At 58.9% G+C, this 230,686-nt stretch carries 199 protein-coding genes, 4 tRNA genes and 3 pseudogenes (1 of these 206 cut by a window edge); 105 read left to right on the top strand and 101 right to left on the bottom strand.

What is annotated here, in order from left to right; genetic code table 11:
- Positions 1–935: the start of a transcription-repair coupling factor gene (mfd, locus tag U6037_RS19690; RefSeq protein ID WP_322844235.1), read on the bottom strand. 2,515 nt of this gene lie to the left of the window's left edge; the window shows 935 of its 3,450 coding nt (coding positions 1–935); its start codon is at positions 933–935; the stop codon falls past the left edge of the window.
- A 354-nt stretch (positions 936–1,289) separates the two neighbouring features.
- Between mfd and U6037_RS19685 the strand changes: the two genes are divergently transcribed.
- Entirely contained in the window at positions 1,290–2,753 is a 1,464-nt protein-coding gene (locus U6037_RS19685; protein WP_016986741.1) for a glyceraldehyde-3-phosphate dehydrogenase, read from the top strand.
- A 170-nt stretch (positions 2,754–2,923) separates the two neighbouring features.
- Here the strand turns inward: U6037_RS19685 and U6037_RS19680 are convergent, their stop codons facing one another.
- The gene (locus U6037_RS19680) at positions 2,924–4,225 is read right to left on the bottom strand and encodes an MFS transporter (RefSeq protein ID WP_016986740.1); all 1,302 of its coding nucleotides are present in this window, start codon (positions 4,223–4,225) and stop codon (positions 2,924–2,926) included.
- A 162-nt stretch (positions 4,226–4,387) separates the two neighbouring features.
- Between U6037_RS19680 and U6037_RS19675 the strand changes: the two genes are divergently transcribed.
- The gene (locus tag U6037_RS19675) at positions 4,388–5,395 is read left to right on the top strand and encodes an FAD:protein FMN transferase (RefSeq protein WP_416221686.1); all 1,008 of its coding nucleotides are present in this window, start codon (positions 4,388–4,390) and stop codon (positions 5,393–5,395) included.
- A gap of 133 nt (positions 5,396–5,528) precedes the next feature.
- Positions 5,529–6,923: a Si-specific NAD(P)(+) transhydrogenase gene (sthA, locus tag U6037_RS19670; RefSeq protein WP_007984277.1), complete on the top strand. Its 1,395-nt coding sequence runs from the start codon at positions 5,529–5,531 to the stop codon at positions 6,921–6,923.
- A gap of 42 nt (positions 6,924–6,965) precedes the next feature.
- Here the strand turns inward: sthA and U6037_RS19665 are convergent, their stop codons facing one another.
- Both U6037_RS19665 and U6037_RS19660 read right to left on the bottom strand, forming a co-directional pair.
- Positions 6,966–7,688 carry a glycerophosphodiester phosphodiesterase gene (locus tag U6037_RS19665; protein ID WP_007910500.1) on the bottom strand — a complete coding sequence of 241 codons (723 nt, stop codon included), beginning with the start codon at positions 7,686–7,688 and terminating at the stop codon, positions 6,966–6,968.
- A gap of 14 nt (positions 7,689–7,702) precedes the next feature.
- Positions 7,703–8,284: a PilZ domain-containing protein gene (locus U6037_RS19660; RefSeq protein WP_016986736.1), complete on the bottom strand. Its 582-nt coding sequence runs from the start codon at positions 8,282–8,284 to the stop codon at positions 7,703–7,705.
- A gap of 94 nt (positions 8,285–8,378) precedes the next feature.
- Here U6037_RS19660 and U6037_RS19655 point away from each other — a divergent pair, with 94 nt between their 5' ends.
- The 3 genes from U6037_RS19655 (at position 8,379) to U6037_RS19645 (ending at position 11,628) form a co-directional block, all read left to right on the top strand.
- Positions 8,379–9,629, top strand: a complete 1,251-nt coding sequence (locus tag U6037_RS19655) for a lipoprotein-releasing ABC transporter permease subunit (RefSeq protein WP_034156426.1) — start codon at positions 8,379–8,381, stop codon at positions 9,627–9,629.
- A complete protein-coding gene (lolD, locus tag U6037_RS19650) occupies positions 9,622–10,320 on the top strand; it encodes a lipoprotein-releasing ABC transporter ATP-binding protein LolD (protein WP_123451267.1) in 699 nt (232 codons plus the stop codon). The genes U6037_RS19655 and lolD overlap by 8 nt, the downstream gene beginning before the upstream one ends.
- A gap of 63 nt (positions 10,321–10,383) precedes the next feature.
- Positions 10,384–11,628 carry a lipoprotein-releasing ABC transporter permease subunit gene (locus U6037_RS19645; protein ID WP_322844233.1) on the top strand — a complete coding sequence of 415 codons (1,245 nt, stop codon included), beginning with the start codon at positions 10,384–10,386 and terminating at the stop codon, positions 11,626–11,628.
- Positions 11,629–11,736: 108 nt separating this feature from the next.
- Here U6037_RS19645 and U6037_RS19640 read toward each other — a convergent pair whose 3' ends face one another.
- Positions 11,737–13,086, bottom strand: coding sequence for a heavy metal sensor histidine kinase (locus U6037_RS19640; protein WP_322844232.1), 1,350 nt, complete (start codon positions 13,084–13,086; stop codon positions 11,737–11,739).
- Positions 13,086–13,766, bottom strand: coding sequence for a heavy metal response regulator transcription factor (locus U6037_RS19635; RefSeq protein ID WP_322844231.1), 681 nt, complete (start codon positions 13,764–13,766; stop codon positions 13,086–13,088). The genes U6037_RS19640 and U6037_RS19635 overlap by 1 nt, the downstream gene beginning before the upstream one ends.
- Before the next feature lie 168 nt (positions 13,767–13,934).
- On the opposite strand from U6037_RS19635, the gene U6037_RS19630 reads away from it, so the two are divergent.
- Both U6037_RS19630 and queF read left to right on the top strand, forming a co-directional pair.
- Positions 13,935–14,468, top strand: coding sequence for a cupredoxin domain-containing protein (locus U6037_RS19630; RefSeq protein WP_150751282.1), 534 nt, complete (start codon positions 13,935–13,937; stop codon positions 14,466–14,468).
- Positions 14,469–14,529: 61 nt separating this feature from the next.
- Positions 14,530–15,360 (top strand): NADPH-dependent 7-cyano-7-deazaguanine reductase QueF, encoded by an 831-nt coding sequence (gene queF / locus U6037_RS19625; RefSeq protein WP_322844230.1) that lies wholly within the window; start codon positions 14,530–14,532, stop codon positions 15,358–15,360.
- A 171-nt stretch (positions 15,361–15,531) separates the two neighbouring features.
- On the opposite strand, the gene U6037_RS19620 is transcribed toward queF, so the two are convergent.
- Entirely contained in the window at positions 15,532–15,795 is a 264-nt protein-coding gene (locus U6037_RS19620; protein ID WP_095121064.1) for a DUF4404 family protein, read from the bottom strand.
- 108 nt (positions 15,796–15,903) lie between these two features.
- The gene (locus tag U6037_RS19615; RefSeq protein ID WP_322844229.1) at positions 15,904–16,524 is read right to left on the bottom strand and encodes an HAD family phosphatase; all 621 of its coding nucleotides are present in this window, start codon (positions 16,522–16,524) and stop codon (positions 15,904–15,906) included.
- A gap of 198 nt (positions 16,525–16,722) precedes the next feature.
- Here U6037_RS19615 and U6037_RS19610 point away from each other — a divergent pair, with 198 nt between their 5' ends.
- Positions 16,723–17,412, top strand: coding sequence for a VacJ family lipoprotein (locus tag U6037_RS19610; RefSeq protein WP_322844228.1), 690 nt, complete (start codon positions 16,723–16,725; stop codon positions 17,410–17,412).
- Between the two features lie 52 nt (positions 17,413–17,464).
- On the opposite strand, the gene U6037_RS19605 is transcribed toward U6037_RS19610, so the two are convergent.
- Positions 17,465–17,764 (bottom strand): PilZ domain-containing protein, encoded by a 300-nt coding sequence (locus tag U6037_RS19605; RefSeq protein ID WP_322844227.1) that lies wholly within the window; start codon positions 17,762–17,764, stop codon positions 17,465–17,467.
- Positions 17,765–18,039: 275 nt separating this feature from the next.
- Between U6037_RS19605 and rssB the strand changes: the two genes are divergently transcribed.
- Positions 18,040–19,221, top strand: coding sequence for a two-component system response regulator RssB (gene rssB, locus U6037_RS19600; RefSeq protein ID WP_016986724.1), 1,182 nt, complete (start codon positions 18,040–18,042; stop codon positions 19,219–19,221).
- Positions 19,221–19,703: an anti-sigma factor antagonist RssC gene (rssC, locus tag U6037_RS19595; RefSeq protein WP_003226553.1), complete on the top strand. Its 483-nt coding sequence runs from the start codon at positions 19,221–19,223 to the stop codon at positions 19,701–19,703. The genes rssB and rssC overlap by 1 nt, the downstream gene beginning before the upstream one ends.
- 216 nt (positions 19,704–19,919) lie before the next feature.
- Here rssC and tal read toward each other — a convergent pair whose 3' ends face one another.
- Positions 19,920–20,846, bottom strand: a complete 927-nt coding sequence (gene tal, locus U6037_RS19590; protein WP_016986723.1) for a transaldolase — start codon at positions 20,844–20,846, stop codon at positions 19,920–19,922.
- A 202-nt stretch (positions 20,847–21,048) separates the two neighbouring features.
- The gene (locus U6037_RS19585; protein ID WP_322844226.1) at positions 21,049–22,002 is read right to left on the bottom strand and encodes a cellulase family glycosylhydrolase; all 954 of its coding nucleotides are present in this window, start codon (positions 22,000–22,002) and stop codon (positions 21,049–21,051) included.
- A gap of 293 nt (positions 22,003–22,295) precedes the next feature.
- Between U6037_RS19585 and U6037_RS19580 the strand changes: the two genes are divergently transcribed.
- The 8 genes from U6037_RS19580 to U6037_RS19545 all read left to right on the top strand — a co-directional run bounded on the left by U6037_RS19580 (position 22,296) and on the right by U6037_RS19545 (position 31,954).
- Positions 22,296–22,736 carry a low molecular weight protein-tyrosine-phosphatase gene (locus U6037_RS19580; protein ID WP_242208602.1) on the top strand — a complete coding sequence of 147 codons (441 nt, stop codon included), beginning with the start codon at positions 22,296–22,298 and terminating at the stop codon, positions 22,734–22,736.
- A gap of 39 nt (positions 22,737–22,775) precedes the next feature.
- On the top strand, positions 22,776–25,004 hold the full coding sequence (locus tag U6037_RS19575) for a polysaccharide biosynthesis tyrosine autokinase (RefSeq protein WP_322844225.1): 2,229 nt from the start codon (positions 22,776–22,778) through the stop codon (positions 25,002–25,004).
- Between the two features lie 40 nt (positions 25,005–25,044).
- Positions 25,045–26,127, top strand: coding sequence for a glycosyltransferase family 4 protein (locus tag U6037_RS19570; RefSeq protein WP_322844224.1), 1,083 nt, complete (start codon positions 25,045–25,047; stop codon positions 26,125–26,127).
- Positions 26,128–26,142: 15 nt separating this feature from the next.
- On the top strand, positions 26,143–27,255 hold the full coding sequence (locus U6037_RS19565; RefSeq protein ID WP_108225791.1) for a polysaccharide pyruvyl transferase family protein: 1,113 nt from the start codon (positions 26,143–26,145) through the stop codon (positions 27,253–27,255).
- Entirely contained in the window at positions 27,252–28,484 is a 1,233-nt protein-coding gene (locus U6037_RS19560) for a polysaccharide biosynthesis C-terminal domain-containing protein (RefSeq protein WP_322844223.1), read from the top strand. Before U6037_RS19565 ends, U6037_RS19560 begins: the two co-directional genes overlap by 4 nt.
- Positions 28,475–29,578, top strand: coding sequence for a hypothetical protein (locus tag U6037_RS19555; RefSeq protein ID WP_064117878.1), 1,104 nt, complete (start codon positions 28,475–28,477; stop codon positions 29,576–29,578). Before U6037_RS19560 ends, U6037_RS19555 begins: the two co-directional genes overlap by 10 nt.
- A gap of 12 nt (positions 29,579–29,590) precedes the next feature.
- On the top strand, positions 29,591–30,637 hold the full coding sequence (locus U6037_RS19550; protein ID WP_322844222.1) for an acyltransferase: 1,047 nt from the start codon (positions 29,591–29,593) through the stop codon (positions 30,635–30,637).
- A 186-nt stretch (positions 30,638–30,823) separates the two neighbouring features.
- Positions 30,824–31,954: an SGNH/GDSL hydrolase family protein gene (locus U6037_RS19545; RefSeq protein ID WP_322844221.1), complete on the top strand. Its 1,131-nt coding sequence runs from the start codon at positions 30,824–30,826 to the stop codon at positions 31,952–31,954.
- Positions 31,955–32,062: 108 nt separating this feature from the next.
- Here the strand turns inward: U6037_RS19545 and U6037_RS19540 are convergent, their stop codons facing one another.
- Both U6037_RS19540 and galU read right to left on the bottom strand, forming a co-directional pair.
- Complete coding sequence (locus tag U6037_RS19540; protein WP_322844220.1) at positions 32,063–32,467, bottom strand: mannose-1-phosphate guanylyltransferase; 405 nt, start codon at positions 32,465–32,467, stop codon at positions 32,063–32,065.
- Between the two features lie 29 nt (positions 32,468–32,496).
- Positions 32,497–33,330, bottom strand: coding sequence for a UTP--glucose-1-phosphate uridylyltransferase GalU (gene galU, locus U6037_RS19535; RefSeq protein WP_322844219.1), 834 nt, complete (start codon positions 33,328–33,330; stop codon positions 32,497–32,499).
- A gap of 390 nt (positions 33,331–33,720) precedes the next feature.
- Here galU and galE point away from each other — a divergent pair, with 390 nt between their 5' ends.
- From galE to U6037_RS19505, 6 genes are all read left to right on the top strand, one after another.
- On the top strand, positions 33,721–34,737 hold the full coding sequence (gene galE, locus U6037_RS19530) for a UDP-glucose 4-epimerase GalE (protein ID WP_322844218.1): 1,017 nt from the start codon (positions 33,721–33,723) through the stop codon (positions 34,735–34,737).
- Between the two features lie 230 nt (positions 34,738–34,967).
- A complete protein-coding gene (locus U6037_RS19525; protein WP_007910552.1) occupies positions 34,968–35,204 on the top strand; it encodes a hypothetical protein in 237 nt (78 codons plus the stop codon).
- Positions 35,205–35,348: 144 nt separating this feature from the next.
- A complete protein-coding gene (locus U6037_RS19520; protein WP_322844217.1) occupies positions 35,349–36,410 on the top strand; it encodes a polysaccharide biosynthesis/export family protein in 1,062 nt (353 codons plus the stop codon).
- An 11-nt stretch (positions 36,411–36,421) separates the two neighbouring features.
- Positions 36,422–37,087: a YjbF family lipoprotein gene (locus tag U6037_RS19515; RefSeq protein ID WP_322844216.1), complete on the top strand. Its 666-nt coding sequence runs from the start codon at positions 36,422–36,424 to the stop codon at positions 37,085–37,087.
- Complete coding sequence (locus U6037_RS19510; protein ID WP_322844215.1) at positions 37,087–37,845, top strand: capsule biosynthesis GfcC family protein; 759 nt, start codon at positions 37,087–37,089, stop codon at positions 37,843–37,845. The genes U6037_RS19515 and U6037_RS19510 overlap by 1 nt, the downstream gene beginning before the upstream one ends.
- Positions 37,842–39,920 carry a YjbH domain-containing protein gene (locus tag U6037_RS19505; protein WP_322844214.1) on the top strand — a complete coding sequence of 693 codons (2,079 nt, stop codon included), beginning with the start codon at positions 37,842–37,844 and terminating at the stop codon, positions 39,918–39,920. Before U6037_RS19510 ends, U6037_RS19505 begins: the two co-directional genes overlap by 4 nt.
- Before the next feature lie 481 nt (positions 39,921–40,401).
- Here the strand turns inward: U6037_RS19505 and U6037_RS19500 are convergent, their stop codons facing one another.
- The 3 genes from U6037_RS19500 to U6037_RS19490 all read right to left on the bottom strand — a co-directional run bounded on the left by U6037_RS19500 (position 40,402) and on the right by U6037_RS19490 (position 43,841).
- The gene (locus U6037_RS19500; RefSeq protein WP_322844213.1) at positions 40,402–41,796 is read right to left on the bottom strand and encodes an undecaprenyl-phosphate glucose phosphotransferase; all 1,395 of its coding nucleotides are present in this window, start codon (positions 41,794–41,796) and stop codon (positions 40,402–40,404) included.
- A 392-nt stretch (positions 41,797–42,188) separates the two neighbouring features.
- A complete protein-coding gene (locus U6037_RS19495) occupies positions 42,189–42,821 on the bottom strand; it encodes a helix-turn-helix domain-containing protein (RefSeq protein ID WP_322844212.1) in 633 nt (210 codons plus the stop codon).
- Positions 42,822–43,100: 279 nt separating this feature from the next.
- Positions 43,101–43,841, bottom strand: coding sequence for a winged helix-turn-helix domain-containing protein (locus U6037_RS19490; RefSeq protein WP_322844211.1), 741 nt, complete (start codon positions 43,839–43,841; stop codon positions 43,101–43,103).
- 505 nt (positions 43,842–44,346) lie between these two features.
- Here U6037_RS19490 and U6037_RS19485 point away from each other — a divergent pair.
- Complete coding sequence (locus tag U6037_RS19485) at positions 44,347–45,180, top strand: undecaprenyl-diphosphate phosphatase (protein WP_095114324.1); 834 nt, start codon at positions 44,347–44,349, stop codon at positions 45,178–45,180.
- On the opposite strand, the gene U6037_RS19480 is transcribed toward U6037_RS19485, so the two are convergent.
- Both U6037_RS19480 and dusA read right to left on the bottom strand, forming a co-directional pair.
- Positions 45,181–45,552, bottom strand: coding sequence for a DUF2388 domain-containing protein (locus U6037_RS19480; protein WP_322847343.1), 372 nt, complete (start codon positions 45,550–45,552; stop codon positions 45,181–45,183).
- A gap of 75 nt (positions 45,553–45,627) precedes the next feature.
- Complete coding sequence (gene dusA, locus U6037_RS19475) at positions 45,628–46,614, bottom strand: tRNA dihydrouridine(20/20a) synthase DusA (RefSeq protein ID WP_095121085.1); 987 nt, start codon at positions 46,612–46,614, stop codon at positions 45,628–45,630.
- Positions 46,615–46,966: 352 nt separating this feature from the next.
- Between dusA and U6037_RS19470 the strand changes: the two genes are divergently transcribed.
- Positions 46,967–47,236 (top strand): hypothetical protein, encoded by a 270-nt coding sequence (locus U6037_RS19470; RefSeq protein WP_322844210.1) that lies wholly within the window; start codon positions 46,967–46,969, stop codon positions 47,234–47,236.
- On the opposite strand, the pseudogene U6037_RS29505 reads toward U6037_RS19470, so the two are convergent.
- The 4 genes and pseudogenes from U6037_RS29505 to U6037_RS19455 all read right to left on the bottom strand — a co-directional run.
- Positions 47,223–47,401, bottom strand: a pseudogene (locus U6037_RS29505) (phage virion morphogenesis protein); the annotation flags it as partial. The gene U6037_RS19470 and the pseudogene U6037_RS29505 overlap by 14 nt on opposite strands.
- A gap of 124 nt (positions 47,402–47,525) precedes the next feature.
- Entirely contained in the window at positions 47,526–49,271 is a 1,746-nt protein-coding gene (locus tag U6037_RS19465; protein WP_322844209.1) for an ATP-binding protein, read from the bottom strand.
- Positions 49,272–49,294: 23 nt separating this feature from the next.
- Entirely contained in the window at positions 49,295–50,449 is a 1,155-nt protein-coding gene (locus U6037_RS19460; RefSeq protein WP_322844208.1) for a DNA cytosine methyltransferase, read from the bottom strand.
- A 123-nt stretch (positions 50,450–50,572) separates the two neighbouring features.
- Positions 50,573–50,791 carry a pyocin activator PrtN family protein gene (locus tag U6037_RS19455; protein ID WP_322844207.1) on the bottom strand — a complete coding sequence of 73 codons (219 nt, stop codon included), beginning with the start codon at positions 50,789–50,791 and terminating at the stop codon, positions 50,573–50,575.
- Positions 50,792–51,174: 383 nt separating this feature from the next.
- Here U6037_RS19455 and U6037_RS19450 point away from each other — a divergent pair, with 383 nt between their 5' ends.
- Positions 51,175–51,537, top strand: a complete 363-nt coding sequence (locus tag U6037_RS19450) for a DUF6124 family protein (protein ID WP_322844206.1) — start codon at positions 51,175–51,177, stop codon at positions 51,535–51,537.
- 86 nt (positions 51,538–51,623) lie between these two features.
- Here the strand turns inward: U6037_RS19450 and U6037_RS19445 are convergent, their stop codons facing one another.
- From U6037_RS19445 to U6037_RS19435, 3 genes are all read right to left on the bottom strand, one after another.
- Positions 51,624–53,039 (bottom strand): amino acid permease, encoded by a 1,416-nt coding sequence (locus U6037_RS19445; RefSeq protein WP_322844205.1) that lies wholly within the window; start codon positions 53,037–53,039, stop codon positions 51,624–51,626.
- A 127-nt stretch (positions 53,040–53,166) separates the two neighbouring features.
- On the bottom strand, positions 53,167–54,219 hold the full coding sequence (locus U6037_RS19440; RefSeq protein ID WP_322844204.1) for an ornithine cyclodeaminase: 1,053 nt from the start codon (positions 54,217–54,219) through the stop codon (positions 53,167–53,169).
- Between the two features lie 50 nt (positions 54,220–54,269).
- On the bottom strand, positions 54,270–55,304 hold the full coding sequence (locus U6037_RS19435; RefSeq protein WP_322844203.1) for a histone deacetylase family protein: 1,035 nt from the start codon (positions 55,302–55,304) through the stop codon (positions 54,270–54,272).
- A 119-nt stretch (positions 55,305–55,423) separates the two neighbouring features.
- Between U6037_RS19435 and U6037_RS19430 the strand changes: the two genes are divergently transcribed.
- Positions 55,424–55,924, top strand: coding sequence for an Lrp/AsnC family transcriptional regulator (locus tag U6037_RS19430; RefSeq protein ID WP_322844202.1), 501 nt, complete (start codon positions 55,424–55,426; stop codon positions 55,922–55,924).
- 77 nt (positions 55,925–56,001) lie between these two features.
- Here the strand turns inward: U6037_RS19430 and U6037_RS19425 are convergent, their stop codons facing one another.
- Positions 56,002–56,370 carry a hypothetical protein gene (locus U6037_RS19425; protein ID WP_322844201.1) on the bottom strand — a complete coding sequence of 123 codons (369 nt, stop codon included), beginning with the start codon at positions 56,368–56,370 and terminating at the stop codon, positions 56,002–56,004.
- A 178-nt stretch (positions 56,371–56,548) separates the two neighbouring features.
- Between U6037_RS19425 and U6037_RS19420 the strand changes: the two genes are divergently transcribed.
- A complete protein-coding gene (locus U6037_RS19420) occupies positions 56,549–56,761 on the top strand; it encodes a hypothetical protein (protein WP_322844200.1) in 213 nt (70 codons plus the stop codon).
- Between the two features lie 3 nt (positions 56,762–56,764).
- On the opposite strand, the gene U6037_RS19415 is transcribed toward U6037_RS19420, so the two are convergent.
- The 6 genes from U6037_RS19415 to U6037_RS19390 are packed head-to-tail and all read right to left on the bottom strand — an operon-like array spanning position 56,765 to position 62,207.
- On the bottom strand, positions 56,765–57,556 hold the full coding sequence (locus U6037_RS19415; protein ID WP_322844199.1) for a transporter substrate-binding domain-containing protein: 792 nt from the start codon (positions 57,554–57,556) through the stop codon (positions 56,765–56,767).
- Between the two features lie 59 nt (positions 57,557–57,615).
- The gene (gene copD, locus U6037_RS19410; RefSeq protein ID WP_322844198.1) at positions 57,616–58,485 is read right to left on the bottom strand and encodes a copper homeostasis membrane protein CopD; all 870 of its coding nucleotides are present in this window, start codon (positions 58,483–58,485) and stop codon (positions 57,616–57,618) included.
- A gap of 3 nt (positions 58,486–58,488) precedes the next feature.
- Positions 58,489–58,863, bottom strand: a complete 375-nt coding sequence (copC, locus tag U6037_RS19405) for a copper homeostasis periplasmic binding protein CopC (RefSeq protein WP_322844197.1) — start codon at positions 58,861–58,863, stop codon at positions 58,489–58,491.
- A gap of 31 nt (positions 58,864–58,894) precedes the next feature.
- On the bottom strand, positions 58,895–59,764 hold the full coding sequence (locus tag U6037_RS19400) for a copper resistance protein B (RefSeq protein WP_322844196.1): 870 nt from the start codon (positions 59,762–59,764) through the stop codon (positions 58,895–58,897).
- Positions 59,765–59,775: 11 nt separating this feature from the next.
- Positions 59,776–61,473: a copper resistance system multicopper oxidase gene (locus tag U6037_RS19395; protein ID WP_322844195.1), complete on the bottom strand. Its 1,698-nt coding sequence runs from the start codon at positions 61,471–61,473 to the stop codon at positions 59,776–59,778.
- Positions 61,474–61,526: 53 nt separating this feature from the next.
- Complete coding sequence (locus tag U6037_RS19390) at positions 61,527–62,207, bottom strand: NAD(P)H-dependent oxidoreductase (RefSeq protein WP_322844194.1); 681 nt, start codon at positions 62,205–62,207, stop codon at positions 61,527–61,529.
- A gap of 101 nt (positions 62,208–62,308) precedes the next feature.
- Here U6037_RS19390 and U6037_RS19385 point away from each other — a divergent pair, with 101 nt between their 5' ends.
- The gene (locus tag U6037_RS19385; RefSeq protein WP_322844193.1) at positions 62,309–63,163 is read left to right on the top strand and encodes a LysR substrate-binding domain-containing protein; all 855 of its coding nucleotides are present in this window, start codon (positions 62,309–62,311) and stop codon (positions 63,161–63,163) included.
- A gap of 6 nt (positions 63,164–63,169) precedes the next feature.
- Here the strand turns inward: U6037_RS19385 and U6037_RS19380 are convergent, their stop codons facing one another.
- A complete protein-coding gene (locus U6037_RS19380) occupies positions 63,170–63,640 on the bottom strand; it encodes a hypothetical protein (protein ID WP_322844192.1) in 471 nt (156 codons plus the stop codon).
- 164 nt (positions 63,641–63,804) lie between these two features.
- Between U6037_RS19380 and U6037_RS19375 the strand changes: the two genes are divergently transcribed.
- Entirely contained in the window at positions 63,805–64,470 is a 666-nt protein-coding gene (locus tag U6037_RS19375; protein WP_322844191.1) for a ribonuclease T2, read from the top strand.
- Positions 64,471–64,751: 281 nt separating this feature from the next.
- Here the strand turns inward: U6037_RS19375 and U6037_RS19370 are convergent, their stop codons facing one another.
- Together U6037_RS19370 and U6037_RS19365 are read right to left on the bottom strand one after the other, a co-directional pair.
- Positions 64,752–65,672, bottom strand: coding sequence for a hypothetical protein (locus U6037_RS19370; RefSeq protein ID WP_322844190.1), 921 nt, complete (start codon positions 65,670–65,672; stop codon positions 64,752–64,754).
- Entirely contained in the window at positions 65,665–66,498 is an 834-nt protein-coding gene (locus U6037_RS19365) for a phosphodiester glycosidase family protein (protein ID WP_322847342.1), read from the bottom strand. Before U6037_RS19365 ends, U6037_RS19370 begins: the two co-directional genes overlap by 8 nt.
- A 468-nt stretch (positions 66,499–66,966) precedes the next feature.
- On the opposite strand from U6037_RS19365, the gene U6037_RS19360 reads away from it, so the two are divergent.
- The gene (locus U6037_RS19360; RefSeq protein ID WP_322844189.1) at positions 66,967–67,173 is read left to right on the top strand and encodes a hypothetical protein; all 207 of its coding nucleotides are present in this window, start codon (positions 66,967–66,969) and stop codon (positions 67,171–67,173) included.
- Positions 67,174–67,618: 445 nt separating this feature from the next.
- The gene (locus U6037_RS19355; protein WP_322844188.1) at positions 67,619–69,190 is read left to right on the top strand and encodes a diguanylate cyclase; all 1,572 of its coding nucleotides are present in this window, start codon (positions 67,619–67,621) and stop codon (positions 69,188–69,190) included.
- A gap of 191 nt (positions 69,191–69,381) precedes the next feature.
- On the opposite strand, the gene U6037_RS19350 is transcribed toward U6037_RS19355, so the two are convergent.
- Positions 69,382–69,705, bottom strand: a complete 324-nt coding sequence (locus U6037_RS19350) for a hypothetical protein (RefSeq protein ID WP_242208561.1) — start codon at positions 69,703–69,705, stop codon at positions 69,382–69,384.
- A gap of 186 nt (positions 69,706–69,891) precedes the next feature.
- On the opposite strand from U6037_RS19350, the gene U6037_RS19345 reads away from it, so the two are divergent.
- Positions 69,892–70,332 carry a carboxymuconolactone decarboxylase family protein gene (locus tag U6037_RS19345; protein WP_242208560.1) on the top strand — a complete coding sequence of 147 codons (441 nt, stop codon included), beginning with the start codon at positions 69,892–69,894 and terminating at the stop codon, positions 70,330–70,332.
- A 138-nt stretch (positions 70,333–70,470) separates the two neighbouring features.
- Here U6037_RS19345 and U6037_RS19340 read toward each other — a convergent pair whose 3' ends face one another.
- The 3 genes from U6037_RS19340 to U6037_RS19330 form a co-directional block, all read right to left on the bottom strand.
- Positions 70,471–72,063, bottom strand: a complete 1,593-nt coding sequence (locus U6037_RS19340; RefSeq protein ID WP_322844187.1) for a DHA2 family efflux MFS transporter permease subunit — start codon at positions 72,061–72,063, stop codon at positions 70,471–70,473.
- Positions 72,060–73,169 carry an HlyD family secretion protein gene (locus U6037_RS19335; RefSeq protein WP_322844186.1) on the bottom strand — a complete coding sequence of 370 codons (1,110 nt, stop codon included), beginning with the start codon at positions 73,167–73,169 and terminating at the stop codon, positions 72,060–72,062. Before U6037_RS19335 ends, U6037_RS19340 begins: the two co-directional genes overlap by 4 nt.
- Before the next feature lie 96 nt (positions 73,170–73,265).
- A complete protein-coding gene (locus tag U6037_RS19330) occupies positions 73,266–74,030 on the bottom strand; it encodes a helix-turn-helix transcriptional regulator (protein WP_322844185.1) in 765 nt (254 codons plus the stop codon).
- A gap of 98 nt (positions 74,031–74,128) precedes the next feature.
- Here U6037_RS19330 and U6037_RS19325 point away from each other — a divergent pair, with 98 nt between their 5' ends.
- The 4 genes from U6037_RS19325 to U6037_RS19310 all read left to right on the top strand — a co-directional run bounded on the left by U6037_RS19325 (position 74,129) and on the right by U6037_RS19310 (position 83,037).
- On the top strand, positions 74,129–75,262 hold the full coding sequence (locus tag U6037_RS19325; RefSeq protein WP_322844184.1) for an MFS transporter: 1,134 nt from the start codon (positions 74,129–74,131) through the stop codon (positions 75,260–75,262).
- Positions 75,263–75,370: 108 nt separating this feature from the next.
- Positions 75,371–77,098, top strand: coding sequence for a ShlB/FhaC/HecB family hemolysin secretion/activation protein (locus U6037_RS19320; protein WP_322844183.1), 1,728 nt, complete (start codon positions 75,371–75,373; stop codon positions 77,096–77,098).
- A gap of 97 nt (positions 77,099–77,195) precedes the next feature.
- The gene (locus U6037_RS19315; protein ID WP_322844182.1) at positions 77,196–81,665 is read left to right on the top strand and encodes a hemagglutinin repeat-containing protein; all 4,470 of its coding nucleotides are present in this window, start codon (positions 77,196–77,198) and stop codon (positions 81,663–81,665) included.
- Between the two features lie 196 nt (positions 81,666–81,861).
- Complete coding sequence (locus U6037_RS19310) at positions 81,862–83,037, top strand: M20 aminoacylase family protein (RefSeq protein ID WP_127929097.1); 1,176 nt, start codon at positions 81,862–81,864, stop codon at positions 83,035–83,037.
- Here U6037_RS19310 and U6037_RS19305 read toward each other — a convergent pair.
- Genes U6037_RS19305 through U6037_RS19285 form a run of 5 tightly spaced genes read right to left on the bottom strand, consistent with a single transcriptional unit; the run spans position 83,034 to position 88,442 of the window.
- The gene (locus U6037_RS19305) at positions 83,034–84,215 is read right to left on the bottom strand and encodes an aminotransferase class I/II-fold pyridoxal phosphate-dependent enzyme (RefSeq protein ID WP_322844181.1); all 1,182 of its coding nucleotides are present in this window, start codon (positions 84,213–84,215) and stop codon (positions 83,034–83,036) included. The genes U6037_RS19310 and U6037_RS19305 overlap by 4 nt on opposite strands.
- Complete coding sequence (locus U6037_RS19300; RefSeq protein WP_322844180.1) at positions 84,212–85,042, bottom strand: 2,3,4,5-tetrahydropyridine-2,6-dicarboxylate N-succinyltransferase; 831 nt, start codon at positions 85,040–85,042, stop codon at positions 84,212–84,214. The genes U6037_RS19305 and U6037_RS19300 overlap by 4 nt, the downstream gene beginning before the upstream one ends.
- Positions 85,043–86,302, bottom strand: coding sequence for a diaminopimelate decarboxylase (locus U6037_RS19295; protein WP_322844179.1), 1,260 nt, complete (start codon positions 86,300–86,302; stop codon positions 85,043–85,045).
- Positions 86,303–86,338: 36 nt separating this feature from the next.
- Positions 86,339–87,034, bottom strand: a complete 696-nt coding sequence (locus tag U6037_RS19290; RefSeq protein ID WP_322844178.1) for an oxin biosynthesis protein — start codon at positions 87,032–87,034, stop codon at positions 86,339–86,341.
- A gap of 16 nt (positions 87,035–87,050) precedes the next feature.
- Positions 87,051–88,442 carry a hypothetical protein gene (locus U6037_RS19285; RefSeq protein ID WP_322844177.1) on the bottom strand — a complete coding sequence of 464 codons (1,392 nt, stop codon included), beginning with the start codon at positions 88,440–88,442 and terminating at the stop codon, positions 87,051–87,053.
- 863 nt (positions 88,443–89,305) lie between these two features.
- Between U6037_RS19285 and asnB the strand changes: the two genes are divergently transcribed.
- From asnB to U6037_RS19240, 9 genes are all read left to right on the top strand, one after another.
- Entirely contained in the window at positions 89,306–91,171 is a 1,866-nt protein-coding gene (asnB, locus tag U6037_RS19280; RefSeq protein ID WP_322844176.1) for an asparagine synthase (glutamine-hydrolyzing), read from the top strand.
- Between the two features lie 48 nt (positions 91,172–91,219).
- Positions 91,220–92,083, top strand: a complete 864-nt coding sequence (locus U6037_RS19275; protein ID WP_322844175.1) for a TauD/TfdA family dioxygenase — start codon at positions 91,220–91,222, stop codon at positions 92,081–92,083.
- Entirely contained in the window at positions 92,080–94,164 is a 2,085-nt protein-coding gene (locus tag U6037_RS19270) for a GNAT family N-acetyltransferase (protein WP_322844174.1), read from the top strand. Before U6037_RS19275 ends, U6037_RS19270 begins: the two co-directional genes overlap by 4 nt.
- Positions 94,151–95,113 (top strand): DMT family transporter, encoded by a 963-nt coding sequence (locus tag U6037_RS19265; RefSeq protein WP_322844173.1) that lies wholly within the window; start codon positions 94,151–94,153, stop codon positions 95,111–95,113. The genes U6037_RS19270 and U6037_RS19265 overlap by 14 nt, the downstream gene beginning before the upstream one ends.
- Positions 95,110–96,369, top strand: a complete 1,260-nt coding sequence (locus U6037_RS19260) for an ATP-grasp domain-containing protein (RefSeq protein ID WP_127929087.1) — start codon at positions 95,110–95,112, stop codon at positions 96,367–96,369. Before U6037_RS19265 ends, U6037_RS19260 begins: the two co-directional genes overlap by 4 nt.
- A 107-nt stretch (positions 96,370–96,476) precedes the next feature.
- A complete protein-coding gene (locus U6037_RS19255) occupies positions 96,477–97,769 on the top strand; it encodes an MFS transporter (RefSeq protein ID WP_322844172.1) in 1,293 nt (430 codons plus the stop codon).
- A 164-nt stretch (positions 97,770–97,933) separates the two neighbouring features.
- The gene (locus U6037_RS19250) at positions 97,934–98,425 is read left to right on the top strand and encodes a sigma-70 family RNA polymerase sigma factor (RefSeq protein ID WP_127929085.1); all 492 of its coding nucleotides are present in this window, start codon (positions 97,934–97,936) and stop codon (positions 98,423–98,425) included.
- Between the two features lie 40 nt (positions 98,426–98,465).
- Positions 98,466–99,449 (top strand): FecR family protein, encoded by a 984-nt coding sequence (locus U6037_RS19245; RefSeq protein WP_322844171.1) that lies wholly within the window; start codon positions 98,466–98,468, stop codon positions 99,447–99,449.
- 98 nt (positions 99,450–99,547) lie between these two features.
- On the top strand, positions 99,548–101,974 hold the full coding sequence (locus U6037_RS19240; RefSeq protein WP_322844170.1) for a TonB-dependent siderophore receptor: 2,427 nt from the start codon (positions 99,548–99,550) through the stop codon (positions 101,972–101,974).
- 55 nt (positions 101,975–102,029) lie between these two features.
- Here U6037_RS19240 and U6037_RS19235 read toward each other — a convergent pair whose 3' ends face one another.
- Entirely contained in the window at positions 102,030–103,538 is a 1,509-nt protein-coding gene (locus tag U6037_RS19235; RefSeq protein WP_322844169.1) for a trypsin-like serine peptidase, read from the bottom strand.
- A gap of 93 nt (positions 103,539–103,631) precedes the next feature.
- On the bottom strand, positions 103,632–104,783 hold the full coding sequence (locus tag U6037_RS19230) for an MFS transporter (RefSeq protein WP_322844168.1): 1,152 nt from the start codon (positions 104,781–104,783) through the stop codon (positions 103,632–103,634).
- Between the two features lie 372 nt (positions 104,784–105,155).
- Between U6037_RS19230 and U6037_RS19225 the strand changes: the two genes are divergently transcribed.
- Positions 105,156–106,139, top strand: coding sequence for a diaminopimelate epimerase (locus tag U6037_RS19225; RefSeq protein WP_322844167.1), 984 nt, complete (start codon positions 105,156–105,158; stop codon positions 106,137–106,139).
- 81 nt (positions 106,140–106,220) lie between these two features.
- On the opposite strand, the gene U6037_RS19220 is transcribed toward U6037_RS19225, so the two are convergent.
- The 9 genes from U6037_RS19220 to U6037_RS19180 form a co-directional block, all read right to left on the bottom strand.
- The gene (locus U6037_RS19220; protein ID WP_322844166.1) at positions 106,221–107,327 is read right to left on the bottom strand and encodes a hypothetical protein; all 1,107 of its coding nucleotides are present in this window, start codon (positions 107,325–107,327) and stop codon (positions 106,221–106,223) included.
- A 45-nt stretch (positions 107,328–107,372) separates the two neighbouring features.
- Positions 107,373–108,482 carry a hypothetical protein gene (locus U6037_RS19215; protein WP_322844165.1) on the bottom strand — a complete coding sequence of 370 codons (1,110 nt, stop codon included), beginning with the start codon at positions 108,480–108,482 and terminating at the stop codon, positions 107,373–107,375.
- Positions 108,479–111,673 carry a phospholipase D-like domain-containing protein gene (locus U6037_RS19210; RefSeq protein ID WP_322844164.1) on the bottom strand — a complete coding sequence of 1,065 codons (3,195 nt, stop codon included), beginning with the start codon at positions 111,671–111,673 and terminating at the stop codon, positions 108,479–108,481. The genes U6037_RS19215 and U6037_RS19210 overlap by 4 nt, the downstream gene beginning before the upstream one ends.
- Positions 111,674–111,675: 2 nt before the next feature.
- Positions 111,676–114,093, bottom strand: a complete 2,418-nt coding sequence (gene tssI / locus U6037_RS19205) for a type VI secretion system tip protein TssI/VgrG (RefSeq protein ID WP_322844163.1) — start codon at positions 114,091–114,093, stop codon at positions 111,676–111,678.
- 230 nt (positions 114,094–114,323) lie between these two features.
- The gene (codA, locus tag U6037_RS19200; RefSeq protein ID WP_322844162.1) at positions 114,324–115,571 is read right to left on the bottom strand and encodes a cytosine deaminase; all 1,248 of its coding nucleotides are present in this window, start codon (positions 115,569–115,571) and stop codon (positions 114,324–114,326) included.
- Between the two features lie 15 nt (positions 115,572–115,586).
- Positions 115,587–116,858, bottom strand: a complete 1,272-nt coding sequence (codB, locus tag U6037_RS19195; protein ID WP_322844161.1) for a cytosine permease — start codon at positions 116,856–116,858, stop codon at positions 115,587–115,589.
- 240 nt (positions 116,859–117,098) lie between these two features.
- On the bottom strand, positions 117,099–117,911 hold the full coding sequence (locus U6037_RS19190; protein ID WP_322844160.1) for an alpha/beta hydrolase: 813 nt from the start codon (positions 117,909–117,911) through the stop codon (positions 117,099–117,101).
- 186 nt (positions 117,912–118,097) lie between these two features.
- Complete coding sequence (gene queD / locus U6037_RS19185) at positions 118,098–118,454, bottom strand: 6-carboxytetrahydropterin synthase QueD (protein WP_007915588.1); 357 nt, start codon at positions 118,452–118,454, stop codon at positions 118,098–118,100.
- Positions 118,455–118,539: 85 nt separating this feature from the next.
- Entirely contained in the window at positions 118,540–119,619 is a 1,080-nt protein-coding gene (locus tag U6037_RS19180; protein ID WP_322844159.1) for a patatin-like phospholipase family protein, read from the bottom strand.
- Positions 119,620–119,862: 243 nt separating this feature from the next.
- Between U6037_RS19180 and U6037_RS19175 the strand changes: the two genes are divergently transcribed.
- From U6037_RS19175 to U6037_RS19160, 4 genes are read left to right on the top strand one after another with little or no spacing between them, the layout of a single operon-like run.
- Positions 119,863–120,171: a PepSY domain-containing protein gene (locus U6037_RS19175; protein WP_122608638.1), complete on the top strand. Its 309-nt coding sequence runs from the start codon at positions 119,863–119,865 to the stop codon at positions 120,169–120,171.
- Complete coding sequence (locus U6037_RS19170; RefSeq protein WP_064118601.1) at positions 120,171–120,482, top strand: PepSY domain-containing protein; 312 nt, start codon at positions 120,171–120,173, stop codon at positions 120,480–120,482. The genes U6037_RS19175 and U6037_RS19170 overlap by 1 nt, the downstream gene beginning before the upstream one ends.
- A 3-nt stretch (positions 120,483–120,485) precedes the next feature.
- The gene (locus tag U6037_RS19165; protein ID WP_322844158.1) at positions 120,486–121,154 is read left to right on the top strand and encodes a response regulator transcription factor; all 669 of its coding nucleotides are present in this window, start codon (positions 120,486–120,488) and stop codon (positions 121,152–121,154) included.
- Positions 121,151–122,464 (top strand): sensor histidine kinase, encoded by a 1,314-nt coding sequence (locus U6037_RS19160; RefSeq protein WP_322844157.1) that lies wholly within the window; start codon positions 121,151–121,153, stop codon positions 122,462–122,464. Before U6037_RS19165 ends, U6037_RS19160 begins: the two co-directional genes overlap by 4 nt.
- A gap of 251 nt (positions 122,465–122,715) precedes the next feature.
- Here the strand turns inward: U6037_RS19160 and U6037_RS29500 are convergent, their stop codons facing one another.
- Positions 122,716–123,420 (bottom strand): methyl-accepting chemotaxis protein, encoded by a 705-nt coding sequence (locus U6037_RS29500; protein WP_416221726.1) that lies wholly within the window; start codon positions 123,418–123,420, stop codon positions 122,716–122,718.
- Between the two features lie 201 nt (positions 123,421–123,621).
- A pseudogene (locus U6037_RS29495) lies at positions 123,622–123,678 on the bottom strand (hypothetical protein); the annotation flags it as partial.
- Between the two features lie 1,442 nt (positions 123,679–125,120).
- Here U6037_RS29495 and U6037_RS19150 point away from each other — a divergent pair.
- The 3 genes and pseudogenes from U6037_RS19150 (at position 125,121) to U6037_RS29485 (ending at position 128,317) form a co-directional block, all read left to right on the top strand.
- Positions 125,121–126,437, top strand: a complete 1,317-nt coding sequence (locus U6037_RS19150; RefSeq protein WP_322844155.1) for a Na+/H+ antiporter family protein — start codon at positions 125,121–125,123, stop codon at positions 126,435–126,437.
- Between the two features lie 197 nt (positions 126,438–126,634).
- Positions 126,635–127,411 (top strand): annotated as a pseudogene (locus tag U6037_RS29490) (cache domain-containing protein); the annotation flags it as partial.
- Between the two features lie 84 nt (positions 127,412–127,495).
- Positions 127,496–128,317 carry a methyl-accepting chemotaxis protein gene (locus U6037_RS29485; RefSeq protein WP_371924620.1) on the top strand — a complete coding sequence of 274 codons (822 nt, stop codon included), beginning with the start codon at positions 127,496–127,498 and terminating at the stop codon, positions 128,315–128,317.
- 208 nt (positions 128,318–128,525) lie between these two features.
- On the opposite strand, the gene U6037_RS19140 is transcribed toward U6037_RS29485, so the two are convergent.
- Positions 128,526–129,461 (bottom strand): LysR family transcriptional regulator, encoded by a 936-nt coding sequence (locus tag U6037_RS19140; protein WP_322844153.1) that lies wholly within the window; start codon positions 129,459–129,461, stop codon positions 128,526–128,528.
- Between the two features lie 113 nt (positions 129,462–129,574).
- Here U6037_RS19140 and U6037_RS19135 point away from each other — a divergent pair, with 113 nt between their 5' ends.
- The 3 genes from U6037_RS19135 to U6037_RS19125 all read left to right on the top strand — a co-directional run bounded on the left by U6037_RS19135 (position 129,575) and on the right by U6037_RS19125 (position 131,659).
- Complete coding sequence (locus tag U6037_RS19135; RefSeq protein WP_416221685.1) at positions 129,575–130,060, top strand: DMT family transporter; 486 nt, start codon at positions 129,575–129,577, stop codon at positions 130,058–130,060.
- Positions 130,061–130,063: 3 nt separating this feature from the next.
- Positions 130,064–130,516: a DMT family transporter gene (locus tag U6037_RS19130; protein WP_322844152.1), complete on the top strand. Its 453-nt coding sequence runs from the start codon at positions 130,064–130,066 to the stop codon at positions 130,514–130,516.
- A 978-nt stretch (positions 130,517–131,494) separates the two neighbouring features.
- Entirely contained in the window at positions 131,495–131,659 is a 165-nt protein-coding gene (locus U6037_RS19125) for a metallothionein (RefSeq protein ID WP_322844151.1), read from the top strand.
- A 25-nt stretch (positions 131,660–131,684) separates the two neighbouring features.
- On the opposite strand, the gene U6037_RS19120 is transcribed toward U6037_RS19125, so the two are convergent.
- Both U6037_RS19120 and U6037_RS19115 read right to left on the bottom strand, forming a co-directional pair.
- Positions 131,685–131,957: a hypothetical protein gene (locus U6037_RS19120; protein WP_064117652.1), complete on the bottom strand. Its 273-nt coding sequence runs from the start codon at positions 131,955–131,957 to the stop codon at positions 131,685–131,687.
- A 39-nt stretch (positions 131,958–131,996) separates the two neighbouring features.
- Positions 131,997–132,224 carry a DUF6555 family protein gene (locus U6037_RS19115; RefSeq protein WP_007919026.1) on the bottom strand — a complete coding sequence of 76 codons (228 nt, stop codon included), beginning with the start codon at positions 132,222–132,224 and terminating at the stop codon, positions 131,997–131,999.
- A gap of 136 nt (positions 132,225–132,360) precedes the next feature.
- Here U6037_RS19115 and U6037_RS19110 point away from each other — a divergent pair, with 136 nt between their 5' ends.
- The 3 genes from U6037_RS19110 to U6037_RS19100 all read left to right on the top strand — a co-directional run bounded on the left by U6037_RS19110 (position 132,361) and on the right by U6037_RS19100 (position 134,524).
- Positions 132,361–133,143, top strand: coding sequence for a helix-turn-helix transcriptional regulator (locus tag U6037_RS19110; protein ID WP_322844150.1), 783 nt, complete (start codon positions 132,361–132,363; stop codon positions 133,141–133,143).
- Positions 133,144–133,364: 221 nt separating this feature from the next.
- Complete coding sequence (locus U6037_RS19105) at positions 133,365–133,538, top strand: DUF1427 family protein (protein WP_090284580.1); 174 nt, start codon at positions 133,365–133,367, stop codon at positions 133,536–133,538.
- 29 nt (positions 133,539–133,567) lie between these two features.
- The gene (locus tag U6037_RS19100) at positions 133,568–134,524 is read left to right on the top strand and encodes a zinc-binding alcohol dehydrogenase family protein (RefSeq protein WP_322844149.1); all 957 of its coding nucleotides are present in this window, start codon (positions 133,568–133,570) and stop codon (positions 134,522–134,524) included.
- 122 nt (positions 134,525–134,646) lie between these two features.
- Here the strand turns inward: U6037_RS19100 and U6037_RS19095 are convergent, their stop codons facing one another.
- Together U6037_RS19095 and U6037_RS19090 are read right to left on the bottom strand one after the other, a co-directional pair.
- Positions 134,647–135,669 carry a purine nucleoside permease gene (locus U6037_RS19095; RefSeq protein WP_322844148.1) on the bottom strand — a complete coding sequence of 341 codons (1,023 nt, stop codon included), beginning with the start codon at positions 135,667–135,669 and terminating at the stop codon, positions 134,647–134,649.
- A gap of 15 nt (positions 135,670–135,684) precedes the next feature.
- Positions 135,685–136,644: a nucleoside-specific channel-forming protein Tsx gene (locus U6037_RS19090; protein ID WP_322844147.1), complete on the bottom strand. Its 960-nt coding sequence runs from the start codon at positions 136,642–136,644 to the stop codon at positions 135,685–135,687.
- 513 nt (positions 136,645–137,157) lie between these two features.
- On the opposite strand from U6037_RS19090, the gene U6037_RS19085 reads away from it, so the two are divergent.
- The 3 genes from U6037_RS19085 to mnmH all read left to right on the top strand — a co-directional run bounded on the left by U6037_RS19085 (position 137,158) and on the right by mnmH (position 150,012).
- Positions 137,158–147,681 carry an autotransporter-associated beta strand repeat-containing protein gene (locus tag U6037_RS19085; RefSeq protein ID WP_322844146.1) on the top strand — a complete coding sequence of 3,508 codons (10,524 nt, stop codon included), beginning with the start codon at positions 137,158–137,160 and terminating at the stop codon, positions 147,679–147,681.
- Positions 147,682–147,874: 193 nt separating this feature from the next.
- Complete coding sequence (gene selD, locus U6037_RS19080) at positions 147,875–148,909, top strand: selenide, water dikinase SelD (RefSeq protein WP_322844145.1); 1,035 nt, start codon at positions 147,875–147,877, stop codon at positions 148,907–148,909.
- The gene (gene mnmH / locus U6037_RS19075; protein ID WP_322844144.1) at positions 148,909–150,012 is read left to right on the top strand and encodes a tRNA 2-selenouridine(34) synthase MnmH; all 1,104 of its coding nucleotides are present in this window, start codon (positions 148,909–148,911) and stop codon (positions 150,010–150,012) included. Before selD ends, mnmH begins: the two co-directional genes overlap by 1 nt.
- Positions 150,013–150,131: 119 nt before the next feature.
- Here the strand turns inward: mnmH and U6037_RS19070 are convergent, their stop codons facing one another.
- The gene (locus U6037_RS19070) at positions 150,132–150,806 is read right to left on the bottom strand and encodes a histidine phosphatase family protein (protein ID WP_322844143.1); all 675 of its coding nucleotides are present in this window, start codon (positions 150,804–150,806) and stop codon (positions 150,132–150,134) included.
- Positions 150,807–151,212: 406 nt separating this feature from the next.
- Here U6037_RS19070 and U6037_RS19065 point away from each other — a divergent pair, with 406 nt between their 5' ends.
- The 3 genes from U6037_RS19065 (at position 151,213) to hemB (ending at position 154,622) form a co-directional block, all read left to right on the top strand.
- Positions 151,213–152,622, top strand: a complete 1,410-nt coding sequence (locus U6037_RS19065) for a hypothetical protein (protein ID WP_322844142.1) — start codon at positions 151,213–151,215, stop codon at positions 152,620–152,622.
- Between the two features lie 85 nt (positions 152,623–152,707).
- On the top strand, positions 152,708–153,406 hold the full coding sequence (locus U6037_RS19060; RefSeq protein WP_322844141.1) for a glutathione binding-like protein: 699 nt from the start codon (positions 152,708–152,710) through the stop codon (positions 153,404–153,406).
- 241 nt (positions 153,407–153,647) lie between these two features.
- Entirely contained in the window at positions 153,648–154,622 is a 975-nt protein-coding gene (gene hemB, locus U6037_RS19055) for a porphobilinogen synthase (protein WP_016985320.1), read from the top strand.
- 124 nt (positions 154,623–154,746) lie between these two features.
- On the opposite strand, the gene U6037_RS19050 is transcribed toward hemB, so the two are convergent.
- Positions 154,747–156,282 (bottom strand): FAD-dependent oxidoreductase, encoded by a 1,536-nt coding sequence (locus tag U6037_RS19050; protein ID WP_322844140.1) that lies wholly within the window; start codon positions 156,280–156,282, stop codon positions 154,747–154,749.
- 412 nt (positions 156,283–156,694) lie between these two features.
- Positions 156,695–158,899, bottom strand: coding sequence for a TonB-dependent siderophore receptor (locus U6037_RS19045; protein ID WP_322844139.1), 2,205 nt, complete (start codon positions 158,897–158,899; stop codon positions 156,695–156,697).
- A 273-nt stretch (positions 158,900–159,172) separates the two neighbouring features.
- Between U6037_RS19045 and U6037_RS19040 the strand changes: the two genes are divergently transcribed.
- The gene (locus U6037_RS19040; protein WP_099756727.1) at positions 159,173–160,264 is read left to right on the top strand and encodes a DUF1615 domain-containing protein; all 1,092 of its coding nucleotides are present in this window, start codon (positions 159,173–159,175) and stop codon (positions 160,262–160,264) included.
- A 70-nt stretch (positions 160,265–160,334) separates the two neighbouring features.
- On the opposite strand, the gene U6037_RS19035 is transcribed toward U6037_RS19040, so the two are convergent.
- The 12 genes from U6037_RS19035 to U6037_RS18980 form a co-directional block, all read right to left on the bottom strand.
- Complete coding sequence (locus tag U6037_RS19035) at positions 160,335–160,736, bottom strand: hypothetical protein (protein ID WP_322844138.1); 402 nt, start codon at positions 160,734–160,736, stop codon at positions 160,335–160,337.
- A gap of 132 nt (positions 160,737–160,868) precedes the next feature.
- Positions 160,869–161,561 carry an anti-sigma factor domain-containing protein gene (locus U6037_RS19030; protein ID WP_322844137.1) on the bottom strand — a complete coding sequence of 231 codons (693 nt, stop codon included), beginning with the start codon at positions 161,559–161,561 and terminating at the stop codon, positions 160,869–160,871.
- The gene (locus U6037_RS19025) at positions 161,558–162,091 is read right to left on the bottom strand and encodes a sigma-70 family RNA polymerase sigma factor (protein ID WP_322844136.1); all 534 of its coding nucleotides are present in this window, start codon (positions 162,089–162,091) and stop codon (positions 161,558–161,560) included. The genes U6037_RS19030 and U6037_RS19025 overlap by 4 nt, the downstream gene beginning before the upstream one ends.
- Before the next feature lie 164 nt (positions 162,092–162,255).
- Positions 162,256–162,777 (bottom strand): DUF3455 domain-containing protein, encoded by a 522-nt coding sequence (locus U6037_RS19020; RefSeq protein ID WP_322844135.1) that lies wholly within the window; start codon positions 162,775–162,777, stop codon positions 162,256–162,258.
- Between the two features lie 167 nt (positions 162,778–162,944).
- Positions 162,945–164,579: an ABC transporter ATP-binding protein gene (locus U6037_RS19015; RefSeq protein ID WP_322844134.1), complete on the bottom strand. Its 1,635-nt coding sequence runs from the start codon at positions 164,577–164,579 to the stop codon at positions 162,945–162,947.
- Position 164,580: 1 nt separating this feature from the next.
- Positions 164,581–165,603: an ABC transporter permease gene (locus U6037_RS19010; RefSeq protein WP_322844133.1), complete on the bottom strand. Its 1,023-nt coding sequence runs from the start codon at positions 165,601–165,603 to the stop codon at positions 164,581–164,583.
- A complete protein-coding gene (locus U6037_RS19005; protein WP_322844132.1) occupies positions 165,603–166,667 on the bottom strand; it encodes a microcin C ABC transporter permease YejB in 1,065 nt (354 codons plus the stop codon). Before U6037_RS19005 ends, U6037_RS19010 begins: the two co-directional genes overlap by 1 nt.
- A 1-nt stretch (position 166,668) precedes the next feature.
- The gene (locus tag U6037_RS19000; RefSeq protein ID WP_322844131.1) at positions 166,669–168,534 is read right to left on the bottom strand and encodes an extracellular solute-binding protein; all 1,866 of its coding nucleotides are present in this window, start codon (positions 168,532–168,534) and stop codon (positions 166,669–166,671) included.
- Between the two features lie 163 nt (positions 168,535–168,697).
- Positions 168,698–171,409, bottom strand: coding sequence for a TonB-dependent receptor (locus U6037_RS18995; protein ID WP_191625216.1), 2,712 nt, complete (start codon positions 171,407–171,409; stop codon positions 168,698–168,700).
- 207 nt (positions 171,410–171,616) lie between these two features.
- Positions 171,617–172,018, bottom strand: coding sequence for an ExbD/TolR family protein (locus U6037_RS18990; RefSeq protein WP_007918272.1), 402 nt, complete (start codon positions 172,016–172,018; stop codon positions 171,617–171,619).
- Positions 172,018–172,704, bottom strand: coding sequence for a MotA/TolQ/ExbB proton channel family protein (locus tag U6037_RS18985; protein ID WP_371857975.1), 687 nt, complete (start codon positions 172,702–172,704; stop codon positions 172,018–172,020). The genes U6037_RS18990 and U6037_RS18985 overlap by 1 nt, the downstream gene beginning before the upstream one ends.
- Before the next feature lie 67 nt (positions 172,705–172,771).
- Entirely contained in the window at positions 172,772–173,590 is an 819-nt protein-coding gene (locus tag U6037_RS18980) for an energy transducer TonB (protein WP_322844130.1), read from the bottom strand.
- Positions 173,591–174,702: 1,112 nt separating this feature from the next.
- Here U6037_RS18980 and U6037_RS18975 point away from each other — a divergent pair.
- Complete coding sequence (locus U6037_RS18975; protein ID WP_322844129.1) at positions 174,703–175,326, top strand: glutathione S-transferase; 624 nt, start codon at positions 174,703–174,705, stop codon at positions 175,324–175,326.
- Between the two features lie 115 nt (positions 175,327–175,441).
- On the opposite strand, the gene U6037_RS18970 is transcribed toward U6037_RS18975, so the two are convergent.
- Complete coding sequence (locus U6037_RS18970) at positions 175,442–175,882, bottom strand: CBS domain-containing protein (protein WP_008084932.1); 441 nt, start codon at positions 175,880–175,882, stop codon at positions 175,442–175,444.
- A 198-nt stretch (positions 175,883–176,080) separates the two neighbouring features.
- On the opposite strand from U6037_RS18970, the gene U6037_RS18965 reads away from it, so the two are divergent.
- Positions 176,081–178,441 (top strand): DNA polymerase II, encoded by a 2,361-nt coding sequence (locus tag U6037_RS18965; protein ID WP_322844128.1) that lies wholly within the window; start codon positions 176,081–176,083, stop codon positions 178,439–178,441.
- Here the strand turns inward: U6037_RS18965 and U6037_RS18960 are convergent.
- The 3 genes from U6037_RS18960 to U6037_RS18950 form a co-directional block, all read right to left on the bottom strand.
- Positions 178,406–178,876, bottom strand: coding sequence for a DUF1810 domain-containing protein (locus U6037_RS18960; RefSeq protein ID WP_322844127.1), 471 nt, complete (start codon positions 178,874–178,876; stop codon positions 178,406–178,408). The two genes, U6037_RS18965 and U6037_RS18960, sit on opposite strands and share 36 nt — an antisense overlap.
- Positions 178,877–178,901: 25 nt before the next feature.
- Positions 178,902–179,723 (bottom strand): aldo/keto reductase, encoded by an 822-nt coding sequence (locus U6037_RS18955; protein WP_322844126.1) that lies wholly within the window; start codon positions 179,721–179,723, stop codon positions 178,902–178,904.
- Between the two features lie 155 nt (positions 179,724–179,878).
- Positions 179,879–181,027 carry an aldose epimerase family protein gene (locus tag U6037_RS18950; protein ID WP_322844125.1) on the bottom strand — a complete coding sequence of 383 codons (1,149 nt, stop codon included), beginning with the start codon at positions 181,025–181,027 and terminating at the stop codon, positions 179,879–179,881.
- A gap of 344 nt (positions 181,028–181,371) precedes the next feature.
- Here U6037_RS18950 and U6037_RS18945 point away from each other — a divergent pair, with 344 nt between their 5' ends.
- The 4 genes from U6037_RS18945 (at position 181,372) to U6037_RS18930 (ending at position 184,917) form a co-directional block, all read left to right on the top strand.
- Positions 181,372–182,121, top strand: a complete 750-nt coding sequence (locus tag U6037_RS18945) for a hypothetical protein (RefSeq protein WP_322844124.1) — start codon at positions 181,372–181,374, stop codon at positions 182,119–182,121.
- A gap of 317 nt (positions 182,122–182,438) precedes the next feature.
- A complete protein-coding gene (locus U6037_RS18940) occupies positions 182,439–183,653 on the top strand; it encodes an MFS transporter (protein ID WP_322844123.1) in 1,215 nt (404 codons plus the stop codon).
- Between the two features lie 144 nt (positions 183,654–183,797).
- Positions 183,798–184,583 (top strand): sulfite exporter TauE/SafE family protein, encoded by a 786-nt coding sequence (locus U6037_RS18935; protein WP_322844122.1) that lies wholly within the window; start codon positions 183,798–183,800, stop codon positions 184,581–184,583.
- Between the two features lie 7 nt (positions 184,584–184,590).
- The gene (locus U6037_RS18930; RefSeq protein ID WP_322844121.1) at positions 184,591–184,917 is read left to right on the top strand and encodes a hypothetical protein; all 327 of its coding nucleotides are present in this window, start codon (positions 184,591–184,593) and stop codon (positions 184,915–184,917) included.
- Positions 184,918–184,953: 36 nt separating this feature from the next.
- Here the strand turns inward: U6037_RS18930 and U6037_RS18925 are convergent, their stop codons facing one another.
- Positions 184,954–185,418 (bottom strand): GNAT family N-acetyltransferase, encoded by a 465-nt coding sequence (locus U6037_RS18925; protein ID WP_322844120.1) that lies wholly within the window; start codon positions 185,416–185,418, stop codon positions 184,954–184,956.
- Between the two features lie 208 nt (positions 185,419–185,626).
- On the opposite strand from U6037_RS18925, the gene U6037_RS18920 reads away from it, so the two are divergent.
- Positions 185,627–186,190, top strand: a complete 564-nt coding sequence (locus tag U6037_RS18920) for a DUF4174 domain-containing protein (protein WP_322844119.1) — start codon at positions 185,627–185,629, stop codon at positions 186,188–186,190.
- A 64-nt stretch (positions 186,191–186,254) separates the two neighbouring features.
- On the opposite strand, the gene U6037_RS18915 is transcribed toward U6037_RS18920, so the two are convergent.
- Both U6037_RS18915 and U6037_RS18910 read right to left on the bottom strand, forming a co-directional pair.
- A complete protein-coding gene (locus U6037_RS18915; protein WP_322844118.1) occupies positions 186,255–186,884 on the bottom strand; it encodes a retron system putative HNH endonuclease in 630 nt (209 codons plus the stop codon).
- The gene (locus U6037_RS18910; protein WP_322844117.1) at positions 186,877–188,244 is read right to left on the bottom strand and encodes an AAA family ATPase; all 1,368 of its coding nucleotides are present in this window, start codon (positions 188,242–188,244) and stop codon (positions 186,877–186,879) included. The genes U6037_RS18915 and U6037_RS18910 overlap by 8 nt, the downstream gene beginning before the upstream one ends.
- A gap of 528 nt (positions 188,245–188,772) precedes the next feature.
- Between U6037_RS18910 and U6037_RS18905 the strand changes: the two genes are divergently transcribed.
- Both U6037_RS18905 and U6037_RS18900 read left to right on the top strand, forming a co-directional pair.
- A complete protein-coding gene (locus U6037_RS18905) occupies positions 188,773–189,063 on the top strand; it encodes a DUF6124 family protein (RefSeq protein ID WP_416221684.1) in 291 nt (96 codons plus the stop codon).
- A gap of 16 nt (positions 189,064–189,079) precedes the next feature.
- Entirely contained in the window at positions 189,080–189,346 is a 267-nt protein-coding gene (locus U6037_RS18900; RefSeq protein WP_322844115.1) for a hypothetical protein, read from the top strand.
- Between the two features lie 98 nt (positions 189,347–189,444).
- Here U6037_RS18900 and ampC read toward each other — a convergent pair whose 3' ends face one another.
- Complete coding sequence (gene ampC / locus U6037_RS18895) at positions 189,445–190,611, bottom strand: class C beta-lactamase (RefSeq protein WP_322844114.1); 1,167 nt, start codon at positions 190,609–190,611, stop codon at positions 189,445–189,447.
- 160 nt (positions 190,612–190,771) lie between these two features.
- On the opposite strand from ampC, the gene U6037_RS18890 reads away from it, so the two are divergent.
- Positions 190,772–191,644 carry a LysR family transcriptional regulator gene (locus tag U6037_RS18890; RefSeq protein ID WP_322844113.1) on the top strand — a complete coding sequence of 291 codons (873 nt, stop codon included), beginning with the start codon at positions 190,772–190,774 and terminating at the stop codon, positions 191,642–191,644.
- Between the two features lie 128 nt (positions 191,645–191,772).
- On the opposite strand, the gene gudD is transcribed toward U6037_RS18890, so the two are convergent.
- Together gudD and U6037_RS18880 are read right to left on the bottom strand one after the other, a co-directional pair.
- Positions 191,773–193,116, bottom strand: coding sequence for a glucarate dehydratase (gene gudD / locus U6037_RS18885; protein WP_322844112.1), 1,344 nt, complete (start codon positions 193,114–193,116; stop codon positions 191,773–191,775).
- A 24-nt stretch (positions 193,117–193,140) separates the two neighbouring features.
- Positions 193,141–194,487 (bottom strand): MFS transporter, encoded by a 1,347-nt coding sequence (locus tag U6037_RS18880; protein WP_322844111.1) that lies wholly within the window; start codon positions 194,485–194,487, stop codon positions 193,141–193,143.
- Between the two features lie 344 nt (positions 194,488–194,831).
- On the opposite strand from U6037_RS18880, the gene U6037_RS18875 reads away from it, so the two are divergent.
- The gene (locus tag U6037_RS18875) at positions 194,832–195,545 is read left to right on the top strand and encodes a FadR/GntR family transcriptional regulator (protein ID WP_016984647.1); all 714 of its coding nucleotides are present in this window, start codon (positions 194,832–194,834) and stop codon (positions 195,543–195,545) included.
- Positions 195,546–195,637: 92 nt separating this feature from the next.
- On the top strand, positions 195,638–195,871 hold the full coding sequence (locus U6037_RS18870) for a hypothetical protein (RefSeq protein ID WP_322844110.1): 234 nt from the start codon (positions 195,638–195,640) through the stop codon (positions 195,869–195,871).
- 153 nt (positions 195,872–196,024) lie between these two features.
- Here U6037_RS18870 and U6037_RS18865 read toward each other — a convergent pair whose 3' ends face one another.
- A complete protein-coding gene (locus tag U6037_RS18865) occupies positions 196,025–196,921 on the bottom strand; it encodes a DMT family transporter (protein WP_322844109.1) in 897 nt (298 codons plus the stop codon).
- A 101-nt stretch (positions 196,922–197,022) separates the two neighbouring features.
- Here U6037_RS18865 and U6037_RS18860 point away from each other — a divergent pair, with 101 nt between their 5' ends.
- Positions 197,023–197,889, top strand: coding sequence for a LysR family transcriptional regulator (locus U6037_RS18860; protein ID WP_322844108.1), 867 nt, complete (start codon positions 197,023–197,025; stop codon positions 197,887–197,889).
- 269 nt (positions 197,890–198,158) lie between these two features.
- Here U6037_RS18860 and yegQ read toward each other — a convergent pair whose 3' ends face one another.
- Complete coding sequence (gene yegQ, locus U6037_RS18855; protein ID WP_322844107.1) at positions 198,159–199,490, bottom strand: tRNA 5-hydroxyuridine modification protein YegQ; 1,332 nt, start codon at positions 199,488–199,490, stop codon at positions 198,159–198,161.
- Positions 199,491–199,681: 191 nt separating this feature from the next.
- Between yegQ and U6037_RS18850 the strand changes: the two genes are divergently transcribed.
- Together U6037_RS18850 and U6037_RS18845 are read left to right on the top strand one after the other, a co-directional pair.
- On the top strand, positions 199,682–200,368 hold the full coding sequence (locus U6037_RS18850; protein WP_322844106.1) for a cysteine hydrolase family protein: 687 nt from the start codon (positions 199,682–199,684) through the stop codon (positions 200,366–200,368).
- Positions 200,369–200,479: 111 nt separating this feature from the next.
- A complete protein-coding gene (locus U6037_RS18845; RefSeq protein ID WP_322844105.1) occupies positions 200,480–201,541 on the top strand; it encodes an AI-2E family transporter in 1,062 nt (353 codons plus the stop codon).
- Here the strand turns inward: U6037_RS18845 and U6037_RS18840 are convergent.
- From U6037_RS18840 to U6037_RS18830, 3 genes are all read right to left on the bottom strand, one after another.
- Positions 201,538–201,720 (bottom strand): hypothetical protein, encoded by a 183-nt coding sequence (locus tag U6037_RS18840; protein WP_322844104.1) that lies wholly within the window; start codon positions 201,718–201,720, stop codon positions 201,538–201,540. The two genes, U6037_RS18845 and U6037_RS18840, sit on opposite strands and share 4 nt — an antisense overlap.
- Positions 201,721–201,822: 102 nt before the next feature.
- On the bottom strand, positions 201,823–202,017 hold the full coding sequence (locus U6037_RS18835) for a hypothetical protein (protein WP_016984641.1): 195 nt from the start codon (positions 202,015–202,017) through the stop codon (positions 201,823–201,825).
- Positions 202,018–202,247: 230 nt separating this feature from the next.
- Entirely contained in the window at positions 202,248–202,607 is a 360-nt protein-coding gene (locus U6037_RS18830) for a hypothetical protein (RefSeq protein ID WP_007917357.1), read from the bottom strand.
- A gap of 256 nt (positions 202,608–202,863) precedes the next feature.
- Here U6037_RS18830 and U6037_RS18825 point away from each other — a divergent pair, with 256 nt between their 5' ends.
- Both U6037_RS18825 and U6037_RS18820 read left to right on the top strand, forming a co-directional pair.
- Positions 202,864–203,682 carry a shikimate 5-dehydrogenase gene (locus tag U6037_RS18825; RefSeq protein ID WP_322844103.1) on the top strand — a complete coding sequence of 273 codons (819 nt, stop codon included), beginning with the start codon at positions 202,864–202,866 and terminating at the stop codon, positions 203,680–203,682.
- A gap of 212 nt (positions 203,683–203,894) precedes the next feature.
- Positions 203,895–204,413, top strand: a complete 519-nt coding sequence (locus U6037_RS18820; RefSeq protein WP_322844102.1) for a cupin domain-containing protein — start codon at positions 203,895–203,897, stop codon at positions 204,411–204,413.
- A gap of 116 nt (positions 204,414–204,529) precedes the next feature.
- On the opposite strand, the gene U6037_RS18815 is transcribed toward U6037_RS18820, so the two are convergent.
- Positions 204,530–205,177 (bottom strand): YceH family protein, encoded by a 648-nt coding sequence (locus U6037_RS18815; protein WP_110719311.1) that lies wholly within the window; start codon positions 205,175–205,177, stop codon positions 204,530–204,532.
- A 125-nt stretch (positions 205,178–205,302) separates the two neighbouring features.
- Between U6037_RS18815 and U6037_RS18810 the strand changes: the two genes are divergently transcribed.
- A complete protein-coding gene (locus U6037_RS18810) occupies positions 205,303–205,812 on the top strand; it encodes a DUF1993 domain-containing protein (RefSeq protein WP_194935590.1) in 510 nt (169 codons plus the stop codon).
- Positions 205,813–206,065: 253 nt separating this feature from the next.
- Here the strand turns inward: U6037_RS18810 and sstT are convergent, their stop codons facing one another.
- Entirely contained in the window at positions 206,066–207,298 is a 1,233-nt protein-coding gene (gene sstT, locus U6037_RS18805; RefSeq protein ID WP_322844101.1) for a serine/threonine transporter SstT, read from the bottom strand.
- 337 nt (positions 207,299–207,635) lie between these two features.
- On the opposite strand from sstT, the gene U6037_RS18800 reads away from it, so the two are divergent.
- Entirely contained in the window at positions 207,636–208,799 is a 1,164-nt protein-coding gene (locus U6037_RS18800; RefSeq protein ID WP_322844100.1) for an MFS transporter, read from the top strand.
- On the opposite strand, the gene nhaR is transcribed toward U6037_RS18800, so the two are convergent.
- Positions 208,794–209,693: a transcriptional activator NhaR gene (gene nhaR, locus U6037_RS18795; protein WP_322844099.1), complete on the bottom strand. Its 900-nt coding sequence runs from the start codon at positions 209,691–209,693 to the stop codon at positions 208,794–208,796. The two genes, U6037_RS18800 and nhaR, sit on opposite strands and share 6 nt — an antisense overlap.
- A 133-nt stretch (positions 209,694–209,826) precedes the next feature.
- Here nhaR and U6037_RS18790 point away from each other — a divergent pair, with 133 nt between their 5' ends.
- Together U6037_RS18790 and U6037_RS18785 are read left to right on the top strand one after the other, a co-directional pair.
- The gene (locus U6037_RS18790) at positions 209,827–210,069 is read left to right on the top strand and encodes a hypothetical protein (RefSeq protein WP_322844098.1); all 243 of its coding nucleotides are present in this window, start codon (positions 209,827–209,829) and stop codon (positions 210,067–210,069) included.
- Positions 210,070–210,098: 29 nt separating this feature from the next.
- Positions 210,099–210,848, top strand: coding sequence for a TerC family protein (locus U6037_RS18785; protein WP_034154674.1), 750 nt, complete (start codon positions 210,099–210,101; stop codon positions 210,846–210,848).
- Between the two features lie 256 nt (positions 210,849–211,104).
- Here U6037_RS18785 and U6037_RS18780 read toward each other — a convergent pair whose 3' ends face one another.
- Complete coding sequence (locus tag U6037_RS18780; protein ID WP_322844097.1) at positions 211,105–211,275, bottom strand: hypothetical protein; 171 nt, start codon at positions 211,273–211,275, stop codon at positions 211,105–211,107.
- A 234-nt stretch (positions 211,276–211,509) separates the two neighbouring features.
- Here U6037_RS18780 and U6037_RS18775 point away from each other — a divergent pair, with 234 nt between their 5' ends.
- The 3 genes from U6037_RS18775 to U6037_RS18765 all read left to right on the top strand — a co-directional run bounded on the left by U6037_RS18775 (position 211,510) and on the right by U6037_RS18765 (position 212,696).
- A complete protein-coding gene (locus U6037_RS18775) occupies positions 211,510–212,181 on the top strand; it encodes a peptidase C39 family protein (protein WP_322844096.1) in 672 nt (223 codons plus the stop codon).
- Positions 212,182–212,270: 89 nt separating this feature from the next.
- Positions 212,271–212,477, top strand: coding sequence for a DUF6021 family protein (locus U6037_RS18770; RefSeq protein WP_322844095.1), 207 nt, complete (start codon positions 212,271–212,273; stop codon positions 212,475–212,477).
- 12 nt (positions 212,478–212,489) lie between these two features.
- Positions 212,490–212,696, top strand: coding sequence for a hypothetical protein (locus tag U6037_RS18765; RefSeq protein WP_322844094.1), 207 nt, complete (start codon positions 212,490–212,492; stop codon positions 212,694–212,696).
- A 53-nt stretch (positions 212,697–212,749) separates the two neighbouring features.
- On the opposite strand, the gene pbpG is transcribed toward U6037_RS18765, so the two are convergent.
- Complete coding sequence (gene pbpG / locus U6037_RS18760; protein WP_322844093.1) at positions 212,750–213,688, bottom strand: D-alanyl-D-alanine endopeptidase; 939 nt, start codon at positions 213,686–213,688, stop codon at positions 212,750–212,752.
- 230 nt (positions 213,689–213,918) lie between these two features.
- Positions 213,919–214,773 (bottom strand): bifunctional methylenetetrahydrofolate dehydrogenase/methenyltetrahydrofolate cyclohydrolase FolD, encoded by an 855-nt coding sequence (gene folD, locus U6037_RS18755; RefSeq protein WP_007917331.1) that lies wholly within the window; start codon positions 214,771–214,773, stop codon positions 213,919–213,921.
- 275 nt (positions 214,774–215,048) lie between these two features.
- Between folD and U6037_RS18750 the strand changes: the two genes are divergently transcribed.
- The 10 genes from U6037_RS18750 (at position 215,049) to U6037_RS18705 (ending at position 224,445) form a co-directional block, all read left to right on the top strand.
- Positions 215,049–215,125 (top strand) — tRNA-Arg (locus tag U6037_RS18750).
- Between the two features lie 32 nt (positions 215,126–215,157).
- Positions 215,158–215,233, top strand: a tRNA-His gene (locus tag U6037_RS18745).
- 56 nt (positions 215,234–215,289) lie between these two features.
- Positions 215,290–215,374 (top strand) — tRNA-Leu (locus U6037_RS18740).
- 77 nt (positions 215,375–215,451) lie between these two features.
- Positions 215,452–215,527: transfer RNA gene (locus U6037_RS18735), tRNA-His, on the top strand.
- A gap of 401 nt (positions 215,528–215,928) precedes the next feature.
- The gene (gene tig, locus U6037_RS18730; RefSeq protein WP_242207556.1) at positions 215,929–217,239 is read left to right on the top strand and encodes a trigger factor; all 1,311 of its coding nucleotides are present in this window, start codon (positions 215,929–215,931) and stop codon (positions 217,237–217,239) included.
- A 93-nt stretch (positions 217,240–217,332) separates the two neighbouring features.
- Entirely contained in the window at positions 217,333–217,968 is a 636-nt protein-coding gene (gene clpP / locus U6037_RS18725; RefSeq protein WP_007951559.1) for an ATP-dependent Clp endopeptidase proteolytic subunit ClpP, read from the top strand.
- A 112-nt stretch (positions 217,969–218,080) separates the two neighbouring features.
- On the top strand, positions 218,081–219,364 hold the full coding sequence (gene clpX / locus U6037_RS18720) for an ATP-dependent Clp protease ATP-binding subunit ClpX (RefSeq protein ID WP_003223632.1): 1,284 nt from the start codon (positions 218,081–218,083) through the stop codon (positions 219,362–219,364).
- Between the two features lie 163 nt (positions 219,365–219,527).
- The gene (gene lon, locus U6037_RS18715; protein WP_016986884.1) at positions 219,528–221,924 is read left to right on the top strand and encodes an endopeptidase La; all 2,397 of its coding nucleotides are present in this window, start codon (positions 219,528–219,530) and stop codon (positions 221,922–221,924) included.
- 148 nt (positions 221,925–222,072) lie between these two features.
- Positions 222,073–222,345 carry an HU family DNA-binding protein gene (locus U6037_RS18710; protein WP_003183171.1) on the top strand — a complete coding sequence of 91 codons (273 nt, stop codon included), beginning with the start codon at positions 222,073–222,075 and terminating at the stop codon, positions 222,343–222,345.
- Between the two features lie 228 nt (positions 222,346–222,573).
- A complete protein-coding gene (locus tag U6037_RS18705) occupies positions 222,574–224,445 on the top strand; it encodes a SurA N-terminal domain-containing protein (RefSeq protein WP_322844092.1) in 1,872 nt (623 codons plus the stop codon).
- A gap of 535 nt (positions 224,446–224,980) precedes the next feature.
- Here U6037_RS18705 and U6037_RS18700 read toward each other — a convergent pair.
- The gene (locus U6037_RS18700) at positions 224,981–226,186 is read right to left on the bottom strand and encodes an MFS transporter (RefSeq protein ID WP_322844091.1); all 1,206 of its coding nucleotides are present in this window, start codon (positions 226,184–226,186) and stop codon (positions 224,981–224,983) included.
- A gap of 118 nt (positions 226,187–226,304) precedes the next feature.
- Between U6037_RS18700 and U6037_RS18695 the strand changes: the two genes are divergently transcribed.
- Together U6037_RS18695 and U6037_RS18690 are read left to right on the top strand one after the other, a co-directional pair.
- A complete protein-coding gene (locus U6037_RS18695) occupies positions 226,305–227,204 on the top strand; it encodes a LysR family transcriptional regulator (RefSeq protein WP_322844090.1) in 900 nt (299 codons plus the stop codon).
- Between the two features lie 92 nt (positions 227,205–227,296).
- A complete protein-coding gene (locus U6037_RS18690) occupies positions 227,297–228,109 on the top strand; it encodes a DUF2242 domain-containing protein (RefSeq protein ID WP_322844089.1) in 813 nt (270 codons plus the stop codon).
- Positions 228,110–228,411: 302 nt separating this feature from the next.
- Here U6037_RS18690 and U6037_RS18685 read toward each other — a convergent pair whose 3' ends face one another.
- Both U6037_RS18685 and U6037_RS18680 read right to left on the bottom strand, forming a co-directional pair.
- Positions 228,412–229,452, bottom strand: a complete 1,041-nt coding sequence (locus U6037_RS18685; RefSeq protein WP_322844088.1) for an AraC family transcriptional regulator — start codon at positions 229,450–229,452, stop codon at positions 228,412–228,414.
- A gap of 3 nt (positions 229,453–229,455) precedes the next feature.
- Positions 229,456–230,586, bottom strand: a complete 1,131-nt coding sequence (locus U6037_RS18680) for a carbon-nitrogen hydrolase family protein (protein ID WP_322844087.1) — start codon at positions 230,584–230,586, stop codon at positions 229,456–229,458.
- Between the last annotated feature and the right edge of the window lie 100 nt (positions 230,587–230,686).

Below are 230,686 nucleotides of genomic sequence, written 5' to 3'. Positions count from 1 at the left end.
GGACGCGATGGGTCGACGCGACGTTCTTCGTAACGATTGCGCACGTCGTTCCAGAAATTCTCCGCCGCTTGCTCGATGCCCGGCAGCGAGAACACTTGCGTGTCTTGCGGCAGGTAATCGAACAGCGTCGAGGTTTCGTCGAAGAACAACGGCAGGTAGTACTCGATACCGGCCGGCGTGATGCCGCTGCTCAGATCCTGAAAGATCGGGCAGCGCCGGAAGTCGACATCGAAACGCTCGCGGAAGCGCGCCTTGAAACGGGTGACCGCGTCTTTTTGCAGCGGGAACTCGCGGGCCGGCAGCAGCTTGACCGAATCGACCTTGTCGATGGAACGCTGGTTTTCCGGATCGAAAGTGCGCAGGGTTTCGATTTCGTCGTCGAACAGGTCGATCCGATAGGGCAGTTTGCTGCCCATCGGGAACAAGTCGATCAGTGCGCCACGGACGGTGAACTCGCCGTGCTCATACACCGTGTCGACGTAGCGATAGCCACTGGCTTCGAGCCGCGAACGCATCTGCTCAACGTCGAGCTTCTGCCCTACATCCAGCACCAGGCTGCTGCCGAGCAGGAACTTGGTCGGCGCCAGGCGGTGCAACGCTGTGGTAATCGGCACCACCAGCACACCATGCGCCAACTCCGGCAGCCTGTATAAGCTGGCAATACGCTGGGAAATGATGTCCTGGTGCGGCGAGAACAGGTCGTACGGCAGGGTTTCCCAGTCGGGGAAATGCAGAACGGGCAAATCCGGGGCGAAGAAACTCAGCTCCTGTTCCAGTCGTTCAGCGCTTTGGCTGTCGGCGGTCAGTAGCAGGGTGAAGCGCTTGGCAGCGCTGGCAGCCTCGGCAATCGCCAGGCTGAGGGCAGCACCGGGCAAATTGCCCCAATGCTGTTTACCTGCCTCGGCAGGGAGTAGCGGTAGACGCAGAACGGGCACGGAAGGTTGAGCTCCAGGCTTTGCGACAAAGTCGGTAATTGTAGCGGCGTCCGGTGCCGCCTGTCAGTTGCAGACTACGTCTATCTTCGCAGTTTCGGCGAAATGTAGTGGTAACCATAAAAACGAGCTGTTTTTTTGCAGTTATGTAGTGCCGAAACCGGGTGGTGTTACGGAGGGTTACAGACATCGTCTAACAGTCGACGAATAATTGACAGCGCTGGAGGCCGCGTATTTACTGGGCTGGCGCGAGGCGTGATTTTTTTGAAAGGGATTTTGTTACCGATTTCGCGACAAGCGCGCATTGCTGAATGAGGTTGTCGGCGGCATAATGTAGCCCCTTTTTTCTGCCCCTACATGTGGAAGGTTACCGTGACTCAGAAGCCCGACCAGTGTCTTGGTGAATGGATCGACCGTGAAGCACTCGCAGAAGCGATGATTCCGCTTATCGGTCAGCTCTACCGCAATAACAACGTGGTGAGCTCGATCTATGGCCGCAGCCTGATCAACCAGTCTGTCATCGCGATTCTCAAAGCTCACCGCTTTGCGCGCCACCGTTCTTCCGACGACAGCGAACTCTCCGTCCACGAAACATTCCCACTGCTCAAAGCCATGAGCGAGCTCAAGCTCGGCGCGGCTTCGGTAGATCTGGGCAAGTTGGCGTTCAAATTCCGCAACGAAGGCAATGGCCGCAGCGCCGAGCAGTTCGTTCGTGAAGAAATGGCTGACGTGGTTGGCCAGCAAAACGCTTCCGCACGTAAAGGCACTGACGTTGTGCTGTACGGCTTCGGTCGTATCGGTCGTCTGCTGGCGCGCATCCTGATTGAAAAAACCGGTGGTGGCGACGGCTTGCGTCTGCGTGCCATCGTCGTGCGCAAAGGCGCCGAAAACGACCTGACCAAACGCGCCAGCCTGCTGCGTCGCGATTCGGTACACGGTTCGTTCAACGGCACCATTACCATCGACGAAGAAAACAACACCATCACCGCCAACGGTAACCTGATCCAGGTGATCTACGCGAAGAACCCGACCGAAGTGGATTACACCCAGTACGGCATCAAAGACGCGCTGCTGGTGGACAACACCGGTGTATGGCGTGACGCCGATGGCCTGGGTCAGCACTTGCAGTGCCCGGGTATCGACCGCGTTGTTCTGACCGCGCCTGGCAAAGGCAAGCTGAAGAACATCGTTCACGGCATCAACCACGGTGAAATCACCGCTGATGACAAGATCGTCTCCGCCGCTTCCTGCACCACCAACGCCATCGTGCCGGTGCTGAAAGCTGTGAATGACAAGTTCGGCATCATCAACGGTCACGTCGAAACCGTTCACTCGTACACCAACGACCAGAACCTGATCGACAACTTCCACAAAGGCGATCGCCGTGGTCGTAGCGCCGCGCTGAACATGGTAATCACCGAGACCGGTGCTGCCACCGCTGCTGCCAAGGCCCTGCCTGAGCTGGCCGGCAAGCTGACCGGTAACGCGATCCGTGTGCCGACGCCAAACGTGTCGATGGCCATTCTCAACCTCAACCTTGAGAAAGCCGCCACCCGTGAAGAGATGAACGAGTACCTGCGCTACATGGCGCTGCACTCCGATCTGCACAAGCAAATCGACTTCGTCAATTCGCAGGAAGTGGTTTCGACTGACTTCGTTGGTTCGCGCCACGCCGGTGTGGTCGATGCCGAAGCGACCATCGTTCAGGACAACCGCGTTGTTCTGTACGTCTGGTACGACAACGAGTTCGGTTACAGCTGCCAGGTTATCCGCGTGATGGAAGACATGGCTGATGTGAATCCGCCAGCGTTCCCGCGCTAAGCGATAGCTGCACATGAAAACGCCCCGGCTTTGGTCGGGGCGTTTTTGTTTGTGTGTCAGTTGGATCTGTGATGCCAGTCTAGGCCTCATCGCGAGCAGGCTCACTCCTACATGGGGATTTGTGAACGACGCAGATCCAATGTAGGAGTGAGCCTGCTCGCGATAGCTATTTAACGAGCGCCGCCGGGTATGGCTGCTTGCGCAGTACGTAACTCGTGCTTATTGCCCCGGAACAGCACCAGCGTCGCAATCAACCCCAACACCGCTGCACCACTGAGCCAGATTCCCGGTGCCGCCTTGTTATCCAGCACATGAATCAAATACGTACACGCCGCCGGGGTAAACCCGCCGAAGGTTGCCGTCGCCAAGCTATAGGCCAGCGAGAAGCCGGTCGTACGCACCTCCACCGGCATGATCTCGGTCAGCGCCACCACCATCGCGCCGTTGTACGAGCCGTACAGGAACGACAACCACAACTCGACGATCAGCAAATGGCTGAAGCTTGGGTTCGCCACCAGCCACGACAGCGCCGGATAGGCTGTAAGAATCGCCAGAATCGTCGCCGCCAGCAGTAGGGGTTTACGTCCGATCTTGTCAGACACCGAACCCATCACCGGCAACCAGAAGAAGTTCGACAGACCGATACATACCGTCACCAGTAACGCGTCGAAGTCCGACAGGTGCAGCTCAGCCTTGCCGAACGTCGGGGTGTAGGCGGTGATCAGGTAGAAAGACACCGTGGTCATCACCACCAGCGCCATGCCAGCGATGACGATGCCAAAGTTCTGACCGATCGAGCGGACAATTTCCCGCAGGGTAGGGCGATGTTTCCGCGCCTGGAATTCCGGGGTTTCCTCAAGCGAGCGGCGAATGACGAAGATCACTGGCACAATCATGCAGCCGATCAGGAACGGCACGCGCCAGCCCCAGTCACCCATTTGTTCCGGGCTCAGCCAATGGTTGAGACCCACACCGAGCAATCCGGCGAAGACCACCGCTGCTTGCTGGCTCGCAGACTGCCAACTGACGAAGAAGCCCTTGCGGCCCGGTGTGGCGATTTCTGCCAGATAGACAGAGACACCGCCCAGCTCCACGCCAGCCGAAAAGCCTTGCAGCAAGCGACCGAACAGTACGATCAGCGGCGCGGCGACACCAAGGGTGGCATAGCCCGGTACGCAGGCAATCAGCACCGTACCGGCAGCCATCAGCGCCAATGTGATGATCAGGCCCTGACGACGGCCATGACGGTCGATGTAGGCGCCGAGGAAGATTGCCCCGAGCGGTCGCATCAGGAAGCCGGCACCAAAGGTCGCCAGCGACAACATCAACGACGCGAAAGCGCTGTCGGTGGGGAAGAAGGTCTTGGCGATGGCTGTGGCGTAGAAGCCATAGACCATAAAGTCGAACATTTCGAGAAAGTTGCCGCTGACAACGCGAAAGATCGCTTTGCCTTTGCCCGTGGTGGAGGACATGTTCAGGTACTCACTATTGGATTTTGTATAAAGATGTTGCAGATCCTTTAATTCATAATGGCCGCCGCGGTTTTACGGAGAGATGAATAATTGTTCATTGGACGGTTGCTTGGGCTTGTGATTCTGGCTGGCCTATTGGCTGGCTGCGGTAGTGGCGACTCCATGGAAGGCTTCGGTGGGCCGACCATGGGCAGCACGTATTCGATCAAGTACGTGCGCCACGCCGGCATGCCTGAATCAGCGCAGGTTCGCAGTGAAGTGGAGGGTATCCTCGGCGAAGTCGATCGGCAGTTATCCACCTATCGCAATGACTCGGACATCGAGCGCTTCAACGCTTTGCCCGCGAATAGCTGTCAGAAAATGCCTGCATCGGTTCTTGAATTGGTCCGCGTTGGCGAACAGCTGTCAGTGCAAAGCGAAGGCTCCTACGACCTCACTGTCGAGCCGCTGATGAATCTCTGGGGATTCGGCCCGCAGGGACGCGAAGAGAAAGTCCCTGGCGCCGCCGCACTCGCCGAGGTGATGTCGCGCGTCGGTCATCAGCACTTGCGCATCAATGGCGATCAGTTGTGCAAGGACGCCGCCGTCGAAGTCGACTTCAACAGCATCGCCGCCGGTTATGCCGTCGACACTATCGCGGCGAGGCTCGACGCCATGGGCATTCAAGACTACTTGGCCGAAGTCACAGGTGAATTAAAGGCCAAAGGCAGAAAACTCGACGGCTCGCCCTGGCGCATTGCTTTGGAAGAACCTCGTGATGATCAACAGGTCGCCGAGCGCATCATCAATGTCGACGGCTACGGCGTTTCCACCTCCGGCGACTACCGCAACTATTTCCTGCAGGACGGTCGGCGCTATTCCCACACCTTTGATGCCCGCACGGGGGCACCGGTCCTACACAGCCTGGCGTCAGTCACGGTGATTCATCCTTCAGCGCTGATGGCCGATGGACTATCGACGCTGTTGCTGATTCTTGGCCCGGAAAGGGCGTGGGACTATGCCGAAAAACATGAGATTGGTGCATTCTTCGTGATTCGTGCCGATACAGGTTTTGTCATCCGCACCAGTCACGCTTTCGAGCAACTCAGCGGCAAAAAACTGACTGAGAACAATACGAAAGCTGGCGTTGTAGTGCAGGCAAAAGTAGCCTACGACGCGACCAAGGGTTAATGTGCGCGGCGTTGACGCTTCTATAGACTGTGTCCGGGTTCTTGATTGACCCCCAATTGTTCCTTCGCGCCGCCGTTCGGCGTGATTTAGCCGCCGGTGCTGCTGGCACCGCGGCCTGTTCTGAGGAGTACGCATGGCTGTCTACAACTACGACGTGGTGGTACTGGGTTCCGGCCCGGCGGGAGAAGGCGCGGCAATGAACGCCGCCAAAGCAGGGCGCAAGGTCGCGATGGTCGACAGCCGTCGCCAGGTCGGCGGCAACTGCACCCACCTCGGCACCATCCCGTCCAAGGCACTGCGTCATTCGGTGCGGCAGATCATGCAGTTCAACACCAATCCTATGTTCCGGGCGATCGGTGAGCCACGCTGGTTCTCCTTCCCGGACGTGTTGAAAAGCGCCGAGAAAGTCATTTCCAAACAAGTCGCCTCGCGCACCGGCTACTACGCCCGTAACCGCGTCGACGTGTTCTTCGGCACCGGCAGCTTCGCCGACGAACAAACCATCGAAGTGGTCTGCGCCAACGGTGTGGTCGAAAAACTGGTCGCCAAGCACATCATCATCGCCACCGGCTCGCGCCCGTATCGCCCGGCGGACATCGATTTTCATCACCCGCGTATCTACGATAGCGACACCATCCTCAGCCTCGGCCACACCCCGCGTAAACTCATCGTTTACGGCGCCGGCGTGATCGGCTGCGAATACGCCTCGATCTTCAGCGGTCTGGGTGTACTGGTTGAACTGGTCGATAACCGTGGTCAGTTGCTGAGCTTCCTCGACTCGGAAATCTCCCAGGCGTTGAGCTACCACTTCAGCAACAACAACATCACCGTGCGCCACAATGAAGATTACGATCGCGTTGAAGGCGTCGACAACGGCGTGATCCTGCACCTCAAGTCCGGCAAGAAGATCAAGGCCGACGCCTTGCTCTGGTGCAACGGCCGTACCGGTAACACCGACCAGCTCGGTCTGGAAAACATCGGCGTCAAGGTCAACAGCCGTGGCCAGATCGAAGTCGACGAGGCTTACCGCACCTGCGTACCGAACATCTACGGTGCCGGTGACGTGATCGGCTGGCCGAGCCTGGCGAGTGCCGCCCACGACCAGGGTCGTTCGGCCGCTGGCAGCATCGTTGATAACGGTAGCTGGCGTTTCGTCAATGACGTGCCGACCGGCATCTACACCATTCCGGAGATCAGCTCGATCGGCAAGAACGAGCAGGAGCTGACCCAGGCCAAAGTGCCGTATGAAGTCGGCAAGGCGTTCTTCAAAAGCATGGCGCGTGCGCAGATCGCCGGCGAGCCGCAAGGCATGCTGAAGATCCTGTTCCACCGTGAAACCCTGGAAGTGCTGGGCGTGCACTGCTTCGGTTATCAGGCGTCGGAGATCGTCCACATCGGTCAGGCGATCATGAACCAGCCGGGCGAACTGAACACCCTGAAGTACTTCGTCAACACCACGTTCAACTACCCGACCATGGCTGAAGCCTATCGGGTAGCGGCGTACGACGGCCTCAACCGGCTTTTTTGACGGGCTCCGGCCGGTGGCCTGAGCCGGCCGGGGAGACCGATTTCAGCAATTCTCGAGGGTGGCAGTGGCCAAACCGGGAAAGTCTGTAATCAGGCTGTCAACGCCGAAGTCGGCGAGCCTGCGCATCAGCGCAGGTTCGTTGACGGTCCACACCGACACATGCAGTCCCTGACGCTGCGCCTTCTGCAGGCGTTCCGGCGTACACAGCGTCCAGTTCAGCGCAAGAATCTCACAGCCATAACTGGCCGCGACCTTCAACGGGTCGAGCCAGGCGTATTCGGCGACCAGTCCGCGCGACACATCCGGCACCAGATCCAGCGCAGCTTTCAACACTTCCCGCGAACTCGAGGTGATCGTCACCTTGTCGAGCAGGCCATGCCGTTGGGCCATTTCACGAATCGCCAGCACCGTGGTTGCGGCGCGCGTACGTGAAGCGCTTTTGACCTCCAGTTGCCAGTGCTCGAAATCACACTTCTCGAACAACTCTTCCAGCGTCGGAATCGGGCACGGCTTGATCCAGCCCGGGCCGCCCTTGCGCGCGTCGTAGGTCACCAATTCGGCGGCGGTGTGCTCAACGACTTTGCCGCGGCGTTCCGTGGTGCGTTTGAGGGTCGGGTCGTGGATGACCATCAACTCGCCGTCCTTGGACAGGTGCAGATCCAGTTCGCAGCGGCGCACGCCGTGCTTGAGACATTCCTGAAAACTGCTCAGGGTGTTTTCCGGTGCTTCGCCCTTGGCGCCGCGGTGGCCGTAGATGAGGGTCACGGTTCTTCCTTAAATTAAATGCCTGATTCGTTCTGTTCGCGGGCCAGACGTCGTTCCTGAGCCTGCTTCTGCAAGATATAGCGGGCGAGCAACTGGCGCTGGGCATCGGTCAAGTGTTCGAACTCGGTGCCGACGTCATAACCTTCGCCCTTGCGGTCGCAATGGGTGACGCGTGCGCGCAGCAGCAGGCCCAGCGCTTGCGGCATCAGCACCAGTTTCACCGACAGGTGTGCGCCGGTGGCAATCGGCGTCGGGTACTGAAAGTCGATCCCGCCTTCGGAGATGATCACCGGTTGCGGCTCGCCGATATGGCCGAGCACGGTCAGGGCGACCACCTGGCTGAGCAGGTCGATGCGCTTGTTCTGCGATTTCAGAAACGCGGCGATGGCCCGGTCGCGCTCGCTGATCTGGCGCAACAGGTGCTGCGACTCGAATTCGCTCAGGTGCAGTTCGCTGAGCAGGTTGAAGAGTGGGGAAGCATCCTGCAACACTTCCTGGCCTGCGGCTTCGGGAGCGGACAGGGGCCGAATTTCCAGTGCGATCGTGTCCTCGATACGGTAGTATTCGCGGCGATCTTCTTCATCTAATGTCGACATGGCGAACCCATGGTAGCGGCGGTGGTCTGAGTGTAAAGCTGGTTATCGACCCCCGCCACAAGGACGTTCCTTTTCCCTCCGAACAAGCCCCGACATGTTCAGACCTCTCTTCGTATTTATCGGCACGCGTTATACCCGTGCAAAGCGTCGCAATCATTTTGTGTCATTCATTTCCCTGACTTCGATGATCGGGCTCGCCCTTGGCGTGGTCGTGATGATCGTCGTGCTATCGGTGATGAATGGTTTCGATCATGAGATGCGCACCCGCGTGCTGGGCATGGTGCCCCACGCGACCATCGAATCCACTGAGCCGATTAACGATTGGCAAAGCCTGGCCACCCAGGTCAAGCAGAACCCGCAGGTGACGGCGGTTGCGCCGTTCACCCAGATGCAGGGCCTGCTGACCAATAACGGTCAGGTGTCCAAGGTGTTGCTCAATGCCATCGACCCTGCGCTTGAGCGCAACGTGTCGATCATCGACAACTTCATGAAACAGGGCAAACTCGACGATTTGACGCCGGGCAGCTTCGGCATCGTCATCGGCGACAAGGCTGCGACCAAGCTGGGCGTGGGCATCGGTGACAAAGTCACCTTTGTTGCGCCGGAGGTCAGCGTGACCCCGGCCGGGATGTTCCCGCGCATGAAGCGCTTCACTGTTGTGGGCATTTTCCATGTCGGCGCCGGTGAGCTCGACGGCTATCTGGGCGTCACCAACCTGCAGGATCTGGCGAAGATGCACCGCTGGAAGCCTGATCAGGTGCAGGGCATTCGCCTGAAGTTCGACGACCTGTTCCAGGCGCCGCGCGTGGCATGGAACATCGCCCAGCAGCTTGGCGAAGACCATTACTACGCCCGCGACTGGACGCGCACCCACGGCAATCTGTATCAGGCGATCCGCATGGAAAAAGCCATGATCGGCCTGCTGTTGCTGCTGATCGTCGCCGTTGCCGCGTTCAACATCATTTCCACGCTGGTGATGGTGGTGAATGACAAGAAGGGCGACATCGCCATTCTGCGCACATTGGGCGCGACGCCGGGCACGATCATGCGCACGTTCATGGTGCAAGGCACGGTGATCGGCGTGGTCGGTACGGCGATTGGCGCGGTGGTGGGTATTTTCGCCGCGCTTAATGTCAGCGCCGCGATCTCGGCACTGGAAGGCCTGATCGGCCACAAATTCCTTAATGCTGACGTGTATTTCATTGATTATCTTCCGTCGCAGGTGCAGAGCCAGGACGTGGTCATGGTCTGTGCGGCGGCGTTGGTCCTGAGTTTTCTCGCCACCCTGTATCCCGCCTGGCGTGCCGCGCGCACCCAGCCGGCGGAGGCGCTACGTTATGAGTGAGTCGGGCATGAGTGAACAAGCAATCTTGAGCTGCCGCAACCTGGGCAAATCCTACGAGGAAGGTCCGGAGTCGGTAGAAGTACTGGCCGGACTGCAACTGGAGTTGCACCCGGGCGAGCGTGTAGCGATCGTCGGCACTTCGGGTTCGGGCAAAAGTACCTTGCTCAACCTGTTGGGCGGTCTCGATACGCCAACCAAAGGCAGCGTCTGGCTCGACGGTGAAGAACTGTCGGCACTGAGCGAGAAGAAGCGTGGCCTGCTGCGTAACCGTGCGCTCGGTTTCGTTTACCAGTTCCACCACTTGCTGCCGGAATTCACCGCGCTGGAAAACGTCTGCATGCCGCTGCTGATCGGCAAGACGCCGATTCCGGAAGCCCGTCAGCGCGCCACGGCATTGCTGGAGCGCGTCGGCCTCGGCCATCGTCTGGAGCACAAACCGGCCGAACTGTCCGGTGGTGAGCGTCAACGTGTCGCCATCGCCCGTGCACTGGTGAACAAACCAGGCCTGGTGATGCTCGACGAGCCGACCGGCAACCTCGACTCGCACACCGCGCAGGGCATTCAGGATTTGATGCTGGAACTCAGCACCTCGATGCGCACCGCGTTCCTGGTGGTGACTCACGACATGAACCTGGCCCGCCAGATGGATCGCGTATTGCACCTGCAAGAAGGTCGCCTCACGCCCATCTGATTGGCTGAAACCTGACGCTTGCAAAGGCGTTGGGTCTTTTATTTTTATACGGTGCCCCAGCGAATGTTCAGACCGTTATCGATCTTTATCGGCACGCGCTATACCCGCGCCAAGCGCCGCAATCGCTTTGTTTCGTTCATTTCGATGACCTCGATGATCGGCCTCGCCCTCGGCGTGCTGGCGATGATTGTGGTGTTGTCGGTAATGAACGGCTTCCAGCGCGAAATGAGCTCGCGCATCCTCGGCATGGTGCCGCACGCGACCATCATTGGCGTGAAGCCGATTGATGACTGGCAGCCGGTTGCCGCCGCCGCGATGAAAAATCCTGAAGTGACTGCCGCCGTGCCGTTCACTGAGATGGAAGGCATGCTCTCCTATAAGGGGCTGATGCAGCCGATCCAGATCAGCGGCGTTGACCCGGCGCAGGAAGGCAAGGTGTCGATCGTTGCCCAGCACATCGTGCAGGGCCGTCTCGATGCCTTGAAACCGGGCGAGTTCGGCGTGGTAATCGGTGAAATCACCGCACGGCGTTTCCGTCTCAATGTCGGCGACAAGATCACCTTGATCGTCCCGGAAGTCAGCACTGCGCCGGGTGGCATCACGCCGCGCATGCAGCGTCTGAACGTGGTCGGTGTGTTCAAGGTCGGTGCTGAACTGGACGGCTCGATGGGTCTGATCCATGTGGCCGATGCCGCGACCATGCAGCACTGGGAGCCGAATCAGGTACAGAGCGTGCGTCTGGCGGTCAAAGACCTGTACGCCGCACCGAAAGTCTCCTCGGACATCGCCGCCGGTTTGGGCTCCGATTTCAAGGCTGACGACTGGACCCACACCCAGGGCAGCCTGTTCAGCGCAATGAAAATGGAAAAAACCATGATCGGCCTGCTGTTGTTGATGATCGTCGCGGTGGCGGCGTTCAATATCATCGCAACGCTGATCATGGTGGTGAACGACAAGGGCGCGGACATCGCGATTTTGCGTACCATCGGCGCCACGCCACGGCAGATCATGGCGATCTTCATGGTGCAGGGCACGGTGATCGGCATTGTCGGTACGATCATTGGCGGCGTGTTGGGCGTGATTGCGGCGTTGAATGTCAGTCAGATCGTGGGCTGGATCGAGCGAGTCAGTGGGCAGCATATCTTCAGTTCTGACGTGTACTTCGTCAGCAATCTGCCGTCGGAATTGCAGGGTGGGGATGTGCTGTTGATCTGCTCGGCGGGCTTTATTCTGAGCTTCCTGGCGACGGTATATCCGGCCTGGCGGGCGGCGAAGATCGAACCGGCTCACGCCCTGAGATATTCATAAACCTTTAGACCGCTTTCGCGAGCAGGCTCGGTCCCACAGGGGATTTGTGAACGACGCAGATCCAATGTGGGAGCGAGCCTGCTCGCGAAGGGGCCGGAACTGCTGGCCTCAATCTCCCTTGGGTAGCTCAATCACAAACCGCGTCCATCCTTCTTCAGATTCGCAATGAATCTGCCCACCATGGGCACGGACGATGGATTGAGTAATCGCCAACCCCAACCCTGCATGCTCACTGCTGCCTTCCTGCCGCGCCGGATCGGCCCGATAAAATCGATCAAACAGGCGTGGCAACAACTCCGCAGAAATCCCTTCACCACTGTTCTCGACTGAAATGCGTACCGCGTTCGGTTGATCAACGATCCGCAAGCTCACGTAGCCCTCAACCGGGGTAAACCGCAGCGCGTTATCGAGCAAGTTCGATAAGGCCCGGCGCAACATGCTGCGATCACCCTCGATTCGCCCATGGCCCTCACGACTCAGCCTGACCCCAGCGTCCTCCGCCAGCGGCGCAAAAAACTCCAGCAACACATCGGTCTCATCCGCCAGTTCCAGCGGCTCACGCTTAGGCATCAGCAGACCGTGATCAGCCTTGGCCAGGTACAACATGTCGTTGACCAGTTGCGCCATCCATTGCAGTTCTTCGAGATTGCTGTGCAGCGCTTCGCGGTAATCTTCGATCGGCCGTGGGCGGGTGAGGGTCACCTGAGTGTGGGTCAGCAGGTTCGACAGCGGTGTGCGTAGTTCATGGGCGATGTCGGCGGAAAACGCCGAGAGCCGCTGAAACGAGTCGTCTAGGCGTGCGAGCATGGCGTTGAAGCTGTGGGCCATTTCCGCAAGTTCTGGCGGCATTTGTTCTTCTGGGAGTCGGGCATTCAGCGATTGTGCGGAAATCCCACGAGCGACTGCACTCATGCGTCGCAATGGCCGTAAGCCGCTGCGTGCTGCCCAGGCACCGAGCAAAGCGGTGGCCAGTGCCGAGAGACCGACAGTCAGCCAGATCAGATGCTGCATGCGTTGCAGGAAGTGCTGGTGATGGGTGATGTCCAGCAGCATTGTCAGTTGCGGGGAATCGGCTTTTTCCGGGTAGAGCGGGGCGTTGAGCACGCGGTAATCGGTGCCGTCATGGCTTATGGTCGACAGGCCGGATTGTTGCGGCAAATCCTTGGGGATTTGCGTCGAACTGTCATACCAGCGCTGGCCGTCACTGCCGGTAATGCGCAACGACAGATCGGCCTGACGGCTCAGCTCATCCGCCAGCCGCGCCTCACGTTGAGCGGGTTGAACATCCTGCAAGGCGCGGCGCAGGCCAATCAGTTTGCCGTCCAATTGCTGTTGATCGAGTTCGATAAAGTGCGCCTCGCTGGCGCGGTCGAACAGCACGCCGGCGAACAGTGAAACCACGGCGGTGCACGCGGCAAACAACAAGGCCAGGCGCGAACTCAGGGACAAACGGCGCATCAGGCGCTGCGCTCTTCGAGCACGTAACCCATGCCGCGCACGGTGTGGATCAGTTTGTCAGGGAACTCATCGTCGATTTTCAGGCGCAATCGGCGGATTGCCACTTCGATGACATTGGTGTCGCTGTCGAAATTCATGTCCCAGACCTGTGAGGCAATCAGCGATTTCGGCAGCACTTCGCCTTGGCGACGCAGAAGCATTTCCAGCAGCGCGAATTCCTTGGCGGTCAGGTCGATGCGCTGGCCGCTGCGCTCCACGCGGCGGCGGATCAGATCCAGGCGTAAGTCAGCTAATTGCAGACTGGTTTCCTGCGGCGTGGCGCTGCCGCGTCGCAATAGACTGCGCACCCGCGCCAGTAACTCGGAGAAGGCGAAGGGTTTGACCAGATAGTCGTCGGCGCCCAGTTCGAGGCCGTGAACCCTGTCCTCCACGGCGTCTTTGGCCGTGAGAAAAAGTACCGGCGTATCCAGCCCGGCGCTGCGCACCGCTTGCAGAATCTGCCAGCCGCTGCGACCCGGCAGCATCACGTCGAGGATCAGCAGCGCGTAATCACCGCTCAGCGCCAGTTGCTGACCGCTGTTGCCGTCGGCCACCAGTTCGGTGTTGAACCCGGCCTCGGTCAGGCCCTGGCGCAGGTATTGGCCGGTTTTCGCTTGGTCTTCGACGATCAACAGTTTCATGGGCGACTCGGGTGGGTTAGGGGGTGTTGTAGTCACGAAAGCTTTATACCGTGAGCGCTGGCGACAAACGCCAACCTGACAAAGTTGTAATCTCCCTGTCAGGTAGATGCCAGCGCAGGCCGGCTAAAGTTTCCCATAAGCTGAATCTTATCTTGTTGGAGAACGACCATGTTTTTACGCCAATCCCTGACGTTGGCTGCCTGTCTGTTGGCGCTGAGTTCACCAGTGTGGGCCGCGCCGGCACACAACTACGACTTCGGCCAGCCAGCGCCTGCCGCCAAAGCCACGCGCAGCATCGAAGTGGTGATGGGTGATATGTCGTTTGATCCGAAAGCCATTCAGATCAAGGCCGGTGAGACCGTTCGTTTTGTGCTGGTGAATAAAGGCCAGTTGTTGCACGAATTCAACCTCGGTGACGCGGCGATGCACGCCAGACACCAGCAGGAAATGTTGCAGATGCAGCAAAGCGGCATGCTTACGCCTACCGGCATGAAGGAAATGTCCCACGACATGGCCGGCATGGATCACGCAGCGATGGGCCATGGCATGAAGCACGACGACCCCAACAGCGTGCTGGTCGAACCGGGCAAGACCGCCGAACTGACCTGGACCTTCAGCAAGGCCACGAGCCTTGAGTTTGCCTGCAATATTCCCGGGCATTATCAGGCGGGCATGGTCGGCAAACTGACTGTCAGTCAGTAAGCACTCAAAGGCGCGGGCAAAGGCTGGTAGAATCCGCTGATTATTCAGTCAGGTTTCCGCCATGCATCCCGCAGCCGAACACTCGCCGCTGGGCAAATCCAGCGAATACATCGCCACCTACACGCCGTCCCTGCTGTTCCCGATTCCGCGCACCGCGAAATGGGCCGAGCTGGGCCTGACCGCCGAAACCCTGCCGTATAAAGGTGTGGATTTCTGGAACTGCTTCGAGCTGTCGTGGCTGCTGCCGTCGGGCAAGCCGGTGGTGGCGATCGGCGAATTCAGCATTCCGGCGGATTCGCCGAATATTATCGAATCGAAGTCGTTCAAGTTGTATTTGAACTCGCTGAACCAGACGGCGTTTGCCGACGTTGCTGCATTGGAAGCGACACTGGTCAAGGACTTGTCTGCGGCCGCTGGAAAACCGGTGGGCGTGCGGGTTCGCAGCCTGAAAGACGTTGAAGCGGAAGGCGTCGTGGCGTTGCCGGGCGTGTGCATCGACGATCTGGATATCAGCGTCAGCAACTATGAGCATCCGCGCCCGGAACTGCTGCGTTGCGATGATTCGCGGATTGTTGAAGAGAGCGTGCACAGCCATCTGCTCAAATCCAATTGTCCGGTGACCAGTCAGCCGGACTGGGGCAGTGTGGTGGTGGAATATCGCGGCTCGGCGCTGGATCATGCGAGTTTGCTGGAATACATCGTCAGCTTCCGTCAGCACTCGGACTTCCATGAACAGTGTGTGGAGCGGATTTTCCTCGATTTGCAGCGCTTGTTGAAACCCGAGAAGCTCACGGTGTTTGCACGTTACGTGCGTCGCGGCGGTCTGGATATCAACCCGTATCGCAGCACCGAAAGCGTACAGCTGCCGAACCATCGATTGGTGCGTCAATAGATACCCAATGTAGGAGTGAGCCTGCTCGCGATAGCGGTGTAGCAGTCGACATCAACGTTGAATGTCAGTCAGCTATCGCGAGCAGGCTCACTCCTACAGGGGAATGCATTGCCAAAGTTGAAATGAAAAAGCCCTGCCAGTGATGGCAGGGCTTTTTTGTGTGGCGTGGAATCAGATCCCCATGCTGCCCAGCGCGTTGACGATATTGCGCAAGGTGCCAGCTATGGTTGGATGGTCAACTTCAAAGCGTTCAACGGCAAGGTTCACGCCGTCGGCAATGTTCGAATCGTTGGTCTTGGTTTCGAGTTCAAGTTCCAGTTCAATCTGCGCCATCAGCGCATGCAAATCCTCACGCTCGGCTTCCGACAGCGGCGGATTCTGCTCCAGCTGCTCGCGCAGGGTATCGAGCTGTTTTTGCAGTTCTTGGGCGGGCATGGTGTTTTCCTTTTATCAGTAGGCACTGGCATTGACCGCAGCCGCGCGCCAAAGGTCTATGGCTGACCTTTAGATTAATCCACTCCCGGCAAACCTGCATGATCCCGGTCAGGGCTTTTCGCCTTTGAGGCGGCGCAGGCTGATATCGGCGAGGCAGGTGTCGAGTTCGCCCAAGTGATCGATGACCGAATGTACGCCGAGGCCGAATAACTGCATCGTCGCCTTGCCACGCAGTTGTTCGCGTTCTTTCTGACTCAGCGCTTGCCATTCGCCCGGCGCCAGGCCGCACAGCGAGCCGCAGGAGGCGAGGCCGATGGTCCATAGCCCGGCATTCAGGCCGGCCTGCAACAGGCGCGGCTCACCGCTGACCAGTACGCAGCCGTCCAGACTGGCAACGTTCAAGTCCATCAAGGCTTGCCAGCAGGCATTCGGCGCAGGCCACGGATTGATTGTTGCCGAATGTTGCGCAGGTTTGATCGACGCCGGCAGTAAGGCTGACAACGATTGGGCGAGGGCAGGCGGCAGTTCATCCAGCCACGCACAGGGAATCTGCTGACGCTGCAAACTGTGCAGACTGTCGAGCGCGCCCGGCGTGGCCTCGGCATATTCGGGCCGGGCGGCGGTATTTGGACGAGCGCGGGCACCGAAATCCACCAGACAGCCGCTGAGTCCAAACAGTACGGCCGTCAGGCTTGGCGCGGCGATGGGCAAGGTTTCGGCGTGTGTCATGGCAGCGTCCCTGAAATAGCGATAAGGCTAGTCATTCCAGGTGACAGTTGCGTGACGGCTATGTGAAGCACGGCGTGGGAGGCGTCCTACAACTTTGCACAATTGGCCGACTGCCCAAACGGGCTTTTGCGCTTATACTAGCGGCCTTAATGCCCGGGCTTCGATGTCCGCGACAGTACCAATCCAAGGAGTTTTTCTATGCGCTGGAGCTATCCGCTCGCTCAGCTTTGTGTATGTGCCGGCCTGTTGCTGGCTCCGTTCGCCACTCAGGCGGCAACGGAAGAAGACCCTTGGGAAAGCGTCAACCGCCCGATTTTCCAGTTCAACGACTTTGTTGACACCTACGCGCTGAAGCCACTGGCGCAGGGTTATGAATTCGTTACTCCGCAGTTTCTGGAAGACGGCATTCACAACATGTTCCGCAACGTCGGTGATGTCACCAACCTTGCCAACAACATCCTGCAAGCCAAACCGGCTGCCGCAGGCGTCGACACTGCACGTTTGATCTTCAACACCACCTTCGGTCTGCTCGGCTTCTTCGACGTCGGCACCAAGATGGGCCTGAACCGCAGCGACGAAGACTTCGGTCAGACCCTCGGTTACTGGGGCGTAGGTAGCGGTCCTTACGTGATGCTGCCGCTGATGGGCCCGAGCACCCTGCGTGACGCGCCTTCCAAGTACGTCGACAGCTACACCGGTATGTACCGCTACATCGATCACGTGCCTACGCGTAACTCGATCTTCGGCCTGAACATCGTCGACACCCGCGCCAGCCTCCTGTCGAGCGAGAAGCTGATCAGCGGCGACAAGTACACCTTCATCCGCAACGCTTACTTGCAGAACCGCGAGTTCAAAGTGAAGGATGGCCAGGTCGAAGACGATTTTTAATCGCGACCGGTAAAAACAAAGGCGACCTCAAGGTCGCCTTTTTTGTGTGTAGCTATTTCATCTTCAGAATGGTCAGACCGAGTTTCTGGCCGCCGTCATCCTGTGCTCGAATCCAGACCACTTCGGTCTCGGCCTCAAGGCCGGTGAGTGCCGCGTGATCGGAGTCGATGCGTACGCTCAAACGGTCGCCGACCGCGAACTGGCGCGGCGCTTCGACCTGCATGCCGCTGCTGGAGAGGTCGATACACACCCCTGAAACCTCATCTCCTTCATGAATCAACACGACATCGGCATCGACCCGCATGCGGATGAAATCGCGCTTTTCGCTGTAGTCCCGACCGGTTTGACTCATGGCTTCGTCCTTCCATTGGGTTACGGTTTGAGCTGTTCTTATAACTCTCGGTGATTTGACAAGTAAAGTCGTCAAGCGACCATCGGCGCATGCTTGAAACGCTCTGCGGATGGGAGTACCGTCTGCGCCTTAGAAGGGCACCTCTGGTGCAACCGCGTTTGCAGACAATGCTCGAAAGCGGTGCAGCAGAGAGGCTAGAAAGCGAATCCAGTAGTCTGCGCAGGGCCAAATGCCTCGCCAACTACGCCAACCTAATTCTGGCGCCGTTTGCCCACATGCCAAAAACCAGTGCCACGCTGCTGATAATCGATGATGACGAAGTAGTGCGCGCGAGCCTCGCGGCCTATTTGGAAGACAGTGGTTTCAGCGTCCTGCAGGCCAGCAACGGCCAACAGGGTCTTCAGGTATTCGAGCAAGACACGCCCGACCTGGTCATCTGCGATCTGCGCATGCCGCAGATGGGCGGTCTCGAACTGATCCGTCAGGTCACCGAGCGGTCACCGCAAACACCGGTGATCGTGGTGTCGGGTGCCGGCGTCATGAACGATGCGGTCGAAGCCCTGCGTCTGGGCGCGGCGGATTACCTGATAAAGCCTCTCGAAGATCTGGCTGTGCTCGAGCACTCTGTGCGCCGGGCCCTGGATCGTGCGCGCCTGCTGCTGGAAAACCAGCGCTACCGCGAGAAGCTGGAAAAGGCCAACCGCGAGCTCGAGGCCAGCCTGAACCTGCTCCAGGAAGACCAGAACGCCGGTCGCCAGGTACAGATGAACATGCTGCCGGAAAGCCCGTGGAGCATCGACGAGTTCAAGTTCGCCCACCAGATCATCCCGTCGCTGTATCTGTCGGGTGATTTTGTCGACTATTTCCGTGTCGACGAGCGTCGGGTCGCGTTTTACCTGGCGGATGTCTCCGGTCATGGCGCCTCTTCAGCCTTCGTCACCGTGCTGCTGAAGTTCATGACCACGCGCTTGCTGTTCGAATCCAAGCGCAACGGCACATTGCCGGAATTCAAGCCTTCGGAAGTCCTTGGTCATATCAACCGGGGGCTGATCAGTTGTAAGCTGGGTAAACACGTCACAATGGTCGGTGGAGTCATCGACGAGGAGACCGGTTTGTTGACCTATAGCATCGGCGGCCATCTGCCGTTGCCTGTGTTGTACACGCCTGACAGTGTTCGTTATCTCGAAGGGCGTGGTCTGCCGGTGGGTCTCTTCAATGAGGCCACCTACGAAGATCACGTGCTTGAGCTGCCGCCGACGTTCAGCCTGACGCTGATGTCGGATGGCATTCTGGATCTTTTGCCAGAACCTACGCTCAAAGAAAAAGAAGCCGCTTTGCCTCAACGGGTGAAGTCGGCGGGCGGCAGCCTGGATGGTCTGCGGCAAGTGTTTGGATTGGCCACGCTAGGGGAGATGCCGGATGATATCGCCCTGTTGGTGTTGAGCAGGAATCTTTAATGAGTACCGGTAGAATCCAGTTCGCCGAGCAGGACGGCACCTTTGTCCTGAAGTTCGTCGGTGAAGTTCGCCTGACCCTGTGTTCGGCGTTGGATGCGACTATTGAGAAAATCTTCACCGCGCTGAATTTCAACGCGATCGTGATCGATTTGACCGAAACCCGCAGCATCGACAGCACGACGTTGGGCCTGTTGGCCAAACTGTCGATCCTGTCGCGGCAGAAGGTCGGCCTGCTGCCGACCGTCGTCACCACCCACGAAGACATCACCCGTCTGCTGCAATCGATGGGGTTCGAGCAGGTGTTCAACATCGTCAACCATCCCGTGCCATGCCCGGAATGCCTTGACGACCTGCCGGATCAGGACCAGTCGGAAGAAGTTGTGCGGATCAAGGTGCTTGAAGCGCACAAGATCCTCATGGGCCTGAACGATTCCAATCGTGAAGCGTTCCATGACCTGGTGAATGCCCTCGAAAGACACTGAGGGCCTGAAATGTGGGTAGAGCCTGCTGGCCCTATCGCGAGCAGGCTCACTCCTACAGGGTTCTTCATTCGACACACAATCGCGATCAGACCACAGATCCCTTGTAGGAGTGAGCCTGCTCGCGATAGCTCTCGCAAGAACACTGGAATTATCCAGCACCCACAAAAAAGGGCGAACCCTCACAGGTTCGCCCTTTTTGCATCTCGCTAACTCAAATCACAGCTTGGCCTGCAACAGCGCCTCAAGCTTTTCCTGGTCGCGAGCAAACTGACGGATGCCCTCAGCCAGTTTCTCGGTGGCCATGGCGTCTTCGTTGGACAACCAGCGGAATTGCGCTTCGTTGAGGCTCAGACGGGCTTCACCGGCGTTGCCCGGGGCGAGTTTGCGCTCCAGCTTGCCGGTGTCGGCGGCCAGTTTGTCGATCAGGTCCGGGCTGATGGTCAGGCGGTCGCAGCCGGCCAGTTGCTCGATCTGGTTGAGGTTGCGGAAGCTCGCGCCCATGACCACGGTCTTGTAGTCATTGGCCTTGTAGTAGTTGTAGATGCGGGTGACCGACTGCACGCCCGGATCATCGGCACCGGTGTAGTCGTTGCCGTTGGCTTTCTTGTACCAGTCGTAGATACGGCCCACGAACGGCGAAATCAGGAACACGCCAGCGTCGGCGCAAGCGGCCGCCTGAGCAAAGGAAAACAGCAGGGTCAGGTTGGTCTGGATACCTTCCTTCTCCAGCACTTCGGCGGCGCGGATGCCTTCCCAGGTCGAGGCGATCTTGATCAGTACACGATCACGGCCAATGCCGGCCTTGTCGTACAGCTCGATCAGGCGATGCGCGCGTTTCAGCACAGCATCCTTGTCGAACGACAAGCGCGCATCCACTTCAGTGGAAATACGGCCCGGGATCACTTTGAGAATTTCCTGACCGACTGCGACGCCAAAGCGGTCGCTGGCCAGGCCGACATCGCCCTTGCAGTCGCTGACGCAGGCGTTAAGCAGCTCGGCGTAGGCCGGAATGGCCGCCGCTTTGAGCAGCAGGGAAGGGTTGGTGGTGGCGTCGACCGGTTTGACTCGGGCGATCGCTTCGAAGTCGCCGGTATCAGCAACAACGGTGGTGAATTGTTTGAGTTGTTCCAGCTTGGAAGTCATGGGCGTGCTCTATCCTATGGGTCTGATGACATTACCCGAGCGCTGACGGTCACTCAAGGGCGTGTACGTGTATCGATGGCCCCTGCGGCAACAACCTGAAAACGATTGTTTGAAAGGTGGGGCGGGCTATCGATGGATACGATGCCAAAACAGCCAACAGGTTCAAAGCAACCGACCTGTGAACAGGCCGGTTGTATATTTGCTACTGGGCGTTCAACAGGGCTTCGACCGACAGGCGCGCCGGTTTTGGTTGCCCGTCGGACGTCAGCAGGCCGAAGTTCTTCTCGCGTTCATTGCTGCCCGTATCGCTGTTCTTCCATTCGTAGATGGAGGTCAGCGGGATGTTGAGTTTTTTAACATCGCCGATAAACGCGTTGATCTTGCTCGCCTGTCCTTCGGCACCGCCGTTGGACGCGAGCGCCGAGATGCCCCATTCACTGATGACGCCCGGCAGATGGAAGTTCTGCTGAATAAATGCCTGCGCATTGCTGATCTGCGCGGCCGTCATGCCATACGGGTGATAGGACACCGCGCTCAAGCATTTCGGGTATTCGCTGACAATGCGGTTCAGCGCCACCGTGGAAGCCGAGCCCGCGCTGGGTGGCCGGGCGAAACCGTAGCCGACCACTGGTGTCGATGGCGGCTGTCCTTGCAGTGTCTTGCACACCGCGCTCATGAACGGCACAAACGTGCTGTCGAACTTGCCCGTTGGCCAATAGGTTTCCAGATCCGGTTCATTCCATAGCTCGATCGCGACCAGTTGCGAGCCGTACGACTGTTCCAGCCCGGTCACGGCTTTGGCGAAGCCTTCACCGGCGCTGGCGAGTTCGGCGTTTGAGGTGGCGGGCAACGCTTTGATGGCGCGGACCGTCAGCAGAACCTCCAGCCCCGCAGACTTGGCCGCTGCAAAAGCATCGCTGACTTGCTGCTGATAAGCCTTGGCAGTCAGGCTTTCGCTCCACACGCCGAAGCGTACAAAACCGAAGCCTGCCGATTTGATCTGCGTGGCGTCGGCAGTGGTGAAATTCTGGATCTTCACCTGAATGCCGATGTTCTTGGCCGGAAGGTTAGGGAACAGTTCGCTGCCTTGAACCTGCGTTGCAGCCAGTGTCATCAGCGCCAGTGCGCCGAGTCGTTTGAGATGTGCTGATTTCATGTCTGCTCTCCCGAAGAGAAGTGACAACTACGAATATTGATCTCGTTACTCGGTTTTCGATCGAGATGGTGGCACTTAGTGCACGAATGTTATTTTTTGTCGGAAATCAAACAGCCGAAAATCACAGTTATTTTTAGTCCGCTAATTGTGGTTGGGGGACTTTTAGACGCTGTGGTACTTAATGCTCCAGTACTAACAGGGCGAATCTATTTCTGAGTGCAGGAAGATCTTGAGGGTTCATTCAATTGCTCTCGGGATGTTGGCCGTTTGACATTACACAGGAAAGTAAAACCTTGTTCAGAAAGATCCTTGTTGTTTGCGTTGGCAATATATGCCGAAGTCCGACGGCAGAACTGTTATTGCGCAATGCGCTGGGCTCATCGGCGATCACCGTGGCGTCCGCAGGCCTTGCTGCACGGGTCGGCGAGGGTGTCGAAGCTTCGGCCCGGCAGGTCCTTGAGGATCACGGGCACAGCGCCGCAACGTTCCAGGCACGGCAACTCACGGCCGACATCGTGAATGAATCGGATTTGATTCTGGTGATGGAAAAACAGCATGTAAATCAAGTGCTGAAAATCGCCTCTCACGCCAGAGGCAAAGTATTTCTGCTCGGCAAGTGGCAGAGCGAGCGCGAAATACAAGATCCGTATCGTCAAGGCAAGGCCGCTTTTATTCATGCCCATGCATTGATTGAAGATGCTGTCAGCTCATGGGCGCAACGCCTCGCGCGTTGATGAATATTCTTCAGATCAATGAATGGTAAGAACAGACTTATGCAGTTACCGTCCGTCATCGGCACCCGCGACAATGATCAAGACAGTATTGATCTTCTCGGCATATTCGGCAGTTTGATCGACCAGAAATGGTTGATCGGCGCGCTCACCGGCGCCTTCATGGTTACCGGTGTGGCCTACGCAGTGTTGGCCACGCCCGTGTACCTGGCGAATGCGCTGGTGCAGGTCGAACCGAAAAAGAACGACATGCTCGGGTTCTCCGACCTCAACAGCATGCTCGGTGGGCAATCGCCGTCGGTGACCGAAATCGGCATCATCAAATCCCGCGCGGTAATCGGCAAAACCGTCGACGACCTGCGCCTGGACATCGATGTCACCCCCAACACCTTCCCGATGATTGGCGGCTTTCTCGCCCGGCGTTATCGCGGCGAGACCGAGACCAGCGTCGCCGCGCCGCGTTTCGGCCTGAACAGTTACGCCTGGGGCGGTGAGCGCCTGGAGTTTGCCCGGCTCAATCTGCCGAAAGAACTGCTGGGCAAGAAGCTCACCCTGATCGCCGGTGAACAGAAGCATTTCCAGTTGCTCGATGACAACGACAACCTGCTGGTAGAAGGCATCGCCGGCGAAACCTTCGCGCAGGACGGCGTAGAAGGGCAGATCACACAGTTGCAGGCAAACCCCGGCACCCGTTTCGAAGTGGTGCGCAACCCGCGAATCGTGACCATTCAGGGCTATCAGGACGCACTGGATATCTCCGAGCAGGGCAAGGAATCGGGGATTATCAAACTGGCGCTGGCCAGCAGCGACGCCGCTGAAGCGGTGAAGATTCTCAACAAGATCGCCGCGCTGTACGTCGATCAGAACGTGCGCCGCACCTCGGCGGAAGCGGCGCAGAGCCTGGCCTTCCTGCAGAGTCAGTTGCCGCAGGTCAAACGTGATCTGGCCAAGGCCAGCGATGCGTTGAACGCCTACCAGACTCACGGCAAGACCGTGAACATCTCGCTGGAAACCCAATCGGTATTGGGTCAGTCGGTGGCCCTGGAAACGCGCATTTCCGAGCTGAAAATGCAGCAAGCGGAAATGGACCGAAAGTTCACTAAACAGCACCCGGCCTATCGCGCGTTGATGAGCCAGATCGGCGAACTGACCCAGCAACAGAAGTCGCTGGAAGGCAAGGTTGGCGATCTGCCCGCCACGCAACAAGAGCTGCTCAACCTGACCCGCGATGTCGAAGTCGCTTCGCAGATCTACACGCAGTTGCTGAACAAATCCCAGGAGCTGGACATTGTCCGCGCCGGTGCGGTGGGTAACGTGCGTCTGGTCGATGCGGCGGATGTCGACCTGACCAGTCCGGTCAAGCCGAAGAAAGCCCTGATTGTGCTGATCGCCACATTCCTCGGTGCCTTCGTCGGTGTGGCGCTGGTGCTGTTGCGCAAATCCCTGAGCCGTGGTCTGGAAGGCCCGGAAGCCATCGAGCAACTCGGCTTGCCGGTGTACGCGTCGATTCCGTACAGCGCCTTGCAGGAGGAAGAAGACGGCAAGAAAGGTCGCGCCCGCGACGGCGTCGACAAACCGGCGTACCTGTTGGCGCTGCGTAACCCGACGGATCTGTCGATCGAATCGATCCGCAGCCTGCGCACCTGCCTGCACTTCGCCGGCCTCGATTCGACCAACAACCGCATCATGATTTCCGGGCCGAGCCCGCAGGTCGGCAAGACTTTTGTTTCGTCCAACCTCGCGGCGGTCATGGCCCTCAGCGGCCAGCGCGTGGTGTTGATCGATGCCGACATGCGCAAAGGTCATCTGCACAAAACCCTCAACACGCCGATCACCAACGGTCTGTCCGACCTGCTGGTCAAGCGTTGCAGCATCGATCAGGCGATCAACAAAGTCGAAATCGATAACCTGCACTTCATCAGCCGTGGCCAGGTGCCGCCGAATCCTTCCGAGCTGTTGATGCACGCCAACTTCCGCGACTTGCTCGCCGAACTGAGCGAGCGCTACGACCTGGTGATCATCGATACGCCGCCGCTGCTGGCGGTGACTGATGCGGCGATTGTCGGTCGTGAAGCGGGGATCAGCCTGATCGTTACGCGCTTCGGGGTGAACCCGGCCAAAGAGATCGAACTGACCATTCGCCGCTTCGCGCAGAACGGTATCGAGTTGAAAGGCGCGGTGTTCAACGGCGTCGAGAAGCGTGCCGCCAGCTACTACGGCAACGGCGGCTACGGCTATTACAACTACGAATACGCGTCCGACAAATCCTGACTGTCAGCGACTGTTTTTTCCTCTTTGAAGTGGGTGATTTGTGAAGAAAATACTGCACGTGGCAGAGACGATCAAAGGTGGCGTCGCGACGGTGATCCGGACGATTTCGGCTTCGCCAGAAGGTGATGCGGCGAACTACGAGCTGGTGTATCTGGTCCCGGAGGATCAGGCCAAAGAGTTGCACGGCATCGGCGCGCAGCAGATTCGCACCTTTCCCCGCAGCGGGCGCAATGTGCCGTCGTTGCTGCGTTTCGCCTGGCGCCTGACTCAGGTCATGCTCAAGGAAAAACCCGACGTGGTGCATTTGCACAGCACTTTTTCCGGGGTGATCGGCCGTTGCGTGTGTGTGCTGCTGCGACCGTGGCGCAAGCCGAAAATCGTCTACTGCCCGCACGCCTTTTCGTTCCTGATGGAAAGCTCGCCGACCAAGCAGAAAGTCTATGCGTGGATCGAGCGAGTCCTGCAGAAAGTCACCGACGTGATCATTTGCGTCAGCCAGTACGAACTCGATAAAGCCGCGCGTTTCGGCATCGAGCGCAAGCGCATGAAGCTGATTTACAACGGCATTCACCGCAAGGATGACGCGCCGAAAGCGGCGAGTCCCGAGCCGATTCATCTGCTCTTTGTCGGTCGGCTCGATTATCAGAAAGGCTTCGACGTGCTGCTCAAGGCCTTCGCCAACGTGCAGCGCAAAGACTTGAAACTGACCGTGGTCGGCAGCGCGGTGAACGAGGACTCGGTGGAGTGCCCACCGATGGACGCCGTGGAATATTTGCCATGGGTCACACCGAGCGAGGTACAGGCGCTGTACCAGAAAGCCGATGCGTTGATTGTGCCGAGTCGCTGGGAAGGTTTCGCCATGGTGCCGCTGGAAGGCATGGCCATGGGTTTGCCGGTGATCGCCAGCAATTGCACCTCGCTGCCAGAACTGGTCACCAATGAAGTCTCCGGTTATGTCTTCCCCTCCGGCGATCACCAGGCGCTGGCCGATGTGCTGACGATCATCCAGAAGCCGCGCCTGCTCGACCTCGGCAACGAAGGTCGGAGCATCGTCCGCGAGCGTTTCAGCGCCGCGTTGATGATTCGCCAGACCTACGACCTGTATCGCGCCCCCACTTTTTAAGTAGAACTCAAGCATATGAACGTAACGATTTTGCATGGCTACAGTGCATCCAACTCCGGTGACGGCCTGCTCGTCGATCTGGCTATTGCGCTGGTGCAGCGCAACTTTGGCGAAGACACGGCGATCAGCGTGGTGGCTTCCGATCCGGACTCTTTCAGCTACTTGCCGCACCCGCGTTTTGACGCGCCGGTGATGGCTGCCAAAGGGCTGGGCCGGGTCAAGCAAGCGGTGTTCCTTAATCAGTCCTACGCCGGCCTGGCGGATCTGTTGAAGAAAACCGATCTGATCGTTGGTGTCGGTGGCGGCTACATGCGCTCGAAAAGTGCCTTCGAACACATCAAGCTGAAACTCGGCCACGCCAAGCAACTGGAAACCGCGATCCTCAGCAAAGTGCCGTCGGTGTACCTGCCGCAAAGCATCGGCCCGTTCCACGGCGAGAGCAGCAAGATCGTCGAGCACTACGCCAGCGCCGACGCGGTGTTCGTCCGCGACAACCGCTCTTCGGCTATTTTCGATGCCTGCGCCAACGTCTACCGCGCGCCGGATCTGGCGGTACAGTCGCTGGCGAGCAAAATCCTCCAGCAAGCGAAATTCACTCGCTGCGCATCGTCGCCGGCCACGGTTTGCGTGGTACTGCGCAAGCCGCCGGAGTGGAGCAAGGAAAAGAAAGTCGCTTATGTGGCCAACCTGAAGTTGCTGCTGCAGCGCCTGAAGAACAAAAGCAAAGTGGTTTGCGCCGTACAGAGCGCCGTGCGTGGTAACGATGACGGTGCGTTCTATCGCGAACTGGGCATCACCGAAGATTTGTTGTCGTTGAAAGCGACGATCGCCAAATATCAGCCGGACCTGGTGATTTCCGTGCGTCTGCACGGCGCTATCGAATCGCTGCTCTCCGGCGTGCCGGCGTACCACATCAGCTACGAGCGCAAAGGCTTCGGCGCCTATCAGGACATGGGCGTCGACGACTGGGTGATCAACGGTGGCGACATCAATGTCGACACGATCATCGACACGGTTTACGCGCCGAATGCGTTGTCGAATTTCGGTAAACGCCTGACCGACACCTGCCGTGAAATCGAAGCAAAAACCGTGGCCATGGACGAGATCATCAAGGGTGTCGTTCGATGATATTTCGGCTACTGCTTCGCGGCGGAGCCTTGGGCGCGAAGTTTTTGCTGGTGTTGGCGATCACCCATTACCTCGGTTATGAGGCGCTGGGTTTTTACGGCGTGGTGGTCGCGGCCTCGTTGATCGCCTCGAAGTTCTACAGCGTCGGTTTCAGTTCCGAGATCAATCGGTTGATCAGCGTGGGCGGCAGTTCGCGCCGCGTGGTCGATAAAGTCCTGCTGCTGTATCTGGCGGTGGGGCTGTTGTTGTCGGTGGTGACGGTGCTGATTTATTCACTGTTCCAGACAGTTGAAGCGACTGCCGCGCTGATTCTATGCGTGACCCTGGTGTTGCTCACCGAACATCTGTCGTTCGAGATCAACTCGTTCGTGTTTTCCGCGCAGAAAGCCACGGCGGGCGCGTTGCTGTTCTTCATCAAGACCGGCCTGTGGGCGCTGCTGGCAGTGGGCGGAATGATGCTCGACTGGGTGTCGGGAATCGCCAGCGTTTTGTGGCTGTGGGTGGCCGCCAACGCGCTGGTGATCATCGCCGGCTACCTGATCGTGGTAAACGTGCACAAGGGCCGTGTCGCCGGAACGTTGGCCACGGGCACCGTGTGGAAAGCCGGGTTGCCGTTTTACCTCGGCACCGGGCTGATCGCGTTGAGTCAGTACGCCGAGCGCTTTCTGATCATCGACCTGGAACCCTACGCCAGCCTCGGTAAATACGTGTACGCGTGGTCGGCGGCGAACACTTTGCAGGCGTTGTCGTACGCGGTGGTGGCGGTGGTCGGGATTCCGGTGCTGGCCAAGCGTTTTCAGGCTGAGCAACAGGCGTTCACAGTCAAGCAACTGTTCATCAACAAGTGGGTGATGCGTTCGCTGCTGGTGTCGGCGGCGGTGGCGGTGGCGATCTATGTGTTTTTCAACGTGGTGCTCGATTACGTCGCCACCAGCGTGCCGCGTCCGGACAATGCGATCCTCGGCGTACTGATTTTCTCCTTCGCCTTGCGCGCGATTGGCGACATCGTCTGGGGTGGTCTGATTGCTTCGAAAAACAGCCGGGTGTCATTGGCCAGCGCTGCCATTTGCTTGTTGGTTTCGGTGCCGGTCAGCTATCTGTTGATCAAGCACTATTCGATCTACGGCGCGGCGTGGGGCAACGTCTTCGCGATCATCGTGCAGCTCGTGGTGATTGCCGTGCTGACTCGCGCAACCGCTGCGAAAAAGGCTGCGTTGTCATGGGCCTGAAACTGCCGTGCATCGAGTTTCGTGGCAAGAGACTCGATTCGTATGTCTCGTTCCTGATCCTTTTCACCGGGCTGTTTCTGTCGGTGGCCATGCCGCTGCTGATTCCGCGTGATCCAGGCCCGGATGCGATGACCTTGTGGTCGTCCTACGCCCGTGCCGACAACTGCAACTTCTGGAACCCGTTCTCGCCGGATCGCTCGTCCTACGAGTGCTCGGCATTCCTGCTGCGGCCCACCGGGATCAACCTGACCAATGCCTGGGCCTACGGCATGTTCTGCAATTTTTTCCTCACGGCGATACCGGTGGTGGTGTTTCGGCGCATGCCGTTGGCGATCTTCGGCACGTTGTGTCTGTGGGGCATTGTTCGTTCGTTCTTTCTGGAAAACCTGACCAAGGAAATCATTGTGTCGGTGGCGGTGTTGAGCATTCTGCTCAGCTCGCTGACGCGTAAATATCGCGGCGGCTTCTTTCTCTCGGCGGTGATTTACGGCGTGCTGATCCGGCCGTACTGGATTCTGTTTTCGCTGTCGTGGGTTGGCGTCTGTGTGATGAAAAAGTACGTGTCGCGTACGACGTTTTTCCTGATGTTGTTCTTGTTCTACCTCGCGGTGGCGATGTCGATTCAGCTCGCTTTGGGCTTTCCGGTGTCATCGATTCGCGCCAGCAACAACGAACTGCGCACGGCGGGCGAGGAGGGCTCCAAATCGTTGATCGTCTCGTGGCTCACGGGCAGCGATTTCGTTTCGCAGGCGCTGGACTCGATGATCATTTTCTTCCGCTTGTCGTTCCCGGTGGAGCTGATTCTGCTGTCCGGGCCGGGGCAGGTGATCTTTGTCGCGTTGATGATCATGACCGCGTTGCTGCTGTTCAAAGTCATCACCTCAACCGATTACAAAGGCGCGCCGATCCAGACCAAACCTAAAGAGCTGATCGCGATTCCGCTGGCGTTTCTGCTGGTGCAGGGTCTGTTCGAGCCGGACTTCGGCTCCTTCGCCCGGCACTTCTCGATGGTGGTGCCGGTGTTGTTTGTCGGTCTGGGCTTGATGCTGCGGGCGAACAAACCGGTGCAGGTTGAATCACGAATTCTGAATTGAGGCAGGTGCTTTATGTCGAGCAAGAAAAAGTCCCTGGAGATTGAAACCCTGCGTGGCCTGGCGTGCCTGTTGCTGGTGCTCTATCACGTCATCGGGCCGTTGGGTGGCGGGTTGAAGATCGATATCGGCTCGCCGTTCCGGGTGATCGCCGACTCGATGGTGTACGTGCGCATGCCGCTGTTCACGTTTATCTCCGGGTACATCTATTCGATCTACAAAATCCGTGGCAATGACTTTTCCGCGTTCTTCAGCGGCAAGGTGCGGCGCTTGATCGTGCCGCTGTTTTGCGTCGGCGTGCCGTTTTCGGTGCTGCAGGCGGTGGGGCCGGGGGTGAACAAGGATGTCGGCGTGATCGACGCGTTGTTGTCGTTCTGGGTGCCGATCAATCACTTCTGGTTCCTGCAGGCGGTGTTCATTATTTTCATGTTCGTCGGGCTGCTGGAGTGGCGCGGGATGCTGCGTTCGGCGACGCGGCTGTATGGGTTGTTCGCGTTTGCCGCGCTGTTGTTTCTGCTGCCGCCGTTCAAGTTCGATGCGTTCGGGATTAACGGCGCGATTTATCTGTTGCCGTTTTTTGTCGCGGGGATGATTGGCCAGGAGAACGTCGACGCATTGAAACAGCGCTTCAAGGTGATCGGGCCGTTGGTGTTTGTGTTGATCTCGCTGACGCTGCTGTACGTGGCGGCGATTGATCGTGAGTTGATTGTTGATCGTCGTAGCTTGATTGGTTTAACCGTGGGTTGCGTGTCGTGCATCGCGTTGTTGTCGAGTGATATGCGGTCGAAGGCGCTGACCTGGCTCGGTGGTTATTCCTATGCGATTTTCCTGTTTCATGTGCTGTTCGCGGCGACGTCGCGGTTTGTGCTGGGTCGGTTGGGGGTGAAGGATGAAAGCCTGCTGGTGCTCGGCGGCTTGAGTTGTGGCTTGCTGGGGCCGGTGGTGTTGTCGATGATTTTCAGCCGGTTCAATTTCACTTCGGTGTTGTTCCTTGGTGAGCGCGCGGCGAAGAAGAAACCATTGGTGCCTGTCACTCCAGTGGTGCAAACCCACAGCAGCTAAGAGCTTCGCGAGCAGCGGATCTTTGTCGAACACAATCCCTGTAGGAGTGAGCCTGCTCGCGATAGCGGTGGGTCAGGTAATGAAATGCTGACTGACAGACCGCTATCGCGAGCAGGCTCACTCCTACAGTTGATCTCTGTACACCCAAGCATCCAGTGGGCCATTCCAGACTGAAGGAAATTTTGCATGTTGGCAGTAGATGACGCGCAACCCGTCGCAGCGTCGGTGGTTCAGGTAGGCGACGCCCGCGAGCGATTCGCACAGTGGCGTGAAGGTAAGGCCGGCAAGGTCTTGTCGGTCTCGGTGATCGGCGACAGCTACAGCGCCGGGCAGGATTTCTACCTGAACAAACTGGTGCAGCGCGTGGCCGGGGAGGTGGGTTTTGCCGGGCCGGGTTACGTCGGTTTCAACCACGGCGCGGCGCTGGGCGGCACGCATTTCAAATACACCCGCAGCAGTGACAAGTACTTCGGCGGCGACTGGAAGGTTTCAGGCCTGGGGCAAGCGAGTCCGGACAGTCGCACGGTGACAGGCCGGCCCGGTGCATGGCTGCAAGTGGATGCGAGTCCGACGCCGCGCATCGATACCGCTGTCACTCAGGCGAAATTGCTTTATCTGGGCAACGGTGAATCCAGCGAGATCCGCTATCGCTGGGCGCCCGGGCAAGACTGGCAACCGTTGAAGCTTGAGGGTTCGGGCGTTCAGGAAGTGCCACTGACAGGCCTCTCGGCAGCGAAAGACTGGTCATTCAAACTGGAAGTGGTGAAGGGCGCGCCGACGTTGTTCGGGCTGTGGATGAGCAACGATCAGAACGGCGTGCGGGTTTCGAAACTGGCGGCATCGGGTGCGGCGTCTGTGGATTTCTATCACAAGGATCCGCAATGGCAGGTGCAGTGGAAAGCCGCTGTGTCGAAGATCCCGGCTGATGTTTACTTGATCATGCTCGGTGGCAATGACCAGGGTTTCGGCGTGAAGCCCGCGCAGTATCTGCAGAACGTTCAGGGGCTGGTGGGCATGCTGCGTGAGATTCAGCCGCAGGCGAGCATCAACCTGATCATGCGTCAGGACACCACGCGCTCCAGTGCGTATCCGATGTCGGCGTACGCGCAGGTGCTTGAACCGTGGGCGCGTGAGCAGCGTCTGGGGTACGCCAATCTTCAGTGTGCGTTTGGTCCCGACGTCAAACGCTACGCGGCGGCGATGATCGGCCCGGACAAGATTCATCCGCTGCCGGCCACGGGGGGGAAGGTGATTGCCGATTACTTTTATGGCTGGATCATGGGCGCCAAGGATCGCTGCGACGCGCTCCCGAAATAACCGCCAGACCCACTGTAGGAGCTGCCGAAGGCTGCGATCTTTTGATGTTGCTGTTAAAAACAAGATCAAAAGATCGCAGCCTTCGGCAGCTCCTACAGGGGAGTGTGTTTATTCGAATTGTTCTATCTGGCCCAGCAGCTCCGAGAGTTTCTGCGGCATCAATCGCGTATCGCACCGTGTCTCGACGTTAATGATGATCGCCGGGTCGTTGCAGCAAATCCGCACGCGAAAACGCCAGTCACCGAAGATCACCTTCAGCCCATCGCTGTCATCCATTTCCAGCGCCTGCTCGCCATACAGCTTTTTCAAATGCGCGAGCAGTGGATAGGGATCACGCAGCGGCCGGCGGATATCACCGGACGCCGGAAACACGCCAATCCGCTCCACCAGCAGAATCGTGCCCAGCCAGGTTTCGTTGGCGCTGGGCAACGGCTGATGGCGGGACAACCAGCTCATCACCCCGAGGTTACCCACCTCGCGTTCAATCTCTACGGAATGTTGTGCAATGTTCATGGTGGCCTCGTTGGGTGAAGGGAGCCGTCTCAGCGGCCTTTGAGGTAAACGTTTTCGTAGCAGAAATTGGTCGCCTGCAAATAGCCCTCGGCGTCACCGCAGTCAAAACGCAGGCCTTTGAATTTGTAGGCCAGCACGCAACCGTTCTGCGCTTGTTTCATCAACGCGTCAGTGATCTGGATCTCGCCACCCTTGCCCGGTTGGGTGTCGGCGATCAGGTCGAAAATATCCGGGGTGAGGATGTAGCGGCCGATGATTGCCAGGTTCGACGGCGCGTCTTGCGGGGCCGGTTTTTCCACCATGTTGTTGACCCGATAGATGCCTTCGGACATCAGTTCGCCGGCGATCACCCCGTACTTGTGGGTCTGGTCGGCCGGGACTTCCTGGATGGCGACGATCGAGCAGCGGAATTTCTTGTACAGCTGGATCATCTGGCTGAGTACGCCATCGCCTTCGAGGTTCAGGCACAGGTCATCGGCCAGCACCACGGCAAACGGTTCGTCGCCGATCAACGGACGACCGCTGAGAATCGCGTGGCCCAGGCCTTTCATTTCCACCTGACGGGTGTAGGAGAAGGTGCAGGTGTCGATCAGCTCGCGGGTGCCGGCGAGGAATTTCTCTTTCTCGGTGCCACGGATCTGGTGTTCGAGTTCGTAGCTGATGTCGAAATGGTCTTCCAGCGCACGCTTGCCACGACCGGTAACGATGGCCATGTGTTGCAGACCGGCGTCCCGCGCTTCTTCAACGGCGTATTCGATCAACGGCTTGTTGACGATCGGCAGCATCTCTTTCGGCATGGCTTTGGTGGCCGGCAAGAAACGCGTGCCGTAGCCGGCAGCAGGGAACAAACATTTACGAATCATAAAAGTATCCTGGACAGTCATGGAACAGTCAGCGGGTGCACTGCACTAATGAAGTGCAAGCAAGTTTCAAACATTATTGAACGACTGCTTTAATACCTGAGTCAGGTTGTTAATGGCAATTGCGGGTGGCGGTAAAGCGCGACAATGTTATGAGATGTCGGTTAGTTGCTTGATAGTTATTTTTAGTCGGTATCTGTTGATAGTGATGAGTGCACAGGGAGTGCTAATAAGTAGCGGGCAATACAGTGTGACCTGCAAAAATATTTATTGCCAGTCATTGAACTAGTTTTGTTTTCGGTTGTTGTCGCCTCATTTGTGTGGATTGTGACACATCTTCAATGAATCAGGCTTGACACGCTACTTGTCACTCATTCAAAGACGGATCGCACTATGAAGATTCTGGTAACGGGTGGTGCCGGCTATATCGGCTCGCATACCACACTTGCATTGCTTGAAGCAGGTTATGAAGTTGTCGTGCTGGATAATCTTTGCAACAGCAGCGAAGCCGCGTTGCACGCCGTTGAAACCATTTGCGGCAAGAGTGCCTGGATGATCCGCGGCGATGTCTGCGACCGGGCACTGCTTGACCGGATTTTTCGCGAGCACAACATCGAAGCGGTGCTGCATTTTGCCGGCCTGAAAGCGGTCGGCGAAAGCGTGCGCAAGCCGCTTGAGTACTACGAGACCAACGTCAGCGGCAGCATCACCCTGTGCCAGGCGATGGCGGCGGCGGGGGTGTTTCGTCTGGTGTTCAGCTCGTCGGCGACAGTGTACGGCGAGCCTGAGCAGATGCCGATCCGCGAGGATTTCCCCACTGGCAATCCGACCAATCCCTACGGCCAGTCCAAGCTGATCGTCGAGAACGTCCTGCGTGACCTCAGCCAGGCCGAGCCGCGCTGGAGCATCGCCCTGCTGCGCTATTTCAACCCGATCGGCGCCCACGCCAGCGGCCACATGGGTGAAGACCCCAATGGCATTCCCAACAATCTGGTGCCTTACATCAGCCAGGTCGCAGTCGGCAGCCTGCAAGAGTTGTCGATCTTCGGCAACGATTACCCGACGGTGGATGGCACCGGCGTGCGCGATTACATCCACGTCGTCGATCTGGCGGACGGACACTTGAAGGCGTTGCAGTCCATCTCCGGGCGTACCGGCATTCACACCTGGAACCTCGGCACGGGTGATGGCTACAGCGTGCTGCAAGTGCTCCAGGCCTTCGAACAGGCCTGCGGGCAAGCGGTGCCGTATCGGATGATGCCGCGCCGCTCCGGGGATATCGCCGAGAGTTGGGCCGACGCCTCCAAGGCTGCAAAAGAGCTGGGCTGGAAAGCCACGCGCAACTTGCAGGACATGGTCACTGATACTTGGCGCTGGCAATCGAATCATCCCAAGGGCTACTTGGAATGATGGCCATTTAACCCAATGTTATTTTCAGTCAGGTTGTTAGATAACGTCGGGAAATTACACTGGCAATGCCTTTTGCAAGTCCGTAGATATAAACCTGCCGTTCGACTTTTATCAGTTGGGTAAGACTGTGAAAGAACAACGGATCTTGTTCGCGCTTTTTGCGGACTTGAACTCACCACCGCTAACTCAGGCCAGTTTTATAACAGGTCGAATGTTAGAAAGGAGTTGATATGAAAAAAGTGATGGCAGTTGCCCTGTTGACGATGTTGAGCAACTGGGCTGCCGCCGCTGAAGCACCGCTGACAGCGGTAACCAATGTAGGTGGCAACGTGGCGGCTTCTCAAGCGCCCGCAGCCAGTACTGCAATGGTTGCCAGTGCTGTAGCGGCGTCTAACAGCGGTGGCAGTGCCAACGGCGGTACCACCGGTACGACGGGTACCACCGGTACAACCGGCACGCATAACTAACAGGAAGTTCTGTTAGTGCAGTACAAGGTCGCCCGACGCAAGTCGGGTGACTTTGTTTTTGGATTCGCCCTTGAATAGCGTAGTGCCATTATGACTCGTAGTGTTTATCTTTTAATGTTGGCAAGTCTCGCTTTGCAAGGTTGCATGTTTTCCCCCGGTCAATACCTCAGCACCAGTGACATCACCCGCCAGGGCGCCAGTGAAAGCAGCCGGGTCGAGCTGATTCCGATCACCCCCAAGCTGATCGCCATGAACCGCTCCACACAAAAGCGTGAGTCGCTGCCGGCGGAACTGCTGGCGACCCCGGCCGAATACCGCATCGGCAACAACGATGTCCTGTACATCACGGTATGGGATCACCCTGAGCTGACGGCCCCGTCCGGCGCGCAACAACAGATCGATGCCAACGGCCGACTGGTGCGCTCCGATGGCACGCTGTATTACCCGTTCATCAAGGAAGTCCAGGCCACCGGCCGGACCATCCAGCAACTGCGCTCGGACATTGAACAACGGCTGTCGGCGTTCATCGCCGAGCCGCAGGTAGATGTCGCGGTGTTGCGTTTCGCCAGCCAGAAAGTCGTGGTCACCGGCGCGGTGGCCAAGGCCGGTCCGCAAGCGATTTCCACCAATCCGCTGAGCGTGGTCGAAGCCCTCGGCTCGGCCGGTATCGATACCAACAACGCTGATTTGTCCGGGCTGCTGCTGACGCGCAAGGGTCGCACTTATCCGCTCAATCTCGACTCGCTCAATCAGCAGGATTCCGAGTTGCAGAACGTCTACCTCAAGGGTGGCGATCAGCTGTATCTGCCGTACAACGACAACAAGCGCATTTACGTGATGGGCGAGGTCAATCAGCCGCGTGCGCTGAGTTTCAAGACTGCGACCATGAACCTCACCGATGTGCTCGGTTCGGTTGGCGGCCTGGCCCAGACCACCTCCAATGGCAACGCGGTGTATGTCATTCGTGGCGTGGAAAACCTCGATGTCGAGCCGGCGAAGATCTACCAGCTCGAAGCCGAGTCGCCGACCGCCATGGCGCTCGCCTCGCACTTCGAAGTGCGCCCGCAGGACGTGGTGTACGTCGGGCCTGCCAACGTGACTCGCTGGAACCGTCTGATCAGCCAGTTGGTGCCGTCGGCATCGATTGTCGGCACTGGCGCTTCCGCTGCGAAGAACTGGAGCGAATACAGTAACAACAGCAAATAAGGCCGCCGACTTTGAACATTTTGAAAGTTGGCCTGTGCCTGATGGCGGCCTCGTTGCTGTGCGGCTGTAACCCGCTGATGAGCGCTTCGTTGAACAACCTCAAAGCCGCGGTGGTCGGCCCCGATGAAGTCGACGTGTCGGCGGCCAAAGTGGCCGTGGTCAATTATCCGCAACTGAAACTGACCACGCCGTCCGGCTCCGGCGTGCTGGCGCTGGTGCGTGAGCGCGAAGACCTGCAGTTTTGGGTCGCTTCCGGCAAACAAGTGCTGCTGCTGCGCAATGGACTCGCCGTGCGCACGATTGGCCTGGGCCTGGAAGGCGATCTCGATGGCACGCGGCTGGCCGATGACTCGCCGTTCAAACAGGGCCTGCATCACGTCGCCGACGGTTTCACCACGCGGCGCTGGATCGACCTCTACAAGGGCCAGGAGGTCGGGGTGATCGTCAACAGCCGCTTCTCCCGCCGCTCGGAACAAACCCTGCAGATTCTCGACAAGGAATACACCGTGCTGCGTGTCGATGAACAGATTGATGCCCCGGCCATCGGCCTGAGCGCGACCAATCGTTACTGGGTCGACCCGCGTGACGGTTTCATCTTGCAGAGCGAGCAGCAACTGACGTCGCAGTTGCGCGTCAAGGTTGTGCAACTGACCCCAGATCGCAGGCACCTGCCGTGATGCGCCTGAAAATGTTGTCGGCGAGTTTGATGCTGGTCGCGAGTGTGAGTCAGGCAGCCGTTACGGTGTCGGGCGATGTCGCCAATCCCGGGCCGATCCCGCTGCCACCCAACGGGCGTTTGCTCGACGTGATCGGCGAAGCCGTGCCGAATGCCGAAGGCTATTGGCTGGCGGGCGGGTTGCTGCGTCAGTCGCTGATTGAGGAGCAGACACGGCTCAAGGTCGGTGTGCTGTTTGATCTGGATGTGCTGCAACGCATGTCGATGCTGTTCGACCTGCCGAGTCGGGCGGCGCTGGCGCAGCGCATTGCCGAAGAAGTGCGGCAGATGCCGGTGACCGGGCGGCAGATTGCCGATCTTGATCCGGTGGCGCTGGAAGTCGGCTTCGCGCGCAACATTCGCCTCGATGACGGCGATCGTCTGATCTACCCGAAACGCGTCGACGAAGTGCAAGTGCTGGGCGCTGTCGCCGAGCCGTGCCACTTGCCGTATCAGCCGTTGCAGGAGGCGCGTGAATACCTGCAAGGCTGTTCGATCCTGAGCGATGCCGAAGCCGATTACCTGTGGCTGATCCAGCCCAACGGCGCTGCGCAACGTGTCGGCATCGCCCACTGGAATCGCGAATCCGGACACTTTCCCGTGGCCGGCAGCAAGATTCTGGTGCCGTTGAAAAATGATGATCTTGATCCGCCTCTTCCTGAACTGAATCAGCAGTTGGCCGAATTCATTGCCACGCAGCTGGCCGAGGTGGTTCGTTGAAGTTACGTTTTGCAGCTGTATTGTTATTGCCCTGCGGTCTGGCCCATGCAGAGCCGCGCATTACCCAGAATGACTTCGGTGGCACCGGTCTGCTGCAGACGCCGACCGCGCGCATGGCCCCGGCCGGCGAGTTGAGCGTCAACGCCAACCGCACCGATCCGTACAGCCGCTACAGCGTGTCGTTGCAGCCGCTGGACTGGCTCGAAGGCTCGTTTCGCTACACCGCGATCACCAATCGGCCGTACGGCTCGGAGGCCCTCAGCGGTAGTCAAAGCTATAAGGATAAGGCGGTCGACGTCAAAGTCCGGCTGTGGCAGGAAAGCCACTGGCTGCCCGACGTGGCGCTGGGCTTCCGAGATATCGGTGGTACCGGTTTGTTCTCCAGTGAATTTTTCGTCGCCAACAAGCGTTACGACAACTTCGATTTCAGCGCCGGGATCGCCTGGGGTTACCTGGGTAATCGCGGCGATATCGACAACCCGTTGGGCTACGTCAGCGATCGCTTCGATACCCGGCCGGCCCTGGAAGGCACCGGTGACGTCAACTCGGGTTCGTACTTTCGTGGCCGGCCGTCGTTCTTCGGTGGCGTGAGCTATCAGACGCCGTGGGATCGCCTCAGCCTGAAACTCGAATTCGAAGGCAACGACTACAAGCACGAGCCGAAGGACAACGAGATCAAACAGGATTCGCCGATCAACCTCGGCGCGGTGTTCAAAGTCACCGATTCGGTCGATGTCAGCGCGGCGTGGGAGCGCGGCAATACGGCGATGTTCGGCGTGACCTTCCACACCAATTTCGTCAGCCGCAAGGCGCCGGCGAAGACTTACGATCCGACCCCGGAACCGCTGCCGGCGAAGATGCCAACCACGGCGATGGAGCAGGTCAACTGGGCCAACGTCTCGCAGCGGTTGCAGCAGAATGCCGGCTACAAGGTCGAGCGCATCACGCAGCGTGATTCCGAACTGATCGTGTATGGCGAGCAGCAGCGTTATTTCCATTCGTCCAAGGCTGTCGGGCGGGCGAGCCGGATTCTCGACAACAGCGTCAACGACGACATCGACTGGTTCACCATGGTCAACAAGCGCTACGACTTGCCGCTGGAAGAAACCAGTGTGCCGCGCCAGACCTTCCGCGAAGTGATCAACAACGAAGAGCCACTTGAATCGCTGCACCGCACCACCGAGATCAACCCGGCGATGCCGCGCAACGAGAAAACCCTCTACACCGAAGCGCCGCAGCATTTCAGCTATGGCGTGGGGCTGGGCTTCAAGCAGAACGTTGGTGGTCCGGACGGCTTGCTCTATCAATTGAGTGCCGATGCCGACGCCGAATACCGCTTCAATCGCAACACTTGGTGGAGCGGTTTGCTCAGTGCCAACCTGGCCAACAACTTCGACAAATTCACCTACGACGCGCCGAGCGGTTTGCCGCGTGTGCGCACGGATTTGCGTCAGTACCTGACCACGTCTAACACGACCATGCCGTTGTTCCAGGTCAGCCATGCCGAGCAACTGGATAAAGACCTGTATGGCATGGTGTATGGCGGTTATCTGGAGTCGATGTTTGCCGGTGTCGGCGGTGAAGTGTTGTTCCGCCCGACCGGTGAGCGCTGGTCGGTGGGCGCGGATATCAACTGGGTGCGGCAGCGTGATTTCGATCAGGGTTTTGCCTTGCGTGATTACTCTGTGGTGACCGGGCATGTCACGGCGTATACCGATTTGCCGTTCGATACATTGGCGGCGGTGAGCGTCGGGCGTTATCTGGCCGGGGACTGGGGCGGTACGCTGGACATCTCGCGGGAGTTTTTCAATGGTGTGCGATTTGGCGCGTGGGCGACGATCACCACGGCGGGCAGTGCCGAGTATGGCGAAGGTAGTTTCGACAAAGGCATCTACCTGTCGATCCCGTTCGACGAAATGATGAGCATGTCGACCATGCGCCGCGCCAACCTGGTCTGGGCCCCACTGACCCGTGACGGTGGTGCGCGACTGAATCGCAGCTACCAACTGCACTCGATGACCGATAGCCGGGAAGGGGACATGTTCTATCGGAATTTCGAGAAGATCACTGAGTAACCGCGGATCTCCCGAACACCCTGGAACCTGTAGGCCTTCGCCTGCTCGGGATAGCGTCCGACCAGTCGACATCACTGTTGCCTGACCCACCGCTTTCGCGAGCAGGCTCGCTCCCACATTAGCTATCTGTCACGCCACAAATCCCGAGCCAACCATAAATCCCTGTGGGAGCGAGCCTGCTCGCGATAGCGTCCGTACAGTCGACATCCCTGTTGCCTGACCCACCGCCATCGCGAGCAGGCTCACTCCTACATTGGATTTTCATCACGCCACAAATCCCGAGCCAACCACAAATCCCCTGTAGGAGTGAGCCTGCTCGCGATAGCGTCCGACCAGTCGACATCCCCGTTGCCTGACCCACCGCTTTCGCGAGCAAGCTCACTCCCACAAGTTCTTTGCATCCCTCCACAACACTCTCGCTCCCAAATCCCACGCACAAAAAAGGGGACTTTCGTCCCCTTGCGGTATGCAGCTTTAAACCTCAGTAAATATCCTTCGACAGCAACGTAAACGGCGTCTTCACCAGGATCTTCAGATCCAGCCACAACGACCAGTTGTTGATGTACTGCAGGTCAATCTCCACACGCTTCTGCATCTTGTCGATGGTGTCTGTCTCACCGCGGCAGCCGCTGATTTGGGCCAGTCCGGTAATCCCCGGTTTAATCCGGTGACGCGCCATGTACGCGAGGATTTTCCCCGAGTAGTAGTTGTTGTGCGCGACGGCGTGCGGGCGAGGGCCGACCAGAGCCATGTGCCCCTGCAGCACGTTGAACAGTTGCGGCAACTCATCCAGCGAAGTGCGGCGGATAAAGCGGCCGACTGCGGTAATGCGCGAGTCATTACGGCTGGCCTGCTTCACGTCACGGTCATCGTGAACACGCATCGAGCGGAACTTCCAGACCTTGATCACCTTGCCGTTCCAGCCATGGCGATCCTGCTTGAAAAACACCGGGCCGGGCGAGTTGATCTTCACCGCCAGCGCGATGATCAGCAGGATCGGACTCAGCGCGATGATCGCCAGAAACGCCACGGTTTTCTCTGCCAGACTCTTGCTCAAAGCAGCGGTAGGGCGGCTGGTCAGCGGGCTCTCGTTCAAGTAGATCGCCGGCAGGCCGTCCACGACCTTCACCGAGTGATTGAGCAGGGTCAGACTGTTCAAGTCCGGCACCCATACCACATCAACGTTTGCCCCTAGCAAGTCACCATAAATCGCTTCGATTTTCGCCGCTTCACACAGCGGCAGGGTGATGTACAAACGACGGATGTCATGGGCTTCGATCAGCTTCAGCAAGTCTTCCTGAGCGCCAACCACACGCGGTGAATCTTTACCCAGCGCAGACACATCCCCATTGCTGACCAAACCTACCAACGGCAGATTTTCCAGTTGGCTGAGCTTCTTCGCCAGACCCAACGCCAGTTCGCCGGTGCCGACGATCAGCGTCTTGTGCTCGCTTTTACGGGACCGTTGGTAGTACTTGGAAAACGCATGCAGCGGAGCGTAAAGAAACGCCTGACCGAGGAAGCCATACACCGCCCAGCTCAGAATCACCTGCCGCGAAAACAGCTCATCGGCCTGGCAGACAAAAGCGATGCACGCCAGCGCCGCCATGGTCATCGACCAACCCATGAACAGTCGACCGAGACCGGTCAGGTAATTGTCACGTTTGCGATACACACCGCTAAACGTATAAGCCGGCACCGACGCCAGTACCGCCAGCGTTGCACACATCCGGTAGTAAAACGCGACCGTCCCGGTGTGCTGCTCGGCGAGTATGAACAACAGCGTAACGACAAAGCCCTGTGCCAGCGCCCATTGGCCCCAAAAGGTCAGTCCCTTGAGGCCTGTGCTTCGATTGATACTTAGAGAAAGATCCATACGGTATCCCCAAAAGACGTCCATTCAGGTTTCAACAGTTGAAAACCGAGTTGTTATGCAGACTTATTGTTGTTGTTCTAACGAGTGTCCTGAGGTAACAACATCGATATGCCGAACTGTCGTCAGTCAATAGACTAAGTTATTGGCTGGAATGGTGTCTGACGAGTTCTAACAAGATGGCACAGTGCCAACTTTTTAATAATTAAATAGAACAGTGTTAGAAAAGGTCGCAGAGGAAGGGGTGAATAAATGATGTTGTATTTGTTACTGTTGGAGGGGTGGAGGCAGGGAGTTTTTAATTCAGGGAGGAAGATGAAGCCAAACAGAGTGCTCTTGTTGTTTTTGTAGTCGCACTTTGGTCTGTTTGTTCTGTTCGTGGATATCGATCGGGGTTACGCGACGACTTCCTGAATCAGGCAATAACCGCGGTTTCTGACGGCACGAAACAGTCGTTCACCCTGACTGGCGCTTTTGAATTTGTCTTGCAAACGACTCAGGCACATTTCCAGGCCGCGATATTGTTCGGGCTCGCGACCGATGCTGAGAATTAGCTCGTCACGACTGACAACACGCTCTTCATGGCTGAGCATTTTCTTGACCAGTGCTGTTTCCAGGCCAGTGAGGCTGATTTCGACACCTTCTTTGACCAATGCACCCTGGTCAGGGTCAAGATGCCAGGTTTCATTGCCAGGCATATCACCTTCAATGGCAGGCGGCATGTTGCGGGTTTCCCCGGTAATGGCCGGGACATTCTGGAAAGGATTGGCCGATTGCGCTGCCCGCCATTCGGACTCGAGCGTGGCCAATATTCGCTGAGTATCGTGCTCAATACTGCGCGCGACATTTTTGCGACTGATGCCTGGATATGTGAACTCCATCACCATTGGAGCGGAAGAGGGTGAATCAACCCCTTCAAACGAATTGAAACGTTCACTGGACAGCATGCTCTCCAGTTCTCGTTGCGACGTTGTACTGTGAGTCACGACAACAAAATATTTCCTTGGGAGGGTTGTACTAGTTTCCATGTCTCTCTCCTAAATACATACCAAAATTGGCTAAAAGAAAAATCGGCAGGCGAGCAATGACTTCCTCGGAAGTAATCGATAGGCAGGGTCTGGGCCCAAGAATGGCCCTCGATAAATTCCACTCGAACTGCTGCTATGTTATGGAGTTTTATTGTTATGGGTCGTGTTGTCGCGCTCATTCAATTGCTTGATTTCAAACAGGCGTGAAGCAGAACGGGAGCTATATGGTTGCATCAGACGATCCTTCGTACGTATGCAAATGGGATGGCTGCCCGAGAGTCAGGCAGTCGATATCAGACCCCGCAGCAGGCGATAGCCATAGCCGCGAATACTCTGAATCGCGTTTGTACCATACATCTCCTTGATTTTTCCACGCAAGCGACTGATTGATTTTTCCAGTGCTCGAGGGTCGTAGAAATTGCTGTTGAGGCCCATGATGCTGGCGATTTCATCATGACTCAGAATGTGATTGCTGGTTTGCGCGAAGGCTTCGAGGATCTTCATTTCGGCAAACGAGATGTCGAGTTTCTTGCTGGCATCCATCAGGCAGATGCGCGTCGGATCAAGCGTCAGGTTGATATCGCGTTGCCATTCTTCACTGTTGAAGAACTCGCCCAGCAACTCGGCGCCATCGTCGGAAAGGGTATTGAGCTTGATACAAACATCCGCGCCAGCGAGGTAATACTTGATCTTGTTGAAGGCGCCGCGACCAGTGATGACCGCACAAATGATCGGCTTCAAGTTGTCGCTGCGCAGGTTCTCGACCAGCGCCAGATTGTCTTCGAGGGCCTGGGGGCTGTCGATCACCAGGAAGATCGCTCGATACGAAGCAGACTGTTCATTCAACTGATATGAACTAGTGTACGCATCGGCTTCGAGCGCCATATCAGTGCGTAAATGCTGGGCGACTAGCGCTTTGAAATGTTCAGCCACGCCACGGGTACGACCCAGAGTAAGAACTCCAGGTTCATCGTTTGTCGGGCGCGGGCTTCTAGTCGCTAAGTTCGCTGAGAGCATCATGCATTGACTCGAATTAAGTGCTGACATCGGGATGTTAAAGCACCGGTTCTCATCTGTGACTGACAATTGGTAACATTTGCGCGGATTTTAGACGTGTCTCGCGAGTTTTCTAACAATAATTAAGCTTTTCAAGCTTTTAGTTGATTTTCTCGGAGGGGTGAACTACTGCTTAGATGGTGGCGATATGCAATGGTGCCACTATTTTGAGGTGAATGCGATAGCTTTGTCTATGTCCAATTGCCACTGTCTGGCCATCTCTGCATAATGTGATATTGATCACACTTTATTGTCCGAGCAACTTTTTTCTGAAAAAAGGCCTAAATATTTTCTGCGTAGTTCGTCGGCCGACGATTACTAACATGGCTTGAGTGTGTCTTTTAATAAGACGTAATCTTTGTGGCTGATGAACTTTTGCATTTATGTATGTCAATGGTCTCACTGCAGATACTCAACCCCTGAGTGTTATTACCCGGTCGCTCGCCAAGAGCGCTCTGACGGAGGATTAATGGATTTCTGGACCCTTTTCCAGGTGTTGATATTAGGTGCGGTAGAAGGCCTGACCGAGTTCTTGCCGATCTCGAGTACCGGCCACCAGATCATCGTAGCCGACTTGCTGGAATTCGGCGGCGAACGCGCCATGGCCTTCAACATCATTATTCAACTGGGTGCCATTCTTGCCGTTGTCTGGGAGTTTCGACCGAAGATCTTCGAAATCGTCAAAGGCCTGCCCACCGAACGTAATGCGCAACGCTTCACCCTCAACTTGCTGATCGCCTTTCTGCCCGCCGTAGTCCTGGGCGTGTTGTTCGCCGATGCGATCCACGAATACCTGTTCAACCCGATCACCGTCGCCGTGGCACTGGTCGTCGGCGGCATCATCATGCTGTGGGCGGAACAGCGCAGCCATGTGATCAGCGTCGAACACGTCGACGACATGCGCTGGTCCCACGCACTGAAAGTCGGATTCGTACAATGCCTGGCGATGATTCCCGGCACCTCACGCTCCGGCTCGACCATCATCGGCGGTCTGCTCTTCGGCTTGTCGCGCAAAGCCGCCACCGAATTCTCGTTCTTCCTCGCCATGCCCACCATGGTCGGCGCCGCCGTCTACTCCGGCTACAAATACCGCGACCTGTTCCAACCCAACGACCTGCCAGTCTTCGCCCTCGGCTTCGTCACCGCATTCATCTTCGCGATGATCGCCGTACGCGGCCTGCTCAAGTTTATTGCCAACCACAGCTACGCCGCGTTCGCCTGGTATCGGATCGCGTTTGGTTTGTTGATTCTGGCGACGTGGCTGTTCGGTTGGGTCAATTGGACCGCCGCAGCGGCAGCCTGATCACTGAGCGCTGATCAACGCCGCAACGGCGAGATCGTTTAACGCCGAATCCGGCGACTCCTGGCGAAAGCGCTGCAAGGCCGACGTGAAATACGCGGCCTGCAGCATGCCGTCGCTGGCCAGATAGAGTCGCGCGTCTTCCTGTTCTTCAGCAGAGTAAACACGCTTGTGACTGTCGGTCGTTTCCTGGCTAGACGAAATAGGCGCGAGGAATAAAGACACCAAGGTGAAGCCGGAAAACTGCGTCACCTCCCACGGCGTATCGGTACGGCCCATGCAAAAGCCATCGCAGTGCGCATAAACGTCGGAAGTGAAGCTGAACAAGGCGAGGAGGGTGAAACGCTTGAAAGCAGAAAAACTAAACGCGGGCATAAACAAAAGACATCCTGTCAGTACAACAAAACACCGAGCAACGCTCATGCGTCGCCCGCACACTCAAGACTTCAATCAACGACCTTCAAGCAACTCAGCCGCCTGATCCAGCAACGCCAGTGGATCCTTGGCCTTGTGAATATCCACCGACAACAACTGACGGAATTTCCGCGCCCCCGGGAACCCCGTGCCCAGGCCCAGCACATGCCGCGTGATGTGATGCATCGCACCACCGGCCAGCAAATGCTCGGCTATATAAGGACGCAGTTGCGCCAACGCCTCAGCCCGACTGATCACCGGCGCCGAACTGCCGAACAACTGCTGATCCACTTCCGCCAGCAAATACGGATTGTGATAAGCCTCACGCCCCAACATCACACCGTCAAACGTCTGCAAATGCTCATGACAAGCCTCCATAGTCTTGATCCCGCCATTCAGCACAATCTCCAACGCCGGAAAATCCGCCTTCAGCTGCGCCGCCACGTCATAGCGCAACGGCGGAATGTCACGATTCTCCTTCGGCGACAACCCCTCCAGAATCGCAATCCGCGCATGCACGGTAAAACTCGTGCACCCGGCATCGCGCACGGTGCCGACGAAATCACACAGCTCCGCGTAACTGTCCCGACCGTTGATGCCGATGCGGTGTTTTACCGTTACTGGAATCGACACCGCGTCTTGCATCGCCTTCACACAATCCGCCACCAGTTGCGGGTGACCCATCAGGCACGCGCCGATCATGTTGTTCTGCACACGATCGCTTGGGCAGCCCACGTTCAGGTTTACCTCGTCGTAGCCGTGCTCCTGGGCCATGCGTGCGCAGGCGGCCAGATCCAACGGAACGCTACCGCCTAGTTGCAAGGCTAGAGGGTGCTCGGCTTCGTTGTGACGGAGGAAGCGCTCGTGATCGCCGTTGAGCAGCGCGCCGGTGGTGACCATTTCGGTGTAGAGCAGAGCGTTCTTCGATAGGAGGCGTAGGAAGAAACGGCAATGGCGGTCAGTCCAATCCATCATTGGGGCGACGGAGAAGCGGCGGGAGAGTGGGGCGGGTTGTAGAGACATTGGGGGAATCTGGATCAGAGGGGTGAAGGTTGGGGAGTTTATCAGGATTAGACAGGACGGAGGCTTACGCGTCTTTACCACGTGCTCTTGCTCGCAGCTGAAGCGAGACAAATCGACTGAATATTGTGGTCTGGCCCCTAATTTTCCCTGCCCCTAATTTCCCCAATTTCCCTAATTTCAGTCATGGGAATTTGTAGCGCGGATCAATACATGGCGCAACTTTGGTTGTTAATAAGATTTTTTTGATGCCGAATAATTATTGTTCACCTGTCAGGTTTGACAGGTGGCAAACTCTATTTTTCATGCGACAGTAAATTTGGTTCGCTGGATAAATTGTCTTGGAGTGAAAATAATGGAATTTAATAAGTTGGATTTACTGTGTCCGCAACACTACGCCTTGATATCAAGAGTTGAGAATTTTGTGCTGCCGAATAATATCCCGATACCATTAGGGCAGCGTGTTCAGGTTGAATATGAGGGGGGGATTTATAAAGGCACTGTGACGGACTATTTTTATACTTCAAGCGGAAGTTACGCAATGGGCGTAAATCTTGAGGTTGACGCGGGGTTAGAGGGTAAGTACTTCCTGGCTCGTAAAAATCCAAAAGTCACATGTTTGTAGGACAAATCTGCATGAGATGGCTGAGCAAGCTGTTTTTGATTAAATCAAGGTCGGCATCTGTAAAGCCCCGCATCTCACGCTGTTCATATCGCACCTCTGGCGCCATGCGTTCCGCGCGGTATTTCAACCGTATTGGTGCACCCGAGCAATCCGTGCGACCTGCCCTGCATAATCGATGCTAATTGTGTTTATATAGAAGAAAGGGCTTGGAAGTAAATAAGTCCGTTCCCTTTTTTCTAAGTTAAATCTAAACAGCTATGAGTCTTCATAGCTGTTTATCAGGGAGGGGCTAGTCCGCGGTAAGTAAATATCGCAATATTGGAAGTACTTCATCTCGCATTTGAAATGCCTCCAGCTTGCTGATTGGCTGAAAGTGACTGTGGACTGCGCTGTTAAGTTTTTCTTTATGCTGTGCGAATTTTTTTAGACTGTGCTTGATGCTTTTACGATTGGCATCATCCCAAACTGTTTCGTTCGCTTCTAAGTAAACAATTATTTCGTCGAGAGTAGGGCTTGCGTTGTTCTCTTCAACTTTACTCAGCGGTGCTCTGTCTGTTTTTTGTCGGTCGGAGTTGCGTTTTTCAATGATGGATTTTTTTAATGGTGTGTACATTTCTTTGCGGATAAGAAACCAGATGGAGCTTACTTCAAACAAGGTTCTCATAAGCAAGAGTGCTGAGTAGCTGGTTCGATTGAGATTTATAATTTTCGCTTCGTGAACCAGTGCGAGATGTTTGTCGTCGCAATATAGCTCATCCATTTCAATTGGTAGCAGTGTCTCAAATGTATTGTGATCTAATTTATGTGTTGGCTGTTTTATTACAGGTTTGGCAACGGGAGATTTTGTAGTCGCCGGATTGCTTGGCGCAGTGGTGGCCGGATTCGGTTTGGCAGGTGTAGGTATAGTAGCGGGCGTTGGGATTGGTGGAAGTTTTCCACGCCCTGCTCTGATTTCCTTCATCTTATCAGAAAAGACTCTCCACTTTTGAGTGAATTTTTTCATTTCCTCAAGTGTGGTTTGATAAGCGGGATTGTTGAGATCCACATCAGTCTTGGTGGTGCTCCAAGGTAGCTTCTCAGGATACTTGCTGTAAAAGTATACATTTCCGACAAATCCATAAAACTGAGTGTGGAACTTGCCGAGCCAACCTGTTTTCCATGTCTGATCCGAAACAATTACCGCTCTATCATTACAAAAAATTGTCCAGCCATACTGCTTAGTCAATTCGCGTGAGTTGTTTTTATCTCCTCCTGTCTCTACGCTGAATTTGTGCTTGATATGTTGGCCGGCTTCAATGTGTACCGATACCTCATCCGAAGGCTTGAAAAATTTTCGGTCGGTATCATAATGGCTGTCAGTACGAATTTTGATTAGTTCGCTTTGTATTTCTACATCGTTAATGCTGATATCGAGACCTTTTTCCAGATATTTCCCGTAACGTCTGCCAATTTCAATTATGAAGTCTGATTCCCAGGCCGCGTCTGAAAACTTACGAGAAGTTTCCCCAGCAATTTTATTTATGGACAGTGTCGTGCCAACCCTTCCTTGGGAGGGGAGACTTGTAGCGGGTAAATCCCATTCCTCGGTCTTTAGATATTCCGAGGTATCTAACGTAAGCGTACAACGTTCCCTTCCAGTGTCTGAGTCAAGATTTATGTCACGGCCCAACTTAAATATTGCTCTGTTGAGTCCTACTCCGAAAACTCCAATACCTGAATCGTGGGTCGAGCGTTGTCCGAACCGAAGCGCCGCAGTGGACAAATCCAATTGAGATATTCCACCGCAGTTATCAGTAATGATGAATTTTTCACCATCGATAGTTAATTTTATTTTGAAGTTTTCGTAGCTCGCAGGAGAAGAGTCGCGTTCAAGTGCAGGGTCAAGTTTATAGAGAGTGTCGCGAGCGGCGTCTATAGAGTTATCTATTAGATCGAAGATGCAGGCTTCAATTGTTATGTCGCGGATTAAACTGTCTACTACGACCTCTTTGCTTGGCCGAGTATCAACTGTGAACTCTTCCCCAATGGCACTCATTGCGTCTGCTCTCCCTTTCTCTCTCAAGCTACTTTGTTCTGGTTGTTTTGTGTCGTGGCGGCCATGATTACGCTCATAATTCCCAGCGAAACTAAGGGGGAAACACTATTTCCGATCATTCGGAAACTGTGCCACTTTGTTGGGTGAAATACGAACCAATCGGGAAATCCCTGAAGTCGAGCTGCCTCCCGTACATTGATCACTCGACCCTCAGACGGGTGCAAGGGTCTGACTGCCTGAAATGACCCTTTATCCGACCCTGTACCAGCGCGAAGTGTTGGACTCAGACCGTCCCAACTTAATTTGTGCGACTTGCTAATAATGTCTGGCTTGCCATTTGGTGTGTTTTTATAGCGTAGTGAAATTTCTTCAGAGTGCTTAGTCTCCGTTAGACCAGAAACGAAGCCATCTTTAAGTTTTTTTACGCTCTCTGGCCATCCAATACCTTTCGGTGGAGCTGTTCTCATTTTTTTTGCGTAAGGCGATAAGTTTTTCTTATCTTGACTTGGATAAGGGGTCCAAGAGTAATCGTTGTAATTTTTTGTGTCTTTAGTTGGAGCGGGCAGGTCGAAAATTGCGTCTTTTACGGTTGTATGTTTTTTTACTTTTTTTGCTAAAAATTGCTCGATCGTCAAGGATAATATTTCTTGAGGATCATACCCAATTACCAATACTCGGTATCGATTTGTTGGGGCGCCGAAGTCTGCAGCGTTAATAACGAAAGGTCCTAGTATTGTGTATAGTTCGGAAATTTGCCCGATGCCATTTGTTAGTGTTTCAATATTTTCTTCGTCTAAGATTCCCTGGACATTTTCCATTACAAAAAACTTCGGGCGAAGCTCTTTAACATGGCGGTAAAAGTGATGAACAAGATCGTTTCTTGGATCATCCTTCTGCCTTTTTCCTATACGGCTGAAACCTTGGCATGGTGGGCCGCCTATAATTCCATGGGGGCGTTTGTTGCCAATTAGAACTTTCCAGTCGTTTAGTTGTATGTCGGCTACGTTGCCTTCTACAACTTTTGTGTCGGGGAAATTCTTTTTGTAGCCTGACTGAAGTGTTGAATCAATATCAATTGCGGCAAGCGTATGAAAGCCCGATAGTTCGGCGCCTAGCGAAAAACCGCCACAACCAGAAAACAGGTCAACAATGCTGGGCGTGTCCGTGAACGTTTCCATTCAAACCTCAAAGTAAAAACTGCGCGTAGCATACCTTCGGATTTTTCTTTTGTCGTCGTCAGGTATGGCTTTGTGCCGCTTTGCCCTTCATGTGGCGCGGCGCTGTCTTCTGTCTCCGAAGCGCTAGGCCGGCGTACGTCCGAGCAGCCTGTTTTGCTCCTGTGTAGCTCTGACGCCTTGCCGATCAATGTAGTCGGCAAGGTCCTGTATTTGCAGACCAAGGGACGCCTTTTGAGTGTCTGCACCTAGTCTCGTTATGGGTATATCTATCTCTCCTTTTAATTGTTTTTGCTTAAATTTTTGGAAAAAAAGGGGCGGATTTATTTCTGGGAAAGGGTTCACTTTTTTCAGTTCACCCGTGCGAGTCCTTTAACAACACTATGCTTGTTTAAAAACACCTAGGTGGCGCCACTAATGGCCTACACGACCTTGCGCCACCCCCTACACCTAAGACAGAATCCGCCGGCTTGTGCGTCTAGCTAGCGGGTTCTATTGTTCCTGGGTCACTGAAAACCAGTGATCGGGTTTGGTAGACCCGCAGCACTGATGCATTGCGTCACCCCATGCAGTCGCATTTTTGCGCCTGGATTATGGTGGCCATGCTCAGGGCTTCTTCGGAAGCGCCGGTTCCAGTGCTCCGGTCTACCAACCTGTGTATGGTCACCACCCTTCGTTTGGTAGCGAGAGTGGATGGCTCCCATTTTGTAAGTGCTGGAGTTCCATTTATGTTCAAAGTAACGCCCAACCCACCAGAAACCGATCCCGCATCCCCCTACGAATCCCTCAACTCCAAAAAACTCCACGAAGCCGCCGAGCGCGCGCTCGATCACTACCTCCTCCCCACCTGCCACATCATGTCCAGCGTCAACGAGCCCGAGCGCATGTACCTCGCCAATCCGAAGTACGACTCGGAATCCCTGCTGGCCAACGCCAGTGAAACGCTGAGTTCCGCTTCGGAAATGCTCAACAACTTCGCCGCAGCACTCGACCCCTCGCACCGCAAAACCGCGCTGGGCATCGCGCAGGTGGTGATGTTGGGGGAGTTGGCGGTGAATCAGGCGTTGGATAACGTTGAGGTGAAGGCATAAAGCCTGTTCCGCCATGGGCGGGTGAAATGCTCGTTCACTGATAACAAAAAGCCGTCACTTCCAAGTGACGGCTTTCGCTTGCACATCTAACCAAACTGACTAGCCGACCCAACCGCAGATTTCGGCTTCCTCAACCGCGTCAACTGATAAGCAATCGCCAACCAAACAAACCACCCTGGCATCACCATCAGCGCAATCCGCGTATCAGGCCGCAACGCCAGCAACCCCAGCACAAACCCCAAAAACGCCAACGAGAACCAAGCCATCGGCACACCGCCGGGCATCTTGTAAGCCGACTTCGCATGCAGATCCGGACGTTTTTTCCGGTAGGCAATGTAAGACGCCAGGATGGTCGACCAGGTGAAGATCACCAGAATCGCCGACACGGTCGAGACGATGGTGAACGCGGTCATGACTTCCGGCACGATGAATAGCACCACCACGCCGACCAGCATCAACAGCGTGGTGAACGCCAGGCTCAGCAGCGGCACGCTGTTGCTCGACAGTCGGCGGAATAGGCCGGGGGCGTTGTCCTGATTCGCCAGCCCGAACAGCATGCGGCTTGATGAGAACACGCCGCTGTTGGCCGATGAGGCCGCCGAGGTCAGGACCACGAAGTTGACGATGCCGGCCGCTGCTGGGAACCCGGCGACGAGGAACAGTTCGACAAAGGGGCTCTTGACCGGGGAGACCTGTTGCCACGAGGTCACGGCAATAATGCAGGTCAGTGCCAACACGTAGAACAGGATGATCCGCAGCGGAATTGAGTTGATCGCTTTGGGCAGGGTTTTCTCCGGCGAGCGGGTTTCGGCGGCGGCGGTGCCGATCAGCTCGGTGCCGGCGAAGGAGAAGATCGCCATTTGAAATCCGGCGAAGAAGCCGAACAAGCCGTTGGGGAATGCCGCTTGTTTGTCCACCAAGTGACTCAGGGACGCGGTGACGCCGCTGGGCGAGACGAACGAGCTGGCGATCAGTACGGTGCTGACGCCGATCAGGGTCACGACGGCAATGATCTTGATGATCGCGAACCAGAATTCCACTTCACCGAACAGCCTGACGGTCAGCACGTTGAGGGCGAACAGGGTCGCCAGCATGCCGACGGCGGGTATCCACGCCGGGACGTCGGGGAACCAGTACTGGAAGAAGCCGCCGACCACGACGGCATCGCCGATCACCGCCACGCTCCAGCTCAGCCAGTACGACCAGCCGAGGAAGAATGCCGCGCGCGGGCCGAGGTAGGCACCGGCGAAGTCGGCGAAGGTTTTGAAGTTGAGGTTGGACAGGAGCATTTCGCCCATGGCGCGCATGACGAAAAACACGAACAGGCCGATGATCATGTAGATGAGGATGATCGACGTCCCGGAGAGGGCGATGATCTTTCCGGAGCCCATGAACAGGCCGGTGCCGATGGCGCCGCCCATGGCCATTAGCTGGATATGACGATTGCTGAGCGTGCGCTGCAGCGCGGGCTGTTCGGGCAGCCCGGAAGGGGTCGATTTCATTGCAAAACCTCTTGATTTTATGTTTTTGAGTTTTGGCAGAAAGTAGGTGTCGAGCGTTCTTGTTAGAGGTGCAGCGGCTAATCACAAGGTGAGTCGCCCCCTGTGGCTTGGGGGCGGCGGTTAGCGATCAACTGACGGTGCGCAGACGCGAGGCTTTGGCCGGTTGCGGATCGAGCAGTTGGAAGAGGTTTTTGATGTTGGCCGGCGTCGGCACCAAGTGGATGCGCTGGCCGATTTGCTGTGCCTGAGCCAGGTCTTTCAGGTAGCGCAGTGAGGAAAAGTCCTCCAGGGCAAAGCCCACCGAATCGAACACCGTCACCTGCGCATCGTTTTCGCGTCCGGCGACTTCACCCTGCACAATCCGGAAAAACTCGATCACCGGGGAATCTGTCTCCAGTTGCTGAATGTCGCCTTCAATACGGGTTTGCGGTTCGAATTCGACGATGACCCGGGCGTTGCGCAGGATGTCGGCGTGCAGTTCGGTTTTACCCGGGCAGTCACCGCCAACCGCGTTGATGTGCATGCCGGGCTCGATCATTTCCGGCGTCAGAATCGTTGCGTAGGTTTTGTCGGCGGTGACTGTGGTGACGATGTCCGCGCCCTTGACCGCGTCCTTAACGGAGTTGGCCAGGATCACTTCAATCCCCGGGAACGCGGCGAGGTTGTGCTTCAACTTGAGTGAAGCGTCTCGATCGATATCGAAGATACGGATTTCACTGATGCCCAACATTTCATGGAAGGCCAGCGCCTGAAATTCACTTTGCGCACCGTTGCCGATCAGGGCCATCGAGGTCGCACCCGGGCGCGCCAGCGATTGCGCGACCAGTGCCGAGGTTGCTGCGGTGCGCACGGCGGTGGTCAAGGTCAGTTCGCTGAGCAGCGTCGGATAGCCACTCTGCACATCCGCCAGCAGACCGAAGGCCATGACCGTGAGCAAGTTCTGCTGGCCGTTGTTCGGGTGGCCGTTGACGTATTTGAATGAGTACTGCTGGCCGTCGTCGGTGGGCATCAACTCGATCACGCCGTCTTCCGAGTGATTGGCCGTGCGCGGTGATTTATCAAACTGCGCCCAGCGTGCGTAGTCCGCTTCGATGTAGCCGGCCATTTCACGGATGGCACGTCGGATGCCGACTTGGGTGAACAGGCGTGCAGCATCATCGACATCAATAAAAAGCGTCATGTTCTTGTTCTCCGATCCAGTCATTGAAAGGTTGTAGAGCGGGGGCCGGCTCAGCTGCGTTTGCTCTCGAAACCGTGCAGCACGTTGACGGCATTGATGCCGATTTCATCGACCATGTAGCCGCCCTCCATGACGAACAGGGTCGGGCAGCCGACACTGGCGATCAGTTCACCGATGCCGATGAAGTCATCACTTTCGAGCAGGAAGTGGCTGATGGGATCGTCCTTGAACGTATCGACACCGAGGGAAATCACCAGCACTTCAGGCGCGAACTGCTGAAGCTTTTTGCAGGCGTGGAGCAGGGCGTTGCGGTAGCTCTCCCAGGTGGTTTTTTTCGGCAGGGGATAGTTGAGGTTGTAACCCTCGCCGACACCCGCGCCGACTTCGTCGCTGTAACCTGAAAAGTACGGATAGGACACCGCCGGCTCACCGTGCAGCGACACGAACAGGACGTCGCTGCGTTGGTAGAAAATGTTCTGCGTGCCGTTGCCGTGGTGGAAGTCGACGTCGAGCACCGCGACGCGTTTGGCGCCTTGGGTGATGGCTTGTTGCGCGGCAATCGCGGCGTTGTTGAGGTAGCAATAACCGCCCATGTATTCGCGCGCGGCGTGATGGCCGGGCGGGCGGCACAGGGCGAAGGCGCTGTCGTGGCCTTCATCGATCAGGGCCAGGCCGGTCAGGGCAATATCGGCGCTGGTTTTCACCGCTTGCCAGGTCGTCGCGGTGATCGGCGAGCCGGCATCCATGGCATAGAAGCCGAGCTTGCCGTCGATGAACGTCGGCACCTCTTCGCCGGCCAGATCGCGCACCGGCCAGACCAGCGGCAAGGCGTCGTGAGTGCGACCGGTGGCGCACCATTCGCCCCAGGCATTTTCCAGAAAACTGACGTAGCGCTCGCTGTGCGCGTTGACGTAGCACGAGCGATCAAACGCGCGCGGTTCGACGATCTGCCCGAGGCCGACCTGTTTGACGCGGTTGTGCACGGTGTCGGCTCGACTCGGTTGCTCGAACGACGGTTTGAGCACGCCGTCTTTCAATTCGGTGCCGTGGTGCAACCGGTGGGAATCACTGAAAACTGTAAACATTCTGCGCATCCGTTATTGTTAGCCAGTGCAAATATTCTGTTCCGGCTGGGCTGCGCTTTCTTTGCTTTGTGTTCGTTATTCAGTCGATTATTCGGGCGTTTTTACTCAGGAATGGCGTCATGCAGAAAAAAATATCCAAACGCATCAGCCTCGACGAGACTGACCTGGCGATTCTCGAGTTGTTGCAGAAAGACGCCAGTATTTCCAACGCTGAACTCAGCGAGCGGCTGTCGCTGAGCCTTACGCCGTGCTGGCGGCGGCGCAAGCGCATGGAGGAGGCGGGGGTCATCAAGGGCTATCAGGCCAACCTTGATCGGCGAATGCTCGGGCTGGATATCATGGCGTTCGTGCACATTCGTTTTTCCACCCACGCCGACCACGCGCCGGACGCCTTCGAGGCGGTGATTGCGCAATTGCCGCAGGTGTTGGCCTGTCACAAGATCACCGGTGATGCCGATTATGTGTTGCAGGTGTTGGCGGAGGATCTTGATAGTTACAGCGACTTCATCGAGCAGGTGCTCAGGCGTCAGGTGGGGATTGCCTCGATTCAGTCCAGCCTGGCGTTGCGCGAGGTCAAGACCGGTAGCCGGATTGCGATTCCTAAATCGGCAAAGGACTGAGCGAGTAGTGGGGCAATCATCTTTTCAGTTTAAACGCGTTGTAGGTTGTTGATGCGCTATTGCCACGCAGGGCTGTATCAACTCCAGCCTTTGCAGTGAGCCGTAATCTCCTCCCACACTTCCCGATAGCTATACCGCAACCGCGCGGTGTGCAGCTTATGCAGTTGCCGCCGAATCCAGCTGTGCTTGTTTGCGAGCAGCATCTGCTCGATTTCCCGATTCAACGAATCAGGTTCGAAACCTGTCCAGACTGGCGGCAGTACGCATTCCAGATTTCCGGCGCAGACGACGGCGACTTCCGAGTACAGAATGTCTTTGATCTGTTCCGGGTCGTAGCCTTCGACTTGCCTGGCGATGTAGGGGTAATCGACGCCGCTGTCGACAAAAATGTCGGAGAGGGCGGATCTGATGTTGTAGAGCTCGGCAGGGCTCAGTTCTCGTCTCAAGCTTGGGTCTCCTGGCGTTAAATGGCGTTGAACCGGTTGCACTGGGCGGTCCTTGGCTGACGGATAGGCGATTCTGAACGCGCGCTGTCGATCAGCAAAGTTTCATCTTGCCGCGTGCTGCGCAGGCCTAGTCTGCTGAGACAAGATCGTCGCTGTTCATCCCGAGGGGAATCGTGCCATGCGCCTGAATGTCGTCAAAGTGCTGTTGATCGCTGCAGCGGTATCGGTGTTGAGTGCCTGTTCGGGCACGGGTGGCTTGACCACGACTAGTTGTTTCTCCAGCGATTGTCAGTCGCCGCAGGGGCGTAACGCCAATACGTTGAAGTTTGGTGGCAACAGTATCGGCAGCAGCCTCAATCAGTACAGCTCCGGCATGCTGCATGACGATTGAGGATTACTGCGCGGCAGGGACGGCAATCCACTCGCTGAGGGTTTGCTGATACTTGCCGGTGACTTTGCTCAAGTGCAGCCACTGATCGACATAAAGTTTCCAGCTGATGTCATCGCGCGGTAGCAAGTAAGCCTTCTCGCCGTACTGCATGTACTGATGGGGATTCACCGCGCACAGGCCCGGTTTGAGTTTCTGCTGATACAGCGCTTCCGAGGCGTCGGTGATCATCACATCGGCCTGGTTGTCGAGCAGTTGCTGGAAGATCGTCACGTTGTCGTGCAGGGCCAGTTGCGCCTTGGGCAGGAAGGCGTGGACGAAGGCTTCATTGGTGCCGCCGGCAGGTTCGACCAGGCGCACGTTGGGCTGGTTGATCTGTTCGACGGTCTGGTACTTGCTGACATCGGCGCAGCGCACCAGCGGAATCTTGCCGTCGGTGTCGAGGGTGTTGCTGAAGTAGGCTTTTTTCTGCCGCTCCAGCGTCACTGAAATACCGCCCATGCCGATGTCGCACTTGCCGGCCTGCATGTCCGGCATCAAGGTTTTCCAGGTGGTTTGCACCCATTGCACTTTGACCCCGAGGCTGTCGGCCAGCGAGCGGGCCATGGCGATGTCGATGCCTTCGAAGTCGCCGTCGGGACGTTTGAAGGTGTAGGGCTTGTAGTCGCCCGTGGTGCAGACGCGCAGTTCGCCTTGTTGCTGGATGCTGTCGAGGTGCGAAGGGGTTTCCTGCGCTTGAACGGCAGTGGCCAATGTGAGCGCGCCGCAGAAGATCATCGTGCTTTTTGGAATTGTCATTGAGATCGCAGTTCCGAGAAGGAAGGGTGACCCAGTGTAGTGAAAGGCTTTCCCGGGTGTCATCCCGCGTCCGGGCTTAACGTGCCGAGCCACGCCACCAGTGCCACGATCAGCAATGCGATTGCCAGTTCAACGACAACGCTGCGTCTTAGCGCATTCGCCGCGACGACATGTTGTCCATCGCGCAATGCCTGCTGCAATGCCGGACCAAGATGAAAGCGATTCAACGCTGCCAACGCCAACATTCCGGCAAACAGTAAAACCTTGATCGTCAGCAGCATCCCGTACGTGCCGAGCAACACTTCATCCAGCCTCGGGCCGACGATGAACAAGTAATTCACCACGCCGGTGATCGACAGCGTCAGCACAATCGCTGCGCCGACCCACTCAAAGCGCCGAACCGCAAACGCCAGCGAACGAATGCGTGCTTGATCAACCAGCCCCCGCGTCATCAGCACCAGCGCCAGCATCGCACCCAGCCACGCACCCGCCGCGAGCAGGTGCAGAATGTCGCTGAGAAAATGCCAGAACCGCAGCGCTCCCTCGTCCATCGCCCCATGCCCGCTCCAGGCCAGAGAGGCGAGCGCAACAGCGCCGGTAATCGACGCAAGCCAAGCCCCCGGCCTGATCAACACCACGATCAGCGCAATCATTCGTACTGCCCACGCCAGCCCGACGTCGGTTTCCAGCAGCATCATTTGCAGGTGTGGCCACAGCGCCGCAAGCGCCGTTTCGCCACTCATGGCGCGGGTCATCAGCACCAGACCAGCCACCGACAGCAGCGCCCCGATCAACGCCATCCCGCGCAACAGCGACCGAAACCGCAGCGTCGAGTCAGCGCCGTAAACCCCAAACAACGCCAGCCCGAACACCAGCAGCAAATCCACATACAACGCAAACCGCAGGAGGATGTTGATCAGTTCGCCCATCGCTTACTTCACTTTGAACGTGACGTTGCCGGTGATCGGGTGCGTGTCCGAGGACACCGCGCGCCATTCGACTTGATAAGTGCCGGCGGGCAATGGAGAGAGCGGGGTAATCAGCATGCTTTTCGGGTCGCTGCCGGCGCTGACTCTGGCTTTCATCGGCATCGGCGAATGGGCCATGCCGGGCATTTCGGTCATGACCAGTTTGGCGCCGGAGAACCGGGTCAGCAGGTTCTCCGAAAAGTGCAGTTCAATCTTGCCGGGCGCCGGGCCATCGGCACCTTCGGCCGGGGTCGACGACAGCAGTTTCGGGTGGGCCTGGGCGAGGCTGCTCAGGAGCAAGCCGCTGGCGAATACAAGGGTGATTTTCAAGCTGCGCATGCAAGAGCTCCGGGTTGTTTTCTAAGGGGGTTCAGAACCACAGCCGCACGCCGAGCACGAGCCGCGCTTCGCTGCGATCCTCGCCTTCTTCGCGGGCGTAATCGGCGCTGTTGCCGTAAGTGCGGTTCCACGTCACGCCGATGTACGGCGCAAATTCGCGGCGGATTTCATAGCGTAAACGCAGGCCGGCTTCGGTATTGGCAAGGCCGGAACCGATGCCTCGCTGCGGATCGTTTTTGCCGTAAATGTTGAGTTCAGCGGTGGGCTGCAAGATCAGGCGATTGGTCAGCAGGATGTCGTAGTCACCCTCGAACCGCAGCGCGCTCTGGCCGCCTTCACCGATAAACGCGGTCGCCTCGGCTTCGAAGTTGTACAGCGCCATGCCCTGCAGGCCGAACGCGGCCCAAGTCTGTGGCGCGCCGGGTTTGAAGTCCTGACGCACGCCGCTGACGACGTCCCACCACGGCGAAATCGCATGGCCCCACAGCGCCTGAATCTCGGCGTCCTCGGTCTTGCCGTTACTGCGTTCGCCTTCGGAACGCAGCCACAGACGATCGATATCGCCACCGATCCAGCCGGACAGATCCCAGGCCAGCGCGCTGCCGTCATCGGCGTCCTGCCATTCGAGTTTGTCGGCGAGAAAGTACGTGTTGATCGCGCTGTCGTGGACTTGATGGCCGCCGGGGCTGGTGAACACAGCGGCGCGGTCGGCGTCGGTCAGCGGCGGGATCGGCGTGCGACTTTCGGTTGGCGCGGCGGGCTGCATCATGCCGTCGTCCATGCTTTGCATTGCCGAATGATCCATGCCGGGCATCTGGCTGTGATCCATGCCCGGCATGGCGCTGGCGGCCATCGCCGAACTGCCGATCAGCAGCAAGGAAAACGCAGTAAGTCGAGTCATCAGCGGCCCCTTCATTCTTCCACCCGCACTTCGCGGAACATGCCCGTTTCCATGTGGTACAGGAGATGGCAGTGATAGGCCCAGCGGCCAAGTGCGTCGGCGGTTACGCGATAACTGCGGCGCGTACCGGGCGGCATGTCGATGGTGTGTTTGCGCACCTGGAAGTCGCCGTTTTCGTCTTCCAGATCGCTCCACATGCCGTGCAGATGAATCGGGTGGGTCATCATCGTGTCGTTGACCAGCACCAGGCGGATGCGCTCGCCGTACTTCAGGCGCAAAGGCTCGGCGTCGGAGAATTTGATGCCGTTGAACGACCAGGCGAATTTTTCCATGTGGCCGGTCAGGTGCAGTTCGATTGTGCGGCTCGGGTCGCGGCCATCCGGGTCTTCGAAGGTGCTGCGCAGGTCGGCGTAGCTCAGCACGCGACGGCCGTTGTTGCGCAGACCGAGGCCGGGGTCGTTGAGTTTTGGTGCGGTGGTCATGGCTTGCATGTCCACCAGTGGATTGTCTTTTTCGCTGGCGGGATGGGCTTGCATCGGGCCCATCGCCGAATGATCCATGGCGCTCATGTCCATCGAACCGTGGTCCATGCCGCCCATGCCCATGTCGTCCATTGTCACCAACGGGCGCGGGTCCAGAATTGGTACGGGCGCAGATAACCCGGCGCGAGTGGCGAGGGTGCCACGGGCAAAACCGGTACGATCCATGGCCTGGGCAAACAGGGTGTACGCTTCGGCGTCCGGCTCGACGATGACGTCGTAAGTCTCGGCCACGGCGATGCGCAGTTCATCGACGCTGACCGGTTTGACGTGCAAGCCATCCGCCGCGACCACGGTCATTTTCAACCCCGGAATGCGCACGTCGAAGTAGGTCATCGCCGAGCCGTTGATCAGACGCAGGCGCAATTTTTCGCCGGGGCGGAACAGACCGGTCCAGTTGTTATCCGGCGCGTGGCCATTCATCAGGAAGGTGTAGGTGGCGCCACTGACGTCGGCAATGTCAGTGGGGTTCATGTTCATTTCTGCCCACATCTTGCGATCGGCAACGGTGGCGCCCCAGCCTTTCTCGCTGACGTCATCGATGAAATCGCCGACGGTGCGTTTGTGGAAGTTGTAGTAGTCGGATTGTTTTTTCAGGGTCTTCATCAGGCTGGCCGGGTCTTCGTCGCTCCAGTCGCTGAGCATCACCACGAACTCGCGGTCGTAGTGGAACGGCTCCGGTTCCTTGGCGTCGATCACCAGCGGGCCGTAGACGCCGGCCTGTTCCTGCAACCCGGAATGGCTGTGATACCAATAGGTGCCGTTCTGCCGCACCTTGAATTGATAGACGTACACGCCACCCGGTTCGATGCCGTGAAAGCTCAGGCCCGGCACGCCGTCCATGTTCGCCGGCAGCAGAATGCCGTGCCAGTGAATCGAGGTGCTGGCGCTGAGTCGGTTGCGCACCCGCAGCGTCACCGTGTCGCCCTCGCGCCAACGCAGCAGCGGGCCGGGCAGGCTGCCGTTGATGGTCATTGCCGTGCGCGGGCGGCCGGTGAAGTTGACCGGGGTTTCGCCGATGAACAGCTCGAAGTCGCTGCCGCTCAGTTCATGCAACTGACCGGACGCGTTCAGCGCCCAGACTGGCGAGCGCCATAGGCCCAGACCACCGAGCAGGCTACCGGCGGCGAGGCCTTTGACGAAGGTACGTCGGGAAGGGTTGGAAGGCATGTGCTGGAAATCCCCGTTTGACTCATGACGGGGAGGCTAACCAGCGCCGGCTTTCAGTTGGCTGAGGCGGGGATTACAGTTTTGTCAGCTTCAGTTGCAGCGAGATGGTCGGCCAGATCCCGCGCCTGTTGTGACGCCGCGAGCCGCGACTGACGATCGACGCCTTCGCCGAGAATGGTCTTCTCGACGCTCAACTCATGCACATCGCTGATGCCGATAAAGTCGAGCCATGCAGCGACGTAGGGTTTCTGAAAGTCGAAGCGTTCGGCGGGCGTGGCCGACTGCGCCGCGAAATCCATCCCGCACGCATAGGCGCCCACGGCGGTTTTGTTTTTCAACAAACCTTGCAGGCCGCGTTCCGGATCGAAGCTGAAGAGGATGTCCTTCTGCGACACCAGGTCGATGAAGTGCTTGAGCTTGTAGGGAATGCTGAAATTCCACAGCGGCACCGACAGCACAATAATATCGGCGCGATGCAGGTACGCGGCGAGGTGCTCGAGTTCATTCCACGCCGATTGCTGGGCGGATGTCAGTGGCGTACCGCTGAGGCCGGCGTACTTGGCATTCATTGCCTCTTCTCCGAACTCCGGCAGCGGCATGCCCCACAGGTCCAGGGTTTCGATGTGGGTCTGCGGCTGATGCTGCAGATAGCGGTCGATGAAGCTGCGCGCCACTTGCAGTGAGGCGGAGCGTTGTTTGCGCGGTGAGCATTCGATGTGCAGAAGGGTGGTCACGTGAAGCCTCGGCAGTCGGGGGAAGAGTGCGAGGCATTGCAACATAGCGTGCTTCAAACTATAAATCGTGAATAAATCGGTCACTGATCACGAATCTAACTATGTTTGACGCCCTGTTGCTCAAGACATTTGTCACCGTTGTCGACGAGGACGGCTTCAGCCGTGCCGCAGAAAAACTGCATCTGACGCAATCGGCGGTCAGTGGGCATCTGCGCCGGCTCGAAGATCAGGTGGGAAAACCGTTGCTCAAGCGCACCACCCGCTCTCAGCAACTCACCGCCGATGGCGAGCGTTTGCTGGCGTATGCGCGAACGATTCTGGCGTTGAACCGCGATGCCTGGGCGCAGCTCACGCGCACGCCGTTTCAGGGGCGGGTGCGAATTGGCGTTTCCGAGGATTTTGTCGAGGCGCGGTTGTTGCGCGTGTTGCAGGATTGCGCGGCGCAGCATCCGGGGATGGAGATCGATGTGCAGGTGAACATTCCCGGGACGTTGCTGGGCCAGATGCAGCAGGGCGACCTGGAGATGGTCATCGGTTCGCTGTGTGAAACCGCTGAGTCGGGGCGTTTACTCTGGCAGGAGCCGCTGGTGTGGGCGTGGGCTGCGCAACCTGTCACGCAATTGCCGACGCCATTGCCGCTGGCGCTGTTTCCCGAACCTTGTCCTTATCGCGAGGCGGCGCTGACGCGATTGGCTCAGGCGGGCATTTCCCAGCGTACGGCGATGCTGTGTTCGAGTACCGCCGGGTTGCGTGCGGCGGCATTGTCCGGATTTGCCGTGGCGCCGATGCCGGCATGTCAGTTGGGGCAGGGGATGGCCGCGCTGGGCGCGGAACAGGGCTTGCCGGACTTACCGGATGCGCAGTTCCGCTTGTTTGTCGCGCCTCACGCTGATCCGCAGATGATCGATGCGGTCTCGCAGGTGATCGTCGAATTTTGCTCGGCGCGGCGGCAATGATGGTCTCTATAGACCGAGGCCTTCCTGCACCGCGAGCAAAAGATTGTTTTCAGTCAGCGCGATGGCATCCAGCTGCTGGCCTGTTTCAATCGACTGCATCCACCAATGGCTTTCACCGTGCTCATCCACGGTACGCAGCAAATAGGTGTCCGTGGCTGACGGGCTGATCTGCACGCGCCCGGCGCCATCCTCGGTAAACCGCGCAATGGGATCAAATGTCAGGCTTTGATGATTGGCCTCGATCACCAGTTGATCAATCGCATAGTCATGCGCTTCACCATCCGGTGAAGTTTCGCAAACATGCGTAGGATTTCGCCGAATCTTCAGTCCTACTTCGGTGACGGGCTGCAACCACGCCTCAATGCGGTGGTACAAGTCGTACACCTGAGCTGGCCAGCAATCGATCTCCAGCGCGGCATCGGCATGGGTGTGCCGGGTTTGCTTGAGTTTGGCGGCGAGTTCGTCTGCTTTACTCATTTCGGATCCCTTGGTTTGGTGTCTGCCTGTTAATCGTAGACCTTACAACGGTGTACGGCTTTGCCTTGCGTCATGCGCTTGCAACACAAGCGTGGCGAAATCAGCGCTGGCCAAGTCGGTCAGGATCGAAAACCATGGACGCAGGCGTCCCAAGGAGTGGGTACATGAAAAAGCTGTTTACAATTTTGGCGGTGATTGCGCTGACGGTCGGTAGCATCGGCCTGAGTTCGGCGCGGCAATCACAGTCGAGCAAGGCCCAGGCGGAATCGGTGGCGGGGGTGTTCGATTACTACCTGCTGGCGTTGTCCTGGTCGCCGACCTTTTGTCTGACCCACAAAGATGACTCGCAGTGCACGGGCAAGGGCTACGGCTTCGTGCTGCACGGGTTGTGGCCGCAATACGCCAAGGGTGGCTGGCCGGAATCCTGCCCACCACTGACCACGCTGAACGCGGCGCAAACCAGCCAGGGTCTGACGCTGTTCCCGACCAAAAAACTGCTCGACCACGAATGGGCCAAGCACGGCACCTGCAGCGGCCTCGGCGCGATGGGCTATCTCGATGAAGCGGACAAAGCCGTGGCGGCGGTGAAAATCCCGGACGAACTGCAACCGTTCAGCAGTTCCTATTACTTCGAAGCCCAGGAAATCGCCGACCTGTTCCGCAAGGCCAACCCGGGGATTCCGGCCGATGGCATCGCGGTCATTTGCAGTGGCCCGGAACTGTCGGAAGTGCGCGTGTGCATGGGCAAGGATTTGCAGTTCGGCGCCTGTGGCAAGGGCGTGAAAACCCAGTGCCGGGCGGGAGATGTTCGCGTGCCGCCGTCGCGCTAAGCTGAGCGGTTTCCACGTATAAAAAGGCGCCCGATCGGGGCGCCTTTTTTGCATTTGCATTTAAACAAGATTGGTCATGCTAGCGCGCAATTGTAATACGACACGGCAGTAAGGAGCATTTCCATGAGCGAAAATCTACCACGTGAGTGACCTATCCCATGCGAAGGGTATATTGCCAAACCTACTTCTGCCTCTGACTAATATGTGAGTTCGACAGTTTGATGGCCGTCGAGCGAGCTGTATGCTGAACTGTTGGTGCAGCTTCCGAGCACTATCTAAAGCTACTCTTGTTTGTCGAACGGTGACGCGGCATAAAAACTTGCGGTCTGTAAGACCTTCCAATGATCATATTTTGTCGGAGATTTGCAATCCACTCCCTCCATACCTACTGTGTCATAGATAATCTTAGCTCTGCGAAGATGGTAGGCACATCCTGTGACTTCAATATAGTCCCCGTTTGCACCTTGGATCTCAAAATAGCCAGCGACGCGTATTGTTTCCGATTTTTCTCGTCCAGGTACGCTAAATTGTACTCGGAATGTTTTGCCATCTTTGAAGCCTGTAATTTCTCCAGCCTGCCACTTGCCACCTGGGATTTCATAGTTGCCATAGATTTTATTGTCCGTGCCCTGACGAAGTGTCATTGTGCCTGTTACTCCGCCGACTACAATATTCCATTTTCCTGAAAGATTAACTCTTCCCGTATCGCTTCTATCGAAGTGAGGATGTATAACTAGCTCTGGTGGTATAATTTCGAGAACAAGTTCATTGGACCTGATTTCAAGGCTGCCTGAAACGTAAGTCGCGCTGATAGTTAAACGGCCGGGCGGCATCCTTATAACCTTTATTTCTGGGACGTCAACGGGAGTTGTCCCGGAGATTGCATCCAGCTTTACACTGATTTTAGGTTTGACGGTAACGTACTCATGATTAACGATCAGGGAAAATACGCCCGGAGCGAGATTCTGGTAGCCGACGGAGTTGACGCGGGCCTCGAGATCTATTTTTTTGTTAATTTCTACTCGAGGATTGCCAGCAGAAATTACTACCTCAGCGTTTTGCAGGTTTAGAGCTGATTTTATCTCGTCGCTAAATGTTGCTCCTACCCAGGCGCAAAAGGCACCGATGCCGCTGAGCAGAAGAAGTATTCCTCCCTTCCATTGTCGAAAATAATTAAAAAATTGTCTGTATGATTTATTCATTTATAAATTGCTGCCCCGTCACAGTATTGAAACGAAGCGCGTTAGGAAAGTATGAAAGTCCTGTGTCTCCAAAGTTGAGGTCTAATTTTGGGATATGTATTTGTGCGCCAGCGCCTCCATCCATTGCGAGTGCTCTCAGTATTTTCAAGTCTCGCTTTTCAGCAATAATTCTATAAATGTAAGAGAATTGAACCTGAGTGGCGGCTTGGCCGAAGTTCTGGAACAGCCCAACAATTAGGATGTCCCCGCCAACCGAAAGCCCTACAGCAACTCGGTTGAATTCTGCGTCACGCAAATTTTTACCTACGTCTACATTTCCATTTTGTATGATTATGGGTTTCGATTGTAAAGCGTACTTCCAACGACCACCTTGATTTTTACTAGTCGCTGGAAAGATACGAAGTGTCCCAGTGCCATTCGACGCAAAAACTCCGCCATGGGACCAAGGCATTAGCGCAACCTTTCTTTCCCCATTAACTCGGGTCAAACCTATTGGCTCTTCTTCTCCCTTAGAGTTGTAGCCGAAAAAACCACCCCCGATTATTGCGACAGTGTCTTTTGTTTCCAGACCTCGGTATGCATCAACGGCTACCCCCTTAGCTCGTAAATCGTGGACCGTCACAACTGCAGACTCAGCCGGAATGTACACCTCGATCAGTTGATACTCGCCAAATCGATGAGTACGAACCTGAGTTCCTTTATCAAGCTCAAACGATTCAGTAGCATGCGGCTTTGAGTATTCTGAAAGTGCAGTTGCCGCCTGAGCAACCTGAGCGATGGGAGAAGAAATCAATACCCAAACACAGAGCCTGGCTTGAAACGACATCCTTTTCAAAAGCGCTTTCCTAGTGACTGATGGTCAAAATGACATCATACCATCATCGGGAAACCCGGTGGCCTATGATCAAGCTTCAATGGAAGACTGCGGAGTCTTGGCACGTTAGTGAGATTTGCGAGCAGACCGAATTGACAGCAGCAGATAAGCCATACACGAGGACCATTCACTCTAAAAGAGCTCTATCAGCCGCCATCGCCTATTCTGGCTAAAAAATGATCATCTCTCGCGAGATGTCAGTGAATACAAATGTACTCACCCGTAGATCGAGGAGACGATCCGCAAATCTTGCCTACTAACTATATCCGTCAAAGGATTTTCCTTTGAACAAGTTCCTCCTTTTTTCACTTTTAGCTATTTGCTCTGGTTGTGCGAAGGACCCCGTGAAGCCTCCGCAAACTTGAGTTTTGAGTCTGTTGAAAGGCAAAAGTCTTTGCTATATATCATCGGGATGTTGATGTGCTGGATCTTTTTGATCGCGATGAACGAGTCGGTATGATTTCAGGCACGCTTCATTGTGCCTTGGCGGATGATCATGATTTTTCCGTGGGCAAAGCCATTCAGTTTTTTGTATTCGGCTTGATAAGGTCGGAAGAAAATGAAGGCAACGAGGCGAAATTCTCCTATCTCACTCGTGCATTCCTAGGTGAAACCTCAAATGACTGAAGTCCAGATCTGTCAGTAATAGAACTGAACCAGCTCCTCTCCAACAAGCAACAAATCCCCTGCAAAGTCGTCGTCACTGCCTACGGCTACAAACCTTACTACTCAAACACAATTAACATTCCCATCGCGGACCTCCTACGTGAAATCAACAAACTGCAGTAACAGATGCGGGGTACTCCGCACCTTTTGACCCACATTATCCGGTGATTCACAGAGTGCGCGGGCACACCTGCACAGTGCGATGCGGCGCCTGGCCCTTCACAACTGACTAACCGTAAAGGAGCAATCGAAAATAAATCGTCGAACAGCGATCATCCAATCTCGTTGCGCGCCGATATAACTGGGCGGGACCGGGGCGTTTGCCCCGTACATCCCGGTGGGCTACGCTCACAAACATAAGGGTTTACCCGCTGGCGCCCTTGCCGTACCTGCCCAGGACTTGCTTTTGCCTATCCCCATTCACGATCCGCATCAGGCCCCCGGAGGCACCCTTAAACGCCTGCCGCTGCGCAAAGCGGCGGTGCTGTTTATCGTTGCGGTGGGGTTGTGCCTGTCCGGTTTGCTGTACCTGCAACTGGAGCAGTCGCGGCGCCAGGATCTGGCGGTGGCGAAAGTGGCGTCGAGCAACTTGACCCGGGCCATGGCGCAGCAGGCAGAGGACACGTTTCTGGCCGCCGATCTGGTGATGACCAGCCTGGTCGACTGGATTCAGGAGGACGGTTACGGCGCCGCGCAGAAACCACGCTTGCAGAGAACCTTTGCCCGTCGGGTGCAGCAACTCGATCAGTTGCACGGCATGTTTCTCTTCGACACGCAGGGTCAGTGGGTGATTACCTCGTTCGCCGATCTGCCCCGTGGCAACGGCGTGGCGGACCGCGAGTACTTCAAATTCCACCAGCAGAACGTCTCGACACTGGCGCATATCGGCCCGGCGATTCGCAGCCGCGAGAACGGTGAGTGGATCATCCCGATTTCCAAGCGCGTCAATGATCACGCCGGCAATTTTCAGGGGGTGTTGCTGGCCGGGATCAAGATGTCGTACTTCGACCGCTTCTTCGAAAGCTTCAGCCTCGATGATAAAGGCATCATGTTTCTCGGGCTGAGCGACGGCACTTTGCTCGCCCGTCGGCCGTTTGATGAAAACCTGATCGGCACTTCGCTGGCGCAAGGGCGGATTTATCGCACGTTGCTGCCCGAGGCCGCTGCCGGCACGGCGATGATCGATTCGGTGGTCGATGGCGTGGTGCGTTTATACGGTTATCGACGCTTGTCGGCATACCCGTTGGTGGTGTCGGCGGCGACCTCGCGCGACACGATTCTCGAGGGTTGGTACGCACGCGCATTCCAGTCGAGTGTGATTGTCGCGCTGGTGATTCTCGGTGTCGGCCTGTTTGGCTGGGTGTTCATTCATCAAGTGCGCGACGGCGAACGCATCGAGAAGAACTTGCGCAAGGCCCAGCGCGCACTGGAGCAGATTGCGACTCACGACAGCCTGACCGGGTTGGCCAATCGCCGCTTGTTTGAACGATCGCTGGAAATCGAATTCGCACGCGGCGCGCGGCAGGTCAGCCCGGTCAGCCTGATCATGCTCGATATCGATTTTTTCAAGCGCTACAACGATGCTTATGGGCATGTGGCGGGAGACCATTGTCTGACTCAGGTCGCTCAGGTGCTGCGGGCGTGCTGTCAGCGCAAGGCTGATCTGGCGGTGCGCTACGGTGGCGAGGAATTTGCGGTGCTGCTGCCGGACACCGATATCAATGGAGCGCTGGCGATCGCCGGGCAGATTCGCCGCAGCGTGATCGATAAACACATCATCCATAGCGGCTCGCCGACCGGCTATCTGACGGTAAGTCTGGGCTGCTATTCGTTTATCCCGAGCGGCAATGACAGTCTGGAAGTGTTTATCCAGCGTGCCGATGCGGCGCTGTATCAGGCGAAAAATGCAGGACGCAATCGTGCGGCGGTGTTGTCGCTGGACAGCGGTCTGGCCGAGTTGATGCGCTCTGACCGTTGATCTGCATACCTACATAAAAACCTGTGGGAGCTGGCTTGCCAGCGATGGCGGTCGGTCAGTCAAGGAAGAGGTCGACTGTGCTGACGCTATCGCTGGCAAGCCAGCTCCCACAGGGAATTTCATTGAGCCAGGATTAGGTGAAGCCCCCTGGAAACCAAGGGTGTGTTTCACCACGGATGGCTCTTGTTCGTTCAGCCGCCAGTGCCACCGCCCGCACCGCCAGTGCCGCCGCCGGCCGATCCGGTGCCTCCACCAGCCCCCGAACCCGAACCGCTGGCACCACCGTTGGTGCCAGTGCCGCTGTCCATGCCAGTGCCGGAGTTGGCACCGGAACCACTGCTGGAGCTACCGCCAGAAGGTGCGCCCGGGGTGTTGTCCGGTGGCATGGTCGAGCTGCTCGGGCCTCCAGATTTGGTGCCAGTGGCGTCAGCGCCGTCGTTGGCGGCGAAGCTGGCGGCCGATGCCGTGGCCAGCAGGCCGGCGAGCAATAACGAGGTGAGTTTGCGCGTGATCATGATCCGTCTCCAGAAAGGGCATGTACCTGATATTGGTCTGACGCGCAGAACCCTTGGTGCCCAGTGGCTGACGAGCGGTCAGCGAGGAAGCCGAGTGGCCTCCTGATCTTCTGGAATATTGGCTATTTGCCGAACCGGGTGCGAGGACTAACGTAGCCACACATTCACTTGCTGCCCGGAGCCACCATGAAACCTCGTACCGATTTCTACACCGCATCCCCAGACGCACTGAAAGCGATGATCGCCCTGGAAACCGCGGTGTCCAAGTTGCCGCTGGAAAAGACCCTGATCGAACTGGTCAAGCTGCGCGCCTCGCAAATCAACGGCTGCGCCTTTTGCATCGACATGCACACCGCCGATGCGATCAAGGGTGGTGAAACCCCGCGTCGCCTGTTCGCCGTCACCGCATGGCGTGAAGCGCCGTTCTTCAGCGACCGCGAACGCGCTGCGCTGCTGTGGACTGAATCGCTGACCCAACTGAGCCTGACCCATGCGCCGGATGAAGATTACGACGTGGTCGCGGCCCAGTTCTCGCCCAAGGAAATGGTCGACCTGACCGTGGCGATCAGCACCATCAACAGCTGGAACCGTCTGGCCGTAGGTTTCCGCAAAACCCCGCAAGCTTAAGCCTCAACGCATTTCCCCTGTGGGAGCGAGCCTGCTCGCGAAAGCGGAGTGTCAGATAACAACCATGGTGACTGACACGACCCCTTCGCGAGCAGGCTCGCTCCCACAAGGGAAATGGGCATTGCCAGAAAATAGTGATCAATGCCCATCCGCACTCGGCGCCGTCGGTGGTTGCACCTTGCGCATCAAGGGCACCATCGCGGTGGCGATGACGAAGCACACGCCGATCATCAGAAAGGTGTCGCCGTAGGTCTGCGTCTGCGCCTCGCGGTAGGTCAGCAACCACAACTGGCGCAAGCTGGCGGTGACCCCGACGTCGCCGCTCTGGCCCAGATTCGCCAGGTTGCCGCCGACCTGCGACAGCCACTGATTCATCGCTTCATTGCTGCTGTTCAGATGCTCCGCCAACCGGGTGAAATGCAGGTTGGTGCGGTCATTGAGAATGGTCGCGCAGGCCGCAATACCAATCGCCCCGCCCAGATTGCGCATCAGGTTGAACAGACCCGAAGCGTGCTTGAGGCGTGCCGGTGCCAACCCACCCAAGGTCAACGTCACCGCTGGCGGCACCGCCAGTTGCTGGGCAATTCCGCGCAACGCTTGCGGCAACATCAATTGCCCCGCGCTCCAGTCGTGAGTGATCGGGCTGAACTCCCACATCGACACCGCGAACAGGCCCAGACCGACCATCATGATCCAGCGCAGATCGACGCGATTGGCGAGAAAGGCATACAGCGGAATCGCCATGATCTGGAACACACCCGTGGAGAAAACCGCCAGACCAATGTCCAGCGCGCTGTAGCCACGTACCCGGCCGAGAAACAGTGGCGTCAGGTAAATCGTCGCGAACAGGCCGATGCCGGTGACGAACGAGAAGAAGCAGCCGAGGGCGAAGTTGCGATCCTTCAAGGCGCGCAGATCGACGATCGGATTGGCCACGTGCAAGGTGCGGCCAATGAAGGCCAATCCGGCGAGGCCGCTGATCCACGCCGTGGTGAGGATGGTTTGGTCGCTGAACCAGTTCCAGCGCGGGCCTTCTTCGAGGGTGTATTCCAGGCAGCCAAGAAACAGCGCGAGAAAGACCATGCTCAGATAGTCCGCGCCCTTGAGCAGCGACAATTCCGGCTGGTCGATCTTCACCAGCATCGGCACTGCCACGGCAACGAAAATCCCCGGCACCAGATTGATGTAGAACAGCCAGTGCCACGAAGAAATGTCGGTAATCCAGCCGCCGATCACCGGCCCCATTGTCGGTGCCAATGACGCGACCGCGCCGATGGTCGCGGCGGCGATCACCCGTTGTTTGCCGGTGAAGAAAAAGAACGCCGTGGTGAACACCAGCGGGATCATCGAACCACCGAGAAAACCTTGCAGCGCCCGAAAGGCAATCATGCTCTGGATGTTCCAGGCCACGCCGCAGAGCAGACTGGCGAGGGTGAAACCGACCGCCGAGGCGCAGAACAGCCAGCGTGTCGAAAACACTCGCGACAGCCAGCCCGACAATGGAATCACGATGATTTCGGCGATCAGGTAACTGGTCTGCACCCACGCGGTTTCGTCGGTGCCGGCGGACAGTCCACCGCCGATATCACGCAGCGACGCCGAGACAATCTGGATATCCAGCAGCGCGATGAACATGCCGATGCACATGGTCGCGAAGGCGAACACCTTGGTCGCGGTCGCCATGTCCGCCGCGTTGAATGGCTGTGCAGGGGCGGCGAGGGCGGTGCTCATGGCGCGACGGCCACAGCGCTGGTTTCAGGTTGCGTGCGGGTGTCGACTTCCGCCGTTACCGACAGACCCGGACGCAAGTGGCCGAGCACGCCGTCCGCCGGGTCGAGGAGGATGCGCACCGGCACACGCTGGACGATTTTGGTGAAGTTACCGGTAGCGTTTTCCGGCGGCAGCACACTGAATTGCGAGCCGGTCGCCGGGGCAAGGCTGTCGAGGCGGCCGTGGAATTCCTGGCCGGAAAGCACGTCGGCACGAATGCTCACGCGTTGGCCGGGTTTCATCCGTGCCAATTGGTCTTCCTTGAAATTGGCATCGACCCACAAGCCGCTCGCCGGCACTACGGACAATTGTTGGGAACCGGCCTGGGCGTAGGCGCCGACCCGCGCGCGGCGGTTGCCGATCACGCCATCCACCGGCGCGCGCAATTCGGTGTAGCCGAGGTTCAACTGCGCCAGATCACGTTCGGCGCGGGCTTGCTGGAGCGCGGCGCGGGCCTGTTGTTTTTGTGTATCGATCACGGCGAGTTGGCGTTGTGCGGCGAGCAGTTCGGCTTGGGCGCGGGCGCTCAAGGCTTGCGCGGTTTTGAAGGTGGCATCGGCGCGTTGCGCACTTTCGACCGACACGGCATTGGTCGTCACCAGGCGTTTGTAGCGCGCGTTGTCATCTCGCGAACGCGCGGTTTCTGCGCCGGCGGCATCGATGCCGGCGCGGGCCTGACCGATCACCGCTTGTTGCAGCTGTTCGGTGGCGTCGAGGTTTGCCAGCAGCGCTTCTTCGGCAGCAACGGCGCCTTCAGCTTTGGCCAGGTTGGCGCGATAGTCGCGGGCGTCGAGGCGGATCAGCACGTCGCCGGCCTTGACGTGCTGGTTGTCGCTGACCAGCACTTCGTCGATGTAACCGGCGACTTTCGGCCCGATCACCGTGACGTCGCCACCGATGTAGGCATCGTCGGTTTCTTCAAGAAATCGCCCGGCGCCCCACCAATGTACGGCGTAGACCCCGGCGAAGATCAGCGCGAGCAATACTGCGCCAGGAAGCAGCAAGCGTTTAAGCAGGGGCGGCTTGGTCTTCACCACAACAGGTTCGAGGGTGGGCATGCTGGTCATGGCGGGTTACCTGCGTAAACGGGTCGTTATTACGGCTGTAATATGACGTAGGTAATATTTAGTCGCAAATGATTTCTGACGCCGATCGTCAGTTGCTCACTTGAGCCAGTGGCCTGGTGTGCGGCCGGTCATGGATTTGAAGAAGGCGATGAAGGCGCTGTCGCTGGCAAAACCCAGTTCAAAGGTGCAATAGCTGATGTTGCGCCCAGTGGCGAGCAATTCCATGGCGCGCATCAGACGCCACTGCTGGCGCCATTGCTGATAACTCATGCCGGTTTCGCGCTGGAAGATCCGCCCGATGGTACGGTTGCTGGCGCCGATCTGCTGTTCCAGCACTTGCAGTTCCGGAGGCAGTTGTTCGGGCGTTTTCAGCAACGACGTCAAACGCTTGTCCCGAGGTAACGGCAACAGCATTGGTTGCTGCGCCGCTTCGGCGATTTCGCTCAGACAAAGGCTAAGCAGGTGGACGAATTTGCCCTGCTGCCAATCGGTGGCGAAATCGGCCCGCGCCATCGGTTCCAGCACCGCACGCAACAACGGGCTGACCTCAATCACGCAGACCTGCTGCGGCAGTTCGGCGCACAGTTCGGCGGTCAGGTAGATCGAACGGTAATCGACACTCTGCTGCATCACCGCTCGATGGCTGATCCCCGGCGGAATCCACGCCGCCCGCGACGGCGGTAGCAGACACAGTTGCTGCGCGAGGGTAATCCGTGTGCAGCCTCGTCGCGTGTACAGCAGCTGCCCGCGTTGATGACGGTGCAGACCGGAGTCGTGATCGCCCAAGGTCGAGGCGATACCAATCACTGGTGCGGGAAAGCGATCAGCGTCAAATGTTGTGTGGGCGTCGAGCCAAGCCATGGGTTGTCCGATTTCAGCGATTAGTTGGCAGGGTTCCGATAATACGTCACTCACCGATTCTTAAACTCCTCGGCGGCTTTTGCGAGGAGTGATGAAGAATGAACCATAGAAATTTCCTGTGGCTGGCGATTGCGTTGCTGATGTTTCCGCAGATCGCGCAAACCCTGTACAGCCCGGCGCTCGGTGATATCGGGCGTGTGTTCAACGTCGGCCCGCAAGCAGCGGTGCAGACGTTATCCGTGTATTTCCTCTCGTTTGCCGTCGGGGTGGTGGTGTGGGGACGCTTGTGTGATCGCATCGGTCGACGCCCGACGATGCTCGCCGGTCTGGCGATCTACGCCGCTGCCACGCTGTTTGGCCTGCGGGTCAGCAGTTTCAACGGCTTGTTACTGGCGCAGATGCTGGCGGCTTTCGGTGCGGCAGTGGGCTCGGTGGTCACGCAGACCGTGTTGCGCGACCGCTTCAAAGGCACAGAACTGGCGCAGGTGTTTTCCCTGGTGGGTATCGCGCTGGCGGCCAGCCCGGCGATCGGCCTGTTCACTGGCGCCAGTCTGGTTCAGGTCTTCGGTTATCGCGGTGTGCTTGCTGCGTTGCTGTTGCTGGCAACGCTGTTATGGCTATGCAGTTGGTACATCCTGGCGGAAACCCGGACAGTGTCAACCGGACATGTCGGTTTGTTTGAAACCTTCGGGCGCATGCTGCGTGACCCGGGAATCTGGCGCTCGGCGCTGTGGATCGCTTCGTTCAATGTGGCGTTGTTCAGTTATTACAGCCTCGCGCCGTTCATATTTCAGCGGCTGGGGGTGGACGCCAGAGTGTTCGGTTACAGCGGCGTGATCCTCGCGTTGGGCTCAGGTTTTGGAGCATGCCTCAACCGGCGTTTATTGACAGCCGGGTTCAAGGCATTGCAGTTGGTTCGGCTTGCGGGTGGCATCGCATTGTTGGGCGGTATGGGCGTGTGGTCGCTGCAAGACAGTGTTGCGTTCGTCCTGCCAATGCTGTTGGTGGTGTTGGCGTTTGGCTTGGCGATCCCCAACGTACTCGGTTCGGCACTGGCCGATTACGCTGATCGGCTGGGCACCGCCGGGGCGTTATTGGGCTTGATGTATTACCTGCTGATTGGTGCAGCCCTGATGCTCGCGGGCTGGTTTCAAGCCCTCGGGGAAACCCTGATAACGTGCAGCGCCGTGGCCTTGCTACTGACAATAAAGCCAGGCAAAGCAATTGTTTAAGAAATGTAAGCGTTGTAGGAAGCGTCTTGCATTTGTGTAGGAGGGCTCCGACTATCACGATCATTGATGACATGGCATTACGCCATTTTATGATCGCAAGGATGTTGCGTGCCGTTTTCGTTTTGCGCTGTTTTTCGTCGTCGTTCCACGCGTTGCCCGCTGTTGTCGGCCTTTGTGTTGAGTGTCTGTGCCTCCTCGATCGAAGCTGCCGAACCTGTCGCGCCGGGCCAGGAAGTGCTGCGCCAGCAGCAACAGCAGCAACGCGATCTGCAACAGTTGCAACTTGAGCAGAGAAAACGGCAACTGCAGCGCGGCGCGTTCGGTCCGGTGCCGGTCACTCCGGCCATTCCGCCAACCGTCACCCCCGATGAACGTTGCTGGCCGTTGAGCGGCACGCGCATTGGCGGCGTCACGCTGATCGACAGCGACAAGCTCAATGCGCGGATCAAACCGCTGCTGGCGCCGTGCATGGGCGTCGGCCAGATCAATCATCTGCTGGCGACCATCACCGCGATCTACGTCGACAAGGGCTACATCGCCAGCCGGCCTTATCTGGTCAGCGCACCGGCAGCGGGGCAGTCGCTGGATATCGGTGTTGACGAAGGCTACATCGAGTCCATTGAACTGGCGGATCAGAGCTTGCCGGTTTCATTGGGCGGTGCTTTTCCGAACATGCTCGGCGAGCCGCTGAACCTGCGCGATCTGGAGCAGGGTCTGGACCAGTTGAATCGCCTGCGCTCGATCGATCTCACCGCCGACATCGCCCCCGGCAGCCAGCCCGGCGCCTCGCGAATCATCCTGCGTTCGCGCACATCGACGCATTCGCGCTGGGCGCTGAATGCGGGGATCGACAACCTCGGCAGCGCTAGCACCGGACGTGATCGCGACACCGTCAGCCTGAGCCTCGACAGCCCGCTGCAACTCAACGACCTGTTGAGCCTCAGCGCCAGCGACACGCTCAATCAGGGCGACCGCTACAGCCGCAACGCCAGCCTGTATTACGCAATCCCCTACGGCTACTGGACCTACAGCGTGTTCGCCAGCCACGCCGAATATCGCGCGCCGTTCAAACTGCCCAGCGTGACCTTTCACAGCACTGGCATCACCGACCAGGTCAGCCTGCGCGCCGACCGCGTGTTGTGGCGCGACCAGAGCCGGCAGCTCAGTGCCAACCTGCAACTGGCGCACAAGGATGTCGACAGCTATCTGCAAGACGTTCGCCTCGGCATTCAGAGCCCGACGCTAACGGTGGCCGAAGCCGGACTCAATCTGTTCTGGCTCGACCGCGCGGTGTGGAACCTCGACGTCAATTACGCCCAGGGCCTGCGGTGGTTTGGTGCCGATGACGATTCACAACAGCAGATCAATAATCTGCCCAAGGCGCAGTTCCGCAAGTACCGCGCCGGCCTTAGCCAATGGCGCAACGGTCAGTTCGGTGCGCAGACCTGGCAGTGGCAGAGCCAGCTCAATGTGCAGTACAGCCCGGACCCGTTGCCGGCGATCGAACAGTTGCTCGGCACCGACGATTCGGCGGTACGCGGCTACCGGGTCAGCAGTGCCTCCGGCGCCAGCGGCGCGATCTGGCGCAACACCTTGCGCCTGCCGCTGCGCAGCGAATGGCCGCTGCTGATCACCCCGCGTGTGGGCCTCGACCATGGCTGGATCAAAGCCGATCACGGCGCGCAGGGCCAACGCCTGAGTGGCGCCAGTGTCGGTGTGAATCTGGGCTGGAAGAACCTGCAAGTGGACGTCGATTACCAACGCGCTCTCAACATCCCGAACGGTCTGCAACATGAGCCGGAAACATGGCTGATGCGAGTCGGCCTGCAAATCTGAACAACGCAGTGAACCAACAGCCGTCGGATCTGAGCGCGTCAGCCACGGCCAAGACTAAACGCGCAACGTGATGCCGTACTCACATGGAGACGTTTTTATGCCAGCACACACTTTTGCATTTCATCTTTCCCCTCGGGGTAAATTGCGCTGGGCGATTGCCAGCCTGTTCTTCGCCGTGCACCTGCCGAGCGCGCTCGCCGGCGGCGTCGTGGTCGCGCCGGGACCCGGCGGCACCGCGCAATTGCAGACCCAGGGCGGTGTGCCCATCGTCAACATCGTCGCGCCCAACGGTTCGGGCCTGTCGCACAACCAGTTCCTCGACTACAACGTCGACCGTCAGGGCCTGGTGCTGAACAACGCCTTGCAGGCCGGCCAATCGCAACTGGCCGGGCAACTGGCAGCCAACCCGCAACTGCAAGGTCAGGCCGCGAGCGTGATCCTCAACGAAGTGATCAGCCGCAATCCGTCGGCCATCAACGGCGCGCAGGAGATCTTCGGCCGGCCTGCCGATTACGTGCTGGCCAACCCTAACGGCATTTCGGTCAATGGCGGCAGTTTCATCAACACGCCGAACGCCAATCTGGTCGTCGGTCGCCCGGAGTTGAATGACGGCAAACTGCAAAGCCTGAACAGCCGCGACGCTAGCGGTCAGTTGCAGATTCACAGCGGTGGCCTGCGTAACGGCGAAGGTTCGATCAACCTGATCGCGCCGCGTATCGACAGTCAGGGCGCGATCACTGCGCGCGATCAGTTGAACCTCACGGTCGGGCGCAATCAGGTCGACTACGCCAGCGGCCAAGTGAACACTGTTGATCCGGCGGGAAACACTGGCGATCAACGCATCGATGCCAGCCTGTTCGGCGCGATGCAGGCCGGACGCATCAACATTGTCAGCACCGCCGAAGGGGCAGGCGTGCGGGTTGGCGCAGTGCAAGTGGCCGGGCGTGACGGCGTGCAGATTCGTTCCGCCGGTGACCTCAGTGTCAGCGGTGAAGCGGTTGCCAACAGCGTCGATGTAACCCGTGCCGGTATCCGCAGCAGCCAGGGCGATGTCGCTTTGCACAGCGGCAAGGATCTGAATCTGGCTGCCACTGACGTTAGCGGTCGCGACGTCACCGTCGACGCGAAACGCAATCTGACCCTGTCCACGGTCGAAAGCCGCAAGCTTCAGGAAAAGCGCGAAAACTGGAACAACAGCACCATCGGCATCACCTGGGAAACCTACGATCGTACCCAGACCGACAGTGAGTCGCGCCAGCACGGCAGCCAGATTATCGCCAGCCGCGACGTCAAGTTGTCGTCCGGCAAAGACACCGAACTGAAAGCCGCCAAAGTCGAAGCAGCGAACCATCTCGACGTGCAAAGCGGCGGCGATATGCGCCTGAGCGCCGCCACTGAAAGCCATACGCAGACTGATCAAGGCAACCACCGCAAGCACCTGTGGAAAGCCGACTGGAACAGCAGCAGCGAAGAGCAGCGCAGCGTCACCAGCCAGTTGAAGGCCGGCAATATCGCCCTGCAAACCGCCGCGTTGTTGCGCGCCGAAGGCGCCGAGCTGAGCAGTGCCGGCGATGTGCAACTGGCCGGCAAACAGGTGGAAATCACCACCGCCACGCACACCAATCGCAGCAGCGACAACCGTTACTCCGGTGACTTGGTTGGCGGTGGTTTCTTCGGCAAGACCGGCGATGCCGACAAGGGCAAGACTCAACATCAGGGCAGCAAGGTCAACGCCAGCGGCAAGTTGATCGTCAAGGCTGACGATGTGCGCATCAGCGGCAGCCAGGTGCGCGGCGGCACCGACGCCAGCGTGATCAGCGATAAAGGTTCGCTGGTCATCGATGGCGTGCAGGACACCTCGCACAGCAACAACCACGACAAGGACAGCAAGTTCTTCGGCATCAGCAAGGACGAGTCGCGGCAGAACAGCCGAGACAGCAACACCGTGCGCAGCGAACTGGTGTCGGACAGCAACCTCAAGCTCAAGAGTGCCAAGGATATTGAAGTAGCCGGTTCGACGGTCAAGGCAGACGGTGCGTTGACCGCCGATGCAGCGGGCGACATCAATGTGCATTCTGCGCAGAACACTCACGACAGCACTGATACCACGCACACCCGTGGCTTCGATGCGTACGCCAAAGAGCAGACGCCGGAGCAGTATCGCGCCGGGATTCACTACCAAGGCAAACAGCAAACCGTCACCAGCAACGATGTCACTCAGCAAGGCTCCAGCCTCAGCGGCGGCAGCGTGCAGGTGAAGGCGGGCGGTGACGTCACGCTCAAAGGCGCAGAGGTGAAGTCCACCGCAGGCGACACCACGTTGAGCGGCCAAAACGTGTCGTTGCTGGCCGAAGCAGACAGCCACAAAACTTCTTCCGATACGTCCAGCACTGGCGGTGGTTTCTACTCCACCGGTGGCCTCGACCGTGCCGGCAGCGGCGTCGATTTCGCCCACAGCACGGCGCAGGATTCGACCAGCAAAACCACCGCACAGACCACGAGTGTGCAGAGCAGCGGCGGCTTGACCATCAATGCCTACAAACTCGCCACTGAAGGTGCGCAACTCAAGGCTGGCAACGGTCTGAATGTCGCCACCAACGAGATCGACAATCGCGCCGCCAGCAACACTGACAGCAGCACACATAACGAGAGCAACTGGTCGGCGGACATCGGCGCCAATGTCGAGTACAAGGACATCGCCCGGCCGATCGCTGGCGCGGTCAAGGACGTGCTCAACGGCAAGGTGCCGGACAAGGACTCGCTGGCCAATCTCGGTCAGCCGAATGTCGGTATCGACGTTGCGGTCGGTCACGGCAGCGCCAGCAAAACCGAGCAAAACAACAATGCTGTGGTCAGCCGTTTTGACGGCGGCAATGTCGATGTGAAAACCACTGGCACGCTGCACGACCAAGGCACGCAATACAACGCCAGCGCCGGCCAAGTGAACATCAGCGCTGAGCAACTGCTTGCCGATGCTGCCAGCAACACACACAGCAGCAGCGCCAACGCGGTGGATGCCAAGGTCGATGTGCGCGTCTACACCAAGACCGGTGAAGACGTGAACGTCGCCGGCAGCGGCGCGGGTGGCAGCAGTGCCTCGAGCAAGGACAACTCCAGCGCCGTGGTCGGCGCTTATGCCGGCAGCCAGGGTGTAAACATCAAGGTCGGCGGCGATGCGCAGTTCGAAGGCAGCCGTTTCGACGGCGGGCAGGGCGCTGTGAGCATCAAGACTGGCGGTGATCTGGCGCTGAATCAGGCCAACGACCACCAGCACAGCAACGACAGCAGCTTGCGCGGCAATGGCTCGTTGACGGTCGGCACCTTGCCGGGCACCGATGGCACCAATGTTGATCTCGGCGCCGGGTTCCAGCTTGATCACACCGGCAAGCACACCACTGACACCCAGGCCCATGTGGCGAGCATCAACGGCAACGGTCCGGTGCAACTCAGCAGCGGCGGCAATCAAGTCCAGCAAGGCAGCAAGATCGACAGCGCTGGCGCCATCGATCTGCACGCCGACGGCAAGCTCGATCTGCAAGCCGCAACCAACACTCACACCGCCACCGGCAGCAATCTCGGCGGTGGCTTGAAGGGCGGCGGCAGTAAAACCAGCAGCGAGAAGAGCCGTGATCAGGGCGGCAATCTGAGTGGCAACTTCAATATCGGTCGGGTCAACGAAGATTCGAAAACCCTCTCCGGTGGCCAACTCAACAGCCAGAACGGCATTGTCATGAGCGGTGATTCGATTCACCTGCAAGGCAGCCAGGTCAGCGCGCCGAACGTCAGCATCGATGCGCAGAAGGGTGGTTATGTGCAGGAGTCGGCGCAGTCCACCGACAATCGCAATAACTGGAATGTCGCGCTGAATGCCGGCGGCAACCTGAGCAGCAAAACCCCGACCGCCGCCGATGAAAAGGCCAGCAGCGACCACGGTTTCAATGCCGGGGCCAAGGTGGGCGTGGATTACTTGCAGGGCAGCACCCAGCAGAACAGTCAGATCAAGGCTGACAGCGTGGTGTTGAACAGCGGTGGTAATGCACAGCTGGCGGGTGCGCGGATCGACGCGAAAACTGTCAGCGGCAAGGTCGCAGGTGATCTGACCGTTGAAAGCCGTCAGGACTCGAGCAACCATGCCAAGGTCGATGTCGATCTGGGTCTGACCGCGAAGAAAAATCCCCCGAGCGACAAGGAAAAAATCGCCGGCATCGACTACAAGCCGACGCTGAACGCGCAGGGTGAGTATGCGCACAAGGACAGCGTTGCGCAGGCGTCCGCGATCAGTGCCAGCCAAGGTGTACACCTCGCGGTTGGCGGTGGCACGCAATTGACTGGCGCGCGGATTTCGGCGACTGAGGGCAAGATTGATCTGGGGGGCTCGAAGGTCGTCAGCACTGACCTGAGCAACCTCGATTACAGTGTGAAGGCCGGGTTGGACCTGCCACAGAAGAAGGAAGAAAACGCACCGAAGGTTTCCCTTGAAAACGGCAACCTGAAGGTCGGCCCCGTCACGCTGAGCGGGCATCTGGACGGCCAGTCACTGCAAGCGGGGATTGACGACAGAGGCTGAACCCGAAGGGTGGTGGTTGCAGGCGAATCGGCATCCACCACCAAACCCTGCAGGAGCGGGTAAGCCCGACGCCCACATAAGCGTGGTGAGCTCACCCTGCGGCAGTGTTCATGACGTGCATCCGTGCCAGTTGCGAAGTTCAATGACACAGAATAGTGTGGCGACTCAGAGCAGCTCCAGGGACAGGAACGTCAGGATGGCATCGGAAACGGATTTCGCACTGCAGGAACAAATGATCGGTTGGCGTCGCTGGCTGCATCAACATCCGGAAGCGGGTTTTGCCGAGCGCAAGACCAGCGCCTTCATCGCAGAAGTATTGCGCAGCTTTGATTTGCAACCGCATATCGGCATCGGCGGTACGGGTGTTGTCGCCACCATCGAAGGCGAGCAACCAGGTATCGAGATAGCACTGCGCGCCGACATGGATGCGCTGCCCATCCAGGAAGAAAACACCTTCGCCCATCGCTCAGTCCACGACGGCTGGATGCATGCCTGTGGCCACGACGGCCATAGCGCCATGCTGTTGGGCGCTGCCAGCCGACTGGCGGCAGATCGCAGTTTCGCCGGCAAGGTTCATCTGGTGTTTCAGCCGGCCGAGGAAATCGGCACGGGTGCGAAGGCGATGATGACGGCGGGCCTGTTCGAGAAATTTCGCGCTGAGTGCGTCTACGGTCTGCACAACTGGCCCGGTCTTGCGACCGGTCGATTCGTGGTTCATCACGGTGCGGCGATGGCGGGGGCGAGGCCGTTCGAAATGGTTGTCAGCGGTTGTGGTTGCCATGCGGCGATGCCTCACCAGGGCGCCGATCCGTTGCTGGCCGCGGCCCATTTGGTGACCGCGTTACAGAGCATCGTCTCGCGCAATATCGACCCTGCCGATGCGCTGGTTCTCAGTGTCACTCAGTTCCACTCCGGCGATACCCATAACATTGTGCCCGACACTGCACGGCTGGGCGGCACCATGCGTTACTTCCGCCCCGAGGCCGGCGAGATCGCATCGCGTCGAATGGCCGAGATGGTCGAGCAGTTGGCCGCCGGGATGGGGGTTCGAGCGTCGCTGAAGTTTTTCGAGTTTGGCTCGCCGCCGCTGATCAACAGTGCCGAGCACGCGGACCATTGCGTGGCTGCCGCCAGTGCTGTGGCGGGCCGCGAAAACGTGGGTACCGGGGTCGCACCGAGCATGACCGGAGAAGACTTCGCCTTCATGCTCGAGCGCAAACCCGGCGCTTACATCTGGATTGGCAATGGCTCTGCTGAAGGCGGCTGCTCGTTGCACAACCCGCGTTATGACTTCAACGACGAGATCATGCCACTGGGCGTTGCCTATTGGGTCGCGCTGGCCCGCCAACGCCTGCAGCCCGTCGAACGTTAACGACCTGCAAGCCCGGCCCTGAGGCGCAGCAGGGCCTGGCGCATGACCGGTTCCTGATGAACCAGTGCAATGCGCACGAACGCTTTGCCGGGGTTGCTGCCCTCGGCGTCTTCATGACACAGGTAGCGACCGGGCATCACGCGCAAACCCTGTTCGCTCCAGAGTCGGCGCGCGATCCCTTCACCATCGCCGACCGCCAGCCACAAGAAAAAACCGGCATCGGCGCGCCGGTAATCGGGCACTGCGGCGAGGTACTCATCGGCCAGGTCCCAATTGCATTGGAGTGCCTGTTGCTGACGCTGCACATGCGTTTCGTCGTGCCAAAGCGCTGCGCTGGCGCTGCACGCCGGCCAGGCCAGCGAGACCCCGCAACTGCGGTTGAAGCCGGCATAAGCGGCGACACTAGACGGATCGCCGGCAATGAAACCACTGCGCAAACCCGGCGCCGCCGAGCGCTTCGACAGACTGTGTAGAACCACGAACGGGCAGGACGCAACCGCATCGGCTTCCACCAGGCTGAGGTAGCCGGGGGGTGGTGAGTGCGGGACGAGATCGGTGTAGCACTCGTCGACCAATAACGTCGCCTGGGCGTGGAAGGCTATGTGGCTGAGGCTGATCAATGTGCTTGCAGGCAGTATGTTGCCAAGCGGATTGCCGGGGTTGCACAGCACCAGCGCCGCGATGCTGTCACCGGCCTGATCCAGTTGGCGGGCGAGGCTGGCCAACAGGTCAGCGTCGTTCACGTCATAAAACAGCGCTTGCGCACCGGCGGCATCGGTGGCGGCGACATAGGTCGGATAAAACGGATTGGGCAGGACCACCACCGGTGCTTTCACGCCACGTGCCCGTGCGCGTGTCACGGCGAGGGCGATGCAAGTCGCGACGGCCTGTTTGGTGCCGGGCGTAGGCTCGATGGCGATACGCTCTTCATCGAGACAGGTGCCAGCGCCGAAGCGACGCCGTAGCCAGCCACTGTAGGCTTCGCGCAATTGGGGAGTGCCGGGCAGAGGCGGGTAGCGCGTCCACTGGTCGAGTTCGCACAGTGGTGCCAGCAATGGCGTCGGGTCGCCAAGCCGGGTTTCGCCCAGGTGCAGGGCGATGACCGGCTGCCCGGTCGCGGGCGGCAGGTCATCCAGCAGGCTTTGCAGTCTGGCGAAGGCATTGCCTGCGGGGGTCATCGGCTGAGCTCTCTGACCAGATCGTTGAGTGAGGTTTTTGATCGAGTGCGCTCATCGACATATTTCACGATCACCGCACAGGCCAGGGATACGCCCGGCAATTTCGGGTCGGCGCGGTTGCCGGCGATCACCACTGCATTGGCCGGGACTTCGCCGAAGCGCACGTCGCCGGTTGCGCGATCGATGATCGGGGTCGAGGCGCCAAGATAGACGCCCATGCCAATCACCGCACCGTTGCGCACGATCACCCCCTCGGCGACCTCGCTGCGGGCACCGATGAACACGTTGTCCTCGATGACCACGGGGTTGTTGCCGATCGGTTCGAGCACGCCGCCCAGACCCACGCCACCGGAGATATGGCAACGTGCGCCGACCTGAGCGCAGGATCCGACGGTCGACCAGGTATCGATCATGGTGCCTTCGCCGACGTAGGCGCCGATGTTGATGAAGCAGGGCATCAGCACCGCACCTGGAGCAATGTATGCGCCCGCCCGGACCACCGCGCCGGGCACTACGCGGATACGTGCATCGCGGAACGCGGCATCATTCCAGTGCTCGAATTTGAGGGGCAGTTTGTCGTAGCTTTTCGGCCGCCATGGAGCGGTTTCGCCCACATGATTTTCGCGGGTGAGGAACGACAGCAGGATGAGTTTCTTGACGAACGTATCGGCGACCCACTGGCCTTCTTCCAGGCGCGCTGCGCGCAGTTCACCGCTTTCCAGTCTGGCGAGGCCGTCTTCGATGACTGGCACCAGCGCCAGCAGCTCGGCAGACGTCAGTTGCGAACGCCGTTCAAAAGCTTCTTCAATCAATTCACGGTTACTCATTTAACGATCCTTGTGAGGGTTGAAGACGTCGACGGGTTGCCATTGAACCGGGCCGGTATGGTCGTCGAAGGTTTCCGCGCGACGGATTTCCACGACATCGCCGTTGTCAGTCAACATCAGTTCTGCCGGGCGCAGCCGGCCGTTGTAGGTAAAACCCATGGCATGGCCGTGGGCGCCCGTGTCATGAATCAGCGCCAGGTCGCCGATGGCCGGCGTCGGCAAAGGGCGATCGATGGCGAACTTGTCGAAGTTTTCGCATAGCGCGCCCACCACATCGAACACGCCTTCGGGGCGTTGCCCGGCGAAAGGTAATGTCAGGTGGTGGTAGGCGCCGTACAGTCCGGGACGCATCAGCGCGGACATCGAGGCGTCGAGACCGACGATTTCCCGGCCTTTGCTGCAGCGGTTGATCACCCGCGACACCAACACCCCATGCGGGCCGGTAATGAAACGGCCCAACTCCATCAGAAGTTTCGGCGTGTTGCGCGGAAAGGCTTGCTTGAGCGCCTGTTTCAGCGCGGCGGCGTAGGCGTCCAGATCCAGTGCCTGGTCATCGGTGCGGTAAGGAATCCCCAGGCCTCCGCCTATATTGATGTACTCGAATTCGATGTCGGCTTCGCGCGCTACACGCGCAGCCACTTCGATGACTTGCACACCGGCCTGCACTGCAGCCTCCAGTGACAGCTCATTGGCGCACATCATGCCGTGGATCCCGAAACGTCGGGCACCCAGGTCGTAGGCCTGGCGATAGCTTTGCACCAGATCGGCATCGGGCACGCCGAATTTCGATTGTTGCGCATTGCCCATCTGTGACGAGCGGGCGATGACCCCATGAGGTGAGACGCGAAACCCTACAATTTCGGGCAAGGTCTTCACTCGGTCGAGCATGCTGCGGTCATCGAAGGTGATCAGGGCTCCGGCGTCCAACGCCATCTGGTACTCGCCGAGCGCCGTATTGTTGGAGGTGAAGACAATGTCGTCGCCCCGCGCACCCAGTCGCTCGGCCAGCATCAGCTCGACCGGCGAGGAGCAATCCAGCCCGCTGCCCTCTTTGAGCAACAGGGCCAGAATCGCCGGAGTGGGCAGCGCCTTGACCGCGAAGTACTGACGAAACGCGCTGTCGGCGAAAGCCTGCGCGACGCGTCGATGAGTCTGGACGATGGCGCGCTCATCGTAGAGATGAAAGGGCGTCGGGTAACGTGTCGTCAACTCATCAAGCAGGGGGAGCAAACGTCGGGCAAAGCTTTCGGATATTGGCACAGCAGGTTTCTCCTCGCGGCGCAGGGGCGGACGGGTTCAGGGCACCAGAGCGACGCACATGGTGCGATTGCGCAGGCCACTGATCGGACGCGTGTAGGGAAAGTAGTACGACTCCTGGATCTCGAAGCCGGCCTCGATCAGCGCATCACGCAGATAGTCCCTGGAAATGAACCAGAAGCCATCGACCTTATCGTGGGCGGCAAACAGCGCCTCGGGATCGCGTGGCGAGTCATTGGAGAACACCAGAACCGTGCCGGAGTCCAGGTTCAGTTCCTTGAGCTTGTCGAAGGTCGGCTTGAGTTCCAGTTCGGGATGGAAGAGGTGGCCCAGCAAGCCATCGGCGTAGACCGACTTGACCCCGGCGAGGGAGCCGGGCTCCAGCGTGAAGAAGTCAACCTTGTGCGCATCGACGCCTTTTTTTCGACTCAGGATCACGGCTTCGTCATTGAAGTCGATGGCTCTGACCTGACGTCTGGCCTCCACCAGATCGCCCTCGACAAATCCGTTGCCGCAGCCAATGGAGAAAATCGTTGCACCTTCCTGGGTGAGCGATTTCAGCTTGAGACCCAGGTGCGAGCGATATTCCGGGCTGTAGGTAGAAGGCGTAATCGAGTCGTTGAAGGCCCCACCCTGTTCCCATATTTCATAGATGGTGGCGTTGCTGTCGCCAAACTTGCGGGAGGTGCCGTAGTAATCTGTCACCTGTTGGAGGTCCTGCATCGGCTTCGTCATCTCTGTCTCTCCTTGTCTAGAGTCGGACTTGCGCGCGAGTTGCGTCGCAGTCCGTGGGTACACGCACAGGCTCTTGCACGTATTCGATGGACTGCGCCGGCGCGTTGGCCAGCGCAGCAACCAGTGCCTGCAACGGCTGGGGCCGAGCGGGTCCGTAGCACTGGTAAAAGGCAGCGGCGGCATCAGGGTCGCCGCCGAGCAGGGCATCCGCCAGCACTCTGGCCAGCGAACGCAAACCGGCCAGCAGGGCGCCGTGATCGACCACCAGTTGTGGATGTTGCGGGTCGTCCTGGCGCAGGGTCAGGGCACCGAGCTGGACGAAGTACGACAGCTGCAGGTACATGCCGTCGCAATCGGGAAAAAGGCCAAGTCCGCGGTTGAGGTAGCGCAGACATTCGCCCAGGTAGTACTCGAGCACCTGCTCGGGCGGAATCTGCAGGGCAGGCGCCCATACCTGGGCAAGAATGAGGATGCCGTAGACATCCGCTGCCACCTCTTGCAGCACCACCGATGCCCAGCGGTCAAGGGTGTTCAACGGGCCGTATTGGGTGGCCGGGCGATGGACGAAATGGCCCAGCTCATGGCTGAGCACGCCCAACGCAGGAATGCGTCGCAGGTGTTCGCCAGTCGGGTCATAGTGTTTGCCGGTTGACAGGAACTGCCGGGCCAGCGGTGCCGCCAAATGCTCGACCATGGCCGCGTGGGTATTGGCGAAGTAGTAGGTTTTCTTGAACGGCGAACGTTTGACGCCTTCATCTTCGGGCAGGAAGTAGGCGACATGCTTGGGGTGCAGATTGCCTTCACCGGCCATGAAAAAAACATCAGTGGCGGCGAAGGCCGGCAACTCCCCCAGGCGCAGGTTGGTGTGCAACTGCTTGAGGTAGGCGGGGATTTGATCCACCAGGCTCATGGCCAGTTCCACGTCCTGTTGTCGCGCCGGATTGCGTCGGCAGCCAAAGGCTGTCGGCAGTCCTCCCGGTTGCTTGCCGTACCAGGTAGCGATCTGCCCGGCGACCAGGGAAACCTCTTCTTGCAGGCCGGCCAGGGTCTTGAGTATCTCGTCGCTGTAGCCGTATTCGATGGCCTTGGCCCTGAGCTGTACAGCTTGGCGATCATGAGCTCGTTCGAGGTCGTTTTCCAGCGCGCGCAGGGCTTGCGCCACGGCGCCGGGGTTGTTGAAACGTGTGCGTTCTGCCACGCCATCGAGCTTGGCACTGCGCCATTGCTCATCGATGGCGGCCTTCAGCGCATCCAGTCGTTCTTGCCAGGCAGCGTCTTGACGAGGGTTCGTCGGCGCAAGATCAAGCAGGGTCAGGTTGTAGTTGCTCGCCGGCGGCCAGAAAGGGCTGCGGTAACCGCGGTAGGAGGTGGCCTTGGCAAGATTGCCTGAATAGTCGAACCGATTCACGCTCATTACTCCCTCTACTTATTGATGTACGGCAGCGCCCACTCAGCCTGCAAACAGGCGCAAGCAAGCACGGACTCATTAACTGGACGATGTTCCGGGCGCGCATGACTAATAGTCGCGGCGCATGTCGGTAACAGCGCGCCAAGTGCGTTGATTAGTTAGGCTTGACCTGGAATGACTGGCTGATCGATAGCCGTGCTGGCACTAACGTCCAGGTGCGATGGCAACTGGACGGCGCAGCAATAAAGACGGGTAGATGACCGGCAGATGAATATCCATATACATTCCTTGAATCACATTCCATGTGAAGGTGTGGCACACAGGGCACCACGCTGCTTGCCGTGGAGCATAACAGCGAATTTTTTTTTACGACAAGTAGGGAAAACTAAAAAAAACTCAAAGATCCGAAAGAACGGCGATGGCGAAACTAAAAACTCTATATATTTTATATAGTTGGTTACTGAATAATATTTTTATTGATTTGTTTTGAGCCCTCGGGACAGGCTGTGTTACGCGCGTCCGGATGATAAGGAGCGAAATAACAGGGGTGCTTAGTTGTGCGCTTTTTTAGTGCGTCGATCTAGGTGGTGTGGCTGTTTTGCGCCGTTCTGGTGCGCCTGCGAGTTACTTTGAGTTTGCGCAAATTACATTAGGTAATAAGCACCTTCAATTAGGTTATTTGTCATTAACAAGGCACTTGTCAGGGATGTATTGCTTGAAGTAGCTTGTGCCCCGGCTGAACAGAGATATTAAAAAACGAAGCATGAAATTGCTTTAGTCAGTCCAGGCGGCACATTGATCTACATGGAACAGGTTTCGCCAATAAAGGCGTTGCCCGTAGGTAATTCGACAAGGAGTGTTATATGAGCGGCATGGCCGGTTGGGTCGACCTGCGTCACGGTGTTGGGCAGCAAGCAAACATTCCTCGTTCGAAGGTCGCCGAAATTGTCTCGGCAATGATCGTTGCGATGTCCGGGCGTGGACCGGACGGGCATGCGGTATGGCTGGGGCCTGAGGTTGCACTGGGACATTGCCGTACAGTCACTTCGCGTTATGACTGGGACGAGCAACCGTGGATTGGCGAGATCCATGGCGCCACCGTGGCTATCATGTACACCGGACAGTTGTACAACGCTGCGCAGTTGCAGCAGCAACTCGCTGACCTGGATCCGGCACCTGATCGCTGGTCCTACGCTGAAATCATTCGCCGTGCCTATGCCCAGTGGGGTGTCGGGTTCGTTGAACGCCTCGAAGGCATGTTTGCCATCGCGATCTGGGACGGCCAGAAGCGCCGATTATTGCTGGCGCGAGACCGCCTCGGCTTGCAACCGCTTTACTACACCCTGCGTGACGGCGGTGTCATTTTTGGCAGCGTACCTACCGCCATCAAAGCCCATCCCCACTTTACCGCCCGGCTGGACACGAGCGCGCTGGCCATCGTGCTTCAGCCGCGCATGGCGTTGCCTGGCGAAACCCCGTTGCAAGGCTTGCGCGAGTTGCCTCCCGCCAGTGTGCTGACCTTTGACGAACGTGGGCATGAATTGCATCGTTACTGGAAACTGGAAAGCGCCGCGCATACCGATGATTTCGAGCAGACCAAGGACCGCGTCCGCGAACTGCTTGAAGGCGTCGTGGCGCGCCAGTACGTGCATGAAGTGCCTTGCGCGGCGATGTTGTCCGGCGGCATCGATTCCACGTCGGTCGCCGCGCTGGTCATGAAGCAACTGGCAAGCCAGGGCGGCGGCGCAGCACTCGATACCTTCTGCCTGAAGTTCGACAGTGACGAGGATGCCTTCACCTCCACCGAACTGCGGCCTGACATCGATGCACCCTTCGCCGCGCTGGCCGCCGAATACATGGGTACCCGTCACACGACACTCAGTGCAACCATGCAGGATCTGCTCGGCGTCATTCCGGCTACGCGCAAGGCCCGCGGCCTGCCTGGCTGGGGGCAGTTCGATGCCTCGATGTACCTGCTGTTCGAACGCATGCGCGGCAATTGCTCCGTGGCGCTGACTGGCGAGGCTGCCGACGAGATCTTCGGCGGCTACCCTTATTATTTCAAACCCGAACTGCTGGCCCGTCCTCAGTTCCCGTGGCTGGGCGATGGCCCGAAGCTGACCCACTATCTGTCGCCGAGCCTGATCAGTGCACAGCGCGTGGCAGAGGACGAACGTGCCCGTTACGACTATTGGCTGAGTCAGGTGCCACGCCTGCCTGGCGAAAGCGGCGACGCGGCGCGCATGCGCGAGGTGCTGTTCCTCGGCATGTCCGGCCCGTTGTCGGTGATCCTGGATCGCAAGGAACGCATGAGCATGTCGCAAGGCCTGGAAGTGCGCGTGCCATTCTGCGATCCGGAACTGATCCAGTACGTATGGAACGTGCCGTGGGAAATGAAATCCCGTGGCGGCGTGAAAGGTTTGCTCAAGGCTGCCATGCACGACATCCTGCCGCCGACTACCTTGAATCGGAAGAAAAGCGCGTACCCGCACATTCAGGACTCTGAATATGACCGGGCACTCATCAGCGAAGCGCGCTGGATCGCGACTGATCCCAAATCGTCGATTGCCTGGATGTTCGACACCCCGCGTCTCAGCGCACTGATCGAGCAGATCGCCGCGAACCAGCTCAATGCTTCGATGCTGCCGGGCGGCGCCAGTCCCGCGCATCTGCTGATCCAGTTGGTGGAGATGAACCGCTGGATCGTCGACAACGATATCGCGGTGTAAGACACGGTCAGCACGGAAGTCTGATCCCATGAAGACCAAGGAGGCAGCATGCTTGAGTTAGTCCCCGTTACTGAGTTTATCGGCACCGAAGTCCGTGGCATCGACGTCAATGCCAGGCTCAGTGACGACACGATCGAAGCGCTTTACAACGCCTGGATCAGCAGCACGATCCTGCTGTTTCGCGGCCAGTCGATGAGTCCCGATCAGCAACTGGCGTTCAGCCGCAATTTTGGTGAGCTGGTCAGCTATACCCGTTCGCAGTTCAGCGAACAGACCCAGCCGGAAATCCTCATCCTGTCGAACATTACCAAGGATGGAAAACTGATCGGCTCGCCGGTCAGCGGTCGGGTCTGGCACACCGATGGCCATTATCTGGACGTGCCGCCAGCCGGATCGATGCTGCATGCGCTGGAAATCCCGCCGGAAGGCGGCGACACGTGGTTCGCCAATATGTTTGCCGCTTATGAAGCGTTGCCGGAAGCGGTCAAGGATCGTATCGAACACCTCAAGGTGATCATCAGCCGGACTCAGTCACGGCCCTACAACTACCCCGACCGGCCTGCGCCATCTCCCCAGGAACTGGCTGAGTGGATCGACGTGCCGCAACCGCTGGTGCGTCGCCATGAAGTCAGTGGGCGCAAGGCGCTGTATGCCGGCGGCAACGTGCCGTGGCGGATCGAAGGTTTGCCGCTGGAGGAAAGTGCGCCACTGGTGACGTTCCTGCAGGAGTTCTCGGTGCAGCCGCGATTCACCTATCGGCATCGCTGGACCCCGGGCGACATCATTCTTTGGGACAACCGCAGCGCCATGCACAAGGCCACGGTGTATGACGACAAATATCGTCGCCTGCTGCATCGCACCACCATCGGTGCGCGCACCGCCGACAATCAGGACAGGAACCGACGGGCATGAGCGAGTATGACTACATCATCGTCGGCGCCGGCGCGGCTGGCTGCGTATTGGCTGCACGCTTGAGTGAGGACCCGGCGACCAAGGTACTGCTGCTGGAGGCGGGGGCCGAACGCCGCAGTCCATTGCTGTCGATCCCCGTCGGTGAAGTGCTGCTGATGGGTAATCCGAAATATGACTGGTGCTTCGAGACCCGCCCGGACCCGACGCTGGGTGGACGCCGTCTGCAGATTCCACGGGGGCGCCTGTTGGGCGGATCGAACCTGATCAACGGGATGATCTTTGTCCGGGGTCAGCGCGAGGATTATGACGAGTGGGCCAGTCAAGGCAACCCGGGCTGGACCTGGGACGAAGTGTTGCCGTACTTCAAACGCCTGGAGTCGAGCGTGGACGTCAGCGGCGAGAGTCGTGGCCAGGACGGGCCGATTCATGTGGCATTGCCACGCGAATATGACGAGTTGTGCGATGCCTTTCTGGCGGCAGCCGGCGAAGCCGGGTATCGACGCAATCGCGACTACAACAGCGGCGATCAGGAGGGCTTTGGCTATTACCAGGTCAACCATGATCAGGGCCGTCGTTCCTCGGCTTATGGCCGCTACCTGTTGCCGGCGCGCAAGCGGGCAAACCTGACAGTGATTACCGAGGCCGCGGTGCAAAAACTGCGTCTGGAAGCCAAGCGCTGTGTGGGTGTGGAGTACCTCAAGGGCACGTTGCAATCGGCCACGGCCCGGCGTGAGGTGATCCTCAGTGCCGGTGTCATTCAGTCGCCTCAGTTGCTCGAGTTGTCCGGCATTGGTGCGCCAGCGGTACTGGAGAAGGCCGGCGTACCGCTGCGACATGCGCTGCCTGGCGTGGGTGAGAACTTCCGCGATCACTTCGCGTCCCGACTGAAGTGGCGCATTCGCCAGAAAATTACCTTTAACGAACGCACCCGTGGTTTCGCGTTGTTCAGGGAAACGCTCAACTACGTCTTTCGCCGTCGCGGCGTACTCAGTTTGCCGATTGCTCTGGGCCATGGCTTCGTCAAATCACGCGAGGAAGAGCCGCGGCCAGACTTGCAGTTTCATTTCGCCCCGGCCAGTTACGGCCCTGGCTCCAGTCGTCGTCTGGACACCTTGCCCGGCATGACCGTGGGCCTGTATCCGTTGCGGCCCGAATCCACCGGCAGTATTCACATTTGCTCCAGTGACCCTGGCGAGGCACCGGTCATCGAGTCGCGCTTCCTTGAACATGAGGATGACCGCCGGCGAATGATTGCGGGCATGCGCATTATCCGTGACATTGCTGCCCAAGCGGCCCTGCAGCCCTACTGTGATCACGAGTTGTCCCCCGGCACCCAGGTCGCCAGCGATGAAGAATTGCTGGCGTATGCCCGTACTCAGGGCGACACCTCTTATCACCCCGTGGGTACCTGCCGCATGGGCAACGATGAGCTGGCCGTGGTTGATCATCGGTTACGCGTGCGCGGTCTCGACGGTTTGCGGGTGATCGACGCGTCGATCATGCCGACGATGGTGTCGGGCAATACCAACGCCGCATCCCTGATGATCGGCGAAAAAGGCGCTGCCATGGTGCTGGAGGATTACGCATCGCCGCCGGCCGCCGGGCAGACTGGCTACAGCATCGACGAGGGTGACCCCGAGGAATTGCAGACCGCCGAGCTGCTTCAACGCTCGGAAGATTACGCGCGTTCCCTGTACCCGGATGAAAGCGTGCACATGCTCGACGTCGCACAGCTCAAGGCTCCGGGGGTGAGCTTCGTGGTCGCCCGCGAGTTGGATAGCGGCGAAGTGCTGGGTTGCGGAGCGGTGGTGGCGATCGGCGAAGGGCAGGCAGAACTCAAGCGCATGTTTGTCGCCGACAATGCCCGTCGACGTGGCGTGGGTGCGCGGTTGCTCAAGCGGCTTGAACAGCTCGCCCATCGCAATGGTGCCCGTACCTTGTTGCTGGAGACCGGGGTCAGCCAGCCGGAGGCTATTTCGCTCTACCGCCGCGCAGGTTTTCGCGATCGCGGCCCGTTCGCTGATTACCGGGAAGACCCGCTGAGTGTATTCATGGAGAAGACCGTCAATGAACAAGCCTGAAGTCAGCCTTACTGGCATGGCTACGCCTGTCAGCCGTGGTGTGGTGCGGGCCGGCATTCTGTATGTGGCGGCCTTTCTGATTCTGGCCAACGCCAACGCGGTGTTCTCGGGCAACCTGCTGCAGCAACTGCATCCGTTCACCTTTCTGTTCTGGAGTTTTGTAATCACCAGCGGCTTCTTTCTGTCGCGGTTATTGCTGAGTTCCGGTACCAAGGGCTTGGCAATCGGTGCCGATGCTGCCGGCCCGCTGACCGTCCTGAACTTCACCAGCGCCCTGAACTGGATCGGCTACTTCTATGCCCTGCGCTACATCGAACCCGCCATCGTCAGCGCCATCATGGGCGGGCTTGGGCCGGTGAGCACGATTCTGCTGGAGCGCATAGTTCGGCGGCGTCAGTTGCCGCTATACACCTACGCGGTCGCGGCGGGCATTCTTTCCGGCACAGCGTTGCTGGCGTGGGCGTCCCTGGTGGGGTTGGCGGGGATTCGCCCGATCAACTTCAGCGACACCGTTATCGGCCTCGCCGCCGCCGCGGCCGGCGGTGCATCCCAAGCGCTGAACACCATCGCGACCAAACAATTGGGCGAGCGCAGCTGGACTGCCACACGGATCATGGCGCATCGGTTCTACTTGCTGATCATCGTCGCGGCGGTGCTTGCCTGGAGCGGTCCCGGCTTCGCGTTTGCCTCAAGTACGCAATTGGGTGGCCTGGCCATTGCGACGCTGCTCGGGGTCATCATTCCGTTGTGGCTGCTGCAGCGCGGCATCCTTCTTTCGGAACCCTTTACCGTGGCGGCGTTGCTGGCGTGGGCGCCGTTGCTCACGTACGTCTTTCAAGTATTTGATGCCCGAATCCAGTGGTCGATGACCTCTGCTTTGGGCTGTTCCGTGATCGCTCTGGTTACGGTGTTTGGCACATGGATGAAATTCAAGGGAGACAGCAAATGACACAAGCCAAGGAAAAAATCCTCGTTGTAGTCGATGGTTATTCATCAGGCTCACAATTGCCGGCGCTGATGGCCGAGTCTGGCTGGAAGTGCATTCACGTGAGCAGTTCACCCAATCCGCCGGAGTACTACCTGCGCACCTACCACAAGGACGAATACATAGCGCACTTCGAGTACCACGGTGATATCCAGCGCCTGGCCGATGAAATCAACGCTTTGCACCCGAGTGCCGTGTTGCCGGGCACCGAGAGCGGGGTGATTGTCGCTGACCTGCTCGCCGCGGCCTTGCAACTGCCGGGCAACGATCCCTCCACCAGCCTGGCGCGTCGCGACAAATACACCATGCACGAGCGCCTCAAGGCCGTTGGCCTGCGCAGCATGGATCACTATCTGGCCCGTGACCGCGATGGGCTGAGTCAGTGGGCCGCCAGTGGCAGCTGGCCGGTGGTCATCAAGCCTCAGGCCAGTGCCGGGACCGACTCGGTGACCTTCTGCGCCGATCAGGGTGAACTCGTCGACAGCTTCGACAAGCTCTTCGGCACCGTCAACCAATTGGGCGAGCGCAATGATGCGGTGCTGGCGCAGCGCTTGCTGGTAGGGCCGGAGTATTTCATCAATGGCGTCAGCGGCCATGGCAAGCATGTGATCACCGAGATCTGGCGCGCCGACAAGCTGCCGGCACCGGACGGTGGCTGGATCTATGACCGTGCCGTGCTGTTCGACCCGACGTCGCCCGAAATGAAGGAGATCGTCGAGTACGTCCACGGCGTACTGAATGCCTTGGGTATCCGCTACGGTGCCAACCACACCGAGTTGATCGTGACCGAGGCAGGCCCGACCTTGATCGAATGTGCCTCGCGTCTGTCGGGGGGGCTCAATCGTCCGGCGGCCAACTACGCGGTCGGCGCCAGTCAGCTGGATCTGGTGGGCAAGCTGGTCAGGGAAGGGGAGTCGGCCATCGACTCCATCGTCGATGCGCAACAGGGTCACCATTACCCGCTGTGGCAGGTGCAATTCATCTCCAGCCAGGAAGGTGTTGTCACTCGCTCCTCCTACGATGAGTTGCTCAAGACCCTCAAGAGCAAAGCCTGGCTGCAGCGTGCGCCAAAAGAAGGGGACGCCGTGGTCAAGACGGTCGACTTGTTCTCCAGCCCCGGTATCGTCTTCATGAGCCATGCCGACAGCAATGTGCTCCATGCTGACTATCAGACCGTACGCGAATGGGAGCGCACTTCGCGCCTGTTCAGCGTCCAGTAAGCCTGCGGGAGTGACCGTGCACCAGGCCTGAACGGGTCTGGTGCTCATCCGCACCCAAGCATTCCGTGCGCGCGGGCCTGCGCGTCTACGTCTGGAAGAGCATCGCCATGAAGCATACGGATTCGCCGCGGCAGCAGCGCAGGATACTGCTGGCTGTAGGAATAGGCACGACCCTGGAATGGTTCGATTTCACCTTGTTCGCGATCTTTTCCCTGCACATCGCCAAGACTTTTTTTCCTGCCCAGGATCAACTGATGTCGCTGCTGGCGACCTTCGTCACCCTGGCGGTGGGTTTTGTGGCGCGACCGCTTGGTGCGTTTCTCATCGGCCGCTACGCCGATCGCCACGGACGCAAGAAAGCGTTGATCCTGACCATGAACATGATGGCTGTCGGCACAGTGCTGATTGCTTTTTGTCCTGGCTACAGCGTGCTGGGCTATGGCGCCACGGTGCTGCTGGTGGCGGCGCGGATTGTTCAAGGGCTGGCGGCGGGTGGCGAAATCGGCAGCGCGCTGGCCTACCTGTGCGAATCGGCACCGGCCGCGCGGCGAGGCTTTTTCACCTCGATCCAGCAGGTGGCACAAGCAGGCTCGTTTTTATTGTGTGGCCTGTTTGCGAGCATCCTGGCGACCGTTTTGACGCCTGAGCAGTTGGGCAGCTGGGGATGGCGAGTGCCGTTTGTCCTGGGGGTGCTGATCTACTTCGTCGGCGTATACGTGCGTCGCACCATTGATGAAAGCAGCGCATTCCAGGCTCACGCCCGGCAGGGGATCGAAGTCCCCGCGAAAGAAATCCTTCAGCATTGGCGCAGCCTTGTGTTGGGCATCGCATTCGTTGCCCTGTGGACGGTGTGCACCCAGCTGATCAACTTTATGCCGGCTTACGCCCAGGCCATGCTCAATCTTGATGCCGGCAAGGCTTATTACGGCATCACCCTGGTCGGTTTCATCACCTTGCTCAGCCCATTGGGCGGCTGGTTGTCGGATCGTTGGGGGCGGTACAACGTCATGTTGCTCGGGGCGCTAGGGGTGTTGTTGCTGGCGTATCCGGCATTCCTGGCGCTCAAGCAGAATCCGCAGGACAGCGGATTGATGCTGTTGCAGGCGGGTCTCGCGATGTTAATGGTGCTGTACGCCGGACCGGCATCGGCGGCATTGGCGGAGTTGTTCCCGGTGGCCGTGCGCTCGACCGGGATCAGCGTGGCCTACGCCAGTTCGGTAGTGCTGTTCGGCAGTTTTACCCCGACGTTGGTGACCTTGCTGTATCGCCACACCGGTGACCCGATGATGGCGGCGTACTACCTGCTGGCGGCGGCACTGGTGAGCTTTGTCGCGTTGATGGTTGCGCGTCAGCGACAGGCAGCAAACACCGCTCGGGATTTCCACGACCAGGCCGCTTGAAATTGACAGATCGTTCAAAGCCTCTTGCTTTTTTGGAAGAGGCTTTTCGGGTTTGGCGATAACGATCGGTCGACTTCGTCGGTACCGCAAGGAATGCATTGCCTCGCCTTAATACGAAGCATTACTATTCACGCCCCTTTCCTCAGCACGCCACCCATACCCCCATGCGTCCCCGCAGACCCGGCTTTTTCGAGCATTACGAAGAGTTGATCGGCACCTGGACTCGTCGCCTGCGCAATCGCGCACAGGCCGAGGATCTGGCGCACGACACCTTTGTGCGGGTGCTTGAGTCCGATTCGGCGGCGGTGCAGCAGCCACGGGCGTATTTGCACCAGACTGCGCGCAATATTGCGGTCGACGGTTATCGGCGTGAGGACCGGCGCGGCGCCATGGAGTCACAGGCCCTTGATCACAGTGAGTCGTCATCCGGCGACCCGGAGCATTACATGCATGCGATCCAGTTGGCTGACTCCATCGAACGGGCGCTCGCCGAGTTGCCGGTCAATTGTCGGAAGATTTTTGTCTGGCAGAAGATCGAAGGCCTGACTCAGGCCGAAATCGCCGAACGCCTGGGACTGTCCAAGAACATGGTCGAAAAGTATATGATCCGCACCCTGCGGCATCTGCGCGATCGCCTCGACGGGTTGCAGTCATGAGCCGCTGCGACATTTCATCCCCAGCCCAACAGGACATTCCATGATGGATACGCGTGATTGCGCGTGCGGGCAAACAACGGTGCGCGATGACGCGGCTCGCTGGTTTGTGCGTTTGCAGGAGCCGGCCATCAGTGCCGACGAGCAGCAGCGCTTTGACGCCTGGCTGAATGAACATTCGCAGCACCGTGACGAATTTCAGTTGCTGCAAGGCTTGTGGTCGGCAGCCGATCTGCTCCCGGCGCCACGCCTCAAAGCCCTTGTTGAAACCCCGCCGAACCGTCGCCATCGCCGTCCGTTGTTGCGTTATGCCGTGGCCGCGAGTGTGCTGGCGGTGGCGCTCGGGCTGGGCTTGTTCAGTGGCTTGAATCATCCGGACGGCTACAGCGCCGAGTACGCCACAGCGTTGGGCGAGCGCAAACATGTGGCGCTGCCGGACGGTTCGGTGATTGATCTGAACAGTCGCAGCCGCTTGCAGGTGCGCTTTGAAAAGGATCGTCGGCTCATCGAGTTGAGCGAAGGCGAGGCGATGTTCAGCGTCGTGCACGATACCTCGCGGCCGTTCGTGGTCAAGGCGGGCAGCGGCAAGGTCACGGTCACCGGCACGCGTTTCGATGTGCGCCGCGACGTCACGCAGACCCGCGTGGCGGTGGAGCAGGGCACGGTGAAAGTGCAGGGCCGTGATGCAGCGGATGATCAGTTCATCAGCCTGACAGCGGGCCTCGGCACTCACGTCGATGCGCAAGGCAAAGTCGCCGCAGCCTATGCGGTCAACCCGGCAGAGCTGACGGCGTGGCGTGGCGGCAAACTGGTGTTCAACAATGCCCGCCTCAGCGAAGTCGCCGCCGAAGTGTCGCGTTATCGTGAGAAGCCGCTGACCGTTGCCAATCCGGCAGTGGCCAGTCTGCGCCTGACCAGCGTGTTCAAATCCGACAACACCGATGCCTTGCTCAAAGCCTTGCCGAGCATCCTGCCGGTGGCCGTTCGCACCCTCGCGGATGGCAGTCAGGAAATAATCGCAAAATAAAATTCAGGTTTTTTTCGAGTTCATCGTCTTCCTGTTCAACTGCAACTGGTTTGCATTAACAGCCGCACACTCTTGCGATCCACAGGACTACGTACGACGTGAAAAACACCCCTGCCAACAACAAGAAATCCCCTTGGCTGCCGCTGGCCCTTGCGCTGGCGGTCAACGCTGCCGTGCCGCTGGCGTTTGCCGGTGAAGCCATTCATATCCGCGCCCAGCCGTTGGGTCAGGCCCTGAGTGAACTGGGCCAGCAAACTTCGCTGCAAGTGTTTTTCAGCCCCGATCTGGTCGCCGGCAAACAAGCCCCGGCGGTCGATGGCGATATCTCCCCGGAGCAGGCCTTGCGCCAATTGCTGCAGGGCAGCGGTCTGGATTATCAGATCAATGAAGGCTCTGTAACGCTGTCGCCGGCCGCGACTTCCGCCGCCAGCAACGGTCCGCTGGAGTTGGGTGTGACCGACATCAAAGTGGTGGGTGACTGGCTCGGCGATGCCAATGCCGCCGTGGTGCAGAATCACCCCGGCGCGCGCACGGTGATCCGCCGCGAAGCGATGGTCGAGCAGGGCGCGATGAACGTCAGTGACGTGCTCAAGCGTGTGCCGGGCGTGCAGGTGCAGGACTCCAACGGCACCGGCGGCAGCGATATTTCCCTCAACGTCGGTGTGCGCGGTCTGACTTCGCGTCTGTCGCCGCGCTCCACCGTGTTGATCGATGGTGTGCCGGCGGCGTTCGCTCCCTATGGCCAGCCGCAACTGTCGATGGCGCCGATCTCCTCGGGCAACCTCGACAGCATTGACGTGGTGCGCGGCGCCGGTTCGGTACGTTATGGGCCGCAGAACGTCGGTGGCGTGATCAACTTCGTCACTCGCGCGATTCCGGAAAAAGCCACCGGTGAAATCGGCACCACGCTTGAAACCACCCAGTACGGTGGCTGGAAACACATCGACACCGCGTTCCTCGGCGGCACTGCCGACAATGGCATGGGCGTGGCGTTGCTGTATTCCGGCGTCAACGGCAACGGCTACCGCGAGCGCAACAACGGCAATGACATCGATGACGTGCTGCTCAAGACTCATTGGGCGCCGACCGATCAGGACGATTTCAGCCTCAACTTGCACTACTACGACGCCACGGCGGACATGCCCGGCGGCCTGACGCAGAAACAATACGATGACAAACCGTACGACTCGGTACGTGATTACGACCAGTTCACCGGTCGGCGCAAAGACGTGTCGTTCAAGTGGATCCGCCAGATCGACGAGCGCACCCAAGCGGAAATCCTCACCTATTACACCGACAGCTTCCGTGGCAGCACCATCGCTGCCCGCGACCAGAAAACCCTCAGTTCATACCCGCGCTCGTATTACACGCTGGGCATCGAACCACGGGTGTCGCGGGTATTCGATGTCGGCCCGACCACACAGGAAGTCAGCGTCGGTTATCGCTACCTGAAAGAGGCAATGCACGAATCGTCGAGCCGAGTGGCGCTGGTCAACAACCAGCCGGTGCTCACGCCGACCTCCGATGGCCATATATTCCAGGACCGCACCGGCGGCACCGAAGCCAATTCGGTGTACATCGACAACAAAATCGACGTCGGCAACTGGACCCTCACCCCCGGCATTCGCTTCGAACACATCAGCACCGACTGGCATGACCGCGCGGTGCTCGACACGGCCGGCAAGCCGGTGCAGGCGAAAAACCGCAGCATCGAGAGCAACGAACCGCTGCCGGCGCTGAGCGTGATGTATCACCTGTCGGACGCGTGGAAACTGTTCGCCAACTACGAAACCTCGTTCGGCAGCCTGCAGTATTTCCAGCTCGGCCAGGGCGGTTCGGGTGATCAGACCGCCAACGGTCTGGAGCCGGAAAAAGCCAAGACCTACGAGATCGGTACGCGCTATAACGATGACGTGTGGGGCGGTGAAGTGACGCTGTTCTACATCGACTTCGACGACGAACTGCAATACATCAGCAACGACGTGGGCTGGACCAACCTCGGCGCGACCAAGCACCAGGGTATCGAAGCCTCGGTGCACTACGACATGGCGGCGCTGGATCCGCGTCTCGATGGCTTGACTGCTAACGCGGGTTTCACTTACACCCGCGCTACTTATGAAGGCGAGATTCCGGGCTTCAAGGGCCGTGATCTGCCGTTCTATTCGCGGCAGGTGGCAACTGTCGGTTTGCGTTACGACATCAACCGCTGGACCTACAACCTCGACGGTTTTGCCCAGTCGAAACAGCGCTCGCCGGGTACCGGTGTGAATGCCGACGGCAGCTTCAACGGCAACTACATCACTGACGGCACCGCAGACGGGCAGTACGGCGACATTCCGGGTTACGTGACCTGGAACGTGCGCGGGGGTTATGACTTCGGGCCGCAGGTGTCGAATTTGAAACTGGGCGCCGGGGTGAAGAACGTCTTCGACAAGCAGTACTTCACCCGTTCCAGCGACAACAACTCGGGGATGTATGTCGGTGCGCCGCGTACGTTCTTTGTGCAGGCCAGCGTCGGTTTCTAAGGCTCAAGCCATTGCTGAACCGGTTTCCTCTGGTTCAGCAATAGACGCTCTCAGGCTATTCAGGCATCAGAAAGTTGATAACGGGTCCGGGATTGCCCGCCAGATCTGCGCCCTTGAGGCAAATGCTCTGCCGGCCATTTGCAAGGGAAACATGGAACACGCCTGTGGAGGGCGATACGCGCTGGAATCCCTGCCCGTCATTGCAGTTGATGCTCCCGGGCTGCCCGGACTTGTATTGAAATTGAAAGGGATCCAGATCCGGTGAGACCGGAAAAACCCTGACATCGTAGTCATCGTCACCCACCCATTCGATTTTATAGGTCGGCGCCAACGGCGCTGGTGCTTCCAGCAACCACCGCCAATAGATGCTGGGGGTTTTTCCATCCGATTGTTTTGGCACGTCCGTCGGCCGCTGTTGGCCAATCAGGCAGAGAAAATATAGCCCCGCACCTTCTTTGAGTTCCTGGCTCAACTGATTCTCGGAACCCGGGCGAGCAGCTTGTACCTGGCTATACCCAGCAAGCGACTGGCATTCGTCCAGCGTGCGCGTATAGCGATAGCGGTAGTAGGGAGCGCTCAATGCGAAGGTTTGCAGCCAATGCCATGGCACGACTTGTCCGTGCTCGTCACGCTCGACTTTGATGTAATCGCTGTTTTGTGATGATGTCGGAAAAGACCATGCCGCTCCCAGCGGGCAGTCACCCGGACGCGGGTCGAAACGCCCCTTGGTGAAGCAGGCACCCAGGCCTTCGGTTGTGGAGGCGTAGTTGGTGTCAGTTCGCTTGTTGACCTGCCCGGCAACGATTTCGCAGGGGGCGCCCTTGTCACATCGATTACGGTCACTTCCGCGCGTGGTAGTGCCCAACACACCCACGACTTCATTGGTATAACGCGCGAGCAATGGTGAGCCGGATAATCCACTGACAACATCGAGGCAACGGTTGCTCGATTGTCCTACCCATCGCCACGGGCCTTCGATGACCGCTGCCGAATGTTCCTGTTTGCATGCCATTCGCTGAATGAAGCCGTTCACGGGCGCGCCGGTGATCAGAATGTTTTCTTCGGGGGGCAAGGGGACATGCGCCAGTTTCAGAGGCTCGATACCGTCGCTGATCAACTGTTCCAGAGGCTGTTCAAGTTCAACGATAGAGATGTCTTGGCCACGCAGCGTGCTCCAGCCAATCCGGCTTACCGCATAAGAGCGACTGTGCGGTTGCGTGTCGAAAAAATAATTGAACGTAACCCGACCCTTTGCAGGCTGATTGACGATGACCTCGTTATTGCCTATCTCCGGATGTGTGCAGTGTCCGGAGGTCAGTACATAAGCCGGATTCGACACAGTACCGGGTTCTCGTGTGTCAATGAGTGTACCGGAGCAGGTCATGCCGCCTTCAACGTCGACACGGCCAATGGCTTGCCAATGCGCATAACGTCCGTTGGCATTGGCCAGCCGCTCAGCGGGAGCAAAGTTGGCTCCGCCTTCGCCCCAGTCGTATCGATTGACGGAGGCGCATCCCTGGAAAAGAGCGATAAGTGCAACAGCCGATCCGATTCGAATGTTCATGACAGATTTCCATTTCCGCAGGGCTGGAAATCACCATGATTCAAAGGGTCAAGGCCTGTCTACTGTCAAACCTGACAGGTGTCGCGCTAATCTTCATACTTTCAATGTCTTACCGCCGATGGCCACCGCGACCAACAGCACCGCCATCAAGCCAAAGGCAAAACTCAAACTGCTGGCATGGGCGACAAAGCCGATCACCGCCGGCCCTGCCAGAATCCCTGCATAACCCAGCGTGGTAATGGCCGGCACCGCGATGCTCTCCGGCATCACCGTCTGCTTGCCCACCGCCGTGTACAGCACCGGCACGATATTCGAGCAGCCAGCGCCGACCAGCGCGTAACCGACCAGCGCCGCTTCCCAGCTCGGCGCGAATGTCGCCAGAAACAAACCGGCCGCTGCCAGCAGACCGCCAAACAGAATGATCCGCGTGGCACCGACAATCCGCACAATCCGGTCACCCATCAAACGCCCGGCCGTCATGGTCAATGCAAACGCCGCATAACCTAACCCTGCATACGCGGTGTCGATCCCGCGTTCCTGTGCCAAAAACACTGCGCTCCAGTCCAGTGCCGCGCCTTCGGTCAGGAACACGATGAAGCACATCCCGCCGATAAACAGCACGATGCCGTGCGGGATGGCGAATGCCGGGCCCGAGCTTTCACTGCCGTAGGGCAACATGTGCGGCACGCATTTGAACAATGCAGCGATCAGCACGACAACCACCACCAGCATGGCGGCCAGTGGCGTCAAACCCAGGCCGAGCAAGGCACTGACACCCGCCGCGCCGACAATCCCGCCGAGACTGAACAGACCATGAAAACCCGACATCATGTTCTTGCCGCTGGCGCGCTCGACAATCACCGCTTGCAGGTTCACCGTCGAATCGACCGTACCGAGGCCGGCGCCGAACATGAACAGCGTAGCGATCAGCGCCGGTATCGACGACACCGTGGCGAGTAACGGCAAGGCCGCGCAGATCAACAAGGTGCCTCCGGTGGCGACGCGCCGGCAGCCGAAACGCGTGGCCAGAATCCCCGCCAGCGGCATCGCCAGAATCGAACCGACGCCGAGGCACAACAGCAACAACCCCAGCGTGCCTTCATCCAGTCCGGCGCGGGCCTTGGCGTACGGCACCAGGGGCGCCCACGCGGCGATGCCGAGCCCGGCGATGAAAAAGGCGATGCGCGTGGACATCTGTTGCAGGCGTCCGGGGACGAAGGTGTCTTGGGGGTTGAGGCTGGTCATATCGATCCTTGGCAAAAAACTTCGCGTCCCCGAAGGACAGTGATACGGCGACGAGGTTCGATCGCCCATCATTCGAGGCAGTACAGCCGACATCCTACCCTGTGGGAGCGAGCCTGCTCGCGAAGGCGGAGTGTCAGCTGAAAAATATATCGAGTGACCCACCGCTTTCGCGAGCAGGCTCGCTCCCACATTGAATGGAGCGGGCTCACTAATCAGCGGTCATGCACCGATCCTGTGGGAGCGAGCTTGCTCGCGAAGGCGGTGTGTCGGATAAAGAAAATATCGGCTGACACACTGCATTCGCGAGCAGGCTCGCTCCCACAAGGGATTGCGATTTACAGTGGCCTTCTTCGGTAACAGGGACAAACACGGATGACGCAGTTTTACGATGCACGGGGCAATATTTACGGGGTGATTGCGCCGCAGGCACTGCGCGACGCGGGCATTGCCTTGCCCGACAGCGCCACCGAATGCGCCTCTTCGCGTGAGTCGTGGAGCGAAGCAGCAATCAAACTCTGCTGCGACTGGCCCGCAGGTCAACGTCCGGTGAACAGCAAAACCCACCGCAGCGATGGCCTGCTGATCGGCCCGTTCCAGGCGTCGCCGCCGTTCGACGTATTGATCGTCAACACCGACGGCACGCTCGCCGAGCGCAGTGGCAATGGCCTGACGATTTTCTCGCAGGCACTGACCGAGCAAGGCTTGATGCCGGAGGAGGGTGCGTTGTTGCGTGTGCATCACGACAAGGGTAACGCCGTGGAAACCTCGGTGAAACCGGCTGCAGTCGAAGGCGTTCAGGGTTTCTGGCTTGACCTGGGGCAACCCGATTTCGGGCCCCGCGCAGTGGCTGCGCAGAACGTGGAAAGCGTCGACTTCAACGGACATGACGTGAGTGAAGTAAAACCACTGGCGACACTCGATCCGGCATGGTCACACAGCCAGTTTGTGCGTATCGGCAATCCGCATTGCGTGACGCTGCTGGATGACAGGGCGGCATTGCCGAGCAATCAACAGATGCGTGAGTCACCGCTGAACGAAGGGTTGACCGAAATCGCCTACGCGATCCCCGCCGGCGCCGGTGATCCATGCCCGGCAGGCGTCAATCTGCAATGGGCGGTGCTGGAATCACCACAGAAAATCCTCGCCCGCGTGTTCGAACGCGGCGAGGGGCCGACGGCGTCTTCCGGCACCAGCGCCAGTGCCGTGGCCTGCGCGGCCTGGCGTGTGGGGTGGGTGGCGGCCGGTGAAGTGCAGGTGGTGATGCCCGGCGGCACGGCGCCGATCCTGCTTGACGCAGAACATGGTCAATTGCGCGGCGTCAGACTGTTTGGCACCGCGCGACGGATGGCGCACTGAAGCACGGAGAACAACTGCCATGCGGTGACTACAGCGGTCCCTGGTGGCGGATCGCTGCAGGCGCGCTGTTTACAGGAAGAACTATTGCGAGCGAATGCTCTGCGTCAGCTGCAGAAACTTGGGAATCACCGCTTCGGGCGCAGGTGTGAAGTCTTTCAGGCCGTCGGTACCTTTCTGGAACGTGAACATCTGCGCCGCGACCAAGGGACCGGCCAGGCCGCCGACATGGGCGATGGCGAACCAGGCACGATCTTGCTCTTTGGATTCAGGTCGCGGGTCCAGGCGCCAGCCTTCGAGGGTGGTCATGCGCTCGCCGATGTAAAACTTCTCCATGATTTTCGACTTCTTCCAGATTTCGGCGTCATAGCCGGGGCGGTAGTCGGTGTCGTAGGTTCCACGGGTCGGTTTGGTCGGATCGTTTTGTGAGGCGTTGATCAGGCTCATGATGACGTTGGGTGTACTGTTAAACCGCAAGCTGTTCTTGACGCTGAAACCGGTTTTGCCATCGTCATGGATAAAGCCGTAAGGCATACAGACGCCGGGGCCTTCGGGCACTTGATAGAGGTCCCGGGCTTCGAAGCGGGCGGCGAGATCCTTGATCCGTTGCGCGGAGTTTTCGGCGGGTTTGTTCATGTTGAAGTAGAACACCCGGTTGTTGCGCCAGAGCAGGAATTCGTAGGGCGTTTCTTTACTGCCCAGGACATGGGCGTCGGGGATGCCTAGATCGTGTTCGTGTTTTTTTGTTTTTTGAATCCGCTCTTCCAGCTGACTGATTCGGTTCACCTGGGTTTTGACGATGTCGTCGGAGTAGTTCATTTCCTTGATAGATGCCAGCAGGTACTCGTTGGTCTTGAGATCGTCCTGCAGCCTTTTTTTATAAAGCTCGGTTTCGTAAACGATGGCGTTGCGTTCTCTGTCAAAGCTCTCCCCTGTCGTAACGTCACTGACTCTGATGGTCATTTCGTCGTAGTCGTAACTGACATAGTCGCCCACTGCATGAACATTTTTAGAAAATACATGACCTCCTGCTCCTTTCATGTTGCTGCGTTCAATCGCAAATGTTGCCCATTCGAATGCTTCTGGGGATTGGAATCTGGTGCGCCCCAGGCATTCATGCAAGACAGGCTCAGCAAAGACTGATTGAACTCCCAGCAGCAGGCTGGCTAAGGTGACGACAATTCGGGTCATGAACTGCGCTCGTTTCGACGGGACTTTTCGTTCACGACCTGACGCTCACTGTTCGCGGATGCTTTGGGTCAACTTCAAAAAACGCGGTATGACCGCTTCGGGCGGCGGCACCAGATCTTTCAGGCCATCGGTGCCTTGCTGAAAGGTGAACATCTGCGCCGCGATCAGCGGGCTGGCCAGACCGCCGACATGGGCGATGGCGAACCAGGCGCGATCCTGCTCCGAGGCTTCCGGGCGCGGGTCCAGACGCCAGCCTTCGAGGGTGGTCATGCGTTCGCCGATGTAAAACTTCTCCATGATTTTCGACTTTTTCCAGCTTTCGGCGTCGTAGCCGGGGCGGTAGTCGGTGTCGTAAGTGCCTGTGGTGGCTTTGGTCGGGTCGCCTTGCGAGGCGTTGATCAGGCTCAAAATCACATTGGGCGTGCTGGTGAAACGCAGGCTGTTTTTCACGCTGAAGCCGGTTTCGCCGTCGTCATGGATAAAGCCGTATGGCAGGCATACGCCCGGACCATTGGGTACCTGATAGAGATCACGAGGTTCGAAATGAGCAATCAGATCCTTGATGGTTTGCGTGCGTGCCTGACCCGGTGTTTTGAAGTTGAAGTAATAGATTCTATTTTTGCGCCATAGAAGAACCTCGGATGGCGCTGCCTGACTGCCTAGGACATGCGAGTCGGCAATGCCAAGGTCATATTCTTTGAGGGCCGTTTCGGCAATGGACTTTTCCTGATCCGTGATTATTTTTTTCTGTCGATCGATGACATCTTGGCTATAGCCCATCGTGCTGATGCTCTGCAGTAGCTTTTTGTTCGTTTCGATTTCCTCCAGTACTTCAGTTTTCGCCACTTCAACCTTGTGAATGATGGCATTACGTTGTGTCTGAAAATCCTCAAGGGTGGTGATGTCACTGACTCTGATCGTCAGTTGGTCATCGTTGTAGCTCAGGTACTCATGCTCGGCGCTGATGTTGGTGCTGAACGTATGCCCGCCACCCTCGCTGATCAAATGCTTGGTGGTGGAGTAAGTTGCCCACTCCATGCTCTCGGGCGTGGCGAATACAGTCCGCCCGAGGCATTCTTTTTTTTCCTCTTCAGCACTGCTGGTTTCACACACACCAACCAGACTGATGATCAAGAGACAGGCATACGCTTTCATGAGTGTTTGATTCCCTCTTGCGATGGCGCGTCGATGCTGGCCAGAGCGCGATCATCATCATTTTTGTCTGGGACGTTGGCGAGAATGGTAATGTTCAAACCTGAGTTGTTGTTTTCATGGAGTGTCCATTTTATCGGTAACTCGGTGATGAAACCCTTGATGCCCACAGGCGGGACATAGGCAGGTTCTTTGGTCCATGTATCACTTTTCCAAAAACCGGTTTCATACGGCATGGGGGCGACTAACTGTCCGCCGAGTCTTGCATTGTCCGGATCTCTGTAGGTCCAGGTAGGCCAGATGGAAGCCGCTTGCTTTCCTGACTTGTTTCGAGGGATGAACCCGAAGGATTGGTTATAGGCCGCCGTGTTCTGTCTGGCTTGCGACTGTATTTCTCTCCAGGTTTTTTCGGCAGCGGGTTGGTCAAGGTATTTAGCCAAATCGCTGGCCGGTTTGACCGAGCCTGTCGTGAGGCCCAGAGCGAAGTGCTTCTTCCACAGATCCCTGCGCAATTTATTGATGCTTTTACCCACCTGATGCGTAGCTTTGCCGTCGAGCATGACCGGGGTCGGCTCGCTATCACGTACGATCACCGCCAGTTCCGAGTCGCGCATACCATAAAGACTGCGATCGTTGATGTTGGCACTGCCTAGAATCGCTACGCGATCGTCTGCAATCAACAATTTGCTGTGAACGTAGATCTGCTCGGTGACCACTCTGCCGCTCTTGAACGTGTGCCAGGTGCGGAGGTTGAGGAGGGTCAGGTATTTTGTCCAGTCTTGTTGGGCATACACCGGTTGTCCGAAAGTGTCTCTGCGTTCGATGATTTTGGCTGCTTCTTCGCGGCTGGCGCCACGATCCATCATCGTTTTCAGTGCCATATGGCGTTGAATGCGCTTGACCAGACTCTGTTCACCGAACACCAGGCTTTGCATAGTCAAGTGAACCTGATGCATCAAGTTGAGCACATTGAGTGCGCCTTCGGGATGTACAGGCAGGATCATGTAAACGTGGAACGGACGGTTTTCGCTGATTGCTCGTCCAATTCGATCAGCCAGTGCTTTGCCAATGCCATTGGTTAATTTCTGTTCCTTGCCAAGTTTGCGGGTGAGCCAGCCTTGGGCGTTGGTTTGCCAGATCTTGAGGAAACCGTCGATAAACTTGCGGGCTTCGGATCCGGGTTGCTGACTGATGGCATCGACTTCTTTCCAGTCAATCAAGGTGAAGTCCTGATCTTTCAATGCTTCTTTTAGTTTGATGCGGGCTACGAAGTTCCGATTCAAGGTGGACGGGTCCCGCAAGCTGGCCATCGGGCCAGACAATGCCTGACCGGCCGGTAGTTCACCTTCATCACCGAAATCGGTTTGGAAAAACTGGTTTTCGATGTAGATGAAGTGCTGCGCACTGGAAATTGTCTGCAACATTGCGCTATGGCAGTTGGCTTGAACACCACCAGCATTGATGCCTGGGGGCAAAGGTAAATTTACTTTGGCTCGGTTGCGACCTTTGGCTTCCTGTGCAGTCATCGTCGCCGAAGCACTGCGCAACACCTGCACACTGACCTTGCCTGTAAGGGCTTGCGGCGGCGTCGGCAGGAAGGCGGGCTGATTGATCCACACCGGTTTGGGCATCGGCAGGTTCAGTTGCAGGCGATTGTTGCTGTCCAGGTGATGGGCCAGGCCGGCCTGCTTGGTCAACGTGTTGAGCCATTCCATCAGCGCCACGACGACATCCGTCTTTTCAAGGCTTTTGATGTCGGCAATATAGGTTTGCTGCCCGTTCCAGCGATCAATGAAATTTCGTGACAAATCATAGACCGATGGGCCTTCGATGCGACTGTGAACGTCCTGCCACGGCATGCGGGGCTGGTCGTCACCCAGACGACTGTAATCTGCAGACGCGAGCGGCTGAGGTGTATGTTTCAGGTACTGATAGGGTTCGGCATGGCTCTCCAATCGGTGCTGAAACAGAACATATAGATGGCCCATAAGCGAGCTTGCGACCTGATTGACGTCGTTTAGCCAACCCATTTTGTCGGCTGGCATGGCGTCGAAGCCCTTGTCGCAGAACATGGCGACCATACGCCCGAGATCGGTTGAACTCATCCAATTGTTGATCAGCTCATAGCTCTTCAGACGCAGGGCAGTTTGCAGGCGGCCTTTGGTATTTTCGACTTGCCCAATCCAAACTTTCATCTGGCTTTGCAGGGGCTCTGCGATTGGCAGTCTTTTCCAGTTGTGTTTGATCAGCGCGCTGATTTGTCGAATGAGTGCATCGCTCAGGTATTTTCTTGCGCCGGCCAGAGGGTCGAAGTTGCCTGCGACAGCTTTGGCAGTGTTAAAGGCCTTTGCTCCTTGCTCGATGATCGGCAATCCGGGGCTGAAAAAAAAATTCTGCAGACGAGTCACGCTATTGATGGCCTCCGCGCGGTTTGCCACAGGAATCTTGAGCGAGCCGACAGAGAGGTCGACAGTGGGCTTGGACAGGTCGAACAGTGTGCCCAACAGCAGGCCGGCTCGACTGACGTGCTTGTTCATGTCCATCCAGCCCAGATGCGGAATCCCCGGGTTGTACGCGTCATTGCCCTTGCGGTCGCTGGCATCCAGGCTGAAGTTGTTGTCGTCGCGACGCCCATACGCCAGGTCGATACCGCCGACATAACCGATCTTGTTGTCGATCACTACGCACTTCTGGTGGTGGGAAAACGTCGAGCCCAAGCCCTTCATGTCGCTTTGCTGGATGGCCGGTGTACAGAAGGCGCGCGGCACCTTCAGCCCGGCGTTGAGCTGGAAAACCGCGAGCATGGTTTCGAAGTCATGGGTGCCGACGCTTGCCGCCGGACTCAGCCATGGCATGACAAACACTTTCAGTGACGAGTGCGCTTTGAGGGCGTTGTACAAGCACTCCCACAAGGTCTGCTTGCCGTCCAGGGTCACGTCATAGTTTACCTGCCAACCGGTAATGAAAATCGAGGTTTCAGCCTTGGCAATTTCCTTGGCTAGATCCTTGTAGTAGTCCTCGCCAGTGGTGAAAAAACGCACCTTGTTGCCACTGCGTTTGGGGGCGAAGGCGGACGTGTCCTGAATGAAAAAGTCTGGCGCATTGACGGCGGGCAGGGCTTTGCCGGCGGCCGTGTTGATCTGGCTGATTTCTTTGTGGCGAATGCCGTTATAAGGCGTTGCGGAGTCCGTCATGCTCATTCGTCCCTGGTTTGCAACTGGCTGTACAGATCGCCGTCGGCGAGCAGATCCTGTTTGCTGCGTTCACTGTTCGCGGTGCTGATCCGGCCTTTTTTGGCGCTGTCGTGGAAGTCGAGGGCGGCGAGGGCAAAGCGTTCCTTGTCGGCATCCGATGGTTCGTCGTGCAGCACCACCGGCACCCGCTGTCCCGGATAACACAGCCACAAGGCTCCCTTGGTCGCATAGGCTTTGGACAATTTCAAGCGCTGCGCATCATCGATATTGACCCGTCCGTCATCGTCAGTCTGACCTTCGAGCAGCGGGGCTTCTTCGCCGTCCTGAACGATAGACCAGGCTGTGTGCGCCAACGGGAAACCTTCGTCACCCGGTACATCGGTCAACTTGATGTCGAAGAAATACTCCTTTGGTTCCGGCGGTGGTTCGAGCACGCCGGGTTGGGCTCTGCCGAGCAGATTGCCGGGCTTGGCTGACGGCGGAGGTACCGGCAGTTTTGGCAGCAGTATCGCAATCCCCGAACCACTTCCCGCCGCACCCCCGGCATTGATTTTCACCACTGGCCCGATCACGGTGATGCCGCCGCCATCGAGTTTGATGAAGCTGCCGCCGGCCTTGATCGTCAGCTCCGTACCGGCCTCAATCACCATTTTATCGCCAGCCCTGAGATGGATTTCCTGGCCAGCGCTGGTCAGTTGGGCGGTGCCGAGTTTGACGTGCTGGTTCTGGCCAACGGTCAGGTGATCGTTGGCTTTGACTTCAATCTTGCGATCGGAAATCGTGGTGCGGTGTTCTTCAGCCTTGAGCTCGGTGTAAGTGTTCTTCACCACCGTGTCGTGACGCTCATTGCCGACCCGAATCTTCTGGTCATGCTCAACGTTTTCATCCCAATCGCGCTGGGCGTGGATGTAGATCTGTTCGGCACCTTTCTTGTCTTCAATGCGCAGTTCGTTGTAACCGCCGCCCCCCGGTGAGCTGAGCGTTTTGAACACGCTGCGGGTTTTGTTCGCCGGCAGGGCATACGGCACCGGGTTTTCCTTGTGATACAGGCAGCCGGTGACGAGGGGTTGGTCGGGGTCGCCTTCGAGGAAGGTGACGAGGACTTCCATGCCGATGCGCGGGATGCTGATGGCGCCGTAGCGGTCGCCGGCCCAGGAGCTGGAGACGCGCAGCCAGCAGCTGGTTTTGTCGTCGGCGAGGCCTTCGCGGTCCCAGTGAAACTGGACTTTGATGCGGCCGTATGGGTCGCAGTGGATTTCTTCGCCTTTGGGGCCGGTGACCATGGCGGTCTGACTGCCGAGGACGCGCGGTTTCGGGTGTTCGAGGGCCGGGCGGTAGAACACGTCCCACGGGGTGGCGAGGAAGGTGTTGCGGTAGCCTTGGTGGAAGTCGTCTTTGTTGTCGGTGGTGTCGCTGGTCACGCCTTCTTCGAGGACTTGCGGCTGCTTGCCTTCGTGGACGATTTCGGTGAGCAGCCACAGGTCGTTCCACTCGCTGCGCGGGTTGTCGGACATGGCCATGAAGTGGCCGCTGACCAGTTTGGTCTGGTCGCCGCGACCTTCGGCCTGGCGGTAGTCGGCGCGGTGGCGCTCTAGGGCGCGCTGGCTGAGGAATCTGCCACGGGCGCGGTCGATGAAACGGCCGGGGTAGTCGTAGTCTTCGAGATCCGGCTCAGTGCTCTCGCCTTCGGGTTTGTAGGCGGCTTCCATTTGCAGACGCGGTTTTTCGAAGTCGTAGTCGCGGCGGGTGGTGCGGCTGGTGCGGGTTTCCAGGCGCAGTTTGAAGCCTTTGATCACCGGTTCTTCGGCGACCATGCCGCTGCCTTGCACGTACGCAGTCGGCTGGCCGAGGTCGGGGAACACGGTCTGGTCGTCGCCGAACACCAGCAGGTGGCCTTTTTCGCTGTGCTGGAAGTGGTAGTGAATGCCTTCCTCTTCGCACAGGCGCTGGACGAAGTGCAGGTCGGTTTCGTCGTATTGCACGCAGTAGTCGCGATCCGGGCACGGCTGGCTGAGCTGAAAGCTGTAGGCGTTGCCCTTGATCCCGTGTTCGTCGAGGATCAGCGCGATGATTTTCGGCGCCGACATCTGTTGGTAGATGCGCTGGTTGGTGCGGTGATGCAGGTATTGCAGTTGCGGCACCATCGACACTTTGTAGCGGGTCAGGCGCTTGCCGGCATCGCCTTGGGCGACGCGGTAGATCTGGCCGTGGATGCCCGAGCCTTGTGGATCGAATGCGAGAAACGCCTGCTTGTGCAGCAGCTGCTCCAGGTCCAGATCAGGGTTTTCGCTGACCAGTTCGAGGTCGAAACGAAACGGCTGGCTGATGCCTTCGGTGCCGGTGAACGACAGCACTTGCAGGTCGCCGACGTAGTCTTCGACCTTGAGGCTGAAGTGGGTTTCGTTAGCGGGGTTGAACATCTCGGGCTCCTTGAGATTTACGCCGGTCATCCACGGGCGTTTTGCATCGGTCTGGAGAACGCAGACAGGAGCTGGATGTTAAAGGGAAAAAGTTGCGCAAAAAGTTGCGCACATGGGAGGAGGTCCCCGGTCTATAAGGGTAAAAAGGAAGTGATTCAGAATGTTTCTTGGCGAAGTGCCATCAGTCAAGCCCGAAAGACGTGGTTTTCGGGCTTGTCTTTTAAGTTCGTTCAAATCAGTTGCGGGGCAAACTCCACCACCGGCATCTGCCGCTTCATCAACACCTTGCCACCGCGAATCGAATACAACGGCAAGCCCTGACTGCGGATCACCTCGTAATCGCTGTCCGCCGACAGAATCAGCAGATTCGCCGGACGCCCCTGTTCCAGACCATAACGCTCGCCCAAGTGCATCGCTTTGGCACTGTTGTCGGTGACCAGATCCAGCGCACTCTGCAGGTTGCGATAACCGAGCATATGGCAGATGTGCAGCCCGGCTTCGAGCACGCGCAGGATGTTACCGTTGCCCAGCGGATACCACGGGTCGACGATGGAATCCTGGCCGAAACACACGTTCATCCCGGCTTCGAGCAGCTCATTCACGCGGGTTACACCCCGGCGTTTGGGGAAGTTGTCGAAGCGTCCTTGCAGGTGGATGCTTTCGGTCGGGCAGGAGACAAAACTGATCCCGGAATGCCCGAGCAAACGGAACAGTTTCGCGCAGTAAGCGTTGTCGTAAGAACCCATCGCCGTGGTGTGGCTGGCGGTGACCAGTGCGCCCATGTCGCGGCTGCGTGCTTCTTCGGCGAGCACTTCGAGGAAGCGTGAATGCGGGTCGTCGGTTTCGTCGCAATGCACATCGACCAGGCAGCCGGTGCGCTCGGCCAGGTCCATCAGGAACTTCACCGAACTGACGCCCTGATCGCGGGTGTACTCGAAATGCGGAATGCCGCCGACCACGTCCGCACCCATGCGGATCGCTTCTTCCATCAGCTCGCGCCCGTTGCGGAACGACTCGATGCCCTCCTGCGGGAACGCGACGATTTGCAGGTCGATCAGGTGACGGCTTTCTTCGCGCACTTCGAGCATGGCTTTGAGCGCGGTGAGTTGCGGGTCGGTGACGTCGACGTGGGTGCGCACGTGCTGGATGCCGTGGGCGGCCAGGGTCTGAATGGTTTTCTTCGCGCGGGTCTTGGTGTCTTCTTCGGTGATGGTGACCTTGCGCTCGCCCCAGCACTCGATGCCTTCGAACAGCGTGCCGCTCATGTTCCAGCGCGGCTCGCCGGCGGTGAGGGTGGCGTCGAGGTGAATGTGTGGTTCGACGAAGGGCGGCACCACCAGATTGCCGCCGGCGTCGAGGTCATCCGGGCCGAGGGTCGGCGCTTCGGTCTGGCGGGCGATGCTGTGGATCAGACCGTCTTCAAGGTGCAATTCGTGCAACCCTTCCTGGTTGCGCAAACGGGCGTTGATGATGTGCATCAGGCGAATCCTTTTTTATAGGTCTTGTAGTGGCGCGGTCGCGCTGCGAGCGCCGAGCACGCCGGTGACGATGACATACGTTAGCGCGGCAGCAGCGATGCCTACCAGCGGCGCGACCCATGGCGAGCTGAAAGCGGCGACCGTGCCGACGGCGTAGGCCCCAAGGCCCGGCCAGTTGAACGCCGGCAACCGTGCGTCGGCCAGGCGCGGATAACGCCCACGCCAACGGAAGAAAAAGTCCGCCATGATCACTCCGCCAATCGGCGGAATCACCGTGCCGAGCAGAATCAGATACGGCACGAGCATGTCGTACATGCCCAGCAGAGCGAGCAAGGTGCCGATCACCGCGCCAGCGAGGGTCACGGTCTTGCGCCGGCCAGTGCGCAGCAGGTTGCACCCGGCGACGGCGAAGTTGTAGATGGTGTTGTCCTGCGTGCTCCAGATGTTCAGCAACAGCATGGCCATCGCGGCCATGGCGAAACCCTGCAAAAGCAGCACTTCAACCACGTCCGGTTGTTGGTAGACGATCGCGCCGTACGCGCCGATCAGCACCATCAGGCCATTGCCGATGAAGAAACCGATCAGGCTGGCCAGCACCGCGACCCGCGCCGAACGTGAAAAACGCGTCCAGTTGGTCGCTTGCGTTGCGCCGCTGACGAAGGTGCCGAACACTAGTGTGATCGCCGTTGACCAGTCCAGCGAACCGCTCGGCACCACACTGAGCAAACCCTCGAAACCACCGACTTTTACCGTCGCCACCCACATCGACAGCATCAGCAGCAACATCATTGCCGGCACGGCGATGTACGACAGAATCTCCAGCCCACGATAACCGACGTACGCCGTGGCGCAGAACATCAGGCCGAACAACACCATCAGGCCGAGTACCGTGCCTTCATCGAGATCGAAGTATTTGCCGATGACTACGGCTGCCGTCGCCGTGCCCCAGGCGTACCAGCCGATCTGGGTGAAGCCGAGGATCAGGTCGCTGAGCTTGCTACCGACTTCGCCGAAGCAGAAACGCCCCATCAGCACCGAGTTAAGACCGCTTTTGAAGGCGATGTAACCCAAACCTGCGGCATACAACCCAAGCAGCAGATTGCCGACGATGATCACCGCCATCATCTCGCCGAAACTGAACGCCACACCGAGCTTGCCGCCGGCAAACATGGTTGCAGTGAAAAACGTGAAGCCCAGTAACACCATCGCCGTCGAGGCGAGGCCTTTACGCGCATGCATCGGGACTTCGCTGAGGGGGTAATCGTTGCCGGGAGCGTTCTGCGTCATGGGGCGGTCCTTGCTGGAAGAGAGGAGACGCGGGGGAGGGTTGCAGTGGTCGTGCCAAGCTACGGCATTGCGCGTAGGTATAGACGAGGCGGTGATATTTGGCGCGAAAACAGTGCACCTGAACGCACCGAAGCCCAATGTAGGAGCTGCCGAAGGCTGCGATCTTTTGATCTTGTTTTTTTAAAGCAAAGTCAAAAGGTCGCAGCCTTCGGCAGCTCCTACAGGTGGATAGGTGTTGGGTCAGAGGAAGCGCAGCAGGGCAGCGACGATGGCTTCGGGGGCGTCTTCCTGGACGAGGTGGCCGGCGTTGGCAATCGGGTGGAATTGTGATCCCGGGATCATTTGATGTAACGCTCGGCCACGTTCGATGGGAATCCACTGATCCTCTTCGCCCCAGAGAATCTGTACCGGACAGCGGATCGTCGGGTACAAACTTTCGGCCTCACGGGTATAGCGCTCGTCCATCTGCGCAATCTGCCGATAGAAAGCCGCTTGCCCCGGATCGCCGAGCCATGGCTGCACGTAGGGCGCCATTTCGTCATCGGCAATATCACGGTGAATCGCCCCGCGAATATAGGTCGGCACGATGGCGCGCTGGATGTAGTCGGGCAGGCCGCTGAAGGCCGCTTCATGCTGACGCACATGCTGCACAAATGGCGAACCCCACGGCGTCAGCGCCACCGGATCGATCAGGGTCAGGCTGCGGTAATCCTTGCCGTTGAGCAGATGTGCGCGCAGCACGGTGGCGCCGCCGAAGTCGTGGCCCACCACGTCCGGGTGTTGCAGATTCCAGTGATCGAGCAGTTGCGCCAACAGTTGGTTTTGCACGCCGAGTGAGACATCCGCGTCGGGTTGCTCGGAGCGTCCGTAGCCGAGCAGGTCGAAGTAATGCACGCGGTGTGTGGCAAAAAAATGCGGCGCAATCCGGTGCCACACGTACGACGAAAACGGCGTGCCATGCACGAACACCAGCGGCGGGCCGTCGCCGTGTATGGCGTAACGCACCTGTCGGCCATTGAAGTCAAAGACCTGATCCAGCAGCCAGTCTGTCATGGGGCTGTCCTCTTGGCGGGTGGGAGCCAAAAAGCATAGGCGTAAAAAAACAGCCGTGAAGGCTGTTCTCTACAACTATCCCCTGTAGGAGCTGCCGAAGGCTGCGATCTTTTGATCTTGAATGTAAATAAACAAGATCAAAAGATCGCAGCCTTCGGCAGCTCCTACACGGGGATTTGTGTTGGGTTATTCGCCGCGATAGATGCAACCGCTGGTGCACGTCTCGTGAATGCGGATCGCGCTCAATTCCGGCAGCAATGGCTTCATTTCATTCCAGATGAATTTGGCCAGCACTTCGCTGGTCGGGTTTTCCAGGCCGGGAATGTCGTTCAGGTAGTTGTGATCGAGACGCTCGTACAACGGCTTGAAGATCGCTTTGATCTCGGAAAAATCACGGATCCAGCCAGTGTGCGGATCGAGGTCGCCGCTGAGGTGAAGCGCCACTTTGAACGAGTGACCGTGCAGACGTCCGCACTTGTGGCCGTCCGGGACGTGCGGCAGGCGGTGGGCGGATTCGAAAGTAAATTCCTTGAAGATTTCCACAGTATTTTCGGCTCTGTTCAGATGGCGTTCGCCGCGGCGATTCGGGCAGGCGGCGAGTTTACCAGCTTGTGTTTGGCCGTGCTGACTAAAGGGTCAGCAAGCGCTCGGCGAGGCGACCATTGGCAGTCAGTTCGAGAAACTCATCACCGAGGCGACGGCTCTCGTCCATCGCCGCGTGCCAGTATTTCTGCCGGCCCGGCGCATCGCCCATGAAGCGTTTGAAGTCATTGCGGTCGGGCAGTTTGCCGTAGGGCAGGCGCGCCAGATATTCCTTGGACGGCGCGAGCAACAGCACGTCCTGCAGGCGCTCCACCGAGGCCTTGCGCCACGGCAGGGTCTTGTCGAACCAGCCGGGAATCACCCGGTCGGTAAAGTGCGGATAGAGCACGATGCCGTCGCCGCTGTAGGGCAGGTCGAGGTGATAGTCGAGCAGACCGCCGTCGCGGAAGGTGCCAGCGCCGGCACCCGGCAGATCGCGCACGCCTTGCATGACCATCGGGATCGAGCCCGAGGCCAGCAGCGCCTGACGTAAGTTACCGGCATTTAGCGCGACGAAGCGCGACGGGAAATCGTTCAGCGCATTCACCGGTGGGGCGAGGCGCGGGTCGTGGATGATCAGCCGTTCGAAGTGCCGTGACAGCCGTGCGCGGCCGCGCAGGTTGTCGGCGATCACCGAGCCCAGTGCCAGACCGAGACGGCCGCGATGGTCATCAGCCAGACGTCCTTGGCTTTTCACCACCATGATGTTCAAGCGGTAATGCGCGTTGTCGAGGATGCTCGCGTCGCGGCCATCGAGCAGGTCGTTGAGCATGCGCTGCGAGCTCTGACTGATCTCGGCCATGGTCACGCCTTTGTTGAAGTGCTGCTCGGCGTACAGATGGCCGAGACGGCGGATGCCTTCGGCGGCGTCCGGCAGACAGGCACTTGCAAACCGCCAGGAACCGACCGAGGCGCCGATCAGCGAGCGTTCGCGCGGTGCGCTCGGTAGCCATTCACCGAACAGCGCCAGGTCCAGCCCCTGAATGCCCAACGCCTTTGGCCCACCGGCGGCGCCGGGCAGGGTGCCGACGTCGGCAGCGTTCAGGCCTTGCGCACGAATCCTCGCCATGGCGCGTGGGCCGGCCTTGAGGGTGAGGGCGGGGAATTTGATGTGGATGGCGGTCATACCGGTCTCGATCGTTAGCAAGCGAACAATTATAAGCACATGTTACAAAATCCTGTAGGAGCTGCCGCAGGCTGCGATCTTTTGATTTTGTTTTTAAAAGACAAGATCAAAAGATCGCAGCCTGCGGCAGCTCCTACACGGGGGCATGTGTTGAGCTGGAGCAATGATGGCAATTCAGTTTCAGTTAAGTTCATCCCGCTAAGGTGCCCACCGTGAAGCAACACATAAAAATACGGAGACACCATGAAAACCCTGACTGCCCTGTCCATTGCCTCGATCATCGGTTTCACTGCCAGCCTCGCCCACGCCCGCGATCTCGGCCCTGACGAAGCCCTGCGTCTGCGTGACGCTGGTACTATCGTCTCCTTCGAGAAGCTCAACGCCACTGCGTTGGCCAAACATCCGGGTTCGACGATCACCGACACCGAGCTGGAAGAGCAGTACGGCAAGTACATCTACCAGATCGAAATGCGTGATCCGCAGGGGCTGGAGTGGGATCTGGAATTAGACGCGGTGACTGGGCAGGTTCTCAAGGATCATCAGGATACGTAATGAAGGTTAATGTTCGCGCCACCCGCCGCACGGCGTTGGCGCTGGTGATGTGTTGCTCGACGGCCATGGCCCGCGACCTCGGTCCGGACGAAGCCCTGAATCTGCGCAAGCAGGGCGTGATCTTGCCGCTGGAGCAAGTGCTGCAGCAGGCGATGGATCGTTATCCCGGCGCAAAGTTGCTGGAAGTCGAGCTGGAAGAAAAACACGACGTCTACATTTATGAAGTCGAGTTGCTCACCGTCGAAGGTGTCGCCCGTGAGTTGCACTTGAAGGCCGATACCGGCGAACTTGTGAAAGACAAGGAAGATTGATCGATGCGTTTGCTATTGGTGGAAGACCACGTACCGCTGGCCGACGAACTGCTCGCCGCCCTGCAACGCCAAGGCTACGCGGTGGATTGGCTGGCGGACGGCCGCGATGCGCTGTATCAGGGCAGCAGCGAGCCCTATGACCTGATCATTCTCGACCTCGGCCTGCCGGGTGTGCCAGGGCTTGAGGTGCTCGCGCAATGGCGTGCTGGCGGCCTGGCGATCCCGGTGCTGATCCTCACGGCGCGCGATTCCTGGGCCGAGCGCATCGAAGGCCTGAAAGCCGGCGCCGATGATTATCTGACCAAACCTTTCCACCCCGAAGAGCTGCAACTGCGCATTCAATCATTGTTGCGGCGTTCCAAAGGCCAGGCCAATCAGCCGACGTTGCAGGCTGCCGGACTGCATCTGGACGAGGGCCGCCAGTGCGTGGTGCGCGACGGTGCCGACATTCAACTGACTGCCGCCGAATTCCGTCTGTTGCGCTATTTCATGCTGCACCCGGAGCAGATCCTTTCCAAAAGCCACCTCGCCGAACACCTCTACGACGGTGAGACCGAGCGCGATTCCAACGTCCTCGAAGTGCATGTCAATCACCTGCGCCGCAAGCTCGGCAAAAGCGTGATCGAAACCCGTCGCGGCCAGGGTTACCTGTTCGGCGGAAAAGCTTCGTGAGGTCGATCCAGCGCCGCTTGAGCCTGGGTTTGATCAGCGTGATGGTGATCGTCGGCGTGGTGCTGGCGCAAACCAGTCTGTGGTTGTTCGAAGTGGGGTTGCAACGCTACCTGGAAGCCGGTCTGCGCAACGACAGCGAAAGTCTGCTGGTGGCCTTGGTGCGCGGCCCGCAAGGCCTGCAACTGGATGAGCGGCATTTGTCGCCGGCCTATCAGCGGCCGTTTTCCGGGCATTATTTCCGTATCGATTTCGCCGACAGCCATTGGCGTTCGCGCTCGTTGTGGGATCAGGACCTGCCGTTGCTCGACCATCCTGGTCTGCACAGCAATCTGCAACTGGGCCCGGACGGTCAGCAATTGCTGGTGCTGCGTTCGGACTATCGACGCCTGGGCCAATCGATTTCGATCAGCGTCGCGCAGGACTACACGCCCGTGCGCGAGAGCTTTCAGCGCATGCGTCAGATCGGCCTGGGCCTCGGTCTGGCGGCGTTGCTTTTGATTTTGTTCTTGCAGCGCTTGACCGTGCGCCGCGCGTTGAAACCGCTGGAAAAGGCCCGCGAGCAGATCGCGCAATTGCAGCAGGGCCAGCGCTCGCAACTCGATGATCAGGTGCCGGTGGAGTTGGAGCCATTGGTGGCACAGATCAACCATTTGCTCGCGCATACCGAGGACAGCCTCAAGCGCTCACGCAATGCCTTGGGCAATCTCGGGCATGCATTGAAAACGCCGTTGGCGGTGTTGTTGAGCCTGGCCTCCAGCGAAAAGCTCGATGCCCATCCCGAGTTGCGCAAGGTCCTCAAGGAACAGCTGGAGCAGGTGCAGCAGCGGCTCAATCGCGAGCTCAATCGGGCACGGTTGTCCGGTGATGCGCTGCCCGGCGCGTTGTTCGATTGTGATGCGGAACTGCCGGGGTTGCTGGCGACGTTGAACATGATTCATGGCGAGCATCTGGCGCTGAGTTATGTCGCGCCGGCAGGGTTGCAACTGCCATGGGATCGGGAGGATTTGCTCGAGCTGCTCGGCAATCTGCTCGACAACGCTTGCAAGTGGGCGGATGCCGAGGTGCGTTTGAGGGTGATCGAACGTACGGATGGCTATGCGCTGAGCGTGGAAGATGACGGCCCGGGGATTCCTGAAGAGCAACGTGCTGAGGTGTTCAGTCGCGGTACGCGGCTGGACGAGCAGACCCACGGGCATGGCTTGGGATTGGGGATTGTGCGCGACATTGTCGACACGTGGGGTGGGTTGCTGGTGTTGGGCGAGAGTGAGTGGGGCGGGTTGAAGGTGGTGATCGAGTTGCCTCGGCGGTGAGTCTTTGAGAAGCCCCTCACCCTAACCCTCTCCCGGAGGGAGAGGGGACTGACCGCGGTGTTTGTTCGAGGTACACCGACCTGAAACATCGAGTCGAGCTCAGGCTTTGAAAGCCTTTCCGTGGCCTGAAATATCGAGCCGAACTCAGCTTTTGAATGGCACGGAGATCGGCTCCCTTTCCCCCTCGCCCCCTTGGGGGAGAGGGCTGGGGTGAGGGGGCATGGATCTACCTGACACCCCCCAATCTCGAATCAAACCCGAAACTGATCCATCAAACTCTGCTGCTGATTCGCCAGGCTATTGAGCGACTGACTCACCCGCGCCGACTCATTCGCCTGTCCGGACAGCGACTCGGTGACATCGCGAATCGTCGCCACGTTTTTGTTGATCTCCTCTGCCACCGCACTCTGCTCCTCAGCGGCGCTGGCAATCTGCAGGTTCATGTCGCTGATCACCGTCACCGCCTCGCCGATCTGGCGCAGCGCGGTCACCGCCTGGCCCACCTGCTCGACACTGCCCTGAGCCTGACGATGGCTGTTGCCCATCGAACCGACCACATCCTGCGTACCGCTCTGCAACTGCTCAATGACCTGACGGGTTTCTTCCACCGACTCCTGTGTGCGGCGGGCGAGGTTGCGCACTTCGTCGGCGACCACAGCAAAACCACGGCCAGCCTCACCGGCACGCGCCGCTTCAATCGCGGCGTTGAGCGCCAGCAGGTTGGTCTGTTCGGCGATGGCGCGGATAGTTTCCAGCACCGCGCCGATTTTCTCGCTGTTGGCGGCCAGACCTTCAACTTGCACCATCGCTGCGCTCATGTCAGCGGCGAGGGTGTCGATGCTCGCGGTGGTGCGGTCGATTACGGTCAGGCCCTGGCGGGTGGCGCGATCAGCATCCTTGGCGGCTTCGGCAGCTTGTGCAGCGCTGCGGGCGACGTCTTGCGCGGTGGCGCTCATTTCGTGGGACGCAGTGGCGACCTGATCGACCTGACGGTATTGCTGTTCCATGCCGGCGCTGGTCTGGGTGGCGATGGCCGAGGACTGGTCGGCAGTGTTGCGCGCATCCTGCACCGAGCGTTTCACCTCGGCGATGATCGGCTGCAACTTATCGAGGAAACGGTTGAACCAACCCGCCAGTTGACCCAGTTCGTCCTTCTTGTCATAGGCCAGACGGCGGGTCAGATCGCCTTCACCGCTGGCGATGTCTTCAAGCATGTGCGCCACACCGAGAATCGGTTTGGTCACGCTGCGCGCCATCAGCCACACCAGCAGCAGGCCGATCAGCGCGGCCAGCACGCCGAGGCTCAGTTCGATCAAGGTGCCTGAGTTGTTGCTCGCGTCCAGTTGTTGCTTGAGCGCTTCGGCGCGGCTGACCAGGACTTTTTCCGGTACGTCGAGCAACACGCCCCACGACGGGCCGCCTGGAATTGGCTGGAACGGCGACAGCACTTTCAACTGGCCGTTGCTGTGCAGGCTGCTGACGCTGGTGCTGGAGGCGAGTTTGCTCAGCAGTTCGGCGCCGCTGGTTTTATCCACCGCATCCAGGCGCTGGCTGAGTTTGCCGGCATCCGGGCTGTAACCGGCGAGCAGGCCGGCGGGGCTGATAATGCTCACGGCGGTCTGGCCGTCATAGAGCTTTTTGCTCGCGCCCTGGCTGATCGCTTGCAGGCTGTTGAGGTTGATGTCGACCGACAGCGAGGCGATGACTTTACCGTTGACCATCAGCGGGAAGACGATGCTGGTCATCAGCACCTTCTGCCCGTCGATCACATAGAAGTACGGTTCGATCACGCACGGTTTGAGCGTGGTGCGCGGGCAGGTGAACCAGGCATTGGCCGCCTGACCGCTAGGGCCGGTGCTGGTGTCGGCCATGTCGCTTTCCGGCAGGGCCATCGAGGTGACTTTGCCCGGGGTCGGTTGCGACCAGTACAGTGCGAAACGGCCCTTGTCGTTGCTGCCGAGTTCAGCCTGACCGGCGAACAGTTCATCCTTACCGTCCAGCGCATTGGCTTCGAACACCAGCGACAGGCCGAGCAGATCCGGATTGGCTTGCAGCGCCGATTTGACCTGACGGGTCATGTCTTCGCGCAGGTCGAAGGCATCAAGGAAACGCTTCTCAGCCTGTTCGCGCAGGAACAACACCTGCCGCGAAAAGCCATGGCCATACTGATAGGCGTCCATGAATTGCTGGCGAATGCCGGCGGCCTGCACTTCACCTTGCGACTCGATGCGCGCCTGCGCCGACTCTGTGAGCATTTCCATGCTCGAAGCTTTCACCAGTTCGGAACTGTGCTCCATGCGATACAGCGAAAGACCCACCAACAGGGTCACGATACCGGCCAGGCACAGGCCGGCGAGCAGGGTGATTTTCCATTGGATGGAAAGTTGTCTGTGCGACATGGAGACGTCCTTATTCGATAAATATCTGAGACTTTGCACTGTAACGGCCCAAGAGCAGCTTTCTTGAGCTTCCAGCCGCAAGCTGCAAGTGAAAAAACGCAAAAGCTTGCGGCTTGTGACTTGCAGCTTGCCGCTGCTTCATTCACAGTGCGCGCCCTTCTAATAAGACCCTCTTTGCAAATCCGCCGGTTAAGCTTTGGCGGACTCATTCTGTCTGGCGGTCGGTTTTCCACCGCAGTGTTTTTCGAGGTAGTGAAATGAATGCAGTCATAGCGGCAGTCGGCGTCATGCTGGTGCTCAGCCTGTCCCGCGTGCACGTGGTGATCGCCTTGATCGTGGGCGCGCTGGTCGGCGGTCTGACCGGAGGTCTGGGCATCGACGCCACGCTCAAGGCGTTCAACAGCGGCCTGGGCGGCGGCGCCACGGTGGCGTTGTCCTACGCGTTGCTCGGCGCTTTCGCCGTGGCGATTGCCAAGTCTGGCCTGGCCCATGCGCTGGCCGACAAGGCTCTGGCCATGGTCGACCGGCAACATGCGACCGGCGGTGGCAGCGTCAAATGGCTGTTGATCGGCCTGTTGTGGGTGGTGGCAATCGCTTCGCAGAACATCCTGCCGATCCACATCGCGTTCATTCCGCTGCTGGTGCCGCCGCTTCTCTATGTACTGACCAAGCTGCAACTCGACCGTCGCTTGATCGCCTGCGTCATGACGTTCGGTCTGATCACGCCGTACATGTTCCTGCCGGTAGGCTTCGGCAACATTTTCCTCAATGAAATTCTGTTGGCCAATGTTGCGCGCAGCGGCGTCGACATCAGTGGTATCAACGTCACCCACGCCATGGGCATTCCGGCGCTGGGTATGGTCTTCGGCCTGGCGATGGCGTTCATCACGTATCGCAAGCGGCGCGTGTACGACCTGGCGAAGATCGAGCAGGTCGAGCAAGTGGCGGTGCAGTACAACCCGCTGAGCCTGATGATTGCCGGTGTGGCGATTGCCGCCGCGTTCATTGTGCAACTGCTGCTGGACTCGATGATTATCGGGGCGCTGGTCGGTTTTCTGATCTTCTCGGTGTCCGGCATTGTGAAATGGCGCGAGACCGATGATCTGTTCACCGAAGGCATGAAGATGATGGCGATGATCGGCTTCATCATGATCGCGGCCTCCGGTTTTGCCGAAGTGATGAAGGCCACCGGCGAAGTGCAGACACTGGTCGAATCGTCAGCGTCGTGGATCAATCACAGCAAGGGTGTCGGCGCGCTGTTGATGTTGCTGGTCGGGTTGCTGGTGACCATGGGTATCGGTTCGTCGTTTTCCACGGTGCCGATTCTGGCGGCGATTTTTGTGCCGCTGTGCGTGCAATTGGGCTTCAGCCCGATCGCGATCGTGTGCATCGTTGGCACCGCCGGCGCGTTGGGCGACGCCGGTTCGCCGGCTTCGGATTCGACCCTCGGGCCGACCTCTGGCCTGAACATCGACGGCCAGCATCACCACATCTGGGACACCGTGGTGCCGACCTTCCTGCACTACAACCTGCCGTTACTGGCGTTCGGCTGGGTGGCCGCGATGGTTCTCTGAATCCCACGTATCCACTGTAGGAGTGAGCCTGCTCGCGATAGCGGTTTATCTGTCAGTACATCTGCCAACTGATACACCGCTATCGCGAGCAGGCTCACTCCTACAGGGGGTGGGGTGACCACGGACTCAACTTTTGCTTGCGCGTGCCGTTAAAGCCTTTAACCACGCCAATAAAATCAAAAGAGTGAGCCCCAAAAATGCGCCTGAGCCTCAAGGCTAAAGTCCTGTCCCTTGCCGTTCTACCGGTGTTGCTCTTTGCGCTGGTCATCAGCCTGACCACGCTGTTCATCCTCCAGGAACAGGCGCACAAAGAGGTCGAACAGACCCGCGAACGCCTGCTCGGCGATGCCAAAGCCACTCTGCAAAGTTACGTCGCCGTGGCCATGACCACGATCAAACCGCTGTACGACGCGGCCGCTCCGGGTGACGTTGATGCGCGGGCGCAGGCGATCAAGTTGCTTTCGGGGATTCGCTACGGCAAGGACGGCTACTTCTTCGGCTACGACTCCGAGACCGTGCGCCTGTTCAAGGCCAACGACCCCGAAGGCGTGGGCAAAAGCTTCAAGGACAACCGTGACCCGAACGGCGTTTACGTCAACCGTGGCCTGGTCAGTGTGGCGAAGGACGGCACGCACTATCTGCAATACAGCTCGCCGCTGCCGGGCAATGCGCAGGTGTTGGTGCCGAAACTCGGTTACACCGAATACCTGGCGAAGTGGGACATGGCAGTCGGCACCTCGGTCAACCTCGACGGCATCGAAGCGCAAGTGGCTCTGGTCGAAGCGCAGGTGCAGGAGCGCATGCAAGGCGTGGTGCTGAGCATCGTTGGTGTGGCAGTAGTGGTGCTGTTGGTGATCGCGGCGGCGGGGATGCTGCTGGCCAATACCATTTTGCGTCCACTGACCCTGATGAAAGCCAACCTCGACGACATCGCGGCGGGTGAGGGCGACCTCACGCGTCGGCTGAACATCACCAGCCAGGATGAACTCGGTGAACTGGCCGGCTCGTTCAACCGCTTCGTCGACAAGATCCATGGCCTGGTGCGGCAGATCACCGAGATGACCACGCAACTTACTGGGCTGGTGACGCAGGTGTCCGATCAGGCCCAGCGTTCGGATCAGGCGATGGAACGTCAGCGTCACGAGACCGATCAGGTCGCCACCGCGATCAACGAGATGTCCGCCGCCGCACAGGAAGTCGCCAAAAGCGCGCAGAACGCCGCCGTCGCCGCCCAGCAGACCGACGAAGAAGGCCAGAGCGCCAAGCGTGTGGTGGCGGGCAGCATCAAGCAGATTCATGCCTTGGTCGATGACATTCGCAGCAGCGGCGTATCGCTCGACAGCCTGCAGCAGGATGTGACGTCGATTGTGGGTGTGCTTGGGGTCATTCGTTCGATCGCCGAACAGACTAACCTGCTGGCGCTGAACGCCGCGATTGAAGCGGCGCGCGCCGGTGAAGCCGGTCGCGGATTTGCCGTGGTGGCGGATGAGGTGCGGGCATTGGCCAGCCGTACGCAGATCAGCACCCAGGAAATTCAGGGCATGATTGACCGCTTGCAGGCGGGCACCCAGCAAGCGGTCGAGGCGATGCGCCGTTCCAGTGAGGCCGGTGACGGCACTTCGCAGCAGGCCAATCAGGCCGGGGCTTCGCTGGATGCGATGGCATCGTTGATTGCGACGATCAACTCGATGAACGCGCAGATTGCCAGCGCGGCGGAGGAGCAGACGGCGGTGGCCGAAGAGATCAACCGCAGCGTGCACCAGATTGCGGTGGCGGTGGATAACGTGGCCGATGAAACGCAGTTGGGGGCGCAGACGTCGCGTAGTCTGGCGGAGCTTGGGCAGCGCCTTGGCAAACTTGTCGGTCAGTTCCGGATCTGACCGCTTGAAAAGCCCCTCACCCTAGCCCTCTCCCAGAGGGAGAGGGGACTGATTGGGGGATGCTGTGGAACTCCGTCGACCTGAAGCAGCTTTACCGAATCCATAATCGACTCAATCTTTCAGGTCGATGGATGACGCAAGACACCTCGGTCAGTTCCCTCTCCCTCCGGGAGAGGGCTAGGGTGAGGGGCTTTTGATCTTCAAAGACTCAAGGTCGATCCCAGTAAGGCACTTCACCAAAGCATTCGATAAAGAAATCAATCACCGTCCGCACCTTCACCGATAACCGCCGGCTCCCCGGCCACAACACCGCAATCTGCTGCGGCTCCAGGCTGTTCGACACCTGATATTCCCTCAACACCGGCACCAGCGTGCCGTCGCGCACCGCTTCACCAATCAGCCACGACGGAAACATCACCAGCCCCAACCCCTGCTCGGCGGCTTGGGTAAGGGTGTCGGCGTGGTTACCAGTGATCGGGCCTTTCACCGAGTACGGCGTCCAGTCCTCGCTCTCGCGGCGGAAAAACCAGCGCTGCAGGCCGGTCGCGCCTTTGTAGGCCAGACACTGATGTTGCGCGAGATCTTCAGGTTTCTGCGGGGAGCCATGACGCTCGAGATAAGCGGGGCTGGCTGCAACCTGAAAGCGATGCGGCGCGAGAATCCGCGCCTGCATGCTCGAATCGTGCAGCGGGCCGATGCGGAACAGCAGGTCGGCACCTTCCTGCAATGGATCGACGTAGTGATCGGTCTGCTGGATATCCAGTTGCAGCTTCGGATAACGCGCACACAACTGGCCCAGCCACGGCGTCAGATGCCGCTGGCCGAACACCACCGGGGCGTTGATCCGCACCAGGCCGGTGGGTTCACTTTGTTGTTCCTGCAACGCCTGTTCGGCTTCTTCCAGTTGCACCAGCACCAGCCGCGCATGGTGACCGAGCATGCGCCCGGCCTCGGTGGGCGTGACGGCACGGGTGTGGCGGTAGAGCAATTGCTGATTCAGCGCCTGTTCCATCAACTGGATCTGCCGGGAAATCGAGGAGGGCGCCACGCCTTCGCGGCGGGCCACTTCAGAGAAGCTGCCGTGATCGAGCACGGCCACAAACAGCCTGAGTGCCTTGAATCCGAGTTCGTTGAGCCCGTGCATGATGTGTCCTGCTGTGCGAATTGCGCAAAAGTGTTGTCCGGATGCTCCCATTTATCGCACAGCTTCGCCAGCCGATAATCCGCGCCATCGTTTACTTGAGTGGAATATTGTTTATGCAGACGTTGGATGAGGTCGCCGTCGCGGCGCCGGTGAAGAAGTCGGGGTTGCGCCTGTTGTTGCTGCCGCTGGTGATTCTGGCGGGTATGGGCTTGTCGGTGGAGGCGGGGTTGCTTGGGCCGTTGGGTGTGCAGGTCGGGCATCTGTGGGCGACTTTGAGCATCTTCGGGGTCGGCTCGGCGATTCTGTTTTTACTTTTGTTGTTTGCCGGGCCACAGAAGGGGCCAGCGCTGACTGATCTGCCGCGCTGGCAGTTGATTGGCGGATTTCTGGGGCCGATGTATGTGGTGGTGTTGACGCTGGCGACGCCGCATATCGGCATCGCCATGACGATGATTGCGATTCTGTCCGGTCAGGTCGGCAAGAGTGTGTTGATTGACCATTTCGGCTGGTTCGGGGCGACGCGCAAGAAGGTCAATGCCGAGCGCTGGCTGGCGTTGGGGTTGATTGTGGTGGCTTTGGTTTTGATTGCGCGGGGGTGAGTGATGAGTCTGATTATTTTGTTGGCGGTGGTGGTGTTGGCCGGTGCGGTGTTGAGTGTGCAGGCGGCGATCAATGGGCGTTTGGGCGAGTCGGTTGGGGTGTTGCGCAGTAGTTTGTTGACGTTTGTCGTGGGTGCTTTGACGACCGGCTTGTTGATTTTGTTTTTTGAGCCGGCGCAGGCGGTGAGTCTTTTGCAGGTGCCGAAGTGGCAGTTGACCGGGGCGCTGTTTGGCGTGGTGTACATGATGGTGATGGTCGGGGCGGTGCCGGTGGTGGGGACGGCTGTGGCGACGGTGGCGGTGATTGTCGGGCAGTTGGGGATGGGGATGTTGATTGATAATTTTGGCTGGTTGGGGAATCCGGCGATTGAGCTTTCTTCGAGTCGGATTTTGGCGATGGTGTGTTTGGGGGTGGCTTTGGTTTTTATGTATAGGAGTTCGCGTCAGGCTGGGTGAGTGAGTACATATCCGTTGCTGCGGTAACGGCTGCTCAGGGTTCCGCCCTTACGGCGGGTCACCTTTTCCAAACGCCGAAAAGGTAACCCAAAAGGCTTGCTCCTGCGTGCGGCCCGCTCGCTGGGGCTCGGGGTTCCTTCGCTCCGGGATTGATCCGGGCGCAGCGCCTACGGTTTGCTTCGCTGCACCTCCTCTCGCTGTGTTTGGCTGCGCCAAACGGTCGCTGCGCTCCCACCCCCGGATCAATCCCGGAACGAAGCCTTCCGACGTCGCCCGTGGATCAAGATCAAGAGCAGGCGAGCTGACACTCGGCCTATTGAGTGGTGAAGAGCACGGCGCGCTTGGCTTTGTTTTTGTGGTGTTCTCGCCCCTCATCGGAACGCCGCCCGCCCAGCCCTCTCCCGAGGGAGAGGGAGCCGATTGGTGGGCTTTTCAACATGTGCGTTCAACTCGGTATTTCACGTCGGCGTACCTTCTCCAAACACCACGGTCAGTCCCCTCTCCCTCCGGGAGAGGGCTAGGGTGAGGGGCTTTTGATCTGGCTTGTGATCTTGATCTGGCTTTGGCTTCGGCTTTTGATCTCAAGCCCCTTCGGCAGGCCGAGCGGAGGTGTTCATCCGGGGGTAGGCGCGCAGCGCCGTGCGGCGTAGCCGCATACATCGAGAGGAGGTGCAGCGAAGCAAACCGTAGGCGATGCCCCCGGATGGACACCGTAGCGAGGGAACACTGATCCTCAGCGAAGTGCCGTACGCTGGGGCAAAGCCTTTTGGGTTACCTTTTCGGCGTTTGGAAAAGGTGACTCGCTGTAAGAGCGAAACCGCCAGCGGCGGCACCCGCAGCAACGGATATGCCCCCAATCCCAATCCCAATCCCAATCCCAAACAAAATCAAAAGATCGCAGCCTGCGGCAGCTCCTACACTGGTTATTAAGGCTTGCCCTTCAAGCCCCAGACAACCACCACCCAAGGAGTCTGCCCCATGCCCGATAGAAAATGCGATTGCCCCGACTGCAAATGCACAATCAAGGAAGGCGATCATGCGTACGCCGTCCACGGCAAGCACTATTGCTGCGAAGCCTGCGCCCACCACCACAAAAGCGGCGAAGAATGTTCAACCAAGGGCTGTAAATGCGCCCACAAATAACGATCGACGCATAAAAAAGTGGAGCCTAATCAGGCTCCACTTCCAGTTTCAGACTCTCATCATCCAGCCGCTCGGCATGCCGCACCGTGCCTTGCAGCCGTCGCCCTTCAACCCGGACCACCACGGTTTTCGCCTGGTCGAGGTCTTCCGGTAGCGGCGCCGGCACTCTCAGGGCAAAGCGAAACGGATCATCCTCGACCGCCTCCAGCCCAACGCGGCAGTCCACGCTTTTGGTGATACGCCCGAACAGCGTATCGAGGCCGTAGTCCAGATGCGCCGGGCTGATGATATTGCTCATGGTGCATTCCCCCGAATGATGCCGATCGCTGGGCAGAGCTTAGCTGGTCGGTCGCCAGACCACATTTTCGACGCCGAATTTTTCCGCCATCGGCTTGCTGGTTTTCTGTACTTTTTCACGGCCAAAGCGCGGGATGCGACCAACGCCGGCGTCGCAGCTCGCCCAGTGCCACGCCTCGGTATTGTCCATCTTGTCCGAGCGGATAATGAACGACTTGGGCGTGCCGTGAAGGGTGTATTCGATGACGTAGAGTTTTGCGTTGTTCATAAAGCCCGTATTCCTCCCTGTGGTAATAGAGGGATCGCGGTGCGCCGGGAAAATTCATTCGGATTGTCCGACGGTATCTATCGTTGGCGACGCTATGACGCACTGGTTACCATGGGATTTCCGTCAACCCCGATGAATGCTCGCCATGGCCCTTGCCGCACCCCCTGATCTGAGTGATACCGATGTGCCTGTGCAACCGTTGGCACGGACCTATCCGCGAGGGTTGTTTATCGAACCGCATGAGCATGTCTGGGGCCAGTTGCTGTATGCGATGAGCGGGGTGATGTGGGTCGAGACACCCCACGAAGCGCTGGTGGTGCCGCCGCAGCGGGCGGTGTGGTTGCCGCCAGGCGTGCCGCACGGGATTCGGGTGGTGTCGGATCTGCAGATGCGCAATATCTACCTGCGCCCGGCATTGGCGGCCACTCTGGATCAGACGGTGCAGGTCATCGAGGTCGGCGGTTTGCTGCGTGAGTTGATCGTCGGGCTGGTGGAGCAGGGCGACAGCGGCAATCCAGAGTATTACGAAGCGCTGGTCGGCTTGGCCTTGCTGGAGCTGAAACGCGCCAGGCGTTCGCAGTTGAAGATCCCGATGCCGGATGACTCCGACCGGCGCTTGATGAATCTGTGTCAGGCAGTGATGGCGGCGCCGTCGCTGGAGATTGCGTTCGAGCAGCATGCGGAAAATGCCGGCGCCAGCGTGCGCACGTTGGCGCGGTTGTTCAAGGACAGCCTCGGCATGGGCTTCGCCGAGTGGCGGCGGCAGGTGCAACTGGCGACGGCGGTGGCGGCGTTGATTCAGGGTGTGGCGGTGAGTGTGATTGCCCGGGAGCTCGGCTATTCGCCCAGCAGTTTCAGCGACATGTTCCGCCGTGAATTGGGCGTGGCGCCCTCACAATTCATGACTCACAGCGGATGATCAGACTGGCCTAAGACCTGTAGGAGTGAGCCTGCTCGCGATAGCGGTGTGTCATTCAACTATGCATCAGCTGACACACCGCTATCGCGAGCAGGCTCACTCCCACAATGGACTGTGTTGGCTCCAAAGGTTTGTCCGAAATTCAGAAGTGCTTGGCCGATACCGTCCCTGCCGATTCCCTAGACTCTGCCCATTCCCTTCAAACGGCGGAGTTCCTCCCCATGAACTACCTGATCTCGCTGGCCATCGGTCTGGGCGTCGGCCTGTTGTACGGCGCGCTGGAGTTTCGCTCTCCGGCGCCACCAGCCATCGCGCTGGTCGGTTTGCTTGGCATGCTGGCCGGTGAGCAGTTGTGGCCGATGGGCCGGCAACTGGTCGCCGGTTGGTTGTCCTGAGTTCCTTTTCTTCTTCGATGGATGTCCCCATGAAAGCACTGCAATTCGATAAAACCGGCGACCTGTCTTCCCTGCGCTACGTCGAGGTGCCGACCCCGGCACCCGGCGCTGACGAAGTGCTGGTGCAGATCAAGGCTGCCGGACTGAACCCCAGCGACGTGAAGAACGTGCTCGGGCGTTTCCCCTACACCACGCTACCGCGAATTCCCGGTCGGGATTTTGCCGGCGTCGTCGTGGAAGGGCCGCAGGCGTTGATCGGTCAGGAAGTCTGGGGCACCGGCCGTGAGCTGGGCTTTTTCGCCGATGGCACCCACGCCGGGTTCGTCAAACTGCCGGCCAATGGCGTGGCGCACAAACCTTCGCACCTGAGTTTCACCCAGGCCGCCAGCCTCGGCGTGCCGTACACCACGGCGTGGGATGCTTTGGAACGCAGCCTTGTAACGGCCGACACGCGTTTGCTGGTGATCGGCGGTGGGGCGGTGGCAACCGCAGCATTGGCCCTGGCGAAAGTGCGTGGCGCGCGGTTGCTGGCAGCCGCGCGACGCCCGGAGCAGGTGGCGGAGCTGCAAGCGCAGGGTTATCAGACGATTCAGCTGGATAAGTCGGAAGACCTCGGCGCGCAGGTCAACGCGGTATATCGCGGCGGCGCCGATGTGATCTTCGACACCACCGGTTTCTGGCTGCCGGCGTCGGTGGCGGCATTGGCCACGTTTGGGCGGATCGCGATCATCGCTGCGCCGGTGGACGGGCATGTGCAACTGCCGGCGCTGGCCTTGTATCGCAAGGGCGGATCGGTGGTCGGGATCAATTCGCTGCTGTATGGCGTTGAAGCTTGCGCGGCGATGCTCGAGCAGTTCGGGCGGTTCTTTGATGAAGGCTCGCTGCCGTTGCCGCAAGGGTTGGTCGAGGCGCCGCTGGCTGATGGCCTGGCGCGCTACGCCGACGTCAATCAAGGCAGTGGCGACAAGGTCATCCTTATCCCCTGACACACCGCAAAACCCTTGTAGGAGTGAGCCTGCTCGCGATAGCGGTGTGTCAGTCACTCATGATTAAACTGACACACCGCTATCGCGAGCAGGCTCACTCCTACAGTAGATCGGTGTCGGGCTCAGGATTGCGGGACGCCTTTTTCCCATGCCGACCAATGCTTGAGGATGTCCTGCACCAGAGGATTACCCGCGCGATAAAGATTCTCCAGCGCTGGCACAAAACCGCCCTGATCAGCGTACTTGAGCAGGTTATCCACTTCACTGCCGCCCGGCTCCGGGCGATCAAAGTCGGACCCGGCACGGACCACGGCCAGGCGTTGTACATCGACCAGACCTTCGCGACTGGCACGCAGCAGCGCCTCATAAGTCGAGTTGTCTTCCTGCTGCGTCGTGCAGTATTCGCCCTTGTTGTCGGTCAGCAGTTTGGTCCAGACCTCGGCCCGTTCGCTCAGGCGCGTGCCGGAAAACCAGGTGTTGCCGGCCAGCGTGTCGCAGCGGGTCACCACCGGTGGTTGATTGGCCGGGGCCGACGGATATTTCAGGCGCCACGCGGCAGATTCCTTGCTCTCGCTCAACTCGACCTTGTGGCTCAGGGCGAAGGCTTTGGCTTGCAACGCCGGGTTGAGTTCGAACACTTCAGTCTTGTAATCCAGCGGTGGTTTTTCGTTCGGCCCCTTGGTGTTGATGCCCAGATAGCCAGTCGGCCAGCTCGATGGCGCATCGCGCGAATCGATCTCCCATTGCGTGCCGAACTCCACCAGATAATGCGCCCACGCGGCGGTGCCGATGGTCCCGTGTTTCGGGCTGATGCCGGCGATGCCAGCGATCAAGAAGTAGCTTTTGCGCAGGTCGAATTTCGGCGACAAGGCCAGCGCCAAAGTCGACGCGGCTGCGTTGGTCTGGCCCATGCCGGTGGTCAACAGGCACACCTGCTGCGCGTTGCAGCGGATGCTCGGATACTCGGCGGACAGGCCCGGCACGCGGATTTCCTGTTTCAACTCCAGGCGGTCGATCCAGTGCTGTGCCTCGGGGGCGAACATGGTGATCAGCATGACTTTCGGCTGGATCGGTGCCTCGGCGGCCCACGCGGTGGAGGAGAGCAGGGCCAAACCGGCCAGGGTCAAACGCATCATTGCTTGCATGGAAAACTCCTTGATTCAGAACTGATAACCGACGCCGGCGTAGTAACCCCAGCCGTTCGAACGCGCGCGGAAATTGCCGTCGCCAAAATTCAGCTCGCTGCCGTCTTCCCAGTTGCCGCCGTTGTGGAAATAACGTCCCACCAACGTGAAGCGCAAATGGGTGAACGAGTAGAGCAGCACGTTGGTCGCCACGGTCGCGTTGGCGGTGCGCGCCGGGTTGTCCTTGTGGATGTCCGAGCCGAAATCGAAGTTGGTGAAGCCGATGTAAGTCAGTGACGCGCCGTTGCTGAATTTGTCGATCGGCACGATGTACTTGAGTTGTGCGCGGTAGCCGTCCCACGAATATTCATTGCTCGCACCGTAGTTTTCCCACTGGTAGCGACCATAGAGGTTGGCCGACAGATTGACCCGCGAGTGCGTATCGATGTCGGTACCGAAACCGCTGTAGAGCGTATTGGCGCGGTTCTCTTTGCGGCTGCCGTGGTCGTAGATCCAGTCGAACGCGACGTACCACTCCTTGAACGGACCGATGGCCAGGCTGCGGCCAGCGAGGTAATCAATGGAGATACGCGGTTCGTGTTCCATGAACACTGGCGAGCCGTGATCCCACACACCTTTGTCGTGGCTGTTGCCGATGTTGAAGATCTTCGGAATGTCGACATAGCCGTACAGTTCGAACGGACCTTTGCGGCCGAAATACTCGTATTCCAGATAGATATCGTCGGCCGGTTGCGGGCCGAAGCTGATGTCCTTGCTGCCAATCAACATCAGGTCCTGGTTGTACCAGTCCGACAGGTATGCGCCTTTTTTTGGCGGGCTGGCTTCGGGGCTGAGGGCTTCGCCCTGGGCGGATTCTTCGGCGGGCGCCGGTTGTGCCAGAGCGCTTTGGCTGAGAAGTCCGGTAACGCCGGTCAGTAGCAAGGAAACAGCAAACGTGCGCGCAAATGGGGCGCGAAAAGGCGAGGCGGCGTGCATTCAAAGTCCTTTTTTGCGGATCGAGGCCCGTGTTCCGTGGGCTTGTACGGTTTTGTTACGAAAACGTTGGTATCGACGTTACGCAAACGTTTGCACAAGGCGTACCAGTTTTCTCAATGCGCTGAAATTTCGAAGGTTTCAGTGCATTTGTTGATAGGGCGGTCAGGTACGGTTTTGCACAGCCGAGGTCCCCCTGTGGGAGCGAGCCTGCTCGCGAAGGCTGAATATCAGAAAAATAGTTCTCAGCTGACCCACCGCATTCGCGAGCAGGCTCGCTCCCACAGGTGTTGTATCGCCCTCAAGACCAGCGCTTGCGGGCTGAAACGCTGATTCCAGACCCCTCTAGTATTAAAGTATTAACACCATTTAATCCGTGCCCCATGGCGGGGCGTCTACTAGCTTTGTCCCCAATCAACGGTTTTGTGATGACCGTCGCAGTCTTGATTCGCGTGTGGAATAAGCACGGCTTTGCACGCTTTCAAGGAAGAAATTGGCCACGACAAGGAGTAGCCCGTGGAAGCAAGGTTTGGTGTCGCCCTCGTTTCGCGTTTTTCCCCACTTTCCCTTGCTGTGCATCTGAGTGTCGCCGGGCTGTTGTTCGGCGGCGTCAGCGCACCGGCGTTGGCCACGTGCTCCACGGCGGGTTCGACAGTGACCTGTACCGGCGTGCCGTCGCTGCCGCTGTTTCTCAACAATTTCAACAGTGCCACCAACGGCCTGACGGTCAACGTCAACAGCGGCGCGCAGATGAACGCGACCCTCGGCGGCCATGTGATGGACCTGACCGGGGTGAACATCTCGCTGAACAACTCCGGCACGATTGATCCGGCGCTGCTTGGCCTGGTCTCGGTGTTGAGCGGCGGTGCATTCATCGGCACCGGCGCAACGAGCACCGTCAGCGTGCTCAACAACGCCAGCGGCATCATCCGTGGTACGGGCATGCTGCTCGGGCTCAACCTGACCAGCATCGACGGCCTGGCGATCGGCGTGAACAACGCGGCGGCCGGCACCACCAGCATCACCAACAACGGCACGATCACCTCGACCGGTTTGTCGGTCGGTGGCATCACCCTCGCCGATACCCCGGTGATCGGCGTCTACGGCGGCTCGCAAGTCAACATGACCAACAGCAGCACCGGTGTGATCAATGGCCGGATCGCGTTCGAAACGTCGGCGGCGGGCAATACCTTCACCAACGCCGGTGCGATTACCGGTGGCGTGTCGATGGGCGCGGCGAGCACCAACACCTTCACGGCAGTGACCGGTTCTTCGGTGCAGGTCGGTGACGGCGTGCAGATCAGTGTCGGCCTTGGGGGGCTGGTCAATATCAACTTGACCTTCGCCCCGACCGGTACAGTGGATGGCGGCGCGGGCGGCACCAACAGCCTGATCCTGCAAAACCCGGTTGGCGTCGGCGGTGGCACTACCGGTGTCGGCACCGCATCGAGCGCGACCTACGTCAATTTCAACAACCTGACCCTCAACAGTGGCACCTGGACTTTGCAGGGGCCACTGGTCAGCGGCGCGACCACGCTCAATGGCGGTGTCGCCCAGTTCAACAACAACGCCACCTTCGGCAGCGGGGTGATCACCTCCAACGGCGGGATTCTGCAGGCCAGCAATGCCGGGTTGAACATCAGCAACCTGATCTCCCTCGGGGCGGGCGGCGTGACGGTGCAAGGCACTAACGCCACGACTCTGAGCGGGGTGATTTCCGGTAGTGGCGGTCTGACCAAAGTCGGTTCCGGGCAACTGAGCCTCAGCGCTGCCAACACTTACCTGGGCAACACCACGCTCAATGGCGGCACGGTGCAGTTGGGCAACAATCAGGCGTTCAGCACCGGCAGCCTCAACGTCACCAGTGCGACAACATTGAGCGCCCCGGGCACGATCAGCCTGGCCAACGCCATCAGCCTCGGCGGCACATTGACCGCCAGCGGCACCGGCGCACTGACCCTCGGTGGCTTGATCAGCGGCAGCAGCGGCTTGACCAAAACCGGCACGGGCAGCCTGACCGTCAGCGGTGCCAACACCGGTTTCACCGGCACCACCACCCTCAGCGCCGGCAGCCTGCTGGTGACCAACAACAACTCGCTGGGCAGCGGCGCACTGAACACCGCCGCCGGCACCAGTCTGGACAGCACGACCAACGTCACCCTCGCCAACAACATCGCGATGACCGGCGCGCTCAACGTGCTCGGCAGCAATGCGCTGAGCCTCGGCGGTGTGTTGTCCGGAACCGGCGGGATCACCAAATCCGGCAGCGCCAGCCTGACCCTGAGCGGCAACAACACCAACAGCGGCAACACGCTGCTCAACGCTGGCAGCCTGTTCGTCGGCAGCAACACCGCGCTGGGGACCGGCGCGCTGAATGCGGCGGCGGGCACCACGCTGGATGCGACCACAGCGGTGACATTGGCGAATGCCGTCGCACTGACGGGAGGCGTGACCATCGGCGGCACGCAAGCATTGGGCTTGAGCGGCATCGTCAGCGGCACTGGCAACCTGATCAAGAACGGCACTGCGAACCTGACGCTCAGCGGCAACAACACGTTCTCCGGTGGCACGGCGCTGAATGCCGGCACGCTGATTGTCGGCTCCAACACGGCGCTGGGGACTGGTGCATTGACCACGGCGGCGGGCACCACACTCGATGCCAGCAGCGCAGTGGCGCTGACCAACGCGATCTCCCTCGGCGGCAACCTCAACGTCGGCGGCAGCGCCAACCTGACCCTCGGCGGCATCGTCAGCGGCAGTGGCGGATTGACCAAAAACGGCGCGGCCAATCTGATTCTCAACGGCGCCAACACCTTTCTCGGTGCCATTGCGCTGAACGCCGGCACCATCACCGCAGGCGCCAACGCGGCGCTCGGCAGCGGCAACATCACCGTTGGCGGCGTGGCCAGCCTCGACAGCAATTCGGCGGTGACCCTCAACAACGCGGTCATTCTCAACAACAGCCTGGGCATTGGCGGCAGCAATGCGCTGACCCTCGGCGGGGTGATCAGCGGCGCCAGCCAACTGGTGAAAAACGGCGCCGCGAATCTGACTCTTAACGGCACCAACACCTACAGCGGCGGCACCACGCTGAATGCCGGCAGCCTGACGGTCGGCAATGGCGCCGCGCTGGGCTCCGGCGCGTTGTCGGTGGAAGGTGCGGGCACGCTCAACAGCAGTACGGCGGTGACGCTGAACAACAATGTGATCCTCAACGCCAACCTCACCGCAGGCGGCGCCAATGCGCTGACCCTTGGCGGTGTGATCAGTGGCAGCAACGGCTTGATCAAGACCGGCGCGTCGAGCCTGACCCTCACCGGCAACAACACCTACATCGGCACCACGGCGCTGAATGCCGGTTCACTGATTGTTGGTTCCAGCACCGCCCTTGGCACCGGCACACTCAACGCCTCGAACGGCACCACCCTCGATGCCAGTACCGCCGCGACGCTGGTCAACAACGTCAACCTCGCCGGCACCCTGACTGTGGGCGGGACCAATGCGCTGACCCTTGGCGGCGTGGTCGCCGGTATCGGTGGGCTGACCAAGAACGGCGCTGCCGACCTGACCCTCAGTGGCGCCAACACGTATTTTGGCAACACCGCGTTGAACACCGGCAAATTGATTGTCGGCAGCAACACCGCGCTGGGTTCCGGTACGTTGAACGCAGCGGCCAATACCACGCTGGACGCCAACACGGCGGTCAGCCTGAACAATGCCGTGGCACTCGCCGGTGCCTTGAATGTCGGCGGCACGGCGAACATGACCCTGACCGGCCTGGTCAGCGGCGCCGGCAGTCTGGTGAAAGACGGCGCGGCCAATCTGATTCTCAACGCCGCCAACAACTACCTCGGTGGCACCACGCTGAACGCCGGTACGCTGACCGTCGGCAACAGTTCGGCGCTGGGTTCCGGGGCATTGACCGTCGCAGGCGCCGCAACGCTGGACAGCAACTCGCCGCTGGTCAGCCTCAACAACGCGGTCGCATTGAACGCCGCGCTGACCGTGGGCGGCACGCAAAATCTGACCCTCGGCGGCGTCACCAGTGGCACCGGCCAACTGATCAAGAACGGCGCGGCCAACCTGACCCTTAACGGCAACAACACCTTCAGCGGCGGCACCACGCTCAATGCCGGTACGCTGACTCTGGGCAATGCCAACGGTTTGGGCAGCGGCGCGTTGATCGTCGGCGGTGCGGCGACACTGGATAACAGTGCATCGTTCGGCATCGGCAACGCGATCACTTTGAACGCCGGGCTGACGGTTGCCGGCAACAACGATTTGAGCTTGAACGGCATCATCGACGGCGCTGGCAGCCTGACCAAAAACGGCCTGTCGGACTTGGCCCTGGCGGGCAACAACACTTTTACCGGCGCACTGAACATCGTCTCGGGCAGCGTCACCACCCTCAACGCAAATGCGTTGGGCAACACCTCCGGGGTCAATATCAGCGCCGGCGCCGGGCTGAATCTGGGCAGCAACGCCAGCCTCGGTGCGCTGACCGGCAGCGGCAGTGTGCAACTGACCGGCAGCAACCTGCTGACCGTCGGCAGCGGCGACGTCACCAGCACCTTCGACGGCGATCTCAGTGGCAGCGGCGGCCTGGTCAAAATCGGCACCGGCACCTTGAGTCTCACCGGGATCAACGGCATCACCGGCAACACCGCGATCGATGGCGGTATTGTGAATCTCAGTGGTTCGCTGGGCAGTGCGCAAGTCAACGTCAATACCGGCGGCACCCTGACCGGTACCGGCTCGGCGCTCGGCGCGGTCAACATCAACAGCGGTGGGCATCTGGCGTTGTCGTCGGGCAACACCTTGTCGGCGAGCGCTCTGACGCTCGGCGCCGGCAGCAACGTTGATGTGGCACTGGGCACACCGTCGACCGCGTCGCTGATGAACGTCGGCGGCAATCTCACCCTCGACGGCAATCTCAACGTCACTGATGCCGGCGGTTTTGGCGTCGGCGTGTATCGCCTGTTCAACTACACCGGCGCCCTGACCAATCTCGGTCTCGACGTCGCCAGCGTGCCGGTCGGTTACGGTCTCGGCGACCTGGTGGTGCAGACCGGCGTGGCCAATCAGATCAACATTCAAGTATCGGCGCCGAACGTCAACATCCGTTACTGGGACGGCAGCCAGACCATCGCCAACGGCGTGGTCGATGGCGGCAGCGGCACGTGGAACGCGGTCGGTACCAACTGGACCGATGCCAATGGTTTGGTCAACCAGCCGTGGGCCGGCGACTTCGCGGTATTCCAAGGCACTGCCGGCACGGTAACGGTGAACGGCACCCAAGCATTTACCGGCATGCAGTTCCTCACCGATGGCTACAACGTCGTCAACGGTGCGGCGGGGCAACTCACGGCGGTCAACGGCACTGGCGGCACCACTGCTTTGCGCGTTGATCCGGGCGTGACGGCGACCATCAATGCGAATATCGATGGCAGCGGCATTCTCAATAAACTCGACGCAGGCACCTTGGTGCTCGGCGGTGCCAACACTTATACCGGCGGCACGCAACTGGACGGCGGCAAGATTATCGTCGGCAGCAATACGGCGCTCGGTACCGGTACGTTGACGGCGAATGCCGGCACGCAACTGGACAGCAACGCGGCGGTGACACTGGCCAACGCGGCGACGCTCAACGGCAACCTCACCGTGGTCGGCAGCAATGCACTGACCCTCAACGGTGTGATTGGCGGCACCGGTGGCCTGATCAAAACCGGCACGGCGAACCTGACCCTCGGCGGCAACAACGCCTTCCTCGGCCCGGTAGCACTGAATGCCGGCGGACTGATTCTGGCGTCGAACTCGGCGCTGGGCTCGGGCACGTTGAACGCGGCGGGCGGCACCACGCTGGATGCGAGCACTGCAGTTTCGGTAAACAACGCGGTCAACCTGGCCGGCAATCTCGGCATCGGCGGTACGGCGGATCTGACCCTGGCCGGCACGGTCAACGGCGCCGGCAGCCTGAGCAAAAACGGCGCAGCCAACCTGACCCTCAGCGGCAATAACAACTTCCTCGGTGGCACCACGCTCAACGCGGGCACGCTGACCGCCGGCAGCAACTCGGCACTGGGTCTGGGTAACCTGACCGTGGCGGGCGCCTCGGCGCTGGACAGCAACAGTGCGCTGAGCCTGGGCAACAACGTGGTGCTCAACGCCAATCTGAGCAACACCGGCAGCAACGACCTGACCCTCGCCGGTGTGGTCAGCGGCGCGGGCGGGTTGATCAAGAACGGCGCGTCGAACCTGACACTTAACGGCATCAATACTTACTCCGGCGGTAGCACATTGAATGCCGGCACGCTGACTCTCGGCAATGGTGCGTCGCTGGGCAGCGGCGCGCTGACCGTGGCCGGTGCTTCCACTCTCGACAATTCCGCGCCTCTGGTGCTGGCCAACAACCTCAACGTCAATGCCAATCTGGCTCTGGCCGGTAACAACAACCTGACCTTTGGCGGTGTGATTGCCGGCGCCGGCACGTTGACCAAGAACGGTCTGTCCGACGTGACCCTGAGCGGCAACAACACCTTCAGCGGCACCTTCGATGTGGCGTCCGGCAGCCTGACCACACTGAGTGGCGCAGCGCTGGGCAACAACGCTACGGTCAATCTCGCGGGTGGCGCGGCGCTTAATCTCGGTGCTTCCGGCAGCCTCGCCAGCCTGACAGGCAGCGGCACGGCGCTGATTGGCACTGGCAATACGCTGAGCCTCGGCGGCAATAATGTCAGCAGCACCTTCGCCGGCATCCTCAGCGGTGACGGCGGTCTGAGCAAACTCGGCAGCGGCACCCTGACCCTCAGCGGCATCAGCGACCTGACTGGCGACACCAACGTCAACGCCGGTACCTTGCAGGTCAACGGCTCAATGGCCAGCGGCAATGTGCTGGTCAACAACGGCGGCACTCTCGGTGGCAGCGGCACCTTGACCGGCGCCGTGACGGTGGCCGATGGCGGTCATCTGGCGGGCGTCACCGGGAGTACGCTGAGCGTGAGTTCGCTGGTGTTCAACGGCAATTCCAACTTCGACGTTGGCCTCGGTACACCGGTGTCCGGTGGCGGCAATGCACTGGTCAGCGTGGGCGGCAACCTGACCCTCGACGGCACCCTCAACGTCAGCGACATCGGTGGTTTTGGCAGCGGCGTCTATCGCCTGATCGACTACACCGGCGGCCTGACCGACAACGGCATGCTCTTCGGCACACTGCCGGGCAGCGTCACCCCGGGCGATCTGCAACTGCAAACCGCACTGGCCAATCAGATCAACCTGCTGGTCACCGCACCGGGCGTCACCGTGCAGTTCTGGGACGGCAATCAACTGGTGGCCAACGGTTCGGTCGAAGGCGGCAGCGGCACCTGGGGCACCGGCACCACCAACTGGACCGACGTCAACGGCACCACCAACCAGGCTTGGACCAACAGCTTCGCGGTGTTCCAGGGCGCGGCCGGCACGGTCACCGTCAATGGCGCACAAACCATCACTGGCATGCAGTTCGTCACCGATGGCTACAGCCTGGTGAATGGCACGGCGGGCTCGCTGAATCTGGTCAACGGTTCGCTGGGCAATGCCACGGTGCGGGTTGACCCGAACGCCACGGCAACCATCGGTGTCGCGCTCAACGGCAGCGGCACGCTGGGCAAATACGACACGGGTACGCTGGTGCTCAACGCGGCCAACGGCTACACCGGCGGTACCGCGCTGAACGGCGGCAAAATCGTGGTCGGCAACAACGCCGCGCTTGGTACGGGTGTGCTGACCGCTGCTGACGGCACGGCGCTGGACAGCAATGCGGCCGTCAGCCTGGGTAACGACGTGGTCGTCAACGGTGGCTTGACCGTTGACGGTTCCAATGCCTTGACCCTCGGCGGCGTGGTCAGCGGTAGCGGCAGCCTGATCAAGGCCGGCGCATCGAGCCTGACCCTTAACGGCAGCAACACCTACAGTGGTGGCACTCAACTCGCCGGTGGCTCGCTGATTCTCGGCAACAACAGTGCACTCAGCGGCGCTGCGCTCAACGTGACCGGCAACGGCACGCTCGACAGCACCTCGGCGCTGCAACTGGCCAACGCCGTCAACCTTGGCGCGCAACTGACCCTCGCCGGCAATCAGAACACCACGCTGATCGGTGCGGTGACCGGCACCGGCAGTCTGCTGAAAAATGGTGCCGGTGATCTCGTCCTCAGTGGTGCCAACACCTACAGCGGCGGCACCACCCTGAACGGCGGCACGACGCGCGGTGATACCAGCAGCCTGCAAGGTGCGATCGTCAACAACGCGACGCTGACCTTCGAACAGAACGCCGACGGCAGCTATACCGGCAACCTCACTGGCACCGGTACGCTGAACAAAACCGGTACGGGTGAATTGCTGCTGACTGGCAACAACAGTTTCACCGGCAACACCTCGGTGCAGGCCGGTAACCTGATCGTCAACGGTGTGCTCAACAGCGCCAACGTCAGCGTCGCCAGCGGCGCAGGCATCGGCGGTGGCGGTCAGCTCGGTGGCGCTGTGCAACTGGCCGACGGTGCGACGCTGGCCGGTGGCGGCACCGCGACGCCGCTGTCGGTCGGCTCGCTGGCACTGTCCTCGGGGACCCATCTGGACTTCAGCCTCGGTTCGGCAACCAGTTCGACCACCGCGGTCAACGTCGCCGGCAACCTGACCCTCGACGGCACGCTGAACATCAGCAATGCCGGCGGTTTCGGGACCGGGGTTTATCAACTGTTCAGCTACGGCGGCAGCCTGACCGACAACGGTCTGGTGTATGGCAGCCTGCCGGTGTCGGCAGCGAATCTGACGCTGCAAACCGCCATCGCCAATCAGATCAATCTGCTGGTGCAAGGCACGCCGGGTGAGGTGCAGTTCTGGAACGGTGGTAAAACCAATCCGGATGGCAGCATTGGTGGTGGTAGCGGTGTGTGGGGGCCAGGCACCAACTGGACTGATCCGAACGGCACTCAGGCACTCGCTTCGAATGGCCAGTTTGCGGTGTTCGGGGGGCAGGGCGGCACGGTCACCGTGCAGGGCAATCAGAACTTCACCGGCCTGCAATTCCTCGCCAATGGCTACAGCCTGACGCCGGGTGCCGGTGGTTCGCTGACGCCGGTCAACGGCGCGGACGGCAGCCTCGCGCCAGTGCGGGTCAATGCCGGCGCGAGTGCGGAAATCTCCGCGCCGCTGGTAGGCACGGGGGGTATCGAGAAGCTTGACTCCGGCACGCTGGTATTGAGCGGCGCCAACACCTACAGCGGTGGCACCACGGTCAGCGGCGGTACGCTGGTCGGTAATACCACCAGCCTGCAGGGCAATATCCTCAACAACGCATCGCTGCTCTTCTTGCAGAACTTCAATGGTCAGTTCAATGGATCGCTGCGCGGACTTGGCGCGATGCTCAAACGCGGTACCGGCACCTTGCTGTTGACCGGTGATAATCCGTTCAGCGGCACGGTCGCGGTCGATCAAGGTGTGTTGCAAGTCGGCAGCCTTGCGGCGCGCGCTTCGTTGGGTGGGCAAGTCACCGTGGCCAACGGTGCCGGTCTGAGCGGCAACGGCAGTGTCGGCTCGGTGGTCAACCATGGCGTTGTCGCCTCGGGCTCCGAAGCGGGCACCCTGAGCGTGGCCGGTAACCTGACCAACGCTAGCGACGGTGTGCTGGCGCTGACGGTCAGTTCGCCAACCGCGACGCCACTGGCAATCGGCGGCACGGCAAATCTGGGCGGCGCCTTGCAAGTGAACTCGCTGGCACCGTTCACCGGCAACACCACGTACTCGCTGATCACCGCGGGCGGTGGGGTGAATGGCACCTTCAGCGCCGCAGACCTGCCGCAATACGCATTCCTCAACACTGCACTGGTATATGACACCAACGCTGTGGACCTGGTGGTCAGTCGCAACGGCAACTCCTTTGCCGATGTCGCCGCCACCGGCAACCAGTTCAGAACCGCCACAGCGCTGTCGAACAACGGCCCGGCCGGTGCGGCGTTGCAGAACGAGATTGTCAACCTCAGTGTCGCCGGCGCGCGTAACGCCTTCGACAGTCTGTCGGGTGAGATCCACGCCAGCACCGCCAGCGCCATCCTCGAGGATTCGCGTTACGTACGTGACGCGGTCAACGACCGCATGCGCCAACCGTCATGCAGCGCGGCGGATGATCCACGCCGTGCCCTGGCGCCAAGTGATAACCAATTGAGCAGCAACGGTTGCCACGGCGAAATGGTCGGCTGGGCGCGGGCACTTGGTGCCTGGGGCGAGTCGGATGGCGACAGCAACGCGGCGAAGCTCGACCGCAACCTCAGCGGCTTCATGCTCGGTACCGACAAGCAACTCGATGACCAGTGGCGCGTGGGCATGGCCGCCGGTTACACCCGCAGCGACCTCGATGCCCATGACCGTCGCTCGGATGCCACCGTCGAAAGCTACCACCTGGCGGCGTACCTCAACTCGCAGTTCGATGCCCTGGCGGTGCGCCTCGGCGCGGCTTACAGCTGGCACGACATCGAGACCAAACGCAACGTCAGCGTCGGCAGCTACAACGACCGCCTGAAGGCCAATTACGATGCGCGCAGCGCCCAGGTGTTCGGTGAAGTCGGTTACACCATTGAAGCCGGCGGCATTGCCCTCGAGCCGTTCGCCGGTCTGGCCTACGTCAACTACGACACTGACAAAGCCAAGGAGAAAGGCGGAGTAGGGCGCCTGGAGGCCGATGCCGATCAGGACATCACCTTCTCGACCCTCGGCGTGCGTGCCGGCAAAGTCATCACCCTGGCCAACGGCGGGCAATTCACCCCACGCGCGGCGATCGGCTGGCGCCATGCCTTCGGTGACACCAAGCCTGACGCTGATCTGACCTTCATCGACGGCGGCGCCTCGTTCAGCACCCAAGGCGTACCGATCGCCAAGGACAGCGCGATTGTTGAAGCGGGTGTCGACTTCCAGATCAGCCCGACCGGCAAACTCGGGGTTGGCTACTCGGGGCAACTGTCGAACGACAGCAACGACCATGCAATGACCATCAGCTTCAGCCTTGGCTTCTGATTTAGGGTCGAAGCACTTTTAGCCGCCCGTAAGGGCGGTTTTTTTAAGATCAAAAGATCGCAGCCTTCGGCAGCTCCTACATTTCGATTTGTGTAGGAGCTGCCGAAGGCTGCGATCTTTTGAACTGTTGGCTTTCGGTCCGGCCGTCCGTGCTCTGCTAGAATCCGCCCCATCAACAGCCTGAGACTCCCCCATGAGCGAGCCGATTCGTCTGACCCAATACAGCCACGGCGCCGGTTGCGGCTGCAAGATTTCCCCGCAGGTGCTGGAAGTGATTCTGGCCGGCAGCGGTGCCCAGAACCTTGATCCGAAACTGTGGGTCGGCAATGCCTCGCGCGATGACGCGGCGGTGTACGAGATCGATGCCGAGCGCGGTGTGGTCTCGACCACCGACTTTTTCATGCCAATCGTCGATGACCCGTTCGACTTCGGCCGCATTGCCGCGACCAACGCGATCAGCGATATCTATGCGATGGGCGGTGATCCGCTGATGGCCATCGCCATTCTCGGCTGGCCGGTCAATGTGCTGGCCCCGGAAGTGGCGCGCGAAGTGATTCGCGGTGGCCGCGCGGTATGCGACGCGGCGGGGATTCCACTGGCCGGCGGGCATTCGATCGATGCACCGGAGCCGATCTTCGGCCTCGCCGTCACCGGCCTGGTGGAAAAGCGCCACATGAAACGTAACGACACCGCGACCGCTGGTTGTCTGCTGTACCTGACCAAACCGCTGGGCATCGGCATCCTCACCACGGCCGAGAAGAAGGGCAAATTGCGCGCCGCCGATGTCGGCGTGGCCCGCGACTGGATGTGCACCCTGAACAAACCCGGCAGCCGCTTCGGCAAACTTGCTGGCGTCACGGCGATGACCGACGTCACCGGTTTCGGTCTGCTCGGGCATTTGGTGGAAATGGCCGATGGCAGCCAACTCACTGCACGCATCGCTTATGAGCGCGTGCCGCGTCTGGACAGCGTCGAGTATTACCTCGATCAGGGATGTGTGCCCGGCGGCACGCTGCGCAATTTCGACAGCTATGCGAGCAAGGTCGGCCGCGTGCAGGAGCTGCACAAACGCGTGCTCTGTGACCCGCAAACCAGCGGTGGCTTGCTGATCGCGGTGACGCCTGAAGGCAACGAAGAATTCCTCGCCGTCGCCGCTGAACTGGGCTTGAATCTGGCGCCAATCGGCGAACTGGTTGAGCGACAGACGAACGCAGTCGAGGTGATTTGATGCTCCGCGACTGCACTGACTACCGTGACATTTTCCTTAACGACCGGCCGCTGATGGATGCCCGCGCGCCGATCGAGTTTCACAAGGGCGCGTTCCCCGGCGTGATCAACCTGCCGCTGATGAACGACGTCGAGCGGCAGAAAATCGGTACCTGCTACAAACAGCACGGTCAGCAAGCTGCCATCGAATTGGGACATGAGTTGGTCTCGGGCACGGTGAAAGCCGAGCGCATCCAGGCCTGGGCCGATTTTGCCCGCGCCCATCCCGACGGTTATCTCTATTGTTTTCGCGGCGGCCTGCGCTCGCAGATCACCCAGCAATGGCTGCGCGACGAGGCCGGTATCGACTATCCACGGGTTGGTGGTGGTTACAAAGCGATGCGCAACTTCCTCATCGACACCCTCGAACAGGCCATTACCCAGTGTGATTTCGTCTTGCTCGGTGGCATGACCGGCACCGGCAAGACCGAAGTGCTGGTGCAATTGCGCAATGGCCTGGACCTGGAAGGGCACGCCAATCATCGCGGCTCAAGTTTCGGCAAACGGGCGACCGGTCAGCCGTCGAACATCGATTTTGAAAACCGCCTGGCCATCGACATTCTCAAGAAGCGCGACGCGGGTATCGCGCAGTTTGTGCTTGAGGACGAGAGCCGGGTGGTGGGCAGTTGCGCCTTGCCGCTACCGCTGTATCAGGGCATGCAGCAGTACCCGATGGTCTGGCTGGAAGACGGTTTTGACGATCGCGTCGAACGAATCCTGCGTGATTACGTGGTGGATCTGTCGGCGGAATTTGTTGCCGTGCACGGTGAGGAAGGCTTCACCTTGTTCTCCGAGCGCCTGCTGGAAAGTCTGAACAACGTGCAAAAGCGGCTGGGTGGCGAACGCCATCGACGGATGCTGCTGTTGATGGAAGATGCGCTGGCGGAGCAGGGGCGCAGCGGCGCGGTGGACTTGCATCGCGGCTGGATCGAAGGGTTGCTGCGTGAGTATTACGACCCGATGTATGTGTTTCAGCGCGAGAAGAAGGGCGGTCGCATCGAGTTTGCCGGGGAGCGTGGGGCGGTGCTTGAGTATCTGCGTGAGCGGGTGAATCAGAAGGTTTGAGGTTGTGGCGGCTGGCCTCTTCGCGAGCAGGCTCGCTCCCACATTGGATCTGCGTGAAATACAAATCCCCTGTGGGAGCGAGCCTGCTCGCGAAAGGGCCGGGCCAGGCCACACAAAACTCAGGTCGGACAGGTGTCCTTGCCGTTATCCAGCCCCTGCTTGTAGCTGTGGCTCTGCAAACTGGCCTTGCCGTTGTGCCAGGTCAGCGTCAGCACGTACAGCGAGTCAAAATCGTTGCCCGCCCAGTCCTCGGTGATGCTCTGTTTCTCGCCGAGCGCTTTGCCCGCCACCTTGTTGATCAGCTCCGGCAGGTAGCCGTGGGACCAGGCGGTGTAGATCGTCGAGTTGTGATACTTGTCTTCCAGCAGCTCGCGGGCCAGATCGCTGGTGTCGTTGGCCGAAAATTCGATGTTCACCGGCAGGCCGAGCTTGATCGCGGCAGGGCTGATGGTCATCAGCGGGCGAATGTAGCTGTAGGAGTTGTCCAGTTCGCCTTCCTCGACATTGCGCGTCGGGTTGGCGGCAAACACGTAATCGGCCTTGCCGAATTTTTCCGGCAGCAGGGTCGACAGGTCGATGGCGCGGTTCAGGCCCTGACAGTTGAGCTGGCCAAGACCGCCCTCGGGTTTCTCTGCGTGGCGCAGGAACACCAAGGTCTGGGTGCCGTCCACCGGTTGCGCGCGGCTCTCGCTGGATTCGAGCGACAGGAACAGCGCACTGACAGCCAGCAGGGAAGGCAGGGCCACATACGCACGATGTTTGAAGCGTTTGGCGAAACGCATAAGGTTCGTCATGAAATAAAAGGTTCTTCAGCAAATTCAGTTAAGGCTGACAAACCTTTACACCGCGGGCTCCCAGCACCGGGTGTTTTCCCTGTCGTGAACAGCTTCCTCTGCGAGAAAGGCATAGCTCAGAGTCCCCTGAGGCCGATTTGGTTCGATCCATGCGAGTGCGCGGCACTTTAGCGGCAAACTTCAACGGCTTGGGCACAGGTTAGCGACAGGATGTTACGGTTCGACGCGGCAGCGAACTTTCGATCTTGATTCCCCCGCAATACATAAAACCTCAACGTATGTGCAATACATATGTACCGCACGCAGCGGATCGCGATCGGTTGCAATGGCGCCTGTGCGATAGACGACCATCGCGACGTTTGCCCGGTTTTTTCGTTGGGCAACTCTCTCAAAAAAAAGGATTTTTATGGGCATTGCGCGCAAACCCGCCAACCACTCATCGTCCGGCTCGGGGCCGACCGTCGCAAACTCAACGGGTAAAAGAGCCAGCGGTGTGCTCGGCGACGACAGCCCGGCGAACAAAAATTTTCGTTTCGGTGACGATCAACTTCAGGAGTCGGCTACCCATCAGCCAGAGACTCCACCCGCCACTGTCAAGGTTTCTCCAATAGCGCCCTCCGAGGCCATGCCTGTTCGTTCAGCTGTCGAATCACTTGAGCACTATCGTCTGAAATCGCCGGCCACTTTGCCGGCGGCCGATGCTCAGGGCCTGAGGCTGATCAAGGGGCGTCAATACGTCGATATTGCTCCCGGCGAAATCGTTCAGGTGCGGCAAAGCGCAACAAGCGAAGAGTATCGAGCAACCCTTGTGTCCGAATTGGTGGCTTCGGGGCCGCCGCTGTACTTCGATGCGCAAAGCAGAATGTGGAAACTTGAAAGGACCCGGTCGGCTGCTGACGAAGGCAATGTCATTGACATCGATATCGATGAACTCATTCGTGATGCAAAAAATGACAGGATCGATAAACAACGAGTCCATGTTGGCAGCGGTGACGCGTTCGAGCTTGGCACAGCCTTCGGCACCACCCTGTTCGCACGTGGTTTGAAGGAGTTCACAGCAGAACAGGCAAAGCTCATTCGCTCGGAACTGCGCCAGGTAGAAGATATTTTTTATGACGCCGGCCAAGCCATAGCGTTGAAACTGCAGAAAACCGATCAGGTTTTCGAAAGCTTCTTCGGCAGCGATCACCGAGCGGTCACCGCGCAATTCGCTGATTCAGTCTCGCGAGGCCTGGGACTCTCCAGGGAGTATCAAGGTGTTTGGGGGGAGACCAAGTTTCTCGGCGTCAATTCCAACGACAATGCTGCAGCGTGGATGTACAAAAGAGATTTTCACGGCCGCCTGTTCCTCAATCGAAAGTTCATGCAGCCCGGGCTTTTGTGTATGTCGCTGGGCCATGAAATGTTGCACACCAACCGAATCGACCGGTTCAAGTCCATAGGACCCAACGCGGGGGATTTTTTCTATGTAAAAAACCATCTGCGCGATTTGCTGCGCTCGGTTTCGACTGACACCTACGAGGTCCCGGAGCGTGTTGTGTCGCAAGTGATCATGCGCGGTGGGTTGACGGTCGAATACATGAAGGCCTTCGGCGACGATCACGATAGCTTCCTGTTCTATATCAGTGATTATCTGGGGCTTGGCGACGATCTGGATCTTCATTCGGCCGTCGAGCTGTTCAATGTCAATCCGCAAATGCGCGCGCAGATGGCGGTGAACAATGCTGACAGTCTTGTTTTTGCTGCGAAAAGCCTGCAGGCGTTACATCGAAGTGCAACAGGGCATGAGCGGCCCGCCATTGCGGGCGATGATTGATGTGAGCTGAGTGCAAGCCGAAAGATCGCAGCCGTCGACCGCTCTACCTTATGATCAGCCTTTAATTTGTGACTGGATGCTTCCCATGACCGATCTGTCCGCGTTCCCGATCACCCAGAAATGGCCGGCGCAGTACCCAGACTGGATTCAGCTCTATTCCTTGCCGACGCCCAACGGCGTCAAAGTCTCGATCATGCTCGAAGAAATCGGCCTGCCGTACGAGCCGCACAAGGTCGCTTTCGATACCCAGGATCAGTTGTCCGCCGAGTTTCTCTCGCTGAACCCGAACAACAAGATCCCGGCGATCCTCGACCCGCACGGCCCCGGCGACCAGCCACTGCCGCTGTTCGAGTCGGGGGCGATCCTGATTTATCTGGCCGACAAAAGCGGCCAGTTGCTGGCCCAGGAAGGCGCGCTGCGCTACGAAACGATTCAGTGGCTGATGTTCCAGATGGGCGGCATCGGCCCGATGTTCGGCCAGCTCGGTTTCTTCAACAAATTCGCCGGCAAGGACTACGAAGACAAGCGTCCGCGTGATCGTTATGTCGACGAAAGCAAACGACTGCTCAAAGTGCTCGATGGCCGGCTTGAGGGGCGTGACTGGATCATGGGCGAGCGCTACACCATTGCCGATATCGCCACGTTTCCATGGGTGCGTAATTTGATCGGCTTTTACGAGGCGGGTGATCTGGTCGGCATTCAGAACTTCCCGAATGTCACCCGCGTGCTTGAGCGTTTTCTCGCGCGCCCAGCGGTCATTCGCGGCCTGACCATTCCCTCCTGACACCACACATCCCCCTGTAGGAGCTGCCGAAGGCTGCGATCTTTTGATGTTGATTTTTAAAAGCAAGATCAAAAGATCGCAGCCTTCGGCAGCTCCTACAGGAGATTTGGGTACTCTCTGGGATTATTACACCCCCGGTAACGCACTCTTGATTGATCCAGGTTTGTACCCCACCCCCCGCAAGGCATAAGCTTCGCCCCCTACGACTTTCGTCTCATCTGCCGTTTTCAGGAAAGGCCCCATGTCCAGTCAGTTCCCCGAAGCACGTCCCCGCCGTCTGCGCCGCAATGCGAGCCTGCGCAGCTTGTTCCAGGAAACCGAGTTCAGTCTGAATGATCTGGTGCTGCCGATTTTCGTCGAAGAAGAAATCGACGACTTCGTGCCGATCAACAGCATGCCCGGGGTGATGCGCATTCCCGAGCGCAAACTGGCCAGCGAAATCGAGCGCTATGCCCGCGCTGGCATCAAGTCGGTAATGACCTTCGGCGTGTCGCATCATCTGGACAGCAACGGCAGCGACACCTGGCGCGAAGAAGGTCTGGTCTCGCGCATGTCGCGCATTGCCAAAGATGCCGTGCCGGAGATGATCGTGATGTCCGACACCTGCTTCTGCGAATACACCGATCACGGCCACTGCGGCGTGATGCACAACCATGAAGTCGACAACGACCAGACCCTGATCAACCTCGGCAAGCAAGCCGTGGCGGCGGCCCGCGCCGGTGCTGATGTGATCGCGCCATCGGCAGCGATGGACGGCCAGGTGCGGGCGATTCGCCAGGCCCTGGATGCGGCCGGATTTACTCAAATTCCGATCATGGCCTATTCGACCAAATTTGCCTCGGCGCTTTACGGCCCGTTCCGCGAAGCCGGCGGCAGCGCGCTGAAGGGCGACCGCAAAAGCTATCAGATGAACCCGATGAACCGCCGCGAAGCCCTGCGCGAATCGCTGCTCGACGAGCAGGAAGGCGCCGATGCGCTGATGGTCAAACCGGCCGGTGCGTACCTCGACATCATCCGCGATATCCGTGAAGCCTCGAACCTGCCGCTGGCGGCGTATCAGGTCAGCGGCGAGTACGCGATGATCAAGTTCGGCGCACAGGCCGGGGCGATCGATGAGGATCGCGTGGTACGTGAAAGCCTGGGTGCGATCAAGCGTGCGGGTGCGGATTTGATCTTCACTTACTTTGCGATGGATTTGGCATTGGCGGGGATCTAAGCAACACCGCAAATCCAAATTGTAGGAGTGAGCCTGCTCGCGATAGCGTCTTGTCAGTCAACATTAATGGCGACTGATACACCGCTATCGCGAGCAGGCTCACTCCTACAGGGATTTTGGTGGGTCAGGGGCAGTTGAAGTAGGTCCGGATGCCGTGATCGCGGAAGTAGCGTTCAATCACCTTCGGATCCGCACTGTTCTCGGCAATCGCCACATACGTATCCGGGCGCAGCAGATAAAAACCGTTACGTCCCAACCCCGCCGTTTCAAACGCGGGACGCCAATCGAACACATGCAACGGTAAATGGTGCTCCTGGCACCAGGCGATCATTTCGTCGCTGGTGTCGCCGTAGGCATGCACCTGCCAGCACGGCTGTCTGAGCGGTTCGTAATTATCTCCCTCACCATCATGCGCCCACGGCAAGCGGTCACCACCGTGCACATGGCCGGCCGCGCCCTGGCTCAGGGGCATGCCGCGATAGTTGAGGGTGACTTGCGACACCGTGCGAAAAAGGAACTCGCGACTGGCCTCGAACGAGGCCATTTTCGGGATCAGAAACGGTGCCACGCGCATGCGCAGCAGATCGGCCATACGCCCTTCGGCGGTGACAAAACTGAAGACTTTGTCGGTGGTCGACACCAGCCGACGGGCGAAGGCAATGCGTTCGGTTTCGTAGCTGTCGAGCAGGTTCGGCTCGGCGCCGCCGCTGAGCACGGCGGCAAGTTTCCATGCCAGATTGATCGCGTCGCCGATGCCGGTGTTCATGCCCTGACCGCCCGCCGGGCTGTGCACATGCGCGGCATCGCCGAGCAGAAACGCGCGGCCACTGCGAAAGTGCTCAGCCACGCGGTGATGCACGCGGTAGGTCGAGAACCAGTGCACGTCTTCAATGTGCACCTTGAGATGGTCGATGGCGCGGCTGCTGACATCGGAAAATTCCAGGGTTTCGGCGCGATCCGCACGTTCATCACGCACGGTGCCGATCAACCGCGCACGGCCTTCGCCGGCCAGTGGGAACACGGCGAGGAAGTCCGCTTCATCCAGATCCAGGTGCAACTCGCCGTTCATCGCCGGGCCGCTGGCCTTGACGTCGGCCACGTAGAAAATCTGCTGATAAGTGCCGCCGGGAAAACCGCTGTCGAGGCTTTTGCGCACCACTGAGCGGGCACCGTCGCAGCCCGCCAGATAACAGGCCTGGCAGATTTCCTGTTCGCCGTCGGGCAGGCGCAAATGCGCGGTGAGGCCGTCGCCGGTTTCTTCGAAGCTTTCCAGCGTGGTGTCGCGTTCGACCGTGACGCCGTAATCTTCGAGCCGCTCGATCAGCAGCCGTTCGTGTTCATCCTGCGGGAAGATTTCGACGAACGCGTAGGGTGTCAGACCTTCGCCGATGCGGTTCAGCGGCAACTGTGCGACCGGTTTACCGTTGACCCAGAAATTCGCCGCCGCTACTCGATGACCGTTGCGTACCACGGTGTCGGCGAGGTCCAGTTGCCGGTACAACTCGAGGGTGCGCGCCTGCACCGCCAGCGCTCGCGAAGTGGTGCCGGGCGCGGAAGTTTTGTCGATGATGCGCACGCGCACGCCGAGTTTGCTCAGCCACAGGGCTAGCACCAGCCCGGTCGGGCCAGCGCCGATGATCAGGACGTCGCTGCGGTTCATGGGCCTGTCCTCCGTTTGCTGTGCAGCAAGTATGGATCAGGAGGAGAGGGTGGCCAGTTGATCGGCCAGACGGGGATGTTTTGATGGTGTTCGGCTGGGGTGCTGTTGTGTGACGTAAATAGTGGCCCCTCACCCCAGCCCTCTCCCGAGGGAGAGGGAGCAGATCGGGTGCCTTTCAAAACCTGAGTTCGACACGATGGTTCAGGTCGGCGTAACTCGAAAGAACACCACGGTCAGTCCCCTCTCCTTTAAACGACGAGGGGGAAAGGGAGCCGATTTGGGTGCCTTTCAAAACCTGAGTTCGACACGATGGTTCAGGTCGGCGTAACTCGAAAGAACACCGCAATCAGTCCCCTCTCCCTCCGGGAGAGGGCTAGGGTGAGGGGCTTTTGAGGGTGAGGGCTTTTCAGCGTTAGAAATCAATAGTGCCGGACAACTTGGCAACCCGCGGTTCACCCTGCGTCAGATAACCACCCTGAGCCGATTCCCAGTACTTCTTGTTCGCCAGATTCTCCACACCCAGACGCACGGTCACGTCCTTCTCCGACACCTTGAACGCATAACGCGCACCGGCATCGAAGCGGTTCCAGGTTGGCAGGCTGAGGTTGTTCGCCGCATCCGCGTATTGACCGCCGGTACGCAGCATCCGCGCATTCAGCGCGACACCTTGCAGGCCCGGTACATCCCAGTCAGCGCCGGCGTTGAACTGGAAGGTCGGCACGCCGATCGCACGGTTGCCGTCATTGGCGCCGTTGAGGGTGTTCTTCAGCTCGGTGTCCATCAGGGTCAGGCCGCTGATCAGGCGCAGGCCCTGGATCGGCTCGCCGAACACGTTCATTTCTACGCCTTTGTTGATCTGCTCGCCTTCACGTACGTAGGTGCAGGTGGTGGCGCTGTCGATTTCGCAGTAACCATCGCTCGGCTGTTCGATGCGATAAACACCCAGGCTCGCGCCGTAAGTGCCCATGTCGACTTTCACCCCGACTTCAGTCTGCTTGGAACGCGCGGGTGCATAGACTTCGTTGCCGTTGGTCACGCGGAAGCCGCCGGTGCTGGTCGGCGAGGTCGGGCCCTGGGCCAGGCCTTCGATGTGGTTGGCGTAGAACGACACATGTTCCCATGGCTTGAACACCACGCCGTACACCGGTGTGGTGATCGATTCGTCGTAGCTCGACTTGCGGTCGCCGCTGCCCCAGCTGGCGTAGTTGTAGCCTTGCACCACCAGTTGTTGACGGCGCAGACCGGCGGTGACCAGCAGGCGATCATCGAAGAAACCGAGGGTGTCGGAAAGCGCGATGCTGCGGTTGAAGGTTTTGCCGACGATGCCCGGATCATTCACATCGCCGCCGGCGAAATTGCCCACCGGCGACGGTGTCTGTACCGGGTGGTAGATGTTGTTGGCGTACTTGGTCAGGTCGAAATCATAGGCGCTGCGCTGTTCGGCCCAGATGCCGGTCAGGCCGAAGTTGAGCTTGTGGCTGACCGGACCGGTATCGAATTTACCGTTGAGGCCGGCCATGACGCTGGTGTTGTCTTCATCGTGCGGAATGAACGAGCCAGTGGTGAACGAAGCGCCGTTGTTGCCGACCAGGGTGGTCGAGTTGTAGCGCCCGACTTCGCGGGTGTGCTTGGCGCCACCGGCCGCGTACGCGGTCCAGTTGTCGTTCAGATCGTACTCGGCGCGGAGCATACCGAAGGTGTCTTCGATGTCGGTGTAGCCCCACTTCGGCGCGTAGTTGGTGTCGGCCGATGGCGCGTCGGGAATGTGCGTGGCGGTGCCGAGGTTGACCGAGTTGCGGCCACCGTTGACGCGTTCTTTCTGATAGGCGAAGTCGCCGGAGATGCGCAGGGCGTCACCGCGATAATCGAGGCCGATGGCGAACAGTTTCGAGCGCTGGTTCTCGTGATCGATACCGGTGTCACCTTCGCGCTGGGACAGGTTGATCCGTGCGCCGAAGCGGTTGTCTTCACCGAAGCGCTGGCCGATGTCGAAGTGCTGACCGATGCGGCCTTCGCTGTTGATGTCGGTGGTGTAACGACGCAGCGGCACATCGCCGGCGCGTTTCGGTTGCAGGTTGACGCCGCCACCGATGCCGGAACCGGTCGGGGTCACACCGTTGATAAAGGCGTTCGGGCCTTTGAACACTTCCACGCGCTCCAGCGCGTCGGTGGAAATGATCTGCCGTGGCAGCACGCCGTACAGACCGTTATAGGAAATGTCGTCGCCGTTCAGCGGCAAGCCGCGGATCATGAACACCTGCGACTGGTTGGAAAACCCCGAGGCCTGACGCACCGACGAATCGTTGAGCAACACGTCGGCGACGTCTTCGGCCTGTTGATCCTGAATCAGTTGCTCGGTATAGGAGGCGGCGCTGAATGGCACGTCCATCATGTCCTGATTACCCAGCACGCCGAGCTGGCCACCACGGGCGACCTGACCACCCGAGTAAACCGGGGGCAGGGCGTTAGGCGTCGGGGCCTGAGCATTGACGTTGACGTCGTCCAGCACCAGCGCCTTGTTATCGCCTTCGGCGGCGTGAGCGGTGACAGTCAGGGAGCACAGTAGGGCGAGAAGCGTCGGGCGAAACGGGACGGCGAGTCGAGCTGAAGCGGGCATGTAGGGACCTGGAGGCGCGCGGCCGGTTGGAAAAAGTAAGGGCGGCGCGGAACTCCTTGCGCAAATGCGACTCCAGGTGCAAATGATAGGTTTTCTCAGTAACGTTTTGCAATCAGTTTGTCATCACCCTCTCAAAACACACATCACCTGTAGGAGCTGCCGCAGGCTGCGATCTTTTGATCTTGTTTTTTAAAATCAAAAGATCGCAGCCTGCGGCAGCTCCTACACGGATTGTGTATGGTGGTTCGGGCTTAACGGACTGGATAAAGCTTCATGCACAACTTTCAATTACCGATCACGCTCGCCGCACTGCTGGTGCTCGCCGGTTGCGCAGGGCAGCGCAGTCAGGAACCGGTGCCACGCGCGCCTGCTGAAGTAAAAGCTGAGATCGTGCGGCTGATGCCGGCCAAGACCGCTGATCGCCAGGGCTGGGCCACCGATATCTATGCCGCGTTTGCCGCGCAGAACATCAGCCCGACCACGCAAAACCTGTGTTCGGTGCTGGCCGTTGCCGAACAGGAATCCACCTTTCAGGCCGATCCCACCGTGCCGGGCCTGGGCAAAATCGCCCGCGACGAAATCGACCGTCGCGCTGCCAAAGTGCACATTCCCAGCCTGTTGGTCAGCGGCGCATTGCAAGTGCGCTCAACCAACGGCAAGACCTACAGCGAACGCCTGAATGCGGCGCGCAGTGAAAAAGAACTCAGTGGTATTTTCGACGACTTCATCGGTCGGGTGCCGATGGGCCGCACGCTGTTCGGCGGCTTCAACCCGGTGCACACCGGCGGGCCGATGCAGGTCAGCATCGAATTTGCCGAACAGCACGCCAAGGATTACCCGTATCCGGTGGATGGCACGATCCGCCGTGAAGTGTTCAGTCGGCGTGGTGGCATGTATTTCGGTATCGCGCATTTGCTCGGCTATCCAGTGAGTTATCGCGAGCCGCTGTATCGTTTTGCTGATTTCAATGCCGGCTGGTACGCCAGTCGCAATGCCGCGTTTCAGAACGCCGTGAGCCGCGCGTCGGGCATTCCACTGGCGCTCGATGGCGACCTGATTCGCTACGACTCGATCATGCCCGGCGGCACGGAGCTGGCGGTGCGCACCCTCGGCAAGTCATTGGGCATGCGCAACCCGACCATTCGCGATCAACTGGAGAAGGGCAAAACCCTGGAGTTCGAAGAGACCAAACTCTATCAGCGGGTATTCGAATTGGCGGAGCAAGCGGAGGGGAAAAAGCTGCCGCGTGCGGTGTTGCCGGGGATCGTGCTGCAGAGCCCGAAGATCACCCGCAAACTCACGACCGCATGGTTTGCCAAACGCGTGGACGAGCGCTACAAGCGCTGCATGGCCAAGGCCGGATAAAACACCCATGCATAAAAAACCCGGCTAAGGGAGCCGGGTTTCTCTGGGGTGTTGCGCTTGCCGCCATTCATCAGGCAACGCGGCGTTCAATCAGACGATCCGAGCCACCTTCAGCAACGCGACGTTCAATCAGACGATCCGAGCCACCTTCAGCAACGCGACGTTCAATCAGACGATCCGAGCCACCTTCAGCAACGCGACGTTCAATCAGACGATCCGAACCACCTTCGGCAACGCGGCGTTCAATCAGACGATCCGAACCACCTTCGGCAACGCGGCGTTCGAGCAGACGATCCGAACCACCTTCGGCAACGCGGCGTTCGAGCAGACGATCCGCACCACCTTCAGCCAAACGGCTTTCGATCAATTTGTCCGAGCCGCCTTCGGCGATCATGGTGTGGGCCGGGGTAGCGGCGAAAGCGTTGATAGCGAAGACCGAGAAAGCGATGCCGAGAAGGGTTTGGCGTTTCATTAGGGTGTGCTCCGGGGTGTTGTTGGTTGGTATGGAGCAGATGTTACGCCCGGGATTTTTTATGAGAACTTCATTGCCGTGATGGTGAACATCGATGCCGATGATGTTTGCCAGGAGCCGCAGAGTAGAGCCTTACAGCACCTTCACAGCGCGCCCGATCGCCTGAATCGGCCCGGTTGGTTTGCCGATCGGCGAGCCATTGGCGCCCTCTAGCGTCAGTTCGAACAACTGGTTCGGTTGCAGCGGCGGCAGCTTGTCCAGCGGCACCGACAAGGCCTGACCCGGTTTGACCAAACCCAGCGACACCGGCCCTTGCCAGCCATCAGCCTTGGTCCAGAATTCCAGCGCCTTGTCCGCTGGCACTTCGACCACACCCAGCGGAATCAATTGAATCTCCCGCGAATTGCTCGCCTGGATCACCCAGCCCGGAGCCTTGTCCTGCGGGGCGACCAGCACCACCAGATAACTCGGTTTCGGCGTGGTCTGGGTCAACAGGATCGAACCCAGGATCAACGTCGCGGCCAATCCGGCAGCACTCAACCCGCGCCAGAGCGGCAGCAGATTCCACCATGAGGTCGATGGCGCTTTCGGCGTGAGTCGTTCGAGGCTGCGCTCAATGCGCGGCCACAACTGCGCCGACGGTTGGTGCGCAGGCGCAAGATCGGTCAACTCCAGCAGACGCCGCTCCCAGGCATCTACTGCTGCGCGTAATTCGGGGTCGTCGGGCAAGCGCCGTTGCACCTCGATGCGCTGCTCGGCAGGCAATGTGCCGAGCACATATTCGCCAGCCAGTTCATCACGTTCCTGCGCCGATTCGCTGGTCATCCCATGCACTCCCGCAATGCGTTGAGGCTGCGCTTGATCCACGCCTTGACGGTGCCCAGCGGCGTATCGAGGCGCGCGGCAATCTGCGCGTGACTGTAACCGTCGACGTAGGCGTGCAGGATACAGCGGCGGCGTTGCGGCTCCAGCTGTTCCAGACAACCGTGGATGCGCGCGGAATGCGCGGGAGCGTCGTACCCGTTGTCGTCCACAGCCACCTCGTGGACTTCGTCAAATGGCGTTTCCCGCCCGTGATCACGCAGCAGATTCAGCGCCAGATGCCGGGTCACGCTGAACATCCAGCCACGCGCCGAACCGCGCGCCGGGTCAAACCCCGCCGCGCCGTTCCAGATCTTGATAAACGCCTCATGAACGATGTCCTCCGCCAGTGCCGTATCGCGCACCAGCCGCTTGGCCACGCCGAGCAAGCGCGGGCCTTCCTGCACATACAAATCGCGCAGGGCCGCGCGCTCGCCACGGGCACAGGCAGCGAGGCGGGCTTCGTAATCGAATGTGGATTGGGCTAAAGACATGTCGTGCAATCTAGCTCACATTCCCCAAACATCCAGAACACATAATTCCCCTTGTAGGAGTGAGCCTGCTCGCGATGGCGTCGTGTCAGCCAACACTCACGTCACTGGGATACCGCTATCGCGAGCAGGCTCACTCCTACAGGGGATTTGTGGTGTTCCGGAGATCAGTTCGCCGCCCAGAAGATGTAATCGGCCTGATACTTCACCACTTCCTGCTTGCCCTTGTTTGCCGCCGTGCATTCACTGCCCGGTGCCACGCCGCCCTTGAGCGCGACACGCTGGATGTAACTCACGCCACTCATCGCGCCTTTGCCCTCGGCCGGGTTGGCCTTGACCAGTTGATAGGGCAGGTTGCCCGGAGTCGACGGCGCCACGGCCAGTTGCGTGCCGGTGACTTTCGAACCGTCCTTGGCCTGCCAAGTGGCCGGTGGGCCAAAGTAGGTGCCGACCTGCTTGCCGCTGCGATCATTGAGCACCGCTTTCGGGCCGACGAAGGTCCACTCGGTCTGCCCCGGCATATTGGCTTTGTCGCGGCATTCGTAAGTGATCTCGCCGACACCGGTGGTTTCCATCGCGATCTTGTGGCCGTCAGGGACTTTGATCGCGTCTGGATAGCTGCTTTGGGCGAAGGTCGTCGAGGACAGGACAAGCAAACCGGTGAGGCCAATCAGCTGGGTGATGTTCATCAGTGTTATCTCCGAAAAGGGTAAACCGCTGACAGCCGAAGAGGGCTGTTACAGGGACTACCCGTGACGGAGGCGTTTGGATGCAGTGCCCGGATAATAAATTTCAAACCCGACAATAACCCCTGTGGGAGCGAGCCTGCTCGCGAAGGCGTCGGGCCAGCCAGCACTTATGTGACTGACACACCGTATTCGCGAGCAGGCTCGCTCCCACAGGGTTTTGTGTCGGGCTTGAGGCCGGAGGCGTTCAGGAGTTCCTGGGTGTAGGGATGTTGCGGCGCGGCGAAAATATCGCGTGAAGAACCCTGCTCCACAACCTTGCCGTCCTTGATCACCATCAAGTCATGCGCCAACGCATGCACCACCGCCAGATCATGGCTGATAAACAAATAGGTCAGCCCATGTTTGATTTGTAGTTGCCGCAACAACTCCACCACCTGTTTCTGTACCGTACGATCCAGCGCCGAGGTCGGTTCATCGAGCAGAATCAGCGCCGGTTCCAGCACCAGTGCGCGGGCAATAGAGATGCGCTGGCGCTGCCCACCGGAAAACTCGTGGGGATAACGATGGCGGCTCTGCGGGTCGAGGCCGACTTCCTCCAGCACGCGAATCACCGCCGCCTCCCGCTCGGCCTCGGTGCCGATACCGTGAGTCAGCAAGCCTTCGGCAATGATCTGCTGCACCGACATCCGTGGGCTGAGGCTGCCGAACGGGTCCTGGAACACTACCTGAATCTGCCGGCGCAACGGCCGCATCAAACGCTGATTGAGCAGGCTCAGTTGCTTGTTGCCAAAACGGATATTGCCCTCGGATTCGACCAGCCGCAGGATCGCCTGACCCAGCGTTGATTTGCCCGAACCCGACTCGCCAACGATCCCCAAGGTCTTGCCCCGTTGCAGGGTGAAACTGACCCCGTCCACCGCTTTGATGTAATCCTGCTGCCGACTGAACAGCGCTTTGGGCAACGGAAACCACACCTTCAAATCATCGACTTCGAGCAGGTTGTGATCGTATTCACTCGGCACCGGCGCACCGCTCGGTTCGGCCTCGATCAACAAACGACTGTAAGGATGCTGCGGCGCCCGAAACAGCGCTTCGCAATCCGCCTGCTCAACAATCTCGCCATGGCGCATTACGCACACCCGCTGCGCGATGCGCCGCACCAGATTGAGGTCATGACTGATCAATAGCAGCGACATGCCCAGCCGCTGCTGCAATTCGATCAGCAGCTCAAGAATCTTCTGCTGCACCGTCACATCCAGCGCCGTGGTCGGCTCATCGGCAATCAACAACTCCGGCTCGTTGGCCAGCGCCATGGCAATCATCACCCGTTGCCGCTGCCCACCAGAGAGCTGATGCGGATAGGCTTTCAAACGCTGCAATGGCTGGCGAATACCGACCAGTTCCAGCAACTCCAACGTCCGTTCGCGGGCGGCGCGGCCCTTCAGGCCTTTGTGAATCTCCAACACTTCGCTGACTTGCTTTTCCACCGTGTGCAACGGATTGAGCGAGGTCATCGGCTCCTGAAAAATCATCGCAATGCGGTTGCCGCGCAAGCCGCGCATCTGCTGCTCGCTGGCGTGCAATAAATCCACGCCGTTGTAGCGGATCGCGCCGCTGCTGCTGACGTTCTTGCCCGGCAATAAACGCAGAATCGAATGCGCCGTCACCGACTTGCCCGAGCCGGATTCACCGACCAGTGCCAGACATTCGCCACGGCGAATATCCAGGTTCAAACCGTGCACCACTTCTTGCCCGGCGAAGGCCACGCGCAGATCGCGGATCTCGATCAAATTGTCGTTCATCTCAGCTCCGGGGATCGAATGCATCACGGCAAGCCTCACCAATAAAAACCAACAAAGACAAAATCAGCGCCAAGGCAAAAAACGCCGTCAGCCCCAGCCACGGCGCTTGCAGATTGCGCTTGGCCTGACCGATCAACTCGCCCAGCGATGCAGTACCCGCCGGCATGCCGAAGCCGAGAAAATCCAGTGCGGTCAGCGTGGCGATGGCGCCGGTCAGAATGAACGGCAGGTAGGTGAGGGTGGAGGTCATCGCGTTGGGCAGGATGTGCCGACACATCAGTTCGTTGTCGGTCAGGCCCAAGGCGCGCGCGGCTTTGACGTATTCGAGATTGCGCCCGCGAAGGAACTCAGCACGCACCACATCGACCAGCGCCAGCCAGGAAAACAGCGCCATGATCCCCAGCAACCACCAGAAACTCGGCGAGACGAACCCGGACAAAATGATCAGCAGGTACAACACCGGCAACCCCGACCAGATTTCCAGCACGCGCTGCCCGAGCAAGTCGACCCAACCGCCGTAATAACCCTGCAACGCCCCGGCGACGATGCCGATCAACGCACTGACAGCAGTGAGGATCAGCGCAAACAGAATCGAAATCCGCGTGCCGAAAATCACCCGCGCCAACACGTCGCGCGCCTGATCATCGGTGCCCAGCCAGTTGCTCGAAGAAGGTGGGCTTGGCGCTGGTTCGCTGAGGTCGTAATTGACCGTGTCGTAGCTGAACGGAATCGGCGGAAACAGCATCCAGCCGCCCTGATCCTCGATCAACTTGTGCACGTAACTGCTGGCGTAATCCGGCTGGAACGGCAGCTCGCCGCCGAAATCGGTTTCCAGGTAATCGCTGAGGATCGGGAAGTAAAAAGCGTCGTGATAACGGATCACCAGCGGTTTGTCGTTGGCGATCAACTCACCGCCCAGACAAATCAGGCACAGACCGATAAACAGCCACAACGACCAGCGTCCACGTCGATTAGCCTTGAACTGCGCAACGCGGCGCTGGCCGAGAGGAGAAAGAGTGAACATCAGGCAGTCCTCGCCGAGAAGTCGATGCGCGGGTCGAGCAGGGTGTAGCAGAGGTCGCCGATCAGCTTGATCAACAGGCCGAACAGGGTGAACAGAAACAGTGCGCCGAACACCACCGGGTAGTCGCGCGACACTGCCGCCTCGTAGCTCATGCGCCCGAGGCCGTCGAGGTTGAAAATGGTTTCGATCAGCAGGGAGCCGGCGAAAAACACCTCGATCAGCGCCGACGGCACACCGGCCACCACCAGCAGCATGGCGTTGCGAAACACGTGGCCGTAGAGCACGCGGCGCTCGGTCAGACCCTTGGCCCGTGCGGTAATGACGTACTGACGGCTGATCTCGTTGAGGAAGCTGTTCTTGGTCAGGATCGTCAGTGTGGCGAACCCGCCAATCACCAACGCCGTCACCGGCAGCACCAGGTGCCAGAGATAGTCGCCGACCTTGCCCAGCGTGCTGAGGCTATCGAAGTTGTCCGAGACCAGCCCCTGTACCGGAAACCAGTTGACGTAGCTGCCGCCGGCGAACACCACGATCAGCAGAATCGCGAACAGGAACGCCGGCATTGCATAGCCGATGATGATCGCCGTGCTGCTCCAGACATCAAACGCACTGCCGTTCTTGATCGCTTTGCGAATGCCCAGCGGAATCGAAATCAGGTAGGTGATCAATGTCGCCCACAAACCCAGCGACAGCGACACCGGCAGCTTCTGCACGATCAGATCGGTGACCTTGGCGCCGCGAAAGAAACTGCTGCCCAGATCCAGCTGCGCGTAGTTTTTCAACATGAGCCACAGGCGTTCGTGCAGCGGTTTGTCGAAACCGTAATGGTGTTTGATTTCCTCGGTCAGCGCCGGGTCGAGACCACGGCTGCTGCGCCCGGCGCCGCCAATCGCGGCGACCTCGCCACCGCTGCCCATGCCGTGCCCGCCGAAGCCTTGCAGACGGGCAATGGCTTGTTCCACCGGGCCACCGGGCGCGGCCTGCACAATCAGAAAATTCACCACCAGAATGCACAACAGCGTCGGGATGATCAGCAGCAAACGTCGACTCAGATAGCGCAGCATGTCACTGGCCCCCCGCAAGCTGAGTGTGCATCTGCTGGGTGGTCAACGCCTTGGCCGATACCTCCCACCAGGTGTTGAGGCCTTCGTCGTACGCCGGTTGCACCGGCGGCATGCCGAAGCGGTTCTGATACACCGTCGGCGTGCCTTTGGAGTAATAGTTGGGAATCATGTAGTAACCCCATTGCAGCACCCGGTCGAGGGCGCGCGCGTAATGCACCATGGCCTCGCGAGTGTTGGCCTGAACCAGCCCGTCGATCAGTTGATCGACCGCCGGATTGGCCAGTACCATCGAGTTGGAACTGCCGACTTGCGTGGCACTTTGCGAGGCGTACAGGCTGTACAACTCGCGGCCGGGAGAGACGATCGGATCGCCGCTGCGCGGGAAACTGGTGACGATCATGTCGTAGTCCCGGGCGTTGAGGCGGTTGACGTATTGCGCCGAATCGATCCGCCGCAGGTTGAGGGTGATACCGATCTGCGCGAGGGTGCGTTTGAACGGCAACAGCATGCGGTCGAAACCGCCCTGACCGTCGAGAAAAGTGAACTCCAGCGGCTCGCCAGCAGCATTGACCAAACGATTGTGTTGCGGCGTCCAGCCAGCCTCGGCGAGCAGCTTCAGCGCTTGCAGTTGCTTGTCGCGGATGTAGCCGCTGCCATCGGTTTTTGGTGCCTGATAAACCTCGGTAAAGACCTCGTCGGGAACCTGCCCGCGCAGCGGTTCGAGGATCTTCAATTCTTCGGCATCAGGCAGCGCGGTGGCGGCCATTTCGCTCTTCGGCCAGAAGCTGTTCTGGCGCACGTAGAAACCGCGCATCATCTGTTTGTTGGTCCACTCGAAATCCCACAGCAGGCTGATCGCCTGACGCACGCGGCGATCCTGGAAGATCGGGTTCTGCAGGTTGAACACGAAGCCTTGCGCCGCCGTCGGTTTCTCCGGCGCCAGGATCGACTGCTGCAAGCGACCGTCGCGCAACGCCGGGCTGTCGTAACCGACCACGTAACCGGACGAGGAAAACTCGCGGTTGTAGTCGAATGCGCCGGCCTGCAGCAGTTGCCGGGCGACGTCGGTGTCGCCGTAGAAGTTCACCGTGAGGGTGTCGAAGTTGTACATGCCGCGACTGACCGGCAGGTCCTTGCCCCACCAGTCCGGGTCGCGCTGAAAACTGATGCTGCGCCCGGCGTCGACCTTGCTCACCCGGTACGGGCCGCTGCCCAGCGGTGGCTCGAAACCGCCGCCATTGGCGAAGTCGCGGGTTTGCCACCAGTGCTCGGGAACGACGCGCATCGTCGCCAGGTCGAGCGCCAAGGTGCGGTTGAGGTTGTTCTTGAAGGTGAAGCGCACCTGTCGTGGGCCTTCGATGAGCACGTCCTGCACATCGGCGTATTGCTGGCGATAGCTCAGGCTGCCCTTGGTCATCAGCAGGTTGAAGGTGTAGCGCACGTCTTCGGCGGTGATCGGCGTGCCGTCGGCGAAGCGTGCTTTTGGATTGAGGGTGAAACGCACCCACATACCTTCGGGATCGCGCTCGATCTGTTGCGCGACCAATGCGTAAACGGTGTACGGCTCGTCGAGTGAGCGGAACGCCAATGGCGAATACACCCAGTCGTTGACCTGCACCACGGAAATGCCCTGATCAGCATACGGGCTGATGTAGTTGTACTGGCCGATCTCCATCGACGCGCGACTGAGCGAACCGCCCTTGGGCGCCTTGGGATCGACGAAATCGAAATGCTGGAAATTCGCCGGGTACTTCGGCGCCTCGCCGTACACCGTCAGCGCATAACTGCCAGCGGCCAGCGCCGAGGTGCCGTTGCACAGCAGCGCACTGCTTAACAGCAGGCCCGCCATGTTGCGCAAAAAACTCATGAAGTCACTCCTGAAAATCCCTGAAAATCCCTGAAAGTCCACGGACCCAATGTGGGAGCGAGCCTGCTCGCGAAGGCGTCTTGTCAGCCGACGTCTCTCTTGCTGATCCACCGCTTTCGCGAGCAGGCTCGCTCCCACAGGGGGAGATGTGTTCTGTTTCCGGTTAGAAGTGGTAAGTCATGCGCGCAAACAAGGTGCGGCCCAACGGATCGGTGTAACGCGGGTCATAGCCGCTCTGGAAGTTGTAAGCCTGGTTGGAGAACGGCGGGTTGCGGTCGAACACGTTCTTCATCCCGGCATCGACATCCAGCACCTTGTTGAAGGTGTAGCCGGCCGACAGATCCCACACCGAATACGACGCCACGCGCGCGTGGGTGTCGCGGTCGTAGTCGTTGTAACCCGTGGTGAAGCGGTTGGTCAGCGCCGCCCGCGCCGCGCCGAAGGTCCAGCTGCCGGTGAGGTTGTGTTTCCAGCGCGCGATCACGCCGTCACCCTGAAAGTCGCCGACCTTGTCAGTGAACGGGCCTTTGATGGTGCTCTGGAAGTCGTACTCGTCAACATAGGTGCCTTGCAGGCCCAGACCGAACTGGCCGTACGGCGTGTTCGGGAAGCGATAATCCAGCGACACATCGACACCGTTGGTTTCGACGATGCCGAGGTTGGCGTTGCCGGTGACGATGTAGTTGAGCGTACCGTCGGCGTTGCGCACGAAGCGGTCCGGGTAGGAACCGGCCTGATCAAACACGGTGGATTCCGGGAACGGCTGGATCTGGTTGGAGATGTGAATCCACCAGAAATCCAGACCTACCGAGAGGTTGTTGATCGGCTGATAGACGAAGCCGAGGGTCACGTTGCGCGCCTTCTCCGGGGCCAGATCTTCGTTGCCGCCAATCTGGTTGAGGAACTGCTGACCGCAATCGCGGCCGCCATTGCCGCCCGGTTGCACCACACCGCCGGTACACAGCACCGGGTCGTTGTAGTAACCCTGGGTGAAGGTGATGCTGCGCGGCGAATACAGCTCGTATAGCGATGGCGCACGGAAGCCTTCGCTGTAGGCGCCACGCACCACCAGCTCTTTCAACGGCTGATAACGGAACGAATATTTTGGGTTTGTGGTGCTGCCAAAGTCGCTGTATTTGTCATGGCGCACGGCGGCGGACAGTTCGAGGCTGTCGAGCACCGGCACGTTGATTTCGGCGTAGGCGGCTTTCACGCTGCGGTCGCCCTCGACACTGCCGGCCGGGTCGATACCGAGGCTCTGGATGTCGCCGGCAAACGACTCGAAGTCCTGATGGAATTTCTCTTTGCGGTACTCGCCACCCAGGGCCAGACCGGACGGACCGGCACCGAACCAGTCGCCGATTTCGCGGCTGATGCGTCCATCAAAACCGGCGACACGGCCCACAGCAGTGGAATAGGCGCCGTGGTACGCCGCGTTATCGATGTACTGCTGACCGGCGGCGGACTGCGGGCCGAACGGGTTAAGCAAACCGCTGGCCAGACCGTCGATCATTGCCTGATCGCTGACATAGCCACTGGTGACGCTGGAGACGATTTTGTTCTGGTTGTACGAGGCGCCGACGTTGTAATCCCAGCCGCCAACCAGACCATCGAAGCTGAGCAAAAAGCGCTGGCTGGTGTTCTGGTCTTTCGATTCGCGCGGGCCGGCCGCGGTTTCGCGCCAGTTGACGTCGACCGGTTGCGTTGGGTCGAGGGCGAAATCGGTGGGCGCCGGGGTGATGCCGTTGCCGGGGTAGTAGGGCGATGAGCCGTCGAGGCTCAGGCCGGTCAGCGGTGCAGGACCGACCGCCGTGGCGTTGTTGTTGCGTGACCAGAAGTATTCGAGATTGACGTTGTGGTCGTCGCCGAGCTTGCCGGTGGTCTTGCCGAAGAACGAGGTCTTCTCGGTCTGCGGCACCAGGTCGATGAATTCACGGGTGCTGAAACGGCACAAACCGTCGCGGGCGATCAGGTTGGGGCCGTTGCAATTACTGTTGGCCAGCGGGTTGGTGGCGTTGCCGTTCTGGCTGTAGTTGCCGGGAAACGCGGTGCCGGAAGTCTGATCGAGACCGCGACCGGGGGCATAGTCGGTGGCGAACGAGCGGTCGTTGGCGTCGAGGTTTTGCTGCTTGTTGTAGTTGAACACGCCGAGGACGTTGAAGCGGTCCTCCTCCAGATCGCCGTAGCCCCAACTGGCGCTCATGTCCTTGGTCGCACCGCCGCCGCTGTGGGTCGGGGTTTCGCCGCCGAGGGTCAATTGGCCGTCAGTCAGGGATTTCTTGGTGATGAAGTTGATCACGCCGCCGATGGCGTCGGTGCCGTACAGGGCCGAGGCGCCGTCGCGCAGCACTTCGACGCGCTCGATGGCGGCAAACGGGATCATGTTCAGATCCACCGCGCCGCCAGCCGAGTTGGTGCCGGACAAGGCGTTGTTGGCCAGGCGTCGACCGTTGAGCAGCACCAGCGTCTTGTTCGCGCCGATGCCGCGCATGTCGGCGAACGAGGCGCCGCCAGTTGCCGCGCCGACGGAGCCGGCGCTGTTGTTGATCGACTGGCTGCCGGTGATGCGCTGCACCAGTTCGGCGGTGGTGGTCACGCCCTGTTTGCGCAGCTCATCGGCCTTGAGAATGGTGATCGGCACCGCCGTTTCCGCATCGACCCGGCGAATCGCCGAACCGGTCACTTCCACCCGTTGCAGTTGCGTGGTCGGCGCCACCACCGCCGCAGCTGCCGGGACGGAAGCGTTGTCGTCCTCGGCCGCCTGCACAGTCCCGGCGCCCATCCCCATGGCCACCAGATACAACGGAACAAAACGGTGGCGAGAAATCGTTGCCACCAAGGGTTTGAGCGTGAAGCGTGGAGTGTTCATCAGCATGGTTATTTCCGACTTTTTAGACGTTATCGAATTGGCCTTGTGAGCCCCTCATTGCTCCGCTATCGGTGATACCGCGTGCGGAAAACCACTTTCTTCAAGCAAGCCGATCCCCTCCGAAGACGCGTGGCGTTTTTTCGGTCGGCTGGTTGCGACGGGAGTCAGCGAGCGGTGGCGGGCGTGCCTCTCAAGGCGCGCCCGCCACCGCACTCAGTGAGTGGTCATCACCGAAATCTTGGTGATGCCCGAGCGTTCGATCGACGCCATGGCCTTGGCCACCTGGCCGTAATTGACGGCGGAGTCGGCCTGCAGCTGCACGCGGACTTCGGCGTCCTTGGCCTTGACCTCTTTAAGGCTGGCCTCCAGCGATTCCGGGGCCAGCTCGGTTTTCGCCAGATAGAACTTGCCGTCCTGATCGACGCTGACTACCACCGGGTCTTTCTTTTCGGCGGGGGCGACGGCGTCGGTTTTCGGCAGGTTGACCTTGATTGCGTTGGTCATCAGCGGCGCGGTGACGATGAACACCACCAGCAGCACCAGCATCACGTCGACCAGTGGCGTGACGTTCATTTCGCTGAGCACTTCATCGCTGTCTTGGGTAGAAAAAGACATCAGCTGGCCTCCCGCACGGCGGCTGTGGTTTTGCTGGCGATGGCCTGACGGCTGATGGAAAACGCGCTGCGCGAGGCGAGGGCGTCGAAGTCGTGGGCAAAGTCATCCATGTCTGCCGAAGCGAGTTTCAGGCGACGCAGGAAGAAGTTGTAAATCAGCACCGCCGGCACCGCGACAGCGATGCCGACGCCGGTGGCGATCAGCGCGTGACCGATGGGCCCGGCGACCGCTTCCAGGCTGGCGGAACCCGTTTCGCCGATGCTTTTCAGCGCTTCCATGATTCCCCACACGGTGCCGAACAAACCAATGAACGGCGCGGTGCTGCCGATACTGGCGAGAATTGCCTGGCCGTTTTCCAGCGAGCGGCGTTCCTTCTGGATCTGCTGGCGCAGGTTGCGTTCCAGACGATCCGAACGATTGATGGTGTGCGCCAATTGCTGAGTGGTGCGCGGCGAATCTTCCACCAGCAGCGCTTCGAAACCGCTGCTGGCGATGCGCGCCAGCGAGCCCGGATACTGACTGGCGTGCTCGGCGGCGGTGAGCAGATCCGGCGCGCCCCAGAAGGCTTTGGTGAATTGTTTGTTCTGCGCTTTCTGCCGCAGGTACTGCGCCGACTTGACCAGCAGGATCGCCCAGCTGACCACGGAAAACAGTACCAGACCCCAGAGCACGCCGGGGACAATCATCGAAGACAAATCGTTCATGGTGATACCTCGCTTGCGTTATTCGGTTGTGCGTTGATTGAGCGTTCGGTTATTGCGGCAATTTGAAATCGATGGTCTGGGTGGCGAAGCCGTCGATCGGCGTGTCACCGCGTTTGGCCGGAATAAACTTCCAGTTCTTCACGGCGGCGACAGCGGCGTCATCCAGTTGCGGTTTACCGCTGGACTTGGTCACCGTCACTGATCCTGCGCGACCGTTGGCCAGCACCTGAATGCGCAGGACCACGCTGCCTTCCCAGTTGCGTCGCAGGGCCAGCGACGGGTATTCCGGTGGCGGGTTGCCAAGACTGGCGAGGCCGGAAACGGCTGCCGATTCCTTGACCGGACCCGGCGCGGCGGCAGGGGCCGGCGGTGCGCTCGGGGTGGCCGGGGCAGCGGGTGCAGCCGGTTGTGCCGGGGCCGGTGGAGCTTTCGGCGGCTCGACCTTTTTCACCGGTTTCGGCTTCTCGACCGGTTTCGGTTTTTCGATCGGCTTGGGTTTCTCCACCGGTTTCGGTGGTGGCTTGACCGCGTCTTCGTCTTCCACCGGTTGTTCAGGCTCCGGTGGGGGTGGCGGCGGTGGTGGCGGTTCCGGGGTGGGCGGTGCCGGTGGCGTCGGGCTGGTCAGCTCGACGGTCATTTCCGGAATCTGCGGCGGCGTTGGCAATGGCTCGGTTCTGGACTGCTGGAGAAACCACCAGGCGCCGCCATGTATCAGCGCCGACACAGCCACCAGCAACACCATCTGCTGTTTATTCAGACCGCCGGGTTGTGAGGTATTGGCTTTAAAGGCCGGCCTGCCCGGTGGTGGCGGAACCGGAGCTTCCCGCAACGACCCCGGCAGGGTTCTGTGCTTTACCGCATCGTTCATTAAAGCTCCCTCGGGTGGATGAAGGGCAATAAGGTGCCGTCCGAACATTTGGCTGATGTTCGAGTGGGTGGGTGTAACTTTCTTTAAGGTGAGCAGAAGCCGATAGTTGAACTATCCGGTGAACAAGGCTTGTGCAAACTTACTGGCTTGGCGCTATCGACTTCGAGTGTTCATTAGCCATTCCCTGGTTGTTCTTCTATTGCGTAAGACAACGGTCGGTGTCTCATGCTTGTTACACATAGCAACCGCTGTGCCATATGTTGCTGAAATGTAGAGTGCGTATTTCATGAGTGTACCCATGTCGCATTTATATAAGTTTTACCCTTGCCGTGGTTTTTCCATGGCGCGCAGATTCCCGTGACTCCGGTTGAGGGAGCTTTTTCACAGGCGAGTCAGGCTGTGCGCCATATCACGCGGGTTGGCGGGATAGAGCGGCTGCGCAGCCTGCGGCCAGGGCACTTGCTGGTGCGCGGCGGACTGAATTGGTGCGGGTCAATGTTTTAGCGGCTCACGGGGCATGTTCCTTGTTGTTGTTTAAATGGAATAGCTGTTTTAAGTATTCAATAGTGCAAGCCCGTGGAGCAGTTTTGGTGCACTTGCAATGGTGCTGAAAGTTATTGTTCGACAATCCTGCTGTCGTTCAATGCACACTGCATTCGTGCAATAACTGCCCGAGTCTTATTTAAAAAATAAATAGCACGCTGCCGTCGGCCAATGACTCATTGCCGAACGCAGTGCGCTGTCGAGGTGTCAGGTAATAAAGTAAGTGTGAAGGCAGCCGGGACTGTTCGAATGAACTCGGCGGCGAACGGATAAATGCAAAGAGATTGTGATGCGGCAGAGCGTTTGAAGATTCACGCGGTGAACTCCTTGTTGCCAGCTCGGATACGCGAACTTTTGGTTCGGTATCGCACCTTACAAGAACGCGGATAGCGTTCGATGATTGCTCTTGGTGCGGGATGGGCACCGCCAGCGCTGTTTTGCGAGGTTTGAATTCGCAAGTCGCGAGTGCATGGGAAAACCGTGCCAAAACCGATACACAGACAGATTATTTCTACACCCGCGCTACAGCCATCTACCCTGTGGCAATGGCCTTTTCGGGGGGATTGGATATGTACCAGCTCTACGGGCACAGAAATTCAGGCGCAGCCGCCATCGAAGCGGCGCTGGAACTGTGCCAGATCGCTTACCGCTTCATTGATATCGAAGCCAGCACCGAAGCCGCCGAGGCGCTGGCGCAACTCAATCCGCTGAAGCAGATACCGACGTTGCAACTGCCCGATGGCAGCGCGATCACCGAGAGTGCGGCGATCCTGATTCATCTGGGCCTGACGTTTCCCAAGTCCGGCCTGCTGCCAGCCAAAGCGGAGGATCGCGATCAGGCGATTCGCGGTCTGGTCTACATCGTCAGCAACTGCTACGCGGCGATCGGCGTCGTCGATTATCCGGAGCGCTGGCTGCTGATGCCCGACGAAGCCTCGCGGCAGAATCTGGTCGCCGGCGCGCGTGAGCGATTGCACTGGAGTTGGGAGGTGTTTGCCGACCAGTTTTCCGCCGAACTGTATCTGGATGACGAAACGCCGGGGGCACTGGATGTGCTGGCGGCAGTGGTGACGCGTTGGGCGGGCAGCCGTGAGCATTTGCGTCAGACGCGACCGGGGTTTTCTGCGTGGTTGCAGCGGATTGACCGGCACCCGGTGCTGGCGCCGGTGTTCGCCCGGCATTGGCCTTCTTGAACACACTGCAGATTCAAATGTAGGAGTGAGCCTGCTCGCGATAGCGGTCTGTCAGCTAAAAACAAGGTGACTGACAGAACGCTATCGCGAGCAGGCTCACTCCTACAGGGGGGCTTTATTCCCCGCGAATGTACTGCTCCAGCTGCTTGATCAGCTCCGCCTGTTCGGCAATCGCTTCCTTGACCAGGTCACCGATCGACAGCAAGCCGATCAACTTGCCGTTCTCGACCACCGGCAAGTGGCGCAGGCGTTTGTCGGACATGATACCCAGGCAGGTGTCGACGGTTTGATGGGTGTCCACGGTGATCACGTTCGCCACCATGATGTCGCGCACCGGCGTGCCCACGGATGAGCGGCCATGCAGCACCAGTTTGCGCGCGTAATCGCGTTCGCTGATGATGCCGACCACTTTGTCGTCTTCGACCACCAGCAAGGCACCGACGTTTTTCTCGGCCATCTTCATCAGCGCTTCGAGCACCATGTGATCAGGTTTGATCTGGTGCACTTCCTGATTTTTCTGATCTTTGAGCTTGAGCAGTTGGGCGACGGTCTTCATGGCGGTTACTCAGGTGTTGTCGTTGTTATCCAAGCATCGTAGACGCAAGCGCGCAGGGCAAGGTGGCAAAGCGGCAGATAACACGCAAAAAACGTCATTTGCCGAATTTTTCCGTGGCTGGCGGCTGTTTATCGCCAGAGTCATCCCGGGCAATGCCGCGTAGAATGCCCCTCTGTTTCAATTCCTGAGGTTGCAGTGGTGGATTTACCGCAGGGCTTCGTCCTGACCCGGCATTGGCGCGATACACCGGCCGGCACCGAAGTCGAGTTCTGGCTGGCGACCGACGCCGGGCCGCGTCGTGTGCGTTTGCCCCATCAGCCGTCGGTGGCGTTTATTCCTGCCGAGCAGCGCGCAGCGGTCGAACGTCTGCTGCACGACGAAAAGAACGTCGAACTGCGCCCGCTGGCCTTGCAGGATTTCGAGCATCGCCCGGTGCTGGGTCTGTATTGTCAGCAACACGGCCAATTGATGCGCCTGGAAACCGCGCTCAACCGCAACAGTGTTGACGTCTACGAAGCCGACGTACGCCCGCCGGAACGCTACCTGATGGAGCGTTTTATCACCGCGCCGGTGCGATTCAGCGGCACGCCCGATGCCAACGGCGTATTGCTCAACGCCCAGCTCAAACCCGACCCCAAATATCGGCCGACGCTACGGCTGGTTTCGCTGGACATCGAAACCACCGAAACCGGCGAGTTGTATTCGATCGCCCTCGAAGGCTGCGGCGAACGTCAGGTGTACATGCTCGGTGCGCCGAACGGCGACGCCAGCATCGTCGACTTCGACCTTGAATACTGCGACTCGCGCACGGTCATTCTGAAGAAACTCAACGACTGGTTTGCCCGCCACGACCCCGACGCGATCATCGGCTGGAACGTCGTGCAGTTCGATTTACGCATCCTCCACGAACACGCGCGGCGCCTCGGCGTGCCGCTGAAAATCGGCCGTGGCGGCGAAGAGATGCAATGGCGCGAACACGGCAGCCGCAATCACTACTTCGCCTCGGCCGCGGGGCGGCTGATCATCGACGGTATCGAGTCCCTACGCTCGGCAACTTGGAGTTTCCCCTCGTTCAGTCTGGAAAACGTTGCGCAGACCCTGCTCGGTGAAGGCAAGTCGATCGACAACCCGTACCAGCGCATGGACGAGATCAACCGCATGTTCGCCGAGGACAAGCCGGCGCTGGCCAAGTACAACCTCAAGGACTGTGAACTGGTCACGCGGATCTTCGCCAAAACCGAACTGCTGACCTTTTTGCTGGAGCGCGCCAGTGTCACCGGATTGCCGGCGGATCGCAGCGGCGGCTCGGTGGCGGCGTTCACGCACTTGTATATGCCGTTGATGCATCGCCAGGGGTTCGTCGCGCCGAACCTCGGCACCAATCCGCCGCAGGCCAGCCCCGGCGGTTTCGTCATGGACTCGCAACCGGGGTTGTACGAATCGGTGCTGGTGCTCGATTACAAGAGTCTGTATCCGTCGATCATTCGTACGTTTCTGATCGACCCGGTAGGCCTGATCGAAGGCTTGCAGCACCCGGACGATACCGACTCGGTACCAGGCTTCCGTGGTGCGCGTTTCTCGCGCACCCGGCATTGCCTGCCGTCGATTGTCTCGCGCGTTGCCGAGGGCCGCGAGACCGCCAAGCGCGAGCACAACGCACCGCTGTCGCAGGCACTGAAGATCATCATGAACGCCTTCTACGGCGTACTCGGCTCCAGTGGCTGCCGCTTCTTCGATACGCGGCTGGCCTCATCGATCACCCTGCGCGGTCACGAAATCATGTTGCGCACGCGCAAGCTGATCGAAGAACAGGGCCATGCGGTGATCTACGGCGACACCGACTCGACCTTCGTCTGGCTGCGTCGTCCGCACGGGCAGGAAGAAGCGGCGAGCATCGGTCATGCGCTGGTCAAGCACGTCAACGACTGGTGGCGCGCGCATGTGCGCGATGAATATGGCCTGGAAAGCGCCCTCGAACTGCAATTCGAAATTCACTACAAACGCTTTCTGATGCCGACCATTCGCGGCGCGGAGGAGGGCAGCAAAAAACGTTATGCCGGCCTCGTCACCCGCGCCGACGGTAGCGATGAAATGGTCTACAAAGGCCTGGAAACCGTGCGCACCGATTGGTCGCTGCTGGCCCGACAATTTCAGCAGGAACTCTACGAGCGGATTTTCCAGCGCAAGCCCTATCAGGATTACGTGCGCGACTATGTGCGTAAAACCCTCGCTGGCGAATTCGACGATCGACTGGTCTACCGCAAGCGCCTGCGCCGCACCCTCGACGACTACGAGCGCAACGTCCCGCCGCACGTGCGCGCGGCGCGGCTGGCCGACGACTACAACGCCCAGCACGGGCGCCCACGGCAATACCAGAATGGCGGCTGGATCAGCTACGTCATCACCCTGGCTGGCCCCGAACCGCTGGAAGTGCGCCGTGCCGCCATCGATTACGACCACTACATCACTCGGCAACTGCAACCGGTGGCGGATGCGATTCTGCCGTTTGTCGACGACGACTTCTCAACCCTGATCGGGGGGCAACTGGGCCTGTTTTGAGTCTAGCAACTGCAGCGTCCATTCATCGAGGATGCCGTGGAAGTAACGTTCCAGTGCTTGCGAGTACAAGCTGTCCTCGTCAGTGAACTGAGCAAACAGCGTCATTGAGGAATGAAATTTCAGGTCATCAGGATGGCCGAAAATCTCCGCGATCGAGCGCTGCTGCACCTTCAGCACCAACTGCGTACAAGTGCGCAGCCGGGCGCCGAGCAAGTCATGGGCCAGATAAGCCCGGGCTTCCTCGGCTGAACCGATGGCGTAGCGCCGGGACATTTCACTGCCGCCCAGACCGGCGAATTGCGGGAAGACAAACCACATCCAGTGGCTGCGTTTGCGGCCCTCGTCGAGTTCGCGTTGCACGCGCTCGAACACCGGATCCTGGGCCTGGACAAAACGTTGCAGGTTGAACGGGTCGTACTGATCAGTGCTTCTCATCGCGAAGCCCTCGCCAGCCGCTGGCTCAGACCATAGCCAGCCGCTGCTTGCGTTGTGGCGCTTGAAACACCTGGTCCAGCGCCGCCAGATCCCCGGCCTCCAGTTGCAGTTGCGCGGCTTGTGCATTGAGTTGCACGTGTTCTGGCCGCACAGCCTTGGGAATCGCAATCACACCATCCTGACGCAGAATCCACGCCAGCGAAACCTGCGCGGGGGTGACGCCATGACGAGCGGCAATTTCATTCAGCACCGGTTCAGCCAGCATCGCGCCGCCCTGGCCGATCGGACAGTAAGCCATCAGCGGCATGCGCTGATGTTGGCACCATGGCAGCAGATCGAACTCGATGCCGCGCTCTTCCAGGTTGTACAGCACCTGATTGGTCGCACAGGCCGAGCTGGAGAGCTCTTCAAGATCATCGACATCGAAATTCGACACGCCCCAGCGGCCGATCTTGCCGTCCTCGCGCAATCGTTCGAACGCTTCGACGGTTTCTTCCAGCGGATACTGGCCGCGCCAATGCAACAGATAGAGGTCGATGTAATCGGTATCGAGTCGGCGCAGACTGCGCTCGCAGGCTTGCGGGATGCCTTTGCGGCTGGCGTTGTGCGGATAGACCTTACTGACCAGAAATACCTGATCGCGCAGGCCGGCAATGGCTTCGCCAACCACGCTTTCGGCGCCGCCCTCGGCGTACATTTCCGCCGTGTCGATCAGGGTCATGCCCAGTTCGATCCCCGTGCGCAGCGCCGCCACTTCACGCTTGTGCGCCGAGCGGTCTTCACCCATGCGCCAGGTGCCCTGGCCAATGATCGGAACCTGGACGCCGGCCAGTTCGAGGGTACGCATGCAAACCTCCTTGCTGAATGTGTCGATACCTTTTAGTGGGCAGCAGGATAGCGCAGGGGTTCAAAAAGCAAAAAGATCGCAGCGTGCCGCAGCTCCTACAGGAAAACGCTTAACTGTAGGCGCTGCGGCACGCTGCGATCTTTTGATCTGCGTTCTTACTTGGCGGAGAACTTCAACACCACGCTGTGGCTGTAAGCCTGCCCCGGATCAAGCCGAGTACTCGGGAAGTCCGGCTGATTCGGTGAATCCGGATAGTGCTGAGTTTCCAGGGTAAACGCGCCCCAGTGCGGATACACCTTGCCACCCTTGCCCTTGACCGTACCGTCGAGGAAGTTGCTGGTATAGAACTGCACGCCCGGCTCCGTGGTGAACAGCTGCAGCACACGACCGGACTGCGGGTCACTCACCTCAGTGGCAACTTTGCCAATATCGCCTTTGGTATCCAGCGCCCAGTTGAAATCAAACCCACCCTGTTTCGGCTCAGCGAATTTCAATTGCGGATGATCCGCCTTGATGTGCGTGCCAATCGCGGTCGGCTTGGTGAAGTCCATCGGCGTGCCGGCCACCGGCGCCAGTTCGCCGGTCGGGATCAGTTTGGCGGTCACCGGGGTGTAATGGCTGGCGTGCAGGGTGGCGACCTGTTTGAGGATATCGCCATTGCCGGCGCCGGCGAGGTTGAAGTAGCTGTGGTTGGTCAGGTTGAGCACGGTCGGTTTGTCGGTGCTGGCCTTGTAGTCGATGCGCAGTTCGTTGTGGTCGGTGAGGCGATAGGTGACTTCGGTGGTGAGGTTGCCGGGGAAGCCCATTTCGCCGTCCGCCGACAGATAGGTCAGGGTCACGCCGACCGAGTCCTTGTCCTTGGTTTCCTGGGCTTTCCAGACTTTCTTGTCGAAGCCCAGCGTGCCGCCGTGCAGCGCGTTGGTCTTGTCGTTCTGCGGCACTTGATAGTGCTTGCCGTCGAGCTCGAACGCACCTTCGGCCAAGCGATTGCCGAAACGGCCGATGGTTGCGCCGAAGTAGGCGGTGCCTTTCTGGTAGCCCTGCACATCATCGAAGCCGAGTACGACGTCGTCGAACTTGCCATGCTTGTCGGCGACTTTCAGCGATTGCAGGGTCGCGCCGTAGGTGATGACGGTGGCTTGCATGCCGTGGCTGTTGCGCAGGATGTATTGCTCGACGGGCGTGCCGTCGTTGGTTTTGCCGAAGGCTTTGTGCTCGGCGGTGAGGCCGGCCGCGTTGGCGGAAAGGGTGGCGATCATCAGGGACAGTCCGAGGCCGGAGAGCAGGTGACGGGATTGAAGCATGGTAGACCTTCCTTCTTGTTGTTGTTTTCAAAATGGCGCCGATGCCGTGTAGGAGCTGCCGCAGGCTGCGATCTTTTGATTTTTGTTTTCAAAGGCAAGGTCAAAAGATCGCAGCCTGCGGCAGCTCCTACAGGGTAACTAGTCATGCTATTTGTAGTTTGGAAGAAAATTTATAGTTGATTAATCGTTTATTTCAACCATAAAGACAGACTAATTGGTTGAGGAGGCATTGCCGAAGGTCGGTTGGTCATGCGCACCACTGCACTTTTTCGCAATCGGCGGCTCTATCCATGGCCAGGATGCGGTGACTCCCGCCGCACAGGAATGTGCCTGTTCGAGATTTCATGCCGAGAGCTTTTGCCCTGATCACTGCTTTTTTCCGCCGCCCGTGCCTGTTGCTGGCCTGTTTGTCGTCGCTGCTGTTCAGCGGTTGCAGTCACCAGGACGGCAACGGTTTCTTCAACCAGATGCGTGAAGGGAAGCCGCAGGAGTTCCTGCAGACCAGCGTCGACCGCATGGCCACACTGGCGATGCGCGACAACCTCAACAGTCTTTATCGCTTGCAGGGCAAGCTGTATTTGCGCAACCCGGAAGAATTGCGCAAGTCAGGCTTTCTCAATATCCATGCGGCCGTGAAACAGGTGCGCCAGGCCATTGAGCAGCAACAGCCGCTGCCGGTGCTGGGAGGGCGCAAGGATCTGGCCGCGCTCAGTTATGCGATGAGCCCGGAGTTTCGCGGCGATCGCGTTGGCGCCTTCATCTATGCGATCGGCAGCATGCTGGTCACCGCCCACGGCAATCGCACCGAGTTCTACATGACCGATGCGATCAACCCGACGTTCGTTCACAACGCTGCACGCAATATCGAAAAAGCCACGTGGATTTTGTCCCAGCGACAAAACAAGGAAGGTCAGCCGTTGCTGTTTTCCAATGAGATCTCGGAAGAGGGCACCAATCTGAGTTTCGCCACCGAGTTTGGCAAAATCGTTGCGCGACTGGACCTGATCACGCAGATGCTTGATGAGCGTTACCGGCGGATCGGCCTCAACTACGCGCAGAGTTTGCTGTTCCTGAATTTCTTGCCGGTGCAGTGAGTTCTGTTGGGGCGGTGATGATCAATGCACCACAAAACCCTGTGGGAGCTGGCTTGCCAGCGATAGCGGTGGGTCAAGCAAAGCAGTGTTGCCTGACCTGGCCTCATCGCTGGCAAGCCAGCTCCCACAAGTTTTTGTGGTGTGCAGAGATCCAGTGTGGGAGCGAGCCTGCTCGCGAAAGCGTTCCTTCAGGCGCTGAAGAGTTGACTGGTCCACCTCATTCGCGAGCAGGCTCGCTCCCACATTGATCGAATAGTGAAGGTTGTTTTTGTATACAATCCGTCACCGCTATTGATTAAAATGGAGCCGCACCCGTCATGACCGACCCCGCCAGCGCCGATTTCACTCGTGTCGACCGCACCGCCCGTGCGGACAAACTGCCTTATGCCGCGTTGCTGGCATTCGCCATGACCGGATTCATCGCCATCCTCACCGAAACTCTGCCCGCCGGGTTGCTGCCGCAAATCGGCGCCGGGCTCAACGTCAGTGAAGTGCTTGCCGGGCAACTGGTGACGCTCTACGCGTTGGGTTCGATTGTCGCGGCAATTCCGCTGACCGTGGCCACACGCGGCTGGCCACGGCGGCGCGTGTTGTTGATGACGGTCGGCGGGTTTCTGGTGTTCAACACCGTCACCACGTTCTCCAGCCATTACGGTCTGACCCTGGCTTCGCGTTTTCTCGCCGGGATGGCGGCGGGGTTGTCGTGGGGGATCATGGCCGGCTACGCGCGCGGAATCGTGCCGGTGCATCAACAGGGGCGAGCGCTGGCGATTGCCATGCTCGGCACGCCAGTGGCGCTGTCGCTGGGCACGCCGGCGGGGACGTGGCTGGGCAATCTGATCGGTTGGCGTGCGTCATTCGGGATCATGTCGGCGCTGGCCCTGGTGTTGGCGGCGTGGATTGTCATTGCGGTGCCGGATCGTCCGGGGCAGGCCAGTGATGAGCGTCTGCCGTTGCTCGAGTCGATGCGTTTGCCCGGCGTGCGGCCGGTGCTGTTTGTGGTGCTGACGTGGATGCTCGGGCACAACATTCTTTACACCTACATCGCACCGTTTCTGATGCAGGCCGGGTTGGCTGACCGGGTCGATCTGGTGCTGCTGGTGTTCGGCCTGTGTTCGCTGGTGGGGATCTGGATCATCGGCATGCTGGTGGATCGCTGGTTGCGCTGGTTGACGTTGATCAGCCTTGCGGTGTTTGCGCTGACGGCATTGGTCTTGGCGCTGGCGGCGCCGTCACCGCTGGTCATTTACGCCTGCATGGCGGTGTGGGGATTGTCGTTTGGCGGCTCGGCAACCTTATTGCTCACCTCTGCGGCCGACTCTGCTGGCGATCACGTTGACGTGGTGCAGGCGATGCTCACCACTTCGTGGAACGTGGCGATCGCCGGTGGCGGCTTGTTCGGCGGCTTGCTGCTGGATCGGGCAGGGGCGATGTCGTTCCCGTGGGCGCTGCTGATCCTGTCGCTGATCGCGTTGGCCACGGTATGGATCAACAAGACCCACAGCTTTAAACCCGGCCGAAGAGTGCACTGAATCTGCATCCACCACCTAACCCTGTAGGTAAGGCAATGGTGATTTCGATATGGCATAACGATAGACCGCATCGATATATGTGGTTATAAGAAAAATCGCTATGCTGCGGGCCAGATTTTTCCTGTCGTTTTTCTGGACGGTTTAATGGAATTGGCAAATTTCGGCCTGGTGATTGCCGGGCTGGTGGTGGGGTTTATTGTCGGCATGACCGGTGTCGGCGGTGGTTCGTTAATGACGCCGATTCTGCTGTGGTTCGGCATCAACCCGGCAACGGCAGTGGGCACTGACCTGCTGTATGCCGCCATTACCAAATCCAGCGGCGTCCTCGTTCATCGCAAAAACAAGAACATCGACTGGGCGATCACTGGCTGGCTGACCCTCGGCAGCGTGCCGGCGGTAGCGATGACCTTGTGGTTCCTCAGCACGTTGCACACCGCGCCGGACGCGATGAACGCCATCATCAAACAGGCGCTGGGCTTCGTCCTGTTCGCCACCGCGCTGGCGATCTTCTTCAAGAAGCGCTTGCTCGAATTCGCCCACAAACGTGCCGGCGGCAACTACAACCCGAGTGGTTCGCGCCTGAACGTGATGACCGTGCTCACCGGTCTGATCCTCGGCACCATGGTTGCCTTGACCTCGATCGGCGCCGGGGCCCTCGGCACTGTCGCGTTGTTCATCCTTTATCCGCTGCTGCCGACCCGTCGCTTGGTCGGCACCGAAATCGCCCACGCCGTGCCGCTGACCCTGGTCGCCGGTCTGGGCCACGCGAGCATGGGCAACATGGATTGGGGTGTGCTGGGCTTCTTGCTGGTCGGCTCGCTGCCAGGCATCTGGCTCGGCAGCCACCTGACCGGACGCATCTCCGATGAAGTCCTGCGCCCGTGCCTGGCGACGATGCTGGTGTTGATCGGTTACAAACTGGCGTTCTGATCCAGCCATGACTGAAACCACTGTCCACTGCGATGGCCGCCTCGCCATCACCGTCGAACCGCGTGAGATGCGCATGAGCCATTGGCTGTACGCGCCGCGTGTGGTCGATCTGCAGCAGCGAAAAGTGCTGCTGGATCTGAGCGAGAGTCTGTGGGATTTGCTCGGTACCGCCGACGAGACGGCCAATGGCATTGAGCTGCTGCTGCGCAAGTACCCGGGCGATCGGGCGTCGCTGAGGTTGAGTGTTGAACTCGACAGCGGTGAACTCAAGCTCGGTGGACAACCCGTCGCCCCTGCACAATTGCTCTCCGCGCTCGATTCAGCGCTGGGGTGAGGCGGTACAGCCTGCGGCGAGCCGCCTAGCCACCGGTTAGCGCTGAATGACGTATTTCATCACTGTCACCGGCAAATCGTCGTAGACCAGTTCTTCAACCACTTCCCAACCCAGCCGTGCGTACAGCGACTGCGCCGCGTCGGTGTACAGATACAACTCGGGCACGCCCAGCGCCGCCGCTTCTGCAACCACTCGCTTGACCAGTTGCGAAGCGATCCCGCGACCGCGTTCCTCAGCCTTCACATAAACGCCGGCCAGCCAAGGCGTCAGGTTCGGGCGCAGCTTCAGATCGCTCTCGATCAGCAGCGCGCCGCCCAGCAAACGTGAACCTTCAAGCGCCACCACCACGCTGGGCACCGCACCTTTGCCACAAGATTCACGCATATGCTCGATGCGGTCCTCGACGGTTTGCCCGGGACGAAACTCGCCCCATTCCTTGAAGTTGAGCGTGGCCAGTTCTTCGATCAGTTCGAGGTGATTGCACAGGTAATCGATGTGCATGCGGGTGAACTCCATTTCATGGGCAGAACTTCCAGCCTAATGCGGTCATAAAAGGTAATCAAATCCGCGTTGCGATCACGTCGGATATGTTGCGCAATGTCGCGCCTGTCCTAAGCTTCTGACCAGGCGGAAGATATTTGCCGGGTTGTCCCGGAACAATCGCCACGATGCGCAATCATTAGAGCGTGGATATCAAAAGGAGATGCGCATGCTCATCAGGTCACTGACCCTGACACTCTTGCTGGCGATTGCCGGCCCCTTGTTCGCCGCTGACAACGATTCGCCCATCGCCGGGGATATGGGCCGCGCCCGACCGCTGATCGTGATCGCACAAAGCACCGTCGATCCTGTGTGGGTGGCCCTGAAAAAGTCACTGGAAGATCCCGCCAACAAAAAAGGCGTCGCCGACCGCAATATCAAGGTCTACACCATCCTCAACATGGCCGGCCAGCTCGACGGCAAGGATCTGGGCCAGCAAGACACCATGGCGCTGCTGCGGTCGCTGAAGCTCGGTGCCGGGGCGTATCCGAAAGTCTTCCTGGTGGGCAAGGACGGCGAGACCAAGCTTTCGGCGTCGGGGGATGAGGCGAAGGCGGTGGATTTGAAGAAGATTTTCGACACCATCGATGCCATGCCCATGGCCGAGAAGGAAGCGGCCGCTGCGGCTCAGGCGCCGGTTGCTGCTACGCCGGAACCTGCCAAAGGCGCGAAGAACGCCAAACCCGCCAAGCCTGCGAAACCAGCCAAGCCGCCGGAAATGCCGGATGATTGATCGGTTGTTGTAGAGACGGTTTCACGTAAAAAAGGGCGAGAAGATTTAATCTTCTCGCCCTTTTTTACGCTGGCATTTGGCGAATGATGTTCACCAGCACGGGGGAGAAGGGTTCGAGCTTATGCGCTTTAGGAAGAAGTAGATCATCCAGGAGCAGGTCGAGTATTTCCTTGTCCTCAATCTCCGGCAATTCGCCAGGTTGGACTCCAACCTTGTAAATCAGTGCATCGACCAATGTTCTTCTTCTGCCGATAAGTGCTCGATTGCTCTCTTCGGTGTGACCCAGATTCAACACCTTGATGGCTTCTTCTGCGCGTGCAGTTCTTCCAGCGACCAGCCCTGAAAGGTAGAACTTGAGTTCGGTTTCACACTCATCCATGAACGGAGTCAGCCGCAGCGGTTGTGTTCCTCGTCCATGTCCGCAATGCGGACGGTTCTCGCAACTGGCTACGATGTTGGTGAAATCCAATGTGCGGTTGTGTACGCGATTCTGTGCTTCAACATGTTCGTTGTGAGAGCCATCTACGGTGATGGCTTGGCAGCAATAAGCGCACAGTCCGAGTTGTTCGGTAATGCAGGCGGCGCGGACCGACTGGCGCTCTTCAGGCGGCAAGTCGGGATAAGTGGCGGTTCTGTTTTTCAGCTTCCATTTTGCAAGTGAATCAGGCTCAGCTCCTTTGATGATCTTACGCACGACGCAACTCCAGTTTGCGGATCAAGAGAGCGGCTTTTGCCAACTCGATATGACCTTCGGGGAGTTCCGAGGAAAGTTCGGCGAAAAGCGATTTGGCTTTCTCGAGATTACCGTCCTGAACCTCGTTAAGCAGTCTGTTCAGGCGTATCTGCACATCGCTGTTGCGGATGTCGGTGTTCATGACTTCCAGAAGTACCTGATTGGCGTCGAGTCCATACAGGCCGTTGTGTTCGTGGAGTTCACCGTCCTTCAGCACATAAACCAGCACATCTTTGGCATCACTGATAACCAAAGGAGAGTGGGTGGTCAGTACGAACTGGCAATTGGGGAAAGTTTCGCTCAACTGTCGAATCAGGCTGCGCTGCCATCTTGGGTGCAGGTGCAGATCAACTTCATCAATCAGTACGATGCCGTCGCCGTGCAGTGGGTTGGCCAGTGACTGGTTCATCATAGCTAAGCGTCGGGCGATATCTCCAACTAGTGCCATCATCGACTTTTCGCCTTGGGAGAGTTGGGCGACGTTAAGGGTTACCCCGTCCTTGTCAATGGCCATATGCAGGCGAGGTCTGCGTTGTACGCGCAGGTTGGAGAAGCCAGGCATGAATGCAGCGATGGCCGAACGTACGGCGGTCAACTGACGGTCACGGGAGGAGGCTTTCAAATTTGCTAGGGTTTTCCAGACATCACTGTCGGTGCCGAATTTTTCCGAGATTTCGGCTAGAGCCGCATCGGAAATTCCGGTCTCATTTTCGCTATCTTCGCGTTCGCGAAACCACTCGAAAAAGCGGCGGAAGTCGACGCCGCGATTCAGAGAGTTGTCGTAGCCGTCGAGTTGGTCGAAGGTGTGTTTAGTGCGGATTTTTAGCGGGATTTCGAGAACGGAGCGTTCTACCGGGTAGTAGGCGATGAGGGGCAGAGAGGCTTTATCGTTGGCAGTGAGCTGAGTGCGGTAGTGATCTGCCAGTAAAGTAACTTCTGAAAAATCACTATGGAGCGCTGATTTACTCCCTTTGCGCCCACGAGCCATGCTCCATACGAACCCGTAGTCCTCATAAGGAACTACGGAAAGATCGCAGCGGGGATGAGATTCGTCAGTTACTCCAATTGTGATGACAGCGGTTCGAGCGCTGTTTTGAATGTCTTCCACTGCAATTGGACTGCCCTGTCCCTTCTCTGTACGAATCCTTGCTACCAACCAACTGAGCGATGTAGCCAAAGACTTTAAAAGGGTTGTTTTTCCTGCGCCGTTGTCTCCAACGATAACGGTTATGTTCGTAGTGTGGTCAATGGTAGGGGCAAGAGGAATGTCCAAGTCGGTGAAGCAACCGACACCCTTCAGCATGAGTCTGTAGATTTCCATTACATCGCCCTTTTAGGGTCAGTCGTTTTGAATGCTTTGGCGCGCATTATGTCATTCCCGCCCACAGATTGATCCGATGCAGTGTAGATACAACAAATTCATTCAGTAACCCACAGTCGTTGCAGCATGTGTTGCCGAAATGTCTGACACAAAGCTCCTTCAAACCCCGGGGATTTTTCCTGCAAGTCGCGGCGGCGGTGGTGAACTGGTGGGTTTTGAGGAGGCGGGATAGTCTTCTTTAGCCGCTGCAAAAAAACAGTGGTCGGATGTGGAAGTCCGCTGGATAGAGAATGAAACAGGCTTTCATAAAGCGCAGTGCGACATTATTTATGTCAACATTGCCGCGTTTATGGCGGCTGTGCGCGGGAGCACTTTCGAGTGCGCCGGGGTTTCGTTCTCTTCCCAGGTCTTCCACACCTGCGTACAGCTGCCACCCTTCATGTGGAAGTGAGTTTGGGTGGCCTTCTGAAATTCAAATAGAGAACTTCTGACATGAAAAAACACACGCCAAACCCTCCCGAATCCCCCATGGATTTAGGATCCTTCGACGCCAACAACCCCCGCCTACGCAACCCGCATCACCCCGATCCCATCAGCCATCTCTTCACCATCCTCCCCGGTATCGATACGCCCACGCTGCTCTGCCACGCTTGCGAAACCCTCGCTTCATTAAACGTCCTGACCACCGACCTGGCCGCTGAACTGCAAGGTTCACCGCGCAGTCTCGCCTTGTCGATTCAGCAATTGGCTGTGCTCGGTGAGTTGCTGGTCAACCGTGCGCTGGACAATCTCGATCCACCGGCGGCGACGCAGCATTGAACAGGGAGGTTCAAGCATGGCGCGATATATTCCGCTGACCGGGATTGACTGCAAGATTCCCGCTCTGCTGATCGACCGCGAAGCACCGGTGGATGTGCTGCATGGCACGGCGGCTTACCGTTTGCGTTGTGTGACGCAACTGATGGAGACACTGGCGCTCGGTGACGGCAAGGGCCACGACGCCTTGCTGCTGCAGGATTTCGCACGGGTGATGGCGATCCCGTTGCGGGACAGTTGCGACTTGATGGATGTCATCGGCTGGAAGTTGCAGGCGCAGCTTTAAGCGTAGAAACGAAAGATCGCAGCCTGCGGCAGCTCCTACATTGACCGAGTGCAAACCCGATCCTGTAGGAGCTGCCGCAGGCTGCGATCTTTTGATTTTCAGTCAGCAACCGCGCTGAGGATTTTGTGGGCGATTTTCACACGCTCAGGAATCGGGAAGTTCTTGTTGGCCATGATCACGATGCCAATATCCTTGCTCGGCACAAACGCCACGTAAGTCCCGAAGCCACCGGTAGACCCTGTCTTGTTGATCAACACATCATCCGGTTGCGGCTGCGGCGGATTCAGCCACTGCACTTTATGCGCCTGCATGGCCATTTCCGTCGAGTTGCCCGCCAGCAAGCGATCAAGGCTGATCGGGTAGCGGTACATTTCCCAACCGAGGCCTTGGGTCATGTCGCCGACGGTGTAGTAACCGGTGTGGATGTTGGCGATGGTTTTTTGCAGGGACGCTTCAAGCGTTTCAGGTTTCAGGTTGGCCTGAACGTAACGCAGCATGTCCACCGCGCTGGTTTTCACGCCATAGGCCTGCGAGTCAAGCGCACCGGGCGTGACGCGCACCGGTTTGCCGTTCTTGTCGTAGCCCTGCGCATACAGGTCCATTTGCGCGGCAGGCACGCTGAGGTAAGTGTGCTGCAAACCGAGTTTAGGCAGCAGGGTTTGTGTCATCGCCTGATCAAACGGCTGGCCGAGGCTTTTCGCGGCCAGATAACCGAACAGTCCCAGACTCGGGTTGGAGTACTGGCGATGGCTGCCGGCGGGATATACCGGTTTCCACTGTTGGAAATAGCCGAGCATCTTGTCAGACGAATCCGCGTCGTCCGGGAATTGCAGCGGCAAACCGCCGGCACTGTAGGTGCCCAATTGCAGCACGCTGATGTTGTCGAAGGCGCTGCCTTTCAATTCTGGCCAGAGCTGACTGGCCTTGCTCGACAGATCGAGTTTGCCGGTCGCCTGGGCATAACCGGCGAGGGTGGCGGTGAAGGTTTTGCTCACCGAGCCGATTTCGAACAATGTGTTTTCGCTGACTTTCTGCCCGGTGTCTTTTGCTGCAACCCCGTAGTTAAAGTAATGCGGCTGGCCATTAATGGTCAGCGCCACGGTCAACCCGGGAATGTTCTGCTGTTGCATTACCGGCGTCACCGCGTCGTTGACCAGCGCTTGCAACTGCGCGTCGGTGGGCGTGGCAGCCATGCAGGACGAGGCGCCGAAAAACAGGCCGAAAGCGGCGCAGGAAATGACTTTGTTTGAATGAATGGATGACATGAGTGAACCACTCTCCATGAGTGTTGATGATGTTATCCCGCTACACTGCGGGCGATTCGTTCGTTGGGCGACTGATCAGCGCCGCCAATCTAGTCAGCGCGGCGCCAATCGACAAACGACGAAAACTCGCACGAGCCATTAGAAAAATTTGGGACTGGGCATGATTCGACCGCAATTGCCGCTCAACGCACTGCGCGCCTTCGAAGCATCGGCGCGGCATTTGAGCTTCACCCGCGCCGCCGTGGAACTGTGCGTCACGCAAGCGGCGGTCAGCCATCAGGTCAAAAGCCTTGAGGCGCAACTCAACGTCACCCTGTTCAAACGCCTGCCCCGTGGGCTGATGCTGACCAGCGAAGGCGAAACCTTGCTCCCGGTGCTGAGCACCTCGTTCGATCACATCGCGCAGATCCTCGAACGCCTCGCCGGTGGACAGTACCGCGAAATGCTGACCGTCGGCGCGGTCGGTACGTTCGCCGTGGGTTGGCTGTTGCCGCGGCTGGCGGATTTCCGCGCGAAACATCCGCTCATAGATTTGCGCCTGTCGACCAACAACAATCGCGTCGATGTCGCGGCGGAAGGGCTGGATTACGCGATCCGCTTTGGCGCCGGGGCGTGGCATGGCATCGAGGCGACGCGGTTGCTTGAGGCGCCGCTGTCGGTGTTGTGCGTGCCGGAAATCGCCCGGCAATTGCATTCACCGGGGGATTTGTTGCAGCAGGCGTTATTGCGTTCCTATCGCACCGATGAGTGGTCGGAATGGTTTCAGGCGGCCGGGTTGGCGACACAGGCCGCGCCGCCGCAGAGCATCGTTTTTGATTCATCGCTGGCGATGATGGAAGCGGCTTTGCAGGGCAGTGGGGTGGCGTTGGCGCCACCGCTGATGTTCGCCCGGCAACTGGCGGCGGAGGCGATTTGTCAGCCGTTTGCGATCGAGATTACGACGGGGAGTTATTGGTTGACGCAGTTGCAGTCGCGGCCTGAAACGGCGGCGATGTTCGCCTTCAAAAACTGGCTGCTGCAAATCTCTGGTTAACGCACAACCCTTGTAGGAGTGAGCCTGCTCGCGATAGCGGTGTGTCAGTTGATATCAATTTTGACTGACACACCGCTATCGCGAGCAGGCTCACTCCTACAGGGACCGTGGTGGATTGGAGATCAGGTTCAGCGCACCAGGCACGGCCGCTTGTTATCGAACTTCCACCCCGGAATCAGAAACTGCATCGCCACGCTGTCATCCCGCGCGCCGAGACCCATGCCTTTATATAGCTCATGAGCCTTGGCCACCTGATCCATATCCAGCTCCACGCCCAGCCCTGGCTTCTTCGGCACTTGCACCAGACCATCGACAATTTGCAACGGTGCCTTGGTCAACCGCTGGCCGTCCTGCCAGATCCAGTGGGTGTCGATGGCAGTGATCTCGCCCGGCGCCGCAGCTGCCACGTGGGTAAACATCGCCAGCGAAATATCGAAGTGGTTGTTGGAATGCGAACCCCAGGTCAGGCCCCATTCATGGCACATCTGCGCCACGCGCACCGAACCCTGCATGGTCCAGAAATGCGGGTCGGCCAGGGGAATGTCCACCGACTGCAACTGGATCGCATGACCCATTTCACGCCAGTCAGTGGCGATCATGTTGGTGGCGGTTTTCAGCCCAGTGGCACGGCGAAACTCAGCCATCACTTCGCGGCCGGAATAACCGTTTTCCGCACCGCACGGGTCTTCGGCGTAGGCGAGCACCTGATGCTGGTCGCGGCACAAACGAATGGCTTCTTTCAGTGACCAGGCGCCATTCGGATCGAGAGTAATGCGCGCATCAGGAAAACGTTCGGCCAGCGCCGTCACCGCTTCGATTTCCGCATCACCACTGAGCACGCCGCCCTTGAGTTTGAAGTCCTTGAAACCGTATTTTGCATGGGCCGCTTCGGCGAAACGCACCACAGCTTCGGCAGTCATGGCTTTCTCGTGACGCACGCGGAACCAGTCGTTGTTGGCGTCCGGTTCGCTGCGGTAGGCGAGGTCGGTTTCGCGCTGATCTCCGACGTAAAACAGATAACCGAGCATCTTCACTTCGTCGCGTTGCTGACCTTCTCCGAGCAATGCCGCTACCGGCACATCGAGATGCTGACCGAGCAAATCGAGCAGCGCCGCTTCGAGGCCGGTGACCGCGTGAATGGTGATGCGCAGATCGAATGTCTGCAGGCCACGGCCACCGGCATCGCGGTCGGCAAAGGTCTGGCGCACTTGGTTGAGAATCTTTTGATAGGTGCCGATCGGGCTGCCGATTACCAGGCTGCGCGCGTCTTCCAGCGTCTGGCGAATACGCTCGCCACCGGGCACTTCACCGACGCCGGTGTGGCCGGCGTTGTCCTTGAGAATGACGATGTTACGAGTGAAAAACGGCCCGTGGGCGCCGCTCAGATTGAGCAGCATGCCGTCGTGGCCAGCCACCGGGATGACTTGCATGTCGGTGATGATCGGGGCTTTGGCGGTGTCGTGTGCGGTCATGTTTTTATCCTTTAAATAAAGAATTCAGGCGTGTTTCGGCGCGGTCTCGACCACGGCGATGTCGGCAGCAGGTTTCGGTGTGGTGCGCGCGAAGAAGACGATGATCGCGGCAATGATCGAGGTCGCGGCCAAACCATAGAGGCCGCCCTGAATCGAGCCGGTGTGTTCTTCGAGCAGGCCGAACGTGGTCGGCGCGACGAAGCCGCCGAGGTTGCCCACCGAGTTGATCAACGCGATCACCGCCGCCGCGATGCGTGCATCCAGATAGGCCTGTGGGATCGGCCAGAACAGCGACGAAGCGGATTTGAAGCCCAGCGCGGCAAAGCAGATCGCAACGAAGGCGAAGATCGGCCCGCCGGTGGTGGACATGAACATCCCCGCAGCGGCGATCAACAGGGCGGTGGCGACCCACGCCTGCTGGTGTTTCCACTTGGCCGAGAACGAGGCGAACGCGTACATGCCGATGATCGACAGCAACCATGGAATCGAGTTGAACAGGCCGACCTGGAAGTCACTCATCTCGCCCATTTTCTTGATGATGCTCGGCAGCCAGAAGGTCGCGGCGTAGATGGTCAGTTGAATGAAGAAGTAGATCAGGCAGAACAGGATGATCTGGCGGTCCTTGAGCAGCTTGCCCATCGATGGCCGGATCGGTGTCGCGGCTTCGCGGGCCTTTTGTTCTGCGTCGATAGCATTGACCAGTGCGTCCTGTTCGGCGCGGGTCAGCCATTTCGCGTCGTGGGGTTTGGCGTCGAGCCAGAACCAGACAAACACGCACAGGCACACCGAGAACATCCCTTCAATGAAGTACATCCACTGCCAGCCGTGCATGCCCAACCCGTTGATTTGCAGGAGCAGACCGGACAACGGGCCCGATATCAACGAGGCCACGGCCGAGCCACTGAGGAAGATCGCAATCGCCTTGCCGCGTTCGGCGCCGGGCAGCCAACGGGTGAAGTAGTAGATCACCCCGGGAAAGAATCCGGCCTCGGCTACGCCGAGCAAAAAGCGCAACACATAGAAGTGGGTTTCGTTCTGGATGAACGCCATGCCGGCGGCGACCAGGCCCCAAGTGAGCATGATGCGGGTCAGCCAGATGCGTGCGCCGACTTTCTGCAGAAGCATGTTGGAGGGCACTTCGAACAGCGCGTAACCGATGAAGAACAGCCCGGCGCCGAAGCCGTAAGCGGCGGCACCAATACCGAGGTCGTGTTCCATGTGGGTGCGGACGAAACCGATGTTCACCCGGTCAATGTAATTGACGATGAACATGATCACGAAAAGCGGCAGGACGTGGCGTTTCACTTTCGAGATGGCTGAGGCGAGTGTCGAATCGACACCCTCGTTCATCCCGGAGACGGAGGTTTTCACTTGTTTTTCTCCCACTGATTATTTTTATGCGGGGTAGGGCAGGTGCTGCGATGTTGCTAGACATCATACAACTTGAATTTTTTGTCCTACAAGTGGGAACGAGTGATTAATTTTTTCTGAAAGGTCGGTTTTTTATGCCTTTCCTGTTATTGGCCAGTAATTATTAGGCTTTTTACGGATTCATCGCGATCTTTTTCTACGGATCTACCGGTTTTGTCGCTAGAAAGCTCAAAGACTGTTTTGCTCTTGTTTGAGTGTTGTCATACAAGTGTGGCGCTAAAATCAATCCCGTCAGCCAGTCTCGCAATGCTACGATCGACAAGCCCCGATCACCGGAACCGACCATGCAAGAAGACCTCGACGCTCCCGCTCGCAAACGTGCGCACAACCTCGCCCATGATCTGGTGGACAAACTCACCCAGAGCATCCTGCTCGGCCAGCTGACACCCGGCGACAAGCTGCCCTCGGAGAATTCCATCGTTCAGGAACACGGGGTCAGCCGCACCGTAGTGCGCGAAGCGATCTCCAAATTGCAGGCCTCCGGGTTGGTGGAAACGCGTCACGGCATCGGTACGTTCGTCATCGAGCGCGCGCCGGAGCAGGGCTTGCGCCTGAATGTCGACACCGCGCTGGGCGTGCGCAGCATTCTTGAACTGCGCCTGGGCCTGGAAACCCAGGCAGCGGCACTCGCAGCGCAACGGCGCAGCGAGCAGCAATTGCTGCAAATGCGTCAGGCGCTGGATGACTATCAGCGGTTACTGGACAACAACGACAGTTGCGTCGAGGCCGATCGGCGTTTTCATCTGCTGATCGCCGAGGCGACCGGCAATGTCTGCTTCAGTGAAATCATGCAGCACCTGGGCAGTGCAATGATTCCGCGTAACCGGCTCAACGCCGCCGAGCGTGGCGCGGCGGATCTGAGCAAGCTCGGGCAACTGGCGCATCTGGAACATGAGGCGATTCTGAATGCGATCAAGCGTCAGGATGCCGATGCCGCGCGGGCAGCGATGTGGTTGCACCTGACCAACAGCCGCGACCGCTTTTCCGCGCAGGGTTGAACGCCGTTGGTCTGTTCGATAGCACGCGGTACACAGGGCTGATTCCAAGTTGTACGGCCCGGGTATTCCGGACCTCCTGAGTGAGGTGCGTCATGGCTAACGATTTGCTGTTTCAGGGTGGTGTGCTGCCCACCGATCCAACCCGGCCGCTGCCCGGTACCGATGAGCCGACACTGGCCGATCATGATTCCCCGATGGGAATGCCCCCGGGGCGTGATCCGTTGAGCGATGCTGATCGGCCGGAGGATTGGCAGGATCCGCCAGCTGATGATGAGGATGTGCCGCCGGCAGATGAGCCGACGCCGTTGTCGGATGATCGGCGCTAAACCTGGGTTTTATGTTGAGTTTGCCGGCCTCATCGCGAGCAGGCTCACTCCTACAAGGTTTTGTGGCATGCACAGACTCTATGTACACCCACTGCCCATTGTAGGAGTGAGCCTGCTCGCGATTGCGGAATTGGCTTCAACACATATCCGAGATCAGACCCCGGCAGCCCGAATCACCCCAACCCGCCGCTCCAGATTCAACGCCAGCACACTGATCAACACCACCACCGACCCCACCAGCACCAGTAACGTCGGCCGCTCACCCAACCCGACCGACGCAATCCCCATCGCCGTCGGCGGGATCAGATACAACGTCATCGTCGCCCGGCTCAGATCCACATGCTTGAGCACAAATCCCCACGCCAGATAGGCCAGGGCACTGGGAAATACCCCCAGCGCCAACACTGCCCATTGCACCCGCAACGGCGCCTTCATCACGGCATCCCCCAGTCCCGGCAGATAAACCAGCAGCATCAACGTCCCCGACCACACCGCATAGCAGGCCAGGCTGAAGCCGTCGTATCGCCGCGCATGATGTTTTTGCAGCGCGAAATAAATGCTCCACGACATCGCTGCCAGCAAGATCAGCAAGCCATGGGGGTCGATAGCCCCCAACCCCTTGTCGCCGCTGACCACGATCACCACGCCAACAAAACCGAGCAACACACAACCCCAACGCCAGGCGCTGACCTGATCCTTGAACACAAACCGCGCCAGCAGCGTGCTGAACAGCGGGCTCGATTGCGCCAGTACGCTGGAAGCGCCGGCACTGACACTTTGCTGGCCGATGTTCAGTGCGACGTGATGCAGGCTCACGGCGAAGAATCCCAAAGCGAACAACAGCGGCACATCGCGCAGATGTGGCAGACGAATGCCGTTGAACGCGGCGATCAGCGCCATGAACAGCGAGGCCAACAGAAACCGCAGCAACGCCAGATGTCCGGGGTCATAGGCTTGCAGGCCGATGTGAATGCCGGTCGGCGAATAGGCCCAGCAACCGACGACAAATGTCATCGCCAAGAGGATTTTCAACGGGGAAGGGTGCGGCATGATTGGGCGCTCGGTGGTGTTGATGCGCCGAGTATCCGGGCGCCCGATCATTCGCCACAACTGACTTATACTGCGTTGAATGTTCACTCAGAGTGATGGGTATGGAGCTGGCACAAATCCGTATGTTCAAGACTGTGGCCGAGGTCGGCAGCATCGCCCGGGCGGCGGAAAAGCTGTTCTGCGTGCCGTCGAACATCACCGCGCGGATCAAGGCGCTTGAGGCCGAGTTAGGCGTTGCACTGTTTCTGCGTGAGGGCCGCGGGTTGCGCATCAGCCCGGCGGGGCAGACGTTTCTGGTTTATGCGGAAAAGATTCTCGCGCTGACCGTCGAGGCCAAACGCGCGGTCGATCCTTCGGCCGAGCCGTCCGGGCCGTTGCGCATCGGCGCGATCGAATCCTCGGCGACCGGGCGCTTGCCGCGCTTGCTGGCGAAGTTTCACAAGCGTTATCCGCAGGTGGCGCTGGAACTCACCACGGGCACATGGGGGCAATTGCTCGACGACACCGTCAGCCATCGCCTCGACGGGGCGATTGTCGCGGTGGATGTCGAACGTTCGCAGCTCAGGCGCACGCCGATGTATCGCGAAGAATTGCTGCTGATCGCCTCGACCTCGTTTGGGCCGGTGCGCGACATTGATGATCTGCAGGACAAAACCGTGTTCATGTGGCCGCAGGGCTGCCCGTATCGGGCGGCACTGGAGCATTGGCTGTTGCGTCAGGGCCAGGCGCTGCCGATTGTCAGTCTGGCCAGTTATGGCGCGATTGTCGGGTGTGTGAGTGCCGGGGCGGGGGTGGCGCTGGTGCCCAAGGGCGTGTTTGAGCAGTACGCGAAAGGGGCCGGGTGTGTGGGGTATGAATTCCCGGAACTGACGGCCGTCGACAACTTGTTTTACTGGCATGAAAACGCCGGGGTGCATCCGGCGCGGGAGGCGTTTGTGGCGATGTTGCGGGAGGAGTTTAGTGTGTAGGAAACGCCGACCCTCACCCCAGCCCTCTCCCAAAGGGAGAGGGGGCCGACCGAGTTGTCATGCGCTACACGCCGACCTGATCGACCGAGTCGATTATGGATTTAGACAAGCTGAACAATCGAGTCGATTATGGATTGGGCCAAGTCCAATCTTCTTGATCAGAAGAGTCGATTGTGGATTCACCGACGAATTTTCAGGTCGGTGATCTTCTCCAATATCCCCCAATCGGTTCCCTCTCCCTCTGGGAGAGGGCTAGGGTGAGGGGCTTTTCAGACACTACCGATATCCCGCATCAACAACCCAAACCGCAAATCCACCGTATCCGGAATCGGTAGATACACCGTGTGCCCATCCCCCGGCGCTACCTCGAGAGCCTCACCCTTGACGCTCCGCAACTCACGCAGATCAAAATGAAAATTGCCCTCGGGCGTCATCAATTCCAGATGATCACCCAGACCAAAACGGTTCTTCACCTTGACCTCGGCCAGCCCCTCACGCCGCTCACCAGTCAGCTCACCCACGAACTGCTGACGGTCCGACACCGAACTGCCGTGCTGATAATTCTGGTACTCGTCATGCACATGCCGGCGCAGAAAACCTTCGGTGTAGCCGCGCTGGGCCAGTGACTCAAGATCCGTCATCAGGCTGCGATCAAATTCACGGCCAGCCACCGCATCATCAATCGCTCGGCGATAAACATGCGTGGTACGCGCGCAATAGAAGTGCGATTTGGTCCGGCCTTCGATCTTTAGTGAATGTACGCCCATACGCGTCAGACGCTCGACATGCTGCACCGCGCGCAGGTCCTTGGCGTTCATGATGTAGGTGCCGTGCTCGTCCTCGAAGGCGGGCATCAATTCGTCGGGACGGTTGGCTTCCTGTAACAGGAACACCTGATCGGTGGGCGCGCCGAGGCCCAGGGTCGGCTCGGGCTGACAGGTCTGGACGATTTCGCCGAGCTGGTTTTCCGTGGCCTCTTGCGCCGAGTATTTCCAGCGACAGGCGTTGGTGCAGCTGCCCTGATTGGCATCGCGCTTGTTCATGTAACCCGACAGCAGGCAGCGCCCGGAGTAGGCCATGCACAGCGCGCCGTGGACGAACACTTCCAGCTCCATGCCGGGCACCTGTTCACGGATTTCGCCGATTTCCTCCAGCGACAATTCCCGCGACAGGATGATCCGGCTCAGCCCCTGTTGCTGCCAGAACTCGACACTCGCCCAGTTCACCGTGTTGGCCTGCACCGACAGGTGAATCGGCATCTGCGGGAAATGCCGACGCACCAGCATGATCAGCCCCGGGTCGGACATGATCAGTGCATCCGGCGCCATCTCGATCACCGGCGCCAGATCCTTGAGGAAGGTCTTCAGCTTGGCGTTGTGCGGCGCGATGTTGACCACCACGTAGAAGCGCTTGCCCTGCGCCTGGGCCTCACGAATCCCCAGCGCCAGGTTGGCGTGATCGAACTCGTTGTTGCGCACCCGCAGGCTGTAACGCGGTTGGCCGGCGTAGACCGCATCGGCACCGTAGGCAAAGGCGTAGCGCATGTTTTTCAGGGTGCCGGCGGGGGCAAGCAGTTCGGGAGCGGCGAGGGTCGGGGTCATGGGCGTGTCGGTCGCAAAAGCGCGGCAGGGTAATGCGGATCCGGGCGAGGTTTGTTGATCTGGGTCTATGTTTGGGTCGAGCGCTTCATCTGTGCAGAAACAGTACAGATAATGTGCCGGTTTCACTGTGTTCGATCTGCAGTTGCTTGCTTAAGCTCTGTTCATCACTCAACTGAACAGAGGCAAACTCCATGCAGCGTGTTACTCGTCGTTTTCTCAGCGCTTGTGCATTTTCCGGGGTGTTGGCCAGCACCGCTGCGCTGGCGGACAACCACCCGACCCTCCGCGCCATGTCTGGTGCCACGCCGCTCAGCCAGTTGCCGGCCGGCAAATCCGCCTTGCTGGTGATCGATTTTCAGAACGAATACTTCACCGGCAAGATGCCCATCCCGGACGGCCCCGCCGCACTGGCCAACACCCGTGAGCTGATCACCTTCGCCGACCGCCACAAAATCCCGGTGTACCACGTTCAGCACGTGGCCCCGGCCGGTTCGCCGGTGTTCGCCATTGATGGTGAAACGGTGAAGTTTCATCCGCACATGCAACCACGCGCCAAGGATGTGGTGTTGCAAAAGACCACGGTCAGCGTGTTTGCCAGCACCGACCTGAACCAGCGGCTGAGGCAGTCCGGCATCGAGACGGTGGTTGTTGCCGGCCTGATGACCCACGCCTGCGTCGCCGGGGCTGCGCGTGATGCGGCTCCGTTGGGCTACAACGTCGTCGTCGCTTCGGATGCTTCGGCCACCCGTGCGATCACTCGTGCCAACGGTGCGTCTATCGACAAGGACGCCTTGCACAACGCCGCACTGGCGGAAGTCGAGGACACCTTCGGCGATGTGCTGACCACAGATGAAATCGTCAAGTTACCGGTTCGCTGACCGGCTCGCGCTGATCCGCAACTATGCTCCATGAATAAAGATGGCACTCGTGCAGGCCCCGGTTGACTAAGCATCGGGGCGTGCATGACGCCTGACTGACATGGACCGGACATGAACGAAAAAAGCCTTCAATTCAAATCCCTCACCGTGCTGCTGTTGCTGGTCACGGTGGCGTTTATCTGGATTCTCCTGCCGTTCTACGGCGCAGTGTTCTGGGCGGTGATTCTCGGCATTGTGTTTGCGCCGATGCAACGCCGGCTGCAGGCGAAATTCGGCTGGCAGCGCAACCTGACGTCGCTGTGTACCTTGTCGATCTGCCTGGTGATCGCGATTCTGCCGGTGATCATTCTCAGTGTGTTGCTGGTGCAGGAAGGGGCCACGGTTTACAAGAATATCGAAAGTGGCGAGCTGGACATCGCCGCGTATCTGGCGCAATTCAAGCACAGCCTGCCGCCGTACTTTCAGCACTTGCTCGACCGGTTCGGCATGGGCGAACTCAATGGCCTGCGCGAGAAAATCGTCAAATCGGCGATGCAGGGCAGCCAGGTGCTGGCCAGTCAGGCCTTCAGTTTCGGCCAGGGCACGTTCGAGTTCGTGGTGAGCTTTTTCATCATGCTGTATTTGCTGTTTTTCTTTCTGCGCGACGGCGCCGAGCTGGCGCGCAAGGTGCGCACCGCAGTACCGCTGGAGGAGAATCACAAGCGCCGCTTGCAGTTGAAGTTCAACCGGGTGGTGCGCGCAACGGTCAAGGGCAATCTGGTGGTAGCCGTGACACAAGGTGCATTGGGCGGGGCGATTTTCTGGTTTCTCGATATCCCCAGCGCGTTGCTCTGGGCGGTGTTGATGGCGTTTCTGTCGCTGCTGCCGGCGGTGGGTGCGGGGATTGTCTGGGCGCCAGTGGCGGTGTATTTCCTGCTTAGCGGGATGATCTGGCAGGGCGTGGTGCTGGGCTTGTTCGGGATCTTTGTGATCGGGCTGGTGGATAACGTGTTGCGCCCGATTCTGGTCGGCAAGGACACCAAAATGCCGGACTACATGATTCTGATCTCGACCCTTGGCGGTCTGGCGGTGTTTGGTCTCAACGGTTTTGTGATCGGGCCATTGATCGCGGCGCTGTTCATGTCGAGCTGGGCACTGTTCGCCGAAACCAAGCCCAAAGTGCAGTTGCCTTAAGCGTGGAACTGCTGGCTGAGGAGCTTCTGCGACAACGCTTGCGCGGCGGGCAGTGAGGTGAGCGGGCCGCTGATGGCCTCGCCGTCGCGCATCAGATACCAGCAGGCGAGCAAGCCCGAAGCCCTGAGCGAAGCGGGAACGGCGCTGCCGATAACGGACATGATTTGAACCTGAGCCATGACGAGTACCTCCATCTATCAATGGAGCTACCTTAGAGATTCGCCGGTTCTACGGACAATCAACGCTTTCGATAGTGGTCATTGACGCCGTTGAGGGCTGGCTCAGTCGACCACCTGATCGAGCATGTGCATGACTTCGCGCTCGTTGAGCAAACCTTTGTGCACCAGGTTCTCCGCGAGCAGCGAGAGAAATTTCGCGCAGCGATGGCCTTCCAGGTGCTTGAGTTCGGTCAGCGCGCTGTACACCTTGCTGGAGGTGCACAAGCCGACGATGCGGTGCGGGTTTTGTGTTGGCATACAGTCGTCCTTGTTGTTATCAACCTGTTGTTTACGGACGGATTCAGATTGCAGCTCCGTCATGACAAAAAAGTGACCGTTTTGTGGAAATGTACATAACGGTCACTCAATCATGCCGACTTTAGCCGGGGAAACTGTCCTCACAGCGACCTTGGCGAGATTTTTTCAGACGCTGGCCGACCAACGGTCATAAAAAAGCCCCGCTATAAAAGCGGGGCTCTTTGTTGTGATTACCAGCGTGGACCGCCGTAGTAGCCATGTGGCCGGCCGTAATAACCGCGAGGCGGGCCGTAGTAGACGGGGGCCTGTTGAATGTACACCGGTTGCTGCACATACACCGGTGCTGGCTGGTAATAGACCGGCGGAGGTGGCTGCTGCACGTATACCGGTTGCGGCTGCACATAAACCGGCTGTTGCTGCACATACACCGGCCGATCCTGGTTGATCAGTGCCGAGCCGATGATGGCCGAGCCGACGATCGCGCCAAACACCGCAGGGCCTTGCCAGCCGTGGCCACCACCGGCTTCTGCCTGACCAGTGACAGCGAGTGCGCCAATCAATAAGGCCAGAATGGGGAGTTTACGAATCATGATAAGTCCTCGGTTCTTCGACCCGGCGGCAGGGCCTGCACCAGGCCCACAGTTGTCGCGGGGATACTTCTAAGACAGCGAAATTCTGAAAATCAGCACAGCCGCTGGGTAAATTTTGTGTAAGGTCTGTACCGGCTTCTTTACCGGGCCGGACAAGGGCCATAGAACACGTTTAGAACAGGCCTCAATGATCGTTCAGAACCCGATGGACTGGCTAATCCCGTCTATCCGAAAGTGCGTTTGAAGGAGAAGTTTCATGCAGATGAACCCGAACAAAGACACCCAACTGTGCATGTCCCTGTCGGGGCGCCCAGGCAATTTCGGTCTGCGGTTTCATAACCATTTGTATGAGCAGTTGGGTCTGAACTTCTATTACAAAGCGTTCAGCAGCCAAGACCTGACCGGCGCAGTCGGTGGTATTCGCGCCTTGGGAATCCGTGGTTGCGGCGTGTCGATGCCGTTCAAAGAAGCGTGCATTGCGCTGGTCGATGAACTGGATGCGTCGGCGGCGGCGATCCAGTCGATCAACACCATCGTCAATACCGACGGCCATCTCAAGGCTTACAACACCGATTACATTGCCATCGAGCAGTTGCTGAAAACCCACGCGGTGCCCAAGGATTCGACTTTTGCCCTGCGTGGCAGCGGCGGTATGGCCAAAGCGGTGGCCAGTGCCTTGCGTGATGGCGGTTACAAAAACGGTTTGATCGTCGCCCGCAACGAGCGCGCCGGGCGTGCATTGGCGGATTCGCTGGGTTATCGCTGGCAGGCGGAACTGGGCGAGGAGCGTCCGCAGATGCTGATCAACGTGACGCCGGTGGGTATGGACGGCGGGCCGGAGGCGGGGCAGTTGGCGTTCGCGCCTGAAGTTATCGCAGCAGCTGATACGGTTTTTGATGTGGTGGCGATTCCGTCGGAAACGCCGTTGATCGTGCGTGCTCGGGGCGAAGGTAAAAAGGTGATTACCGGTCTGGAAGTTATCGCGATTCAGGCACTGGAGCAGTTTGTGCTGTACACCGGCGTTCGGCCGAATGAAGAGCAATTTGCGGCGGCGGTGGCGTTTGCCCGGAGCTGATTCTCATGATTGTGCTGTGAGTTAACCGGCCTCATCGCTGGCAAGCCAGCTCCCACAGGTATCGAGTTGGAACACAAATCTGTGAGCAGCTCCCCTACCTTGTGGGAGCTGGCTTGCCAGCGATGAATTCACCGCGGTTTATCCTGCTGCCTATACTGCCTCCCCAGCAAGCACAGACTTGCCCACCACAAAAACCGTGACCGAGGCTCCCCATGCACCCACCCATTCTCAACCTGCATCAGGTCGAACTCGAACCCCTGCCCGAAGCCCTGGCCCCGGAAGGCGAAACCGCCGGGCGCTATCAGCAGCGCATGGCCCGTGTTGGCCAGCAATTGGGTTCGCAAAAACTCGGTTATCGCTTGTACGCGCTACCGCCGGGCATGCGCGGCAGTCCGTTTCACAGTCATCGGGTCAACGAAGAAATGTTTTACGTGGTGGCCGGGGAGGGCGAGGTGCGTCTTGGCGCCGAGCGTTTTCCAATTCGCGAAGGTGATGTGATTGCCTGCCCCCCGGGTGGTCCGGAGAAGGCGCATCAGATCATCAACACCAGTCAGGCCGAACTGCGTTATCTGGCGGTGAGTACTCAACAGCAGCCGGACATTTGCGAATACCCCGATTCGAACAAATATGCGGTGATTGATAATTTTCAGGTGGATGCTGAGGGCAATGCCTCAGGCTTCGTCGCGGTGGCACGGCAGGCGGATGGCGTTGATTACTGGGATGGCGAGTAAAACATAGATCCCTTGTAGGCCTTCGCCTGCTCGCGATAGCGGTGTGTCAGTCACATCATGTTTGACTGACACACCGCTATCGCGAGCAGGCGAAGGCCTACATTGGTTTTGTGCGGTTATTCCAGGCGGGCCAGGCGTTCTTCCAGTGCGGCGATCCGCGCCTCCAGCTCTTCGATGCGCTCGACTGACACGCCACTGCTTGCGCCCCGATCCGAGGGATTCTGCCGTGCCGCCATGATCGCCTCGATATCCGCCGGATCACCCAGGGCATGGGTGTAACGATCTTCACGTTGCCCGGCCTGGCGCGGAATCAACACCGCCAGCCCCCGCGCAATCAAGCGTTCAAGCTGATGCACCACCTGCTCGGTGTCTTCAAATTCATGCATGCGCCCACTGCGGGTCAGCAGCTCATTGACGGTCTGCGGGCCACGCAGAAACATCAAACCACTGAGAATCACCTGCGCCGGCACCAGTTCCAGTGCCTTGTCGACCTTGTGCTCCCAGCGGTCGGCGCGACTGCCCATCACCAGTTTGGCGAAACCGCGACCCTCCAGCGCACGCAAACTCTGCCCGACCTGGCCCTGAGTCAGGTTCATCACCGGTTCACGGCTGGTTTTCTGATTGCACGCCGTGACCAGCGCATTAAGGGTCAGCGGATAGGTTTCCGGACTGGTTGCCTGTTTCTCGATCAACGAGCCGAGAATGCGGATTTCCGTGGCATTGAGCCGTGGCTCGTCGAAGGTGGATTCTGGTTCAGTGGTCATCGCGCGTTCCCTTTGCAGTCGAAGGCGCCTAGCCTAATCCTTGCCAAACAAAAGGCAAGCCGTGTGGTCATCAAGCATGGCTATAATCGCCTCCTTGTTCCACCCAGCCACCACACGAGACTGCCATGACCATTTCCCTGTACGCCGCATCCGTCCCGGTTTTTCAACAAATGCTCAACGCGCTGAGCGATGTACTGAAAAAGGCTGAAGCCCACGCCACCGAGAAAAACATCGACCCGAACGCGTTCCTGCAGGCCCGTCTGTACCCGGACATGTTCCCGCTGACCCGCCAGGTGCAGATCGCCGTTGACTTCGCCAAGGGCGTTTCTTCGCGTCTGGCTGAAATCGAAGTGCCGAAGTACGACGATACCGAAACCACCTTCGCCGAGCTGCAAGCCCTGATCGCCAAGGTTCTGGCCTACATCGGCGAGATCAAGCCGGAGCAGATCGATGGCAAGGAAGGCATCGAAATCGTTACTCGTCCGGGCACCCCAAAGGAAAAACGCTTCAGCGGTCAGGCTTACCTGCTGACCTACGGTCTGCCGCAGTTCTTCTTCCACGTCACCACTACCTATGCGCTGCTGCGTCATAACGGCGTTGAAGTGGGCAAGCGTGATTACATGGGCGCGTTCTAACCATCAAAAGCCCCTCATCGGAACGCCGCCCGCCTAGCCCTCTCCCGGAGGGAGAGGGGACTGATCGCGTTGTTTGCCCGAGATATGCCGACGTGAAATATCAAGTCGAACTCAGTCTTGAGGGCAACAACGATCGGCTCCCTTCCCCCTCGCCCCCTTGGGGGAGAGGGTTGGGGTGAGGGGGAAAAGATCTCAGCCACAAAAAAGCCCGCCAAGGTTCACACCGTGGCGGGCTTTTTCATTACAGCGAATATTAAGCCGTACGTTGGGCTTTTGCTTCTTCACCCAGACACGCCGCAGCGGTGAACAGCACGTCAGTCGACGAGTTCAGCGCAGTCTCCGCCGAATCCTGCAACACGCCAATAATGAAACCGACCGCCACCACCTGCATGGCAATCTCGCTCGGAATCCCGAACAGGCTGCACGCCAGTGGAATCAACAACAGCGAGCCGCCCGCCACACCCGAAGCGCCACACGCGCAAATCGCAGCGACAACGCTGAGCAGGATCGCCGTCGGAATGTCCACGGCAATGCCCAAGGTGTGCACGGCAGCCAGGGTCAACACAGTAATGGTGATCGCCGCGCCAGCCATGTTGATGGTCGCGCCCAGCGGAATCGACACCGAATAGGTGTCTTCATGCAGGCCCAGGCGCTTGCTCAGTTCCAGGTTGACCGGAATGTTCGCCGCCGAGCTGCGGGTGAAAAACGCGGTGATACCGCTTTCACGCAGGCACTTGAGGGTCAGCGGGTACGGGTTGCGACGCAGCTTCCAGAAGACGATCAGCGGGTTCATCACCAGCGCCACGAACAGCATGCAGCCGAGCAGCACGGCCAGCAGGTGCGCATAACCGATCAGCGCACCGAAGCCGGAGGTGGCGAGAGTCGAAGCGACCAGACCGAAAATACCCAGCGGGGCGAAGCGAATCACTACGCGCACGATCACCGTCACGCCGTTGGACAGATCGCCCAGCACTTCGCGGGTGGTGTCGCCGGCATGGCGAATCGCGATGCCCATGCCGATCGCCCAGGCCAGAACGCCGATGAAGTTGGCGTTCATCAGCGCGCTGACCGGGTTGTCCACCACGCTCAACAGCAGGCTTTGCAATACTTCGCCGATGCCGCCCGGCGCGGTCACCGCAACGTTTTCGGTGGACAGCACCAGATGCGACGGGAACGCCATGCTCGCAACCACGGCCACCACTGCTGCGGCGAAGGTGCCCAGTAGATAAAGGAACAGAATCGGGCGGATATGAGTTTCCTGACCGTGCTTGTGGTTGGCAATCGACGCCATCACGAGGACGAACACCAGAATCGGTGCCACGGCTTTCAACGCCGAAACGAACACCTTGCCGATGAATGCTGTGGATTTCGCGGCTTCCGGGGCAAACATCGCCAAGGCGATACCAGCGATCAAACCGATCACGATCTGCGTGACCAGGCTGAGATTTTTCAAACGTTGCAATAGAGAAGGGGATGAAGCGGTCATAACGGCATCTCTGATTTTTTATAGGGTGCAAGGTTGCGTGGAAGCACTGGTAAAACGGGGGCAGATCAGTGCCACGAACCGAAAGTGTTGACGCGACATCAACGCCAATAAACCGGTCGTTGAACAGGCTGTACGTTTTTCAGGGCGCGGACTTTATCACAGCGTAGGCCTTATCCTTCAGGCCTGTGACGATCTGCCACCCGATCCATCGACAAGATAGACAGGTTTGTGCAAGTCAGTGCGGACACACTCTGTTAAGATTGCGCATCCTTATTTTCAAACTCTGCCAGCGGGCCTCCGGGTCAACGCTGGTGTCGTCGTTTTGCTGGAGTTGCGCATGCTGTTGCCCATTCTTCTGTTGTCTGCCGCCGGGTTCACGGTGCTGACCACGGAATTCGTCATCGTCGGCCTGCTGCCGGCGATTGCCCGAGATCTTGAAGTCACCATCCCGCAGGCCGGATTGCTGGTGACTTTGTTCGCCTTCACGGTGGCGATGTTCGGGCCTTTCCTGACCGCCTATTTCGCCCGCTTCGAGCGGCGCAAGCTGTTTATCAGCATCCTGATCATGTTTGGTCTGGCCAATACCGTGGCGGCGCTGGCGCCGAACATCTGGGTGATGGCGATTGCCCGGTTGATCCCGGCGCTCGGCTTGCCAGTGTTCTGGGCCTTGGCCAGTGAGACCGCCGTGGACATCGTCGGCCCGGATTTCGCCGGTCGGGCGATCGCCAAGATCGGCTTCGGCATCGTCTGCGCCACGGTGTTCGGCATCCCGGTCGGCACACTGATTTCTGACGCGTTCGGCTGGCGCAGTGCCTTTGGCATTCTCGCGGTCATCGCTTTTGCCAAAGCCTTGCTGCTGTTTGTTTACCTGCCGAAAACCAGTTTGCATCAGCATCAGGTCAGCTTCCGCTCGCAGTTCAAGATCCTGCGCAGCCCGTTGATGATCGGCCATATCGTCCTGTCGATTCTGGTGTTTAGCGGCATGTTTACCGCTTATACCTATCTCGCCGACATTCTTGAGCGCCTTGCCGGGTTCAACGGCACCGTTGTCGGCTGGTGCCTGATGGCCTTCGGCGCGGTCGGGCTGATTGGCAACTCGCTGGGCGGTCGTGCGGTGGACCGGCATCCGCTAGGGGCGTCGGTGTTGTTCTGTGCGTTCATGATTTCCGGCATGGTCTCGCTGGTGCCGAACATTCACTCGCCGCTGGGACTGGCGGTGGCGATGGGAATCTGGGGCATCACCCAGGCCGCGTTGTTTCTGGTCAGCCATGTGCGTCTGATGAAAGCCGCGCCGCAAGCGCCGGCCTTTGCCGCTTCGCTGAACATCGCCGGGGCCAATCTGGGCATCGGTCTGGGCGCTATCGTCGGAGGCCGGGTCATCGACAGCGCGGGTCTGGGCTTCCTTGGCTTTGCCGCCGCCGGTTTCATCTTGCTCTCAGTGTTCCTCGCCATGGTGCTGATGACACTCAAGCCGCGCGAAATGTGCGCTGAGGCCTCATAACGCCGTAAACAGCTCGCGTCGGGCACCTTCGGTAATCGCAACGATACCGGGGTGCTTGACCTTGCGTTCCACCGAAATGGCATAGAACGACTCGGTCACTGCGTCGGTCTGGCCTATCAGTTCGACGCCGTACTGGCGCTTCACTTCATCGGCAATCACGCTCGGGCCGATAAAAATCCCGCTGCCGGATTGGCCGAACGCCTGCATCAAGGCACTGTCATCAAACTCGCCGACGATTTGCGGCTGGATCTGCTGCTCGGCAAACCAGCGCTGCAAGCGGCTGCGCACTACGGTTTCCGCGCCGGGAATCAGCAGTGGCGCGCCGTGCAGGCTGCGCGGGAAATCCTGACCGTATCTGGCCGCCAGTTCAGCGGTGGCAAAGAAACTGATCCCGCATTCACCGAGTTTCTGGCTGTAGCCCTTGATGTCCAGATGCGAGGGCATCGGGCTGTCGGAGATCACCAGGTCCAGGCGCTGGATGGCCAGATCGGCGAGCAAGCGTTCGAGTTTGTCTTCGCGACAGGTGATGCGCAGCGGTTCGTTCAGCTCCATGGTCGGTGCGATCAGGCGATAGACAATGGACTTCGGCACCACGTCTGCCACCCCTACACGGAACAGGATCTGCTGTTCGTTGGGTTGTGCGCGCAGCATCAGTTCCAGTTCGCCGCCGAGCTGGAACATCTGCTCGGCGTAGGGCAGGGCCTGGCGTCCGGCTTCGGTCAGCTCCAGCTGCCGGCCAACCCGTCTGAATAATTCAATGCCATAGGTCTGTTCGAACAGGGAAATCTGCCCGCTGATGGTTTGCGGGGTCAGGTTCAGTTGCTCGCAGGCGCGCACGATGCTGCCGGTCTTGGCTACAACCCAGAAGTAATGCAGTTGTCGGTAGTTGAGCATGGCGATCTACACTTCGTGAAAACCGAAGTATAGCCGCTAAAAATACGAATTTTCCTGAAGTGTTCATCTCCCTAGAATGCCCAGCCATCGACGGCCGGTCTGTGACCCTGTCTGTTCATTCGAAGGAAGCCCCATGAAATACACCCTCCCAGCATTGATGTTTACGTCTTTACTGCTTCTGGCCGGTTGCGATCAAGCCGAGAAAAGTGCCCAGCAATTGATGGGCAAGGCTGCCGAAAGCGCCAAGCAAGCGATCGACGACACCCACAAAGCCGCCGAACAAGCGCTGAGTGATGCCACCGGCGGCTTGATCGAGAAAAAAGAAACACCGGAAAAAGACGCGGAAAAATCCGAATCTTCCTCCGAGACCATCTAATTCGTCTTACACAGAGTCAGGACTGACCCATGGAATATCTGTTACAGCTCGCCGCCAGCCCCACCGCCTGGGTTGCTTTGGCCACATTGGTGGTGATGGAAATCGTGCTCGGCATCGATAACCTGATCTTTATCTCGATCCTGACCAACAAATTGCCCAAGCAGTACCAGCAGAAAGCACGCCGCATCGGTATCGGCATGGCGTTGATCCTGCGTCTGGCGCTGTTGAGCACCATCGCCTTCATCGTGCAGTTGACTGCACCGGTGATCGAGATTCTGGGTCAGGCATTCTCGTGGAAGGACATGATCCTGATCGCCGGTGGTCTGTTCCTGGTGTGGAAGGCCACGACCGAGATCCATCACAGCATGGACCCGGCACCGGAAGACCCGAAGTCGGCGACTTCGACGGTTACTCTGGGTTTTGCCGCCGCCATCGGCCAGATCCTGATGCTCGACATGGTGTTCTCGATCGACAGCATCATTACTGCAGTCGGCATGACTGAGCACTTGCCGATCATGATCATCGCGGTGGTGGTGTCGGTGCTGGTGATGCTGTTTGCCGCTGAACCGCTGGCCAAGTTCATCAACGACAACCCGACCGTGGTGATGCTGGCCTTGGGCTTCCTGATCATGATCGGTATGACCCTGATCGCCGAAGGATTCGGCGCCCACGTACCGAAAGGTTATGTGTATGCGGCGATGGCGTTCTCGGCTTCGATTGAAGTGCTGAACATGATGTCGCGTCGGGCGAAGCAGAAGAAGTTGGCTGAGCAGGCGTAACCGCCAGTAAGCCAAAAAGGCCGCTTGAACTGAGTTCAGGCGGCCTTTTTTTCATTTCAGGTTCTCTATGCTCTGGTAAAACCAGCCCCTCACCCCAGCCCTCTCCCGAGGGAGAGGGGGCCGCTCGGTGCGGTTCTCAAACCTGAGTTCGGCTCGGTATTGCAGGTCGGCGTAGCTCGAAAAAACAACTCGGTCAGTCCCCTCTCCCTCTGGGAGAGGGCTAGGGTGAGGGACTTTTCGCTTTTGATGTTTAAACTCAATGCGCAGTCGCGTGGCGTACCCGGTGCTTCTCGGCTTTCTCAACCGCAGCAGGCTGAACCGGATGGTGATGATGGCGCCGCGAAACCCGCAGCACGCCCCACAGCATGGCGGCTGCCACGGCCAGCCAGCCGGCAATCAACATTACGATAGTCATAGTCAGGCTCATCAGTGCCTCCTCTTCGCCCTGCATCGGGCGCACACTTTTTCAATTCGCTCTGTTTCAGTGACAGTCTAGACAATGGGGTGTTTCAGACTATTGACCAAAGGTCGGTGGTGACCAATCAGTTTGCTCTATGCAATCGATGTGTCTGCCGCTTAAGGCTATACCGCAGCCTGGCGCGGCCCTATGATCGCAGGCGTTGCCGGAACACGATGACCGGCGTCTGAACAGAGAGTGATGATGGTGCAGGTATTTTCTCGAATTCGTGTGGCGCTGCTGGTGGCCGGTTGCGCGGCCCTGTTGGCCGGGTGTGCAGGCAGTGTCGCGCCTGAGGTCAAGCGCCTGCCGGAACGGGTCGAACTCAGCGGTACGTTCTATCGCGGCGAAGCCAATCAGAGCGGGCCACAAGTGCTGGCCAGCCTCTTGTCGCAGCAGGGCATCGTGATCACCCCGGGTTTACTGGAAAAACCACTGCACTTGCCGGGTGCCGAAGACAAGTTGCAGCAGAATATCCAGAACCTTGCACGCGAATACGGCATGGTGGTTTATCCACTGGACAGCAATCTGCCTGCGCTTTTGACGCAAGTGGCGGCGGGTTATCCGGTGATGGTGCGCTTCAGCGAGGGGTCGGCGTTCTGGGCCGAGCCGCGTTACGCGATCCTGTCCGGCTACGACCGCAATAAACAGAAGGTACTGCTGCGTGCCGGCATGAATCGCCGCGAACTGATGAGTTTCAGCGCCTTTGAATCGGCGCTGGAAAAGTCCGGTGGCTGGGCGATTCTGATTCAAAAGCCGTCGCAGATCCCGGCCGCTGTCGACCGTCAGCGCTGGCTCAAAGCGGCCGATGAGCTGGCGCAGGCCGGTCAGGAAAACGAAGCAGCGCAGGCGCGCAAGGCGTTGGCGGCACACTGAGTTTCCGTTCGTCATCTGCCGCGCACGACTGCGCCCGGCAAGCCTCCTACTTATACATCCCGTGTTTTGCGGGTGAATCAGGAGGCGATATGAAAGATTCCCCAGCAGCTAAAGGCCCGCATTCCTCCGAGCATTCCTCGGGAGATGATTTGGGGTTCGATCCGGACTCGCCCGATCTTGATGATCCGCAAGTCGATCCTGTCGGCCCCGCCAAAGCGCCTCTCGACGTCGAGCCCGGCGAGAATGCCAAGAAACCGGCCAAACCTTATGACCCGTTAGCCAATCTGAAACCTTGATGCGAGGTGCGTATGAGTACCGATTCAAGCTTCGATGATCAGAAACCTGACAGCGTACCCACGACGCCGGAGCCAGAGATTGATCCGGTGCTGGACCCGGACAGCCCGATGCGCGACCCGATGGCTCGGCCTAATGTGCTGACCCCCGAGCCTTCGCGTGATCCGAGTGCAGGTGATGGCATCCCCGATGACGACAAGATGCCGCTGCCCAATGACTGATTTACAGATGAAAAAAAGCCCCGAAGATTCGGGGCTTTTTCTTGGGTGGCGTATTACTTCGAGGCTTCAACCACGCCGCTCTGGCGCGACTTGAGGTTCTTCTCGGCCTTGTATTGTTGAGCCACCGCTGGAACGTTGGCGCTTCGACCGGTTTCCACCCAGCTACGGATGCGGCTGGCATCGGCAAAGTGGGTGTACTTGCCGAACGCGTCGAGAATCACCAAAGCGACCGGGCGGTTGCCCATTCTGGTCACCAGAACCAGGCAATGTCCGGCGGGGTTGGTGAAGCCGGTTTTGGTGATCTTGATGTCCCAGTCGGCTTTATTGACCAAGTGATCGGTATTGCGGAAACCCAGGGTGTAATTGGGTTTGCGGAACGACACGGTTTTTTCCTTGGTGGTGGTCAGTTCACTGAGGAGCGGGTACTTATGCGCGGCCACCAGCAGCTTGCTCAGGTCGCGGGCGGTGGAAACGTTACGTTCCGACAGGCCCGTCGGCTCGACGAAGTGCGTGCTGGTCATGCCCAGCGCTTTAGCCTTGGCGTTCATGGCTGCGATGAAGGCTGCGTAGCCACCCGGATAGTGGTGCGCCAGACTGGCGGCTGCGCGGTTCTCCGAAGACATCAAGGCGATCAGCAGCATCTCGCGACGCGGCAACTCACTCTTGAGTTTGACTCGGGAGAACACACCGCGCATTTCCGGTGTGCTGCTGATATCGACATTGATCCATTCGTCCATGTTTTGCCGGGCTTCAACCACTACCAAACCGGTCATCAACTTGCTGACAGAGGCGATCGGCACGATCACGTCAGGGTTGCTGGAGTAGATGACTTTGTTGGTCTGCATATCCATGAGCAGGGCGCTGCCGGAGGCGATCTTCAGGGTCGAAGCGTCGCGTGGGGCAGCGGTGGTTTCCGCAGCGTTGATCGTTGGCGTGATGAAAGTGCCTGAAACTGCAAAAAACAGGCTCAGAATCGAAAGACGAATTTTCACGCGGGCGAACTCATAAAAGTTGGATATTCCGTTAGTTTGTAACGGGTTATTTCTTCAAAGCGTCGCATTCTAGGAGTATGGCTGAAGATCTGTCGATGGTTGTTTGAGTGACCTGAAAATCTCGTGAAAAGGCCTGTAAAAAGAGGGGTTTCCGGCGAACGGTTACAGTTTTTTCTCAGGCATGAAAAAACCCGCACAAGGCGGGTTTTTCTTATTGCTGAAAGTACCGATCAGGCGTGCAGGGTTTCTGCCGCATAAAGAGTGTTTTCCAGCAGGCAGGCGCGGGTCATCGGACCAACGCCACCCGGCACCGGCGTGATCCAGCCAGCGCGGGGCAGGGCGGTTTCGTAAACAACGTCACCGACCAGTTTGCCGTCGTCCTGACGGTTGATGCCGACGTCGATCACGATCGCGCCTTCCTTGATCCACTCGCCCTTCACCAGGCCCGGCTTGCCGGCGGCCACGACCACCAGGTCGGCGCGGCCGACATGGCCGGCGAGATCCTTGGTGAAGCGGTGGGTCACGGTTACGGTGCAACCGGCCAGCAACAGTTCCATCGCCATCGGGCGACCGACGATGTTGGAAGCGCCGACGACCACTGCGTCCATGCCATACAGATCAGCACCGGTGCTTTCCAGCAGCGTCATGATGCCTTTCGGCGTGCATGGGCGCAGCAGCGGAATCCGCTGGGCCAGACGGCCGACGTTATAAGGATGGAAACCATCGACGTCTTTGTCCGGACGGATGCGCTCCAGCAGTCTGGAGGCGTCCAGATGCTCGGGCAGCGGCAACTGAAGCAGGATGCCGTCGATTGCAGGGTCGTCGTTGAGGCGATCGATCAGATCGGTCAACGCGTCTTGCGTGGTGTCGGAAGGCAGGTCGTAGGCTTGAGAGAGGAAGCCAACCTCTTCACAGTCTTTACGCTTGTGCGAGACATAAACCTGAGAGGCAGGATCGCTGCCGACCAGGATCACCGCGAGGCCGGGAGTGCGCAGGCCTTGCTGGCGACGCTCGGCAACTCGTTGGGCGATCTGCTGGCGCAGGCTGGCGGCGATCGATTTGCCGTCGATTAGTTGTGCAGTCATTGCGCGTGATTAACCATCGAGAGGGGAAAAAATGAGAACGCATTCTCGCATGTCGAGCGGTGAGGGCAAAGGCGCTTGGTCAGCAAATTCCTCTAACTCCTTTAATTAAATGAATTTTTTTCAAAAAGGATTTGACGACCTTCGGAGCGCTCTATACTATTCGTCGCACTTGTCGGGCACAGCCTAGCACTGGTTAAGAAGGTGAAGCGGAATCAAGGTTCTGCAACACTGGAAAGCACTTAGTTTGTAGTCCTTTAAGAGTACAGATTAATAAGGCGCCCGTAGCTCAGCTGGATAGAGCATCCGCCTTCTAAGCGGATGGTCGCAGGTTCGAGTCCTGCCGGGTGCGCCATTAGGCAGCTTTGGCACAAGTAACGCGATATGGTGGGCGTAGCTCAGTTGGTAGAGCACGGGATTGTGACTCCCGTTGTCGTGGGTTCGATCCCCATCGTCCACCCCATATTTCGAAAGGCGCCAGATGTAACAGTCTGGCGCCTTTGCTTTAAAGCTTCACCTGCGGATGTGGTGGAATTGGTAGACACACTGGATTTAGGTTCCAGCGCCGCGAGGCGTAAGAGTTCGAGTCTCTTCATCCGCACCAATTAAAGCTTCATTCATGTCTTCGGGCTGGTGAGGTTTCAACAAAGAAGTTGTTTGGCTTTTTTGTTACGCAATATGGTGGGCGTAGCTCAGTTGGTAGAGCACGGGATTGTGACTCCCGTTGTCGTGGGTTCGATCCCCATCGTCCACCCCATATTTCGAAAGGCGCCAGATTTAACAGTCTGGCGCCTTTTTTGTTTTAGCGGTTCTGAAAACCGGCGGTCGCCGGTTTCGGGGCGCAGGGGCAGGGCGCTTCGTCGTATTTATGTTGCTCGATGATGCTGCGCTGCTCGCCGGACTTGCTTGCAAGAACGGCCGTCAGGGAGTGATTGGCAACTCTTCTATATATAGAAGCGGTTGGCGCAGAGCCCTGGCGAGATTGGTTGTATTCGCCTGTGGGGCGCGCTGCACTGGTGTAGCGGTCCCGATAAAATGCCTGCTGTTTTTTTACCCGTTTTCAGTAGGGTGACTTCTTGAGTTTGACCCACTAGAATGCATGCCCTTGATTCTGGGGTCGGAAACGGCCGGCTAACGTCTGTGCAACGAGGAATATCCATGCAAGTTTCTGTTGAAAATACTACTGCTCTCGAGCGCCGCATGAGCGTCACCGTGCCGGCTGAGCGCATCGAGACTCAGGTCAACAAGCGTCTGCAGCAGACTGCCCAAAAGGCCAAGATTGCTGGCTTCCGTCCAGGCAAAGTGCCAATGAGCGAAATCAAGCGCCGTTTCGGTGCTGATGCTCGTCAGGAAGCTGTCGGCGACGTGATCCAGTCCTCCTTCTACGAAGCTGTGGTTGAGCAGAAGCTGAACCCGGCGGGTTCGCCATCGATCGAGCCAAAATCGCTCGAAGCTGGCAAGGATCTGGAATACGTTGCTGTATTCGAAGTGTTCCCTGAGTTCACCGTTGCCGGTTTCGAAGGCATCACCGTTGAGCGCCTGAGCGCTGACGTGGCTGACGCTGACCTGGACAAAATGCTCGACATCCTGCGCAAGCAGAACACCCGTTTTGAAGTGGCCGACCGTGCTGCCCAGAACGAAGACCAACTGAACATCGATTTCGTTGGCAAGGTTGACGGCGAAGTATTCGCTGGCGGCTCCGCCAAGGGCACTCAGCTGGTGCTGGGTTCCGGTCGCATGATCCCGGGCTTCGAAGAAGGTCTGGTAGGTGCTAAGGCTGGCGAAGAACGCGTTCTGAACCTGACCTTCCCAGAGGACTATCAGAACCTGGACCTGGCTGGCAAAACCGCCGAGTTCACCGTGACCGTCAACACTGTTTCCGAGCCTAAGCTGCCAGAACTGAACGAAGAGTTCTTCGCTCAATTCGGCATCAAGGAAAGCGGCATCGACGGTTTCCGCACCGAAGTTCGCAAGAACATGGAGCGTGAACTGCGTCAGGCGATCAAATCCAAGGTCAAGAATCAGGTAATGGACGGTCTGCTGGCCACCAACCCGATCGAAGTGCCGAAGGCGCTGCTGTCCAACGAAGTTGACCGTCTGCGCGTGCAGGCTGTTCAGCAGTTCGGCGGCAACATCAAGCCTGATCAACTGCCGGCCGAGCTGTTCGAAGAGCAAGCCAAGCGCCGCGTTGTGCTGGGTCTGATCGTTGCTGAAGTGGTCAAGCAATTCGACCTGAAGCCTGACGAAGCTCGCGTTCGCGAAATGATTCAGGAAATGGCCTCTGCTTATCAAGAGCCTGAGCAGGTTGTGTCGTGGTACTACAAAAACGAGCAGCAACTGAACGAAGTACGTTCGGTTGTGCTGGAAGAACAAGTTGTGGATACTGTTCTGCAGAAAGCTAGTGTGACCGACAAAGCGGTCTCTTACGAAGAAGCAGTCAAGCCGGTAGAAGCTCCAGCAGCCGACTGATTGATTCTGCGTTAAGAAGTACACACCATAAGCCAGCTCTCGAGCTGGCTTATGCGTATTCAAGACATAACTATTTGGGAGCGACTGCAGAGCATGTTCCGTAATTCTTATATTCAGCAGAACTCTGATATCCAGGCCGCCGGCGGCCTGGTCCCGATGGTTGTCGAGCAATCTGCTCGTGGCGAACGCGCCTATGACATCTATTCGCGCCTGCTCAAGGAGCGAGTGATCTTTCTGGTTGGTCCGGTAGAGGACTACATGGCCAACCTGATCTGCGCGCAACTGCTGTTCCTTGAAGCGGAAAACCCGGACAAGGACATCCATCTCTACATCAACTCTCCGGGCGGTTCGGTGACAGCAGGCATGTCGATCTACGACACCATGCAGTTCATCAAGCCGAACGTATCGACCACCTGCATCGGTCAGGCCTGCAGCATGGGCGCGTTCCTGCTGACTGCAGGTGCCCCGGGCAAGCGTTTCTGCCTGCCGAACTCGCGCGTGATGATTCACCAGCCACTGGGCGGTTTCCAGGGCCAGGCGTCGGACATCGAAATCCATGCCAAGGAAATCCTCTTCATTCGCGAGCGTCTGAACACGCTGATGGCCAAGCACAGCGGGCGTACTCTGGAAGAAATCGAGCGCGACACCAATCGCGACAACTTCATGAGTGCAGAAGCTGCGAAGGAATATGGCCTGATCGACGAAGTGATCAACCAGCGCCCAGCTTAAAATAAGCAGCTCAAAATAGGCTTGGTCGGCTTGTCTGATCAGCGGCGGGCTTGAAAAAGCCCGCAATAGCCTTCATCTTGTGTTGCAAGCCTATCGGATTTGGATCGAACGAATGACTGACACCCGCAACGGCGAGGACAACGGCAAGCTGCTCTATTGCTCCTTCTGTGGCAAAAGCCAGCATGAAGTGCGCAAATTGATTGCCGGCCCCTCGGTCTTTATCTGCGACGAGTGCGTCGACCTGTGCAATGACATCATCCGCGAGGAGGTGCAGGAAGCCCAGGCCGAGAGCAGCGCGCATAAATTGCCTTCGCCTAAAGAAATCAGCGGCATCCTAGACCAGTACGTCATTGGCCAGGAGCGTGCGAAGAAGGTTCTGGCCGTAGCGGTGTACAACCACTACAAGCGCCTGAACCAGCGTGACAAGAAGGCTGACGACGTCGAACTCGGCAAGAGCAACATCCTGCTGATCGGCCCGACAGGCTCCGGTAAAACCCTGCTGGCCGAAACACTGGCCCGCTTGCTGAACGTTCCGTTCACCATCGCCGACGCAACCACCCTCACAGAGGCGGGTTACGTAGGTGAAGATGTCGAGAACATCATTCAGAAGCTGCTGCAGAAATGCGATTACGACGTAGAGAAAGCCCAGATGGGTATTGTCTACATCGATGAAATCGACAAGATTTCCCGCAAGTCTGACAACCCGTCGATCACCCGGGACGTTTCCGGTGAAGGCGTGCAACAGGCCTTGCTGAAGTTGATCGAAGGTACGGTCGCTTCCGTACCGCCGCAAGGTGGTCGCAAGCACCCGCAGCAGGAGTTCCTGCAGGTCGACACCCGTAACATCCTGTTCATCTGCGGTGGTGCGTTCTCCGGTCTGGAAAAGGTTATTCAAAACCGTTCCACCAAGGGCGGCATCGGCTTCAACGCAGAAGTGCGCAGCAAGGAAGAAGGCAAGAAAGTCGGTGAATCCCTGCGTGAAGTTGAGCCTGACGATCTGGTCAAGTTCGGTCTGATCCCAGAGTTCGTCGGTCGTCTGCCGGTCCTCGCGACGCTGGACGAGCTGGACGAGGCTGCGCTGATGCAGATCCTCACCGAGCCGAAAAATGCTCTGACCAAACAGTATGCCAAGCTGTTCGAGATGGAAGGCGTGGATCTGGAGTTCCGCACAGACGCGCTGAAGTCGGTCGCCAAGCGTGCCCTGGAGCGTAAAACCGGTGCCCGTGGCCTGCGTTCGATTCTCGAAGGTGTACTGCTCGACACGATGTATGAAATCCCCTCGCAGTCCGAGGTGAGCAAAGTCGTGATCGATGAAAGCGTGATCGAAGGCAAGTCCAAGCCACTGTATATCTACGAAAACAGTGAGCCGACCGCCAAGGCAGCGCCGGACGCGTAAGCGTCCACCGCGCCGCAACAAAGAAGGGGCCTTCGGGCCTCTTTTTTTTTATGTCGTTTTTTACATCCGCTTTGCGCTTGTTTTTTTTCAAGGCAGCCCCCATCTTGGTTTCAAGCTCAATTCCATCTGATTACGGCCATATGGCCGCCGTAGAGGCGAAATCATGAAGACAACCATCGAATTGCCTCTCCTGCCATTGCGTGATGTCGTGGTTTATCCGCACATGGTTATCCCGCTGTTCGTGGGGCGCGAGAAATCCATCGAAGCCCTCGAGGCCGCGATGACGGGCGACAAGCAGATCCTCCTGCTGGCCCAGAGAAACCCGGCTGACGACGATCCCGGTGAAGACGCTCTCTATCGCGTAGGTACCATCGCCACTGTGCTGCAACTGCTCAAGCTGCCTGACGGCACCGTCAAGGTGCTGGTTGAGGGTGAGCAGCGCGGCACGGTCGAGCGCTTCAGCGAAGTCGACGGCCATTGCCGTGCCGAAGTCTCGCTGATCGAAGAAGTCGACGCCGCCGAGCGCGAATCCGAAGTGTTCGTGCGCACGCTGCTGTCGCAGTTCGAACAATATGTACAGTTGGGCAAGAAAGTCCCGGCTGAAGTCCTGTCGTCGCTCAACAGCATCGATGAGCCGGGTCGCCTGGTCGACACCATGGCGGCGCACATGGCGCTGAAAATCGAGCAGAAGCAGGAAATCCTCGAAATCATTGATTTGTCGGCCCGGGTCGAGCACGTTCTGGCCTTGCTGGACGCTGAGATCGACCTGCTGCAAGTCGAAAAACGCATTCGTGGTCGCGTCAAAAAACAAATGGAGCGCAGTCAGCGCGAGTACTACCTGAATGAGCAGATGAAGGCCATTCAGAAAGAGCTCGGTGACAGCGACGAAGGCCACAACGAAATCGAAGACCTGAAGAAGCGTATCGACGCTGCCGGTCTACCGAAAGACGCGTTGGCCAAAGCCACTGCCGAGCTGAACAAGCTCAAGCAAATGTCGCCGATGTCCGCTGAGGCCACCGTGGTGCGCTCGTACATCGACTGGCTGGTGCAAGTGCCGTGGAAGGCGCAGAGCAAGGTTCGCCTGGACCTGGCGCGCGCAGAAGACATTCTCGATGCCGATCACTACGGCCTCGAAGAGGTCAAGGAACGTATCCTTGAATACCTCGCCGTGCAAAAACGCGTGAAGAAAATCCGTGGCCCGGTGTTGTGCCTGGTCGGTCCTCCTGGCGTGGGTAAAACCTCGCTGGCAGAGTCGATTGCCCACGCCACAAACCGCAAGTTCGTGCGCATGGCCCTCGGTGGCGTGCGTGATGAAGCGGAAATTCGAGGTCACCGTCGGACTTACATCGGTTCGATGCCGGGAAGATTGATTCAAAAGATGACAAAAGTGGGGGTGCGCAACCCGCTGTTCCTGCTCGATGAAATCGACAAAATGGGCAGCGACATGCGTGGCGACCCGGCGTCGGCGTTGCTGGAAGTGCTCGATCCAGAGCAAAACCACAACTTCAACGACCACTATCTGGAAGTCGATTACGACCTCTCCGATGTGATGTTCCTGTGCACCTCGAACTCGATGAACATCCCGCCGGCGCTGCTTGACCGCATGGAAGTCATCCGTCTGCCGGGCTACACCGAAGACGAGAAGATCAACATTGCCGTCAAATACCTTTCGCCAAAACAGATCGCCGCCAATGGTCTGAAGAAAGGCGAGCTGGAATTCGATGCAGAAGCGATCCGCGACATCATCCGTTACTACACCCGTGAAGCCGGTGTGCGTGGCCTCGAACGTCAGATCGCCAAGGTCTGCCGCAAGGCGGTGAAAGAGCACGCAATGGAGAAACGCTTCTCGGTGAAAGTGACAGCTGACCTGCTGGAACATTTCCTCGGTGTGCGCAAATTCCGTTACGGTCTGGCCGAGCAACAGGATCAGATCGGTCAGGTAACCGGCCTTGCCTGGACGCAGGTGGGCGGCGAATTGCTGACCATCGAAGCCGCTGTTGTGCCGGGTAAAGGTCAGTTGATCAAGACCGGTTCGCTGGGCGACGTGATGGTCGAATCGATCACTGCCGCGCTCACTGTTGTGCGCAGCCGCGCCAAGAGCCTGGGCATTCCTCTGGACTTCCACGAGAAGCGCGACACGCACATCCACATGCCGGAAGGGGCGACGCCGAAAGACGGCCCTAGCGCCGGTGTAGGCATGTGCACGGCGCTGGTGTCGGCATTGACCGGCATTCCGGTGCGCGCTGATGTCGCCATGACGGGCGAGATTACTCTGCGTGGTCAAGTGCTGGCGATTGGTGGTCTGAAGGAAAAACTGCTGGCGGCTCACCGCGGCGGAATCAAGATCGTGATTATTCCGGAAGAGAACGTGCGTGATCTGAAGGAGATTCCTGACAATATCAAGCAGGATCTGCAGATTAAACCGGTTAAATGGATTGACGAGGTCCTGCAAATTGCGCTGCAATACGCGCCGGAGCCCTTGCCGGATGTGGCTCCGGAGATAGTTGCCAAGGACGAAAAACGTGAGTCTGACTCTAAGGAAAGAATTAGCACGCATTAATATGCTTTTGCCTGGGGGGCTTCCTTGACAGTTTTTTAGAGCCCTTGTTATAAAGCGGCTCTTAAGTGTCTGTAGGCCATTCAGCACTCGTTTTTGCTTTCACCAAAAAACTTAGAATCATCTCAAAATAGATATAAGGGGACTTAGAGTGAACAAGTCGGAACTGATTGATGCTATCGCTGCATCCGCTGATATCCCGAAAGCTGCTGCTGGCCGTGCGCTGGACGCTGTAATCGAATCCGTCACTGGCGCTCTCAAGGCTGGCGACTCCGTTGTTCTGGTTGGTTTCGGTACTTTCTCCGTGACGGACCGTCCGGCTCGTACCGGTCGTAACCCTCAGACCGGCAAGACTCTGGAAATCCCGGCTGCCAAGAAGCCAGGTTTCAAAGCCGGTAAAGCACTGAAAGAAGCTGTTAACTAAGTTTTCAGGTTTTTACCCATCCGGGTCGGGGTCATGCCTGACTTGGCAGCGGAGCGGTAGAGCAGGTCGCTGAAACAGTGGCCTGTAACGCCGGGATCGAGGGTTCGAGCCCTGTCCGCTCCGCCAGTTACGAGAAGGCGCATCCTCGGATGCGCCTTTCTTCTATCCGGATTCTACCCACGCTCCACGGTTGCCTAATTTTGAAGTTCAACCGTTTCTGGGGGACGCATGCTGCAGAATATCAGGGACAATTCACAAGGCTGGATTGCCAAGACCATTATCGGGGTCATCGTTGCACTGATGGCTCTGACCGGTTTCGACGCCATTTTCCAGGCCACGACTCACAAGAATGAGGCGGCCAAGGTCAACGGTGATGAGATCAGCCAGAACGAGCTGAGCCAGGCCGTTGACATGCAACGCCGTCAGCTGATGCAACAGCTGGGCAAGGACTTCGATGCTTCCTTGCTCGACGAGAAAATGCTGCGCGAATCGGCCCTCAAGGGTCTGATCGATCGCAAGCTGCTGCTGCAAGGTGCAGAACAAGCGAAATTCGCTTTCTCCGAAGGCGCACTGGACCAAGTGATCCTGCAGACACCTGAATTCCAGGTGGACGGCAAGTTCAGCTCCGAGCGTTTCGACCAGGTGATCCGTCAACTGGGTTACAGCCGTATGCAATTCCGTCAGATGCTGGCGCAGGAAATGCTGATCGGCCAACTGCGCGCCGGTGTGGCGGGCAGTGGTTTCGTCACCGACGCTGAAGTGCTGGCATTCGCCCGTCTGGAAAAACAGACCCGCGATTTCGCCACCCTGAACGTCAAGGCTGATCCGGCTGCGGTCAAACTGACCGACGACGAGGTCAAGGCCTACTACGACGAGCACGCCAAGGAGTTCATGACTCCTGATCAAGTGATCATCGATTACGTTGAGCTGAAAAAGTCTTCGTTCTTTGATCAGGTTGCCGTCAAGGACGAAGACCTGCAGGCGGCGTATCAGAAAGAGATCGCTAACCTGTCGGAACAGCGTCGTGCCGCGCACATTCTGATCGAAGTGAACGACAAGACCACCGAAGCTCAGGCCAAGGCGAAGATCGAAGACGTCCAGGCGCGTCTGGCCAAGGGCGAGAAGTTCGAAGCGCTGGCCAAAGAGTTCTCGCAGGATCCGGGTTCGGCCAACAATGGCGGTGACCTCGGTTACGCCGGTCCTGGCGTTTACGATCCAGCGTTCGAAAAAGCCCTGTACTCGCTGTCGAAAGACCAGGTGTCCGAGCCGATTCGTACTGACTTCGGTTATCACTTGATCAAGCTGTTGGGTGTGGAAGCGCCGGAAGTGCCGACCCTGGCCAGCCTGAAAGACAAGCTGACCCGCGAGCTGAAAGCCGCACAGGTCGAGCAGCGTTTTGTCGAGGCGACCAAGCAACTGGAAGACTCTGCGTTCGAAGCGTCTGACCTGGCCCAGCCAGCGGCGGATCTGAAACTGACCGTGCACACCTCCAAGCCGTTCGGCCGTGAAGGTGGCGAAGGTGTTGCAGCCAACCGTGCTGTGGTCACCGCTGCATTCAGCACTGAAGTGATCGACGAAGGTGCCAACAGCACCGCCATCGAGCTGGATCCGGAAACCGTGATCGTGTTGCGCTCCAAGGAGCACCTGAAGCCTGCACAACTGCCGCTGGAAAGCGTGAATGCGGCGATCCGTACTCAGCTGACCAAAGAGCACGCCAGCGCCGCAGCCAAGACCAAGGCGGAGAAGCTGATTGCTGATCTGCGTGATGGCAAGGCTGCTCTGGACAAGTCGGTTGACGGGCAGAACTGGAAAGCTACCGAAGCGGCCACCCGTGGTCAGGAAGGTGTTGATCCGGCGGTGCTGCAAGCGTTGTTCCGTATGCCGAAGCCGGCTGCGAAGGACAAGCCGACGTTCACCAGCGTCACTTTGCCGGACGGTAGTCTGATGATTGTGCGTCTGAACGGCGTTAACGAAGCTGCTGCGCCGACGGATGAAGAGAAGGTTCAGTACCGTCGTTTCCTTGCTTCGCGTGAGGGGCAGCAGGACTTTGCGGCGTATCGCAAGCAGTTGGAAGCTCAGGCTGAGATCAAGCGGTTTTGATGGTTGATTGAGCTGTAATGTGGAAGCCCCGGCCTGTGTAGGTCGGGGCTTTTTTTGGGCGTTGGGTAGTGGCGGCCTTTGGGCCGACCATGTTCTTGGGGTTTTGGGGGGATATCCGTTGCTGTGGGTGTTGCCGCTGGCGGTTCCGCCCTTACGGCGGGTCACTTTGGCAAACGCCCCAAAGTAACCAAAGGTCTGTGCCCTGACGTTCGGCCCGCTCGCTGGGGCTCGGGGTTCCTTCGCTCCGGGATCGATCCGGGGGCATCGCCTACGGTTTGCTTCGCTGCACCTCCTCTCGATGTGTTCGACTTCGTCGAACGGTCGCTGCGCTCCCACCCCCGGATCAATCCCTCCACTCAGCCTGCCGACGGGCCTTCAGATTGCAGCCGAGCTAACGCTCATCCTGTTGAGTGGGGCGGCTTTGCCGCGTGGGCCGTACGCAAATCTACATGTGGGAGCGAGCCTGCTCGCGAAGGCGGCCTGTCAATCGACCGATTTCCAGCCGTCTAGCCTCAATCCAGTAGCTCATTGGGTCTCATCCGGCTCTTGTAAAGCCATGGCTTCGAGCTTTGATCGTTACTGACAAAGTCAACACCAACAATCCTGCAACGATCCACGGAAATGTCCCGACCCCAAGGTTCCCCAGCAACAAACCACCCATCACCCCCCCGCCAGCAATCCCGACATTCCACAGCGTAACCAACATCGATTGCGCGGTATCGGCAGCCTCCTTCGCGGTTTTCGCCGAGGCGGTTTGCAGTAGCGATGGCATTGCACCAAACGCCAGGCCCCAAACAGCGGTGGCGATGTACACCACGTTCGGCATGTCGCGCCACAGGCCCAGCGCTATCGCGGAAAGCATGAACAGCCCGGCACTGATCAACACCAGTTCGCGCAGCCAGCGGTCAATCAGGCTGCCGACGATCCATAAGCTCAACACTGAAGCGAGGCCGAATGCCAGCAGCACGCGGTCGACATTGGCATCAAGCCCGGATGGCTGCAGGAACGGCGCGATGTAGGTGTACAACAAGTTGTGCGCGACCACGTAGGTAAGCGTGACCAACAACACGGATCGCACGCCGGGCAAGGTGAATACCTTATGCAGCGGGATGCGGTTTCCTACGCGTTCGCCGGCGAAGTCTGGGACTTGCCAGTGCACCCAGATCACCAGCGCAACGGTCAGTCCGGTCATGATGGCGAAGCTCAGGCGCCAGCCGACCAGGGTGCCGAGCAGGGTGCCTGCGGGGATTCCCAGTGACAGCGCCAGTGGTGCGCCGAGCATCGCTACCGTTATGGCGCGGCCTTGCAAGTGCGGGGCGACCATGCGGCTTGCGTAACCTGCCAGGAGCGCCCAGAGCAACCCGGCAAATATGCCGGCAATAAACCGTGCAATCAGCGTCAGCCAGTACCACTGCGACAGGGCGGTGATGCTGTTGGCGATGGCGAAGCCTGCGATGGCGGCCAGCAGTAGCGGTTTTCTTCGCCAGCCACGGGTGGCGATCGTCAGCGGGATCGCTGCCAGGATCGAACCGAGCGCGTACAGCGTAACCAGTTGGCCGATCAGCGCCTGGGAAACATTCAGGCCGCTGCTCATCTGTGGTAACAGGCCGGCGGGCATGGCTTCGGTCATGACCGTAATGAAGCCGGCGGTGGCCAGTGCCAGCAGTGCGGCGAGGGGTAATCGCTCATGGCGATCTGCGGGTTGTTCAAGTGCGGGGCAACCGAGTTGGGCATCGTTCATGAGTCGGCATCCTTGTGCAGTGTTGACGAAGAGCACAGGGTAGGGCGCTGCACATCGGCGAAAAACGGGTTAAGGTTCCGAACATATCGGACACGGATGTCGGCAATGGGAGGGTGGTATGGATAGCCTGGGCAGTATTTCGGTGTTTGTTCAGGTCGCCGAGACGCGCAGTTTTACTGAGGCTGGCCGGCTGCAAGGGGTGTCATCGTCGGCGGTGGGCAAAAGCATTGCGCGGCTGGAGGCGCGATTGGGCGTGCGGTTGTTTCAACGCACCACGCGCAGCGTCACGCTGACCAGTGAAGGTGCGCTGTTTCTTCAACGCTGTCGCAGGATCCTCGCGGAGGTCGAGGCGGCGGAGTTCGAGCTGTGCGATGCCGCTGCCAAACCCCACGGCAAATTGCGCATCAGCCTGCCGCAGGTGCATGGTTTGGTGATGCCAGTGATGAACGAGTTCATGGCGCTGTACCCGCTGATTGAACTTGATCTGGATTTGACCGATCGCATGGTCGATGTGGTTGAAGAAGGTTTCGACGCCGTGATCCGCACTGGCAAGCCACGGGATTCGCGATTGATGGCGCGAGCGTTGGGCGAATTTCACATGGTGCTGGTGGCCAGTCCGGCGTATCTGGCGCAACGCGGCGTGCCGCAGACGCCCGCCGATCTGGCGGATCACGCGTGCCTTCGGCATACGTTTCATGCCACCGGAAAACTGGAAACCTGGCCGCTGATCCGCGTGCCAGATGCCGCCGAGCCAGCGTTACCGACGCGGCTGGTCAGCACGTCGATCGAAGCGGTGGGGCATGCGGCGCTGGCCGGCATGGGCATTGCGTGTCTGCCGGATTTCATGACGCGTGAGGCCGAGGCGCAAGGCCGCTTGCAGCGGGTGCTCGACGCGCATCTGGAACACACTGGGCAGTTCTGGGTCCTATGGCCATCGAGTCGCCACGCCACGGCGAAATTGCGCGTGTTCATCGATCATCTGGCGTTGCGACTTTTTCCCGCAAACGAGGGTCGATAGAGTTGTAACTGCTTTAAGACACTAATCCATGCGCAGCGGGGCAGCGATCTGTTGCACAATACGCCCCGGACTGTTTTCTCTCAGGATGTTCAATGTTGATTTCCACTCCCATGCGTGTAGTCGGGTTGGCGCTGTTGTTGACCGCTGTTGCCGGCTGTTCGAAAGACAAGCCGATGTATGAGCATGAGAACTTCGATGACTCCGGTACGTTTTCGCGCAATTACCCGGTGACCGACTCGGTCAGTTGCGAAGCGGCTCGCCGTGCGTTGCTCAGCCAGGGCTACATCATTACCAGCAGCGACCCGAAACTGGTCAGCGGCCACAAGAGTTTCCAGCAAACCGGCGACACCCACATGGAGATCAGCTTCAACGTGGTCTGCGCCGATGACGGCAGCGCCGGGCACCATGCGACGATGTTCGCCAATGCCTTGCAGGATCGTTACGCACTGAAGAAGACCAACAACTCGGCCAGTCTCGGCGTGGGTGTGCTGGGCTCGGTGTCGATGCCGATCGGCTCGTCCGACGATTCGATGGTCAAGGTGGCCAGCGAGACGGTGACCGCGCAGAAGTTCTATGAGCGTTTCTTTACGTTGGTCGAGCAGTTCCTGCCGGCAGATGCGAAGAAAGCCGCGCACATCGAAGAGAAACCGAAAGCTGACCTGGGTGTGCCCGAGGTGAAGGCTGCGCCGGCAGCGCTGACGCCAACGCCGACTCCGGCGGCCGAACCTGCAGCAACGCCGGCCCCGGCTGCAGAACCGGCGCCAGCACCTGCCGAGACCGCGCCGATCACCCCGGCGCCGAGCGCAGAACCTGCACCCGCGACCGAAACCATCACGCCACCGACCAACCCGGACATCCCGCCGCCATCCGAGCCGATTCCGGCGATGCCAGCGTCCGGCCAATAAACCAGCCTCAGCCCAAATCCCACAGTGGTTTTTGGGTTGCCTTAAATTTCGTTACATTCCGCGGACAAAAGTCCCGCGATAAATTCCTGACCGTCTGCTACGTTTTATTCATGAAGGCCGGGTTTCACTTTTCCTTCACACGAGCACGTTAAGCTCGAGGCACTGGGCATTTGCTCAGGCCCATTCAAAAGAGCAGCAGGGGGAATTACGCGATGGATGACTATCAAGAAGAGCTGCTCGAATACCAGGCCTTTGAGCTGGATCCTCTGGAGCCCGCCGAAGACGCCACCGAGCTGTAAGCGTCAGGCGGATTTACGATGGCTGCGACGGAATTCGCCGGGCGTCTGACCGCTCCAGCGTTTGAAGGCTCGCTGGAACGCTTCGGCTGAAGCAAAACCCAGCAAGTAGGCGATTTCGCCGAAGGCCAGTTCAGTATCGCGGATGTAGGTCATTGCCAGATCACGGCGCGTGTCGTTGAGGATTGCGCGAAATTGTGTGCCTTCCTCAGCCAGTTTGCGCCGCAACGTCCAGGTCGGGAGCTTCAGACGTGCCGCCACTTCTTCCAGGTCGGGTTCCCGGCCACCATTGAGCAACGGCCCCAACAGCTGAGTGATGCGTTCACGCAGGCTGCGGGTGCGGGTCAATTGTTCCAGTTCCCGCTCACACAACTGCAGCAGATGCCGCCAGGTGCTCGGGCAATGCTCGGGATTACGCTGTGCGAGGCTGTCGAGGTTCAGGCGCAGCTGATTGCGTTCGGCGCCAAACTGGATCGGGCAGTCGCCCAGCAAACTGTAAGCCTCGCGGTAATCAGGCGCTTCGAATTCGATGTCGATGCGTTCCGCGCGCAGCGGCTCGCGGCTGACACTGGAGAGCTGATGCAGCCACCCGGCGATGATCGAGTCCACGACAAAACGGTTATAGGCGTTGTACGGGCTGATCGAATAGAAACGCAGCCACGCGCCATGGACGTCCTCGTGAAAACTCGACTGGCCACGGTAGTTGGAGCCGTACAGCGCCTCGAAACGGATCAGGCAGCGTGCGGCTTCGCGCACGGTTGGCGCTTGGGCGGCAGTGACACCGGCCAACCCGGCCTGGCTCAGGCGACTGAGCTGGCCCATGCGCAAGCCCAGTGCCGAATTGCCGGTCAACTGAATCGCCGCGTGGCCCAGACGCATGTAGCGCGGAATCGACAAGCGTGCCCCGGCCTCGGCCAGTCGCGCGGCGTCCAGACCATATTGCTCGAGCAACGGCTGCGGATCGGCCGCATGACTGCGCACCGCATCGGCGAGGCTGTGCACAAAGCCCACCGACAGATCCCCGAGGCGCATCGGCAGTGGTTTCATGGCTTACAACCAGATGTTCAACAAACGCGCGCCACGGGCCTCGCCATCGGCGAACTGCTGGCCGTTGCTGCTGAGGAAACTCTGACCGGAACTGGCCTTGTCCCAGAACTGCCCGCGCAGGAACACGCTGATGCCGGCAATCGCCCGACTGCTCGGCGGTTGTGCGGTCAGCGTCAGACGATGCCAGGCCTGTCCTTCGGTGACTTCACCGGGTTTGAGGCTGACCGAACCCGGCGTACTTGAACCTTTGTAGCCGCGCCACGGTTGATTCCACGCACCCTGGCCGAACACCTGCGCCGGCACCGCGACCAATTGTGCGCCTTGCTCGTCGAGTGTGCGGTAGTTGTCCGGATACCAACTGTCGCTGCCAATCAGCACGCCGAGGCGTCCGGCCGGGGTGTCGACCACGTTGATCTGGTGTTTGTCTGCGCCTTCGATCACTTCACGCTGATCGAACACCGGGTGCATCTGCCGCTGCGGCTGGCCAAGCGGCACGCCGTCACGGCCGAACACCACGCTGCTGTTGAACAAGGCGCCGCTGCCGGGTTTCAGCCGGCCGTCACGGATGCTCGGTTCCGGCAGCACGATCGAGCCGGCCACCAGTGTCACGTGAAACTCCTTGGCCAGGCCGCCGAACAGGGATTGGTAATCCTTGGCCATCGCCCTGGATTTCATCCGCAGGTACGCGTCGTTGAGGCGGTCGCTGCCATTGGCGCTGAGCCAGGCGCGGGCGAACAACAACGGATTGCTCGCTGCCAGCCAGTTCATCGCCTCGGCAAGGGACGGCGCCTGATACAGCTCGTCTTTCTCGCCGCTGAGCAGCAACCAGGTGCCGACGTTCTCTGGCAAGACCACCACGGTTTTCTCGCTCAGCAGACCTTGATCCTGGGCCTGCTGCAAATACGCCGCGAGTTTGCGGTGCAGGCGTTCGGGGCTTTGATAGTCAGTGGGAAACAGCTCGGGCTGGATGCCCAGCAGATTGCCACGGTCGCCGGGCGTGCCCTGATCAATCGCCACTTTAATGCGTAAGTCCGACAGGTAGTGCCCCGCCGGCCGGTCCGCCGCCCACATGGCGTAGGTAGTAAGGACAGCCACCAGGGCCATGGAAAACGTCAGGTACAAAAGTTTGCGCATGAAAACCAACAACAACCGGGTACAGGGTGTGGCGACTAGGGTAGGGCCCATGGCGCTGGTTGCCAAGGGGCGCTGCGCATTTGGATCAATAAGTTGTCAG

This window comes from Pseudomonas sp. B33.4 (assembly GCF_034555375.1).
Taxonomy (GTDB): domain Bacteria; phylum Pseudomonadota; class Gammaproteobacteria; order Pseudomonadales; family Pseudomonadaceae; genus Aquipseudomonas.
This window is presented reverse-complemented; position numbering and strand designations above follow the sequence as displayed.

Excerpts from the sequence above, each read along its gene's own strand:
- U6037_RS19685 (WP_016986741.1), top strand. The coding sequence starts at position 1,290 with ATGTGGAAGGTTACCGTGACTCAGAAGCCCGACCAGTGTCTTGGTGAA.
- U6037_RS19680 (WP_016986740.1), bottom strand. The coding sequence starts at position 4,225 with ATGTCCTCCACCACGGGCAAAGGCAAAGCGATCTTTCGCGTTGTCAGC.
- U6037_RS19675 (WP_416221686.1), top strand. The coding sequence starts at position 4,388 with ATGGAAGGCTTCGGTGGGCCGACCATGGGCAGCACGTATTCGATCAAG.
- sthA (WP_007984277.1), top strand. The coding sequence starts at position 5,529 with ATGGCTGTCTACAACTACGACGTGGTGGTACTGGGTTCCGGCCCGGCG.
- U6037_RS19660 (WP_016986736.1), bottom strand. The coding sequence starts at position 8,284 with ATGTCGACATTAGATGAAGAAGATCGCCGCGAATACTACCGTATCGAG.
- U6037_RS19655 (WP_034156426.1), top strand. The coding sequence starts at position 8,379 with ATGTTCAGACCTCTCTTCGTATTTATCGGCACGCGTTATACCCGTGCA.
- lolD (WP_123451267.1), top strand. The coding sequence starts at position 9,622 with ATGAGTGAGTCGGGCATGAGTGAACAAGCAATCTTGAGCTGCCGCAAC.
- U6037_RS19645 (WP_322844233.1), top strand. The coding sequence starts at position 10,384 with ATGTTCAGACCGTTATCGATCTTTATCGGCACGCGCTATACCCGCGCC.
- U6037_RS19640 (WP_322844232.1), bottom strand. The coding sequence starts at position 13,086 with ATGCGCCGTTTGTCCCTGAGTTCGCGCCTGGCCTTGTTGTTTGCCGCG.
- U6037_RS19635 (WP_322844231.1), bottom strand. The coding sequence starts at position 13,766 with ATGAAACTGTTGATCGTCGAAGACCAAGCGAAAACCGGCCAATACCTG.
- U6037_RS19630 (WP_150751282.1), top strand. The coding sequence starts at position 13,935 with ATGTTTTTACGCCAATCCCTGACGTTGGCTGCCTGTCTGTTGGCGCTG.
- queF (WP_322844230.1), top strand. The coding sequence starts at position 14,530 with ATGCATCCCGCAGCCGAACACTCGCCGCTGGGCAAATCCAGCGAATAC.
- U6037_RS19620 (WP_095121064.1), bottom strand. The coding sequence starts at position 15,795 with ATGCCCGCCCAAGAACTGCAAAAACAGCTCGATACCCTGCGCGAGCAG.
- U6037_RS19615 (WP_322844229.1), bottom strand. The coding sequence starts at position 16,524 with ATGACACACGCCGAAACCTTGCCCATCGCCGCGCCAAGCCTGACGGCC.
- U6037_RS19610 (WP_322844228.1), top strand. The coding sequence starts at position 16,723 with ATGCGCTGGAGCTATCCGCTCGCTCAGCTTTGTGTATGTGCCGGCCTG.
- U6037_RS19605 (WP_322844227.1), bottom strand. The coding sequence starts at position 17,764 with ATGAGTCAAACCGGTCGGGACTACAGCGAAAAGCGCGATTTCATCCGC.
- rssB (WP_016986724.1), top strand. The coding sequence starts at position 18,040 with ATGCCAAAAACCAGTGCCACGCTGCTGATAATCGATGATGACGAAGTA.
- rssC (WP_003226553.1), top strand. The coding sequence starts at position 19,221 with ATGAGTACCGGTAGAATCCAGTTCGCCGAGCAGGACGGCACCTTTGTC.
- tal (WP_016986723.1), bottom strand. The coding sequence starts at position 20,846 with ATGACTTCCAAGCTGGAACAACTCAAACAATTCACCACCGTTGTTGCT.
- U6037_RS19585 (WP_322844226.1), bottom strand. The coding sequence starts at position 22,002 with ATGAAATCAGCACATCTCAAACGACTCGGCGCACTGGCGCTGATGACA.
- U6037_RS19575 (WP_322844225.1), top strand. The coding sequence starts at position 22,776 with ATGCAGTTACCGTCCGTCATCGGCACCCGCGACAATGATCAAGACAGT.
- U6037_RS19565 (WP_108225791.1), top strand. The coding sequence starts at position 26,143 with ATGAACGTAACGATTTTGCATGGCTACAGTGCATCCAACTCCGGTGAC.
- U6037_RS19560 (WP_322844223.1), top strand. The coding sequence starts at position 27,252 with ATGATATTTCGGCTACTGCTTCGCGGCGGAGCCTTGGGCGCGAAGTTT.
- U6037_RS19555 (WP_064117878.1), top strand. The coding sequence starts at position 28,475 with ATGGGCCTGAAACTGCCGTGCATCGAGTTTCGTGGCAAGAGACTCGAT.
- U6037_RS19550 (WP_322844222.1), top strand. The coding sequence starts at position 29,591 with ATGTCGAGCAAGAAAAAGTCCCTGGAGATTGAAACCCTGCGTGGCCTG.
- U6037_RS19545 (WP_322844221.1), top strand. The coding sequence starts at position 30,824 with ATGTTGGCAGTAGATGACGCGCAACCCGTCGCAGCGTCGGTGGTTCAG.
- U6037_RS19540 (WP_322844220.1), bottom strand. The coding sequence starts at position 32,467 with ATGAACATTGCACAACATTCCGTAGAGATTGAACGCGAGGTGGGTAAC.
- galU (WP_322844219.1), bottom strand. The coding sequence starts at position 33,330 with ATGATTCGTAAATGTTTGTTCCCTGCTGCCGGCTACGGCACGCGTTTC.
- galE (WP_322844218.1), top strand. The coding sequence starts at position 33,721 with ATGAAGATTCTGGTAACGGGTGGTGCCGGCTATATCGGCTCGCATACC.
- U6037_RS19525 (WP_007910552.1), top strand. The coding sequence starts at position 34,968 with ATGAAAAAAGTGATGGCAGTTGCCCTGTTGACGATGTTGAGCAACTGG.
- U6037_RS19520 (WP_322844217.1), top strand. The coding sequence starts at position 35,349 with ATGTTTTCCCCCGGTCAATACCTCAGCACCAGTGACATCACCCGCCAG.
- U6037_RS19510 (WP_322844215.1), top strand. The coding sequence starts at position 37,087 with ATGCGCCTGAAAATGTTGTCGGCGAGTTTGATGCTGGTCGCGAGTGTG.
- U6037_RS19500 (WP_322844213.1), bottom strand. The coding sequence starts at position 41,796 with ATGGATCTTTCTCTAAGTATCAATCGAAGCACAGGCCTCAAGGGACTG.
- U6037_RS19495 (WP_322844212.1), bottom strand. The coding sequence starts at position 42,821 with ATGGAAACTAGTACAACCCTCCCAAGGAAATATTTTGTTGTCGTGACT.
- U6037_RS19490 (WP_322844211.1), bottom strand. The coding sequence starts at position 43,841 with ATGATGCTCTCAGCGAACTTAGCGACTAGAAGCCCGCGCCCGACAAAC.
- U6037_RS19485 (WP_095114324.1), top strand. The coding sequence starts at position 44,347 with ATGGATTTCTGGACCCTTTTCCAGGTGTTGATATTAGGTGCGGTAGAA.
- U6037_RS19480 (WP_322847343.1), bottom strand. The coding sequence starts at position 45,552 with ATGCCCGCGTTTAGTTTTTCTGCTTTCAAGCGTTTCACCCTCCTCGCC.
- dusA (WP_095121085.1), bottom strand. The coding sequence starts at position 46,614 with ATGTCTCTACAACCCGCCCCACTCTCCCGCCGCTTCTCCGTCGCCCCA.
- U6037_RS19470 (WP_322844210.1), top strand. The coding sequence starts at position 46,967 with ATGGAATTTAATAAGTTGGATTTACTGTGTCCGCAACACTACGCCTTG.
- U6037_RS19465 (WP_322844209.1), bottom strand. The coding sequence starts at position 49,271 with ATGAGTGCCATTGGGGAAGAGTTCACAGTTGATACTCGGCCAAGCAAA.
- U6037_RS19460 (WP_322844208.1), bottom strand. The coding sequence starts at position 50,449 with ATGGAAACGTTCACGGACACGCCCAGCATTGTTGACCTGTTTTCTGGT.
- U6037_RS19450 (WP_322844206.1), top strand. The coding sequence starts at position 51,175 with ATGTTCAAAGTAACGCCCAACCCACCAGAAACCGATCCCGCATCCCCC.
- U6037_RS19445 (WP_322844205.1), bottom strand. The coding sequence starts at position 53,039 with ATGAAATCGACCCCTTCCGGGCTGCCCGAACAGCCCGCGCTGCAGCGC.
- U6037_RS19440 (WP_322844204.1), bottom strand. The coding sequence starts at position 54,219 with ATGACGCTTTTTATTGATGTCGATGATGCTGCACGCCTGTTCACCCAA.
- U6037_RS19435 (WP_322844203.1), bottom strand. The coding sequence starts at position 55,304 with ATGTTTACAGTTTTCAGTGATTCCCACCGGTTGCACCACGGCACCGAA.
- U6037_RS19430 (WP_322844202.1), top strand. The coding sequence starts at position 55,424 with ATGCAGAAAAAAATATCCAAACGCATCAGCCTCGACGAGACTGACCTG.
- U6037_RS19420 (WP_322844200.1), top strand. The coding sequence starts at position 56,549 with ATGCGCCTGAATGTCGTCAAAGTGCTGTTGATCGCTGCAGCGGTATCG.
- U6037_RS19415 (WP_322844199.1), bottom strand. The coding sequence starts at position 57,556 with ATGACAATTCCAAAAAGCACGATGATCTTCTGCGGCGCGCTCACATTG.
- copD (WP_322844198.1), bottom strand. The coding sequence starts at position 58,485 with ATGGGCGAACTGATCAACATCCTCCTGCGGTTTGCGTTGTATGTGGAT.
- copC (WP_322844197.1), bottom strand. The coding sequence starts at position 58,863 with ATGCGCAGCTTGAAAATCACCCTTGTATTCGCCAGCGGCTTGCTCCTG.
- U6037_RS19400 (WP_322844196.1), bottom strand. The coding sequence starts at position 59,764 with ATGACTCGACTTACTGCGTTTTCCTTGCTGCTGATCGGCAGTTCGGCG.
- U6037_RS19395 (WP_322844195.1), bottom strand. The coding sequence starts at position 61,473 with ATGCCTTCCAACCCTTCCCGACGTACCTTCGTCAAAGGCCTCGCCGCC.
- U6037_RS19385 (WP_322844193.1), top strand. The coding sequence starts at position 62,309 with ATGTTTGACGCCCTGTTGCTCAAGACATTTGTCACCGTTGTCGACGAG.
- U6037_RS19380 (WP_322844192.1), bottom strand. The coding sequence starts at position 63,640 with ATGAGTAAAGCAGACGAACTCGCCGCCAAACTCAAGCAAACCCGGCAC.
- U6037_RS19375 (WP_322844191.1), top strand. The coding sequence starts at position 63,805 with ATGAAAAAGCTGTTTACAATTTTGGCGGTGATTGCGCTGACGGTCGGT.
- U6037_RS19370 (WP_322844190.1), bottom strand. The coding sequence starts at position 65,672 with ATGAATAAATCATACAGACAATTTTTTAATTATTTTCGACAATGGAAG.
- U6037_RS19365 (WP_322847342.1), bottom strand. The coding sequence starts at position 66,498 with ATGTCGTTTCAAGCCAGGCTCTGTGTTTGGGTATTGATTTCTTCTCCC.
- U6037_RS19350 (WP_242208561.1), bottom strand. The coding sequence starts at position 69,705 with ATGATCACGCGCAAACTCACCTCGTTATTGCTCGCCGGCCTGCTGGCC.
- U6037_RS19345 (WP_242208560.1), top strand. The coding sequence starts at position 69,892 with ATGAAACCTCGTACCGATTTCTACACCGCATCCCCAGACGCACTGAAA.
- U6037_RS19340 (WP_322844187.1), bottom strand. The coding sequence starts at position 72,063 with ATGAGCACCGCCCTCGCCGCCCCTGCACAGCCATTCAACGCGGCGGAC.
- U6037_RS19335 (WP_322844186.1), bottom strand. The coding sequence starts at position 73,169 with ATGACCAGCATGCCCACCCTCGAACCTGTTGTGGTGAAGACCAAGCCG.
- U6037_RS19330 (WP_322844185.1), bottom strand. The coding sequence starts at position 74,030 with ATGGCTTGGCTCGACGCCCACACAACATTTGACGCTGATCGCTTTCCC.
- U6037_RS19325 (WP_322844184.1), top strand. The coding sequence starts at position 74,129 with ATGAACCATAGAAATTTCCTGTGGCTGGCGATTGCGTTGCTGATGTTT.
- U6037_RS19315 (WP_322844182.1), top strand. The coding sequence starts at position 77,196 with ATGCCAGCACACACTTTTGCATTTCATCTTTCCCCTCGGGGTAAATTG.
- U6037_RS19310 (WP_127929097.1), top strand. The coding sequence starts at position 81,862 with ATGGCATCGGAAACGGATTTCGCACTGCAGGAACAAATGATCGGTTGG.
- U6037_RS19305 (WP_322844181.1), bottom strand. The coding sequence starts at position 84,215 with ATGACCCCCGCAGGCAATGCCTTCGCCAGACTGCAAAGCCTGCTGGAT.
- U6037_RS19300 (WP_322844180.1), bottom strand. The coding sequence starts at position 85,042 with ATGAGTAACCGTGAATTGATTGAAGAAGCTTTTGAACGGCGTTCGCAA.
- U6037_RS19290 (WP_322844178.1), bottom strand. The coding sequence starts at position 87,034 with ATGACGAAGCCGATGCAGGACCTCCAACAGGTGACAGATTACTACGGC.
- asnB (WP_322844176.1), top strand. The coding sequence starts at position 89,306 with ATGAGCGGCATGGCCGGTTGGGTCGACCTGCGTCACGGTGTTGGGCAG.
- U6037_RS19275 (WP_322844175.1), top strand. The coding sequence starts at position 91,220 with ATGCTTGAGTTAGTCCCCGTTACTGAGTTTATCGGCACCGAAGTCCGT.
- U6037_RS19270 (WP_322844174.1), top strand. The coding sequence starts at position 92,080 with ATGAGCGAGTATGACTACATCATCGTCGGCGCCGGCGCGGCTGGCTGC.
- U6037_RS19265 (WP_322844173.1), top strand. The coding sequence starts at position 94,151 with ATGAACAAGCCTGAAGTCAGCCTTACTGGCATGGCTACGCCTGTCAGC.
- U6037_RS19260 (WP_127929087.1), top strand. The coding sequence starts at position 95,110 with ATGACACAAGCCAAGGAAAAAATCCTCGTTGTAGTCGATGGTTATTCA.
- U6037_RS19255 (WP_322844172.1), top strand. The coding sequence starts at position 96,477 with ATGAAGCATACGGATTCGCCGCGGCAGCAGCGCAGGATACTGCTGGCT.
- U6037_RS19250 (WP_127929085.1), top strand. The coding sequence starts at position 97,934 with ATGCGTCCCCGCAGACCCGGCTTTTTCGAGCATTACGAAGAGTTGATC.
- U6037_RS19245 (WP_322844171.1), top strand. The coding sequence starts at position 98,466 with ATGATGGATACGCGTGATTGCGCGTGCGGGCAAACAACGGTGCGCGAT.
- U6037_RS19235 (WP_322844169.1), bottom strand. The coding sequence starts at position 103,538 with ATGAACATTCGAATCGGATCGGCTGTTGCACTTATCGCTCTTTTCCAG.
- U6037_RS19230 (WP_322844168.1), bottom strand. The coding sequence starts at position 104,783 with ATGACCAGCCTCAACCCCCAAGACACCTTCGTCCCCGGACGCCTGCAA.
- U6037_RS19225 (WP_322844167.1), top strand. The coding sequence starts at position 105,156 with ATGACGCAGTTTTACGATGCACGGGGCAATATTTACGGGGTGATTGCG.
- U6037_RS19220 (WP_322844166.1), bottom strand. The coding sequence starts at position 107,327 with ATGACCCGAATTGTCGTCACCTTAGCCAGCCTGCTGCTGGGAGTTCAA.
- U6037_RS19215 (WP_322844165.1), bottom strand. The coding sequence starts at position 108,482 with ATGAAAGCGTATGCCTGTCTCTTGATCATCAGTCTGGTTGGTGTGTGT.
- U6037_RS19210 (WP_322844164.1), bottom strand. The coding sequence starts at position 111,673 with ATGACGGACTCCGCAACGCCTTATAACGGCATTCGCCACAAAGAAATC.
- tssI (WP_322844163.1), bottom strand. The coding sequence starts at position 114,093 with ATGTTCAACCCCGCTAACGAAACCCACTTCAGCCTCAAGGTCGAAGAC.
- codA (WP_322844162.1), bottom strand. The coding sequence starts at position 115,571 with ATGCACATCATCAACGCCCGTTTGCGCAACCAGGAAGGGTTGCACGAA.
- codB (WP_322844161.1), bottom strand. The coding sequence starts at position 116,858 with ATGACGCAGAACGCTCCCGGCAACGATTACCCCCTCAGCGAAGTCCCG.
- U6037_RS19190 (WP_322844160.1), bottom strand. The coding sequence starts at position 117,911 with ATGACAGACTGGCTGCTGGATCAGGTCTTTGACTTCAATGGCCGACAG.
- U6037_RS19180 (WP_322844159.1), bottom strand. The coding sequence starts at position 119,619 with ATGACCGCCATCCACATCAAATTCCCCGCCCTCACCCTCAAGGCCGGC.
- U6037_RS19175 (WP_122608638.1), top strand. The coding sequence starts at position 119,863 with ATGAAAACCCTGACTGCCCTGTCCATTGCCTCGATCATCGGTTTCACT.
- U6037_RS19170 (WP_064118601.1), top strand. The coding sequence starts at position 120,171 with ATGAAGGTTAATGTTCGCGCCACCCGCCGCACGGCGTTGGCGCTGGTG.
- U6037_RS19165 (WP_322844158.1), top strand. The coding sequence starts at position 120,486 with ATGCGTTTGCTATTGGTGGAAGACCACGTACCGCTGGCCGACGAACTG.
- U6037_RS29500 (WP_416221726.1), bottom strand. The coding sequence starts at position 123,420 with ATGAGCGCCACCGCGCAAGACGTCGCCCGCAGCGCTGCACAAGCTGCC.
- U6037_RS19150 (WP_322844155.1), top strand. The coding sequence starts at position 125,121 with ATGAATGCAGTCATAGCGGCAGTCGGCGTCATGCTGGTGCTCAGCCTG.
- U6037_RS29485 (WP_371924620.1), top strand. The coding sequence starts at position 127,496 with ATGACCACGCAACTTACTGGGCTGGTGACGCAGGTGTCCGATCAGGCC.
- U6037_RS19140 (WP_322844153.1), bottom strand. The coding sequence starts at position 129,461 with ATGCACGGGCTCAACGAACTCGGATTCAAGGCACTCAGGCTGTTTGTG.
- U6037_RS19135 (WP_416221685.1), top strand. The coding sequence starts at position 129,575 with ATGCAGACGTTGGATGAGGTCGCCGTCGCGGCGCCGGTGAAGAAGTCG.
- U6037_RS19130 (WP_322844152.1), top strand. The coding sequence starts at position 130,064 with ATGAGTCTGATTATTTTGTTGGCGGTGGTGGTGTTGGCCGGTGCGGTG.
- U6037_RS19125 (WP_322844151.1), top strand. The coding sequence starts at position 131,495 with ATGCCCGATAGAAAATGCGATTGCCCCGACTGCAAATGCACAATCAAG.
- U6037_RS19120 (WP_064117652.1), bottom strand. The coding sequence starts at position 131,957 with ATGAGCAATATCATCAGCCCGGCGCATCTGGACTACGGCCTCGATACG.
- U6037_RS19115 (WP_007919026.1), bottom strand. The coding sequence starts at position 132,224 with ATGAACAACGCAAAACTCTACGTCATCGAATACACCCTTCACGGCACG.
- U6037_RS19110 (WP_322844150.1), top strand. The coding sequence starts at position 132,361 with ATGCTCGCCATGGCCCTTGCCGCACCCCCTGATCTGAGTGATACCGAT.
- U6037_RS19105 (WP_090284580.1), top strand. The coding sequence starts at position 133,365 with ATGAACTACCTGATCTCGCTGGCCATCGGTCTGGGCGTCGGCCTGTTG.
- U6037_RS19100 (WP_322844149.1), top strand. The coding sequence starts at position 133,568 with ATGAAAGCACTGCAATTCGATAAAACCGGCGACCTGTCTTCCCTGCGC.
- U6037_RS19095 (WP_322844148.1), bottom strand. The coding sequence starts at position 135,669 with ATGCAAGCAATGATGCGTTTGACCCTGGCCGGTTTGGCCCTGCTCTCC.
- U6037_RS19090 (WP_322844147.1), bottom strand. The coding sequence starts at position 136,644 with ATGCACGCCGCCTCGCCTTTTCGCGCCCCATTTGCGCGCACGTTTGCT.
- selD (WP_322844145.1), top strand. The coding sequence starts at position 147,875 with ATGAGCGAGCCGATTCGTCTGACCCAATACAGCCACGGCGCCGGTTGC.
- mnmH (WP_322844144.1), top strand. The coding sequence starts at position 148,909 with ATGCTCCGCGACTGCACTGACTACCGTGACATTTTCCTTAACGACCGG.
- U6037_RS19070 (WP_322844143.1), bottom strand. The coding sequence starts at position 150,806 with ATGACGAACCTTATGCGTTTCGCCAAACGCTTCAAACATCGTGCGTAT.
- U6037_RS19065 (WP_322844142.1), top strand. The coding sequence starts at position 151,213 with ATGGGCATTGCGCGCAAACCCGCCAACCACTCATCGTCCGGCTCGGGG.
- U6037_RS19060 (WP_322844141.1), top strand. The coding sequence starts at position 152,708 with ATGACCGATCTGTCCGCGTTCCCGATCACCCAGAAATGGCCGGCGCAG.
- hemB (WP_016985320.1), top strand. The coding sequence starts at position 153,648 with ATGTCCAGTCAGTTCCCCGAAGCACGTCCCCGCCGTCTGCGCCGCAAT.
- U6037_RS19050 (WP_322844140.1), bottom strand. The coding sequence starts at position 156,282 with ATGAACCGCAGCGACGTCCTGATCATCGGCGCTGGCCCGACCGGGCTG.
- U6037_RS19045 (WP_322844139.1), bottom strand. The coding sequence starts at position 158,899 with ATGCCCGCTTCAGCTCGACTCGCCGTCCCGTTTCGCCCGACGCTTCTC.
- U6037_RS19040 (WP_099756727.1), top strand. The coding sequence starts at position 159,173 with ATGCACAACTTTCAATTACCGATCACGCTCGCCGCACTGCTGGTGCTC.
- U6037_RS19035 (WP_322844138.1), bottom strand. The coding sequence starts at position 160,736 with ATGAAACGCCAAACCCTTCTCGGCATCGCTTTCTCGGTCTTCGCTATC.
- U6037_RS19030 (WP_322844137.1), bottom strand. The coding sequence starts at position 161,561 with ATGACCAGCGAATCGGCGCAGGAACGTGATGAACTGGCTGGCGAATAT.
- U6037_RS19025 (WP_322844136.1), bottom strand. The coding sequence starts at position 162,091 with ATGTCTTTAGCCCAATCCACATTCGATTACGAAGCCCGCCTCGCTGCC.
- U6037_RS19020 (WP_322844135.1), bottom strand. The coding sequence starts at position 162,777 with ATGAACATCACCCAGCTGATTGGCCTCACCGGTTTGCTTGTCCTGTCC.
- U6037_RS19015 (WP_322844134.1), bottom strand. The coding sequence starts at position 164,579 with ATGAACGACAATTTGATCGAGATCCGCGATCTGCGCGTGGCCTTCGCC.
- U6037_RS19010 (WP_322844133.1), bottom strand. The coding sequence starts at position 165,603 with ATGTTCACTCTTTCTCCTCTCGGCCAGCGCCGCGTTGCGCAGTTCAAG.
- U6037_RS19005 (WP_322844132.1), bottom strand. The coding sequence starts at position 166,667 with ATGCTGCGCTATCTGAGTCGACGTTTGCTGCTGATCATCCCGACGCTG.
- U6037_RS19000 (WP_322844131.1), bottom strand. The coding sequence starts at position 168,534 with ATGAGTTTTTTGCGCAACATGGCGGGCCTGCTGTTAAGCAGTGCGCTG.
- U6037_RS18995 (WP_191625216.1), bottom strand. The coding sequence starts at position 171,409 with ATGCTGATGAACACTCCACGCTTCACGCTCAAACCCTTGGTGGCAACG.
- U6037_RS18990 (WP_007918272.1), bottom strand. The coding sequence starts at position 172,018 with ATGTCTTTTTCTACCCAAGACAGCGATGAAGTGCTCAGCGAAATGAAC.
- U6037_RS18985 (WP_371857975.1), bottom strand. The coding sequence starts at position 172,704 with ATGATTGTCCCCGGCGTGCTCTGGGGTCTGGTACTGTTTTCCGTGGTC.
- U6037_RS18980 (WP_322844130.1), bottom strand. The coding sequence starts at position 173,590 with ATGAACGATGCGGTAAAGCACAGAACCCTGCCGGGGTCGTTGCGGGAA.
- U6037_RS18975 (WP_322844129.1), top strand. The coding sequence starts at position 174,703 with ATGTACCAGCTCTACGGGCACAGAAATTCAGGCGCAGCCGCCATCGAA.
- U6037_RS18970 (WP_008084932.1), bottom strand. The coding sequence starts at position 175,882 with ATGAAGACCGTCGCCCAACTGCTCAAGCTCAAAGATCAGAAAAATCAG.
- U6037_RS18960 (WP_322844127.1), bottom strand. The coding sequence starts at position 178,876 with ATGAGAAGCACTGATCAGTACGACCCGTTCAACCTGCAACGTTTTGTC.
- U6037_RS18955 (WP_322844126.1), bottom strand. The coding sequence starts at position 179,723 with ATGCGTACCCTCGAACTGGCCGGCGTCCAGGTTCCGATCATTGGCCAG.
- U6037_RS18950 (WP_322844125.1), bottom strand. The coding sequence starts at position 181,027 with ATGCTTCAATCCCGTCACCTGCTCTCCGGCCTCGGACTGTCCCTGATG.
- U6037_RS18945 (WP_322844124.1), top strand. The coding sequence starts at position 181,372 with ATGCCGAGAGCTTTTGCCCTGATCACTGCTTTTTTCCGCCGCCCGTGC.
- U6037_RS18940 (WP_322844123.1), top strand. The coding sequence starts at position 182,439 with ATGACCGACCCCGCCAGCGCCGATTTCACTCGTGTCGACCGCACCGCC.
- U6037_RS18935 (WP_322844122.1), top strand. The coding sequence starts at position 183,798 with ATGGAATTGGCAAATTTCGGCCTGGTGATTGCCGGGCTGGTGGTGGGG.
- U6037_RS18930 (WP_322844121.1), top strand. The coding sequence starts at position 184,591 with ATGACTGAAACCACTGTCCACTGCGATGGCCGCCTCGCCATCACCGTC.
- U6037_RS18925 (WP_322844120.1), bottom strand. The coding sequence starts at position 185,418 with ATGCACATCGATTACCTGTGCAATCACCTCGAACTGATCGAAGAACTG.
- U6037_RS18920 (WP_322844119.1), top strand. The coding sequence starts at position 185,627 with ATGCTCATCAGGTCACTGACCCTGACACTCTTGCTGGCGATTGCCGGC.
- U6037_RS18910 (WP_322844117.1), bottom strand. The coding sequence starts at position 188,244 with ATGGAAATCTACAGACTCATGCTGAAGGGTGTCGGTTGCTTCACCGAC.
- U6037_RS18905 (WP_416221684.1), top strand. The coding sequence starts at position 188,773 with ATGGATTTAGGATCCTTCGACGCCAACAACCCCCGCCTACGCAACCCG.
- U6037_RS18900 (WP_322844115.1), top strand. The coding sequence starts at position 189,080 with ATGGCGCGATATATTCCGCTGACCGGGATTGACTGCAAGATTCCCGCT.
- ampC (WP_322844114.1), bottom strand. The coding sequence starts at position 190,611 with ATGTCATCCATTCATTCAAACAAAGTCATTTCCTGCGCCGCTTTCGGC.
- U6037_RS18890 (WP_322844113.1), top strand. The coding sequence starts at position 190,772 with ATGATTCGACCGCAATTGCCGCTCAACGCACTGCGCGCCTTCGAAGCA.
- gudD (WP_322844112.1), bottom strand. The coding sequence starts at position 193,116 with ATGACCGCACACGACACCGCCAAAGCCCCGATCATCACCGACATGCAA.
- U6037_RS18875 (WP_016984647.1), top strand. The coding sequence starts at position 194,832 with ATGCAAGAAGACCTCGACGCTCCCGCTCGCAAACGTGCGCACAACCTC.
- U6037_RS18870 (WP_322844110.1), top strand. The coding sequence starts at position 195,638 with ATGGCTAACGATTTGCTGTTTCAGGGTGGTGTGCTGCCCACCGATCCA.
- U6037_RS18865 (WP_322844109.1), bottom strand. The coding sequence starts at position 196,921 with ATGCCGCACCCTTCCCCGTTGAAAATCCTCTTGGCGATGACATTTGTC.
- U6037_RS18860 (WP_322844108.1), top strand. The coding sequence starts at position 197,023 with ATGGAGCTGGCACAAATCCGTATGTTCAAGACTGTGGCCGAGGTCGGC.
- yegQ (WP_322844107.1), bottom strand. The coding sequence starts at position 199,490 with ATGACCCCGACCCTCGCCGCTCCCGAACTGCTTGCCCCCGCCGGCACC.
- U6037_RS18850 (WP_322844106.1), top strand. The coding sequence starts at position 199,682 with ATGCAGCGTGTTACTCGTCGTTTTCTCAGCGCTTGTGCATTTTCCGGG.
- U6037_RS18845 (WP_322844105.1), top strand. The coding sequence starts at position 200,480 with ATGAACGAAAAAAGCCTTCAATTCAAATCCCTCACCGTGCTGCTGTTG.
- U6037_RS18840 (WP_322844104.1), bottom strand. The coding sequence starts at position 201,720 with ATGGCTCAGGTTCAAATCATGTCCGTTATCGGCAGCGCCGTTCCCGCT.
- U6037_RS18835 (WP_016984641.1), bottom strand. The coding sequence starts at position 202,017 with ATGCCAACACAAAACCCGCACCGCATCGTCGGCTTGTGCACCTCCAGC.
- U6037_RS18830 (WP_007917357.1), bottom strand. The coding sequence starts at position 202,607 with ATGATTCGTAAACTCCCCATTCTGGCCTTATTGATTGGCGCACTCGCT.
- U6037_RS18825 (WP_322844103.1), top strand. The coding sequence starts at position 202,864 with ATGCAGATGAACCCGAACAAAGACACCCAACTGTGCATGTCCCTGTCG.
- U6037_RS18820 (WP_322844102.1), top strand. The coding sequence starts at position 203,895 with ATGCACCCACCCATTCTCAACCTGCATCAGGTCGAACTCGAACCCCTG.
- U6037_RS18815 (WP_110719311.1), bottom strand. The coding sequence starts at position 205,177 with ATGACCACTGAACCAGAATCCACCTTCGACGAGCCACGGCTCAATGCC.
- U6037_RS18810 (WP_194935590.1), top strand. The coding sequence starts at position 205,303 with ATGACCATTTCCCTGTACGCCGCATCCGTCCCGGTTTTTCAACAAATG.
- sstT (WP_322844101.1), bottom strand. The coding sequence starts at position 207,298 with ATGACCGCTTCATCCCCTTCTCTATTGCAACGTTTGAAAAATCTCAGC.
- U6037_RS18800 (WP_322844100.1), top strand. The coding sequence starts at position 207,636 with ATGCTGTTGCCCATTCTTCTGTTGTCTGCCGCCGGGTTCACGGTGCTG.
- nhaR (WP_322844099.1), bottom strand. The coding sequence starts at position 209,693 with ATGCTCAACTACCGACAACTGCATTACTTCTGGGTTGTAGCCAAGACC.
- U6037_RS18790 (WP_322844098.1), top strand. The coding sequence starts at position 209,827 with ATGAAATACACCCTCCCAGCATTGATGTTTACGTCTTTACTGCTTCTG.
- U6037_RS18785 (WP_034154674.1), top strand. The coding sequence starts at position 210,099 with ATGGAATATCTGTTACAGCTCGCCGCCAGCCCCACCGCCTGGGTTGCT.
- U6037_RS18780 (WP_322844097.1), bottom strand. The coding sequence starts at position 211,275 with ATGAGCCTGACTATGACTATCGTAATGTTGATTGCCGGCTGGCTGGCC.
- U6037_RS18775 (WP_322844096.1), top strand. The coding sequence starts at position 211,510 with ATGGTGCAGGTATTTTCTCGAATTCGTGTGGCGCTGCTGGTGGCCGGT.
- U6037_RS18770 (WP_322844095.1), top strand. The coding sequence starts at position 212,271 with ATGAAAGATTCCCCAGCAGCTAAAGGCCCGCATTCCTCCGAGCATTCC.
- U6037_RS18765 (WP_322844094.1), top strand. The coding sequence starts at position 212,490 with ATGAGTACCGATTCAAGCTTCGATGATCAGAAACCTGACAGCGTACCC.
- folD (WP_007917331.1), bottom strand. The coding sequence starts at position 214,773 with ATGACTGCACAACTAATCGACGGCAAATCGATCGCCGCCAGCCTGCGC.
- tig (WP_242207556.1), top strand. The coding sequence starts at position 215,929 with ATGCAAGTTTCTGTTGAAAATACTACTGCTCTCGAGCGCCGCATGAGC.
- clpP (WP_007951559.1), top strand. The coding sequence starts at position 217,333 with ATGTTCCGTAATTCTTATATTCAGCAGAACTCTGATATCCAGGCCGCC.
- clpX (WP_003223632.1), top strand. The coding sequence starts at position 218,081 with ATGACTGACACCCGCAACGGCGAGGACAACGGCAAGCTGCTCTATTGC.
- lon (WP_016986884.1), top strand. The coding sequence starts at position 219,528 with ATGAAGACAACCATCGAATTGCCTCTCCTGCCATTGCGTGATGTCGTG.
- U6037_RS18705 (WP_322844092.1), top strand. The coding sequence starts at position 222,574 with ATGCTGCAGAATATCAGGGACAATTCACAAGGCTGGATTGCCAAGACC.
- U6037_RS18700 (WP_322844091.1), bottom strand. The coding sequence starts at position 226,186 with ATGAACGATGCCCAACTCGGTTGCCCCGCACTTGAACAACCCGCAGAT.
- U6037_RS18695 (WP_322844090.1), top strand. The coding sequence starts at position 226,305 with ATGGATAGCCTGGGCAGTATTTCGGTGTTTGTTCAGGTCGCCGAGACG.
- U6037_RS18690 (WP_322844089.1), top strand. The coding sequence starts at position 227,297 with ATGTTGATTTCCACTCCCATGCGTGTAGTCGGGTTGGCGCTGTTGTTG.
- U6037_RS18685 (WP_322844088.1), bottom strand. The coding sequence starts at position 229,452 with ATGAAACCACTGCCGATGCGCCTCGGGGATCTGTCGGTGGGCTTTGTG.
- U6037_RS18680 (WP_322844087.1), bottom strand. The coding sequence starts at position 230,586 with ATGCGCAAACTTTTGTACCTGACGTTTTCCATGGCCCTGGTGGCTGTC.